The 201,951-nt window shown below is 65.2% G+C and carries 180 protein-coding genes, 1 tRNA gene and 1 pseudogene (1 of these 182 running past the window's edge); 101 read left to right on the plus strand and 81 right to left on the minus strand.

Features of this window, described 5'->3' with window-relative positions; translation table 11 throughout:
* On the plus strand, nt 1-47 hold the 3' portion of the coding sequence (locus tag AC3XQU_RS13805; protein WP_489874731.1) for an iron-containing alcohol dehydrogenase. The gene continues 1,111 nt to the left of window position 1, outside the view; 47 of the gene's 1,158 nt are visible here — the last part of the coding sequence; its start codon lies beyond the left edge, outside the window; it ends in the stop codon at nt 45-47.
* Between the two features lie 12 nt (nt 48-59).
* On the opposite strand, the gene AC3XQU_RS13810 is transcribed toward AC3XQU_RS13805, so the two are convergent.
* The 8 genes from AC3XQU_RS13810 to AC3XQU_RS13845 all read right to left on the minus strand — a co-directional run bounded on the left by AC3XQU_RS13810 (nt 60) and on the right by AC3XQU_RS13845 (nt 8,273).
* Nucleotides 60-881, minus strand: a complete 822-nt coding sequence (locus AC3XQU_RS13810) for an alpha/beta fold hydrolase (RefSeq protein WP_489874732.1) — start codon at nt 879-881, stop codon at nt 60-62.
* A gap of 36 nt (nt 882-917) precedes the next feature.
* Nucleotides 918-1,895 carry a branched-chain amino acid ABC transporter permease gene (locus AC3XQU_RS13815; protein WP_489874733.1) on the minus strand — a complete coding sequence of 326 codons (978 nt, stop codon included), beginning with the start codon at nt 1,893-1,895 and terminating at the stop codon, nt 918-920.
* Complete coding sequence (locus tag AC3XQU_RS13820; RefSeq protein WP_489874734.1) at nt 1,895-2,779, minus strand: branched-chain amino acid ABC transporter permease; 885 nt, start codon at nt 2,777-2,779, stop codon at nt 1,895-1,897. Before AC3XQU_RS13820 ends, AC3XQU_RS13815 begins: the two co-directional genes overlap by 1 nt.
* 221 nt (nt 2,780-3,000) lie before the next feature.
* Complete coding sequence (locus AC3XQU_RS13825) at nt 3,001-4,215, minus strand: ABC transporter substrate-binding protein (protein WP_489874735.1); 1,215 nt, start codon at nt 4,213-4,215, stop codon at nt 3,001-3,003.
* A gap of 40 nt (nt 4,216-4,255) precedes the next feature.
* Nucleotides 4,256-4,978, minus strand: coding sequence for an ABC transporter ATP-binding protein (locus AC3XQU_RS13830; protein ID WP_489874736.1), 723 nt, complete (start codon nt 4,976-4,978; stop codon nt 4,256-4,258).
* A complete protein-coding gene (locus AC3XQU_RS13835) occupies nt 4,975-5,748 on the minus strand; it encodes an ABC transporter ATP-binding protein (RefSeq protein WP_489874737.1) in 774 nt (257 codons plus the stop codon). Before AC3XQU_RS13835 ends, AC3XQU_RS13830 begins: the two co-directional genes overlap by 4 nt.
* A 173-nt stretch (nt 5,749-5,921) precedes the next feature.
* A complete protein-coding gene (locus AC3XQU_RS13840) occupies nt 5,922-7,547 on the minus strand; it encodes a GMC family oxidoreductase (protein ID WP_489874738.1) in 1,626 nt (541 codons plus the stop codon).
* Nucleotides 7,548-7,928: 381 nt separating this feature from the next.
* Nucleotides 7,929-8,273, minus strand: a complete 345-nt coding sequence (locus tag AC3XQU_RS13845; protein ID WP_489874739.1) for a hypothetical protein — start codon at nt 8,271-8,273, stop codon at nt 7,929-7,931.
* Nucleotides 8,274-8,980: 707 nt separating this feature from the next.
* On the opposite strand from AC3XQU_RS13845, the gene aac(6') reads away from it, so the two are divergent.
* The 3 genes from aac(6') (at nt 8,981) to AC3XQU_RS13860 (ending at nt 12,881) form a co-directional block, all read left to right on the plus strand.
* Nucleotides 8,981-9,397: an aminoglycoside 6'-N-acetyltransferase gene (aac(6'), locus tag AC3XQU_RS13850; RefSeq protein ID WP_489874908.1), complete on the plus strand. Its 417-nt coding sequence runs from the start codon at nt 8,981-8,983 to the stop codon at nt 9,395-9,397.
* A 132-nt stretch (nt 9,398-9,529) separates the two neighbouring features.
* The gene (locus tag AC3XQU_RS13855) at nt 9,530-12,028 is read left to right on the plus strand and encodes a CehA/McbA family metallohydrolase (RefSeq protein ID WP_489874740.1); all 2,499 of its coding nucleotides are present in this window, start codon (nt 9,530-9,532) and stop codon (nt 12,026-12,028) included.
* Between the two features lie 85 nt (nt 12,029-12,113).
* Nucleotides 12,114-12,881 carry a 5'-methylthioadenosine/adenosylhomocysteine nucleosidase gene (locus AC3XQU_RS13860; RefSeq protein ID WP_489874741.1) on the plus strand — a complete coding sequence of 256 codons (768 nt, stop codon included), beginning with the start codon at nt 12,114-12,116 and terminating at the stop codon, nt 12,879-12,881.
* A gap of 7 nt (nt 12,882-12,888) precedes the next feature.
* On the opposite strand, the gene ald is transcribed toward AC3XQU_RS13860, so the two are convergent.
* Nucleotides 12,889-14,004, minus strand: a complete 1,116-nt coding sequence (gene ald / locus AC3XQU_RS13865) for an alanine dehydrogenase (RefSeq protein ID WP_489874742.1) — start codon at nt 14,002-14,004, stop codon at nt 12,889-12,891.
* Nucleotides 14,005-14,104: 100 nt separating this feature from the next.
* Nucleotides 14,105-17,752 carry a trifunctional transcriptional regulator/proline dehydrogenase/L-glutamate gamma-semialdehyde dehydrogenase gene (putA, locus tag AC3XQU_RS13870; protein ID WP_489874743.1) on the minus strand — a complete coding sequence of 1,216 codons (3,648 nt, stop codon included), beginning with the start codon at nt 17,750-17,752 and terminating at the stop codon, nt 14,105-14,107.
* Between the two features lie 224 nt (nt 17,753-17,976).
* On the opposite strand from putA, the gene AC3XQU_RS13875 reads away from it, so the two are divergent.
* Nucleotides 17,977-18,432 (plus strand): Lrp/AsnC ligand binding domain-containing protein, encoded by a 456-nt coding sequence (locus tag AC3XQU_RS13875; protein ID WP_005664065.1) that lies wholly within the window; start codon nt 17,977-17,979, stop codon nt 18,430-18,432.
* A gap of 6 nt (nt 18,433-18,438) precedes the next feature.
* On the opposite strand, the gene AC3XQU_RS13880 is transcribed toward AC3XQU_RS13875, so the two are convergent.
* Nucleotides 18,439-19,395 (minus strand): LysR family transcriptional regulator, encoded by a 957-nt coding sequence (locus AC3XQU_RS13880; RefSeq protein ID WP_489874744.1) that lies wholly within the window; start codon nt 19,393-19,395, stop codon nt 18,439-18,441.
* Between the two features lie 117 nt (nt 19,396-19,512).
* Between AC3XQU_RS13880 and AC3XQU_RS13885 the strand changes: the two genes are divergently transcribed.
* Complete coding sequence (locus AC3XQU_RS13885) at nt 19,513-19,719, plus strand: hypothetical protein (protein ID WP_489874745.1); 207 nt, start codon at nt 19,513-19,515, stop codon at nt 19,717-19,719.
* Nucleotides 19,720-20,176: 457 nt separating this feature from the next.
* On the opposite strand, the gene AC3XQU_RS13890 is transcribed toward AC3XQU_RS13885, so the two are convergent.
* The 5 genes from AC3XQU_RS13890 to AC3XQU_RS13910 form a co-directional block, all read right to left on the minus strand.
* Complete coding sequence (locus tag AC3XQU_RS13890) at nt 20,177-20,728, minus strand: DUF1003 domain-containing protein (protein WP_489874746.1); 552 nt, start codon at nt 20,726-20,728, stop codon at nt 20,177-20,179.
* Nucleotides 20,729-20,845: 117 nt separating this feature from the next.
* On the minus strand, nt 20,846-21,106 hold the full coding sequence (locus AC3XQU_RS13895) for a YfhL family 4Fe-4S dicluster ferredoxin (RefSeq protein WP_489874747.1): 261 nt from the start codon (nt 21,104-21,106) through the stop codon (nt 20,846-20,848).
* Nucleotides 21,107-21,125: 19 nt separating this feature from the next.
* Nucleotides 21,126-21,626 carry a pantetheine-phosphate adenylyltransferase gene (coaD, locus tag AC3XQU_RS13900; RefSeq protein ID WP_489874748.1) on the minus strand — a complete coding sequence of 167 codons (501 nt, stop codon included), beginning with the start codon at nt 21,624-21,626 and terminating at the stop codon, nt 21,126-21,128.
* Between the two features lie 122 nt (nt 21,627-21,748).
* Nucleotides 21,749-22,390 (minus strand): 16S rRNA (guanine(966)-N(2))-methyltransferase RsmD, encoded by a 642-nt coding sequence (gene rsmD, locus AC3XQU_RS13905; RefSeq protein WP_489874749.1) that lies wholly within the window; start codon nt 22,388-22,390, stop codon nt 21,749-21,751.
* A 63-nt stretch (nt 22,391-22,453) separates the two neighbouring features.
* Nucleotides 22,454-23,347, minus strand: a complete 894-nt coding sequence (locus tag AC3XQU_RS13910; protein ID WP_489874750.1) for a DUF6279 family lipoprotein — start codon at nt 23,345-23,347, stop codon at nt 22,454-22,456.
* A gap of 25 nt (nt 23,348-23,372) precedes the next feature.
* Between AC3XQU_RS13910 and glmU the strand changes: the two genes are divergently transcribed.
* Nucleotides 23,373-24,749 carry a bifunctional UDP-N-acetylglucosamine diphosphorylase/glucosamine-1-phosphate N-acetyltransferase GlmU gene (glmU, locus tag AC3XQU_RS13915; protein ID WP_489874751.1) on the plus strand — a complete coding sequence of 459 codons (1,377 nt, stop codon included), beginning with the start codon at nt 23,373-23,375 and terminating at the stop codon, nt 24,747-24,749.
* Nucleotides 24,750-24,849: 100 nt separating this feature from the next.
* Here the strand turns inward: glmU and AC3XQU_RS13920 are convergent, their stop codons facing one another.
* Nucleotides 24,850-25,320, minus strand: a complete 471-nt coding sequence (locus tag AC3XQU_RS13920; RefSeq protein ID WP_489874752.1) for an Lrp/AsnC family transcriptional regulator — start codon at nt 25,318-25,320, stop codon at nt 24,850-24,852.
* A 161-nt stretch (nt 25,321-25,481) separates the two neighbouring features.
* On the opposite strand from AC3XQU_RS13920, the gene glmS reads away from it, so the two are divergent.
* The 3 genes from glmS (at nt 25,482) to AC3XQU_RS13935 (ending at nt 30,159) form a co-directional block, all read left to right on the plus strand.
* A complete protein-coding gene (glmS, locus tag AC3XQU_RS13925; protein ID WP_489874753.1) occupies nt 25,482-27,311 on the plus strand; it encodes a glutamine--fructose-6-phosphate transaminase (isomerizing) in 1,830 nt (609 codons plus the stop codon).
* Between the two features lie 445 nt (nt 27,312-27,756).
* Entirely contained in the window at nt 27,757-28,848 is a 1,092-nt protein-coding gene (locus AC3XQU_RS13930; protein ID WP_489874754.1) for an NAD/NADP octopine/nopaline dehydrogenase family protein, read from the plus strand.
* Nucleotides 28,849-28,851: 3 nt separating this feature from the next.
* Nucleotides 28,852-30,159 carry an acyl-CoA synthetase family protein gene (locus AC3XQU_RS13935; RefSeq protein ID WP_489874755.1) on the plus strand — a complete coding sequence of 436 codons (1,308 nt, stop codon included), beginning with the start codon at nt 28,852-28,854 and terminating at the stop codon, nt 30,157-30,159.
* Here AC3XQU_RS13935 and AC3XQU_RS13940 read toward each other — a convergent pair.
* Genes AC3XQU_RS13940 through tssK form a run of 6 tightly spaced genes read right to left on the minus strand, consistent with a single transcriptional unit; the run spans nt 30,156 to nt 38,473 of the window.
* Nucleotides 30,156-31,598, minus strand: a complete 1,443-nt coding sequence (locus AC3XQU_RS13940; RefSeq protein WP_489874756.1) for a hypothetical protein — start codon at nt 31,596-31,598, stop codon at nt 30,156-30,158. The genes AC3XQU_RS13935 and AC3XQU_RS13940 overlap by 4 nt on opposite strands.
* Nucleotides 31,599-31,607: 9 nt before the next feature.
* On the minus strand, nt 31,608-31,871 hold the full coding sequence (locus AC3XQU_RS13945; protein ID WP_489874757.1) for a PAAR domain-containing protein: 264 nt from the start codon (nt 31,869-31,871) through the stop codon (nt 31,608-31,610).
* 46 nt (nt 31,872-31,917) lie between these two features.
* On the minus strand, nt 31,918-32,874 hold the full coding sequence (locus AC3XQU_RS13950) for a hypothetical protein (protein ID WP_489874758.1): 957 nt from the start codon (nt 32,872-32,874) through the stop codon (nt 31,918-31,920).
* A 6-nt stretch (nt 32,875-32,880) separates the two neighbouring features.
* A complete protein-coding gene (locus tag AC3XQU_RS13955; RefSeq protein WP_489874759.1) occupies nt 32,881-34,260 on the minus strand; it encodes a hypothetical protein in 1,380 nt (459 codons plus the stop codon).
* 20 nt (nt 34,261-34,280) lie between these two features.
* On the minus strand, nt 34,281-37,136 hold the full coding sequence (locus tag AC3XQU_RS13960; RefSeq protein WP_489874760.1) for a type VI secretion system Vgr family protein: 2,856 nt from the start codon (nt 37,134-37,136) through the stop codon (nt 34,281-34,283).
* A complete protein-coding gene (gene tssK / locus AC3XQU_RS13965) occupies nt 37,133-38,473 on the minus strand; it encodes a type VI secretion system baseplate subunit TssK (RefSeq protein ID WP_489874761.1) in 1,341 nt (446 codons plus the stop codon). Before tssK ends, AC3XQU_RS13960 begins: the two co-directional genes overlap by 4 nt.
* Before the next feature lie 184 nt (nt 38,474-38,657).
* Between tssK and tssE the strand changes: the two genes are divergently transcribed.
* Genes tssE through tssG form a run of 3 tightly spaced genes read left to right on the plus strand, consistent with a single transcriptional unit; the run spans nt 38,658 to nt 42,054 of the window.
* Nucleotides 38,658-39,167 carry a type VI secretion system baseplate subunit TssE gene (gene tssE / locus AC3XQU_RS13970; protein WP_489874762.1) on the plus strand — a complete coding sequence of 170 codons (510 nt, stop codon included), beginning with the start codon at nt 38,658-38,660 and terminating at the stop codon, nt 39,165-39,167.
* Between the two features lie 2 nt (nt 39,168-39,169).
* Nucleotides 39,170-41,011, plus strand: a complete 1,842-nt coding sequence (gene tssF / locus AC3XQU_RS13975; RefSeq protein WP_489874763.1) for a type VI secretion system baseplate subunit TssF — start codon at nt 39,170-39,172, stop codon at nt 41,009-41,011.
* Nucleotides 40,975-42,054 carry a type VI secretion system baseplate subunit TssG gene (gene tssG, locus AC3XQU_RS13980; protein WP_489874764.1) on the plus strand — a complete coding sequence of 360 codons (1,080 nt, stop codon included), beginning with the start codon at nt 40,975-40,977 and terminating at the stop codon, nt 42,052-42,054. Before tssF ends, tssG begins: the two co-directional genes overlap by 37 nt.
* An 8-nt stretch (nt 42,055-42,062) precedes the next feature.
* On the opposite strand, the gene AC3XQU_RS13985 is transcribed toward tssG, so the two are convergent.
* Together AC3XQU_RS13985 and AC3XQU_RS13990 are read right to left on the minus strand one after the other, a co-directional pair.
* Nucleotides 42,063-42,476: a DUF2750 domain-containing protein gene (locus AC3XQU_RS13985; protein ID WP_489874765.1), complete on the minus strand. Its 414-nt coding sequence runs from the start codon at nt 42,474-42,476 to the stop codon at nt 42,063-42,065.
* 144 nt (nt 42,477-42,620) lie between these two features.
* Nucleotides 42,621-45,332 (minus strand): hybrid sensor histidine kinase/response regulator, encoded by a 2,712-nt coding sequence (locus AC3XQU_RS13990; protein WP_489874766.1) that lies wholly within the window; start codon nt 45,330-45,332, stop codon nt 42,621-42,623.
* Between the two features lie 184 nt (nt 45,333-45,516).
* On the opposite strand from AC3XQU_RS13990, the gene AC3XQU_RS13995 reads away from it, so the two are divergent.
* On the plus strand, nt 45,517-47,772 hold the full coding sequence (locus tag AC3XQU_RS13995) for a PhoX family protein (RefSeq protein WP_489874767.1): 2,256 nt from the start codon (nt 45,517-45,519) through the stop codon (nt 47,770-47,772).
* Nucleotides 47,773-47,920: 148 nt separating this feature from the next.
* Nucleotides 47,921-48,373 (plus strand): hypothetical protein, encoded by a 453-nt coding sequence (locus AC3XQU_RS14000; RefSeq protein ID WP_489874768.1) that lies wholly within the window; start codon nt 47,921-47,923, stop codon nt 48,371-48,373.
* Here AC3XQU_RS14000 and AC3XQU_RS14005 read toward each other — a convergent pair.
* Nucleotides 48,370-49,263: a LysR family transcriptional regulator ArgP gene (locus tag AC3XQU_RS14005; RefSeq protein ID WP_489874769.1), complete on the minus strand. Its 894-nt coding sequence runs from the start codon at nt 49,261-49,263 to the stop codon at nt 48,370-48,372. The two genes, AC3XQU_RS14000 and AC3XQU_RS14005, sit on opposite strands and share 4 nt — an antisense overlap.
* A gap of 96 nt (nt 49,264-49,359) precedes the next feature.
* Here AC3XQU_RS14005 and AC3XQU_RS14010 point away from each other — a divergent pair, with 96 nt between their 5' ends.
* Both AC3XQU_RS14010 and AC3XQU_RS14015 read left to right on the plus strand, forming a co-directional pair.
* The gene (locus AC3XQU_RS14010) at nt 49,360-49,974 is read left to right on the plus strand and encodes a LysE/ArgO family amino acid transporter (RefSeq protein ID WP_489874770.1); all 615 of its coding nucleotides are present in this window, start codon (nt 49,360-49,362) and stop codon (nt 49,972-49,974) included.
* Between the two features lie 54 nt (nt 49,975-50,028).
* Nucleotides 50,029-51,087, plus strand: a complete 1,059-nt coding sequence (locus tag AC3XQU_RS14015) for an NAD(P)H-dependent flavin oxidoreductase (RefSeq protein ID WP_489874771.1) — start codon at nt 50,029-50,031, stop codon at nt 51,085-51,087.
* Here AC3XQU_RS14015 and AC3XQU_RS14020 read toward each other — a convergent pair.
* Nucleotides 50,988-52,001 carry a LysR family transcriptional regulator gene (locus AC3XQU_RS14020; protein WP_489874772.1) on the minus strand — a complete coding sequence of 338 codons (1,014 nt, stop codon included), beginning with the start codon at nt 51,999-52,001 and terminating at the stop codon, nt 50,988-50,990. The two genes, AC3XQU_RS14015 and AC3XQU_RS14020, sit on opposite strands and share 100 nt — an antisense overlap.
* A 101-nt stretch (nt 52,002-52,102) precedes the next feature.
* Here AC3XQU_RS14020 and AC3XQU_RS14025 point away from each other — a divergent pair, with 101 nt between their 5' ends.
* Entirely contained in the window at nt 52,103-53,119 is a 1,017-nt protein-coding gene (locus AC3XQU_RS14025; protein ID WP_489874773.1) for a zinc-binding alcohol dehydrogenase family protein, read from the plus strand.
* A 19-nt stretch (nt 53,120-53,138) separates the two neighbouring features.
* Nucleotides 53,139-53,792, plus strand: a complete 654-nt coding sequence (nfsB, locus tag AC3XQU_RS14030; protein ID WP_489874774.1) for an oxygen-insensitive NAD(P)H nitroreductase — start codon at nt 53,139-53,141, stop codon at nt 53,790-53,792.
* Here nfsB and AC3XQU_RS14035 read toward each other — a convergent pair.
* Nucleotides 53,779-54,450 (minus strand): DUF6624 domain-containing protein, encoded by a 672-nt coding sequence (locus AC3XQU_RS14035; RefSeq protein ID WP_489874775.1) that lies wholly within the window; start codon nt 54,448-54,450, stop codon nt 53,779-53,781. The two genes, nfsB and AC3XQU_RS14035, sit on opposite strands and share 14 nt — an antisense overlap.
* Before the next feature lie 22 nt (nt 54,451-54,472).
* A complete protein-coding gene (locus AC3XQU_RS14040) occupies nt 54,473-54,982 on the minus strand; it encodes a GNAT family N-acetyltransferase (protein WP_489874909.1) in 510 nt (169 codons plus the stop codon).
* A gap of 148 nt (nt 54,983-55,130) precedes the next feature.
* Between AC3XQU_RS14040 and AC3XQU_RS14045 the strand changes: the two genes are divergently transcribed.
* The 5 genes from AC3XQU_RS14045 (at nt 55,131) to AC3XQU_RS14065 (ending at nt 58,100) form a co-directional block, all read left to right on the plus strand.
* On the plus strand, nt 55,131-55,670 hold the full coding sequence (locus tag AC3XQU_RS14045) for a histidine phosphatase family protein (protein WP_489874776.1): 540 nt from the start codon (nt 55,131-55,133) through the stop codon (nt 55,668-55,670).
* Nucleotides 55,671-55,733: 63 nt separating this feature from the next.
* Nucleotides 55,734-56,072, plus strand: a complete 339-nt coding sequence (locus AC3XQU_RS14050) for a DUF6152 family protein (RefSeq protein ID WP_489874777.1) — start codon at nt 55,734-55,736, stop codon at nt 56,070-56,072.
* Nucleotides 56,073-56,074: 2 nt separating this feature from the next.
* Nucleotides 56,075-56,548, plus strand: a complete 474-nt coding sequence (locus AC3XQU_RS14055; protein WP_489874778.1) for a DUF6644 family protein — start codon at nt 56,075-56,077, stop codon at nt 56,546-56,548.
* 50 nt (nt 56,549-56,598) lie between these two features.
* On the plus strand, nt 56,599-57,288 hold the full coding sequence (locus tag AC3XQU_RS14060) for an SOS response-associated peptidase (protein ID WP_489874779.1): 690 nt from the start codon (nt 56,599-56,601) through the stop codon (nt 57,286-57,288).
* Between the two features lie 41 nt (nt 57,289-57,329).
* Entirely contained in the window at nt 57,330-58,100 is a 771-nt protein-coding gene (locus AC3XQU_RS14065) for a glutaminyl-peptide cyclotransferase (RefSeq protein WP_489874780.1), read from the plus strand.
* Here the strand turns inward: AC3XQU_RS14065 and AC3XQU_RS14070 are convergent, their stop codons facing one another.
* Genes AC3XQU_RS14070 through AC3XQU_RS14080 form a run of 3 tightly spaced genes read right to left on the minus strand, consistent with a single transcriptional unit; the run spans nt 58,101 to nt 60,911 of the window.
* Complete coding sequence (locus AC3XQU_RS14070) at nt 58,101-59,126, minus strand: zinc-dependent alcohol dehydrogenase family protein (RefSeq protein ID WP_489874781.1); 1,026 nt, start codon at nt 59,124-59,126, stop codon at nt 58,101-58,103.
* A 34-nt stretch (nt 59,127-59,160) separates the two neighbouring features.
* Nucleotides 59,161-59,625, minus strand: a complete 465-nt coding sequence (locus AC3XQU_RS14075; RefSeq protein WP_489874782.1) for a DUF2269 family protein — start codon at nt 59,623-59,625, stop codon at nt 59,161-59,163.
* Between the two features lie 2 nt (nt 59,626-59,627).
* A complete protein-coding gene (locus tag AC3XQU_RS14080) occupies nt 59,628-60,911 on the minus strand; it encodes an SDR family oxidoreductase (RefSeq protein ID WP_489874783.1) in 1,284 nt (427 codons plus the stop codon).
* Nucleotides 60,912-60,946: 35 nt separating this feature from the next.
* Here AC3XQU_RS14080 and AC3XQU_RS14085 point away from each other — a divergent pair, with 35 nt between their 5' ends.
* Complete coding sequence (locus tag AC3XQU_RS14085; RefSeq protein ID WP_489874784.1) at nt 60,947-61,435, plus strand: hypothetical protein; 489 nt, start codon at nt 60,947-60,949, stop codon at nt 61,433-61,435.
* 67 nt (nt 61,436-61,502) lie between these two features.
* On the opposite strand, the gene AC3XQU_RS14090 is transcribed toward AC3XQU_RS14085, so the two are convergent.
* The gene (locus AC3XQU_RS14090; RefSeq protein WP_489874785.1) at nt 61,503-62,438 is read right to left on the minus strand and encodes a DUF808 domain-containing protein; all 936 of its coding nucleotides are present in this window, start codon (nt 62,436-62,438) and stop codon (nt 61,503-61,505) included.
* A gap of 197 nt (nt 62,439-62,635) precedes the next feature.
* Here AC3XQU_RS14090 and AC3XQU_RS14095 point away from each other — a divergent pair, with 197 nt between their 5' ends.
* From AC3XQU_RS14095 to AC3XQU_RS14130, 8 genes are all read left to right on the plus strand, one after another.
* A complete protein-coding gene (locus AC3XQU_RS14095; protein WP_489874786.1) occupies nt 62,636-62,854 on the plus strand; it encodes a BrnA antitoxin family protein in 219 nt (72 codons plus the stop codon).
* Nucleotides 62,855-62,943: 89 nt separating this feature from the next.
* Nucleotides 62,944-63,228, plus strand: coding sequence for an HU family DNA-binding protein (locus tag AC3XQU_RS14100; protein ID WP_489874787.1), 285 nt, complete (start codon nt 62,944-62,946; stop codon nt 63,226-63,228).
* 94 nt (nt 63,229-63,322) lie between these two features.
* Complete coding sequence (locus tag AC3XQU_RS14105; RefSeq protein ID WP_489874788.1) at nt 63,323-63,964, plus strand: LysE family transporter; 642 nt, start codon at nt 63,323-63,325, stop codon at nt 63,962-63,964.
* A gap of 135 nt (nt 63,965-64,099) precedes the next feature.
* Nucleotides 64,100-66,088: a DUF6600 domain-containing protein gene (locus AC3XQU_RS14110; RefSeq protein WP_489874789.1), complete on the plus strand. Its 1,989-nt coding sequence runs from the start codon at nt 64,100-64,102 to the stop codon at nt 66,086-66,088.
* A 306-nt stretch (nt 66,089-66,394) separates the two neighbouring features.
* Nucleotides 66,395-66,682, plus strand: a complete 288-nt coding sequence (locus AC3XQU_RS14115) for a DUF493 family protein (RefSeq protein ID WP_489874790.1) — start codon at nt 66,395-66,397, stop codon at nt 66,680-66,682.
* A gap of 85 nt (nt 66,683-66,767) precedes the next feature.
* On the plus strand, nt 66,768-67,457 hold the full coding sequence (gene lipB / locus AC3XQU_RS14120; protein ID WP_489874791.1) for a lipoyl(octanoyl) transferase LipB: 690 nt from the start codon (nt 66,768-66,770) through the stop codon (nt 67,455-67,457).
* Nucleotides 67,458-67,482: 25 nt separating this feature from the next.
* The gene (gene lipA / locus AC3XQU_RS14125; RefSeq protein WP_489874792.1) at nt 67,483-68,478 is read left to right on the plus strand and encodes a lipoyl synthase; all 996 of its coding nucleotides are present in this window, start codon (nt 67,483-67,485) and stop codon (nt 68,476-68,478) included.
* Between the two features lie 116 nt (nt 68,479-68,594).
* Nucleotides 68,595-70,583, plus strand: a complete 1,989-nt coding sequence (locus AC3XQU_RS14130) for a helicase-related protein (protein WP_489874793.1) — start codon at nt 68,595-68,597, stop codon at nt 70,581-70,583.
* 12 nt (nt 70,584-70,595) lie between these two features.
* On the opposite strand, the gene AC3XQU_RS14135 is transcribed toward AC3XQU_RS14130, so the two are convergent.
* The gene (locus tag AC3XQU_RS14135; protein WP_489874794.1) at nt 70,596-71,489 is read right to left on the minus strand and encodes an MBL fold metallo-hydrolase; all 894 of its coding nucleotides are present in this window, start codon (nt 71,487-71,489) and stop codon (nt 70,596-70,598) included.
* Nucleotides 71,490-71,606: 117 nt separating this feature from the next.
* Here AC3XQU_RS14135 and AC3XQU_RS14140 point away from each other — a divergent pair, with 117 nt between their 5' ends.
* Nucleotides 71,607-72,596 (plus strand): GlxA family transcriptional regulator, encoded by a 990-nt coding sequence (locus AC3XQU_RS14140; protein ID WP_489874795.1) that lies wholly within the window; start codon nt 71,607-71,609, stop codon nt 72,594-72,596.
* A gap of 68 nt (nt 72,597-72,664) precedes the next feature.
* Nucleotides 72,665-73,090, plus strand: coding sequence for a PaaI family thioesterase (locus AC3XQU_RS14145; protein ID WP_489874796.1), 426 nt, complete (start codon nt 72,665-72,667; stop codon nt 73,088-73,090).
* 4 nt (nt 73,091-73,094) lie between these two features.
* Here the strand turns inward: AC3XQU_RS14145 and AC3XQU_RS14150 are convergent, their stop codons facing one another.
* The 5 genes from AC3XQU_RS14150 to AC3XQU_RS14170 form a co-directional block, all read right to left on the minus strand.
* Nucleotides 73,095-73,613, minus strand: a complete 519-nt coding sequence (locus AC3XQU_RS14150; protein ID WP_489874797.1) for a TlpA disulfide reductase family protein — start codon at nt 73,611-73,613, stop codon at nt 73,095-73,097.
* A 54-nt stretch (nt 73,614-73,667) separates the two neighbouring features.
* Nucleotides 73,668-74,288 (minus strand): BON domain-containing protein, encoded by a 621-nt coding sequence (locus AC3XQU_RS14155; RefSeq protein WP_489874798.1) that lies wholly within the window; start codon nt 74,286-74,288, stop codon nt 73,668-73,670.
* Nucleotides 74,281-74,877 (minus strand): phosphoheptose isomerase, encoded by a 597-nt coding sequence (locus AC3XQU_RS14160; protein ID WP_489874799.1) that lies wholly within the window; start codon nt 74,875-74,877, stop codon nt 74,281-74,283. The genes AC3XQU_RS14155 and AC3XQU_RS14160 overlap by 8 nt, the downstream gene beginning before the upstream one ends.
* Before the next feature lie 67 nt (nt 74,878-74,944).
* Nucleotides 74,945-75,304 (minus strand): YraN family protein, encoded by a 360-nt coding sequence (locus tag AC3XQU_RS14165; protein ID WP_489874800.1) that lies wholly within the window; start codon nt 75,302-75,304, stop codon nt 74,945-74,947.
* A gap of 1 nt (nt 75,305) precedes the next feature.
* Nucleotides 75,306-76,583 carry a penicillin-binding protein activator gene (locus AC3XQU_RS14170; protein ID WP_489874801.1) on the minus strand — a complete coding sequence of 426 codons (1,278 nt, stop codon included), beginning with the start codon at nt 76,581-76,583 and terminating at the stop codon, nt 75,306-75,308.
* Between the two features lie 11 nt (nt 76,584-76,594).
* Between AC3XQU_RS14170 and rsmI the strand changes: the two genes are divergently transcribed.
* Complete coding sequence (rsmI, locus tag AC3XQU_RS14175) at nt 76,595-77,506, plus strand: 16S rRNA (cytidine(1402)-2'-O)-methyltransferase (RefSeq protein ID WP_489874802.1); 912 nt, start codon at nt 76,595-76,597, stop codon at nt 77,504-77,506.
* A gap of 65 nt (nt 77,507-77,571) precedes the next feature.
* Here the strand turns inward: rsmI and AC3XQU_RS14180 are convergent, their stop codons facing one another.
* Nucleotides 77,572-78,225, minus strand: a complete 654-nt coding sequence (locus AC3XQU_RS14180) for a hypothetical protein (protein WP_489874803.1) — start codon at nt 78,223-78,225, stop codon at nt 77,572-77,574.
* 73 nt (nt 78,226-78,298) lie between these two features.
* On the opposite strand from AC3XQU_RS14180, the gene AC3XQU_RS14185 reads away from it, so the two are divergent.
* A tRNA-Pro gene (locus tag AC3XQU_RS14185) sits at nt 78,299-78,375 on the plus strand.
* A 119-nt stretch (nt 78,376-78,494) separates the two neighbouring features.
* Here the strand turns inward: AC3XQU_RS14185 and AC3XQU_RS14190 are convergent.
* From AC3XQU_RS14190 to AC3XQU_RS14245, 12 genes are all read right to left on the minus strand, one after another.
* Nucleotides 78,495-79,415, minus strand: coding sequence for a hydroxymethylglutaryl-CoA lyase (locus tag AC3XQU_RS14190; protein WP_489874804.1), 921 nt, complete (start codon nt 79,413-79,415; stop codon nt 78,495-78,497).
* A gap of 6 nt (nt 79,416-79,421) precedes the next feature.
* A complete protein-coding gene (locus tag AC3XQU_RS14195; protein ID WP_489874805.1) occupies nt 79,422-80,351 on the minus strand; it encodes a 2-hydroxyacid dehydrogenase in 930 nt (309 codons plus the stop codon).
* Nucleotides 80,352-80,390: 39 nt separating this feature from the next.
* Nucleotides 80,391-82,415, minus strand: coding sequence for an acetyl/propionyl/methylcrotonyl-CoA carboxylase subunit alpha (locus AC3XQU_RS14200; protein WP_489874806.1), 2,025 nt, complete (start codon nt 82,413-82,415; stop codon nt 80,391-80,393).
* A gap of 65 nt (nt 82,416-82,480) precedes the next feature.
* Complete coding sequence (gene bioB / locus AC3XQU_RS14205; RefSeq protein ID WP_489874807.1) at nt 82,481-83,515, minus strand: biotin synthase BioB; 1,035 nt, start codon at nt 83,513-83,515, stop codon at nt 82,481-82,483.
* A gap of 21 nt (nt 83,516-83,536) precedes the next feature.
* Nucleotides 83,537-84,367 carry a dethiobiotin synthase gene (bioD, locus tag AC3XQU_RS14210; protein WP_489874808.1) on the minus strand — a complete coding sequence of 277 codons (831 nt, stop codon included), beginning with the start codon at nt 84,365-84,367 and terminating at the stop codon, nt 83,537-83,539.
* On the minus strand, nt 84,364-85,563 hold the full coding sequence (gene bioF, locus AC3XQU_RS14215) for an 8-amino-7-oxononanoate synthase (RefSeq protein WP_489874809.1): 1,200 nt from the start codon (nt 85,561-85,563) through the stop codon (nt 84,364-84,366). The genes bioD and bioF overlap by 4 nt, the downstream gene beginning before the upstream one ends.
* A 1-nt stretch (nt 85,564) precedes the next feature.
* Nucleotides 85,565-86,905: an adenosylmethionine--8-amino-7-oxononanoate transaminase gene (gene bioA / locus AC3XQU_RS14220; protein ID WP_489874810.1), complete on the minus strand. Its 1,341-nt coding sequence runs from the start codon at nt 86,903-86,905 to the stop codon at nt 85,565-85,567.
* 13 nt (nt 86,906-86,918) lie between these two features.
* On the minus strand, nt 86,919-87,704 hold the full coding sequence (locus AC3XQU_RS14225) for an enoyl-CoA hydratase/isomerase family protein (RefSeq protein WP_489874811.1): 786 nt from the start codon (nt 87,702-87,704) through the stop codon (nt 86,919-86,921).
* Nucleotides 87,705-87,717: 13 nt separating this feature from the next.
* Nucleotides 87,718-89,340, minus strand: coding sequence for a carboxyl transferase domain-containing protein (locus tag AC3XQU_RS14230; RefSeq protein ID WP_489874812.1), 1,623 nt, complete (start codon nt 89,338-89,340; stop codon nt 87,718-87,720).
* A 20-nt stretch (nt 89,341-89,360) separates the two neighbouring features.
* Nucleotides 89,361-89,801 carry a YchJ family protein gene (locus AC3XQU_RS14235; protein ID WP_489874813.1) on the minus strand — a complete coding sequence of 147 codons (441 nt, stop codon included), beginning with the start codon at nt 89,799-89,801 and terminating at the stop codon, nt 89,361-89,363.
* A gap of 43 nt (nt 89,802-89,844) precedes the next feature.
* The gene (locus AC3XQU_RS14240; protein ID WP_489874814.1) at nt 89,845-91,092 is read right to left on the minus strand and encodes a D-amino acid dehydrogenase; all 1,248 of its coding nucleotides are present in this window, start codon (nt 91,090-91,092) and stop codon (nt 89,845-89,847) included.
* A gap of 112 nt (nt 91,093-91,204) precedes the next feature.
* Complete coding sequence (locus AC3XQU_RS14245; protein ID WP_489874815.1) at nt 91,205-92,569, minus strand: serine hydrolase domain-containing protein; 1,365 nt, start codon at nt 92,567-92,569, stop codon at nt 91,205-91,207.
* Nucleotides 92,570-92,802: 233 nt separating this feature from the next.
* Here AC3XQU_RS14245 and AC3XQU_RS14250 point away from each other — a divergent pair, with 233 nt between their 5' ends.
* The 9 genes and pseudogenes from AC3XQU_RS14250 to AC3XQU_RS14290 all read left to right on the plus strand — a co-directional run bounded on the left by AC3XQU_RS14250 (nt 92,803) and on the right by AC3XQU_RS14290 (nt 102,473).
* Nucleotides 92,803-93,546 (plus strand): GntR family transcriptional regulator, encoded by a 744-nt coding sequence (locus AC3XQU_RS14250; RefSeq protein WP_489874910.1) that lies wholly within the window; start codon nt 92,803-92,805, stop codon nt 93,544-93,546.
* A 167-nt stretch (nt 93,547-93,713) separates the two neighbouring features.
* Nucleotides 93,714-94,592 (plus strand): N-acetylmuramic acid 6-phosphate etherase, encoded by an 879-nt coding sequence (locus tag AC3XQU_RS14255; protein WP_489874816.1) that lies wholly within the window; start codon nt 93,714-93,716, stop codon nt 94,590-94,592.
* A gap of 41 nt (nt 94,593-94,633) precedes the next feature.
* Entirely contained in the window at nt 94,634-95,929 is a 1,296-nt protein-coding gene (locus AC3XQU_RS14260; protein ID WP_489874817.1) for an MFS transporter, read from the plus strand.
* A gap of 116 nt (nt 95,930-96,045) precedes the next feature.
* Nucleotides 96,046-97,188: an acyltransferase family protein gene (locus AC3XQU_RS14265; RefSeq protein ID WP_489874818.1), complete on the plus strand. Its 1,143-nt coding sequence runs from the start codon at nt 96,046-96,048 to the stop codon at nt 97,186-97,188.
* A gap of 20 nt (nt 97,189-97,208) precedes the next feature.
* Nucleotides 97,209-98,813, plus strand: a complete 1,605-nt coding sequence (locus AC3XQU_RS14270; RefSeq protein ID WP_489874819.1) for a glycoside hydrolase family 10-like protein — start codon at nt 97,209-97,211, stop codon at nt 98,811-98,813.
* Nucleotides 98,814-98,903: 90 nt separating this feature from the next.
* On the plus strand, nt 98,904-99,827 hold the full coding sequence (locus tag AC3XQU_RS14275) for an N-acetylglucosamine kinase (protein WP_489874820.1): 924 nt from the start codon (nt 98,904-98,906) through the stop codon (nt 99,825-99,827).
* A gap of 19 nt (nt 99,828-99,846) precedes the next feature.
* Nucleotides 99,847-100,629 (plus strand): annotated as a pseudogene (locus AC3XQU_RS14280) (N-acetylmuramoyl-L-alanine amidase); the annotation flags it as partial.
* A gap of 315 nt (nt 100,630-100,944) precedes the next feature.
* Nucleotides 100,945-101,850, plus strand: coding sequence for a LysR family transcriptional regulator (locus AC3XQU_RS14285; RefSeq protein WP_489874821.1), 906 nt, complete (start codon nt 100,945-100,947; stop codon nt 101,848-101,850).
* On the plus strand, nt 101,847-102,473 hold the full coding sequence (locus AC3XQU_RS14290) for a M15 family metallopeptidase (RefSeq protein ID WP_489874822.1): 627 nt from the start codon (nt 101,847-101,849) through the stop codon (nt 102,471-102,473). The genes AC3XQU_RS14285 and AC3XQU_RS14290 overlap by 4 nt, the downstream gene beginning before the upstream one ends.
* Before the next feature lie 18 nt (nt 102,474-102,491).
* On the opposite strand, the gene AC3XQU_RS14295 is transcribed toward AC3XQU_RS14290, so the two are convergent.
* Nucleotides 102,492-103,028, minus strand: coding sequence for a PEP-CTERM sorting domain-containing protein (locus AC3XQU_RS14295; RefSeq protein WP_489874823.1), 537 nt, complete (start codon nt 103,026-103,028; stop codon nt 102,492-102,494).
* A 164-nt stretch (nt 103,029-103,192) separates the two neighbouring features.
* On the opposite strand from AC3XQU_RS14295, the gene AC3XQU_RS14300 reads away from it, so the two are divergent.
* Nucleotides 103,193-104,110 (plus strand): polysaccharide deacetylase family protein, encoded by a 918-nt coding sequence (locus tag AC3XQU_RS14300; RefSeq protein ID WP_489874824.1) that lies wholly within the window; start codon nt 103,193-103,195, stop codon nt 104,108-104,110.
* A 29-nt stretch (nt 104,111-104,139) separates the two neighbouring features.
* Here AC3XQU_RS14300 and dacB read toward each other — a convergent pair whose 3' ends face one another.
* Nucleotides 104,140-105,621: a D-alanyl-D-alanine carboxypeptidase/D-alanyl-D-alanine endopeptidase gene (gene dacB / locus AC3XQU_RS14305; RefSeq protein ID WP_489874825.1), complete on the minus strand. Its 1,482-nt coding sequence runs from the start codon at nt 105,619-105,621 to the stop codon at nt 104,140-104,142.
* A gap of 10 nt (nt 105,622-105,631) precedes the next feature.
* Nucleotides 105,632-106,870, minus strand: a complete 1,239-nt coding sequence (locus AC3XQU_RS14310) for a nucleoside recognition domain-containing protein (protein WP_489874826.1) — start codon at nt 106,868-106,870, stop codon at nt 105,632-105,634.
* Between the two features lie 189 nt (nt 106,871-107,059).
* On the opposite strand from AC3XQU_RS14310, the gene AC3XQU_RS14315 reads away from it, so the two are divergent.
* From AC3XQU_RS14315 to AC3XQU_RS14330, 4 genes are all read left to right on the plus strand, one after another.
* The gene (locus AC3XQU_RS14315) at nt 107,060-108,586 is read left to right on the plus strand and encodes a serine hydrolase domain-containing protein (protein ID WP_489874827.1); all 1,527 of its coding nucleotides are present in this window, start codon (nt 107,060-107,062) and stop codon (nt 108,584-108,586) included.
* The gene (locus AC3XQU_RS14320) at nt 108,583-110,358 is read left to right on the plus strand and encodes an ABC transporter substrate-binding protein (protein ID WP_489874828.1); all 1,776 of its coding nucleotides are present in this window, start codon (nt 108,583-108,585) and stop codon (nt 110,356-110,358) included. Before AC3XQU_RS14315 ends, AC3XQU_RS14320 begins: the two co-directional genes overlap by 4 nt.
* A gap of 184 nt (nt 110,359-110,542) precedes the next feature.
* The gene (locus AC3XQU_RS14325; RefSeq protein WP_489874829.1) at nt 110,543-113,392 is read left to right on the plus strand and encodes a TonB-dependent receptor domain-containing protein; all 2,850 of its coding nucleotides are present in this window, start codon (nt 110,543-110,545) and stop codon (nt 113,390-113,392) included.
* Nucleotides 113,393-113,533: 141 nt separating this feature from the next.
* Complete coding sequence (locus tag AC3XQU_RS14330) at nt 113,534-114,577, plus strand: S66 peptidase family protein (protein ID WP_489874830.1); 1,044 nt, start codon at nt 113,534-113,536, stop codon at nt 114,575-114,577.
* Between the two features lie 10 nt (nt 114,578-114,587).
* On the opposite strand, the gene AC3XQU_RS14335 is transcribed toward AC3XQU_RS14330, so the two are convergent.
* From AC3XQU_RS14335 to AC3XQU_RS14370, 8 genes are all read right to left on the minus strand, one after another.
* A complete protein-coding gene (locus AC3XQU_RS14335; protein ID WP_489874831.1) occupies nt 114,588-115,679 on the minus strand; it encodes an MORN repeat-containing protein in 1,092 nt (363 codons plus the stop codon).
* A gap of 40 nt (nt 115,680-115,719) precedes the next feature.
* Nucleotides 115,720-116,256: a GNAT family N-acetyltransferase gene (locus AC3XQU_RS14340; RefSeq protein WP_489874832.1), complete on the minus strand. Its 537-nt coding sequence runs from the start codon at nt 116,254-116,256 to the stop codon at nt 115,720-115,722.
* Entirely contained in the window at nt 116,253-117,380 is a 1,128-nt protein-coding gene (locus tag AC3XQU_RS14345) for an acyl-CoA dehydrogenase family protein (RefSeq protein ID WP_489874833.1), read from the minus strand. The genes AC3XQU_RS14340 and AC3XQU_RS14345 overlap by 4 nt, the downstream gene beginning before the upstream one ends.
* A 31-nt stretch (nt 117,381-117,411) precedes the next feature.
* A complete protein-coding gene (locus tag AC3XQU_RS14350; RefSeq protein WP_489874834.1) occupies nt 117,412-118,080 on the minus strand; it encodes an SDR family oxidoreductase in 669 nt (222 codons plus the stop codon).
* A gap of 195 nt (nt 118,081-118,275) precedes the next feature.
* On the minus strand, nt 118,276-119,475 hold the full coding sequence (locus AC3XQU_RS14355) for an acetyl-CoA C-acyltransferase (protein ID WP_489874835.1): 1,200 nt from the start codon (nt 119,473-119,475) through the stop codon (nt 118,276-118,278).
* Nucleotides 119,468-121,306: a bifunctional isocitrate dehydrogenase kinase/phosphatase gene (gene aceK / locus AC3XQU_RS14360; RefSeq protein WP_489874836.1), complete on the minus strand. Its 1,839-nt coding sequence runs from the start codon at nt 121,304-121,306 to the stop codon at nt 119,468-119,470. Before aceK ends, AC3XQU_RS14355 begins: the two co-directional genes overlap by 8 nt.
* 103 nt (nt 121,307-121,409) lie before the next feature.
* Entirely contained in the window at nt 121,410-122,594 is a 1,185-nt protein-coding gene (locus AC3XQU_RS14365) for an isovaleryl-CoA dehydrogenase (RefSeq protein ID WP_489874837.1), read from the minus strand.
* 115 nt (nt 122,595-122,709) lie between these two features.
* Complete coding sequence (locus tag AC3XQU_RS14370) at nt 122,710-123,111, minus strand: MerR family transcriptional regulator (RefSeq protein ID WP_489874838.1); 402 nt, start codon at nt 123,109-123,111, stop codon at nt 122,710-122,712.
* A 128-nt stretch (nt 123,112-123,239) separates the two neighbouring features.
* Between AC3XQU_RS14370 and AC3XQU_RS14375 the strand changes: the two genes are divergently transcribed.
* From AC3XQU_RS14375 to AC3XQU_RS14385, 3 genes are all read left to right on the plus strand, one after another.
* The gene (locus AC3XQU_RS14375) at nt 123,240-124,292 is read left to right on the plus strand and encodes an MBL fold metallo-hydrolase (RefSeq protein WP_489874839.1); all 1,053 of its coding nucleotides are present in this window, start codon (nt 123,240-123,242) and stop codon (nt 124,290-124,292) included.
* A gap of 257 nt (nt 124,293-124,549) precedes the next feature.
* A complete protein-coding gene (locus AC3XQU_RS14380; RefSeq protein WP_489874840.1) occupies nt 124,550-124,966 on the plus strand; it encodes a hypothetical protein in 417 nt (138 codons plus the stop codon).
* A gap of 117 nt (nt 124,967-125,083) precedes the next feature.
* On the plus strand, nt 125,084-125,257 hold the full coding sequence (locus AC3XQU_RS14385) for a hypothetical protein (protein ID WP_171087040.1): 174 nt from the start codon (nt 125,084-125,086) through the stop codon (nt 125,255-125,257).
* Between the two features lie 16 nt (nt 125,258-125,273).
* Here AC3XQU_RS14385 and AC3XQU_RS14390 read toward each other — a convergent pair whose 3' ends face one another.
* A complete protein-coding gene (locus tag AC3XQU_RS14390) occupies nt 125,274-125,867 on the minus strand; it encodes a UbiX family flavin prenyltransferase (protein ID WP_489874841.1) in 594 nt (197 codons plus the stop codon).
* A gap of 3 nt (nt 125,868-125,870) precedes the next feature.
* Nucleotides 125,871-126,185, minus strand: a complete 315-nt coding sequence (grxD, locus tag AC3XQU_RS14395) for a Grx4 family monothiol glutaredoxin (RefSeq protein WP_489874842.1) — start codon at nt 126,183-126,185, stop codon at nt 125,871-125,873.
* 178 nt (nt 126,186-126,363) lie between these two features.
* Here grxD and AC3XQU_RS14400 point away from each other — a divergent pair, with 178 nt between their 5' ends.
* Together AC3XQU_RS14400 and AC3XQU_RS14405 are read left to right on the plus strand one after the other, a co-directional pair.
* Nucleotides 126,364-126,675, plus strand: a complete 312-nt coding sequence (locus tag AC3XQU_RS14400; protein ID WP_489874843.1) for a hypothetical protein — start codon at nt 126,364-126,366, stop codon at nt 126,673-126,675.
* 64 nt (nt 126,676-126,739) lie between these two features.
* Complete coding sequence (locus AC3XQU_RS14405; RefSeq protein WP_489874844.1) at nt 126,740-127,024, plus strand: hypothetical protein; 285 nt, start codon at nt 126,740-126,742, stop codon at nt 127,022-127,024.
* A 30-nt stretch (nt 127,025-127,054) separates the two neighbouring features.
* Here the strand turns inward: AC3XQU_RS14405 and AC3XQU_RS14410 are convergent, their stop codons facing one another.
* On the minus strand, nt 127,055-129,412 hold the full coding sequence (locus AC3XQU_RS14410; RefSeq protein ID WP_489874845.1) for a Tex family protein: 2,358 nt from the start codon (nt 129,410-129,412) through the stop codon (nt 127,055-127,057).
* A 264-nt stretch (nt 129,413-129,676) separates the two neighbouring features.
* On the opposite strand from AC3XQU_RS14410, the gene AC3XQU_RS14415 reads away from it, so the two are divergent.
* Nucleotides 129,677-132,790, plus strand: coding sequence for a DEAD/DEAH box helicase (locus AC3XQU_RS14415; RefSeq protein ID WP_489874846.1), 3,114 nt, complete (start codon nt 129,677-129,679; stop codon nt 132,788-132,790).
* 205 nt (nt 132,791-132,995) lie between these two features.
* On the opposite strand, the gene AC3XQU_RS14420 is transcribed toward AC3XQU_RS14415, so the two are convergent.
* Complete coding sequence (locus tag AC3XQU_RS14420) at nt 132,996-133,244, minus strand: DUF3297 family protein (RefSeq protein ID WP_489874847.1); 249 nt, start codon at nt 133,242-133,244, stop codon at nt 132,996-132,998.
* Between the two features lie 152 nt (nt 133,245-133,396).
* Here AC3XQU_RS14420 and AC3XQU_RS14425 point away from each other — a divergent pair, with 152 nt between their 5' ends.
* The 29 genes from AC3XQU_RS14425 to tatC all read left to right on the plus strand — a co-directional run bounded on the left by AC3XQU_RS14425 (nt 133,397) and on the right by tatC (nt 160,196).
* Nucleotides 133,397-134,566, plus strand: coding sequence for a PAS domain-containing sensor histidine kinase (locus AC3XQU_RS14425; RefSeq protein ID WP_489874848.1), 1,170 nt, complete (start codon nt 133,397-133,399; stop codon nt 134,564-134,566).
* Between the two features lie 11 nt (nt 134,567-134,577).
* Nucleotides 134,578-135,258, plus strand: a complete 681-nt coding sequence (locus AC3XQU_RS14430) for a response regulator transcription factor (protein WP_489874849.1) — start codon at nt 134,578-134,580, stop codon at nt 135,256-135,258.
* A gap of 279 nt (nt 135,259-135,537) precedes the next feature.
* A complete protein-coding gene (locus AC3XQU_RS14435; RefSeq protein ID WP_489874850.1) occupies nt 135,538-136,248 on the plus strand; it encodes a transposase in 711 nt (236 codons plus the stop codon).
* A gap of 323 nt (nt 136,249-136,571) precedes the next feature.
* On the plus strand, nt 136,572-141,287 hold the full coding sequence (locus tag AC3XQU_RS14440) for a glutamate synthase-related protein (protein ID WP_489874851.1): 4,716 nt from the start codon (nt 136,572-136,574) through the stop codon (nt 141,285-141,287).
* 41 nt (nt 141,288-141,328) lie between these two features.
* Nucleotides 141,329-142,792 carry a glutamate synthase subunit beta gene (locus AC3XQU_RS14445; protein ID WP_489874852.1) on the plus strand — a complete coding sequence of 488 codons (1,464 nt, stop codon included), beginning with the start codon at nt 141,329-141,331 and terminating at the stop codon, nt 142,790-142,792.
* 436 nt (nt 142,793-143,228) lie between these two features.
* A complete protein-coding gene (locus tag AC3XQU_RS14450; protein ID WP_489874853.1) occupies nt 143,229-144,032 on the plus strand; it encodes an ABC transporter ATP-binding protein in 804 nt (267 codons plus the stop codon).
* The gene (mlaE, locus tag AC3XQU_RS14455) at nt 144,029-144,811 is read left to right on the plus strand and encodes a lipid asymmetry maintenance ABC transporter permease subunit MlaE (protein WP_489874854.1); all 783 of its coding nucleotides are present in this window, start codon (nt 144,029-144,031) and stop codon (nt 144,809-144,811) included. The genes AC3XQU_RS14450 and mlaE overlap by 4 nt, the downstream gene beginning before the upstream one ends.
* A gap of 21 nt (nt 144,812-144,832) precedes the next feature.
* Nucleotides 144,833-145,306: an outer membrane lipid asymmetry maintenance protein MlaD gene (gene mlaD / locus AC3XQU_RS14460; RefSeq protein ID WP_489874855.1), complete on the plus strand. Its 474-nt coding sequence runs from the start codon at nt 144,833-144,835 to the stop codon at nt 145,304-145,306.
* Complete coding sequence (locus tag AC3XQU_RS14465) at nt 145,303-146,154, plus strand: MlaA family lipoprotein (RefSeq protein WP_489874856.1); 852 nt, start codon at nt 145,303-145,305, stop codon at nt 146,152-146,154. The genes mlaD and AC3XQU_RS14465 overlap by 4 nt, the downstream gene beginning before the upstream one ends.
* 68 nt (nt 146,155-146,222) lie before the next feature.
* On the plus strand, nt 146,223-146,855 hold the full coding sequence (locus AC3XQU_RS14470; protein WP_489874857.1) for an MlaC/ttg2D family ABC transporter substrate-binding protein: 633 nt from the start codon (nt 146,223-146,225) through the stop codon (nt 146,853-146,855).
* Nucleotides 146,856-146,857: 2 nt separating this feature from the next.
* The gene (locus AC3XQU_RS14475) at nt 146,858-147,133 is read left to right on the plus strand and encodes an STAS domain-containing protein (protein ID WP_489874858.1); all 276 of its coding nucleotides are present in this window, start codon (nt 146,858-146,860) and stop codon (nt 147,131-147,133) included.
* A gap of 163 nt (nt 147,134-147,296) precedes the next feature.
* Complete coding sequence (locus AC3XQU_RS14480) at nt 147,297-148,220, plus strand: ABC transporter ATP-binding protein (RefSeq protein WP_489874859.1); 924 nt, start codon at nt 147,297-147,299, stop codon at nt 148,218-148,220.
* Entirely contained in the window at nt 148,217-148,984 is a 768-nt protein-coding gene (locus AC3XQU_RS14485) for an ABC transporter permease (protein ID WP_489874860.1), read from the plus strand. The genes AC3XQU_RS14480 and AC3XQU_RS14485 overlap by 4 nt, the downstream gene beginning before the upstream one ends.
* Before the next feature lie 39 nt (nt 148,985-149,023).
* Nucleotides 149,024-149,260: a BolA family protein gene (locus AC3XQU_RS14490; protein WP_489874861.1), complete on the plus strand. Its 237-nt coding sequence runs from the start codon at nt 149,024-149,026 to the stop codon at nt 149,258-149,260.
* A gap of 2 nt (nt 149,261-149,262) precedes the next feature.
* Complete coding sequence (murA, locus tag AC3XQU_RS14495) at nt 149,263-150,522, plus strand: UDP-N-acetylglucosamine 1-carboxyvinyltransferase (protein WP_489874862.1); 1,260 nt, start codon at nt 149,263-149,265, stop codon at nt 150,520-150,522.
* Between the two features lie 10 nt (nt 150,523-150,532).
* Nucleotides 150,533-151,207 (plus strand): ATP phosphoribosyltransferase, encoded by a 675-nt coding sequence (gene hisG / locus AC3XQU_RS14500; protein WP_489874863.1) that lies wholly within the window; start codon nt 150,533-150,535, stop codon nt 151,205-151,207.
* Between the two features lie 4 nt (nt 151,208-151,211).
* Entirely contained in the window at nt 151,212-152,531 is a 1,320-nt protein-coding gene (hisD, locus tag AC3XQU_RS14505; RefSeq protein ID WP_489874864.1) for a histidinol dehydrogenase, read from the plus strand.
* Nucleotides 152,528-153,358 (plus strand): DNA-methyltransferase, encoded by an 831-nt coding sequence (locus tag AC3XQU_RS14510; protein WP_489874865.1) that lies wholly within the window; start codon nt 152,528-152,530, stop codon nt 153,356-153,358. Before hisD ends, AC3XQU_RS14510 begins: the two co-directional genes overlap by 4 nt.
* Complete coding sequence (hisC, locus tag AC3XQU_RS14515) at nt 153,355-154,446, plus strand: histidinol-phosphate transaminase (protein ID WP_489874866.1); 1,092 nt, start codon at nt 153,355-153,357, stop codon at nt 154,444-154,446. Before AC3XQU_RS14510 ends, hisC begins: the two co-directional genes overlap by 4 nt.
* Nucleotides 154,447-154,492: 46 nt before the next feature.
* Nucleotides 154,493-155,083, plus strand: coding sequence for an imidazoleglycerol-phosphate dehydratase HisB (gene hisB, locus AC3XQU_RS14520; RefSeq protein WP_489874867.1), 591 nt, complete (start codon nt 154,493-154,495; stop codon nt 155,081-155,083).
* A gap of 15 nt (nt 155,084-155,098) precedes the next feature.
* On the plus strand, nt 155,099-155,740 hold the full coding sequence (gene hisH / locus AC3XQU_RS14525; RefSeq protein WP_489874868.1) for an imidazole glycerol phosphate synthase subunit HisH: 642 nt from the start codon (nt 155,099-155,101) through the stop codon (nt 155,738-155,740).
* A 43-nt stretch (nt 155,741-155,783) separates the two neighbouring features.
* On the plus strand, nt 155,784-156,560 hold the full coding sequence (gene hisA, locus AC3XQU_RS14530) for a 1-(5-phosphoribosyl)-5-[(5-phosphoribosylamino)methylideneamino]imidazole-4-carboxamide isomerase (protein WP_489874869.1): 777 nt from the start codon (nt 155,784-155,786) through the stop codon (nt 156,558-156,560).
* Between the two features lie 5 nt (nt 156,561-156,565).
* The gene (hisF, locus tag AC3XQU_RS14535; protein WP_489874870.1) at nt 156,566-157,327 is read left to right on the plus strand and encodes an imidazole glycerol phosphate synthase subunit HisF; all 762 of its coding nucleotides are present in this window, start codon (nt 156,566-156,568) and stop codon (nt 157,325-157,327) included.
* A gap of 2 nt (nt 157,328-157,329) precedes the next feature.
* The gene (hisI, locus tag AC3XQU_RS14540) at nt 157,330-157,728 is read left to right on the plus strand and encodes a phosphoribosyl-AMP cyclohydrolase (RefSeq protein ID WP_489874871.1); all 399 of its coding nucleotides are present in this window, start codon (nt 157,330-157,332) and stop codon (nt 157,726-157,728) included.
* On the plus strand, nt 157,725-158,066 hold the full coding sequence (locus AC3XQU_RS14545; RefSeq protein ID WP_489874872.1) for a phosphoribosyl-ATP diphosphatase: 342 nt from the start codon (nt 157,725-157,727) through the stop codon (nt 158,064-158,066). Before hisI ends, AC3XQU_RS14545 begins: the two co-directional genes overlap by 4 nt.
* Nucleotides 158,067-158,191: 125 nt before the next feature.
* Entirely contained in the window at nt 158,192-158,566 is a 375-nt protein-coding gene (locus AC3XQU_RS14550) for a histidine triad nucleotide-binding protein (protein WP_489874873.1), read from the plus strand.
* Nucleotides 158,567-158,681: 115 nt separating this feature from the next.
* Entirely contained in the window at nt 158,682-158,930 is a 249-nt protein-coding gene (gene tatA / locus AC3XQU_RS14555; protein WP_489874874.1) for a Sec-independent protein translocase subunit TatA, read from the plus strand.
* Nucleotides 158,931-158,939: 9 nt separating this feature from the next.
* Nucleotides 158,940-159,443, plus strand: coding sequence for a Sec-independent protein translocase protein TatB (gene tatB / locus AC3XQU_RS14560; RefSeq protein ID WP_489874875.1), 504 nt, complete (start codon nt 158,940-158,942; stop codon nt 159,441-159,443).
* Nucleotides 159,444-160,196 (plus strand): twin-arginine translocase subunit TatC, encoded by a 753-nt coding sequence (gene tatC, locus AC3XQU_RS14565; RefSeq protein WP_489874876.1) that lies wholly within the window; start codon nt 159,444-159,446, stop codon nt 160,194-160,196.
* A 3-nt stretch (nt 160,197-160,199) separates the two neighbouring features.
* On the opposite strand, the gene AC3XQU_RS14570 is transcribed toward tatC, so the two are convergent.
* From AC3XQU_RS14570 to AC3XQU_RS14595, 6 genes are all read right to left on the minus strand, one after another.
* Nucleotides 160,200-160,349, minus strand: a complete 150-nt coding sequence (locus AC3XQU_RS14570; RefSeq protein ID WP_489874877.1) for a DUF2256 domain-containing protein — start codon at nt 160,347-160,349, stop codon at nt 160,200-160,202.
* A gap of 59 nt (nt 160,350-160,408) precedes the next feature.
* Complete coding sequence (locus AC3XQU_RS14575) at nt 160,409-162,145, minus strand: extracellular catalytic domain type 1 short-chain-length polyhydroxyalkanoate depolymerase (protein WP_489874878.1); 1,737 nt, start codon at nt 162,143-162,145, stop codon at nt 160,409-160,411.
* Between the two features lie 303 nt (nt 162,146-162,448).
* Nucleotides 162,449-164,362: a DUF885 domain-containing protein gene (locus AC3XQU_RS14580; RefSeq protein WP_489874879.1), complete on the minus strand. Its 1,914-nt coding sequence runs from the start codon at nt 164,360-164,362 to the stop codon at nt 162,449-162,451.
* A gap of 133 nt (nt 164,363-164,495) precedes the next feature.
* Nucleotides 164,496-164,978: a hypothetical protein gene (locus tag AC3XQU_RS14585; protein ID WP_489874880.1), complete on the minus strand. Its 483-nt coding sequence runs from the start codon at nt 164,976-164,978 to the stop codon at nt 164,496-164,498.
* Between the two features lie 66 nt (nt 164,979-165,044).
* Entirely contained in the window at nt 165,045-169,148 is a 4,104-nt protein-coding gene (locus tag AC3XQU_RS14590) for a DEAD/DEAH box helicase (RefSeq protein ID WP_489874881.1), read from the minus strand.
* Complete coding sequence (locus AC3XQU_RS14595) at nt 169,145-171,055, minus strand: S9 family peptidase (RefSeq protein WP_489874882.1); 1,911 nt, start codon at nt 171,053-171,055, stop codon at nt 169,145-169,147. Before AC3XQU_RS14595 ends, AC3XQU_RS14590 begins: the two co-directional genes overlap by 4 nt.
* A gap of 91 nt (nt 171,056-171,146) precedes the next feature.
* Here AC3XQU_RS14595 and hemE point away from each other — a divergent pair, with 91 nt between their 5' ends.
* The 5 genes from hemE (at nt 171,147) to AC3XQU_RS14620 (ending at nt 178,525) form a co-directional block, all read left to right on the plus strand.
* Nucleotides 171,147-172,229: a uroporphyrinogen decarboxylase gene (gene hemE, locus AC3XQU_RS14600; RefSeq protein WP_489874883.1), complete on the plus strand. Its 1,083-nt coding sequence runs from the start codon at nt 171,147-171,149 to the stop codon at nt 172,227-172,229.
* Between the two features lie 546 nt (nt 172,230-172,775).
* A complete protein-coding gene (locus tag AC3XQU_RS14605; protein WP_489874884.1) occupies nt 172,776-174,782 on the plus strand; it encodes a primosomal protein N' in 2,007 nt (668 codons plus the stop codon).
* A 90-nt stretch (nt 174,783-174,872) separates the two neighbouring features.
* Nucleotides 174,873-175,694 (plus strand): SEL1-like repeat protein, encoded by an 822-nt coding sequence (locus AC3XQU_RS14610; RefSeq protein ID WP_489874885.1) that lies wholly within the window; start codon nt 174,873-174,875, stop codon nt 175,692-175,694.
* Between the two features lie 61 nt (nt 175,695-175,755).
* On the plus strand, nt 175,756-177,984 hold the full coding sequence (locus AC3XQU_RS14615) for a TonB family protein (protein WP_489874886.1): 2,229 nt from the start codon (nt 175,756-175,758) through the stop codon (nt 177,982-177,984).
* A 22-nt stretch (nt 177,985-178,006) separates the two neighbouring features.
* Nucleotides 178,007-178,525 carry a GNAT family N-acetyltransferase gene (locus AC3XQU_RS14620; protein WP_489874887.1) on the plus strand — a complete coding sequence of 173 codons (519 nt, stop codon included), beginning with the start codon at nt 178,007-178,009 and terminating at the stop codon, nt 178,523-178,525.
* A gap of 224 nt (nt 178,526-178,749) precedes the next feature.
* Here AC3XQU_RS14620 and AC3XQU_RS14625 read toward each other — a convergent pair whose 3' ends face one another.
* Together AC3XQU_RS14625 and senA are read right to left on the minus strand one after the other, a co-directional pair.
* A complete protein-coding gene (locus AC3XQU_RS14625; protein ID WP_489874888.1) occupies nt 178,750-179,649 on the minus strand; it encodes a DUF4394 domain-containing protein in 900 nt (299 codons plus the stop codon).
* 390 nt (nt 179,650-180,039) lie between these two features.
* Nucleotides 180,040-181,242: a selenoneine synthase SenA gene (gene senA / locus AC3XQU_RS14630; protein ID WP_489874889.1), complete on the minus strand. Its 1,203-nt coding sequence runs from the start codon at nt 181,240-181,242 to the stop codon at nt 180,040-180,042.
* Nucleotides 181,243-181,362: 120 nt separating this feature from the next.
* Between senA and AC3XQU_RS14635 the strand changes: the two genes are divergently transcribed.
* Nucleotides 181,363-182,802 carry a dihydrolipoyl dehydrogenase gene (locus AC3XQU_RS14635; RefSeq protein ID WP_489874890.1) on the plus strand — a complete coding sequence of 480 codons (1,440 nt, stop codon included), beginning with the start codon at nt 181,363-181,365 and terminating at the stop codon, nt 182,800-182,802.
* A gap of 53 nt (nt 182,803-182,855) precedes the next feature.
* On the opposite strand, the gene AC3XQU_RS14640 is transcribed toward AC3XQU_RS14635, so the two are convergent.
* The 3 genes from AC3XQU_RS14640 to modA form a co-directional block, all read right to left on the minus strand.
* The gene (locus tag AC3XQU_RS14640; RefSeq protein WP_489874891.1) at nt 182,856-183,341 is read right to left on the minus strand and encodes an SRPBCC family protein; all 486 of its coding nucleotides are present in this window, start codon (nt 183,339-183,341) and stop codon (nt 182,856-182,858) included.
* A gap of 99 nt (nt 183,342-183,440) precedes the next feature.
* Nucleotides 183,441-184,151, minus strand: a complete 711-nt coding sequence (gene modB / locus AC3XQU_RS14645; RefSeq protein WP_489874892.1) for a molybdate ABC transporter permease subunit — start codon at nt 184,149-184,151, stop codon at nt 183,441-183,443.
* Nucleotides 184,144-184,911 carry a molybdate ABC transporter substrate-binding protein gene (gene modA, locus AC3XQU_RS14650; protein ID WP_489874893.1) on the minus strand — a complete coding sequence of 256 codons (768 nt, stop codon included), beginning with the start codon at nt 184,909-184,911 and terminating at the stop codon, nt 184,144-184,146. Before modA ends, modB begins: the two co-directional genes overlap by 8 nt.
* A 66-nt stretch (nt 184,912-184,977) precedes the next feature.
* Between modA and AC3XQU_RS14655 the strand changes: the two genes are divergently transcribed.
* The 3 genes from AC3XQU_RS14655 (at nt 184,978) to AC3XQU_RS14665 (ending at nt 189,588) form a co-directional block, all read left to right on the plus strand.
* The gene (locus tag AC3XQU_RS14655; protein ID WP_489874894.1) at nt 184,978-187,038 is read left to right on the plus strand and encodes a UvrD-helicase domain-containing protein; all 2,061 of its coding nucleotides are present in this window, start codon (nt 184,978-184,980) and stop codon (nt 187,036-187,038) included.
* 191 nt (nt 187,039-187,229) lie between these two features.
* Entirely contained in the window at nt 187,230-189,344 is a 2,115-nt protein-coding gene (locus tag AC3XQU_RS14660) for a DUF4214 domain-containing protein (RefSeq protein ID WP_489874895.1), read from the plus strand.
* 40 nt (nt 189,345-189,384) lie between these two features.
* On the plus strand, nt 189,385-189,588 hold the full coding sequence (locus AC3XQU_RS14665) for a SlyX family protein (protein ID WP_171086917.1): 204 nt from the start codon (nt 189,385-189,387) through the stop codon (nt 189,586-189,588).
* Here the strand turns inward: AC3XQU_RS14665 and AC3XQU_RS14670 are convergent.
* Nucleotides 189,563-190,882 carry an FAD-dependent oxidoreductase gene (locus AC3XQU_RS14670; protein ID WP_489874896.1) on the minus strand — a complete coding sequence of 440 codons (1,320 nt, stop codon included), beginning with the start codon at nt 190,880-190,882 and terminating at the stop codon, nt 189,563-189,565. The genes AC3XQU_RS14665 and AC3XQU_RS14670 overlap by 26 nt on opposite strands.
* Before the next feature lie 219 nt (nt 190,883-191,101).
* Here AC3XQU_RS14670 and AC3XQU_RS14675 point away from each other — a divergent pair, with 219 nt between their 5' ends.
* The 5 genes from AC3XQU_RS14675 (at nt 191,102) to AC3XQU_RS14695 (ending at nt 198,560) form a co-directional block, all read left to right on the plus strand.
* Nucleotides 191,102-193,231: a M3 family metallopeptidase gene (locus tag AC3XQU_RS14675; protein ID WP_489874897.1), complete on the plus strand. Its 2,130-nt coding sequence runs from the start codon at nt 191,102-191,104 to the stop codon at nt 193,229-193,231.
* A gap of 84 nt (nt 193,232-193,315) precedes the next feature.
* On the plus strand, nt 193,316-195,442 hold the full coding sequence (locus AC3XQU_RS14680) for a M3 family metallopeptidase (protein WP_489874898.1): 2,127 nt from the start codon (nt 193,316-193,318) through the stop codon (nt 195,440-195,442).
* A 227-nt stretch (nt 195,443-195,669) separates the two neighbouring features.
* Nucleotides 195,670-195,882: a VF530 family protein gene (locus AC3XQU_RS14685; protein ID WP_489874899.1), complete on the plus strand. Its 213-nt coding sequence runs from the start codon at nt 195,670-195,672 to the stop codon at nt 195,880-195,882.
* Nucleotides 195,883-195,892: 10 nt separating this feature from the next.
* A complete protein-coding gene (locus AC3XQU_RS14690; RefSeq protein ID WP_489874900.1) occupies nt 195,893-196,189 on the plus strand; it encodes a DUF4404 family protein in 297 nt (98 codons plus the stop codon).
* A 91-nt stretch (nt 196,190-196,280) separates the two neighbouring features.
* Nucleotides 196,281-198,560, plus strand: a complete 2,280-nt coding sequence (locus tag AC3XQU_RS14695) for a YgiQ family radical SAM protein (RefSeq protein WP_489874901.1) — start codon at nt 196,281-196,283, stop codon at nt 198,558-198,560.
* A 42-nt stretch (nt 198,561-198,602) separates the two neighbouring features.
* Here the strand turns inward: AC3XQU_RS14695 and AC3XQU_RS14700 are convergent, their stop codons facing one another.
* Entirely contained in the window at nt 198,603-199,799 is a 1,197-nt protein-coding gene (locus AC3XQU_RS14700; RefSeq protein ID WP_489874902.1) for an AI-2E family transporter, read from the minus strand.
* Nucleotides 199,760-200,245 carry a cyclic nucleotide-binding domain-containing protein gene (locus AC3XQU_RS14705; RefSeq protein WP_371868546.1) on the minus strand — a complete coding sequence of 162 codons (486 nt, stop codon included), beginning with the start codon at nt 200,243-200,245 and terminating at the stop codon, nt 199,760-199,762. Before AC3XQU_RS14705 ends, AC3XQU_RS14700 begins: the two co-directional genes overlap by 40 nt.
* 246 nt (nt 200,246-200,491) lie before the next feature.
* Here AC3XQU_RS14705 and AC3XQU_RS14710 point away from each other — a divergent pair, with 246 nt between their 5' ends.
* Nucleotides 200,492-201,649: a GGDEF domain-containing protein gene (locus tag AC3XQU_RS14710; RefSeq protein WP_489874903.1), complete on the plus strand. Its 1,158-nt coding sequence runs from the start codon at nt 200,492-200,494 to the stop codon at nt 201,647-201,649.
* The last annotated feature ends 302 nt before the right edge of the window (nt 201,650-201,951 follow it).

Below are 201,951 nucleotides of genomic sequence, written 5' to 3' on the forward strand. Positions count from 1 at the left end.
AAGTCAGTCGCGAAGACGCGCGGGCAATCTACGCCGCGGCCTTGTAGACTGCTGGTTCTTTAGGCAGCAGGGCGCAGGAAGTCGAGCAGCAGGGCGTTCAGGCGGTCGGTCGCCGACAGCTGCATCCAGTGCCCTGCCCGCTCCAACTTCTCGTATCGGAAGCCCGCGCGGCAGTGGTGGAGCGAGTCCAGCATCTGCTTTTCGCCCAGGGCCGGATCGCGGTCGCTCCAGACACCCATCACCGGCACCTCGACCGGACGCCAGTGGTGCGGCCGACCCAGCTTGATGTTCGCCCGGTAGTAGTTCAGCGCCGCGGTCAACCGCCCTTCCGGCTCCAGCGCCGCGCGCCACAGCGCCAATTGCTCGGGCCGGCTGGTCAACTGGCGCAGGAAGAACCAGTCGTTGGCGCGGATTGCCGTCTCGGCCGCGACCGGCATCAGGAAACCGAGGATGTACCAGAAGCGCATCTGCTGGGCCACGCCGGCACTGGCAATTGCCGCCGGATGCCCGGTGGACAGGGCCACGAAACGCTCGAAGCGCTGCGGCGCGTTCATGCACAGCTGCCAGCCGACCAGCCCGCCCCAGTCGTGGCCGACCAACGCCGCCTTTTCCAGCCCCAGCTTGTCCATCAGGCCGAGGATGTCGGCGCACAGGAATTCGATGGCATAGGCGCCGGTGCCGGGCGGCGCATCGGTCAGGCCGTAGCCGCGCATGTCCGGGGCAATCACGCGCATGCCGGCAGCGGCGAGCGCCGGTATCTGATGGCGCCAGATGGCATGGGTATCGGGAAAGCCGTGCAGCAGGATCACGGCAGGGCCGGTGCCGGCGCTGACGTAATGCTTGCGCAGGCCATGAACGTCGACGAAATGGGATTCCAGCATGCTCGCTCCGGGTGGCCGGTGCCTGCTCATGCTGGTTCAAGCCGCTACGTCGCGGCTACGCTTGAACAGCGCACCTATCTCCCCAACAATACCACGGCGGAACAGTAGAACGCAGACAATGAAGATCAGGCCGATGACCATGCCTACCGAGTCGCCCAGGGTGGCGAACCATTCGATGCCGAGGGCTTCCGCCAGCCAGGCGCCGACGTCGCCCAGCTTGTTTTCCAGCGCAATCACCAGGAAGGCGCCGAGAATGGGCCCGGCCATCGTTCCCATGCCGCCTACCAGCGTCATCAAGACCACCAGGCCCGACATGGTCCAGTGGACGTCGGTCAACGTCTCGAAGCCCAGCACGACCGTTTTGGTGGCTCCTGCGAGCCCTGCCAGGGCCGCGGACAGGACAAAGGCCAGCAGCTTGTAGCGGTCGACGTCGTAACCGAGCGAGACCGCGCGTGGCTCGTTCTCCTTGATCGCCTTGAGCACCTGCCCGAAGGGCGAATGCACAATGCGAACAATCAGCGCGAAGCCACCGATGGCGATTGCCAGCACCAGGTAATACATCGACAGGTCATTCGACAGGTCCAGCAGCCCGAACAACTGCCCACGCGGCACGCCCTGCAGGCCATCCTCGCCGTGGGTCAGCGGGGAGCGCAGCGCCGCGAAATACACCATCTGGGCCAGCGCCAGCGTGATCATCGAAAAATAGATGCCCTGGCGGCGGATCGCCAGCGCGCCGATCAGCAGGCCCAGCAGGCTCGAGGCCGCCACCCCCAGCACGATGCCCAGCTCGGTCGGCAACCCTGCTACCGTCAACAGGTGCCCCGTCACATAGCCGGCGCTGCCGAAAAAAGCGGCATGGCCGAACGAGAGCAAGCCGGTAAAACCGATCAGGAGGTTGAAGGCGCAGGCGAACAGCGCGAAGCACAGCAGCTTCATCAGGAAGACGGGATAGGCGAAGAAGGGCGCGGCCAGGAACAGCGCCAGCGCTACTAGGTAGCCGATTTTCTTGTTCATTATTTCTCCTTGCCAAACAATCCGGCCGGACGCAGCAGCAGGACGATCACCATCACGACGAACACGACCACTTCCGAGCCTTCCGGATAGAACACCCGCGTCAGGCCTTCGATCACGCCCAGCGCTAGCCCGGTGAGGATGGAGCCGAGGATCGAGCCCATGCCGCCGATCACGACGACGGCGAACACGACGATGATCAGGTTCGAGCCCATCAAGGGCGTCACGTTGATCACGGGGGCCGCCAGCACCCCTGCAAAGCCCGCCAATGCGACGCCGAAGCCATAGGTGAGCGTGACCATCAGCGGCACGTTGATGCCGAAGGCTTCGACCAGTTTCGGGTTCTCGGTGCCGGCGCGCAAATAGGCGCCCAGGCGGGTCTTCTCGATGACGAACCAGGTCGACAGGCAGACGACGAGGGAGGCGAGCACCACCCAGGCGCGGTAGTTCGGCAGGATCATGAAGCCGAGGTCGGTGGCGCCGGCAAGCTGTTCCGGTACGTCCAGCGTCTGGCCGGAGACGCCGAAGAAGGAGCGGAAGGTCCCTTCCAGCAGCAGCGTGATGCCGAAGGTCAGCAGCAGGCCATAGAGGTGGTCCAGCTTGTACAGCCAGCGCAGCATGGAGCGCTCGATCAGGATGCCCAGCAGGCCCACCATGAGCGGCGCCAGCAGCAGCATCGTCCAGTAGTTCAGGCCGAAGCTGGTCGCGCCGATGTAGGCGGCAAAAGCGCCGACCATGTAGAGTGCGCCGTGGGAAAAATTGATGACGTTGAGCAGGCCGAAGATCACGGCCAGGCCGAGCGAGAGCATGGCGTAGAAGGAGCCGTTGACCAGGCCCAGCAGGAGCTGGCTGAGCAGGGCTTGGTGGGGGATGCCGAAGATGTCCATGGGGCCGCTTGTACGTTGAGTCGTATCGGAATGCATGACGCCTGTGCGCATCACGCGAGTCCCGTTGCGTTGAAACGTCGTTCCGGCGCAGGCCGGAACCCAATCTTGCATGCGCACCGGCTACGCGATGAACTTGGGTCCCGGCCTGCGTCGGGACGACGGTTTAGCTAATGATGCAAAGAGGCGAAGACCGCGAAACGCGAACAGTCAGACCAAGGCGATCACTTCCACAACGCGCACTTGCTCTCCGCCTTTTTCGTATACGCCTGGTCGCCCGGAATGGTGGCCACCACCTTGTAGTAATCCCAAGCGCCCTTCGATTCCTTCGGCGACTTCACTTGCATCAGGTACATGTCGTAGACCATGCGGCCATCCGGGCGGATGATGCCGTTCTTGGCGAACATATCGTTCACCGGGGTTTTCTTCAGATGCGCCATCACCTGGTCGGCGTTGTCGGTGCCGGTGGCCTTGACGGCATTGAGGAATTGCATCGTGGCCGAGTAATCGCCCGCCTGCACCATCGAGGGCTGCTTCTTCATCTTGGCGAAATAGCGCTTGGCCCAGGCGCGCGACTCGGGGGTGCGGTCCCAGTACCAGCCATCGGTCAGGTACATGCCTTGCGTGGTGTTCAGGCCCAGGGTGTGGATATCGTTGATGAACACCAGCAGGCCGGCGATCTTCATCTTTTTGTTCAGGCCGAACTCGTTGGCCGCCTTCACCGCATTGATCAGGTCGCCGCCCGCATTGGCCATGCCCAGCACCTGCGCCTTGGACGACTGCGCCTGCAGCAGGAAAGAGGAAAAATCCGAGGCCGACAGCGGGTGCTTGACGCTGCCCAGCACGGTGCCGCCGCCCGCCTTGACGACGTCGGCCGTGTCCTTCTCGAGCGACTGGCCGAAGGCGTAGTCGGCGGTCAGGAAATACCAGGACTTGCCGCCCTGCTTGAGCATGGTCGAGCCGGTGCCGCGCGCCAGCGCCACGGTGTCGTAGGCGTAGTGGACCGTGTAGGGCGTGCATTGTTCGTTGGTCAGTTGCGCAGAACCGGCACCGATGGCGATGAAGACCTTTTTCTTCTCGGCCGCGACCTTGGCCATGGCCAGGCTGGCGCCGGAATTGGTGCCGCCGATCAGGAGGTCGACGCCCTGCTGGTCGAACCATTCGCGCGCCTTCGAGGCGGCGATGTCCGGCTTGTTCTGGTGGTCGGCCACGACCAGCTGGATCTTCTTGCCGTTGATGGCCCCGCCCAGGTCGGCGATCGCCATGCGGATCGCTTCCGCCCCGCCATTGCCGTCGAGGTCGGAATAGACGCCGGACAGGTCGGTAATGAAACCGATCTTGACGACGTCGCCCGAGATGGCGGCCGGCGCTTGCGCCGCGGTGGGCAAGGACAGGCCGAGGCTGGCAGCGGCGGCAAGGGCGATGGCGGTACGTTTCATGTTGTCTCCGTTGTGGTTATACACATGCGATTGCGGTGGATTACACGCCGAGCAGCTCGGTGAGCACCGGCATCCTGCTGGTCAGTTCTGCGGCAGCGATGGCTTCGACCACCTGCCCGTGTTCGATCACATAAAAACGGTCCGCCAGCGGTGCGGCAAACCGGAAATTCTGCTCGACCATGACGATCGTATAGCCCTTGGACTTGAGCGTCGTGATCATGCGCGCCAGGCTTTGCACGATGACCGGCGCCAGTCCTTCGGAAATCTCGTCGAGCAAGAGCAGGCGCGCGCCGGTGCGCAGGATGCGCGCCACCGCCAGCATCTGCTGCTCGCCGCCGGACAGGCGCGTACCCTGGCTGTTGCGGCGCTCGTAGAGGTTGGGGAACATGGCGTAGATCTCGTCCAGCGTCATGCCCGCCCCTGCCCCGCCTGCGCCCCTGGTACTGAGCTGGGGCGGCAGCATCAGGTTTTCCTCGGCCGACAAGGAAGCGAAGATGCCGCGTTCTTCGGGGCAGTAGCCGATGCCGAGGTGGGCGATCCTGTGGGTCGGCAGGCCGATCGCCTCGACGCCATGGACCTTGATCGAGCCGGTGCGCCTGCCCGTCAGGCCCAGGATGGCGCGCAGCGTGGTCGTGCGCCCGGCGCCATTGCGGCCCAGCAGCGTGACGACTTCGCCGGCTTCCACCTTCAAATTGATGCCGTGCAGGATGTGGGATTCGCCATACCAGGCGTGCAGGTCGGCGATCTCGAGGGCGGCCGTCATGGATGCGCTCCTGCAAGCGCTGCATCGCTGGTGCCCATGTACGCTTCCATCACCTGCGGGTTGCGCGCCACCTCGGCATAACTGCCTTCGGCCAGCACGGCGCCGCGCTGCAGGACCGAGATGCGGTCGCAGATGCCGGCCACCACGTTCATGTTGTGCTCGACCATCAGGATCGTGCGCCCGCTCGAGACCTTTTTGATGAGTTCGGTGACCCTGTGGACATCTTCATGGCCCATGCCCTGGGTCGGCTCGTCGAGCAGCATCAGTTCCGGTTCCATGGCCAGGGTGGTGGCAATTTCCAGGGCGCGCTTGCGGCCGTAAGGCAGGTCGGCCGTCAGGGTGGCGGCGAAGCTCTCCAGGCCGACTTCGGCCAGCAGCGCCAGCGCCCGCTCATCGAGCTGCTTCAAGGACTGCGTGCTGCGCCAGAAGTGGTAACTGGTGCCGAGCTGGCGCTGCAGGCCGATGCGCACGTTTTCCAGCACCGTCATGTGCGGAAAGACAGCGGAAATCTGGAAGGAACGGATGATGCCCATGCGGGCGATCTGGGCCGGCCGGGCGGCGGTGATGTCGCGCCCGTTGAACAGGATCTGCCCGCGGGTCGGCACGAGGAATTTGGTCAGCAGGTTGAAGCAGGTGGTCTTGCCGGCGCCGTTGGGGCCGATCAGGGCGTGGATGTGGCCGCGCTCGACTTGCAGGTTGACCTCGCTGACGGCCGTGAATCCCTTGAACTCCTTGGTGAGTTGTCTTGTCTCCAGGATGACATCCGCCATTGAATCTCCAGACATGCAAACGACAGGAACTGCGCGAGAGTAGCTTGCCAAATAATACATACAAGGCGGCCTTGTCACAATACAGCCACGCTGCCGTGTTCAGTGCACATCTGCCGTATCGGCGCACCCCGGTTGTGCAAGTTTGCACAAAGCGCTGTACTTATCCACCCTGCTTAGGATTGCCCGGCCAGGATGTCTTGCGCCGCCTTTTCCGCGATCATGATCGTCGGCGAATTCGTATTTCCCGAGGTAATAAACGGCATGATCGAGGCGTCGACCACGCGCAGCTTGCCGACCCCGCGCACCCGCAGGCGGCTGTCAACCACTGCCAGCGCATCGTCGCTGCGCCCCATGCGGCAGGTGCCGACCGGATGGAAAATCGTGGTGCCCACCAGCCCTGCCGCCTCGGCCAGTTGTTCCTCGGTCTGGTATTGCGGGCCCGGCATGAATTCCTGCGGCTGGTAGCCCGCCAGGGCCGGTGCGGCCACGATGCGGCGCGTCAGCGCCAGCGCCGCGGCGGCGGTCTTGCGGTCGAGATCGGTGCTCAGGTAGTTCGGCGTGATCTTCGGCGCCGCATAACTGTCGTTTGACGCAATGCGCACATGCCCGCGCGAGGTCGGCTGCAGGTTGCAGACGCTGGCGGTAAATGCGGGGAAGCGGTGCAGCGGGTCGCCGAACTTGTCCAGCGACAGCGGCTGGACGTGGAATTGCAGGTTAGGCGCCGGCTGGTCGGGCGAAGAGCGGGCAAAAGCGCCCAGCTGGGACGGCGCCATCGACATCGGCCCGCTCTGGAGCAAGGCGTATTCGAGCCCGATCAGGGTCTTGCCGAACCAGTTGGTGGCGCGGGTATTCAGCGTGGGCACGCCCTGGACCTTGAAGATCATGCGCAGCTGCAGGTGGTCTTGCAGGTTGGCGCCGACGCCCGGCAGGTTCGCCACCGGCGCGATCCCGTGGCGCTGGAGTTCGCCCGCCGCGCCGATGCCGGACAATTGGAGGATCTGGGGCGAGCCGATCGCGCCCGCGGCGAGCAGGGTTTCGCGGTGCGCGGTGGCAAACAGGCTTTGTAAGCCGCCGGTAAATTGCACGCCGGTACAGACCGGGCCCTGGGGCGTCTCGGCGAACAGCAAGCGCTCGACGTGGCAGCCGGTCATGATGGTCAGGTTCGGGCGCTGCGCCGCCGGCTTGAGGAAAGCCTTGGCCGTATTCAGGCGGATGCCGCGGCGCTGGTTGACCTCGAAGTACGCTGACCCCTCGCCCAGGCCGGCATTCAGGTCATCGATTTTCGGGATGCCGGCTTCGGCCGCGGCATCGCGGAAGGCATCCAGGATCTTCCAGGACAGCCGCTGCTTTTCCACCCGCCACTCGCCGCCGGCGCCGTGCAATTCGCTGGCCCCGGCGTAGTGGTCTTCACTGCGCCGGAACAGCGGCAAGACCTGGTCCCAGCGCCAGGAATCGTCGCCCGCCACATCGGCCCAGCGCTCATAATCGCTTGGCTGGCCGCGCATGTAGATCATGCCGTTGATCGACGAACTACCGCCCAGCACTTTCCCCCGCGGATAGATGAGCGAACGGCCATTCAAGCCCGCCTCGGCTTCGGTACGGAACAGCCAGTCAGTGCGTGGATTGCCGATGCAGTGCAGGTAGCCGACCGGGATGTGGATCCACAGGTAGTCGTCCCTGCCGCCGGCCTCGAGCAGCAGGATGTTCAGGTCTTTGTTGCGGCTGAGGCGGTTGGCCAGCACGCAGCCGGATGTACCGGCCCCGACGATGATGTAGTCGTACTCGCCAGCCGATTCCACAGCTTAGCGTCCTCGCAAACAGGGCATGCGGCCGGCACGGGTTCCGGTGGCGAATGGACGTGCATCGGCTTTCCCCGCCCTGGCTGGCATGGCCAGTTCACACAGCACATCGAGCTCCACGGCCCCTCCGTTTGCGATTCGTTGAGGCAAGCTTACCAGAACGTAAACGCTTGTCCATAGGCCACCTGTGGATAAGGTTCTTGATATCCACAGGTACGGTTTGTGCAGAACCGACGCATTTCGGCGCTGCCAAATTGTTGTCCAAGATTCCCGCCAGCTGCACGCGCACGCGGTGCACCGCCTTATACCTTCTGCAAGCGCTTGATTCTTCTCGTGTTAACTGCCTTCTCCACAGAACGGGGCCGCCCTTAACTATTACTACTATTTTGTATACATACTTAACTTGTAAACCTTTGAAAGATTTCCTGAAAATTTTTTTTCCTGCTCACGTCGTCTTGATCCGACAAACCGGAAGCCGCACACATCGATGCGCCAAGCCATCGCATCGTTTTCCTGCAAAACCGCCTGCACGCTTTTTAAAAACCGCCCTGCTTGCACCTGTGGAAAACAGTTGGGATATCCACAGGATCGAATGTGTAGAACAGCGCGGTAAGCGGCAAGCCCTTGATTCTGTCCAACTTCCCTACAGTTTACAAACACTGCTTGTACAGCAGCTTGAAAGCGACTTAAGTCCTTGATGCTGTGGAAAAAACAAGGCTTATCCACAAATCAGTCGGCGTTTACTATTACTACTATTTTGTATACAACCTAGTTAACTAAAACAATAAACCAAGCAAGTTGCGGGAATTCGTCGCTTCCCAAGACCCACACACCGTCAGTCCATGCACGACAGGCAGGCCAGTTGGTGAACCGACGCGCAGCACATGCACCGGCAACTTCTTGATCGCGACATTCGGCGAGCGTCAACGAGCCGGCGAAGTGATCCGCTCAGCACCTGGCAAACCTGCGCTACCGAACCTGGATGCTTCACCTGGACGGCAAGACACCAACGCCGCTGTCGTAGGAGCACCAACTTGTCTGCAAAACCGCTTTTTCGGCTCAATCTCGACGACGCATCTGTGGACAAGCCCATGCATATCCACAGGAGCAGATGTGCAGAACAGGACGAATTCCGATCGGCCAAAAATCTGTCCACCATCCGTTCAATCTGCACACAGGCTTTGTCCCGCACGAAAATGACAGCGCAAGTGTTTGATCTTGTGGAGTAAACGCGACTTATCAACAGAAAAGGCCACGTTTACTAACTACTACTAGTTTTATATATACATCTTAGTTAACTAAAACCCTGAAGCGCCGGCGTTGGACAACCCGGGGGGACGGCTTTGCCCTCTTTGCCCTGGTAAGACCGGCGAAACAGGAAAGCATCCTGCGCCAAAAGGAGATTCATGAGCTCGATCAAGCGGTGTCTATCCATGGAAGAACCCGGCTGGCTGCAGCTGCGCATGGCCTTGTGGCCAGCCGACAGCGCAGACCACCTGCGGGAAATGCGGGAACTGTGTGAACAACCTGGACGTTATGCACAGTTCCTTGCCTGTGCAGGCACGGACGAGCCCCAGGGGCTGGTCGAAGTTGCCGTGCGCACGGATTACGTCAATGGCACCGGCTCGTCGCCGGTCGGCTTCCTGGAAGGCCTGTACGTCGAACCCGTTTTCAGGAAACAGGGCATTGCCGGCCTGCTGGTCCAGGCTGCCGAGCAATGGGCGCGTATGCAGGGCTGCAGCGAAATGGCATCCGACGCCTTGCTCGACAATACGGCCAGCCATGCGATGCACCGGGCGCTCGGTTTCGAAGAAACTAACCGCGTCGTCTATTTCCGCAAGGCGCTCTGACGCGTATTTTTCTCAGCGTATTGACAACAACTGCTCAGTTCCCCTCAGAAAGTGCTTGTTTGTCATCAATGTGTCATGCATTGTTGTCAGAGTTTGTACTTTTCATAACAAGAGAGAAAAGAGGGGACGCACATGCACCACGTTCGCAGCTTGAAATTGCTTCCACTGGTTCTGGCGCTTGGCTTCAGCCATGCGGGTTTTGCTTCCGAAGCGGATCACCGCGAGTTCGAGGCGACGCTGCATGCGCCGTACAACGCGGCGGCCTCAAGCGCGGAAGGGCGCGTGTTTGCGCTCACCTTCAGCTATCCTTTCGTCGAGCAGGCCCACGACATCGCCTGGCGTCTGGAACTGGTCGATCCCGCGCAGCGGGTCATCGAGCGCTGGCAGGGCAGCGAACTGCTGTCGAACAAGTCGGTCGAGGTCAAGGTGAAGTGGGCCGGACGCAGCAGCGACCCTGCCCTGCGCGACGGCATCTACCACGTGCGCTTGATCGCCGTGGCGCATGAAAAGGATGGGCGCGGCAACCGCAAGCTCGTTGGCGACGAGATCGGCGCCCTGCTCGAGGGCGAACAGGGCCACCGCATCGAGCAGGGCTGGGACATCGCCGTCGGCGACCCGGGCGCGGTGCCGATGCCGGCCTTCCAGCCGCTGCTCACCAGCGCCGGCCAGCCTGCCATGCCTGCCGCAAAATCGGGCACGTCTCCTATGCCGGGCAACGTGTCGCCCGCCTCGGTGCCGGCCACCGCGTCGCTCCCCTACACCGTCTACTACGCCAACCTGCACAGCCAGACCAACCACAGCGACGGCGGCGGCGCACTGGCGTCCTGCACCAGCTCCGAAAGCCCGCAGGCCGGCGCCTTCGGTCCGACCGATGCTTTTGCCTATGCGAAGAACCGGGGCCTGGATATCCTGATGGCGTCGGAACACAACCACATGTACGACGGCTCGAGCTCGACCAACACGGCGGCCAGCCCGGCCACCGCCAAGGCGCTGTATGCGGCCGGCCTGAAAGCGGCGGCCGACTTCAACCTGGCCAACCCGAATTTCCTCGCCGTGTATGGCCTGGAATGGGGCGTGATCAGCAATGGCGGCCACCTGAATATCCTCAACAGCACCGAGCTGCTGCAATGGGAATACAACGCCAGCAACCAGCTGCTGGGCGACGCCTTTACCGCCAAGACCGACTACCCGGCGCTCTACACCCTGATGAAGAACCGCGGCTACATCGGCCAGTTCAATCACCCGGAAAGCAGCGGCCAGTTCCTCGCCAACGGCGTGGCGCTGGGCTATACGGCCGACGGCGACCAGGCCATGGTGCTGTGCGAAGTGATGAACACCTCGGCCTTCTCGACCAACACCACGGAATCCGAAACCGGCCGCAGCACCTATGAAAGCGCGTGCAAGAAGGCGCTGGAAGCGGGCTTCCACGTCGCGTTTTCGACCAACCAGGACAACCACTGCGCCAACTGGGGCGCGTCCTACACCAACCGCACCGGGGTCTTGATCCCCACCGGCACGGCGCTGACCAACGCCAGTTTTGTCGATGCGCTGCGCGCACGGCGGGTGTTTGCGACCATGGACAAGACTTCGCAGCTGGTGCTGACCGCCAACGGGCGCGTGATGGGCGAGCGCATCACCAACAGCGGACCCTTGACCCTGGTGGCGAACTTCGCCAACACGTCCGGCAAGACCGTATCGACGGTGGCGATCTTCGAGGGCGTCCCCAAGCGCAACGGCACGGTGACCCAGTTGTCCACAACGGCCAGCACCACCATCACCCCGAGCCTGGGCGAGCACTTCTACTATGCGAAGATCACCCAGAGCGACGGCAAGATCCTGTGGTCGGCGCCGATCTGGGTCACGCAAACCGCAAGCTCCGGCGACACGGTCGCACCAAGCGTGAGCGCGAGCGCATCCGGCACGAGCGGCACCATCACCCTGTCGGCCAGCGCCAGCGACAACGTCGGCGTGAGCAAGGTCGAGTTCTATGTGGATAACCTGCTCAAAGGGACGGACACCACCTCGCCCTATTCGATGCTGCTCGACTCTACTACCCTTGCCAACGGCGGCCACACCCTGGTGGCCAAGGCGTATGACGCGGCCGGCAACGTAGGCAGCTCGAACGCCGCGGCCTTCAGCATCAGCAATGGCGGCGGCACCGGCGGCACCCAGCTGCTGGCCAATCCGGGCTTCGAGTCGGGGGCGGTGTCCTGGAGCGGCGGCGGCAGCATCATCAACAACGTGGCCGCCACGGCTCCGCGCACGGGCAGCTGGGAGGCGAAATTCGCCGGCACCGGCGCCACCCGCACCGACAACCTGTACCAGCAGATCGCGATTCCTTCGACCGCCGCCAGCGCGACGCTGTCGTTCTGGCTGCAGGTCGGGTCGGCCGAAACGACCACCACCTCCGCCTTCGACACGCTCAAGCTCCAGGTGCGCAATAGCGGCGGCACCATCCTGGCCACGCCGGCGACCTACTCGAACCTGAACAAGGGCACGGGCTATGTGCAAAGGACGGTCGACCTGACGGCCTACAAGGGCCAGACGGTGCAGGTCTTCTTCGCCGCGGCCGAGGATGCGTCGCTGCAGACGACCTTCCTGGTGGACGACGTGGCGCTGACGGTGCAGTAAGCGCGTTCAGGCGCCGCGGCCCGGGTTTGCGCCCGGGCGGCGCGCGCCGGGTATCATCGTGATCCGGCAATCACGGTAGAAAAATATGCGGTTAGGGATCATCAGCGCACTGGCGGAAGAACAGCAGGGGCTCGTGGAAGCCATGAGAGGCCCCGCCACGCTCATCCACGGCAAACGCGAGTACCGCAGTGGACAGCTGTGGGAAATCGACGCTGTGTGCGTCCTGTCGCGAATTGGGAAGGTTGCGGCGGCCATGACGGCCACCACGCTTGTGGAAAAGTTCGGCGTTACCCACATCCTGTTCACCGGCGTGGCCGGCGCGGGCGACCAGAGCGTGCAGGTGGGCGATATCGTGGTGGCCGAAGCGCTGGTCCAGCATGACATGGACGCCAGCCCGCTATTTCCCCGTTTCGAGGTGCCGCTGACGGGCATGAGCCACTTCCGGCCCGACCAGCAGCTGTCGCTACGCCTGTCGCGCGCCGCCCATGACTTTTTGGAGCAGGATTTCGTGGATGTGGTGAGCGAAGCCGAGCGCCGCGCATTCCGCCTGCAGCAGCCGCGCGTGCACCGGGGCCTGGTGGCCAGCGGCGACCAGTTCATGACCGACCGCACCCATCTCGCGGGCCTCAATACCGCCCTGCCCGGGCTGGTGGCGGTGGAAATGGAAGGCGCCGCGGTGGCGCAGGTGTGCTACGAGCTGGGCGTGCCCTGCGCGGTGATCCGCACGATTTCCGACAACGCCAATGAACACGCGGCCATCGATTTCATGCGTTTCGTGAAATCGGTGGCCGCGCAGTATGCCTTCCACATCACCCGGCGCGTATGCCGGGACCTGGCGCAGGCGCCCCTTTGACCAAGATTCAGCCCAGCAGCGACTCGGCCGGCACGAAGTCGTAGCCGAGGTCCCTGGCCACGGCCCGGTAAGTCACCTTGCCCTGGCAGACGTTCAGGCCGTTGCGCAGGTGGACATCATCCGATAAGGCCTGGCGCCAGCCCTTGGTCGCCAGCGCTACTGCGTGGCCGATGGTCGCGTTGTTCAGCGCGAAGGTCGAGGTGCGCGCCACCGCGCCCGGCATGTTCGCCACGCAGTAGTGGATCACGCCATCGACGACGAACGTAGGGTCGGCATGGGTGGTCGCATGCGAGGTCTCGAAGCAGCCGCCCTGGTCGATCGCCACGTCCACCACCACCGCGCCCTTCTTCATGCGCGAGATCATGTCGCGGGTGACCAGCTTGGGCGCCGCGGCGCCCGGCACCAAGACGCCGCCGATCACCAGGTCGGCCGACAAGACCGCCTCCTCGATCGCATGCGCGTTGGAGTAGACGGTGGCGATGCGGTTGCCGTAGACCAGGTCGAGCTGGCGCAGGCGGTCGACGTTTTTATCGAGCACCGTCACGCGCGCACCGGTACCGACCGCCATCTGCAGCGCATTGGTGCCGACCACGCCGGCGCCGATGATGACCACGTGACCCGGCGCCACACCCGGCACGCCGCCCAGCAGCAGGCCCATGCCGCCCTTGGATTTCTCGAGGTGGGCGGCGCCGGCCTGGATCGACATGCGGCCGGCCACTTCGCTCATTGGCGCCAGCAGCGGCAAGCCGCCGCCGGCGCCGGTGACGGTTTCGTAGGCGATGCAGACCGCGCCGGATTTCACGAGCGCCGCGGTCTGCTCGGGATCGGGAGCCAGGTGCAGGTAGGTGTAGAGGATCTGCCCTTCGCGCAGCATGGAGCACTCGACCGGCTGCGGTTCCTTGACCTTGACCACCATGTCGGCGCGCGCGAAGATTTCCTGTGCGCTGGCGACCATGGTGGCGCCGGCCGCCACGTATTGCTCGTCCGACAGCCCGATCTGCTCGCCGGCGCCCTGCTGCACGATGACGTCGACCCCGCGCAGGGTCAGCTCGCGCACCGACGGCGGCGTGAGCCCGACGCGGTATTCGTGGTTCTTGATCTCCTTTGGTACGCCTACTAGCATGTCTGCCTCCAAGTTATAAGAATTGTCTCCAGCTGCTGCAACCTACAACGATCACTGGGTGGGCAGGAAACCTGCCCACCCTACGATACTCCTACTCCGGTCATGACACGCCGAGCGTCATCAGGCTTGCGTTGCCGCCAGCGGCCGTCGTGTTGACGCAGACGGCGCGCTCGGCCACCAGGCGCCACAGGGCGACCGGGGTAGCGGCGTCGGTGTCGACGATGCCGACGATGGCGCCGCTGCGCGCCGCCAGTTTGCTACGCAGGGGACCTGTCAATCCGGCTTCCACCAGTGCGACCTGGAATTCGCCCGCGTCGATCTCGTCCATGCCGACAAAGCGCAGGCGCGCTTTCACCAGGGCCGGCAGGTCGGCCGGGATCAGGCCCGGCTCGGCCAGGACCAGCGCGCGGTTGCCGGTGGCCAGGCTGGCAGCCACCTGGTTGAGCAGGCCGGCAGCCGTGGCGGGTGCGCACAGCACGGTGCCGCGCGAGGTGAACGCCAGCGTATTGCGCTCGCCGGTCGGACCCGGCAGCGCGATCTCGACGCCGGTCAGCGCGGTGCGGCCATAATCCTGCGCGAGCGTGGCGGCGTCCTGCCGGCCATGCGTGCGCATCCAGCCCAGCAGGGCTTCCAGGCCCGCGTCATTGCTGCGGCTGTGCTGCATCAAGGGGGCGGCATTGCGCTGCAGGCGCTTGAGGTAGAGCGGACCGCCGGCTTTCGGACCGGTGCCGGACTTGCCTTCGCCGCCGAAGGGTTGCACGCCGACCACCGCGCCGACGATATTGCGGTTGACGTAGATGTTGCCCACATGCGCACGCGCGACGATGAAGTCGATGGTCTCGTCGATGCGCGAGTGCACGCCCAGGGTCAGGCCGTAGCCGGTGGCGTTGATGGTGTCGATCACCTTCGGCAGGTCGGCGCGGCGGTAGCGCACGATGTGCAGCACCGGACCGAAGACTTCCTGCTTGAGTTCGGCCAGCGAGCCGATTTCCAGCACCGTGGGCGGCACGAAGGTGCCGCTGCCCGTCACACTGTCAGGCAGCTCGAGCGCGAAGTGGCTGCGCGCGGTGGCGCGCATGCGCTCGATGTGGGCCAGCAGGTTGCCCTTGGCCTCGGCATCGATCACCGGGCCGATGTCGGTCGACAGGCGGTCCGGGCTGCCCACGCGCAGCTCCTGCATCGCACCCTTGAGCATCTTGATGGTCTTGTCGGCGATGTCTTCCTGCAGGAAGAGCACGCGCAGCGCCGAGCAGCGCTGGCCGGCCGAATCGAAGGCCGAGGACAGCACGTCCGACACCACCTGCTCCGGCAGCGCCGACGAATCGACGATCAGCGCATTCTGGCCGCCGGTCTCCGCCACCAGCGGGATATCGATGCCTTCGGTTTCGCCACGCTTGGCCAGGGTGCGGTTGATCAGCTGCGCCACTTCGGTCGAGCCGGTGAAGATCACGCCTTTTACGCGCGCATCGGCGGTGAGCGCGGCGCCCACGACTTCGCCGCGGCCCGGCAGCAGCTGGATCGCCGCGCGCGGGAAGCCCGCCTCGATGAACAGTTCCACCGCGCGGTGCGCGATCAGGGGCGTCTGCTCGGCCGGCTTGGCCAGCACCACGTTGCCGGCCGCCAGGCTTGCTGCCACCTGGCCGGTGAAGATCGCCAGCGGGAAGTTCCAGGGGCTGATGCAGGTCACGGGGCCCAATGCGCCGTCGGCCTTGGAAGCGCGAATCTGCACCGCGTAATAGCGCAGGAAGTCGACCGCTTCGCGCAGCTCGGCGATCGCGTTCGGCAGCGACTTGCCGGCTTCGCGCACGGCCAGGGCCATCAGCTCCAGGCCGTTTTCCTCGAACAGGTCGGCGGTGCGCTCGAGCATGGCGGCGCGGCTGTCCACATTGGTCGCTTCCCATTCGCCGGCAAAGGCGCTGGCTGCGGCCAGCGCGGTCTCGACGTCGGTGCGCGACGCTTCGACCACCTGGCCGACGATATCGGTCGATTGCGCCGGGTTGACGATGTTCGCGAGTTCGACTGCGGCCACGGGACCGGCGATCAGGGGCGCGGCGACGTGACGGCGCGGCTGGGCCAGCGCGTCGGCCACCAGGCGCAGCGTGTTTTCGTTGACCAGGTCCAGGCCCGCGGAGTTCTTGCGCTCGGCGCCGAACATCTGCAGCGGCAGGGCGATCGCCGGGTGCGGCTTGCCCCCGGCGGCGCGCGCCTGCTCGAACGGGTCGGCCAGCAGCGAATCGATGGCCACGCTTTCATCGACGATCTGGTTCACGAAGGAGGAGTTGGCGCCGTTTTCCAGCAGGCGGCGCACCAGGTAGGCCAGCAGGGTTTCGTGCGAACCGACCGGCGCATAGATGCGGCAGGCCTTGCCCAGCTTGTCCTTGCCGACCACCTGGTCGTACAGGGTCTCGCCCATGCCGTGCAGGCACTGGAATTCGTAGCTCTCGACTCCGTCGGCCTTGGCCCAGGTGTAGATCACCGACAGCGAATGCGCGTTGTGGGTGGCGAACTGCGGATACAGGATGTCGGCCGCCGCCAGGAGCTTGCGCGCGCAGGTCAGGTAGGACACATCGGTGTAGACCTTGCGCGTGTAGACCGGATAGCCAGGCATGCCTTCGACCTGGGCGCGCTTGATCTCGGCGTCCCAGTAGGCGCCCTTCACCAGGCGCACCATGAATTTGCGGCCGCTGCGCTTAGCCAGGTCGACCAGGTAGTCGATCACGAAGGGGCAGCGTTTTTGATAGGCCTGCACCACCAGGCCGATGCCCTCGAAGCCCGCCAGCTCCGGATCGAAAGCCAGCACTTCCAGCATGTCGAGCGAGATCTCGAGGCGGTCGGCTTCTTCCGCATCGATGTTGATGCCGATGTTGTAGCCTTTCGCCAGCAGCACCAGGCTGCGCACGCGCGGCAGCAGTTCGCCCATCATGCGCACATGCTGCGAGCGGCTGTAGCGCGGGTGCAGGGCCGACAGCTTGATCGAGATGCCCGGGCCGTCCTTGATGCCGCGGCCGTTCGAGGCGCGGCCGATCGCGTGGATCGCCGTTTCATACGAGGCGTAGTAATTCTTCGCATCGCTTTCGGTCAGCGCCGCTTCGCCCAGCATGTCGTAGGAATAGCGGTAGCCGCGGCTTTCGTTCTCGCGGCTGTTCTTGAGCGCTTCGCCGATGGTCTGGCCGGTGACGAACTGGTTGCCCAGCATGCGCATGGCCATGTCGACGCCCTTGCGGATCAAGGGTTCGCCGCCCTTGGCGATGATGCGCGTGAGCGCCGAGCCCAGGGTCTTTTCGCTATTGGTCGACACCAGCTTCCCGGTGATGAGCAGGCCCCAGGTGGCGGCGTTGACGAACAGCGAAGGCGATTCGCCCAGGTGCTTCTTCCAGTCGCCGCGGCTGATCTTGTCGGCGATCAGGCGGTCGGCCGTTTCGCTGTCCGGGATGCGCAGCAGCGCTTCTGCCAGGCACATCAATGCCACGCCTTCTTCCGACGACAGCGAGAACTCGTGCATCAGCGCGTCCACGCCGGACGAGCGGGTGCGCTTGTCGCGCACGCTCGAGACCAGGCGGTGCGCCAGCATGTGGGCGTCGCCGTTGGCGCTCGCGCCTTGCGCCAGCAGCCACTGCACGGCTTCGGATTCCTCGCGGCGGTAAGCCGCAGTAATGGCGGCGCGCAGCGGGGTTTGCTCGTGCTTGAGCTCACGCTGGAGCGCGTCGAAAGGAAGGAAGGTGGTGGCCGGAAGGGCGGCAGTCAGCATGGCGAAATCTTTAAAAAGGGAAACAGTGGCCGAGCGCCCAGCAAAAAACGCCGCGCTGCGCAACAGGCAGCCGGCGCGTTCACACAAGCGATCGATGATTCAGTAGAAAGGTTGATTGTAGAAGGAAATCTTCTGGATTAATTCTGTTTTTACGACAGACTAGCAATAGATAGTTTTTGGTGAGACAATCTGACCAAATAATATTTACATGGCAGGAGATGACCATGCTCGACAAGATCAGCAAGAAAATTCTGGCGGAGCTGCAAAACGACGGGCGCATCAGCAACGTCGAGCTGGCCGCCCGTGTGAATCTGTCTCCTGCCGCTTGCCTGGAGCGCGTGCGCAAACTGCACGAGTCCGGCTACATCATGGGCTATACGGCCCAGCTCAACCCGCAGCTGCTGGACGTCTCGCTGCTGGTTTTCATCGAAGTGGTACTCGATCGTACCACTCCCGAAGTGTTCGACGCATTCAAACAAAGCGTGCAAATGATCCCGGAAGTGCTGGAATGCCACATGGTGGCCGGCGGCTTCGACTACCTGGTGAAAGCGCGCGTGAAAGACATGGCGGCCTACCGCGAATTCCTGGGCAAGACCCTGCTGCAAAAAGGCGTGCGCGAGACGCACACCTATGCGGTGATGGAAGAAGTCAAGAACACCACCAAACTGCCGATCCGGTAAATCGCCTCAAGCGGTTTTACGTACGGTAGATTTCGGCGCCGCGGTCTCGGCCATATTTTCCAGGTTGGTGCGCAGCCAGCGGTGCGCATGGCTGCGGCCGTCGCGCTCGTGCCAGAGCATGTCCAGGTGCACGGCCGGCAGCGCGAACGGCAGTTCGCGCCAGATCAGGGCGTCGGTCGAGCCCGTCGACGCGATCAGGTGCTTCGGCAGCACCGTGATCAAATCCGAATTGGCCACGACCCGCCCTGCCGTGAAGAACTGGTTCACCGTCAGCAGGATGCGGCGTTCGCGGCCGATCTGGGCCAGTGCTTCATCCACCAGGCCGTGGGCGCGGCCCGAGAAACTCACCAATAAATGGTTCGCCTTGCAATAGGTGTCGAGGTCGAGCTTTTCCTTGGCCAGCGGATGGTCCTTGCGCATCACGCACACATACACCCCCGAATACAGGCGCTCGTGGCGGATCGGCGAACCGGTCTCGTAGGACAATTGCGCCGCCACGCCCGGGAAGAAGCCGACCGCCAGGTCGATGTCGCCGCGCAGCAGCATCGGGCGCGGCTCGCGCGTAGTCAGCGGCACCATGCGGATGTTCACCCCCGGCGCTTCGCGTTCGATCGAGCGCATCAGCGACGGCAGCCACAGGGCAGCGGTCGCGTCGGCCATCGCCATCCGGAAGGTGGCCTGCGCCTTGGACACGTCGAAGGTTTCCGGCATCACGGCCGCTTCCAGCGCCGCCAGTGCCTGGCGCACGGCCGGCCACAGCGCTTCGGCGCGCGGGGTCGGCTTGACGCCGTAGGCGGTGCGGATCAGGAGTTCGTCCCCGAGGCTTTCGCGCAGGCGCTTGATCGCATTCGAGACGGCAGGCTGGGTCATGGCCAGGTGGCCGGCCGCGCGGGTGAGGTTTTGCTCGGTCATCACTGCGTCGAAGACGCGCAGCAGGTTCAGGTCAAGCGTGAGAAAGCTCATGGACGAATAAGGGCAGTCGGAGGATGGGGGAAGTGTACCGCAACTATTCACAGAATGGATAAGCGTCATCAGTGAACGGAATTAGATTTATATGTTGCGTCGCACTATATTGTCGCCATGTCTTCTACACTGACCCTTATCCAGACTGCCGGCAGCGCCCTCAGCGCCCTGCCTGTCGGTCAGTTTCTTTCCAGCGCAGCCGTATTGGCGCTGCTCGGCGGGGCCGGCATGGTATTCCGTCCCCTGCTCGTCGGCCTCGGGCGCGCCGCCCTGCTGGCTGTGCGCCCGCGCCCGCCAAAACTGCACCTGGCCAAGCGCCACTGACCAAATTCTCTCCGTTTGACGCGGCCTCCGACCTGGACGCCGCGTTTTTTTACGTCCATTTTTCCTGTTTTATCCTTGGCGGACACCATTGATCGCGTGAACGATATCAACTCTTCGTTACCGGGTTTTTCTCGGCCCTTGCATGTCACAAAGTTCACAAAGAGTTAACAAGAGCGAATGTGCGGCGCGTGAACTGATTCTGGTTTAGCGATGTATTGAGGTTCTTTATGGTAGAGATAACCCAATAATAAAAGCAATAGCGACAAGAAGGCAAAACCTGTCGGCCCCGCCTGGGCAAAGCCGAAAACGCATCTGATCAGGAAGGATGTGTGCATATGTGAACATCATGGATCGGCTATCGCTTCCATTAAACGCAGTTCACATTGACTCGTTCAGCATGAGCGAGTTTTGGTAATCGACAGGCCGAACGTCGCCCAGGATGCCTCTCGCAACGGGTTTATTTGCGCTCGCAGTTGAGCTGGGCGCCGGACTCTTCGATGATGGACAGCACCGCCTCGGTATCGGTCGGTTTGGCCAGCTCTTCGGCCTCGTGGTCGACCTTGTTGCGGACATTGGGCAGGTCGCGGCGCAGTTCTTCCAGCATCGCGATGATCTTGCTGCTCTTTTCTTCGGCCAGCAGATTGACCTGCAAATCGAGGTGCGAGTGCTGGCTGGCCAGGGCGGACATGCGGTTCTGGCGAATCAGCACGGCGGTGGAGATGACAAAGGCGTTCAGCGCAATGAAACCCTGCAGCCAGAAGAAAGGAGGCTCGTCCCATTGCTCGAAACCCAGTCCGGGTGCCAGCAGGTTCCAGGCCATCCACAAGACGGCGCCCACCAGGTTGGCGCCGACATAGAGCGGGGTGCCGAGGACCAGGCTGATCTTTTCGAACAGGCGCTGGCCCGCCGTGGCTTGCTGTTCATGCCGGGCATAGAAATCGGATACCGTGCCGACGTGCTCGTGCAGCGCGGACGGCAGGGTTTCACTTGGCTTGTCGGGCGTCTCCATGAAAATCAGGATAGCACGCTGAAAAACGGGCTTATGCGCGTGTGCGCACACAAGGGAGGCGCATCCGGGTCAGGTCAGGGACGCGAAAAAAAAAGCCGGCGATGAGCCGGCTTGAGATTACGCGTTTGCCTTGGCGGCAGTGAGGCGTTCGTATTTCGCCTGCAGTTCTTCGCGCGATTCGCGCCAGGCCGGGTCGAGCGGAATGCAGGCGACCGGGCACAGCACCTGGCACGTCGGCTCGTCGAAGTGGCCGACGCATTCGGTGCATTTATGCGGATCGATCTGGTAGAACTCGGCGCCCATCGAAATGGCGTCGTTCGGGCATTCGGGTTCGCAAACGTCGCAATTGATGCAGTCGTCGGTAATCAGGAGGGCCATGCGGTGCTCTCGTTATTGCTCAGGCTGACGGCGCGGCCTGGATGGCTGCGATTTTCTTTTGCAGCCAGCGGTCCACCGAGGGGAAGACGAATTTGGAGACGTCGCCGCCCAGCATGGCGATCTCGCGCACGATGGTGCCGGAGATGAACTGGTACTGGTCGGACGGGGTCAGGAACAAGGTCTCGACATCGGGCAGCAGGTAGCGGTTCATGCCCGCCATCTGGAATTCGTATTCGAAGTCGGACACTGCGCGCAGGCCGCGCACGATGACGCGCGCATCGTGCTTGCGCACGAAATCCTTGAGCAGGCCGGAGAAACTCTCGACCTGCACGTTCGGGTAATGGCCCAGCACTTCATTGGCGATTTCCAGGCGCTCGTCGAGCGCGAAGAAGGGCTTCTTGTTCTTGCTGTCGGCCACGCCTACCACCAGGCGGTCGAACAGGCCCGAGGCACGGCGAACGAGATCCTCGTGGCCACGCGTGAGCGGATCGAAAGTACCTGGATAAACGGCTACAACCATTGCGGCTCCCCTTGGAGAAATCACCTAATCAGAACGCGCATTATGCCTGAAAATCCGGCACCCGCCCCAGCCTGGGGCGGTGTTTGCCCAATCCTTGTGCAGAATCGACAGCCACTTGGCGCTCAGGCGCTGTCGTTGTGCAGTTTCAGGAGGTAGTAATAGACCATGCCGGCTTTATCGGCGCGGATGGCATCCCAGCCGAGCAGCCAGTCGGGGATGTCGCCGCCTTCCTGCGGCAGCGGCTCGCCCGTTTCCGCATACACCAGGCCGCCTTCATTGAGGATGGCCGGGCACAGCGGCAGGATCTGGCTGAGCAGGCCCAGCTGGTAAGGGGGATCGAGGAAGATCACGTCGAAACGCTGGCCGCGGGCAGCCAGGTCTTTCACCAGCGCCAGCGCATCGGTGCGCAGCACGCGGACATTGGCCGCTTTCAGTTTCTCGCGGGTCTCATCGAGCTGGCGTGCCGCCGGGCCATGGTTGTCCACCATCGTCACCGAGGCCGCGCCGCGGCTGGCCGCTTCGAAACCGAGGGCGCCGGAGCCGGCAAACAGGTCGAGGAAGGCGGCCTGGTCCCAGCCGCCGCCGAGCTGGTGGTTGATCCAGTTGAAGACCGTTTCGCGGACGCGGTCCGGCGTGGGACGCAGACCTTCGGCATCGAGGACCGGGAGCAGGACGCGTTTCCAGGCGCCGCCGATGATGCGGACCTGGCGCGGCGCCAGGCGCGGGGCGCCGTGGGCCGTGGGTTTGGCTGACTTCTTTTGCATGGGCGGCACTATAGCATGGGCCATCGCACCGCTCTGGCGACGCCCTGCCCGCCCGCCTGGCTGTTACTTACCGACTGCCAGGCCCTGGAAATCCGTGATCCAGCCCTGCATGCGCTCCTGCGCATGCTTCTTTTGCGCCGGTGTGGCGATGCGGATCGCGGTCAGGATGTATTTCGTGGTCTGGTCCAGGCTCGTGTCATAGAAGGCCTTGCGCTCCGGCGACTCCATGCGGGTGAAGAATTCGCGCTGCATGGCCTGGATCTGGGCAGACGCCTGGTCGCGGTTCATCTTTTCCTGCTGAATCTTGCGCAGCGTGGCGAGAATGCGTTTCTGGCGCCAGACCCGCTCTTCCAGCCAGGCTTCGTTGTCCAGCGGACGCGCGTCCGAGGCGCGGCGCAGGGTCGCTTCCTGTTCGCTGCTGAAATTGCCGAACCACAGGTCGAACTGTTCCATCGACTTCTTGAAACGGGCTTTCTGGCGTTTCTCGACACTGCCCTGGATAAATTTCTTCCGGTATTCCTCGTTTTTCGAATTGAATTTGCGCTCGATATTGGCAATCTGCTCGGGTTTGATCGACAGTGCGAGGGTAGTGATTTCCGGCACGGCGCGCGCAGCCAGGCGCTCGCCGCGGATGCGGATCTCCTTGTAGGCGCCCAGCAGGTCGGCCTGGGTCGGGTTGGCGGCCAGCTGGCGCTGGAAGCCGGCGAGCAGGGCCGCGTAGTCGCGCAGCTGGGTCTGGCGGTGCCACTTGAACAGGTTGTCGATATCGCGTTTGGCGACATCGGCTTGCTGGCCTTCCAGATCGGCATAGGAATCCATCCACCAATACAGTAAGGTATCGCCCTGGTTGTAGGTGAATTTCACCGAGCTGCAGCCCGCGGCCAGCGCGAGCACCACCACCATGAAGAGCGCAATCGTGCGCCGGAGCAAGTTGTCTGGCGTGTTAAACTTTTTCATATTATCAACTTTTTGAGAACGGCTTATGAACGTTGTGATCCTCGCCGCCGGCATGGGAAAGCGCATGCAATCTGCGCTGCCGAAAGTCCTGCATCCACTGGCGGGGAAGCCGCTGTTGCAGCATGTCATCGATACGGCGCGAACCTTATCCTTGAGTAAATTATGCGTGATTTACGGTCACGGGGGCGCAGCGGTGCCGGAGATGCTGGCCAAGCTGTCCGCGGCAACCGGCACGGCCATCGATACGGCCCTGCAACAGCCGCAGCTGGGCACCGGCCATGCGGTCATGCAGGCCGTACCCCAGCTGGACGAAAACGTGCCGACCCTGGTGCTCTACGGCGACGTGCCGCTGACCGCCGCCGCCTCGCTCGCCAAGCTGGTGGAAGCGGCCGGCAACGACAAGCTGGCCATCCTGACCGTCGAGCAGGCCAACCCGTTCGGGCTGGGCCGCATCGTGCGCGAGAACGGCAGCATCGTGCGTATCGTCGAAGAAAAAGACGCCAACGAAGCCGAGCGTTCGATTCGCGAGATCAACAGCGGCATCATGGTCGTGCCGACGCCGCACCTGAAGAAATGGCTGTCCGCACTGTCGAACAACAATGCGCAGGGCGAGTACTACCTGACCGATATCGTGGCCCAGGCAGTCGCCGATGGCGTGCCGGTGGTATCGGCCCAGCCTTCGGCCGAATGGGAAGTGGCGGGCGTCAACAGCAAGGTGCAGTTGGCCGAGCTCGAGCGCCGCCACCAGCTGAACATTGCCAACGCGTTGCTGGAAAAGGGCATCACCCTGATGGATCCGGCCCGCATCGACGTGCGCGGCGAACTGGTTTGCGGGCGCGACGTCACGATCGACGTCGGCTGCGTGTTCGAAGGCCGGGTCGAGCTGGCGGACGGCGTCACCGTGGGCCCGCACTGCGTGCTGGTCAATGCGAAGATCGGCGCGGGCGCCACCATCAAGCCCTTCTGCCATATCGAAGACGCGATCGTCGGCGACAAGTCCCAGATCGGCCCCTACGCGCGCCTGCGCCCGGGTACCGAGCTGGGCGAGGACGTCCATGTGGGTAACTTCGTCGAGATCAAGAACAGCACGGTCGCCGCGCACAGCAAGGCCAATCACCTGGCTTATGTGGGCGACGCCACGGTCGGCTCGCGCGTGAACATCGGCGCCGGCACCATTACCTGCAATTACGACGGCGCCAATAAATTCCGCACCGTGATCGAAGACGACGCCTTCATCGGCAGCGACAGCCAGCTGGTGGCACCGGTCACCGTCGGCAAGGGCGCGACCCTGGGTGCGGGCACCACCCTCACCAAGGATGCGCCTGCGGGCAAGCTGACCATCTCGCGTCCCAAGCAGATGACCATCGAAGGATGGACCCGTCCAGTGAAGGCCAAGAAGTAATCCACCGGCCATGCACAGCCAGCGCACAGGATAAGCACAGGGTTGTACCGTGCTTATCCCGTGGCGCTTCCACTGCTAGTCCACAGCTTTATCCACAACTTCAGACGGCGACGCGGGTGTCGAACTTACTGCGGTGGGTGGAGAAATAGGCTTTCACGTTGCGCACGTTGGCGTGGGCCGTGAACAGGCGGTGCGCCAGGTCGTGGTAGGCCGGCATGTCGGCCACCTGCACCACCAGCACGAAATCCGGGCCCGGGGTGACGCGGTAGCACTGCAGGGCGGCCGGCTCGAGCCCCACCAGGCGTTCGAACTCATCCATGCGCTCGGCTGCCTGCACGTCCAGCGTGATCTCGACGATGGCCGTCAGGCGGGCGCCGAGCTTGTCCGGCGACACGATCGCAACTTGCCGCTCGATAACACCATTTTCGGTGAGCTGTTTTACGCGGCGCAAACAAGTGGGCGGTGACACGTGCACGAGTTCGGCCAACTCGGCATTCGTATGCGATGCATCAGTTTGCAAGGCGTTGAGGATGCGACGATCGAGCTCGTCGAGAAGTAACTGTTCAGACATGGTGTGAAATAAATAACAAATAAATTAGTGTTAGTTGAAATAATATTTCATCACTGACGATGCGTGAAATAATCTGTCAAATATACATGAAATCTGAAAGCTTATTTCATCGTAGTTGCTCTACGATAGGATTAATTGCTAATTTTTAAACGAGGTCAACTATGTGCGGTATCGTCGGTGCAGTCGCCAAGCGCAACATCACTCCAATCCTGATCGAGGGCCTGAAGCGCCTCGAGTATCGCGGTTACGACTCCTGCGGCGTCGCCGTGCACCTGGATGGCAAACTGACCCGTTCGCGCAGCACCTCGCGCGTGGCCGAGCTCGAGTCGCAGGTGCGTGAAGCGCGCCTGGACGGCTTTACCGGTATTGCCCACACCCGCTGGGCTACCCACGGCGCGCCGGCTTCGCACAATGCCCACCCGCACTTCTCGCCGACCGAAGACAATGCCCGCATCGCCCTCGTCCATAACGGCATCATCGAAAACCACGACGAGCTGCGCGCCGAGCTGACCGCCCTCGGCTACGTGTTCACCAGCCAGACCGATACCGAAGTCATCGCCCACCTGGTCGACCACATGTACACTGGCGACCTGTTCGAGACCGTCCAGCAGGCGGTCAAACGCCTGCATGGCGCCTACGCCATCGCCGTGTTCTCGCGCGAAGAACCGCACCGCGTCGTCGCCGCGCGCCAGGGCTCGCCGCTGATCCTGGGCGTGGGCGACAGCGAAAACTTCGTCGCTTCCGACGCCATGGCGCTGGCCGGCACCACCAACCAGATCATTTACCTGGAAGAAGGCGACGTCGTCGACCTGCAGCTGGCGCGCTACTGGATCGTCGACAGCGAAGGCCGCCCGGTCGAGCGCGAAGTGAAAACCGTGCACGCCCACACCGGCGCCGCCGAGCTGGGCCCGTACCGCCACTACATGCAGAAGGAAATCTTCGAGCAGCCGCGCGTCATCGGCGACACCCTCGAAGGCGTCACGGGCATCATGCCGGAGCTGTTCGGCGACGGCGCCTATGGCGTGTTCAAGGAAATCGACCGCGTGCTGATCCTGGCCTGCGGCACCAGCTATTACGCCGGCCTGACCGCGAAATACTGGATCGAATCGATCGCCAAGGTCCCGGTCAACGTCGAGATCGCCAGCGAATACCGCTACCGCGACAGCGTCCCGCACCCGCAGACCCTGGTCGTGACGATTTCGCAGTCCGGCGAAACCGCCGACACCCTGGCCGCCCTGAAGCACGCACGGAGCATGGGCATGCCGCATACGCTGACCATCTGCAACGTCTCGACCAGCGCCATGGTGCGCGAGTGCAAGCTGAACTACATCACCCGCGCCGGCGTCGAAGTGGGCGTGGCCTCGACCAAGGCCTTCACGACCCAGCTGGCGGCCCTGTTCCTGCTGACCCTGACGCTGGCGCAAGTCAACGGCCGCCTCACCGACGAAGCCGAAGCCGAGCACCTGAAGATGATGCGCCACCTGCCGGTCGCGCTGTCCTCGGTGCTCGCGCTCGAGCCGCAAATCATCGCCTGGGCCGAAGAATTCGCACGCAAGGAAAACGCCCTGTTCCTCGGCCGCGGCATGCACTACCCGATCGCCCTGGAAGGCGCACTGAAGCTGAAAGAAATTTCGTACATCCACGCCGAAGCCTATCCGGCCGGTGAACTCAAGCACGGCCCGCTGGCGCTGGTGACCGAAGAAATGCCGGTCATTACGATCGCCCCGAACGATGCGCTGCTGGAAAAGCTGAAGTCGAACATGCAGGAAGTGCGCGCCCGCGGTGGCCAGCTCTATGTGTTCGCCGACGTCGACTCGCGCATTACCTCGGGCGAAGGCGTGCACGTGATCCGCCTGCCGGAACACTATGGCGACCTGTCGCCGATCCTGCACGTGGCGGCACTGCAGCTGCTGGCGTATCACACCGCGCTGGCGCGTGGCACCGATGTGGACAAGCCGCGCAACCTGGCCAAGTCGGTCACGGTCGAATGAGCCATCCAGTCAGTCGTAAAAACGCCTGAAGAGTGTGAGCTCTTCAGGCGTTTTTTTATTTGATGACAATGGGCAAGGCGCCGTGGCAGCACATGCTAGAGCCCATGCGGCTTCTCACGTTTTGGCAAGGTGAACAGCGGAAATCTTCGTTGGATTTCTGCGTCTTCGCTTGCCCAGCTCAGGCAGGAATTCGGTTGACTTCGCAAATGAACAAACTTATCTTAAATTTAATCGATGAGCAGCCAAGAGCATTGCTAGTCCGATGTGAATTGCTTCGGGCGGCGAGGTGGAACCCACCCTGTGCGTTCCCCCGGGACGCGTATGCGCGTATGTCCCGACCCCGTTGCCGCTTCTGATGAACCTGTTAATCAAGCCGCCGCTGTCTTGCGGATCCGGTCGCTGACGCTCGCCGCGTCGTGCCCTTGCTTGGTCGAATGGAGGACGCATGAACGTGTTAATGGTTGGTGCAGGCAATGCCGGATGTGCGCTCGGCGCCATCCTTGCGCAGGAGGGAAACCGCGTCGTCCTGTTCAAGACGTCCCACTCCCTGCATGACGAGAATTTCGACACGGTGCGCGAATCGCGCACCATCCGCCTCGTCAGCAATCCCAAGGGAGGCGAGACCAGCATGGCCTCGATCGCGCTGGCCACGCGCGATGTCGACGAAGCCTTCGCGGTCACGCCCGACGTCGTCTACATCACCACCCAGACCCATTACCACGCCGATATTGCCGCACTGATCGGCCCCTACCTGAAGGCGCACCAGCTGGTACTGCTCGCACCCGGCTACATGGGCTCCTGCTACTTCCTGCCCTACCAGGCGAAAGAAGGTTTCCTGCTGGCGGAAGGCGAAAGCCTGCCCTATGACGCACGGATTACTGAGCCGGGCGTGGTCAATGTCCTGTTTCGCAACACGCGCAATGCGCTGGCCTTCTTGCCGCGCGAACGTGCCGCCGAAGGCCTGCAACGCGCCGCGCAACTGTTCCCGACCTATGTCGCAACGCGCAGCAACGTGGTCGAGTCGGCCATGCACAACCCGAACCTGATCGTGCACACCATCGGCTCGCTCCTGTCGGCCAGCCGCATCGAATATGCGCAGGGCGAATTCTGGATGTACCGCGAAGCGTTTACACCTTCCGTCCTGAATCTGCTGTACCGGCTGGATGCCGAAAAAAGCGCGGTCATTGCCGCGACCGGGGGCAAGCCCTCGCCCTATTTCGACGAATGCAAGTTCCGCAACGAAGAAGACCTGTCGCAGCCTTCGCTGTCCGTCTTTCGCCGCTACGCCGCCGAGGGCGGGCCCAAGGGGCCGGCTACCTTGCAGACGCGCTTCATTACCGAAGACGTGCCGATGGGGCTGGCGCTGCTGTCCTCGATCGGCCGCCTGATGGGCGTGCCCACGCCCACGGCCGATGCGCTGATCGTGATCGCCAGCGGCCTGCTCGACCGTGACTTCACCGCGGAAGCCCGTACCCTGGCCAGCCTGGGACTGGGGGACGTGTCGCCCGACGAATTCAAACGCATCCTGAACGGGTGACCCGTGGCCCTGCACGACGTCCTTTCCAAGCATTACTACGCGTGGCGCCGCTATATTCCCAGCCGCGTGCTGTATCACCCGGACTTTTTCCGCGTGCGCGAATTGCTGGCGCAGGACAGCACGGCGATTGCCGCACAGGCGGGCCTGCGCCTGCGCCAGATCCTGGTGCACGCACTGGAGCATGTGCCGCACTACCGCCGTACGGTCAGGCTCAACGCCCTCGAGGCGGCGAACGAACCCCTGCACGAGGTCCTGGCGGCCTTTCCGTATCTCGCCAAGGAAGAAGTCATGGCGCGGCAGCGCGAGTTCCTCGACGAGCGGCTCGATCCTTCCAAGCTGATGTATGCCACCAGCGGCGGTTCGTCCGGCCAGGGTATCGGCATGTGGCGCACCAAGCGGCTGGCGGACATCGAAAAGGCGTTCTTTACCCACGAATGGGGCAAGCTCGGCTTTTCCTTCGACAAGTCGCGCATCCTGCGCATCGGCGCCGACGCGCGCCGCCTGGCGCATGAAGAACCCTGCCGCGTGGTGGGCAATCGGCTGATGCTGTCGCCCTATCACGTGCACGGACAGCACAAGGCGGCGATCCTCGATGCCATTCATCGCTTCCGGCCTGAGTACGTGCATGGCTACCCGAGTTCCGTCACCGCGCTGGCCGAGCTGCTCCAGCCGGGCGAACTCGAGGTGCGGGTCAACGCGGTACTGCTGGCGTCGGAACCGGCGACGCCAGCGCAGCTGGCATCGATACGGCGGCTGTTCCGTGCGCCGGTGTCGCTGAACTATGGATTGTCGGAGCGCACCAACCTGGCTTTCCTGAATGTGGACGACCAGGGAACGTCTGACTACCTGTTCCAGCAGCTCTACGGCTGGAACGAAAACCGCATGGATGGCGAGCGTGCTGAAATCGTGGGGACTTCGCTCTGGAACGACGTGATGCCCCTGATCCGTTACCGCACGGGCGATTACGGCCGCATCGAGGCAGACGGCCGCTGCGCGGTGATCGACGGGCGCGGCCATGAATTCCTGGTCGACCGGGCCGGCAAGCGCATTCCGGGGCTGGCCATCGTCATCGACGAAGTCACCTGGGATTTCGTCCGGCTATACCAGGTGCGGCAGGCCCGGGCCGGCGAGATTACGCTGGCCGTAGTGCCGCGTCATGGCAGCCTGAACGATGAACAGCGCGCCTTCGTGCTCGACGCCCAGTTAAAGCGCTGGGGTGGCTTCTTCGACATCTCGCTACAGGAAGAAGACGATATTCCCCTGGCGGCGAACGGCAAGCGCAAGCTGGTGGTGAACTCGATCGAAGTCTAAGTATTGTCGTTGGCTGCGCAGTTTGCTGGACGCACGAGTGCGGCGCTGCGCAGGTAGGGATCTTCGTTGCCGACGCACAGCACCGGCGCATTGCGTTCGCGCGCATAGTGGCAGGCCAGGGCCAGCGTCGTCAGGAAAGGCACGGCGCCGCAACTTCCGCTGCCCAGGCCGACGCGGACGATATCGTCGGCTGCATCGAGTTGCGGAATCACCGGTGCGCTCAAGCCCATCAGCTCGAGGACGCGGTTGGGACGGTGGCCAGTATCGGCGACGATCATGGCGATGTGCGCCAGTTCGGTGGCGCTGGCCTTGCAGAGCTGTTCCGTCAGTTCCAGCAGCAGCGACGAATCCAGGCGGCGGGTATCGTCGGCCGAACTGTCGCGGCGGTGTTCGTGGAGCGGGCCCAGCATGACGATGTCCGTGCCATGGATCGACTCCGCCTGGCGCAGGTCGGTCAGCAATAATCCACAGGCGCCCTCGCCCGGTATCCGGCCGCTGCCCTTCGATGCGTTGAACAAGGCCGCATTGGCTGCGAGGCGGTCGATGCTTTCCTGGCCAACTAGCGAAGCACAGGCAATCACGATCGCCACTAGCTGCTTGGGCTCTGCCGATGGCGCTGGCAGTAGTTGCGTGAGGATAGCGCTGGGGGTGCTCAGGTGAAGTTGTTCGGGCTCCGGTGTGGCGATGGCAGCGTCCGGCCAGCCGTACTGGCTGACTGTATGCCTGAGCCACATGATGGCTGCGCGGCGGATCTCCACGGTCCAGTCTGGCGGCAGCATCGGCGTGAGCTGCAGCATGGGGGGCTGTCCTTCAAGCGGCATGCAATCGGTGGCTGCAAGGCTGGCGAGTTCGCCCGCCACGCCGGTAGCCATGATCAGCGCGCGCCATTGCTCTTCGGTGAAATCCATCGCGGGCACATCCCGGCCGGCCAGCCATTCGGCGATCTCATCCTGCAGCATCTCATCGACCGCATCATCGACACGCGCTGTCATGACCGGGAAACCATTGTCGTCGACCAGTTCCTTGTCCAGGTCCGCACGTGCCTCGTTATCGGCAATAGAACTGGCAAGCTCGTCCACCGACGCACCGTAGGGGGAACGCAGTGCTGCGGCCATGACAGCCACGACGGGTGCCGCTGCTGCGGCATGGGCTGCTGGTGAAGCCGGAGCCGGCTTGGCAAGGCCTGCAGCAGGCAATGCCGCAGCGCGCGCGGTAATGGCTCTATGACTACCCCAGAAAGCGAACAGCAAGGCCAGCGGCAGCAGGAACAGCGCCATCGCCAGGTCAGCCGTTCCAGGATTGTGGTTGGTCGCATGCCAGTACCAGATCACGATCGCCCAGCACACTACGAAGGTCGTCGTGATGACTGCGCCGAGCTTGAGCCACTCACTGGCCTGGCGCGTTGGCGCCGATGCGGTAGGGGTCGAGAGAGTCGTCATGTTTATGGCTCAGAGTTTGTCGATCGTTGCCTGCTGGCCTGCGATCAGGGAGGCGCCGCAGGCGGTTTTGTCGCCATGCCGGGCGGCAGGCTTGCCATCGATGATCAGGCTTGAGTCTCCGCTGATGATCGGACTGGAGCCATGTTTCGGGCAGACCGTCTTGTCACCCATGCGGGCGATACCCACTCCGCCAGTGGTACTCTGTCTTGAAGCTTCGATCACTGCGCCACCGTGGGAAGTCTTATCTCCGAGCTTTATCAATGGACCGGCCATTTTTTACCCTCAATCAAAATTCATGCGTTTACGCTTGCGGGAATAATCAATCTTGTTTGTCGTCCCACTGCCAAATGGTCTTTCCATATGATGTGCCGAGCGAAGGCATGACATCCCCTTTCTTAAATGATTTGCGTGAATTCAATAGTGCCGGGGTGAAGTAATACCCAGTTTGTACGCACAATTCCCCACTCGCAATACGGATTCTCTGATGACCACGTTCATTGAAATCCGATTGCAACGTAGGTGAGTCTTCTGTTTTCTCAACTAAATACCAAGTGCAATTTCTATCTTCAAAGACCTTGTGCTCATCATATTTTTCCCCTGTTTGCGGATCAAGAATATCCTCAATACGGACACATACACTTGTCAATGGCGCGCATTTCAAATGCGTTCCGAGAAATTGTGGGCAGCCATCAGCAAGACTTGGCAGATATATCCCTTGAACTTCGACTTTCTCGCCCGAATTAATGCATCTCGTTGAATTTATTCTATATGAACACGGTGCGGAACGGCTGTGGATAAGTTCGAGCTCTTGAGCATAAACAGAAGTTTTCAAGTCTGGCCAGTCAGCTCTCTCAGTAAAACAGATTGCATGTGCCATAAGCAAAGCCGAATAAATGTTATCTTCGTATTTCTTTTGATCTTCGGAACGCATCCAATCGATCGGCCAATAGTCCGCCTGGCCCTTGACATCGCTCCTGACTGAATGAGCGTAGCCAAGGCCTGCAGTATCCCCATGAGTTAAAAGAACAAAGCCTTCGTTAAGACCCTGCAAGGTATGACGAAAATTCGGTAATACACGGTGTCCCCATACAATATCGGGTTGATCTGGCAAGGGTTTAGATCGATACCTTAGGGGTAAGTTCGACATGTAGGACGTTAAACAGTCCTCTACATGTTCGATCATTTTTTGCCATTTATCCCGCATGTCGGCGAAATATTCGATTGAACTAAAAAGTTCCAACAAACTTATTTGATCAACATCAAGCTTGGCATGCATCGCACTTTATCCTAAGTTATTTTTCAAAACAGGTACGCCGACCAGATTGTTCTGCGTGCCTAACTCGTCATAAGACCATCCTGTGCGCTTGCGTTGCGAGATAGATCCTTTTTTAAGATGGGACGGATCAATCACGAGTTGCACAGCGCCACCTTCGAGGACATAATTGGAACGTCCTAGGGTTTGTGAGGCGGTGACTCCTTCCCAAACATTCAGCCCTTTTCCGCTTGGCACAGTGTAGGTTACATATTCTCCATTTGCATTCCAATTCGCCCAAACAGCGAATCGTCGTCTCCAGTCCGATTTCGATTTCAACTTCTTAAATTCTTCTTCACGCATCCAACAGATACTGTTGTCTTTCGAAGTCGGGTCAACGATACGGTAAAGTTTTGTTCCAGCCGGAATTGTGACAGCTTTCATCGAATGAAATGTGTGAAACGATTTTGTGCTAGGCCAACCAACACGGTCAGCCGGCGGTTCGCGTAACCCTCTGTAGGAAGCCGTCCCGGTGTCGTCCACCCAATCCGGCTTCTCCTTTTGAAATGCTGCGATTTCCTCATCAGGAGAGCCTATTTTTTTGAATGCGTGCGGATTGACTGCGTTTAGATGAGCACGGTGCGCCATATCGGCATCAATCTCCAACCGTCGAGCCAGAAGTTGAAGGTAGTTTTGAACTGGTTTCAATGCTTCAGCGAGCTGGCGATCCGCGCCACGCTTAACAGAGTCAATACTTTCTAATAACTCTTGGACTTTCTTTGAAATCCCCGTTCCACTCCAACGTTGTACCAGCTTTAGCAAATTTTGCGCTGCACTTGCGACCTCGTTGAATGCAGCACGAAGGGCATTGACATTTGTCTTTGTTGCAATTTTCTCGACTTCTTTTGCCAAGACCCTATAGGGGTTGTCCCATTTAAGCGAGGTTAATGCCTTCGCAACCTCGGGCTTCGCGAGGAATTTATTTAATTGACCGACTGACGAATCAACATAGATATCCAACCGAGGGGTGATGCCGCTACGTGCAGCTCCTTTTCTCAAGGTTGCGAACATCACCTTTAAACTGCCTTTAACCAGGGAGCCGAGGGCGGGAAACAGTCCAATCAAAGTGAGAACCAAGGAGATCCAATGCCATGAAGTTTCTGGCTCACTGTTGATTTTTTTACAGTTTGCTACAAGATCTCGGACGTCGCAAATCTGATCAACGAAAGGAATCATCGAAATGATTGTCCCAGTCGCAACCTGAGCCGTGCTCGCGTTATCATTGAAGTCACCTTGAATTACCTCCCAAATCCATTGACCGGCAGCCTCAAGGTTTTTGCGTCCACTTTCTAGCCAATTGACGGGAGCCGAAGTGAACCATGCAAGCGCATTTTCGAATTCATTATTCATCGAACGTAATCTCTTTATGATTACTCATGATTAAAAAACGCTTCTGCGCTCTTGAGCATTTCGTCCAATGAAGCCCAGGGTTTATCTTTTTTTGGCCGGCGCTCCTCATACTCCACACTCACCGGCTTATCAGGCACATTCTCATGCCGGGCGTTGCCTTCGCTATCGAGCTTTCCACTGATGAAGACGCCTTCAGCAAACTTGATTTTGTAGCCGACATTTGCCATTGGATTACTATCTGCATCACGGTAGTTCAGCGCTATGAAGTTGCTGAGGGTGGCGCTGCCAGCAGGTAGCTGCGCAAATTCCGCTGGTTTTTTCGCACCCTTATCAAAAACATGCTGCCCGCCCTTCACCGAAAACGTCCCCGGACACGCAAACGTAATATCCCCACCCTCCAGCGTGATCGACGATTCCCCCGCCTGCAGCACGATCTTTTCCTTGGCCTTGATCTCGATGCAGTCATTCACCGAGATCACGACGACTTCCTTATCCGCCAGGATTTCCAATGCATCCGTATGTGCCTGCAGGGACACCGGCCCATTCGCCGCGATCGCCTGGATCCCGCCTGAATGCGTGAAGAAGCTCGCTGCCCCGCCCGCGACAGACGAAAACGTATGCCCCGCCGTCATGTGCAGGTCCGACTGCGTCGTCCACTGCAAGTGTTTTCCCGCATACAGGACGGTCGAGGCTGGCGTCGCCCAGTTGATGCTGGCCGCCGAATCCATCAGCACGATGGGCGACCCAAACTTCTCCACAGGCTGCGACGCATCAAGCTCGCGCGATCCCTGCTGAGCCTTGAATGCCGGCTGCCCATTTACCGGCCCCTCATACTTGCCCTTCGCCTGGGGATCGATCTGCTCGATGAGTTCGTCCTGGGCCTTCGCCGCATCCTTGCTGAACAGCGCTTGCTGCGCCGCTGCCGCATCCCCCAGCGCGGTCGTCAATTCCTGTGCACTCTTGAACTGTGCTAGGGCTTCCGCCACATCCATCTGCGTAGAGCTCACGCTGCTCCCCAGAACCGGCTGGGCACGCGTCGACAACAGCACACCCTCCCCGCCGCGGATAACCGCCCAGGCATCGGTGCGCAGCTCGAAGCCGCTGCCGCGGTAGGCGCCACGCTGGGCCGTCCCCGGCTCTTGCTGGATCAGATAGCCAAGGTTCAGCTGCGTCGCGCCGACGCTGGTCGCCAGGCGCATGCGCACCTGCCCGGACGTGTCGTCGATCTGCCACTGGTTGTAGCCGCTGCCGTCGAAGTTGCGCGTATGGATCCCCGATATGGCCCCAGCGTGATTGGCGCCCGAATCGACGCCGGCCGAGAACGGCGGCAAGTCCGCCCCGTTGTACAGCTGCGCCACGATCACCGGCCGGTCGATATCGCCTTCGATAAAATCCACCAGCACTTCGGTACCAATGCGCGGCGTGAAGACGGTGCCCCAGTTGGGCCCTGCCAGCGCCTCGGCCACACGCACCCAGGCGCCAGACGTCTCATTCCCCGGTGCACAGCCTTTACCGTCCGTGTTGTGCGCCATCCCGCCCGCGTTGGGACTAGTACCGCGCTGCCACGCGAACTGGACCCGCACCTGGTGGTCGCGGTTGGTGGTCGAGATATCGTTCGCCAGCCCGACGACAAGCGCGCATTGCGGCCCGGGCGCGGTGATGCGCTGCGGCGCGGCGGTGGCGCGCGGCACCAGCGGCACCGCCTCGCGCACGCAGGCAAAGGTATTGCGGTAAGTGCCGTTCTCGACAGCAGCCCCCTCCAGCCCAACGATCCCGGTCTGGAAATTGTTGCGGGCCTCATGCCTTACCCACAGCACCTTGAAGGCATTCGCCCCTTCGGGATAACGGTCGTGCTGGGTCAGGTGGAAGGCGCAACCGGCCGCCAGCCTGCGCACGGCGCCGCTTCCCTCGAATACCTTGTTCTCGAGCTCGAGCGCCTGCAGCATCAATTCGCTGTGCGCATCGGCCGCCTGCCGTTCGGCGACGATGCGTTCGCCGCTGCCGTCATAGACCTGCAGGAAAGGCAAGTCGCCCGCATCCAGTACGGATGCGTGTTCCGCTCCCTGCGCCAGCAATTGCGCCGGATCCCAGCTGCTGATCGATACGGCGTTGGCCTCTACCCTGCGGCGTGCGCGAAAGCCGTCGATGGCGTCGTCGGTGTCGGTAGCGCGCACGCCATGGAAGCGCAGCACCTCGCCCCCCGGCATCGACGGCGCCGTCGCCCGGCTATCGAAAATCACCAGCTTGTGGCGCGCCTGGCCGTGCGGGCCGGCGCCGCCATCGTCGGCCTGGTCGTGTTCGAAACGCCAGTTCAGCCCTTCGGACGCGAGCAGGCGCAGCAAAAAATCCAGGTCGCTCTCGCGGTACTGGGTGCAGACCGCGCGCGGTGCGAGTTCCTGCGACACCTCGAAATCGACACGCACCTGTGGATAATCCGCCAGTAATTCACAGGCAATGTCGCGGACGTTCTTGTCCTGGAAGATATAGCTGTCGCGCCGCAGCCCCAGCATGGCCAGCGCCGGTTCCAGCCGCAGCCGGTAGCGCGCGACGCCGCCGTCCGCGCCCAGCCAGGAAGCGGCCGTGCAAAGCCCGTGCCACATGCGCCGGCTGCCATCGGGCTGCAGCAGGCCGACGGTGAGCTCTTCGCCGATGAACAGGGCCAGGTCAAGGTCGGTCGAGGTGCTGAGCGCCTCGACGTCGAAGGCGAATAATTGGTTGACGGCTTCTACCCCGGAGAATCCTTCCGCCACCAGCGATTCGGGCAAGCCGCTGTCCTGGGCGCTGGCCAGCGTGATCAGGCGCGCATGCTGGCTCAGGCCAGTACCGAACAGCCCCAGCGCGACGCCCGGGGCGGCCACATCCAGCGCCGCGTTCATGCAGCGACGGCCAGCAGTTCCAGGCGCAGCTCTTTCATGCCGGCCGGGACATAAATCGAGATCGATTGCGCCTTGAGCATGCGCTCGTACATCGGCCCCTTGGCCTCGAGGATGAAATAGCAGGTCTCGGGCCGCACCGGCACCGCGGCCGGCAATTGCGGTGCGTACTGCAGGCGCACGCCGGGCAGGGCCGACAGCACGAATTTCTCGACATCGTCGGGGGCGCCGACCTTGAAGCGCAGCGGCACCACATCCACCAGTTCCACTGCGGGAATCGCGGCCGACACGGCGACGTAGAAGGTGGTCTTCTCGTCGATCTTGCCCGAATCGAGCATGCCGATGTGGTAAGACGGCCGCACTTCGTTGAGGGCGATCGAGAAATATTTTGAGGAGATCACCGTATCGAGCAGCTCGCGGATGATCGTCAGGAGCTTGGCAAAGGCCGGGCCCGGGTCGCCGTGCTGGTAGGGCGGCAAATCGGCCAGGGTCCAGCTCTTGGAGAAGGTCATCAGGCCGCCGGCCACGTCGAGCAGGCTTTCATACAGGCGTTCCGGATGCAGGGCGGGATGATGAAAATGATGGGTCAGGCTTGCATAGGCGGAACTGGCCGTATGCAGCAGCCAGAACGAGGACATGTCGCCCGAGCGGAACTCCACCACGTTGCGGCTGGGCTCGCGATGGTGCCCGTAGAGTGCGGCGACCTTGGCCTGCAGCGCGTCGAGCAGGCGGCGCAAGCCCTGGAACAGCACCGGCGCCGCACCCAGGGACAGCGAAGGCGGCACGAAGCCGTCGTCGATCTCGAAGCCGCCGGTGGCCGCACGGCGCAGGCGCAGCAGCGGGAAGTGGACATAGGAGTCGCGTGGCTCGAATTCGGATACCAGCCGCACCGCCTTTTTCAGGTAGGCCAGCTGCACCGGCGCCGCTTGCGTGTACAGGTCGGGCGTGTCGGCGTTGGCCTGGACGAAGCGCGCCGTATTGGTGGCCTGCCCCGGCGGCGCGAAGTTGCCGCTGAAGGGTTTCAGGCCGGGCAGGGCGATGGAATAGGTGACGGTCTGCTGCGACTGCTGCAACAGGCTCAGGTCCACCGGTTCGGGCAGGGCGTCGATCTCGGGCGCATCGACCAGCTCGCCGTCCTGGAAGCGCACCGACAGCGACAGCAGCCGCAGCATGCTGTTGGCCAGGGCTTCGCGGTCGACCTGCAAGGCTTCGACGCCCCAGGCGTAGGGATGCACGGCCTTGATGCCCTTGTGCAGGCATTGCTCGTGGTAGTGGTCTTGCCGCTGGAAGTGCTGTGGACGCAATAACAGGCCTTCGCCCCAGAGAACCTTGCTGGTCATGTCTCCTCTGCCTTCCTCAAGTGTGATTCAGTTGAACAACTCTCCGGAAACCATAACAAACCAATGGGTTGCCCATGTGAAGTTGATCAAACGTTGGTGCTGCGCGGCGTGGCAACATCGGGTTTGGTTTTTTCCGTCCACACGCCGCGCTCGGGTCGACCGGGGAACAAGAAAGGGGAGCCCCATGAAGGGATACACGCCGGGGTTGTTCGACCGCCTGCTGGGCGTACCGAACCGCGGGCCGGGCCAGTCCGCCGCGACGCGCATGACGATCGAGGAACTGAAGGACACGGTGGCGCGCGACCTCGAATCGCTGCTCAACACGCGCTCGAGCATCGGGGACGGCGACCTGAAGGCCTACCCGGAATGCAGCCGCTCGATGGTCACCTATGGCCTGAACGACTTCGCCGACCTCTGCCTGTCCAGCCCGACCGACCGCGCGGCGATCTGCGCCAGCATCGAGAAAACCATCGGCTGCCACGAGCCGCGCCTGCGCAACGTGCGCGCGCTGCTGGAGATGCGCGACGATACCGTCAACCGCCTGAATTTTTCGATCACGGCCGTGCTGGTGGCCAGCGTGTCGCAGGAACCGGTCAATTTCGATGCCGTGCTGACGCCTTCGACCCTGCAATACAGCATCAGCAAGGCCGGCAAGGCGGGCAAGGTCGCGCGCCCGGCGCTGGTCGGGGCTTGAGCATGGAACAACTGCTGCCGTACTACGAAAGCGAGCTGGGCTACCTGCGCCGCAACCTGCGCGAATTCGCCGAGCGCTATCCGCGCATCGCCGGGCGCCTGTTGATCAGCGGCGAGGTATGCGAAGACCCGCATACCGAACGCATGATCGAATCCTTCGCGCTGCTCAATGCACGCATCGCGCGGCGCCTCGACGACGACTACCCCGAATTTACCGAAGCCCTGTTCGAGGTGCTGTACCCGCATTACCTGCGCCCTTTTCCTTCGTGCTCGATCGCGCGCATGGATGTCAGCGGCGCGGCCAAGCAGGGCGGCGCCAGCACCATTGCGCGCGGTACCCAGTTGAATACCCGGCCGGTGCGCGGCGCCGCCTGCACCTTCCGCACCGTGTATCCGGTCGATGTGGCGCCGGTAGCGCTGTCCCGGGCCGGGTTTTCCGCCATCATCGACGCGCCCGAGGCCGTGCGCCTGCCGGGGGCGGCTTCGTCGAGCATCAGCCTTACCCTGGACTGCACCGCCGAGCAGGGTTCGCTCGCCCAACTCGATCTGCCCAGCCTGCGCGTTTTCATCGATGGCGAGCCGTCGTTCTGCGCCGCCCTGCGCGATGCGCTGTTCATGCGCACGGTCAGCGCCTATGTCGAAGCCGGGAACAGCGGGCGCTGGACGGCGCTGCCGGTGGTGCCGGTGCGCCCGGCCGGCTTCGGCGAGGACGAAGCGCTGATCGACTTCCCGGCGCGCTCGCACGCGGCCTACCGGCTGCTCACCGAATATTTCTGCTTCCCCGAGAAATTCAATTTTTTCGATATCGACCTGGCGGCGCTGGCCGCCGCCGCGCCGCCCGGCGCGCGCAGCGTGACCCTGCACCTGGCGCTGTCCGGCCTGCGCTCGGACTCGAACACCGCGCGCATGCTCGGCACCCTGTCCACCAACAACGTCCAGCTGGGCTGCACGCCGGTGATCAACCTGTTCCGCCAGCGCGGCGAGCCGATTCGGGTAACGCATGCCAGCGCCAGCTATCCGGTGCTGGCCGATGCGCGGCGCGCCTTTGCCTACGAGGTGTATGCGATCGAGTCGCTCAGCCTGATGCGCCAGACGCCGCAGGGCGACACCCTGGTGCAGTTCCGCCCCTTCTACGCGCTGCGGCATGCGCAGACGCCGGAAGACGCCGGCCATTATTACGCGGTGCGGCGCGACGAATCGCTGGCCGACAAAAGTCCAGGTTTCGAGACCCAGGTCTCGATCGTCGACATCGACTTCGATCCGGCCGAAGTGGAAACCGACACCCTCAACATCGAGCTCACCTGCACCAACCGCGACCTGCCCGCGTCCTTGAGCTATGGGCAAGCCGGGGGCGACCTGTTCCTGGAAGGCGGCTCCAGCGTGCGCGCGATCGCCTTCCTGCGCAAACCGACGGCCTCCTACCGCTTCGCCAGCGGGCGCGGCGCGCACTGGCGCCTGATCTCGCACCTGGCGCTGAACCACCTGTCGCTGGCCGACGGCGGCGTGGAAGCCTTTCGCGAGATGCTGGCGCTATACGACTTGCCGCGCTCGCCCTCCTCGCAGCGCCAGATCGGCGGCATCAAGGCGATCGCGCAGCGCCCCGCCACCACCTGGCTGGCCGGTAATCCCTTCACCTGCCTGGTGCGCGGCGTCGAGGTGCGCCTGACCATCGACGAAGAAGCCTTTGTCGGCAGCGGCATCCACGCCTTTGCCCAGATCATCGAGCGCTTCCTTGCCCTGTACGTGCATGCCAACAGCTTTACCCAGCTGGTGATCGTGTCGAACAAAACCGGAGAAGACTTATTGACATGCCAGCCACGCAGCGGCGATTTGAGCCTGCTGTAATCGACCGCCTGTTCCGCGAGCCCTACCGCTTCGAGTATTTCCAGGCGGTGCGCACGCTCGAATTGTGGGCGCAGCGGCGCGGGCTGCCGCGCAAGGAGCTAGTGGCGAACTTCCTGCGTTTCCAGAATTCGCTCTCGCTCGGCTTCCCGGCCAGCCAGGTCGAGGCGATCCAGGCCGAGCCGCGCGAGCTTGCCCCTGGCGCGGCGGCCCTGGGCGCCGCCTTGCAGGACGGCTCGCTCAAGTACATTCGCCTGACGCCCTCCTTCATGGGACTGCTGGGCGGCCAGGGCATCCTGCCGCTGCACTACACCGAGCGCATCGCCGAACACCAGTGGCTGGAAAAAGACGAGGGTGCGCGGGCTTTTCTCGACACCTTCTCGAACCGCTCGCTGGCGCTGTTCTACGAAGCCTGGCGCAAGTACCGGCTGGCGCTGCAATACCAGCTCGACGGCCAGGACAGTTTCTTGCCGCTGCTGCTGAGCCTAGCCGGCCTGGGCGACAAGTCGCTGCGGCGCCGGCTGGCGGGCGGCGAAGAAGGCGCGGTGCTGGACGAGTCGCTGGCCTATTTTGCGTCCTCGATCCGGCACCGCCCCGCCTCGAGCGTGCAGCTGGCGCGGGTGTTGTCGGAGTATTTTGGGCAGCACGTCGTCGCCGAGCAGTTCGTCGGCTGCTGGTACGACGTGCCCCCTGGCCAGCAGACCATACTCGGCAGCGACAATGCCGTGCTGGGCGTAGGGACCATCGCCGGCGCCCGGGTCTGGCAGCGCGACTTGCGCCTGCGGCTGGTGGTGGGCCCGCTCAACCGCGCCGGCTTCAACGATTTCCTGCCCGGGGGGTTGGCTGCGCGCGCATTGAAAAGCATGCTGTCGATGTTCACCGGCCTGTGCCTCGAATACGAAGTCGAGCTGGTGCTGCTGGCGGCCGACGTGCACAACATTCGTTTGGAAGGCGACGAGGGACGACTGGGCTGGGATGCCTACCTGGTGGAAGGCTTGCAGACGCAGGACCGGCGCGATGTGCGCTACGAGCTGCACAGCCTGTAGCAGCGGAACTAGCGGTTCAGGGCGCGTTCCAGGTCGACGCGCAGCATGTAGATGGTTGGCGTCAGGCCGCGGTCGCCCGGGGTGTAGAAAATGCCCGGCAATACGCCGTCTTCCTCGAGCTGGGGCAGCAGGTCGGTGATCAGGTCGTCGAGGGGAAAGGATTGCGGCTCGTAGCCGTCCCATTCGAATTCGGCGCACAGGTCGGCGAATTCGCTGGCCGGCCACATGGCAAAGACCAGGGTGCCGTCGTCGGCCTTGGCCAGCGCCCAGCCATCGCGGTACAGGCCCCAGACTTCGCCGTTTTCCGCCACTTGCCGCACGAAATGCGTATAGCGCCGCGGCGCAGGCAGGGTGACGACGTCCGCCAGTTGCTGCGCGCCCAGCTTGATTGCTGAAAGAGTTTGCTCGCTCAAGGTGTCCACCGCATGTGGTTGCCGGCGTTGATGCCGTCAGCATGAGGATACGCCACATCGCGCATCGGCGGCGCAGGCAGCTCAAGCCCGATCGCCCGGATCGGCCGGCGTGCGCTGTGGATAAACTTAAACTTTTCCACAGCTCCAGGCGCCTCAGGGCGCGATCTGCCCCAGCAGTTCCTGCACCACGGCCAGCTGTACCGGCTTGGTCAGGTGATGGTCGAAGCCGGCCTCGTTCGACTTCTGGCGGTCGCTGTCGGCGCCCCAGCCAGTGAGCGCCACCAGGGTCATGCCGGCCAGGCCGGGAACCTGGCGCATGGCCCGGGCCGTGTCGTAGCCATCCATGCCCGGCATGCCGATGTCGAGAAACGCTACTTGCGGGCGGAAGCTGCGCGCCACCTCCACCGCCGCGGCGCCATCGTGTGCCACCTGCGCCGTGTAGCCGCAGGCTTCCAGGATCATCGACAGCGTCACGGCGGCGTCGACATTGTCGTCCACCACCAGGATCTTCATGCCTTCGGCGCCGGCGCCGGCCGCCGTGTCGGCCGTGGCGTCCACTGGCGTAGCGGCGTCGTCGGCCTCGGCCAGCGGCAGGCGTACCGTGAACACGCTGCCGGCCTGCGGGTTCCGGCTGGCGGCCGAGACCCAGCCGCCGTGCATGTCCACCAGGCGGCGCACCAGCGACAGGCCGATCCCGAGGCCGCCCTGGGAGCGGTCGGTATGGTCGCCGATCTGGCTGAACATCTCGAATACCGAGACCAGTGCGTCTTCCGGGATGCCGATGCCGTTGTCCGACACCGTGATGACGGCTTCCCAATCGTCGATCGCCATCGACAGGCCGATCTTGCCGCCGGCCGGCGTGTACTTGGCGGCGTTGTTGAGCAGGTTGGCCACCACCTGGGCGATGCGGGTCACGTCGACCTCGGCCATCACGGGCTGCTCCGGCAGGTCGACCGACAGTTCGTGGCGGGCGCTCTCGACCAGCGGCAGGCTGGTCTCGATGGCGCTGGAGAGCACGGCGCGCAGGTCGGCGCGCTCCTTCTTCAGTTCGAGCTTGCCGCCGCTGATGCGGGCGATGTCGAGCAGGTCGTCGATCAGGTGCACCATGTGGCTGACCTGGCGTTCCATCATCTCGCGCACGCGCCCCACCGTGGCCGCGTTGTCGCCCTTCAGGCGCATGACGCTCAAGCCGCTGCGGATCGGGGCCAGCGGGTTGCGCAGTTCGTGCGCCAGGGTGGCGAGGAACTCGGTCTTGCGGCGGTCCATCTCGGCCAGGTCGGCGGCCAGCTTGCGCAAGGTGTCCTCGGACTGCTTGCGGACCGTGATGTCGCTGAACAGCAGCGCCACCTTGTAGTTGCCCGGCCCGCCGATGCGGGTGGCGTAGACGTCGAACCAGCGCCCCATGGCCGGCGCCTCGTTCTCGAAGCGCACCGGCTCGCCCGTCTGCGCGACCCGGCCATAGGTCTCGAACCAGAAGGCGTCGAGCGCGGGCAGCAGCTCTTTCGCGGTCTTGCCGATTGCGTCATGCAGGCCGGTGTGCTCCTCGAACATCTTGTTCATCTCGAGGAAGCGGTAATCGACCGGCCGTTCCTGCTCGTCGTAGATCATCTCGAAGATGCAGAAGCCCTGGTCGACCGATTCGAACAGGGTGCGGTAACGTTCCTCGCTGGCGCGCAGCTTTTCGGCGGCGCGCTTGGCGTCGGTGGTGTCGACCACGATCGCCACCAGGCCCTGGAATTCGCCGTTCGGGCCGCGCAGCGCGTTGACGCTGCTGGTGGCCGGCATCAGGGAGCCATCGCGGCGCTGGTACTGCTTGTCGACGATTATGCCCGCCTGGCCCTCGGCCAGCCGGCGCACCGCCTCGAAGGTCACCGGCAGCGAATCCGGCGCCGTGACGTCGAACACGCTGGTGCCCAGCAGCTCGGCTTCGGTGCGGCCCACCATGTCGCAGTATTTCTGGTTGACGAGGGTGATCCGGCCATCCGGATCCATTTGCACCACGCCGGTGGCGGCCTGGCTGACGATCTTCTCGAAGCGCTCGCGGCTTTCGTACAGCTTCATTTCGGCCAGCTTGCGCTCGGTCTGGTCCACGCCATGTACCAGCACGCCCGTGACCTTGCCTTCGCCGTCGCGCAATGCGATGAACACCAGGTCAAGGAAGCGCTGCTCCAGTGGCGCGTCCGGGCGCCGCTGCAGCATGATTGGCAAATCCGAGCCGCGAAACGGCTCGCCGGCCTGGTAGACCCGGTCGAGCAGTTCGATGAAGCCCTGGCCGTCGATTTCGGGCAAGGCCGCGCGCACCGGCATACCAACCAGGTCGCGGTTGCCGATCAGTTGCAGGTAGTTGTCGTTGACCAGCTCGAACACGTGATCGGGCCCGTTCAGCACGCACATGAAGGCCGGCGCCTGGCGGAAGATGTCTTCCATGCGCCCGTTGGCGGCCTGCAGCTGGCGCACCAGCCGTTCGCGCTCGGCGTCCGCCCCGACCTGCGCCGTGATGTCGCGCGAGACCGCCAGCAAACCGTGGCTCGGTGCACCAACGGCGCTGACCGTCACGTCCCACCATTTCAAGGTGCCGGCTGCGGTTGGACAGGCGCCGCGGAAGCTTCCATTGCCGGTGCGGCGGGCCGTTTCGATCGCAGCGGCGATGTCCGCGCTGCTCGCCGCCGGCCACAAGGTCGACCATACGCTGCCCACCACCTGATTGATGTCGGGAATCTCCATCGCGCGCTGGCCATTGTGGTTCATGGCGACGATGCGGCCCTCGGCGTCGAGCAGCTTGACGCAGTCTGGACTGGCTTCGAAGAGTTGCAGGCCGAGGGCGGCCGGGTCGATGGTCGGGGCGGGGATACTGCGATGCTGCATGCAATCTGTCCTTGGTGGGCCGCTGCTGCGCGATAAGGGAAGGTCCTCGGCAGTATATCTGCATGCCGTGGCGGAGGGCGCGGGATAGGCGGGCTTGTCATGAAACTGTTATCGAACCGTCACAAGGCAGTCATCTTCCCTGCCTACCATGCACGGACTTCTTCCCCAACGAACAGGACCACCCGTGAACAAGCCGCTGGACATCGCCCGCATCCCTGTCGACCACGACGACATCGATTCGAACGTCTCGTCGAATGAACACTTCAGCAACGTGCTGGAAGCGCGCCTGAGCCGCCGCAGCCTGCTGCGCGGCGGCGCCGCCTCGGCCGCCACCGCGATGCTCGGCGCCCTGGGCCTGAGCGGCTGCGGCGGTTCCAGCGACGACAGCCCGGCCACCAGCACCCCGCCGGTGGTGGTCACGCCGCCGCCCGAGAAGCTGCTCGGCTTTAGCGCCGTGTCCAAGAGCCTGGCCGATACCGTCGTCGTCCCGGCCGGCTACACGGCCAGCGTCCTGTACGCGATGGGCGACCCGCTGACCGCCGCTACCCCGGCGTTCAAGAACGACGGCACCGATGGCGACCACGAAAACCGCGCCGGCGACCAGCACGACGGCATGGAATTCTTCCCGCTGTCCGCCACCGGCGCTGCCTCGACCACCGCCAACGACCGCGGCCTGCTGGCGATGAACCACGAAGCCACCATCGACGAGAAGCTGTCGGCCTTCTTCCTGCACCCGAACGGCGGCACCATGAGCCTGCCGCGCCCGGCCGCCGAGGTGGACAAGGAAATGGCGCTGCACGGCTTGTCGGTCGTCGAAGTGCGCAGGAACGGCGCCAAGTGGGAAACCATGCAGGCATCGAGCTTCAACCGCCGCGTGCACCAGCAGACCGAGGTCGAGCTCTCGGGCCCGGTGCGCGGCAATGCGCTGGTAGTCACCAAATACTCGACCAACGGCACCAAGATCCGCGGCACCCTGAACAACTGCGGCACCGGCAAGACCCCGTGGAACACCTACCTGTCGGGCGAAGAGAACTGGTCGGGCTATTTCACCCGCGCCAGCACCGATGACGCGGCGCGCGCCGACAAGAGCGTGGTCTCGCTCAAGCGCTACGGGCGCGATGCCGGCGCCGCCTCGCGCCACGGCTGGGAAACCGGCGGCGCCGACGACAAGTACGCGCGCTGGAACCTGAGCAAGAAGGGCGCCTCGCTGGACGGCAGCGACGACTACCGCAACGAGATGAACGGCATGGGCTATATCGTCGAGATGGACGCCTACGACAAGGCCAAGGCGATCAAGAAGCGCACCGCGCTGGGCCGCTACGCGCACGAAAGCGCGGCCTTCGGCAAGGTGGTGGCGGGCCAGCCGCTGGCCGTGTACATGGGCGACGACTCGCGCAACGAGTACATCTTCAAGTTCGTCTCGACCGCGCTGTGGGCCACGGCCGATGCCAACCCGGCCGACCGCATCGCCACCGGCGACAAATACCTCGACAGCGGCAAGCTGTACGTCGCCAAGTTCCTGGCCGACGGTAGCGGCCAGTGGATCGAGCTGTCGATCGCCAATCCGCTGATTGCCGCTTATGCAAGCTACAAGTTCGCCGACCAGGCCGACGTGCTGGTCAACGCCAGGCTGGCGGGCGACGCCGTGGGCGCGACCAGGATGGACCGTCCGGAATGGTGCGCGGTGAACCCGGCCAACGGCGAGATCTACTTCACGCTGACCAACAACAGCAACCGCCGCGTCGAGCCGAGCGGATCGAGCCAGAGCGCGCCGGACGCCGCCAACCCGCGCGTCTATACCGACATGAAGGGGACGACGGCGCAGGCGGGCAACCCGAACGGCCACATCATCCGCGTGCGCGAAGGCGCCGCCGGCTCGGCCGCTACCAGCTTTACCTGGGACGTCTACCTGTTCGGCGCCGAAGCCGCCGCGGCTGCGGCCACCGTGAACCTGTCGGGCCTGTCCGCCGACCAGGATTTCTCCAGCCCGGACGGCCTGGCCTTCAGCGCGGCCACCGGCATCTGCTGGTTCCAGACCGACGACGGCGCCTATACCGACGTCACCAACTGCATGATGCTGGCCGGCGTGCCGGGCCAGGTCGGCGATGGCAAGAAGCTCACCCTGGCCTATCCGCGCGCCAACGGCACCAGCCTGAATGTCGACACCTATGTCGGCCGGGCCGCGACGCCGGACACGCTCAAGCGCTTCCTGGTCGGCCCGGTCAGTTCGGAGATCACCGGCATTGCCGAAACCCCGGACGGCAAGGCGCTGTTCGTGAACATCCAGCACCCGGGCGAGAGCACTTCGTCCGCGAATATCGGCGACCCTACCAAGTACACCAGCCAGTGGCCGTCGAACGCCGGCTACGGCGCCGGCAAGCGCCCGCGCTCGGCGACCATCGTCATCACCAAGAACGACGGGGGCCGCATCGGCACCTGATTGTTTCGATCACCGTTCTCCGTTTCCCTTCGGGCTGGATGCGCAAGCGTCCAGCTCATTTTTTTCGTCCACCGCAAGAAGCGTTTGCGGCAGGCATGGCAGCATCTGGGATGCGCAATCGTTGCTGCAGGAGCAGGCCATGCCGAGCATGTCGTTATCACATTACTTCCACATCACGCGTGCCAGCGCGCTCTACGACATCGTCGTGACCGCGCCCTTCGCCACCCCCTGGACCTTCGCCATGCTGCACGCCCAGCTATCGAGCACCAACGTCTGGATGGGCGGCGAACCACTGGCGCCCTTCGCCCTGGTGAACATCCTGATCACCTGCCTGATGGGCAGCCTGGTGATGCTGTGGTCCGCCATGCGGCTGTTCCAGCCCAGCCTGGCGCTGGGGCGCTACGACGGGGTCGGGCGCTTCATGTTCGCGGGCTGGATGATCTGGGCGCTGGCCGAGGGCGGCCTGCCGCTGGTCTGGCTGTTCCTGATCCCGGAAGTGCTGTGGGGTGTGGCGCAGTGCTGGCCGGTGGAGCGCTCGCCCGGCATGGAGCGCCGCCGGCCCTCGCGCCTGCGGCTGGTCAGCCTGTCCTCGACCCCTTAATCAAGCGGCAGCAGCACGGCGCGCGCCGCTTTCAGGAGTGCCGCGCCCATGCGCTCCAGGCGCGGTGGCTGGATGCGCCAGGCGTGCCAGTACAGCGGCACGTCCACATGCAGATGCGGGGTCAGGTCGACCATGGTCCCGTCTTGCAGCATCGCTTCGCACTGCTCCAGCGGCAGCAGGCCATAACCCATGCCGAGGCGGATCGCCTGGCCGTACGGGTCGCTCGCCGGCACGTAGTGGAAGGGGTAGGAACCTTCCGGCAGCCCGAAATGCTTCAGTAAAAATGCCGACTGCAGCGAATCCTTGCGGTCGAATACCACCACCGGCGCGCGCTGCGCCGCCTCGCGCTTGAAGCCGTCGGGGAACCAGCTGCGGGCAAAGCTCTCGGCGGCCACCATCCGGTAGCGCATCAGGCCCAGGGTGCTCACCGTGCAGCCATGCATGGGCGTGGCCTCGCCCGCGATGCAGGCCACCACGCGGCCCTGTTCCAGCAGCGCGAAGGTGTGGCCCTGGTTATCGAGCACGAATTCCACCAGCAGCTCTTCCGCTTGCAGGATCGGCGCCAGCACCGGCAACAGCCAGGTGGCCAGGGTGTCGTTGTTGACCGCCAGCGCCACCCGCACCGGCCCCTCGTCCATGCCCATCTCGGCCAGGAATTCCGATTCCAGCAAGGTGCTGCGGCGCAGGTATTGCAGCAGGCGCGTGCCCGGCCCGGTGGGGCGGCAGGGACGGCTGCGCACCAGCAGCGGCGTGCCGAAATCCTGCTCCAGCGCCGAGATGCGCTGCGACACGGCCGAGGGCGTGAGGGACAGCTGGGCGGCCGCCAGCTCCAGGCTGCCGGTATCGACGGCGGCCATGAAGGCGGCGCTACGGCGGGGATCGATCTGCATTGGATTAATTTTTCTTACGCGTCTTTAAATATCATGAATATATTTGAATTAGAGCGCGTTGACATGGAGCATGCAGGTTCTGACAAAGGAGCCGGCATGTTTTCGCAACAGGTGTATCTACAGGGGCTGGGCCTGGGCGCCAGCCTGATCATGGCCATCGGGGCCCAGAACGTCCACGTCATTCGTACCGCCGTGCGCGGCCAGCACGTGCTGGCGACGGTCCTCACCTGCATCGTGGTCGACGTGCTCCTGATTGCCCTGGGCATCGCGGGGCTGGGCGCGATCGTCGAAGCTTCGCCCGCCCTGCTGGCCGTGGCCCGCTATGGCGGCGCCGTCTTCCTGGTCTGGTATGGCTGGCGCTGCTGGAAGAGCAGCCTGCAGGGCAGCGCGTCGATCGACCTGGCCGGGCAAGGGGTGCAGACGCTGGGCCGCGCGCTGGCCACGGTGCTGGCGCTGTCGCTGCTGAACCCGCACGTCTACCTCGACACCGTGGTGCTGCTGGGGGCAGTGGGCAGCAGCCTGGCTGGCGACGCCAGGCCTTCGTTCGCAGCCGGCGCCATGACGGCCTCGGTGCTGTGGTTCGCCGGGCTGGGCCTGGGCGCCCGGCGCTATGCCCCGGTGCTGGGACGCCCGGCGGTGTGGCGCGCCATCGAAGCCTTGACCGGGACACTGATGCTGGTGCTGGCCGTCCTGCTGCTGCGCCCAGCGTAAACGCGCAGCGCTCGTTATACTCGTGTTCCGACCTTCATTTTGCCGGAGCCGACCATGCGCGCCAACCTGCTGTCGATGCTGAACATCCGCCACCCGATCATCCAGGCCCCGATGGCGGGCGTCTCGACCCCGGCGCTGGCGGCGGCCGTGTCGGAAGCGGGCGCCCTGGGCTCGATCGCAGTGGGCGCCGGCACGCCGCAGCAGGCCGGCGCCGCCATTGCCGCCCTGCGCGCGAAGACGAACAAGCCCTTCAACGTCAACGTGTTCACCCATGCGCCCGCAAGGAGCGACCCGGCGCGCGAGGCGGCCTGGCTGGCCTGGCTGCGCCCGCATTTCGCCCGTTTCGGCGCCGAGCCGCCGGCAGCGTTAACCGAAATCTACCGCAGCTTCCTGGACGACGAGCCCATGTTCGAGCTGCTGCTGGCCGAGCGCCCCGCCGTGGTGAGCTTCCACTTCGGCTTGCCGGCGCAGGTCCACATCGATGCGCTGAAAAAGGCCGGCATCGTGCTGTTCGCCACTGCCACCTCGCTGGAGGAAGCGCGGCAGATCGAGGCGGCCGGCATCGACGTGATCGTCGCCCAGGGCATCGAGGCGGGCGGGCACCGCGGCATGTTCGACCCGTCCGCGCCGGATGCGGCGCTGCCGACCTTCGACTTGCTGCGCGCATTGTCCGGCAAGGTCTCGGTGCCCGTGGTGGCCGCCGGCGCCATCATGGACGGAAAGGACATCCGCACGGCGCTGGACCTGGGCGCTGCCGCGGTCCAGATGGGCAGCGCCTTCATCGCCTGCCCGGAATCGTCGGCGCCGCCGCACCACCGCGCGCTGATCGGGCAGGGCGCCGCATTGCAGACCGCACTGAGCGCCGTCATTTCGGGCCGGCCGGCGCGCGGCATCGTCAACCGCCTGTTCACGGAGATCGGCGCGCCCGGCCATCCGGCGGTGCCGGATTACCCGATCGCCTACGACGCCGCCAAGGCGCTGCACGCGGCGGCGTCCAGCCAGGGCGACCAGGACTACTCGGTCAACTGGGGCGGCACCAGGGTTGCGCTGGCGCGCAGCATGCCCGCCGCGGAACTGGTCGCCGCATTGAGGGCGGAGCTCGACGCCGCCTGAACGGGGCGCGGCATCGCCTCCTGCAGCGGGCCGCAGCGCTCGGCGATGAGCGCATGCAGCAGCTTGACCGCAGGCGAGAACTGCTTGCGGTGCGGGCAGACCAGGTTCAGGGGCGTGGATTCGCCCGGCACCTCCGGCAGCAGCACCTCGAGCAGCCCGGCCGCCACGTCGGCGCTGACGTCGAGCCAGGATTTATAGGCGATGCCCTCGCCCGCCACCGCCCAGCGCCGCACCACGTCGGCGTCGTCGCTCACCAGGCAGCCTGCGACCTGCACCACCTTCACCCCTGCGCCTGCCGGGAAGCTCCAGCGGTCGTAGGTGCGGCCGCGCAGCCGGTATTGCAGGCAGTTGTGGCCAGCCAGTTCGTCGAGCGAGGCCGGCGCGCCATGGCGTGCAAGGTAGGCGGGAGAGGCGACCAGCACGCGCCGGTTCTCCGGCGCGATCGGCAGCGCGACGAAGCTGGCGTCGTCGATCTGGCCATAGCGTACCGCGATGTCGACCGGATCGCGGAACACGTCCGTCACCTGGTCCGACACCAGCAGCTGGATATCGAGCTTCGGGTGCGCGCGGCGCAGTTCCGAGATCCACGGCAGCAGGAGGTTGCGGCCGAAGTCCGACGGCGCCGCAATCTGCAGCGTGCCGCTGAGCGCGGCGCTATCGGCGCGCAGGTCTTCCATCCCGTCGCGCAGGGCCTGCAGGGCATCCTGTGCGAACGGCAGGTAGCGCCTGCCTTCCTCGGTCAGGCGCAGGCTGCGGGTCGAGCGGGCGAACAGGCGGATGTCGAGCTCGCGCTCGAGGCGCCCGATGGCGGCGCTGGCCTGGCCCGGCAACAGGTTGACCTCGCGCGCAGCCTGCGAAAAGCTGCCGAGGTGGGCGGAACGGACGAACAAGGCCAGGTCATCAACGCGGATCATTTTCTCTCTGGCTGTGAAAGTGAAATCGCTCCAGGCCGGTTTTTCCTTGCCGGAGCCGTCGTTAGAATCCCTGTTCAGCGCGAACTTACGGGAGATTCAACATGAAAGCAGTAGTGTATACCCAGCATGGCTTGCCCATCGACGATCCTCGCTCCCTGGTGGACACCGAGCTGCCGATGCCCGCCATCGGCGAACACGACCTGCTGGTGGAGGTGCGCGCGGTCTCGGTCAACCCGGTCGACACCAAGATCCGCCGCGGCGTGCCCCTCGACGATCCAGGCGCGCCGCGCGTGCTGGGCTGGGACGCGAGCGGCATCGTGCGCGCGGTCGGCGCTAGCGTGACGCTGTTTGCGCCGGGCGACGAGGTGTTCTATGCCGGCTCGCTGGTGCGCCCGGGCTCGAACAGCGAGTACCAGGCCGTCGACGAGCGCATCGTCGGGCGTAAACCCGCCTCGCTCGATTTCGCCCAGGCCGCCGCCCTGCCCCTGACGGCGATCACCGCCTGGGAGCTGCTGTTCGACCGCCTGCGGGTCCCGGAAGGCGGCGGCGCCGGCAAGACGCTCCTGGTGATCGGCGCGGCAGGCGGCGTCGGCTCGATCCTGGTCCAGCTGGCGCGCCGGCTGACGCAGCTGACGGTGGTGGGCACCGCGTCGCGCGATCAATCGCGCGAATGGGTGCGCGGCCTCGGCGCCCACCATGTCGTCGACCATGCGCAGCCTCTTGGCCCGCAACTCGCGGCGCTGGGCATCCCGGCGGCGGACATCGTCATCAGCCTGACCCACACCGAGCAGCATTACCCGCAAATCGTCGAGGTGCTGGCGCCCCAGGGCCAGTTCGCCCTCATCGACGATCCGGCCACGCTCGACGCCGTACCGCTCAAGCGCAAGTCGGTCTCGCTGCACTGGGAGCTGATGTTCACGCGTTCCCTGTTCGGCACCCCCGACATGGTGGAGCAGCACCAGTTATTGACCCGCGTGGCGCAGATGGTCGACGCCGGCACGCTGCGCACCACGCTGGGAGAGCATTACGGCCCGATCTCGGCCGCCAACCTGCGCCGCGCGCATGCCCATATCGAAAGCGACCGCGCGGTCGGTAAAATCGTACTCGAACACTTTTAACCCCTCAAGGATCACCCAGATGGATATTCTCGCCGCAGCACGCAAGCGCCACACCGCCAAAGCCTATGACAGCGAACGCCGCGTCCCCGAAGAACTCATGCAGCAGCTATATGGCCTGCTGCGCCACAGCCCGTCGTCGGTGAACTCGCAGCCCTGGCACTTCATCGTCGCCAGCACGGCCGAGGGCAAGGCGCGCGTGGCAAAGGCAGCGCAGGGCGGCTATGTCTACAACAGCGCCAAGATCCAGGATGCCTCGCACGTGATCGTGTTCTGCTCGCGCATCGACATGGACGAGGCCCACCTCGAACGCCTGCTGGCGCAGGAAGGGCGCGACGGCCGCTTCCGAGACGACGCGGCCCGCGCAGGGCAAGATGCGGGCCGGCGCGGCTACGTGCGCCAGCACCGCTACGGCACTCGCGACATCCCGCAGTGGCTGGAAAAGCAGGTCTACCTGGCCCTGGGCACCGCGCTGCTGGGGGCGGCATCGCTGGGCATCGACGCCACGCCGATGGAAGGCTTCGACCAGAAGATCCTCGATGAGGAATTCGGCCTGCACGAACAGGGCCTGGCCAGCGTGGTGCTGGCCAGCTTTGGCTACCATTCAAGCGCCGACTTCAACGCCGGCCTGCCGAAATCGCGCCTGCCGCAAGAGCTGACGTTTACTTTCGTCTGAGCTCGCCGCCCCCGGGCGGAGCGTAATGGTAATCCTGCGACGCGCCGCTCGGACAGTGCTGCATCTCCAGCACCATCCGCTTGTAGGTCTCCAGCGTCGGCATCTTGAGCGCCGCGCGGCGCGCTTCGACTTTCTCGCGCTCGTCGAGCGGCGAGAAGTCGAGGTCGCAGGCCTTGCCGGAGGTCGATTCGAGCTGCGTGCCGTAGGGCTGCGGGCGTTTTTCCGCCACCGCGATCCGGTCCGCCAGATAGGCAAAGTTGCTGGTCACGCCCTCACCGCTCCCGGCGGCGGCCTGCTCGATCAGCACCAAGGCCTGCTTCTGGAACGCGATATCGTGGTCGGCGTGCTGGGCAAGCAGCCAGGCGCTGCCCTCGGCCTGTTCGCCATGTCTTGATCTGGTCGGCCAGCCGCAGCGCGCAATCCATGCCTTCAGGCGTTCGGTATTGGTACGGTCGACCAGCATCAGCATTCCGCGCAGCTTCACTTGTTCGGGATGCTCCGGATCGAGGAAGTCCAGGCGATTGCGCAGGGCCTGGTCGGCGCCCGCCATGGCCGCCAGGTCGGCGCCGATGCCGTCGCAAGGCTCGGCCGCCTGCGCCGGAGTGGAACAGGCCAGGCTGGCGCTCAGCAACAGGGCAGGTAAAGACGGATGGCGCATCAGGTCTCCGGATGTATCCAGCCTAGTCTACCGAGCCGCCCTGCCCCGGTCCATGCAGGCCGCATGCAAGCGACTTTTCCATGAACACCGAGCGCAAGGCGATGCCGCTGCGGTGCGGGTAGAGCTCTTCGCGCAGCGGGACGAAGCCTGCGCGTTCATAGAAAGGCACGGCATTGAGCGAGGCGGACAGGAACAGGCGGCGCAGGCCATGCCGCAGCGCCATCGCCTCGAGCGCCGTCATCAGTGCGCGAGCGATGCCGCGGCCCTGCTGATCCGGCTCGACGAAGACCGCATCGACTTCGCCGCTGTCCAGGTCGAGGATGGCGTAGCCGCGCATGCGCCCTGCCTCGTCGGCCACCAGCGCACCGCCAGCCTCGATCAATGCAGGTAGCCGCTCCGGCGCCGGCGTAGCGCACCAGGCATCGATGATGTCCGGCGCATAATGGGAGGCGCAAGTGATGCGGACCGCACGCGTGCGCAAGTCCCACATCGCTGCAAGATCGGCCTGCTCGGCCCGGCGCTGCTGTGGCATGGTCGTCAAGTGATGCAAATGGCTGGCTCTCCAGCATAGCCGATGACGCTGCCGTGCGCTCGCCTTCGCCGCCCGGCCCGATAATGCCTGCAGCCGATCCTTCAGGGTGCGCATCATGCTTCGACGACGCTTTTTAGCCGCATTAACCGTGTTTGCCAGCTCATCCCTGGGCGCGGCCGAAGACGACCTGTGGCAGCGCCTGCAGGCCGGCGGCCATGTGCTGCTGATCCGCCACGCCGCCACCATTCCCGGCATCGGCGATCCGCCCGGCTTTCGCCTGGATGCCTGCGGCACCCAGCGCAACCTGTCCGAGGCCGGCAAGCGTGACGCGGTCGCAATCGGCGCCGCCTTCCGCCAGCGCGGCATCCCGCTCGGGCCCGTATGGTCGAGCCGCTGGTGCCGCTGCCTCGACACCGCGCGCCTGGCCTTCGGCCGGGTGGAAGCGTCTCCCATGCTCGATTCCATCTTCAGGGACAGCGACGCCGCCGGCAAGGCCAGGGTGCGCGAAACCCTGTCCCGGGCCGGCGCTTATGCCGGCAAAGGCAACCTGGTGCTGGTGACCCACGACGTCAACATCCGCGCGCTGGTGAACGAATCGGTGGTACAGGGCGAGATCGTGGTGGCGCGACCCGTCCAGGGCAAGCTGGAAGTCCTCGGCCGCCTGCGCGCGCACGTGGCCGAAAACTGACGGCGCCCGGCACGGCGCGGGCGTAGAATGGCTTGTCCCTTCCATCATCACTGGAGTGTGCCCATGAAACGCTGGTTCCTGCTGGCCGCATTGGTGGCCACCACGGCTTCCGCCCACCACGGCTGGAGCGAGTACAACGCCGACAAGCCGCTCACGCTGGCCGGCACCATCGAGGAGTCCGGCTACATGCAGCCGCATGGCTTCGTCCGGCTCAAGACGGCCGACAAGACCTGGGTGGTGGTGCTGGCGCCGCCGAGCCGCATGGAAAACCGCGGCCTGCCGAAGGAGAACCTCGCCGTCGGCGCCCAGGCCACGGTGGTCGGCTATGCCCACCGTAGCAAGGCCGACGAACTGCGGGCCGAGCGCATCACGATCAAGGACAAGACCACGGAGCTGCGCTGACCATGCAGGAAGCGGCCAGCTGGGCCGCCTCCCTGCCGCTGGCCCTGGCCCTGCGCGAACACGCCTGGCTGTACCCGCTGGTCGAAACGCTCCACATCCTCGGCTTTGCCGTGCTGGTGGGGGCGGTGGCGATGTTCGACCTGCGCCTGCTCGGCTTCGGCCGCCAGCTCCCGGTGAAGGCGCTGGCGCGCCACCTGCTGCCCTGGTCGGCGGGCAGCATGCTGCTGGTCGTGCCCACCGGGCTGCTGCTGTTCATCGCCGATCCGCTGGCGCTGCTGGCCAACCGCGTTTTCCTCGTCAAGCTCGGCCTGATCCTGCTGGCCGGCGTCAACGCCCTCGTCTTCCATGCGGGGCCGTACCGGCATGCCGATGCCTGGGCCGGACGGGCGCCGCCGGCGGCGCTGCTGCACGCCCTGCTGTCGCTGGCCTTGTGGATCGGCGTGATCGCCGCCGGGCGCCTGATCGCCTACTTCTAGTCCCCGGCCAGGTTGCCAAGGCGCGCGCGCCGCACTATGCTGGCCACATCATGTGCGTCAACTACCACACCCCCACCCGCGAGCAATTCGGCACCCTCGGCGCCTTCAGCGAGCTGCCGGCCGACTGGCGCTGGCCCGACGAAGTCTGGAAGGATTATGCTGCCCCGATCGTCAGGCGCAGCCGCGAGGGCCGCCTGGCGCCCTGCCTGGCCAGCTACGGCATGGTGCCGCGCCGGCACATCCCGCCTGGGGTCAAGCCCTTCGACACCATGAATGCGCGCGCCGAATCGCTGGGGGAGCGGCGCTCGTTCGCACAAGCCTGGCGCCGGCTGCAGCTGTGCGCCGTGCCCATGGCCTGGTTCTACGAGCCCTGCTACGAGAGCGGCCGCGCGCAGCGCCACGCGATCGGGATGCAGGACGACAGCCTGTTCTTTGTTGCGGGCCTGTGGCGCGAGTGGAGCGAGGCCGATGGCTCGCTGTCGTCTTCGTTTACCCAGATCACGATCAATGCCGACGACCATCCGCTCATGTCGCGCATGCACAAGCCGGGCGACGAGAAGCGCTCGCTGGTCGTGATCGCACCCGAGGAAGTGGAAGACTGGCTGGCCTGCCGCGACGTCGAGGTGGCGCGCAGCTTCCTGCGGCCCTATCCCCCGGCACGCATGAAGGACTGGCCGGCGCCGCAAACGGTGCGCAAGGCGCCGGCGCCGGAACCGTCGCCGAACCTGTCGCTGTTCTGAATCGTGCTACAGTCGGCTGCCGGCTTTCGACCACCTATTTCATGCTGAAACGACTCGTCCCCTTCGCCCTCGCCTGCACGCTCGCCGGCGCCGCCCAGGCGGCCGTGCCCCTGTACGGCTTCGTCGTCAAGAACGCCTACCCGCACGACCAGAAGGCTTTCACCCAGGGCCTGTTCTTCCGCGACGGCCACCTGTTCGAGACCACCGGCCGCGCCGGCAGTTCCACGCTGCGCAAGGTGGACCTGGGCAGCGGCAAGGTCGTGCAGCAGGCCCACATGCCGCTTGACGTCTTCGGCGAAGGCTCGACCCCGGTCGGCCAGGACATCGTGGCGCTGACCTGGACTTCGCAGGTCGGCTATGTATTCGACATGAAGAGCTTCAAGCTGAAGCACACTTTCAAGTACACCGGCGAAGGCTGGGGCCTGGCCAGCGATGCAAAACACGTCTACATGAGCGACGGCAGCGCCTTCATCCGCATCCTCGCCCCCAACAGCTACAAGGAACTGCGCCGTATCCAGGTCACGCACGAAGGCAGGCCGATCGCGCAGCTCAACGAGCTCGAAATGGTGGACGGCGAGCTGTTCGCGAACGTCTGGGGCAGCGACCTGATCGTGCGCATCGATCCTGCCAGCGGCAAGGTCAAGGGCGTGATCAACCTGGAGGGCCTGCTGCCGCCCGCCCAGCGCGGCACGGCCGACCCGGACGCCGTCCTGAACGGCATCGCCTGGGACAGCAAGCGCCGGCGCCTGTTCGTCACCGGCAAGCTGTGGCCCAAGGTGTTCGAGATCGAGCTGGTGCCGGTCAAGCGCTAGTCAAGAGCGGTCGGTGACGTCGATCACCACCTTGCCGAAGTGCGAGCCCGATTCCATGTAGCGATAGGCTTCCTTGGCCTGGCCGAAGGGGAACACGCGGTCGATCACGGGCTTGATGCCGGCCACGTCGGCAAAGCGCATCACGTCGTCGAGCATCGCGCGGCTGCCAACGAAAATGCCCACCAGGCGCTTGGCCGTGGCCAGCAGCGAGGCCGGGTTCACCTCGCCGCCGAAGCCGCTCACGCCGCCGATGATCGCCACCGTCCCGCCCATCGCCGCCGACGATACCGAGCGGTTCACGGTTCCCTTGCCGCCCACTTCCAGCACCACGTCGGCGCCCTTGCCTTGCGTGAGCGCCAGCACTTCCTCGTGCCACTCCGGGATCTCCTGGTAGTTGATCGTGTGGTGGGCGCCGAGCTCGCGGGCGCGCTGCAGCTTCTCGTCGCTCGACGAGGTGATGATGGTGCGCAGGCCGGCCGCCTTGGCCAGCTGCATGCCCAGCACCGAGACGCCGCCGGTCCCCAGCAGCAGCACGGTGTCGCCGGGCTTGATGCCGTTGCTGGAGACGAAAATCGCATTCCAGGCGGTGACGCCGGCGCAGGGCATGGTCGAGGCTTCCACGAAACTCAGGCCCGCCGGGATCTTGGCCACTGCGTCCTCGTGCAGCACCACTTCTTCGGCCAGCATGCCGTCGATGTCGCCGCCGAGCGAACGGCGGATCTTGTCGGCCGAGGTCCGGCCATCGATCCAGTGCGGGAAGAAGGAACCGACCACGCGGTCGCCCACCTGCACACGGGTGACGCCCGGCCCGGTGGCCAGCACTTCGCCGGCGCCGTCCGAGCAAGGAATGATCGGGTCGTCCACCGTGACCAGGTAGTTACCGCTGGCGACCATCAGGTCGCGGTAGTTGAGCGACACCGCATGCACGCGGATGCGCACCTCGCCCGGTGCCAGGTCGCGGTCCGGGTAATCCACGCACTGCAGGGCGTCGATGTTCGCGCCGGGAAGAATCTGGTAAGCCCGCATGGGGTTCTCCTTGAAAAAAATGGGTGGGTCGGGTTCACGCAGGTTTGGCCACCATCAGCCAGAAAATGACGACGAAGGCGATGAAGGCCGGCACGCCCAGCGTGACCCAGATGCGGAAATAGCGCCAGTACTGCGGTGTGAGTTCGGTATTGGTGCGCGCCGCTTCCTGGGCGATGTCGCGCATGCGGATCTGCAGCCATACCACCGGCAGCCAGCAGGCGCCGGCCAGCACGTACAAGGCGATCGACCACATGATCCAGGTGCTGTGCAGCGGATAACCGGCCAGGTGGATCATGTAGAAGCCCGTGGCCGGCTGCAGGATGACGGTGGTGGCCGTGAACAGCCAGTCGGCCACGACCACGTATTTCGCCACCACGGCGATCGCGCGCACGTCGCGGCTGACGTTCGCGAACAGCATGTACCAGGCCGACCCGATACCGGTGCCGAACAACAAGGTCGACGACAGGATGTGCAGCCATTTGACGACGACGTAGTCCATGTTCAATCTTCCTCGAGTTCGTAGAGCAGCCAGATCGCGGCCAGCATCGGCAAGTTCTTGGTCAGCGGCCCGTAAGGGTGGAGCAAAAATTCCGGCAGCTTGATGGCGATGACGACGGTATAGAAGCCGATCAGGGCCAGCTGCGCCAGCCATAGCCGGCGCCGGCGCCCCAGCAACAGGATGCCCAGGCCCAGCAGCAGGTCGAAGGCTGCGGCGCCGTAGAGCATCAGGGGCTGCAAGGCGGTGGGAATGCCGGTGCGCGCCAGCAGCGCGTAGCTGCCCTCGACCGGATACAGGCCGAAGGAGACGATGGCGGTGGCGATCCAGACGAATGCAATGCTCAAGCGCAGCACGGGCAGCAGCCAGCCGAGCTTGGCGCGGGTGCGTTCGGCGCCGGGATCGACGATGAAGTCGGCCACAGGCCGCGGCGCATGCCCGAGCAGCCGTGTCGTCATCGACACGTCGCCCGCATTGCCGCGGTCGAGCATGCGCAGCGCGTCCTCATCGAGCAGGCCGCCGGGCAGCCAGCGCCCCATTTTCGCCGCCAGCCGTGCCAGCGCGCCTGGCAAAGCGACGACGCGTTGCCGCCCCATGCCCATCGCCGCACGCAGTGCCTGCAGGTAGTCCATAAACGGCATGGCCTGCGGCCCCACCAGCGGCACGCGCAGCGCCGTCCCGTTGGGCTCCGGTGGCCGCTGGTCCAGCAGCTTCACGACCGCCGGCACCAGGTCGTCGACATGGATGGGCTGCACCAGCTGCGGCGCCGTGCCGAAACGCACCGTCAACGGCATGCTGGCCAGCAGGCGGAACACGCGCGCACTGGCGCCGTCCGGGCCGTACACGAGCGAGGGCTGCACGATATATGCGCGCAGCGGCAGCGAAGCCAGGTAATCGTCGGCCGCGCGCTTGCTCAGGTGGTAGCGGGTGTCGGCGTGCTCGTCGGCGCCCAGGGCGGAGAACTGGATCACCATGTTCACGCTCGGCGACGCGGCGCAGGCGGCGAACAATGCGCGCGGCGTCTCGACATGCAGGCGTTCGAAGCTCTGGCTGCCCTGCTCCCGGAAAATGCCGACCGTATTGATCACGGCCTCGATGCCGGAAAGGCGCGCCAGCCAGGTGGATTGTTCGGTATCGTGGGCGAAGTCGGCATGGATGCCGGCCAGGTGCGGATCGTCAGTCTTTGGGACGTGCCGCCCTGCGCATGTGACGTGGTGACCTTCGGCCAGCAGCGCCCGCAGCAGGTGCTGTCCAATGAAGCCATTGGCGCCCGTCAGCAAAATCCGCATCCACGCTTCCTTTCACCAATTTTCAAGGGGACTTCATGCAAAACTGGACCACGACACTACAGCGCGGCCTCGTCTCCGGCGCCGCTTCCAGCATTCTCTCGACGGTCGCACTGGCCATTGTCGGCAAGAAGGAAACCGGCAGCGCCCTGGCGCCGACGAATGCGATCAGCCATTACGTGCACGGCGACAAGGCGGCGCGCCATACCGGCGCCTCGCTGCGCTACACCGTGCCGGGCTACCTGATCCACCACGCCAGCTCCACCTTCTGGTCGATCGTGTTCGAAAAAGTGGCAGGTAAATATCTCGACCGCAAGACGCCGGTCGGCATCCTGACCGCTTCCGCCGCCACCTCGGCCTTTGCCGCCTTTGCCGACTACAAGCTCACGCCCAAGCGCTTCCATCCCGGCTACGAAAAGCATATTTCCACGCCGGGCCTGGCGATCGTGTATGCCGCCCTGGCGCTCGGGCTGGCTGCCGGCACCGCCCTCACGCGCAAGGATGAACCGCCGGCACCGTCAGTCTAGGCTAGACAGAAAAAACGCGCCGCCCGGTCTCCGGAGGGCGCGTTTTCCGATGCCGCAAGCCGCTGAATCAGTGGGCGACGGCCTTCTTGCCGCGCATGCGCTGCACCACGGTCACCACCGCCAGCACCAGGGCGCCGACGATGACGCCGGCGATCGCATCGACCACGGTCGGAGTGATCGCGGCCAGCACGCCGCCGATGGCCGGCACGCCCGCCGTCATGCCTGCGGCATTTTCCGAGAAGTGGTGCAGCGGCGCCCAGGCGTGGGCGATGATGCCGCCGCCGACCATGAACATGGCCGCCGTACCCACCACCGACAGCACTTTCATCAGGCGCGGCGCCGTGGCCAGCAGCAGCTTGCCGGTGTTGCGCGCCAGGCCGCCCGCCTTCTGGCTCAGGTACAGGCCGGCGTCGTCCATCTTGACGATGGCCGCCACCAGGCCGTAGACGCCGATCGTCATGGCCAGCGCAATGGTGACCAGCACCATGACCTGCTGGCTGAAGGGCGCGTTTTCCACCGTGCCCAGGGCGATCACGATGATTTCCGCCGACAGGATGAAGTCGGTACGCACCGCGCCCTTGATCTTGTCCTTTTCCAGGGCGACCATGTCGACCGCGGGATTGGCCAGGGCGGCCGTGAGTTCGGCCTTGTGCTGGGCGTCTTCTTCCTTGTGCAGGAATTTGTGGGCGAGCTTTTCGGCGCCCTCGAAGCACAGGAAGGCGCCGCCGATGACCAGGAGCGGGGTGATCAGCCAGGGTACGAAGGCCGAGATGGCCAGCGCCGCCGGCACCAGGATCGCCTTGTTCTTGAACGAACCCTTGGCGACCTGCCAGACCACGGGGATTTCGCGCTCGGCATTGACGCCGGTGACTTGCTGGGCGTTGAGTGCCAGGTCGTCCCCGAGGACGCCGGCGGTTTTCTTCGCCGCCACCTTGCTCATCACCGCGACGTCGTCGAGGACGCTTGCGATGTCGTCCAGTAATAACAACAGGCTACCAGCCATTGATTGCTCCAATTGTGTCAAGTTAGCATCATCTTACCGGAGGTGGGATCCGCAGTCACACGGTTCAGCGCGGCTTTTTGCATTCCAGTCGCGTAAATCTGCATCTCGTCGCTTTTGGCGGGTGCTGGCGCGGGTGCGACCGTATATTGCACACTGTTGGCTGCGGTACTGCAGCCTCGCCCACCGAAGGAGACGCCATGAATACCGAATCGACCCTGCAGGCCGTCCACGTCGCCGCACCACGCCGTGCCCGTCCGCCGAAGCGCAAGACCCGTATCACGATCTACCTCGACGACGAAGTCCTGAACGAGTTCCGCAACCTGTCCGAGCGCTGCGGTACCGGCTACCAGACCCTGATCAACGCCGCCTTGCGCCACCGCCTGGCCGCTCCGGTCGGTGAAACCGGGCTCGCTTAAAGACGGGGCTGGATTCGCCTCCGGCGAGCGAGATTACACATAGCAATATTTATGCTAATCTTCCCGCTCTTTTAACCCCGGAGAGACTTATGAAAAAAGGCGAACTGATCGCGGAATTCGCGAAGCGCACCGAGATGTCCGGCGCTGCCGCCAATAGCGCCGTGAACACGATCATCGAGATCATCACCGAGCGCCTGAAGAAAGGTGACACCGTCGGTATCACCGGCTTCGGCACCTTCTCGGTCACCAAGCGCGCTGCGCGCAAGGGCCGTAACCCGGCAACCGGCGACGTCATCAAGATCGCAGCATCGAAGTCCCCACGCTTCGCTGCAGGCGCGACCCTGAAGGCCGCTGTCAATCCAAAGAAGAAGTAAGCAGTACCCAGGGCTTGCGCTGCGCACCGGTCACTCCGGACGCGCGCGCCGGCCCCTTTTGTTTCTCCCTCTTCCCCCTCTTCCCGCTCCCAGCATGAGCTTCGCCACCTGGATCGCCTTCGTCATCGCCGGCAGCCTGATCGCCATTTCGCCCGGTTCCGGCGCCGTGCTGTCGATGTCGCACGGGCTTGCCTACGGCCTGAAAAAGGCCAGCGCCACCGTGCTGGGGCTGCAGTTCGGCCTGATCCTGGTGCTGGTCATCGCCGGCGCCGGCGTCGGTTCGCTCCTGCTGGCGTCCAGCCTGGCCTTCACGATCGTCAAGACCATCGGCGCGCTCTACCTGATGTGGCTCGGCATCCAGTCCTGGCGCGCCAGGGCCGAAGCGACCTCGGTGGACACCGCCGGCCTGGCCGCGCACCCGAGCTTCGGCAAGCGCGTCATGACCGGCTTCCTCACCAATGCCACCAACCCGAAGGGCATCATCTTCATGGTGGCGGTGCTGCCGCAGTTCATCTCGAAGGACGCGCCGCTGCTGCCCCAGCTGGCGATCCTCGGCGTGACCATGGTGACGATCGACTCGATCGTCATGCACGGCTACGCCGCGCTGGCCTCGTCGATGCAGCGATTTTTCCGCGACGTGCGCGCCGTCAAGATCCAGAACCGCGTCTTCGGCGCCGTGCTGGTGCTGATGGGTTCCCTGCTGTTCCTGGTCGAGCCGGGGCGCCGCCCTGCCTGAGGCCCCGGCCTGTGCATCCGCTACCCAGCAGTTGCAACTTTCTGTAAGTACCGTAGTCGCGTGCGCCCTCGTGCGTTGTAATCTGGTAGCCGCACTTCGTCCACGCCCTTTGCAGACCTCCAGCCGGAGCACACCATGAACAATCGATTCGCCAAGACTGCCGTGACGCTCGCGTTCACGGCGCTATCCACTGCCGCGCTGGCGCAAGGCACGCTGGACACCGAGCCGCCGGGCCGCGTCGGCCGCGTCTCGCTCGCCCAGGGCAAGGTCAGCATCAGCACCGGCGTGGGCGACACCGCCACCGAGGCGCTGGTCAACTGGCCGGTCACCACCCGCAACCTGATCACCACCGCGCCCAACGGCCGCAGCGAAGTGCGGGTCGGCTCGACCGCGATCCGGATCGACGGCGACAGCTCGCTCGAAGTCACCGAGCTCGATGACGACAGCGTACGCCTGCGCCTGCATTACGGCAGCGCGAGCGTGCGCATCCTGAGCGAAGAGGTGCTGCCCGAATTCGAGCTGGTCACGCCGCAGGGACGGGTGCGCATGCTGCAGCCGGGCCGCCTGCGGGTGGACGCCGAACGCGTGCGCGACACCAGCGTGGTGAGCGTGTTCGACGGCGAAGCCCAGGTCGATGGCGGCGGCGCCAGCCTGACGGTGCGCGCCGGCCGCAGCGCCGAGCTGCGCGACGACGATGTGCGCACCCTGCAGGCCCGGCGCGACAGTTTCGACGACTGGGCACTGGCGCGCGACCGCCAGGACGACAGCGCGCGCTCGACCCGCTATGTCACCACCGAGATGACCGGCTACGAAGAGCTGGACCGCCACGGCACCTGGCAGGACGACGCCGAATACGGCGCGCTGTGGCTGCCGCAGGTCGCCACCAGCTGGGTTCCCTACCGCGACGGCCGCTGGACCTGGATCGCTCCCTGGGGCTGGACCTGGGTCGACAACGCGCCCTGGGGTTATGCGCCCTCGCACTACGGCCGCTGGGTGCACGTGCGCAACCGCTGGGCCTGGGCGCCCGGCCACCGCGAGCGCCGCCCGATCTGGGCGCCGGCGCTGGTCGGCTGGGTCGGCGGCAGCGGCTGGAACGTGAATTTCAACCTGCATGGCTCGCGTCCGGCGACCGGCTGGTATCCGCTCGGCCCGCGCGACCATTTCGTGCCGGGTTACCGGCTGTCGGACGAACGCCTGCGCCGCATGAACAGCTGGCGATACCGCGACGGCCGCCGCAACGACGACCGCCGCGACCGCGACGGCGACGGCAGGCCCGATTTCCGCCAGCGCGGCCTGACCGTGGTCCCGCACGCGAACTTCGGCGGGCGCGGTCAGGTCGTGGTATCGAACGTGCCGCGCGCCACGCCGCAGCTGGTCATTCCCGGCACGCCGGGTGCGGCCCCGCCGCCGCCACAGGGCTGGCGCGGCCCTGGCGCGCGCCGCGACCTCGACCGCGACGGCATCCCCGACCGCGTCGACCGCGACCGCGACGGCGACGGCATCCGCAACCGGGTCGACCGCGACCGAGACGGCGACGGCATCCCGAACCGCGCCGACCGCGACCGCGATGGCGACGGCATCCGCAACCGCGTCGACCGCGACCGCGATGGCGACGGCATCCCGAACCGGCTCGACCGCGATGACCGCGGCCGCAACGACGACCGCTTCGGCCGCAGCCAGCGCCAGCCGGTGCTGAGCACAAATCCGCCGCCGGTGGCGGCAGCGCCTGCACCTGCGCCCCAGCCGACCTTCCAGCCTGGCGTGATCACGACGGCGCCGGCGCCGGCAGCGGTGGTCCAGCCCTCCCGTCCGCAGGGCTGGCGCCGTGAACGCGACGACGATCGGGGAGGCTTCGACCGGGCCGACCGCAGCGAGCGCTTCGAAGGCCGCCGCGAGCGCCCGCAAGCCATGCCCCAGCCGCAGGTGCAGGCCCAGGTGCAGGCGCCACCGCCCCAGGTCATGGCGCCGCCGCCGCGCCCTGCCGCGCCGCCGCCCCAGATGATGGCGCCCCCTCCGCCACGCGCGGTGGCCGCACCGGCGCCGGATCAGTCCGGCCCGCCGCCGGGCCGCCGGGAAGGACGCGTGCGCAGTGAGTCACGCGGCATGGGCGAGCTGGAACGCTGAACAGGCAGGGCCGGATGGAAGCATCCGGCCCTTTTTACGCGTGCATGCCGTTTATTCCGCGGTTTGCGCCGCCCATCGCGGCAAAACGCAGTTCGTCTCAAACCGCTCGCAGCGTGGATGCGGTCTGGGTAAAGTGGCATCACTCGCTCGAGGCAGCAGCGCTGCTCCGAGCGGCCCGAATGTCCCGCTATTTCTCCCAGGTAGATAGAAATAGTTCAGGCCGGCTACATGCCGGCCTCTTTTTTTCCGGCAGTGCAGCACCATATTGAAGCAGCTACAATGCTGCTTTGCACAGGACAAAACGCCATGGACCCGAAAGATAGCCTCATCGACCCCAAAGATTCCCTCATCGAATACCCGAGCGAGTTCCCGATCAAGGTGATGGGGCCGACGCATATCGACTTCGCGCCGACCATCATCGAGATCGTGACCGGTTTCGATCCGACTTTCCACGCCGGCAAGATGGAAACGCGTCCTTCGTCCAAAGGCAACTACACCGGCCTGACCGTCAACGTCTGGGTGACCAGCCGCGAAATGCTGGACGACGTCTACCGCGCCCTGTCGACCCACGCCATGGTCAAGATGGTGCTGTAAAGCCACAGCGGGAAGGGCCCTGGCAGGCGCGAGCCATCGCGCTGGCTTATAATGGCAGGGCTGTCCATATTCCCGCTTGATACCCATGCTCCCGACCCGTCCTGCCACGCCGCTCATCCGCGCGCTCGGCCGCGCCGACTACGAACCGACTTTCGCCGCGATGCGCGCCTTTACCGACGCGCGCACGCCCGAGTCGCAGGACGAACTGTGGATCGTCGAGCATCCGCCCGTGTTCACCCTGGGCCTGGGCGCCGATCCCTCCCACGTGCTCGCGCCTCACGGCGTGCCCGTGGTCCAGACCGACCGCGGCGGGGAAGTGACCTACCACGGGCCCGGCCAGGTCGTGATCTACCTCCTGATGGACCTGCGCCGCAACAAACCGGGCGGCAAGCTGTATGCGCGCCAGTTTGTGGAGAAAATCGAACAGGCGGTCATCGATGTGCTGGCGGCGTATAATCTCGCGGGTGAACGTGTCGCCGGCGCGCCCGGCATCTACATGGCAGGCGGCCCGCGCAAGGGTGCGAAGATCGCCGCCCTTGGCCTGAAGGTACGCGGCAACGGCTGCACCTACCATGGAGTGTCGCTGAACGTGGCGATGGACCTGGCCCCGTTCACCTGGATCAACCCGTGCGGTTACTCTGGCCTGGCCACGGTCGACATGCGCACGATGGGTGTGGAAGCCCCGCTGGAGGATGTCCAGCAGGCGCTGGCGCGCGAGTTGGTGCGCCAACTGGCATCGGCCGAAGCGGCCGGGCCGGCAACGAACAACCTCTAAAGGAAGCCCGCCAGGGCACGAGCCTATGACTACCGAAACCACCAACGCCGGCGACGTCGCGGCTCCCGTCTACAACGCCAGCGACAAGCAAAAAGGCGCCAACAAGACCTCGCGCATCCCGATCAAGATCGTGCCGATCGCCGACGCCGAGCGCCTGAAAAAGCCGGACTGGATCCGCGTGAAAGCCGCGACCGCGTCCTCGCGCTTCTACGAGATCAAGGACATCCTGCGCGCCAACAACCTGGTGACGGTGTGCGAGGAAGCCAGCTGCCCGAACATCGGCGAATGCTTCGGCAAGGGCACCGCGACCTTCATGATCATGGGCGACAAGTGCACCCGCCGCTGCCCGTTCTGCGACGTCGGCCACGGCCGCCCTGATCCGCTCGACGTCAACGAGCCGGGCAACCTGGCCAAGACCATCGCCGACCTGCGCCTGTCGTATGTCGTGATCACCTCGGTCGACCGCGACGACCTGCGCGACGGCGGCGCCGGCCACTTCGTGGAGTGCATCCAGAAGACCCGCGCCCAGAGCCCGAACACCAAGATCGAAGTGCTGGTGCCGGACTTCCGCGGCCGCCTGGCCAAGGCGCTGGCGATCTTCGCCGACGGCCTGCCGGACGTCATGAACCACAACCTGGAAACCGTGCCGCGCCTGTACAAGGAAGCCCGTCCGGGCGCCGACTACAAGCACTCGCTCGAGCTGCTGCGCGATTTCAAGGCGCTGTACCCGCACGCGGTCACCAAGTCCGGCATCATGGTCGGCCTGGGCGAGACCGACGAGGAAATCCTGCAGGTGATGCGCGACATGCGCGAGCACAACGTCGAGATGCTGACCATCGGCCAGTACCTGGCGCCGTCGAACTCGCACCTCCCGGTGCGCCGCTACGTGCACCCGGACCAGTTCAAGAAATTCGAGGAAGCCGCCTACGAGATGGGCTTCGTGCACGCGGCCGTGGGCGCGATGGTGCGTTCGTCGTACCACGCGGACGTGCAGGCGCATAACGCGGGCGTCGCCGCCTAAGCAGCCAATGCGGGGCGGCGCTGCCGTCCCGCTTGCAACTCCACGCGTGCGCCGCAACGGTGCACCTGCGCTTGCTACGATATAGTTGATAGCAACTAGACATCAAGCAAGCGACCATGACCCATTCCCCTACCGACCCGGACGACACCCAGCACGACGACGACTTCCTCGAGCGCGAACTCGACTTCGCCGAGCGCGGCATCGAGCTGGTAAAAATGGAAGGCCGCGTGTTCCTGCGCTTCTCGGGCGAAGTGCGCTACGAAGGCTTGCGCGTGCCCTACCGCCTGGTGCCCGCGCGCGGCGTGCTGGCCAAGCCGAGCAAGTGGCGCAAGATGGACATGCTGGCCCGGCGCGACGTGCTGGAAGAACGCGCCACCCCCGACGCGCTCGAGCAGCTGCAGACCGAAGCCGAAGACTTCGTGCGCCACATCGCCGAAGAGGCCGACGATTTCGGCTGGAACCCGATGCTCTTCCTCGACGTGCTCGACGAGCTGGAAACCTCGGAGCCGGCCGAGTACGTCTTCCAGCGCATCACGCAGCGCCTGGCGCATGCGGTCGAGCGCGAGCAGGAAGAACGCCACGCGGCGCGCACCAAGGAAAGCATCAACCTGGCCGAGTATCCCGAATCCTTCGACGTGGCCAGCCGCATGCAGCGCAAGTTCATCGCCCTGCTGGGCCCCACCAACTCGGGCAAGACCCACCGCGCGATGGAAGCGCTGGCCAAGGCCGACAGCGGCGTCTATCTCGCGCCCCTGCGCCTGCTGGCGCTGGAAAACTACGAGCGCCTGCAAGCCGCGCGCCCGCACGGCAAAGAAATCAAGGTCAGCCTGGTCACCGGCGAGGAACGCCGCATCGCCGAAGGCTCCACCCATGTCGCCAGCACCGTCGAGATGCTGGACACGAAGACGCCGGTCGACGTGGCCGTCATCGACGAGATCCAGATGCTGGCCGACCGCGACCGCGGCGCCGCCTGGACCGCGGCCGTGTGCGGCGCGCCGGCGTCGACCGTGTTCCTGGTCGGCGCACCGGAAGCGCGGCGCGCCATCGAAGCCTTGGCCGAACGCCTCGAAGTGCCGCTCGAGGTGCATGTGTTGAAGCGCATGGGACCGCTGGCGATGGAGCCGGCGCCCGTGCGCAAGCTCGGCAACCTGCGGCGCGGCGACGCCGTGATTGCCTTCTCGCGGCGCGATGTGCTGATGTGGCGCGACATGATCACCGAGAAGGGCCTGTCGGTGGCCACCGTCTACGGCAACCTGTCGCCGGAAGTGCGGCGCGCCCAGGCCGAGCGCTTCCGCGAAGGCCAGGCCGACATCGTGGTCGGCACCGACGCACTGGCGATGGGGCTGAACATGCCGATCGCCCGCATCGTGATGACCACGGCGGTCAAGTACAACGGGGTCGAGGAAGAAGAGATCTCGGCGGCGCTGGCCAAGCAGATTGCGGGCCGGGCAGGGCGCTACGGCGTGCATGAAGAAGGTTTCGTGGCCGGCTACGACGACGAGACCCATGCCGTCATGCGCTCGCTGATGAAGGAGAAGATCCCGCCGGTGGCGGCCAATGGTTTCGCGGTGGCGCCCTCGCTCGAGCAGCTGCACCGCATCTCGTCGGTGACGGGCGAGACCTCGCTGGTCAAGCTGCTCAAGCGTTTCGTGCACAACATCGACGTGCCGGACGGCTTCTTCTACCCGCGTATCACCGAAGAGCAGAACGAACGCGCCGAATGGCTCGACACGCTGCCCTTGAGCGTGGCCGACAAGTTCATGCTGTCCCTGGTGCCGATTTCGAGCCGGGTCCCGACCCTGCAAAGCGCCTGGGAGCACTGGGCCCTGTCGCTGGCCAAGAAGCGCGTCTGCAAGCTCACCCCGCCCACGCAGGAGCTGTTCTACATGAACCTGCAGGAGGTCGAGGACACCTGCCGCATGTATTCGGCCTATGCCTGGCTGGGCTACCGCGAGCCGGAATTCTTCCCGAGTATCGAGCTGGCGCAGCAGCTGGCGCGCGAAGCATCGGAACGGGTCGATTCACTGCTGCAGCAGCAGAACACGGCGGCGCGGCAGAAGGGCGGGGGCCACAAGCAGGGCGGCGGCGCGCGCCGCCGCCGTTGAACCAGCTGCCGGTCAGAACTGGTAAGCCTGGCCGTCTTCCGGCACCAGCACGCGCCGCGCATCCATGCCGGTCGCCTTGATATGCGCGCGCAGGTCGGCGCGGCTTTGCATCATGTGGTTGACGGCTTCCATGTGGCTGCCGATGACCGTCGCACCGGGCGCGGCCTGGTAGGCGCGCGACAGGTCGTCGCGGCCCATGATGATCGAGCCATCGAAGCCCTGCAGCCGGGCGTAGCCGGTGTTAAGCACGATCACGTCCGGCCGGTAGTTGCGGATGGCCTGGTCCACCTGCGCATGCCACACCGTGTCGCCCGCGATGTACACGGTCTTGTGGCCGGGACGCTGGAACACGATGCCCGACACCTGGCCCAGCAGGGCGCCCGCGGGCGACGCCATCATGGCGTCGCTGCCGTGCTGGCCGCCGGTCCTGGCCAGGCGCACGCCCTGGAACTCGGTGGCGCTGCCGAGCACCCGCACGTCCGTGAAGCCATCCTTGCGAATCGCCTGCGCGTCGGCCTCGTTCTGTGCGAATACCGGAATGGTCTTGGGCAGCAGGCGCTTGGCGGCGTCGTCCCAGTGATCCAGGTGGGTGTGCGAGACGATCACCGCATCGGCGCGCATGACCTCGTCCACCGGCATGGGCAGTTCCACCAGCGGATTGCGCAGCTCGCTGTTATAGGTGCCCGCGAAGCCCGGATACGCGCCTTTGGCGGCGAGCATCGGGTCGACCAGGAAGGTCGTGCCGCCATACGTGACCTTGAGCGTCGCATTGCGGATCTGCTGGACGCGGACGGCCGGCGCCGCGCCCGTGCCGGCTTGCGGGTCGATCGCGCCTGCCGGGGTAGTGCACCCGGCAAGCAGGGCCAGGGCGGCGGCGAAGGGGATGGAATAGGGGGAAAAGCGCATGATGGGTCCTGTGGTGTGGTTGGCAAGAAGGCAGCTGCCTTCTCCTTGACGCCATTCTCAAGCCAGCGGTCGTGCACGAAAAGTGGCCTGAAGGACGATCTGCGATAAAATCGGGCCATGCCTCCACATGAACTGCCGCGCCGGCGCTACCGGGTCGCCATCGTCGCCTTCGACGACATCACGCCTTTCCATTTGTCCGTGCCTTGCCTGGTCTTCGGCACGGTGCGCGACGAGCCGGCGGCGCCGGCCTTAGACGTCGTGGTCTGCGCCGTCGAGGCCGGGCCCCTGCGGACCTCGGCCGGCTTCGGCATTACCGCCGAACGGGGACTGGAGGCGCTGGAGGATGCCGACATCGTGTTCATGCCGGCCTGGCACGACGACTGCCGTCCTGCCCCGGCGCTGCTGCTCGAGGCGCTGCAACGCGCCCATGCGCGCGGCGCGACGGTGATCGGTCTGTGCCTGGGCGCGTTCCCGCTGGCCGAAGCGGGCTTGCTCGACGGCCGGGGGGCGACCACGCACTGGGGCTGCGCCGACGCCATGGTGTCGCGCTATCCGAAGGTGAAGGTCGACCGGGAGGTCTTGTATGTGGACGAAGGCAGCGTCCTGACCTCGGCCGGCGTCGCGGCCGGCCTGGATTGCTGCCTGCACCTGCTGCGCCGGCTTGCCGGCGCGGAAGTCGCGAACCGTGTCGCCCGCAAGCTGCTGGTGGCGCCGCACCGCCAGGGCGGGCAGGCGCAGTTCATCGAACGTCCGCTGCCGGTGTCGCACAGCGACAGCCGGTTCGCCGTCGTGCTGGCATGGATCGTGGAGCATCTCGGCGAGGACCACAGCATCGATGCGCTGGCCGGGCGGGCCGCCATGAGCCGCCGTAACTTCACCCGCCACTTCCGCCAGGCGACCGGCGCCTCGTTCAAGCAATGGCTGCTGAACCAGCGCGTCGCCTACGCGCAGCGCATGCTCGAAGGCAGCGACGTATCGATCGACCACATCGCCCAGCAGGCGGGCTTCGGCTCGGCGCTGTCGCTGCGCCAGCATTTCCGCGCCAGCCTGCACACTTCGCCCTCGGCCTACCGCAAGCTGTACCGGATCGCGCAACCCGCTGCCTGATGGCCCGGCCTGCAGCCGGCAGGCGCAGGGTGTACGATCTCGGTTTTTCGACAACCCAGGAAACACCAGTGAGCATCGATTCGAAACACAGCCCGGAATCCTTCAACGAATTCGGCAAGCCCTACCTCCCCGGCCACCTTGGCATCCGCATCACGGAAGTAGCCGAAGGACGCGTCTGCGCCGAGCTGCCGGTCCTGCCCCACCTGCTGGCGCCGAACGGCTACCTGCACGCAGGCAGCGTGGTCACGCTGGCCGACACGGCAGCCGGCTACGCCTGCATCGCCAACCTGCCGGAAGGCGCACACAGCTTCACCACCATCGAACTGAAATCGAACCACCTGGGTACGGCGCGCCAGGGCACGATCGCCGTGGTGGCGACCGCCGCGCATCTGGGGCGCACCACGCAGGTATGGGATGCGGTCGTGACCGACAAGGATAGCGGCAAGACGATTGCGCTGTTTCGCTGCACCCAGATGATCCTCTACCCGAAGTAAAGGATCAGCCGGCGAGCTCTTTCTCGATCAGCTTGTGCAGGACCGGGAATTCCGGCTCGCCGACATAGCGCTTGATGATCTTGCCGTTCTTGTCGATCAGGAAGGTCGTCGGCGTCAGGGTGACGTCGCCGAACTGCCTGGCGATGTCGCCGCCCGAGTCGAGCGCCACGATGAAGGGCAGCTTGCGGGTCTCGGTAAAGTTCAGCACGTAGTTGGGCGGGTCGTACTGCATCGCCACCGCCACGAACTGCAATCCCTGTCCCTTGTACTTCTCATAGGTCTCGACCATCTGCGGCATCTCCTTGACGCAGGTGACGCAGGAAGTCGCCCAGAAATTCACCATCACGACCTTGCCGCGCATGGACTGGGTGCTGATCTTGTCGCCGGTGATGCTGATGAAGGTGACGTCGGGTGCGGCACTGCTGGTGTTGAACGAGGCGTAGCCGATGCCGGCCAGCGCCAGCACGACCGCGCCGATGGCGGCGGGCCTGAACCAGGAGCGGGAAGAGTTGGATGCGGTCATGGGGAAGTGGATAAGAAAACGGCAGGACCGACAGTCCTGCCGCTGCAAGCAGGCTTAGGTCGCCGGGCCCGACTTGACGTCTTCTTCGCTGATGTACTCGAAGATCTTGACGACGCGGTTCACGCCGGCGACGCCCTTGGCGACATCGGCCGCGATATTGCCTTCGCGCGGCGTGACGAGGCCCATCAGGTAGACCACGCCGCGCTCGGTGGTGACCTTGACCGAGCTGGCCGAGATGGTCTTCTTGTCGACCAGGCTGGCCTTGACCTTGGTGGTGATCAGGGCGTCGCTCGAACGCGAGGTGTAGCTCGACGGGCCGGCGACTTCCAGCTCGTTGACGACCGAGATCACGTTGGCGATCGCGCGCACTTCGCGCTCGGCCGCCTGCTTCATGGCTTCGTCGCGCACTTCGCCGGTCAGCAGCACCTTGCGGTTGTAGCTGGTGACGTTGACGTGGCCATGCTCGCCGGTGAGCTGCTGCATCTTGATCTCGGCCTTGACGTTGATCGACTTGTCTTCGGTCTGCATGCCGATGGTACGGCGGTCGTTGGCAGAGACAGCGGTCATCACAGCGCCGCCTACGGCCAGGCCGACGCAGCCCGACAGCGAGGCAGCCAGCGCGGCGCCCAGTACGATTTTTGATACCAGGCCGGCCAGCGGGCGCATGTTATTCATTCTCATCTCCTCCGAACAATGCGACGTCGATGCCGTCGCAAATGCAGTGAATCGCAACCAGATGCACTTCCTGGATGCGAGCGGTACGTGCATGCGGCACGTTGATATGGACATCGGCATCGGTCAGCAGCTTGGCAAGCGCGCCGCCGTCCTTGCCGGTGAAGGCCACGATACGCATCTCGCGTTCCAGCGCCGCTTCCACCGCGGCCAGCACGTTGGCCGAATTGCCCGAGGTCGAAATCGCCAGCAGCACGTCGCCGGCCTGGCCGAAAGCCTGCACCTGCTTCGAGAAGATCTCCCGGAAGCTGTAGTCGTTGCCGACCGCCGTCATGATCGAGGTATCGCAGGTCAGGGCAATGGCGGGCAGCGGGAAGCGCTCGCGCTCGAAACGGCCGACGAGTTCGGCGGCAAAGTGCTGGCAGTCGGCAGCGGAACCGCCGTTGCCGCAGGCCAGGATCTTGTTGCCGTTGGACAAAGCGCCGAACATGAGTTCGATCGCCTGCGAGATGGGTTGGGCGAGAGTAGCAGCCGACTTCATTTTCAGGTCGGCGCTCTCCTGGAAGTGAGCGAGGATGCGTTGAGTATTCATAGCCGGGGATTATAGTGTAGTAGCAAGCACCGGCGGGCAACCCCGGTAAAAATTGCTTACATTTCAATCAGTCAATGATGACATTCTCTAGCCACTCGACCCGGTTGCCATCGATGGCGACCACGTCGAAGCGGCAGGGCGGGGTGACGGGGAAGCGCAGCAGGTAAACCTGTGCTGCCCGCCGCAGGCGGCGGATCTTGGCGGGCGTGATGCTGGCGGCTGCGCCGCCGTGTTCGCTATCGGCGCGCTGGCGCACCTCGACGAACACCAGGGTCTCGCCATCGCGCATGATGAGGTCGATTTCGCCGCCCTTGCAGCGGAAATTTTCCTCGACCGGCTGCAGGCCCTGGCGTTTCAGGTGGCGCAGGGCAGCCTGCTCCCAGTCGCGGCCCTGGGCCTGCCGCAACGACAGGCGCAGCGGCCACATGTCAGCGCCCGAAAGCTGCCGCTTCGAAGTTGCCGCCGTCGCGGTAGACCGTGCCGGTCTCCACGCGCCGGAAGGAAGGGGCGCCCGAGCCATTACCCATGTCGATGGACAGGCGGCCGGTGACACCGTCGAGCTGGAAGGCGCCGGTGGGGCGCAGGGCCAGCTCGCGCGCGATGCGGTAGGCATCGATGCCGAGCGCGTACAGGCGCTGCATGTCGAAGCCATCGAGGGCGCCGCCCCAGCGCGGATAGCTCGCCACCAGCGGGTGCTCGGGCTGCACGGTCCAGGGCAGGTCGAGGATGCGCACGCCGGCCAGCTCGGGCGCCTGGGTCGCGGGGTCGCGTCCCGGATTGACCGAGGCGGTGCCATAGGTGGGCAGCGAGGTGCCGATGGCGCTGCGCACCTGGCGCAGCTGCACCGCGTCGAGCGCCGCGAAGATCAGTTGCGGTGGATCCGCCTGCATGCGCGCACGCAGCTCGGCCAGCGCGTTGCCGTCCACATAGCCGTCGCTGCTGGGCAGGTCGACCACGGAATTGTTCAGGCCCAGCTGCGACCAGCGTGCGGTAAAGGCGCCGGTCAGGCGCTGCTGCCAGGTGGCCGGGCCGGTGAGCACCAGGGCGCGGCCGCCCGGCTGTTCGGCGGCGGCCCAGTCGGCGACCTGGCGCGCCTCGTCTTCGAGCGAGAGACCGACCACCAGCATCTGGCGCGGCAGCGCGCCGTCCAGCTGCGGATGGTTCAGGGCAATGGTGGGTTTGCTGACAACGCCGCTGGTGGCCAGCGCGGCCACGGCGGGCCTGGCCAGCGGCCCGACCACGATGTCGTGTTGCGGCGCGGCGCGGGCATAGGCATCGAGCGTGGCCTGGGTGGAATCGCTGGTGGGAATGACGTTGACGGTGACGCCGGTGCGGTCGCGCTCATAGCCGGCCATGAAGCCGGCCCGCACCGCTTCGGCAGGCTGGGCCAGCGAGCCGGACTCCAGTGGCAGCAGCAGGGCGATGCGCACGCCGGCCCGGGGAAGCACATCGGCGGCGAGCGGGCGGCCATCGCTCGAGGGCGGCAGTTCGACCGGGCTGGTGCGGGCAGGTTCGACCGGAGCAGGGGGCGTATAGCCGGGTTCGCTAGGCGGCGGACTTGCACTCGGCGCGGCGGGCGCGCACAATCCGCCCGGTACGCCGCAGCCGGTGTCGGGTGGCAAGGGCGTACTGCCGCATCCCGCCAGCAGGCCGGCCGAGGCCAGCGCAGTTGTCGCAAGCAGTGCCTTGATATTTTTCTTCAGCATCGGAACCCCTTATGACAGAACAGCAGACCATCGACATCGCCCGGCTACCCGTCATGGGCGAAGCGGCCCAGCAGTCCTATCCTACCGCAACGCTGTATGTCGTGGCTACACCGATCGGCAACGTCACCGACATCACGCTGCGCGCCTTGCACCTGCTGGCGCTCGCCGATGTCGTGGCCTGCGAAGACACCCGCAAGACCGGTGCGCTGCTGCAGCGTTTCGGCCTGACCAAGCAAACGATTGCCGCGCACATGCACAACGAGCGCGAGGTGGCCGACAAGATCGTCGAGCGCCTGCAGGGCGGGCAACGGGTGGCGCTGGTGTCCGACGCCGGCACCCCGGCCGTATCCGACCCGGGTGCGCGCATCGTCGATGCGGTACGCGCCGCCGGCCTGAACGTGGTGCCGCTGCCGGGACCGTCGGCCGCCATCACGGCCCTGTCGGCCAGCGGCCTGGTGAACGACCGTTTTCACTTCGTCGGCTTCCTGCCGGCCAAGCCGAAGCAGCGCGAATCGGCGCTGGCGCTGCTGGCGCGCGAGGCCTCGACCCTGGTCATCTATGAAGCGCCGCACCGGATCGTCGAATGCGTCGAAGGCCTGGTGGCCACCTTCGAGCCGACCCGGCAAGTCGTGTTCGCCCGCGAGCTGAGCAAGATGTTCGAGGAAATTCACCGCTGTGAGCTGAAGGAGGCGCTGGCCTGGGTCCAGGCCGACCAGCACCGCGAGCGCGGCGAATTCGTCGTACTGGTGGAGGGCGCCGTCGCCGAGACGGACGCCCAGGATGCCGAGGCCGAGCGCATCCTGCAGATCCTGCTAACGGAATGCTCGGTCAAGCAGGCCGCCAACCTGGCGGCGCAGATCACGGGCCGCAAGAAGAACGCCTTGTACGACCGCGCCTTGGAAATCAAGGAAAGCCAGGGCTAGAACAGCCGCAGTCCGTAGGGTGGGCAGGTTTCCTGCCCACGCGGTCAAGCTCTCGAACTATTGCATCACCATTTACACCCACTATCCTTCTTGTCCATCGCCAAAAACAGCGGCGCCAGCAATCCCCCCGGAATCCCATCCTTGCAATTGCGCCGCTTCGCCTTGCTGATCGCCCGCGCAGCCTTCGTTTCCGTCTCCAGCGGCGGATCCGGAAACTGCGCCAGCGCCGTTCCTTCCCGCCCCAGCTTGGTCTGACCCGCCAGCGCGCGCGCCGTCTGCCTGGCCGCATCCAGGTCGAACTTCGGCGCGTCGTCCGGCGTCGCGTCCGATTCTTCCGGCTGCTGCACGACGAACGCGTCCGACGACTCCTGCTCCCGTGATTCCGGCACCGCAATCACCCGCTTCGCCGTCGACTTAGGCGTGCTGCGCACCGGCTTCGCCCGCGCGGCCGGCGCCTGGGGCGCATCTTCCACCCGCGGCGGCACGGGCGGCAGCACGGGCCGGATCGACACGACCAGGGGCTCGGCTTCGGGCTCGAATGCGGGCAAGGCCGGCCCGCTGTGGCGATAAGCAAACATCATCAGCACGTGCACCGCAATCGACACGCCAATGCCCGCAAGGAAGCGCCGGTCTGCCCGCGCCCTGTCCTCACCCATGTCGCCGTGCGCTGTGAAATTCACAATATTGTCCGCCTGATCATTGTCGAAATGACGAGCCAAAGAATACGGTGAGTCACTTATTTTGCCCTTAAACCTTGACCGAAGCACGATGAGCCGATATGATCTTGGTCTTCGGAGTGTAGCGCAGCCCGGTAGCGCACCTGGTTTGGGACCAGGGGGTCCAAGGTTCGAATCCTTGTACTCCGACCAGCATTAAGAAAAAAGCCGACAGTGAACACTGTCGGCTTTTTTCGTTTCTGGGGGATTGGCGCCACTCGGAGGCTGGCGCTGGCCGGCTTGACAGCCGCCAGGGCCAGAATCAAGGCTGATCAACCGGCCCGCTTGGCCGCGATGGCATTGCCCGCGCGGCTGGCGCCCTTGCGGCCCAGCTGCTGCGAAATGAACTGCCCGGCGTCGACCACCTGGTCCAGGTCGATGCCGGTCTCGATCCCCAGGCCATGCAGCAGGTAGAGCACGTCCTCGGTCGCCACGTTGCCGGTGGCGCCCTTCGCATACGGGCAGCCGCCCAGTCCCGATACCGACGAGTGGAAGATCTCCACGCCCACTTCCAGCGCCGCATAGATGTTCGCCAGCGCTTGCCCATAGGTGTCGTGGAAGTGGCCCGACAGCTGCTGCAGCGGGAATTCCCGGCTGGCCGCCAGCATCACGCTTTGCGTCTGGCGCGCCGTGCCCACCCCGATGGTGTCGGCGATGTCGATCTCGTCGCAGCCCAGGTCGCGCATGCGGCGCACCACGTCGGCCACGGCTTCCAGCGAGACCGCGCCCTGGTAAGGGCAGCCGAAGGCGGTGCTGATCGAGCCGCGCAGGCGCAGCCTGTTCGCCTTGGCGGCCTTGGCCACCGGCTCGAAGCGCGCGATCGATTCCGCGATCGAGCAGTTGATGTTCTTTTGCGAGAAGGCTTCCGAGGCCGAGCCGAAGATCACGACCTCATCGGCCTTCGCTGCCAGTGCGGCCTCGAAGCCCTGCATGTTCGGGGTCAGCGCGGAATAGATCGTGCCGGGCAGGCGTTCGATGCCGGCCATGACCTCGCTGCTCGTGGCCATCTGCGGCACCCATTTCGGCGACACGAAGGACGCCGCCTCGACGTTGGCAAAGCCGGCGTGCGCCAGGCGGTTGACCAGCTCGATTTTCACCGCGGCCGACAGCGCCTCTTTCTCGTTCTGCAGGCCGTCGCGCGGCCCCACTTCGACAATCTTGACCTTGTTCGGCAAGCTGGCTGGTTGGTTCATGCTGTTTTAGTATCCTAATTGGCGGTCGACGAGGTCGCCGACCGGTTGGCCGCTTTCCAATGCCGCGATCTTGTCGGCGATCTGGCGCACGGCGTCATGGCGCACCGTCAGCGCCGAGATATGCGGGGTGATGGAAATGCGCGGCTCGTTCCAGAACGGGTGCGGCGCCGGCAGCGGCTCGTGGCGGAACACGTCGAGCGTAGCGCCCGCGATGTGGCCCGAGCGGATCAGGGTCATCAGGTCGGGTTCGGCCAGGATCGGGCCGCGCGCAACGTTGATGAGATAGGCGCCGGGCAGCAGCTTGCCCATGTTGTGGCGGTCGAGCAGGTTCGACGTTTCGGGCGTGAGCGGCAGCATGCACACCAGCACGCGGGTGCCGCGCAGGAAAGCGTCCAGGCCATCGGGGCCATGGAAGCACTCCACGCCTTCGATAGCCTTGGGCGTGCGGCTCCAGCCGCGTACCGGGAAACCGAACAGGCGCATCGCCTCGACCACCGGCAGGCCCAGCCTGCCCAGGCCCATGATCCCGACCGGGAAATCCTGTTTTGGAATCTGTGGCAGCGGGTTCCAGGCGCCGTGCCGGGCCTGCTGCTCGTATTCCTCGAAACGGCGGAAATAGCGCAGCACGGCATGCGTGACATATTCGGCCATCTGCACGCCCATGCCGGCGTCGCCCAGGCGCACGATTGGAACGGGCGGCAGCGCGTCGCCCAGCTTGAGCAGGGCGTCGACGCCGGCGCCCATCAGGAAGATCGCGCGCACGTGCGCGAGCTGGTCCAGCAGGGCCGGCGTGGGACTCCACAGTACGGCATAGTCGCAGGGCGGCAGGGCTTCGCCTTCGCGCCAGGCGACGGTGTCCACCTGCGGCATCAGGGCGGCGAATTCGCGCGCCCAGGGCTCGATCACGCCGTCGCCGCGATACAGCAAGATGCGCATGACTCCCCCTCTGGTTATTGTTGTGCGTGTTGGCTGATGTTACGCCGCTTTGAACGCCAGCAGCGGCGCCCCATCGGCGACCTGGTCGCCGACCTGGTACAGCACTTCTTCCACCAGGCCGTCGCTCGGCGCCGCAATCGTATGCTCCATCTTCATGGCCTCCATGATCACCAGCGCCTCGCCTTTCTTCACTTCCTTGCCGGCCACGGCCAGCACGGCCACGACCTTGCCCGGCATCGGCGCCGTCAGGCGGCCTCCGGCGGCTTCCTGCTCGCCCGCATGGGCCATCGGATCATTGTACGCCAGCGTGAAATGACGGCCGCCCGTGAAGACGTGGAACAAGTCGCCGTCGCGGCGCACGCTGCCGTGCAGCGAGGTCTCGCCCAAACGGATGGTCAGTTCGGCCCCTTGCCGGCGAACCAGCGCGAGCGGCTGGCGCTCGCCATTGGCGTCGATTTCCCAGCCGTGGGAGGCGTAGGTCAGGCCTACCTGGTAGCCGCCTTCCTTGCCCGTGAACTCGTCGGCAAAGCCCAGCACGCGGCGGTAGGCGCTGTTCATGCGCCAGCCGCTGGCCTGCGCCCACGGCTCGGCGGGATTGCCGGCGCCGCGCTGGCTTTCGCCAAGGCTCAGGGCCAGCGCAGCCAGTGCCAGCGCGCCCAGCGGCGCGGCGCTTGGCGCCGGGAACAGGGTGTCGCCATGGCGTTCGATCAGGCCGGTGTCCAGGTCGGCAGTCGAAAAAGCGTCGCCTTCGACCAGGCGCTTGAGGAAAGCGATGTTGGTCGCCAGGCCCACGATCTGGAATTCGCTCAGCGCCTGCGACAGCCGCGCCAGCGCCTGGGTGCGGTCCGCGCCCCAGACGATCAGCTTGGCGATCATCGGGTCGTAGTAGGGCGAGATGGCGTCGCCCTCGCGCACGCCCGAATCCACACGCACGGGCGCTGGGTCCAGGCTCGAGCCGCCCAGCTCGAACTCGACGGCGGCTGGCGTGTCCATGTGGCGCAGCGTGCCGATCGAGGGCAGGAAGCCCTTTTCCGGGTTCTCGGCATACACGCGCGCTTCGATCGAATGGCCGTGGATCGCCAGTTCGTTCTGTTTCTTCGGCAGCGGCTGGCCGGCGGCCACGCGCAGCTGCCACTCGACCAGGTCGGTCCCCGTAATCATCTCGGTGACCGGGTGCTCGACCTGCAGGCGCGTGTTCATCTCCATGAAGTAGAAGGAGCCGTCCTGGTTGGCGATGAATTCGACCGTACCGGCGCCCACGTAGCCGACGGCGCGCGCGGCGTTCACGGCCGCTTCGCCCATGGCGGCGCGGCGGTCCGGCGGCATGTTCGGCGCCGGCGCTTCTTCCAGCACTTTCTGGTGGCGGCGCTGCACCGAGCAATCGCGCTCGTGCAGGTAGATGCAGTTGCCATGCGTGTCGGCGAACACCTGGATCTCGATGTGGCGCGGGCGGATCAGGTATTTCTCGACCAGCACCTTGTCGTCGCCAAAGGAACTGATCGCTTCGCGCTTGCACGAGGCCAGCGCCGCTTCGAAGTCTTCCGAGCGCTCGACCACGCGCATGCCCTTGCCGCCGCCGCCGGCGCTGGCTTTCAATAGCACCGGATAGCCGATGCGGTCGGCCTGCTCGCGCAGGAAACCAGGTTCCTGGTTATCGCCGTGGTAGCCCGGCACCAGCGGAACGTTGGCGCCTTCCATCAGCTGCTTGGCGGCCGACTTGGACCCCATCGCGCGCATCGAGGAACCCGGCGGGCCGATGAAGACCAGGCCGGCGGCCTGCACGGCTTCGGCGAATTCCGCGTTCTCCGACAGGAAGCCATAGCCCGGGTGGATCGCCTGCGCGCCGGTGGCCTTGGCCACCTCGATGATCTTCTGGCCGCGCAGGTAGCTTTCCTTGGCCGCGGCCGGGCCGATCAGCACCGCCTCATCGCAGACCGCCACGTGTTTCGATCCCGCGTCGGCTTCCGAATAGACGGCGACGGTGCGGATACCCATGCGGCGCGCGGTGGCGGCGACACGGCAGGCGATTTCGCCACGGTTGGCGATGAGGATTTTGGTGAACATGCGTTGTCTTTCGCTTCTTGATGATCAGTTTATGAGCGGCCGTGTCTCCCCGGCCGCAGCGTGGTTCAGCAGGCGCAGGCGGCTTTCGGGGCCGAATCGAGCGTCGCGGCGCGGGTCTTCAGGCCCAGCTTCTCGAGCAGCACGCGGTCGTCGTCCGCCTCCGGGTTGCCGGTGGTGAGCAGCTTGTCGCCGTAGAAGATCGAGTTGGCGCCGGCCATGAAGCACATCGCCTGCACGGCTTCGCCCAGTTCGCGGCGGCCGGCCGACAGGCGCACGCGCGCTTCCGGCATGGTGATGCGGGCCACCGCAATGGTGCGCACGAATTCGATCGGGTCGAGCTTTTCGATGCCGTGCAGCGGCGTGCCTTCCACCTGCACCAGGTGGTTGACCGGGACCGATTCCGGATACGGGTTCAGGTTGGCCAGCTGGGCGATCAGGCCGGCGCGCTGCTCGCGCGTCTCGCCCATGCCCACGATGCCGCCGCAGCAGACCTTCAGGCCGGCGCTGCGCACGCGGCCCAGCGTGTCCAGGCGGTCCTGGTATTCGCGGGTCGAGATCACGTTGTCGTAGAAGTCGGGCGCGGTGTCGATGTTGTGGTTGTAGTAGTCCAGGCCCGCGCGTTTCAGTTGCTCGGCCTGGCCTTCTTCCAGCATGCCCAGCGTCGCGCAGGTTTCCATGCCCAGCGCCTTCACTTCACGGACCATCGCCTCGACCTTTTCCATGTCGCGTTCCTTCGGGCTGCGCCATGCGGCGCCCATGCAGAAACGCGTGGCGCCGCTGGCCTTGGCCTGGCGCGCCGCGTCGAGCACGGTGTCGAGGTCGAGGATCTTCTTGGCCTCGACGCCGGTGTCGTAGCGCGCGGCCTGCGGGCAGTAGCCGCAATCCTCTTCGCAGCCGCCGGTCTTGATCGACAAGAGCGTGGCCAGTTCGACGTCGCCGTCCGGGAAATGCGCGCGGTGCAGGGTCTGGGCACGGTGCATCAGCTCCGGGAACGGCAGTTCGAACAGCGCCAGCACGTCGGCCAGCGGCCAAGTGGCGTTTTCCGCCTGCTTGATGGCGGCGACAGGGCGGTGCAGGGCGACGGTGTTAAGTTGGCTCATTTCGTTTCCTTCGTTGTGAGACTAGACGCGTGGGGAATGCCAGCCCGGCAATCCCGACAGGTCGATGAATTCGGCGGCGGCGGCAGCCGACGGGTCTTGCAGGCGCGGCACATGGCCCAGCAGCGGCGCCGGGATGCGCTGCTCCAGGGCCGCGATATTCTCGGCTTCGAAGCGCATGTCCGGGTCGACCGTATTGGCGACCCAGCCGGCCAGCACCAGGCCGCGCGCGACGATCGCTTCGACCGTGAGCAGCGCGTGGCTGATGCAGCCCAGGCGCAGGCCGACCACCAGCACCACCGGCAGGTTCAGTTGCGCGGCCAGGTCGGCGCTGTCGAAGTCGTCGTTGAAGGGCACGCGGAAGCCCCCCACGCCTTCGACCACCACGGCGTCGGACGCCGCGTGGATTTCGGTGTACGCGGCCAGGATCGGCACGGCTTCGATGGTCACGCCTTCCAGTGCGGCGGCGATATGCGGCGCGGCCGGTTCCTTGAGCATGAACGGGGTCGTGATACTGGAGGGCAGGTGCACGTTGCCGGCCGCGCGCAGCATGTCGGCGTCCTCGTTGTGCAGTTCGCCGTCGACCATGGTGGCGCCGGCCGCGACCGGCTTCATGCCGCAGGCACGGCGCCCGCTCGCGGCCAGCTTGTGCAGGATGGCGCTGGAGACCAGGGTCTTGCCGATCTCGGTGTCGGTGCCGGTGACGAAGCAGCAAAAGCGCGAGGGAATGCCCTCCGCTGCGAGCGCTTCGGGCTGGGTCTCGCGCACCGGTTCCGCCACTTCCGCGACGCCCTCCGCATGACCCGGCGCGATCACGTCCGGGGTCAATGCCCTCGGCTCGTTCAAATTGTTCATGTCGTGGCCCTTTCCAGTTCATTGAGCGCGCCGGCCAGCAGCATCACTTCGTCTACCGTGTGCGCGGCCGACAGGGTCACGCGCAGGCGCGCGGTGCCGGGCGCCACGGTCGGCGGGCGGATCGCCGGCACCCACAGGCCCTGCTCGTGCAGGCCGGCGGCGGCGCGCAGCGCGTCCTCGTTGCTGCCGATGATCACGGGCTGGATCGCGGTGGTCGACGTCGCCAGCTGCCAGCGGCGCAGGCGCAGCGCGCCCTGCAGCTTGTCGACCAGGGCCGCCAGGTGGGCGCGGCGCTGCACGCCTTCCGGGCTCTCGATGATATCCAGGCTGGCCTGCAGCGCATGCGCCAGCGCCGGCGGGGCGGCGGTGGTGTAGATGTAGGGGCGCGCGCGCTGCACCAGCAGCTCGATCACGCTGGCATGCGCGGCAATGAAGGCGCCGCCCACGCCGGCCGCCTTGCCCAGGGTGCCCATGTAGACCAGGTTCGGCGAGCGCAGGCCAAAATGCTCGAGCGCGCCGCGGCCGCTTTCTCCCAGCACGCCGAAACCGTGGGCGTCATCCACCACCAGCCAGGCGCCGTGGCGCTCGCACAGGGCCAGCAGCGCGGGCAAGGGCGCCAGGTTGCCGTCCATGCTGAAGACGCTGTCGGTGACGACGATCTTCGTGCCCGCACTGCTGGCCTGCAGTTGCCGTTCGAGGGCGGCGACATCGCCATGCGGATAGACCGTCACGCCCGCTTTCGCCAGGCGGGCGCCGTCGATCAGCGAGGCATGGTTCAGCGCTTCCGAGAAGATGATGGCGTCCGCGTCGGCGCCCAGCGCGGTGAGGATGGCCAGGTTGGCCATGTAGCCGGTGCACAGGTAGAGCGCCCTGGCTCGCTCGATATGCGGCGATAGCCACTCGGCCAGGCGCTCTTCGAGCAGCGCATGCGCGCGGCTATGGCCACTGACCAGGTGCGAGGCCCCGCTGCCGGCGCCGTAGCGGCTGGCGCCTTCGCGCAGCGCCTCGACCACCTTCGGGTGGGCCGCCAGGCCCAGGTAATCGTTGCTGCAGAAGGCCAGCATGGGGCGGCCATCGACGACCTGGCGCGGGGCGCAGGCGCTGTCGGCCACGCGCAGCCGGCGCGTGAGGCTGTGCGCGGAAAGCAGGTCGAGCTTGCGGTCGATGGCGGCGACGATGTTTGGAAATGCGTCCATGCTAGGGAGCGATCACCGCTTCGAAGACGCGCTGGGTGCGCTCGGCCAGGCCGGCGATCTCTTCGTCGTTCAGGATGTAGGGCGGCATCAGGTAGACGGTGCGGCCGATCGGGCGCAGCAGCAGCTCGTTCTCGACCGCGCTGGTGAAGAAGCGGCGCGAGAAGCTGGACGCGCGGACCGGGTCGGGCTCCACTGCATCGAAGGCGAAGATCATGCCGTGCTGGCGGAAGTGGCGTGTGCGGTCGTGCTCGGCCAGCGGCGCCAGCGCCACGGTCAGTTTCGTCGCCAGCTCGCGGTTGCGCATCAAGACGTCGTCGTCTTCGAAGATCTGCAGCGTGGCCAGCGCCGCGCGGCAGGCCAGCGGATTGCCGGTGTACGAATGCGAATGCAGGAAGCCGCGCGTGATGTCCTGGCTGTAGAAGGACTGGTAGATGGCGTCGCTGGTGAGCACCAGCGACAGCGGCAGGTAGCCCCCGCTGATACCTTTCGACAGGCATAAGAAGTCCGGCCAGATGGCGGCCTGCTCGCAGGCGAAGAAGGTGCCGGTGCGGCCGCAGCCGACGGCGATTTCGTCGGCGATCAGGTGCACCCCGTGCTGGTCGCACAGCTCGCGCAGCAGCTCCAGGTAGAGCGGGTCGTACATCGCCATGCCGGTCGCACATTGCACCAGCGGCTCGACGATGATGGCGGCAATGCGCTCGCCGCGCGCTTCGAACAGGGTGCGCACGTCGCCGATGGCGCGGCGCGCCACGTCCTGGGCCGACTCGCCTTCAATGGCATTGCGTGCATCCGGGCTCGGGACCACATGCGAAGCGCGCAGCAGCGGGCCGTAGGCATCCTTGAACAGCGGCACGTCGGTAACCGACAGCGCGCCGATGGTCTCGCCATGGTAGCTGCCCTGCAGGCAGACGAATTCCTGCTTGGCGGTGAGGCCGGCGTTGCGCCATGAATGAAAGCTCATCTTCATGGCGATTTCCACCGCCGAAGCGCCGTCGGAGGCATAGAAGGCGTGGCCCAGCGCATGGCCGGTCAGCGCCGCCAGCTGCTCGGACAGCTCGATCACCGGCTCGTGGGTGAAGCCGGCCAGCATCGCGTGTTCCAGCTTGTCCAGCTGGTCCTTCAGGGCCGCGTTGATGCGCGGGTTGGCGTGGCCGAACAAATTGACCCACCAGGAGCTGATCGCGTCCAGGTAGCGCCGGCCTTCGTGGTCGTAGAGCCAGGGGCCCTTGCCGTGGCTGACCGCGATCAGCGGCACCTCTTCGTGGTGCTGCATCTGGGTGCACGGGTGCCACACACTGCGCAGGCTGCGTGCGATCCAGTCGGAAGAGGTATGCGGCTTCAAGTTCGTTCCAGTATCAGTTCAGCCAGGTCGGCTTGCGCTTGTCGAGGAAGGAGGCCACGCCTTCTTTGCCTTCCATCGATGCGCGAATGGCGGCGATGCGGTTGGCGGTGTCGGCCAGCAGCACGTCGGTGACCGGCTGGCCCACGACCTCGCGCACCAGCTTTTTCGCTTCACAGACGGCGTGCGGGCTGTTGGTCACCAGCGATTTCACGATGCCGGCCACGGTGGCGTCGAGCATGTCGGCCGCGACCATCTCGTGCGCGAAGCCGATGCGGTGGGCTTCGTTCGCGTCGAAGCGCTCGGCTGTCAGGAAGTAGCGGCGCGCCGCCTGCTCGCCCATCGCCTTGATGACGTAAGGCGAAATGGTGGCCGGGATCAGGCCCAGTTTGACTTCGGACAGGCAGAAGTTGGCGACGTCGCTGGTGACGACGATATCGCAGGCCGCGACCAGGCCCATGCCGCCGGCGTAGCAGTCGCCCTGCACCTTGGCGACAGTCGGCTTGGGGCACAGGTAGATCGTGCGCAGCATGTCGGCCAGGCGCGCGGCGTCTTCCTGGTTCTCGCTGTGCGAGTAGCCGGCCATCTTCTTCATCCAGTTCAGGTCCGCGCCGGCGCAGAAGGCCGGGCCATTCGCGGCCAGCACGATGGCGCGCACGGCGTCAATGCGTCCCAGCTCGTCGAAGGCCAGCGCCAGCTCGGCGATGGCGTGCTCGTTGAAGGCGTTGCGCACGTCCGGGCGGTTCAGGGTGACGGCGGCCACCTTGTCGTCGATGGCGATGGTGAGCGTCTGGTATTCCATTGTCAAGCTCCCTTTACATCCGGAAGACGCCGAACTTCGTGTCCTCGATCGGCGCGTTCAGTGCGGCCGACAAGCCCAGGCCCAGCACGGTGCGGGTATCGGCCGGGTCGATGACGCCGTCGTCCCACAGGCGCGCCGACGCGTAATACGGGTGGCCCTGGTGCTCGTACTGTTCCTTGATCGGCTGCTTGAAGGCGGCTTCTTCGTCTTGCGACCACTGGCCGCCCTTGCCCTCGATGCCGTCGCGCTTGACGGTCGCCAGCACCGACGCGGCCTGGTCGCCGCCCATGACGGAAATGCGCGCGTTCGGCCACATCCACAGGAAGCGCGGCGAGAAGGCGCGCCCGCACATGCCGTAGTTACCGGCGCCAAACGAGCCGCCGATGATGACGGTGAACTTCGGCACCGAGGCGGTGGCCACGGCCGTGACCATCTTGGCGCCGTTGCGGGCGATGCCCTCGTTTTCGTACTTGCGGCCGACCATGAAGCCGGTGATGTTCTGCAGGAAGACCAGCGGGATCTTGCGCTGGCAGCACAGCTCGATGAAGTGGGTGCCCTTGAGCGCCGACTCCGAGAACAGGATGCCGTTGTTGGCGATGATGCCGACCTTCATGCCGTAGATATGGGCGAAACCGCACACCAGCGTGGTGCCGTAGCGGGCCTTGAACTCGTCGAATTCGCTGCCGTCGACCACGCGGGCGATCACTTCGCGCACGTCGAAGGGTTTCCTCGTATCGACCGGGATCACGCCGTACAGCTCTTCCGGCGCATATTTTGGCGCGCTGCTCTCGCGCAGCGCGCCCTGCACCGGCTTGACGCGGTTCAGGTTCGACACGATGGTGCGGGCGAGCGACAGCGCATGCAGGTCGTTCTGGGCCAGGTGGTCGACCACGCCCGACAGGCGGGTGTGGACGTCGCCGCCGCCCAGGTCTTCGGCCGTGACCACTTCGCCGGTCGCCGCTTTCACCAGGGGTGGGCCGCCCAGGAAGATGGTGCCCTGTTCCTTGACGATGATCGATTCGTCGCTCATCGCCGGCACGTAGGCGCCGCCCGCCGTGCACGAACCCATGACCACCGCGATCTGCGGGATGCCCTTGGCGGACAGATTCGCCTGATTGTAAAAAATGCGGCCGAAGTGGTCGCGGTCCGGGAACACGTCGTCCTGGTTCGGCAGGTTGGCGCCGCCCGAGTCGACCAGGTAGATGCAGGGCAGGTTGTTCTGCTCGGCGATCTCCTGGGCGCGCAGGTGTTTTTTCACCGTCATCGGGTAGTAGGTGCCGCCCTTGACGGTAGCGTCGTTACAGACGATCACGCATTCCTGGCCGGCCACGCGCCCGATGCCGGTGATGATGCCGGCCGCTGGCGCCGCGCTGACTCCATCCTTATCCTTGTACATCTCGTAGGCGGCGAGCTGGGAGAACTCGAGGAAGGGCGTACCCGGATCGAGCAGCATCTGCACGCGGTCGCGCGGCAGCAGCTTGCCGCGCGCGAGGTGCTTGGCGCTGGCCGCTTCGCCGCCGCCGAGTGCAACCTGGGCGACTTTCGCGCGCAGGTCGTCCACGATCAGCTGCATGGCCGCCGCATTGGCCTTGAAGTCGTCGCCGCGCGGGTTGAGTTTGCTCTCGATCTGGGGCATATGCTGTCTCTTCTCTTGTTCTATGTCGGAAAACTGCCGTCCACGTAATACCAGCGCGGCGTCCCGGTTTCCGGGTCGGGCTCGCGCTGGAAACGGCTCACTTCGTGCAGCCGGTGCGCCCGTCCTCCCACCTTGAAGCGGGCGACGAATTCGACGGTGTCGCTGTCTGGATCGTCCGGCAAATTTACTTTACGTTGACGTAAACGTAAAGCAGATTTTACCTCAAGTCCCAGCCAGCGGATCGGCTCTTTTTCGTCGATAACGGGCTCGCTCGGCCGGGTACTGGGGTGCCAGGTGGCCATCAGGTAGGGCTCGTTCTTCTGGCTGTACGCGGTATAGCGCGAGCGCATCAAGGCCTCGGCCGTGGGCGGGAGCGCGCTGCCTTCGATGAAGGGGCCGCAGCAGGCGGCCAGCGACGGCCCGCCGCAAGGACAGGGCCCGGGTGTGGACATTTTGGGCATGGGCGCCATTATCCGCCATTTCCGGCGGGGGCACGAAGCGCGCTCAGCCCCGCAGCGTCAGCCCGTCGAGCGAGAACGGGGGCGCCTCGCCCTGCATCGCGCCCGCCAGCAGGGCGGCGCTGCCGCAGGCGAAGGTAAAGCCCAGCGGGCCGTGGCCGACGTTGAGCCACAGGTTGGGGTAGCGGGTGGCGCCGATGATCGGGGCGCTGCTCGGGGTGGCGGGGCGCAGGCCGGCCCAGACCGAGAGCTGCGAATAGTCGGCCGCGCGCGGCATGGTCTCGTGCACCTGGCGCGTCAGTCCCGCCACCCGTTTCGGGTTGTGGCGCAGGTCCTCGCCCACCATGTCGACCATGGCGGCCACGCGCAGCTTGCTGCCGATGCGGGCATAGAGCACCTTGCGCTCGAAATCGGTGACGCTGATTTCCGGCGCCACGTCGTCCGGGCGGATCGGCGCCGTCAGGCTGTAGCCCTTGAGCGGGTACAGCGGCAGGGTGACGCCGACGGTATCGGACAGGTTGCGGCTCTGGATGCCGGCCGCCAGCACATAGCTGTCCGCGGCTATCGTCCGCACGCCGGCCCCGTCCTGCACTTCGATGCCGGTGATGCGTCCTCCCTCGGCCAGCAGGCGGCGCGCCTCGCCGCCCACGAATCCCTGGAAATGCGGATGGCTGCGCAGGCGGTCGGCCAGCGCCAGGCAAAACGCGTGGCAGTCGGCCACCGCTTCGCCGCTGTTATAGATGCCGCCGGCCAGCAGCGGTTCGGCCGCCGCCAGCGAGGGTTCGCGCGCGGCGCATTCGGCGGCGGACCAGATTTCGCCGGCGCCGGCCTTGCCGGCCGCTTTCACGAACAGGTCGCGCGAGCGGTAGACCACCAGCTTGCCGGCGTCGCGCCAGTCGAATGCGTCCAGCGGAATGGTCACTTCGAGCTGCTTCATGCCCTGGCGCGACAGTTCGCCCAACTCCAGCAGCTTGGCCGTGGTCTTGCGGTTGACGTCGGCGCGGCAGTGGGCCAGAAAGCTGGCCAGCCAGCGGTACTGGCGCAGGTCGGCCTCGGGACGGAAGTGCAGGGGGCCGGTGTCCTGGAACATCCACTGCAGGGCTTTGAGCGGCACGCCCTCGTCGGCCAGCGGCGACACGTAGCGGTAGCTCAGCTGCCCGCCATTGCCGTAGCTGGACCCGCTGCCGACTTCCGGCGCGCGTTCGAGCACGGTGACGCGGTAGCCGGCTTCGGCCAGCCACCAGGCCGAGGTCAGGCCGACCACGCCGCCGCCGATGACGATTATCTGCTGCATCCTGCACTCTTCTTCTTGAACATGGGGTCAGAGCTTAGGCGCTGGCCCCTATCACGACCAATGAAAGTCGCGCCGGACGCCATAACCAAGGTATATAAACAGGCGCTTGGCATCAGGATGCCGCCCGTTGGCCGACGATGGCGTGCAGGTAGAGCGCGCTGAGGATGCGTTCCTCGAAGCGCGCCATGGCCGAATAGCGTCCCTTTTGCAGCTCCGGATCGTGCGAGCTGCCGCCGGCCAGCACGATCATGCCGTTGCCGCGCGCGGGATCGAAGGCGAACACCGAGCGCAGGCCGTAGGCGTCGCCCAGGTGGCCGACCGCCTCGAAGCCGCCGCCCTCGACCAGCGCCATGCCTGGACGGTCGGGGAAGTGGGCGTTGCCCAGGCCCCAGGCATTGAAGAAGCCGCCCATCGAATCGCCGTTGCCGCCCTTGGCATCGATGGTCCACTGGCGCGCGAACATGCGCTCGAGCGTCGCGCGTTCGAACAGCCGGGTGGCGCCGTGCATGCCGCCGTTGATCAGCATGCGCATCACCACGCCCATGTCGCGCGCCGACATGCGCAGGCCGCCGGTCGGGCTGAAGGGCGTGGCGTTGGTGCCCGGGACATAGGTGGCGATGCCGGCCGGCGCCGCCGGCGGCCTGGCGGAATAGTCGTCCACCTGCGCGATCCACGGGCCGTCCGCGTTCCAGATTTCTGTGTCCGTGGTGCGCTTGCGGTAGAGCGTCGCCAGCTTGTCGAGCGCCGCCGGCGGCAGCATGGAAGGGTTGTAGCCGGCCACGATCCCCAGCGGCTGCAGCAGCAGGCGCTGCATGAGCAGGTCGAAGCGCTCGCCGGCGACGCGCTCCATCACGGTGCCGATCACGCCCCAGGCGAGGTTACAGTAGGTGAAGTAGGCCCCCGGCGCGGCGCGCTCCGACCATGCCTTGCCCGCGCCATACAGCACGCCGCCCGGCACCAGCACGTCTTTCAATGCAGTAGCAAAGGGCCAGGAATAGCCGCCGTCGTCGCGCAGCGACGAGGTATGGGTAAGCAGGGTGCGCAGCGTGATGGGGTGCTGCGGGAAATGCGGGTTGCGCAGGCTGAAGCCCAGGTAGCCCGAGACGTCCGCATCCAGCTCGACCCGGCCCGATTCGACCAGCCGCATCAGGCCCAGCGTGGTCATCATCTTGGAAATCGAGGCGATGCGGTACAGGGTGTCCGGCGTGGCCGGGCGATCAGGCAGGGCGCCCTTGCCGATGAAGCGGCGCCCGACAGCCTGTTCGTACACCGGCTGGCCGCCGCGAATGGCAAGGACCGACAGGCTGGCCAGCTGCATCGCCGGATCGGCGGCGACCGCCGCGAGTTCGGCATCGAGCGTCCGGCGCGCAAGGCCCGCCAGCAGCGGCGCGCCGGCGGGCGAGGGCGGCGCCGCAAACAGCGGCTCGACGCTGCCCAGCAAAGCCATGCCCAGCAGGGATCGCCTGAGTTCGTTCATCCCGTCTCCTTTTCGCCCTAGCGGCTTGTTGTTGTCATTGTATGGAAGAGCATACGGAGTGACGGGGAGCCTTGCCAAATGAATAGCCGTGGCGGTGGCATAACCGTTTTATATTGGTATCAAGTGGTATGCTTATAAGGCAGGCGAATGCCAGGCCCATGCTTTTTCATGGGCTGCGCGGTGTCGGGCGGCGAGCTCGCCATTACACTCCGTGCACACCTTTTCACATGCCGATGACCACCACCAGCCCCGCCTTCCAGCTCGACCTGAACGACAACTCGCCCCTGTACATGCAGCTGGCGCGCAAGCTCGCGCAGGACGTACGCGATGGCCGCTACCAGGCCGACCAGGCCTTGCCCTCGGAACGCACCCTGTCCGAGCGGCTCGACGTGTCGCGCGTTACCGCGCGCAAGGCGATCGACCAGCTGGTCGAGCAGGGCCTGGTGGTGCGCAAGCGCGGCTCGGGCAACTACATCGCGCCGCGCATCGAACAGCCGCTGTCGGACCTGTCGAGCTTTTCCGAACAGCTGCAGCAGCGCGGCTATACGCCCAGCAGCCACTGGCTGCGGCGCGAAGTCGTGCCGGCCGACGCCGACGAGCAGCTCTCGCTCGGCCTGTCGCCGGGCGCCCGGGTGGCGCGGCTCGAGCGCCTGCGCCTGGCCGACGGCGTGGTGATGGCCTATGAGGTCAGCATCATTCCGGCCAGCGTGCTGGCGCGTCCCGAGCAGGTGGGCGGCTCGCTGTATGCCCACCTGTCCGGCACCGGCCACATGCCGGTGCGCGCGCTGCAGCACCTGCGCGCCATGAATGCATCCGCCGAGCTGGCCGCGCGCCTGGATGTGCCGGAAGGGCGCGCGGTGCTGTTCATTACCCGCATCGGCTATCTGGAATCGGGCGAGCCGGTCGAGCTGACGCACTCGTACTGCCTGAGCGACCACTACGATTTTGTGGCGGAGCTGCGCCGACCGAGCGCCTGAAAAATCCTCATGGCTGCGTTGCATCGTCTTGCCGTACTAGCGCCGACCGGCATAAGCATGAGCAGCATAACTTTTCGGCATGATGCCGGTCCCAGCTTTCATGGGATGGGCCCGGCAATTGGTATTACACTGGTTTTATCGATCACTCCGCACCCAGAGACACGTCCATGCTGAAAACCGAAACCCCGGCCCAGGACCACGCGACCCTCGACCAGTACCCGACCACTGAGCTCATCACGGTCTTCATCGACGACCAGACCCGCGCAGTCGAGGCGGTGCGCGCCGCCGCGCCGCGCATCGCCGCCGCCGTCACCGCGGCGCTGCCGCGCATGGAAGCGGGCGGGCGCCTGATCTACGCCGGCGCCGGCACCTCCGGCCGTCTCGGTGTGCTCGACAGCGTCGAGCTCAACCCGACCTTCTCCTGGCCGCATGGCCGCGCGGTGGCGCTGCTGGCCGGTGGCGCCGAGGCCATGTTCGTCGCGGTCGAAGGCGCCGAGGACGATCTCGAGCAGGGCGCGGCCGATTTGAAATCCGTCGATGTGGGCCCGGATGACGTGGTGCTGCTGCTGGCGGCCTCCGGCCACACGCCTTATGTGCTGGGCGCCCTGCGCGCGGCGCGCGAGGCGGGTGCGCTGACGATCGGTTTTTCGAACAATGCCGACGCGCCGGTCGCGAACGGCGCCGAGATCGGCATCACGCTCGATACGGGGGCGGAAGTCATTTCCGGCTCCACCCGCCTGAAAGCGGGCACCTCGCAGAAGATCGCGCTGAACACCTTTTCCAGCGCGTTGATGGTGCGTTTGAACAAGGTTTACGGCAACCTGATGGTAGACTTCCGGGCGACCAATGCCAAGCTGGTGCGCCGCGCCGTCCGCCTGACCGTCTTCGCCACCGGCGCCGACGAAGCGGCCGCGCAGGCCGTGCTGGAGCAGTGCGGCTACCACGTCAAGACCGCGATCGTGGCCTTGACCAAACAAACCACCGTCGAGCAGGCGCAGGCGCTGCTGGAGTCGGCCCACGGCAGCGTGCGCGACGCCATCGCCTGAGGCACCCGGCGCACAGCGCGCCTGCGGAACACGAAAGACCTATGCAGACTTCGCTAGACAAGAGCACGTCGCCTTCCACAGCGCCGCAGGCCAATCCCTGGGCCTGGATTCCTTCCCTGTACTTTGCCCAGGCCATCCCCTATGTGGTGGTGATGAGCCTGTCGGTGATCATGTACAAGGACATGGGGGTCTCGAATTCCGACATCGCCTTCTATACCAGCCTGCTCTACCTGCCCTGGGTGATCAAGCCCCTGTGGTCGCCCATCGTCGACATGTTCGGCACCAAGCGCCGCTGGACGGTGCTGCTGCAACTGGGCGTGGCCGCTTCGCTGGTGGCGGTAGGCCTGACGCTGCACCTGCCGAACTTCTTTGTCGCCAGCCTGGCCGTGATGTGGCTGATGGCCTTCAGCTCGGCCACCCATGACATCTCGGCCGACGGCTTCTACATGCTCGGCCTGCGCCAGAAGCAGCAGGCCGCCTTCGTCGGCGTGCGCTCGACCTTCTACCGCCTGGCCACGCTGGCCGGCCAGGGCCCGCTGGTGGTGCTGGCCGGTTACCTGGCCACCCGCCTGGGCGACGTGCACCAGGCCTGGTCGATCGTGTTCTTCGTGCTGGCCGCCTTCTTCTTCCTGGCCTTCCTGTGGCATGGCTTCATCCTGCCGCGGCCCGATTCCGACCACAAGGTCGCCCGCACCGACAACCCGCTGCGCGACTTCTTCGTGACCTTTGCGCTGTTCTTCCGCAAGCGCGACATCTGGCTGATCCTCGGCTTCATCCTGACGTTCCGCCTGGGCGAAGCCCAGCTGCTCAAACTGGTGGCGCCCTTCCTGAAAGACCCGCTAGTCGAGGGTGGCTTGGGCCTCACCACTGCGCAATACGGCATCGCCTATGGCACCATCGGCATCGCTTTTCTCACCATGGGCGGCCTGGCCGGCGGCTACCTGATCTCGCGCCTGGGCCTGAAGCGCTGCCTGTGGCTGATGGTGTTCGCTGTGCACCTGCCGGACCTGGTGTTCGTCTACCTGTCGCAGGCGCAGCCCACCAGCTTCGCCATCGTGTGTGCTTCGCTGGCGGTCGAGCAGTTCGGCTACGGGTTTGGCTTTACCGCGATGCTGCTGTACATGATCATGGTCTGCGAGGGCGAGCACAAGACCGCCCACTATGCGATCTGCACCGGCCTGATGGCGCTGGGCATGATGGTGCCGGGCATGTGGAGCGGCGATTTGCAGGAATACCTCGGCTACAAGAACTTCTTCATCTGGGCCTGCCTGTCGACGATTCCCGCTTTCATCATGGCGGCGCTGGTGAAGATCGATCCCGAATTCGGCAAGAAGTAGCCATGAACCCGTAGGGTGGGCAGGAAACCTGCCCACCCTACATATAGAAGACGCAGGCAGTGCGTGCCAGTTGCCGCAGCCAGTGAGACCGACAACTAGAAGGAGAATACGCAGCAATGCGCGATGCACCGGTGCGCCTGATTTCGCTCGACGCCTTCCGCGGCTTTACGATCGCCGCAATGGTGCTCGTGAATAACCCGGGCGACTGGGGCAACCTGCACGCCCAGCTGGCCCACGCCAAGTGGAACGGCTGGACCTTCACCGACTGCATCTTCCCCTTCTTCCTGTTCATCGGCGGCGTCGCCATGACGCTCTCGCTCGGGCGCCTGGCAGCCGCCGGCGCCGACAAGCCGCGCCTGCTGGCCAAGCTGGCCAGGCGCGCCGCGCTGATCTTCCTGATCGGCTTCCTGCTCAACCTGATCCCGCATTTCAATTTCGGCACGGTGCGCATCCCGGGTGTCCTGCAGCGCATCGCCCTGTGCACGCTGCTGGCCGCGCCGATCGTGGTCTACTTCGGCTGGCGCGCCCAGCTCGCGGTCGCGGCCGGGTTGCTGGCGCTGTACGCGCTCCTGATGCTGTGGGTGCCGGTACCGGGCATCGGCGCCGGCGTGCTCGAGCCGGGCAAGGACTTCGGTGCGTACGTCGACCGCATGGTCCTGGATGGCCACATGTGGGTGCAGTCCAAAACCTGGGATCCGGAAGGCCTGGTCAGCACGATTCCCGCCCTGTGCAGCCAGCTGTTCGGCGTGCTCGCCGGGCGCGTGCTGGCCTCGAACCTGCCGCGCACCGAGCAGACCGTGTGGATGCTGTTCGCGGGCCTGGTGTTCCTGGCGCTGGGTTCGAGCCTGGACGCCGTGCTCATGCCGATCAATAAGAGCCTGTGGACGGTGTCCTACTGCCTGTTCATGACCGGCTGGGCGCTGCTGGCCTTCGGCATGTTCTACTGGCTGCTCGACGCCGCGCCGCATGCACCCGTGCGCGAGCGCGCGGCCGTGTGGGCCAAACCCTTCGTGGTCTACGGAATGAACGCCTTGTTCATCTTTGCCTTCTCGGGCTTCGTGGCCAAGATGCTCGGCTTTATCAAGCTGGCGCAGCCCGATGGCAGCCAGCTCTCGCTGGGCCGCAGCCTGTACGCGCCGATCAAGGCGCTGCCGCTGGGTCCCGCCAACACTTCCCTGTTATATGCCATCCTGTTCAACGCCTGCATGTTCGCGATAGCGTATGCCATGTGGCGCAAGCGGTGGTTCGTCAAAGTATGAATAAAAATATTGGAGCGATAGTGAAACCCGATTTGAAGAAACGCGCGCTGGCGCTGGCAGGCCTGACCGGTGCGCTGGCGCTGGGCGGCTTCATGACCGCCTGCACCACGCAAAAGGGCAAGCCGGAACATGCAGCCGATGCACCGCCGCCGGCCCCGCGCGAATTCCGCGCCGCCTGGGTCTCGACGGTGGCCAATATCGACTGGCCGAGCAAGCCGGGCCTTCCCGCCGCGCAGCAGCAGCAGGAAGCCATCGCCATCCTCGACCGCGCCGTGGCGCTCAAGCTCAACGCCATCGTGCTGCAGGTGCGCCCCGCGGCCGATGCGATCTACCCGTCCAAGATCGAGCCCTGGACCGAATACCTGACCGGCGCCCAGGGCAAGCCGCCGCAGCCCTTCTATGACCCGCTGGCGTTCTGGGTGAGCCAGGCGCACGCGCGTGGGCTGGAACTGCATGCCTGGTTCAACCCCTACCGCGCGCGCCACGACAACGCCCGTTCCCCGGCGGCGCCGAACCACATCACCAACACCATTCCGTCCGCCGTGAAGCGCTACGGGAAGTTCATGTGGATGGACCCGGGCGAGGAAGCCGCCTCGAAGCAGACGATGGACGTGATCCTCGACGTGGTGCGCCGCTACGACATCGACGGCGTGCACATCGACGACTATTTCTATCCCTACCCGATCGAAGCGCCCGACGTCGCCGGCAATGCCTCGGCGCTGGACGGCAACGGCAATGGCAAGGCAGCCGCCAAGCCGGAGCTGGACTTTCCCGACACCCCGGCCTGGGAACGCTACCTGGCCGGCGGCGGCAAGCTCGATCGCCCGTCCTGGCGCCGCGACAACGTCAACCGCCTGATCGAGGCCATGTACAAGGGCATCCACCGCGAAAAGAGCTGGGTGCGCTTCGGCATCAGCCCCTTCGGACTGGGCCGCCCGGACCGCCGCCCGCCCGGCATCACGGGCTTCTCGCAGTACGACAAGCTGTATGCCGATGCCGAACTGTGGCTGCAGAACGGCTGGGTGGACTACTTCACGCCGCAGCTGTACTGGGCGATCGCGCCGGCGGCCCAGTCCTATCCCGTATTGCTCGACTACTGGATCGGCCAGAACACCCAGGGCCGCCACATGTGGCCGGGCCTGTTCACCAGCCGCATCGGCGCGCCGGCGCCGACCAAGCAGTTCGAGCCTGAAGAAATCCTGCAGCAGATCGCCGCCACGCGCGCGCGCCCGCTGGCCACCGGCCACGTTCACTTCAGCATGGTCGCGCTCACGCAGAACCGCAAGGGCATCAGCGACCAGCTGCGCGCCACCACCTATGGCGGCCAGGCGCTGGTGCCGGCCACCACCTGGCTCTCCAGCGAGCGCCCGGGCACGCCCCTGGTTTCCAGCGCGGCGCGCAAGGACGGTGTCCATCTCAAGCTCAAGGCGGGCAAGGCGAACGCACTGTATGCGATCTGGGCGCGCCACGGCAGCGAATGGCGCTTCGCGGTGGCGCCGGCCTCGCGCGTGGACTGGACAGTGCCGGACGACGCCGCACTGGGGGCGGCCAACCTGGTGTATGTCAGCGCGGTAGACCGCCTCGGAAACGAGGGCGCGCGCGTGCAGGCCTGGCGCAAGCCGTAAAGACGATGCAAGGCTCATAAGCTTTGTTCATATGCACCGCGCCAACATGCATTCGCATGCGGGCGCGGCCACAACGTACACTTGCGGACTATGTCTACCTCCGAACAACAGCAGCAAGAAAGTCTGGGCCTGGGCATCGACGCCGGCGGCACCCAGACCCGCTGGGCCCTGGCGGCGCCCGGCGGGCGCATCGTCGCCGAAGGCACGGCGCCGGGCCTGTCGGCCCTGCAGATGGGCAGCGCCGAAGGGCGCGCGTCCGTGCAGGCCGCCTTTGCCGGCATCGCGCAGGCGGTGCTGGCGCAAGGGCGTCCGGTGGCCGTGCGCGCCGGCCTGACTGGTTTCGGCGGCGAAGCCGGGCAGTTGCAGCAATGGCTGGGCAACCAGCTCGGCCTGGCCCCGGGCGCCATCGTGTTCAGCAACGATATCGAGATCGCCTACCTGGCCAGTTTCCAGCCTGGCGAAGGCTATCTCGTGTATTCCGGCACCGGCTCGATCGGCGCCTTCATCGACGAGCGCGGCGGCTTTCACCGTGCGGGCGGGCGCGGTGTGGTGCTGGACGATGGCGGCGGCGGCTTCTGGATCGCGCGCGAGGCGCTGCGCCACATCTGGCGCCTGGAAGACGAGCGCCCCGGCGCCTGGGAAGACTCGCCCATGGCGCATGCCGTGTTCCAGCATGTGGGCGGCTCGGACTGGTCGTTCTCGCGCCAGTTCATCTATGGCCGCGAGCGCGGCGAAGTCGGCAAGCTGGCGATCGCGGTGGCCGCGACCGCCGAGCGCGATCCGGCCGCCGCTGCTATCCTGCGCGAAGCCGGTACCGAGCTGGCGCGCCTGGCCCTGGCATTGATCCGCCGCTTCGGGCCGCGCCCGGTGGCGCTGGCCGGCCGCGCCGCCGAGCTGCACCCGGCCATCGTCGAAACCATGCGCGCAGCGCTGCCGCCCGACGCCACGCTGAGCCAGACCGGCTTGCGCGCCCACTACGCGGCCGCGCGCCTGGCCGCCGCACCGAACCAATAACCGTACTGGATTACCCTCGATGAAAACCCTGATCGTCCCCGTCATCCTCGCCCTGCTGGCAGGCTGCGCCACCGCGCCCATCGAACCCCTGGGCCCGAAGATCGACACCAGCTTGACCGCCAAGGGCCAGTCGAGCCGCGCACGCTTCCTGGTGCTGCACTACACGGTGGCCGATACGCCGCTCTCGATCAAGATCCTGACCGAGCAGCAGGTCAGCGCGCACTACCTGCTCACCGACGCGCCCCAGCCGGTGATCTACCGCCTGGTCGACGAGAGCCGGGCCGCCTACCATGCCGGCAACTCGAGCTGGAAGAACTATACGCAGCTGAACAACAGCTCGATCGGCATCGAGATCGTCAACGCCGGCTGGAAGGACACGCCGGCCGGCCGCGTGTACGCACCGTTCCCGCAGCCCCAGGTCGACGCCCTGGTCGCGCTGGTGAAGGACATCGTCGCGCGCCACGGCATCGCGCCCGAGAACGTGCTGGGCCACAGCGACATCGCCCCGCAGCGCAAGCAGGATCCGGGGCCGCTGTTCCCGTGGCAGCAGCTGGCCCGTGCCGGCCTGGTCGCCTGGCCGGACGCCAACCGCGTGGCCGCCGTGCGCCCGGTCTTCGATGCCTACCTGCCCGACGCCGCCTGGTTCCAGCGCAAGCTGGCCACCCATGGCTACGGCATCGTGCAAAGCGGCCTGCTCGACCAGCAGACCCGCACCGTGCTGTCCGCCTTCCAGATGAAATACCGTCCTGCGGACATCGCCGGCAATCTCGACGCCGAAACCGCCTCGCTGCTGGAAGTGCTGACCACGCCGGCCAATGCGCCGCTGCCGGTGCTGCCGCCGGCGGTGATCACGAGCCCGGTGCCGCCGCTGCCGCCGGCCACCCCGCCGGCCCCGGCGGTGCCGGAAACCACGCCTGCGCCGGCCGCGCCGCTGCCGGTCCCGAGTCCGGCGATTCCGGTTCCGGAACCGGTCCCGGCCAGCCCGCCGGTCCCGGCAACGCTGCCTGCCGCGCCGGCGGCGCCGGTCACGCCGTGACGGTCGCCGCAGCGGGGTTTTCCCTGTATCCTTCGACCCATCCGCGCCCCGGGCGCGGAGACTCTACTGAAGGATAAAGCGATGCGCCTGCGTCATATCGAAGTCTTCCACGCCATCATGCAGGTCGGTACCATCAGCGGTGCCGCCCAGGTTCTCCACATCTCCCAGCCGGCGGTGACGAAGGTGCTGCAGCACGCCGAGCTGCAGCTGGGCATGCCGCTGTTCGAGCGCGTGCGCGGCAAGCTCTATCCGAAACCCGAAGCGCACCGCCTGTTCGTGGAAACCGAAAAGCTCAACCGCGACCTGCAGGGCATTCGCCGCCTGGCGGCCAGCCTGAAGGGCCGCGCCGTGGAGACCGTGCGCCTGGTGTCGACGCCGACGATCGCCATCAGCGTGCTGCCGCAGGCGATGTCGGCCTGGCGCCGCGACTTCCCGATGGCGCGCTGCGAGCTCGGCACCCACCACACCAGCGAGATCGTCAACGCGCTGCGCCTGGGCGAAGCCGACCTCGCGCTGTCGCTGCAGGACCCGCGCCATCCCGGCATCGTGGCCGAGCCGATCGCCCACGGCAACCTGACCGTGATGGCCCCCGCAGGCACCTGGACGAAAGAAGAACTGGCCCTGCCGTTCGGCGCCGAAGGCCTGGTCGGTGAACTCATCGGCCTGAACGACGGCGACCCGCTCGGCGAGATCGTGGTCGCGGCCTGCGAAGCGCAAGGCGTGCAGCCGGTCTACCATACCGTGGTGCAGACCTACCAGATCGCCCGCTCGCTGGTGGAAGCCGGCGCCGGCATGGCCGTGCTCGACCCGTTCACGGCCGCCTCGGCCACCCCGGGCAAGGTGCAGAGCCGCGCATGGACGCCGGCGATCCCGGTGCACCTGTATTTGCTCAGCGCCAGCCATTCCCCCCTGTCGCACGGGGCGCGCGAGCTGGCCAATTGTATCGGCGCGACCGCGCGCGCCTGTCTCGACAAGGGTTGTGCATGACCAGTATTGGGTTGGAATCGGGCGTGGCCAGCGAAGACATCGCCGGCAGCCCGGAATTCCGCCATCTCTCCACCATCGACGGCATCGCCGTCGACCTGCGCTACGCCACCAGCAACAACTTCGTCGGGCGCAACCTGTACTCGCCCTTTGATTGCGCCTGGCTGCACCGCGACGCCGCCGCAGCGCTGGAACAGGTCGTGGCCTGGCTGGCGCAGGAGCGCCCCGGCTATACCGCGCTGGTGCTCGACGCCCTGCGCCCGCAGCGGGTGCAGGAACAGCTGTGGCACGCATTGGAAGGCACGGGACTGCAGATGTACCTGGCCAACCCGGAGCGCGGCTCGATCCATTCGTACGGGATGGCGCTCGACATCACCCTGCTGGACGAAGCGGGCGTGGAGCTGGACATGGGCACCGGTTTCGACGACATGACGGAACTGTCGCATCCGGCGCTGGAAGAAGGTTTCCTGGCGGCCGGCCAGCTGACCGACCAGCAGGTGGCCAACCGCCGCCTGCTGCGCACCGGGATGCTGCAGGCGGGTTTCCTCGGCATCAATACCGAGTGGTGGCATTTCGATTGCGGCGACCGGGAACGGGTGCGCCGCACTTTCCGCCGCGTGCTCTAGGCCGCGGCGCGTCTTTCATTACTTGCGCAGCTTGCGGCGGCGCAGGCCAGCCAGGCCGGCCATACCGAGACCCATCAGCGCGATGCTGCCAGGTTCCGGCACCTTGCTCCAGTTGGCTGCGGTCACCTGCGGGCCATACGACATCACGCCCTGACGCATGCTGTGGTTGTGGCTCTGGTCGACGAAGATATCGTTGTAGGTCCAGCCGTAGGTGGTGTCGAGATACCAGCCGCTCACGGCGAAATTCGTGAACTGCAGGCTGATATGGAAGTTGTAGATCGTGTTGACGTTGTCGAAACGGTTGAAGCCATCTTCGAACGACCAGGCAAAGCCCGGGTTCGAATTGCCCGAGTACGAATAGACATTGCCGTTGCCATTGGCGTCGAGCAGCGACGAATCGAAGCCGACCTTGCCGGTGATCTTGCTGGTGCTGGTGTAGGGCGCCTGCACGTAGGTGAAGGTGGGGCCGTTGAAGGTATAGGCCAGCGGGATGGCCTGGGCGGCGCTGGCGCCGGCGAACAGGACGATGGCGCAGAGTTTTTTCAGGATGTTCATGATGGGCCTAGTTGGTTATTTGTAAGAATGAATTACATAAAGCAACTCTCGTGCCATGCAGCAATATCAAGGACTTAGCGTCACCCTGGGTACCCACTGTAAATATTTTCGACACCCCGGCATTGCCCGGCTATAGTCGGCTTTTCATCTTCCTTCCTGCCACCATGCGCTTGTTATTGCCTGCGGCTTTCCTCGCACTGCTACTGTCCGTCCCCGCCGCCGCCCAGTCGGTCGCCTTTACCTTCGACGACGGCCCCACCTTGGGCACGACGCCGCGCTTGTCGCCGCAGGCGCGCAACGCGGCCATGTTGTCGGCCCTGGCCAAACACAAGGTGAAGGCTGCGCTGTTCGTCACGGTGGCACATGGCGCCGACCGTCCCGAAGGCCTGGCGCTGGCCCGAGCCTGGGGCCAGGCCGGGCATGCCGTCGCCAACCACACGATGACCCACCCGGACCTGGACAGCGCCAAGACCAGCCTGGCGCAATACCAGCAGGAAGTGCTCGACTGCGACCGCGTGATCTCCGCGCTGCCGGGCTACCAGAAATGGTTCCGCTTCACCTACCTGCGCGAAGGCAATACCAAGGACAAGCGCGACGGCATGCGCGCTTTCCTGCGCCAGCAGGGCTTGCGCAACGCCTACGTTACGCTCGACACCAGCGACTGGCGCCTGAACGACAAGCTGGTCGAGGTGCTGGACAAGAACCCGCAGGCCGACGTCGAGCCGATCCGCCAGGCCTACCTGGCGCACATTCGCCAGCGCGCGCTTGCTTACCGCGCGCTCAGCCACCGCCTGCAGGGCAGGGACATCCCGCAGGTACTGCTGCTGCACCATAACCTGATCAATGCGATGTGGCTGGACGACGTGGTCAAGCAGTTCAAGGAGATGGGGTGGGCAATCACGACCCCGGGCGAGGCGTTTGCCGATCCGGTCTACCAGCTGATGCCGGATAGGGCGGCGCCGGGGCAGAGCCTGTTGCTGTCGATGGGGCGCAGCCTGGGCTTGTCGACGGCGGACCTGGGTTTAAGGCTGATGGATGATGGGGATGCCGAGATCGAGGCCTTGAAGGCAAAGGGCTTGTGAGCTTCGCGTGATGCGCAGCCACGGTCGCTTCACGGCGCCGCAGGCGCCGCCACGGCCGGCATGCTTCCCGAGCGCGCCACCCACTCGACCAGCGCCTCCACCACCGCACGCCCACGCCCATTGCCCGCCAGCTCGCTGTTGACCATCGCGACGAACACGTTCGGCACCCCGCTCGCATCCGGCACATAGCCCGCCAACGCCACCACATTACGCAGCGTCCCGGTTTTCAAGCGCGCGCGTCCCGCGGCCGCGGTGCCGTGCAGGCGCCGGCGCAAGGTGCCGTCGATGGCCGCGATCGGCATGCTGGCCTGGAACTCGGGCGCCCAGTTGCTGCGCAGGCCGGCCTGCAGCAAATAGGCCATCTGCTGCGCCGAGATACGCTCCGTACGCGACAGGCCCGACCCATTCTCGATCACGAAACCGGCATCGTCGATGCGGTGGCCGCGCATCCATTCGCGCACCGCGGCGTCGGAGCGCGCAAAGGTGGTCTCGCCGGTGGCGGGAAGGGCAAAGCTGCCGGCCGCCGGATCGGCCTGCAGGCTGCCCAGGCTCAGGAACAGGGTGCGCGCCAGCAGGTTGTCGGACGGTTTGTTGGTGTCGCGCACCAGCTCGGGCAGCATGCGCGAGGTGTGCTCGGCCAGCAGGGTCGATCCCGGCGGCGTTACGCCGTCGACCACCTTGCCGCTGAATTTGCCGCCCAGTTCCTTCCACTTCTGGCGGAACAGGCGGTCGATGTAGTCGTCGCGATCGAGCACGTTGATGCTGTAGCTGCGGGCGCAATCCTTCGGGAAGGTCCCGTGCAGGACCACCTTGATGCGGCCATCCTTCTGGCGCACGGCTTCCGGCAGCTTCCAGCCGGTCTCCCATGTCGAGCAGTCGGCCTCGATCAGGGTCATGCTTGACCCGATCGTCACGCGGTCCAGCGCCGGCTGCATCTGCAGCTTGAGCGCCTTGTTGGTCGAGCGCATGTCGAGCTGCAGCATGTTCTTGTTGACCAGCAGCGCATCGGGAATGACGTTGTAATAGGCTTCGGGCGACTCGTCGAAAGGCGGGATGCCCACGTCCGTGCGCGCGGGCTGGAACAGCTGGCGGTCCAGCACCAGGTCGCCCTCGATGCGGCGGATGCCCTGGTAGTGCAGGGCGCGCAGCATGTTCTCCAGGTCTTCGCCGGACAGGTCCGCATCGGCCCCGCCTTTCAGGATCAGGTTCCCGCGCAGGACGCTCTTGTCGATCTCGCCCGTGGTGCGCAGTTCCGTGCGGCCGCGAAAAGCGGGACCGAGCCGCTCCAGGCTGGCCAGGGTCGTCACCAGCTTCATCGTCGACGCCGGCTGCATCGGCCGCGCAGCGCCGTGCGAGAGCACGACCGCATCGCCCTTGAGCACCAGCACGCCGAGCGCGTCTTCCGGCAGGCCCTGCTGCGCCATCACCTGCGCGATCGGCGCCGGCAGCTGGGCATGGGCCGCGCCCAGGATGGCAAACAGGGCGGTAGCGAGGGTCAGGCGACGCAGCATGGCAATCCTTTCAACCGAAGAAGAGATAGGCGACGAAGATGGCGGCAATGATGCCGATCAGGTCGGCCAGCAGGCCGTAGCTGACCGCATACCGGGTCTTGCGGATGCCGACCGAACCGAAATACAGGGCGATGATATAGAAGGTGGTGTCGGATGCGCCCTGCAGGATGCTGGCCAGGCGGCCGACGAAGGAATCGACGCCATAGGTCTTGATCGCATCGATCATCATGGCGCGCGCGCCGCTGCCCGAGAGCGACTTCATCAGCGCGGTCGGCAGGGCGCCGACGAAATCGGTCTGCAGGCCGAGCGCATTGAAGATCCAGGCGAAGCCGCTCACGATCAGGCCCAGCACGCCCGAATTGCGCACCACGCTGATGGCGACAATCATGCCGACCAGGTAGGGAATGATCTTGATCGAGGTCTCGACGCCGGCCTTGGCGCCTTCGATGAAGGTCTCGAACACGTTCACCCTTTTACGCAGAGCGGCCGTCATGAAGGCGGCGATCACCCCGAACAGCACCAGGTTGGCGATCACGCTCGAGACCATCTGGATCTCGGCCTTGTCGAGGAAATACGTGAAGCTGAAGACCATCGAGGCGATCAGCGCGGCGGTGCCGCCGATCCAGGCGAAGATCACCGGGTTGAGCAGGTTGATGCGCTGGCGCAGGCCGACCAGGATGATGCTGGCGATGGTCGCGGTATAGGTCGCGATCAGGGTCGGAATGAAGATGTCGGCCGGGTTGGCCGCGCCCAGCACCGCGCGCTGCGCCATCACGGCCAGCGGGATGATGGTCAGGCCCGAGGTCTGGATCACCAAAAACATCAATTGGGCGTCGGTCGCCTCGTCCTTGGTCGGATTCAGCGACTGCAGGCTTTCCATGGCCTTCAGGCCGAAGGGCGTGGCGGCATTGTCCAGGCCCAGCATGTTGGCCGAGAAGTTCATCACCATGTGGCCGTTGGCCGGGTGCTCGCGCGGCACGCCGGGGAAGATGCGCGAGAAGAAGGGCGCGATCAGGTGGGCGAAGCGCTGGATCAGGCCGGCCTTTTCGCCGACATTCATGATCCCGAGCCAGAAGGTCATCACGCCGGCCAGCGGCAGGGCGATGTCCATCACCGCCAGCTTGGCCGCGTCGAAGGTGCCGTCGATGATGCGCTTGAAGATCTCGGTGTCGCCCATGAACAGCCATTGCGCGAGCGCCGCGATGAAGCCGACGAGGAAGAAACCGGTCCAGATGTAATTGAGTGCCATGAGTTCGCTGCCGCTGAGATACCGTTCGATTGTGCAGCGAGAGTATAGGCCGGGAATAAGCTGCACAGATGAAAGAATGCATCCGCGCCATGTTCAAAAGTTATGAGAAGCCGCATTTCTGTTTTCTGAATGGCACGAAAATCAGGGCATAATCTTTCTCCACACCGTGCTCCCCGAGGGAAACCCAGCATGCATCGCCATTCTCGCCAACTCTTCTGCAGCCTTGTTTTCGTGCTCGGCAATGTGGCCGCGCCGGCCCACGCGCAGGCGCCGACGCGTGGCGAGCGCGTGGCTGCGCTGCTGCCCGAGATCGACAAGCTCTATGCGGAGCTGGCCGCCAAGGAGCACCTCCCCGGCCTGGTATATGGCGTCGTCCTCGACGGCAAGCTGGTGCATACCGGAGCGCTGGGCGTGGCCGATGTCGAGCGCAAGATCCCCGCAACCAGCTCGACCGAATTCCGCATCGCGTCGATGACCAAGAGCTTCGCGGCGATGGCGGCCTTGAAATTGCGTGACGAGGGCAAGCTGCGCCTCGACGATCCGGTCTCCAACTATCTGCCCGAACTGCGTCGCCTCCAGCTGCCGACCCTGGATTCGCCCGTGCTGACGATTCGCCACCTGATGACCATGACCACCGGCCTGCCCGAGGACAATCCCTGGGGCGACCGCCAGATGGCCCTTTCCAACGCCAGGTTCGAGCAGCTGTTTGGCGCCGGCCTGTCGTTCTCCAACGCGCCCGGCGTAGGCTTCGAGTACAGCAACCTCGGATACATCATGCTGGGCAAGGTGGTGAGCAAGGTGTCCGGGATGCGCTTCCAGGATGTCGTCACGCGCCAGATCCTGCGCCCGCTCGGGATGCACAACACGCGCTGGGAATATACGCAGGCCGCACCCGGCAAACTGGCGCTGGGTTACCGCTGGGAGCGCGACCATTGGGAAGCGGAACCCATCCTGCCCGACGGCGACGGCGCCGCGATGGGCGGCCTGATCACGACGGCGGAAGACTTTGCCCGCTATGTCGCCTTCCACCTGGACGCCTGGCCGGCCCGCAACGACCCGGAGCGTGGCCCGCTGCGCCGTGCCTCGGTGCGCGAGATGCACCAGCCGCAAGTCTTCGAAGCCTTGTCCGCCAAATCGACCCTCCTCGATGGCAAAACGCCGAATCCGCGGGTACTGTTCTATAACTATGGCCTGGACTGGACACGCGACAGCCGCGATGTCGTCACGGTCGGCCACGCAGGCGGACTGCCCGGCTTCGGCAGCCAGTACCGCTTCGCGCCCCACCACGGTGTCGGCGTATTCGCCTTCACCAACCTGCGCTACGGGCCAGTGTACGGACCCACCAACAGGGCGCTGAGCATGCTGCTCGAGCGCGCCGGCCTCGGCCCACACCCGGTTGCCATCTCGCCCATCCTGGCCACGCGCCAATTGCAAGTGGCGCAACTGCTGCAGTCGTGGGATGCGTCGCTGGGCAGCGCGATCGTGGCCGACAACTTCTTCCTCGACCGCTCGCGCGCAGACTGGATCGTGCATGCGCGCGACAAGCTCGACCCGATCGGAAAAATCACCTTGGTCGGCCCGGTCAAGGCCGAGAACGCGCTGCGCGGCAGCTTCCCCCTGGTTGGCGAGCGCGGTACGGTCAACGTCACATTCACGCTCACGCCCGAACGCGAACCGAAGGTGCAGGAGCTCGAGCTCACGCCGGTCAAGCCATGAAACTTCGCCTGAGCGCCGCCTTCGTGTTGTCCCTGCTGTGCGCCGGCAGCGCGAGCGCGCAGCCGCAGGAAAAAGTCCTGCGCATGTTCCTGTCCACCAGCGAGACCGGCCTGGACCCGGCTTCGGCTTCGGACAACGCTACCTTGTCCCTGCTGGAAAACCTGTTCGACCCGCTGCTGCGCTACGACTACCTGGCGCGCCCGGCGACACTGCGCCCGAACACCGCCACCGGCATGCCGGAGATCAGCGCCGACGGCCTGACCTACACCTTCCGCATCCGCCCCGGCATCTATTTCACGCCCGACCCGGCCTTCAAGGGGATCAAGCGCGAGATGACGGCGCAGGATTATGTCTACAGCATCAAGCGCCTGTACAACCCGGCGCTCAAGTCGCCCTGGGCCTATATGTTCGAGGGCAAGCTCGCGGGCGACGAGGCGCTGCGCAAGAACTTCAATGTCGACACGCCCATCGCCGGCCTGCAGGCGCCAGAGCGCTACACCTTGCGCATCCGCTTGACCGCCCCGGACAACAACTTCCTGTTTTATCTCGCCACCCCCGCCACCGGCGTGGTGGCGCGCGAAGTGATCGAGGCCTATCCCGGCCAGGCCGGCAACCACCCGGTCGGCACCGGCCCCTTCATGATCAAGGAGTGGAAGCGCAGCGACCGCATTGTGCTGGCGGCCAATCCCTATTCGTCCGCCGTGTTCCAGGCCACGCCCGGGAACGATCCGGTAGACCAGGCCATTGCCGCGGCATTGAACGGCAAGCGGCTGCCGCGCGTGGACCGCGTCGAGGTGCGCATCGCCGAGGAATTCCAAGGGCGCATGCTGGGCTTCCTGAACGCCGAATACGACTACCTCGAGCAGATTCCCGAGTCGATGACCGACATGGTGGTGCGCGACGGCCAGCTCAAGCCCGAGCTGGCGGCGCGCGGCGTCACTCTGTCGCGCTTCCCGGTGCTGCAGACCTATTACATGTGGATGAACATGACCGACCCGGTCGTGGGCGGCTACGGCAAGGACAAGCTGGCGCTGCGCCGCGCGATCTCGATGGCCTACAACAATGCCGAGGACATCGCGCTGCTGAAGAAAGGCTTTGCGATCAAGGCCGAATCGCCGCTGCCGCCCAATGTGCTCGGTTACGACCCCAACTACCGCAGCCCGGTGCCTTACGATCCCCAGCTTGCCAATGCGCTGCTGGACCGCCATGGCTACCACCGGCGCGATGCGGACGGGTTCCGGCGCACGCCGGACAACCGCCCGCTGACGCTGACCATGCACAGCGAAGCGACCGTGGGCGGGCGCCTGCGCGACGAGCTGTGGCGCAAATGCCTGAACGCCATCGGACTACGCGTCGTGTTCAAGTCCGATAAAAAAACCGAGATCATCAAGGCCTCGCGCCTGGGCACGGTCCAGATGTTCGAAAGTAACTGGATCGCCGACTTCCCGGACGGCGACAACTTCTACCAGCTGCTCTACGGCCCCAACGCCGGGCGCGCCAATTACGCGCGTTTCAACCTGCCGGCCTACAACGCGCGCTACGAAAAAGCCCGTGCCTTGCGGGACGGCCCCGAGCGCCAGAAGCTGTATTTCGAGATGAACCAGTTGCTCCACGCCTACAACCCCTGGGTGCCGCTGACCCATGTGCTGTCGGGCGACCTGCGCCATCCGTGGTTGAAAAACTACAAACGCCATCCGGTCGAATTTACGCAGTGGCGCTACCTCGATGTCGATGTTGCGCAAAGGGCACGCTCCGCCCGAGCTAGCCGCTAGAATTCGATAGTTTTTCCTAAATAAAACATTCCTGTTAGTTATACTGGCCGCCAGATATTTCATTGGATAGCGCCAAATAAGCAGGCGTACCCTGAAATCGAAAAATAACGTAATGCCAAGACATTACACACTCGTGCCGGGCGATCACAGCCCGGCCGCCCAGGGAAAACGTTAGGAGAAACGCGTGAAGTTAAAGAAGCTTGCCCATTTGATCGCCCTGATCGGGGTAGTTGGCCCGGCAATGGCCCAGGACGTCCCGGCCACCGGCAAAATGCAGCGTGTCGAGATCACCGGCAGTAGCATCAAACGCATCGCCAAGGAAGGCGCGCTGCCGGTCGAGATCATCTCGCGCAAGCAGCTCGAAGACCAGGGCATCGTCACCGCCGAGCAGCTGATCGCCACGCTCAACGTCAACGGCAACGGTTCGGACAACCTGGCTTCGAACGCCGACGTCACTTCCGGCGCCCAGCGCGGCAACAACGGCGCCTCCTCGGCCAATCTGCGCGGCCAGGGCTCGGATTCGACCCTGGTGCTGCTCAACGGCCGCCGCGTGGCGACCCACGGCATGAAGGGTTCGGCAGTCGACCTGAATTCGATCCCGATGGCGGCAGTCGAGCGCGTCGAAGTGCTCAAGGACGGCGCCTCCGCGATCTACGGCACCGACGCGATCGGCGGCGTGATCAACTTCATCCTGCGCAAGAACTACAAGGGCCTGGAAGCCCAGGCCTTTACCGACATCGCCCAGGAAAGCGGCGGCGAGATCGGCCGCGCATCGCTCACCGGCGGCTGGGGCGACCTCGACGCCGACGGCTGGAACGTGCTGGCCACCGTGGCGCACAGCCAGAACAAGGCCCTGCGCGGCGACCAGCGCGACTTCGTCAACACCTTCCAGCCGGACCGCGGCGTGTCGGTCGATACCCGCGGTTCGCCGCATGCGAACATCTTTGCCACCACCCTCGGGCCGACCCTGCTGTCGCGCACCGGCACCGGTCCGACCATCCCGGGCGGCGGCACCACCACCTATAACGGCGTGAGCATCCTCGACCTGCCGGGCGGCGCGGGCTGCACCAGCATCGACGGCATGGGCCCGTACGACGAGAAGCTGTGGAACAGCGCCGGCGCCGCCTATGGCTGCGCCTGGGACACCGGCCGCGCGGCCGTGCTGCAGCAGCCTGTGAAAAACAGCAATGCCCTGGCGCGCGCCACCTTCCAGTCGGGCGAGCACCAGTTCTTCATCGAAGGCGTGGGCTCGAACGTCGAAGTGGCCAAGCGCTTCTCGCCGAACCAGATTTCGCCGGGCGCCTCGACCTTCCCGGCCAGCTCGTTCTACCCGAGCACCGGCGCGGCCTATAGCACCGTGTACAACGCGCTGGTCAAGCAGTTCCCGAGCATCGCGGCCAACAACGGCCTGCCGATCGCCTACCGCTGGCGCTGCATGGATTGCGGCAACCGCGAGATCGTCACCGAGACCAAGGCAGCACGCTTCCTGGTCGGCGCCGACGGCCCGCTGAACCTGTTCGGCAACCGCTTCGACTACCGTGTCGGCGCTTCGCGCGCCTTCAGCGAGTCGGAATCGCAGCTGGGCACCGGCTTCAACTACACCGTCGCCCTGGCCAATGCGCTGGGCACCGGCAAGATCAATCCCTTCCTGCTGCCTGGCCAGGCCCAGTCGCAGGAAGCCATCGACCTGATCAAGAGCACCTCGGCCGCGGGCGTGACCCTGTACGGCGGCAAGACCATCCTGACCCAGGTCGATGCTGCGCTGTCGGGCGAGATCTTCAAGCTGCCAGCCGGTTCGGTCATGGCCGCCATCGGCACCGACCTGCGCCGCGAAGAGTACAAGTTCAACGGCGACAAGCGCGCCGCGGCCGCCCGTCCGGCGATCCTGAACGCGCCCTTCGACGACGCCAACGCGCTGGACAACGTGCACCGCGACATCAAGGCCGTCTATGCCGAGCTGCTGGTGCCGGTCATCAAGGACCTGGAAGTGACCTTCGCCATCCGCCGCGACAACTACAGCGGCATCGGCAGCACGACCAACCCGAAGATCGCCTTCCGCTACCAGCCGATCCCGCAGGTGCTGTTCCGCGGTTCGTACAACGAAGGCTTCCGCGCCCCGTCGTTCAACCAGCTGTTCAACGGCCTGACCGAATCGCCGTACGCCGGCAAGGACCTGGTCGACCCGGCCAAGTGCCCGACCGGCCTGGTCGACGCAAGCCGTCCCGGCTGCGAATCGATCAACCCGGTGTACGTCACCGGCGGCAAGTCGAACCTCGGTCCGGAAACGGCCAAGCAGGCCACCGTCGGCATCGTGCTCGAGCCGTTCAGCTGGTTGTCCGCGAACGCCGACCTGTGGGAAATCCGCAAGGAAAACACGATCGACTCGTTCCCGATCACGACCATGGTGGCGAACTACAACCTGTTCCAGGACCAGTTCATCCGCAACGCCGCCGGCGAAATCGTCGTGATCGACCAGCGCTGGGTCAATGCGGGCGAACGCCAGACCCGCGGCCTGGAAGTGGGCGCGCGCGCCAACGGCAAGTTCAGCACCGGTTCGACCTGGACCGTGGGCATCGACGGTTCGCGCCTGCTGGAGAAGAAGTCGCGCGCCACCACCAACGCCCCATTCGGCGCCAGCGAAGTGGGCCGTTTCGTCTTCACCGGCGACCTGGGCCTGAAGTGGAAGCACAGCGCCTACGCGACCTACAAGTACGGCAACTGGAGCGGCATGCTGCAGAACATCTACCGCTCGGGCTATACCGACCAGGTGCTGCCGGGTGTCGCCAACGGTTTGGTGAAGCCGTCGAACTACAACCCGAAAGTCGATGCGTACTCGATCTTCCACCTGACGGCCACCTACACCGGCTTCAAGAACGTGTCGCTGACCGCGGGCATCAAGAACCTGCTGGATGAAGATCCACCGTTCGCGATCACCTACGACAGCAACACCGGCGCCGGCAGCTCGTGGGAGCCACGCGTGGCCGACCCGCGCGGCCGCTCGTTCACCCTGATGGCGACCTACAAGTTCTTCTAAGTTGTCCGTTTGCGGCGGCCCGCTGTCGGGACAGGCGCAAGCCTGTCGCGGCGCGGGCCGTTTTTCTTTGGACGGATTATTTGATCTGTGGGCCGGTTCAGGCCTTCGCCGGAACGACGGTAACTGTTTAGTGCATTCCATATGAATATCACCCGGCGCGGCTTCGGCGCGCTCCTCGCAGCCGCGGCGTCCACTCCCGGCCTGGCCGGCGCCGCCACCAGTGAACGCGCCAGGAAGCTCATCAAACCACCGCGCCTGCGCCCCGGCGACCTGGTCGGCCTGATCGCGCCGGGCGGCTACACCAACCCGCGCGCCATCGAGAAAGCGGTCGGTAATATCGAAGCCCTGGGCTTGCGCGTGAAAGTGGGCGCTTACCTGCAGGCCGTGCACGGCAACTACGCCGGCTCGGTGCAGCAGCGCCTGGCCGACCTGCATGCGATGTTCGCCGATCCCGAAGTGAAGATGATCTGGCCGATCCGCGGCGGCTCCGGCTGCATCTCGCTGCTGGCGCAGCTGGACTATGGCCTCATCCGGCGCAACCCCAAGATCCTGCTCGGCTACTCGGACATCACCGCGCTGCACCTGGCCATCTACAAGCAGACCGGCCTGGTGACCTTCCACGGCCCGGTGGCCTCGTCGACGCTGTCGGACTATTCGCGCGGGCACATGCTGGCCGTGCTCACCGATCCGCGCGCCACCTACACCATCCCGATGGCGCAGGAAAATGCGCTGCGCGCCCAGGCCGAGCCGCATTACGGGATCCGCACCATCACGCAGGGCAGGGCGACCGGGCCGCTCATGGGCGGCAACCTGTCGCTGGCGGCGGCGCTCGCCGGCACGCCGTATGCGGCCAACTTCCGCGACAGCCTGCTATTTTTGGAGGAGGTGGACGAGGCGCCCTACCGGCTGGACCGCTGGCTGACCCAGCTCGATTTGTCGGTGGGACTGGCCAAGGCCGCCGGGGTCATGGTCGGCATTTGCGAAGACTGCAAGCCCGAACCGGACCGGCCTTCGCTGACGCTGGACGAGACCTTCGCCCAGCACCTGAACCGCCTGACGATACCGGCGGCGACGGGCTACTCGATCGGCCATATCCGCAACCAGTTCACGCTCCCGATCGGCGTGCGCGCCACGCTCGATACCGCGGCGCAGACGGTGACGCTACTGGAGGCCGGGGTGTCCTGACAGCGCCCGGTCAGTAGGTGGTCGTGAACTTGAACTTGATCGGATAAATGAGTTCGCAGGGATTGCCGTCGCAGATGCCGGGCTTGAAGCGCTGCATCATGGCGACCGTGCCCACCAGGCGGCCCAGTTCCGGATGCGGTGCGCCGATCATGGTGGCGTTCCTGGGCACGCCATCCTTGCCGATCAGTGTGTACAAGGTCAGCTCGCCGGGATAGTCCGTGAAGCGCTGGTAGATCTGGGAGATGGCGTTCTGCATCGCGCGCGTGCCCTTGAGCGGGTAGGGCGGCTCGTCCGTCGGCGCCAGGCCGAGGTAGTCTTCGCGCACGACGTTCTTCTGCTGCTCGGTGAGCGCTTCCCAGGTGGCGTCCGGCGGCACCCTGGTCGTTATCCGGTCGCGGCTGAGCATCGATCCGACCGGCCGCGCTTCCCGGATCGCGAAGCGTTCGGCCGGCAAGCCGGCCTGGGTCGGCGCGGCGCCGACGAGATAGCCGTCGCGGAATTCGCCGCTGGCCACGCGCCCGCTGCCGGCGTAGGTAATCGTGCCCTGGCCGTGGAAGCGGTCCTCGGCCCATTGCCCATCGTAGCTGCCGCCCAGCGCAAACACTGCCTTGCCCTGCCCGTGGCGCTTGCCGGCCTTCCATTGGCCCGCATAGGTCGACCGGTCCGGGGCGACATGCTCGCCGACGCCTTCGCGCATGCCGTTCACGACGCCGCCCTCGTACATGCCGTCGCCGTTGGTAAGCTTGAAGAAACCGGCGCCATGCGGCAGGCCCTGCCTGAAGGTGCCGACGTAGCTGCCGTCGCGATAGGTCAGCGTGCCTTCGCCGGCGACGTCGCCGCGCACCAGGTTCGCTTCCAGCTTGCGCTTGCCCTCGTCGGCCACGCGCCATTCGAGCACGCCCTTGCCGTCGGCATGACCGTCCTTGCAGGCGCCGGACCAGGACACGGCGCCATTGACGGGCGAGGGCAAGAGCGGCGCGATGCGGCAGTCCGTCTTACCGAGATAGGCAGCCGGTTCGGCGGCATGCGCCAGGCTGCACAGCAGCGGAAGGAAAGCGAAGAGGAGGCGCGGGATGGCAGTCATCCCGCGAGTATTGGGCATGGGGCCGGCACGGTCAATGCAGGCGGCATAAGCGGCTGGATCAGGCCAGCGCGACACTCATCGACACCGCACCGACCGACATGCCGCCGATGCGGTACAGGTCCGACACTTCGCCGGTGACATGAAAGCCCATGCGCAGGTACAGCGCGCGCGCCTTGTGGTTCTGCGCCAGCACTTCGAGGTCGACCCAGGCAAACCGCTCCATGCCGCGCGCCCAGGCCAGCGCTTCCTGCACCAGCCGCGTGCCCAGGCCCGCCCGCCGCTGGTCGTGGCGCACGCCCATGCCGAGCAGGGTGCGGTGGGCGGACGCCGCTTCGGAATAGCCGCGCAGGTCGATGTGCCCGGCGATGCCACCCGCCTCGTCGAGCGCGATCCAGACATGGCGCCAGCCCGGCTCGCCAACGGGGGTGGCCATGCCTTTTGCAAAGCGCTCCTGCATCGCGCGCGGCACGCCGGCATCGGTCGCTTCCATCGGCTGGAACAGCACGCCGTCGCGGCCGTTTTCCGCCAGCTGCTCGCCCAGGTAGGCGAACAGCGCCGGCAGGTCGGCCGGCGTGGCCGGACGAATCGTGGTCACAGCGCGCGTGCGATCAGGATCTTCTGGATGTCGCTGGTGCCTTCGTAGATCTGGCAGACGCGCACGTCGCGGTAGATGCGCTCGACCGGGAAGTCGGCCACGTAGCCGTAGCCGCCAAACACCTGCATGGCATTGGACACCACGCGCTCTGCCATTTCGGAAGCGAACAGCTTGGCCATCGCGGCTTCCTTCAGGCAGAGCAGGCCGGCATCCTTCATCGAGGCCGCGTGCAGGATCAGCTGGCGCGCCGCTTCGATCTGCATCGCCATCTCGGCCAGGCGGAACTGCACCGACTGGTGCTCGAAGATCGGCTTGCCGAAGCTCTCGCGGTCCTTCGCATACGCGAGCGCCGCTTCGTACGCGGCGCGCGCCATGCCGACCGATTGCGAGGCGATGCCGATGCGGCCGCCCTCCAGGCCCGACAGGGCGATCTTGTAGCCCATGCCTTCCTCGCCGATCAGGTTCCTGGCCGGCACGCGGCAGTTCTCGAACAGGATCTGCGCCGTGTCCGACGAATGCTGGCCCATCTTTTCTTCGATGCCGGCGACGATGTAGCCGGGCGTCGTGGTCGGCACCCAGAAGGCGCTGATGCCTTTCTTGCCGGCCGCCTTGTCCGTGACCGCCATGACGATGGCCACGTCGCCGTACTTGCCGCTGGTGATGAACTGCTTGGTACCGTTGATGATGTAGTCGTCGCCGTCGCGCACGGCCGTGGTGCGCAGGGCCGCCGCGTCGCTGCCGGTGTGCGGCTCGGTGAGGGCGAAGGCGCCCAGCATCTCGCCTTGCGCCAGCGGGCGCAGGAAGCGCTCTTTTTGTTCCTCGTTCGCATACATCATGGCGATGCTGCAGACCGGGCAGTTGTTGACCGAGATGATGGTCGAGGTGCCGCCGTCGCCGGCCGCGATTTCTTCGAGTACCAGCGCCAGCGACACGTAGTCGAGGCCTGCGCCGCCATATTGTTCCGGCACCGCCACGCCGAAGGCGCCCAGGGCGGCCAGTTCCTTCAGTTCTTCTTTCGGGAAGCTGTGTTCCTTGTCGCGGCGGGCGGCGCCGGGAGCCAGGCGCTCCTGCGAAAAGCTGCGCAGGGCGTCGCGGATCATCTGGTGTTCTTCGGTCAGTATCATCTTGTCTCGTCGTCTTGTTGTGGTGTGCGGCTTACCAGGGAATCGGTTGGCCGTCGTGGTTCAGGAAGCTGCCGTTGCTCGATGCGTCGAGCTTGGCCAGCGTGGCGCGCAAATCGCTCACGCTTTGCTGCACGGTGAGGGTGGCGCCGCTGCCGCCCATGTCGGTCTGGACCCAGCCCGGATGGAAAGCGACGCAGGTCACGCCTTGCGCGCCATAGGTGATGGCGGCATCGGCCAGCACCGAGTTGAGCGCGGCCTTGCTGGCGCGGTACAGCGTGCCCTCGGTACTGTTGCGCGCGCCGATCGAGCCCATTCTGGACGACAGCACCGCCAGCTTGCCGCGGGTATCGGCCAGCAGCGGGCCGACGATGGGGATCAGGCGCATCGGTCCCAGCACATTGGTGTGCATGACGCTGTCGAATTCGGGGCCGGTCGGGAAGCTCGAGCCGGACGGGCCATAGACGCCGGCGACCAGCCAGGCCACGTCGACCTGTTCGTCGTCGAGGCGCCAGGCCAGGGCGGCGATCGAGTCGGCGCTGGTGACGTCGAGCAGGTGGGCGACCGCGCCCAGCTGCGCGAGTTCGTCGCAGTCTTCCTGCTTGCGGGTGGTGGCGATGACGCGCCAGCCATCCGCGCGGTACTGGCGCACCATCTCGTGGCCTATACCGCGCGAGGCGCCGAGGATCAGGGCAGTGGGCATATCAACTCCTCTTCGAGTAGTCGGGATTCGTAGGGTGGGCAGATTCTGCCCACGCGTTCAACCACACAATGCTTCATCGTACAGCTTGCTCTGGCTGAATGCGTGGGCAGGAGACCTGCCACCCTACGGGACAAGGATTCATTACAGTACGTGATTAATGCAAGAAAAAGCTGCGCATTAAACACGTTTCGTAAATTAAACCAGCTCGATCGCCATAGCGGTGGCTTCGCCGCCGCCGATGCACAGCGAGGCCACGCCGCGCTTGCCGCCGGTGCGCTTGAGCGCGCCCAGCAGGGTCACGATGATGCGCGCACCCGACGCGCCGATCGGGTGGCCCAGGGCGCAGGCGCCGCCGTGGATGTTGACCTTGTTGTGCGGGATGTCGAGGTCGCGCATGGCGGCCATCGGCACCGCGGCAAAGGCTTCGTTGATCTCGAACAGGTCGACGTCGCCAGCCGTCCAGCCGGTCTTCTTGAACAGCTTCTGCATCGCGCCGATCGGGGCGGTGGTGAACAGGTTCGGCTCCTGCGCGTGCGTTGCGTGGCCCAGCACGCGCGCGATCGGGGTCAGGCCCAGTTCCTTGGCCTTCGATTCGCGCATCATTACCAGGGCTGCGGCTCCGTCGTTGATCGACGAGGACGAGGCGGCGGTCACGGTGCCTTCCTTCTTGAAGGCAGGCTTCAGGGACGGGATCTTGTCGACCTTGGCCTTCATCGGACCTTCGTCCTTCTCGACCACCAGTTCGCCGGTGCGGGTGGCAACGCTCACCGGCGCGACTTCCCAGTCGAACCAGCCTTCGTTGTTGGCGGCCTGCGCGCGCTTGACCGATTCGATGGCGAAGTTGTCCTGCTCTTCGCGCGAGAACTGGTAAGTCGCCACGCATTCTTCGGCGAAGGTGCCCATCGAACGGCCTTCGCCGGTCTTCTCGTTGCGCGAGTAGGCGTCTTCCAGGCCGTCGAGCATCATGTGGTCGAACATCGGCGCGTGGCCGATGCGGTAGCCGCCGCGCGCCTTCGGGATCAGGTAGGGCGCGTTGGTCATCGATTCCATGCCGCCTGCGACCACGATATCGGCGCTGCCGGCCACCAGCTGGTCGTGGGCGAAGATCGCGGCCTGCATCGCCGAGCCGCACATCTTCGACAGGGTCACGGCGCCGGTGGACATCGGCAGGCCGGCCTTGATCAGCGCCTGGCGCGCCGGGGCCTGGCCCTGGCCGGCCATCAGGCAGTTGCCGAAGTAGACGTGTTCGACGCTGTCGGCGGAGACGCCGGCGCGTTCCACCGCGGCCTTGATCGCCACCGCGCCGAGGTCGCTCGCCGACTTCGACGAGAAATCGCCCTGGAAGGCACCCATCGGGGTACGGGCGGCGCCAACGATAACGACTGGATCATTCATTGTGTGTGTTCTCCAAAATGGTTGGCTGTGCAGGTGAATGCTGCGGCGCCGGGGTGGGGATAGCTTGCTGCTTGCAAAAGCGGATCTGCTGCGGGTACGGGAAGACGTCGTCGACGACGCCGGCCAGGATGCGGTCCTTGTGGGATTGCCAGTAGTCGCGGGTCAGCAAATCCGCGTGGTGTTTCATAAAGTAGTGACGGATCCTCGGATTTCCAAGCAGGAAGCGGCCGAATTGTTCCGGGAAGACGTCGTGCTTGCCGATCGGGTACCAGGGCTCGGCCGACAGTTCGTCTTCCTCGTTGCGCGCTTCGGGAATATCGCGGAACTGGCAGTCGGTCAGGTATTCGATTTCATCGTAATCATAAAACACGACGCGGCCGTGGCGGGTGACGCCGAAATTTTTATACAGCATATCGCCCGGGAAGATATTCGCGGCGACCAGGTCCTTGATCGCATTGCCGTATTCGATCACGCCATGCTCGATGCGTTCTTCATTGCCCTGCTGCTGCGCATTGCTCAGATAAATATTGAGCGGCACCATGCGGCGCTCGATATACAGGTGGCGCACGATCACGCGCTCGCCCTCGATCTCGACCAGCGAGGGCGCGCATTGCTGGAGCTCGGCCAGCAGTTCTTCCGAAAAGCGCGCCAGCGGAAAAGCGACGTCCGAATATTCAAGCGTATCGGCCATGCGCCCCACGCGGTCGTGGTGCTTCACGAGCAGGTATTTTTCCTTGACCAGCGCGCGCGTGGTGTCCTTCGGCGGCGGATAGAAATCCTTGATCACCTTGAACACATACGGAAAAGACGGCAGCTCGAATACCAGCATCACCAGACCGCGGATGCCGGGCGCGATCTGGAAGCGGTCCGAGCTGTGCTTGAGGTGCTGCAGGTAGTCGCGGTAGAACAGGGTCTTGCCCTGTTTTTGCAGGCCCAGCACCGTGTAGATTTCGCTGCGCGGCTTGCGCGGCATCAGGCTGCGCAGGAAGCCCACGAACGCCGAGGGCACTTCCATGTCTACCAAAAAGTAGGCGCGGGTGAAGCTGAACAGCAGGGTGATGTGGTACACGTCGGTCAGCACCGTGTCGAGCACCAGCTTGCCATGGCGGTCGTGCAGCACCGGGATCACCAAGGGGTAGTCGCGCGGCCCGTTGATGGCGCGGCCCACGATATAGGCGCCCTTGTTGCGAAAGAAGGGGCTCGACAATACGTGGAGCTGCAGGTTCGGCTCGGCCTGGTCAAGGCCGAAGGCGCCGGTAATGCGCGCTTCTACCTGCGCCACATCGCGGTCCAGGTCGGCAAACGGCACAGCGAGCTGGAAGTTGGTGACGACGCGCTTGAGCGCAAAGCGCAGGCCATCCGCCGCCGGGTAATACACGCGGTAGGTCGGCTGCGGCTCGTCGGTCTCGATGTACTCGGTGGAGATCACCGGGCGCACGAAGATATAGTCGTTATGGTAATAGCTGCGATGCAAAATGATGCAGCTGACCGAATTGAAGAAGGTCTCGGCCAGTTCCGGCTGCTTGTGGCCCGAGAGCAGGCCGATGTAGTGCAGCTTGGTTTCGCGCCAGACCGGATCGAGCAGGTCTTCGGGGGCGTACTCGTCTTCGAGCACCTGTACGCATTCCTGCACGCGCCGGTCGTAGTAATCGATGCGCTCGCGCGCCGCCGCCTGGGCCCTGCCCCAGTCGGCCGTCTCGAAATAGCGCTTGGCCTGCTGGCTGGCCTGGCGGAACAGGCGGTAATGCTTGTCGAAGCCATCGAGGATGGTGCGCGCGATGTCGAAGGCGATCTGGGAAGACAGCAGTTTGGGAAACGCTTGCTGGGTCATGGTTCGTCTCGCGCGCAGGCCAGGGAAGCGGACATGTTAGTGCAGCGCAGGGCAGGCGGCTTGCGCCGGGCCAGCAGCCCGGACCTGCGCACCCGCCCCGGTATTACATCGTCTCGCCAAACAGCTCGCGGCCGATCAGCATGCGGCGGATCTCGCTGGTGCCCGCGCCGATCTCGTACAGCTTGGCGTCGCGCCACAGGCGGCCGACCGGATATTCGTTGATGTAGCCGTTGCCGCCCAGGGTCTGGATCGCTTCGCCGGCCATCCAGGTCGCCTTTTCGGCCGAGTACAGGATCGCGCCGGCAGCATCCTTGCGCAGGGCGCGCACGGCGGCGGCGTTATCCGCGCGGTCGCAGGCCTGGCCGACGGCATAGACGTAGGCGCGGCAAGCCATCATGGTCGAATACATGTCGGCGATCTTGCCCTGCATGAGCTGGAATTCGCCGATGGCCTGGCCGAACTGCTTGCGCTCGTGGATGTACGGCACCACCGAATCCATACAGGCCGACATGATGCCCAGCGGACCGCCCGACAGCACGGTGCGCTCGAAGTCCAGGCCCGACATCAGGACGTTCACGCCCTTGCCCAGGCCGCCTAGCACGTTCTCGACCGGCACTTCGCAATCCTGGAATACCAGTTCGCCCGTATGCGAGCCGCGCATGCCCAGCTTGTCGAGCTTTTGCGCGATCGAGAAGCCCTTGAAACCTTTTTCGATCAGGAAGGCGGTCATGCCGCGCGGGCCGGCTTCGAGATCCGTCTTGGCATAGACCACCAGGGTGTCGGCGTCGGGGCCGTTGGTGATCCACATCTTGGTGCCGTTCAGCACATAGCGGTCGCCCTTGAGTTCGGCCTTGAGCTTCATGCTCACCACGTCGGAGCCGGCATTCGGCTCGGACATGGCCAGCGCTCCCACGTGCTCGCCCGAGATCAGCTTCGGCAGGTACTTGCGCTTCTGCTCTTCGGTGCCGTTGCGCTTGATCTGGTTGACGCACAGGTTCGAGTGGGCGCCGTAGGACAGGCCGACCGAGGCCGAGGCGCGCGAGATTTCTTCCATCGCGATGATGTGCGCCAGGTAGCCCATGTTGGCGCCGCCGTATTCCTCGCTGACGGTGATGCCCAGCAGGCCGAGCTCGCCCATCTTCTTCCACAGGTCCATCGGGAACTGGTCGGTGCGGTCGATTTCGGCAGCGCGCGGCGCGATTTCGGCGGCCGCAAACTGTTGGACTGCTTCGCGCAGCGCGGCGATGTCTTCGCCATGGTCAAAGGTCAAGCCTGGAAGATGCAGCATGTCGTCCTCACGTGAACGGGTTGGGCAAATAGTGGAGTGAATCATACTCGCCTCTTACGTTAACGTAAACGTCAACCGAGGGGCGAAAAAAGGGACCGGATCAGCCCTGGGATGGTCAGGCGGCGTCCTGGCGCTCGGTACTCTCGAGCAGCAGACGGCGACATTCTTCTTCGTGCGCGGCGATTTCTTCCAGTGCCATCTCGATATCGGCGCGCTGCTGTTCCAGGGTCACGCGCTGGTGGGCCAGCACGCCGAGGAAGCGGTCGATCTGGGCCACCGTGTCGCGTGGCGATTCGTACATGTCGACGATGCTCTTGATCTCCGACAGGGTCAGGCCGAGACGCTTGCCGCGCAGGGTCAGCTTCAGGCGGGTGCGGTCGCGCGGGGTGTAGACCCGGTTGCGTCCGCCGACGCCTTCGCGCATGGGGCTGAGCAGTCCCTGGTCTTCATAGAAACGGATGGCGCGGGCAGTAATGTCGAATTCGCGCGCCAGTTCGGCGATGGTATAGGTGACCATGATGGGCGGTGAGGGCAAAAGATGCAAAGCACGGAATCGCTTAGAATCATACCTCGGCGCGTTTCCGTTTACGTTAACGTTAAACACATTGTAGCGCGCCCGCCTTCTCACGAATACGAAAGATTTCCATGAACCCGCTCGAAGCCCAGCTGGCCTATCCTTTCGGCGACACGGTTCCCTTGCCCGGCGTCCTGCACGAGATCGTGCCGGGCCTGGCCTGGATTCGCATGCCGCTGCCGTTCGCGCTGGACCACATCAATCTGTGGCTGCTCAAGGATGAGCGGGAAGGGCGCAGCGGCTGGAGCGTGGTCGATTGCGGCGCCGGCACCGATGCCACGCGCGCGGCATGGGAGCAAGTGCTCACTCATGGCCTGGAGGGTGCGCCCTTGCTGCGCGTGTTCGCCACCCATTGCCATCCGGACCATGTCGGCCTGTCCGGCTGGCTCAGCAAGCGTTTCGACGCGCCGTTCTGGACCACCACGGGAGAGTTCGCGTTTGCGCGCATGATGGCGGCGGCCTTGCCGGGAGTCGATGGCCCGTCGGCCATACCGCATTTCGAGCGCCACGGCCTGACCGATGCCTCCATGCTTGAGCAAATGCGCAGCCGCAAGAATTACTATCCCTCGCTGGTCCCAAGCGTACCGGATGCCTATACTCGCCTGCAGGATGGCGACCGGGTCGGCATCGGCGGCATCGACTGGCGCGTGATCACCGGCTTCGGCCATTCGCCGGAACATGCTTCGCTGTATTCGGACACCTTGAATATCCTGATTTCCGGCGACATGGTGCTGCCGCGGATCTCGACGAATGTCTCCGTCTTCGCGGTCGAACCGGAAGGCAATCCGCTGCAGCTCTATCTCGATTCGCTTGAAAAATTCACAAACTTGCCAGAAAACACATTAGTGCTGCCTTCGCACGGCAAACCCTTCCGTGGATTGCATACCCGCATCGCCCAACTGCGCGACCACCATGCCGCGCGCCTGGCCGAAGTGGTCGCGGCCTGCGCCGAGCCGACATCGGCGGTGGAGATCGTGCCGATCATGTTCCGCCGCCAGCTCGATGCCCACCAGCTGAGTTTCGCCCTGGGAGAGGCACTGGCCCACCTGCACAAGCTGTGGCAGGACGGCGTGCTGCGCCGAACGAAGAATGCGGACGGCGTTATTCGGTTCCAGATTCTGTAACAATTTGTCTTGGAAATCCCGGGTCACGTCCGGACAAATTGCCGCAAATTGTGCGGCACCATCATAAAATTTCCGGTAGGATATATTTTCTCTTACTTATTCACGTGATTCGAGAGTTTTCCCGGTTCAAAAACTGGTGAATTCTATTAAATAATCACATCTTTGTTAATTTTTAAGGGTATGATAATCCGCGAGGCTTCTCAGCAGTAAGAAGCCGGCCGTTCACGGCCATCCGAAAATAATTTGTAAGTATCACAATGAATTCATCCAATGAACGGGAGAGTTTCAGCGAGCGCCTGCAACAAGCGCTGAAGAACGCTCACTACTCGCCCGATAGCCCGACCCGCCTTGCCAGGGAATTCAATATCCGTTTCGAAGGCCGCCCGATCACTGTCCATGCCGCGCGCAAATGGCTGGTCGGCGAAGCCATTCCGACCCAGGAAAAACTGCGCATGATTGCCCAATGGCTGGGCGTGCCTGCCGACTGGCTGCGCTTCGGCGGCGCCGAGAATATCGCTGCCGGCAGCGAAGGTGGGGGCGGCGCCCGCTTCGAGTCCGCCGATGTGAAGCTGATCGCGGACTTGCAGCGCCTCGACGAACACCATCGCCAGCTTGCCCGCGAGTTCATCCGCATGCTGGTGCGCATGAATCACCAGAAGCCAGAGCAAAAATAGTTTCGCAACTGCACGTTTCATGACGTCCGGAACGCACAAATGGCCGGGAGTGGTTCATAATCGGTCAAGTGGCGAGCGGATCCGCTGCCACTGGTCACGTCAAGGAGCAGCTGCCGCATGCGAAACAATTACGCCAATACCGCCCAGCTCAAGGAACTCATGACCGCACCGCCGATGACGGCGGCACGCCATGCCGAAGTGATGCGACAACGCAATGCCAAACGGCGGATGATCGAGGAAGCGCGCGAGGCAAAGAAGGCCGACGACCCGTTCGACAGCGACAAACGCTAGCAGCAAACGCCGGGCGTCAAGCGTCCGGCGTGCCTTTCATGCCGCCCCAGCGCGGGGCGTGGGCGTTGTCGAGCCCGAGCAGGTCGACCGCCCGGTCGACCGTGTGTTCGACCATCTCGTCGATGGTCGCCGGGCGATGGTAAAAGCTCGGCAGCGGCGGGAACACGATCCCGCCCATTTCCGTCACCGCCGTCATATTGCGCAGGTGCGCCAGGTTCAGCGGCGTTTCGCGCACCATCAGCACCAGCCTGCGCCTTTCCTTGAGCATCACATCCGCCGCGCGCGTGACCAGATTGTCCGACAGGCCATGGGCGACGGCCGCCAGGGTTTTCATCGAACAGGGTGCAATGATCATGCCGTCGGTCTGGAACGAACCGCTGGCGATCGAGGCGCCGATCTCGCGGTTGCGGTGGACGACATCGGCCAGGCTTTCGGCGTCGCGCCGCTGCAGGCCGAGTTCCTGGTGCAGGGTGAGGGTAGCGGCGTCGGAAATGACCAGATGGCTTTCGACGCCGGGCATGGCGTGCAGGCGCTTGAGCAGCTGCACGCCATAGGTCGCGCCGGTTGCGCCGGTGATGGCGACGATAATCCGGCGCGGGCGCTCAGCCATCGATCAGCCGTTGTTCAAGAGGGTCTTGAGTTCGCCGGATTCGAACATTTCATTCATGATGTCCGAGCCGCCGATGAATTCGCCGCGCACGTACAGCTGCGGGATGGTTGGCCAGTTCGAATAATCCTTGATGCCCTGGCGGACTTCCGCGTCGTCCAGCACGTTGACGGTGGCGATGTTCTCGACGCCGCAGGCTTTCAGGATCTGGATGGCGCGGCCCGAGAAGCCGCATTGCGGGAACTGGGCAGTTCCTTTCATGAAGAGCACGACCGGGGTATTGGTCACGGTGTCTTTGATCCAGGTTTGAACGTCGCTCATGTTGTTTGCCTTCAGTGAGAATGGGTGAGATGGCGACATTTTATAAGAATTCGGCTGGGCAGACATTGGCAGCCTGCCCTAGCGCCCCAATTCTTTTGCCAATAGTGAAAATTAGCAAGATTCTGCGAGAAAGGCTCCGCTATGATGGGATCCTTGTCCACCGATGCTGGAGCCGATCATGATGAATCACCGAGGCTTTGCCGCCATGCCGACGCCGCTGTTATGGACGCTCGCCGTCTTGTTCGGCGTCCCTGGCCTCTACGACATGGCCACCGAATTCACGGTGGCGCCGCTGGTCGACGTCTTGACGAGCGTGTCGGGACTGGCGCTCGGGGCCTTCCTGCTGTATTGCGCCATGAAAGCGCGCCAGGGCAAGCGGGCCGAACTCGAATCGAGCCGCACGACCATGGTCGGCTACCTGTGCTTCGGCGCGTGCATCCTGTGCTTCATGGCGAAAATCTCGTCGACCGCGGTGCGCGTCTTCGCCTGAGCCATCTTCCGGCCATGGCCGGGTGATATCATCGCGCGGATTCCCTTCACTCCCGGTCCACGCCATGCAACAGCCACCGAAACGCGTTCCTTCCTCGAACGCCAACCTCGTCATCGCCGCCCTGCTCGGCATTCCCGGCATGATCAACCTGGTCGGCGGCTACATGCGCGGCAGCACCGGCGACATCATCTGCGGCATCGCGGCGCTCGCGTATGCGGCGCTGCTCGTGCGCGACGCCATCCACGTCAAGAAGACCGGCATGCCGGCCATGCCGCAGGCGCGCATGCTGCTGATCGGCTTCGGTTGCCTTGCCGTCTACCTGGCGGGGCTGCTGATCAAGCACAGCTAAGGAGCGCACGGCCCAGGCCGCGCTGCCGCTTTACTTGCGCAGCTTGGCGAAGGCTTCCGCCATCGCGCCGCCGGCGGCCGGCGCCGGTTTGTCCTGGCGCTGGCGCTGCTGCTGGGCCAGGCGGCGGCTGTCGTCGCGGTCGCCGCGCTGCTCGGGCTTGCTGCCGGCCTGCGGCGCCGAGTCGGTCAAGCGCATGGTGAGCGCAATGCGCTTGCGCTTGGGGTCCACTTCCAGCACCTTGACCTTCACCACCTGGCCGGCTTTCACCACCGTGTGCGGATCCTTCACGAAGGTGTTCGACAGCGCCGAGATGTGCACCAGGCCATCCTGGTGCACGCCGATGTCGACAAACGCACCGAAGGCCGCCACATTGGTCACCACGCCTTCCAGGATCATGTCCGGACGCAGGTCCGAGATCTCTTCCACGCCTTCCTTGAAGGTGGCGGTGGTGAATTCCGGACGCGGGTCGCGGCCCGGCTTTTCCAGTTCCTTCAGGATGTCGGTGATGGTCGGTACGCCGAACTTTTCATCCGCATACTTGGCCGGGTTGAGCGACTTGACCAGGGCGCTGTCGCCGATCACTGCCTTCATGTCGCGTTTCAGGTCCAGCAGGATCTTCTGCACCAGCGGATAGGATTCCGGGTGGACCGCCGAGGCATCGAGCGGGTTCTCGCCATTCATCACGCGCAGGAAGCCGGCCGCCTGCTCGAAGGTCTTGTCGCCCAGGCGCGGCACGTTCCTCAAAGCCGCGCGCGAGCTAAACGCGCCCTTCATGTCGCGGTAGGACACGATGCTTTGCGCCACGCTCGACGACAGGCCCGAGACGCGCGCCAGCAGCGGCGCCGAAGCGGTGTTCACATCCACGCCCACGGCGTTCACGCAATCCTCCACCACCGCATCGAGCGAGCGCGCGAGCTGGGTTTGCGAGACGTCGTGCTGGTACTGGCCGACGCCGATCGATTTCGGGTCGATCTTGACCAGTTCGGCCAGCGGGTCCTGCAGGCGGCGCGCAATCGAGACTGCCCCCCGGATCGACACGTCCAGGTCCGGCAGTTCGCGCGAAGCGAATTCCGAGGCCGAATACACCGAGGCGCCGGCTTCCGACACGACGATCTTGGTGAGCTTGAGCTCTGGATTCTGCTTGATCAGGTCCTGCGCCAGCTTGTCGGTTTCGCGCGACGCGGTGCCGTTGCCGATCGAGATGAGCGACACATTGTGCCTGGCGGCCAGCTGGCCGAGCACGTGCAGGGAGCCGTCCCAGTCGTTGCGCGGCTGGTGCGGATAAATCGTGGCGGTATCGACCACCTTGCCGGTGGCGTCGACCACTGCCACTTTCACGCCGGTGCGCAGGCCCGGGTCCAGGCCCATGGTCGCGCGCGGGCCGGCGGGCGCCGCCAGCAGCAGCGCTTTCAGGTTACGGGCGAATACCTGGATCGCATCGAGTTCGGCCCTTTCGCGCAGCAGGCCCATCAACTCGGTCTCGATATACATGAAGCTTTTCACGCGCCAGGTCCAGCGCGCGGTGTCGAGCAGCCATTTGTCGGCCGGGCGTCCCGCCGACTTGATGCCGAAAGCGGCGCAGATACGGCTCTCGCACGGGTTGTGCGGCGCATCCCATTTCGGTTTCTCCGCTTCCGTATCCAGGCGCAGGGTCACGTCAAGCATGCCTTCGCGGCGGCCGCGCATCAGGGCCAGCGCGCGGTGCGACGGGATCGTCGACAAGGTCTCGGAGTAGTCGAAATAATCGGCGAACTTCTCGCCCGCGTCTTCCTTGCCGGCGACGACCTTGGATTCGACCACGCCGTGCTCCTGCACGTATTCGCGCAGGGTCTGCAGCAGCGCCGCGTCTTCGGCGAAGCGCTCCATCAGGATCTGGCGCGCCCCGTCGAGCGCCGCTTTCGCGTCCGGCACGCCCGGGTTGGCGCCGCCGTCGTCATTGGTGAAGGCTTCGCGCAGGTAGCTGCTTGCCAGCTCGTCGGGGTTGAGCATCGGGTCGCCCAGCAGGGCGTCGGCCAGCGGCGCCAGGCCCGCTTCGATCGCGATCTGGGCCTTGGTGCGGCGCTTCTGTTTATAGGGCAGGTAGAGGTCTTCGAGACGGGTCTTGTCCTCGGCCAGCGCGATCGCCTGCATCAGCTCCGGCGTCATCTTGTTCTGCTCGGTGATCGACGCGACGATCGATGCGCGCCGGTCTTCTAGTTCGCGCAGGTAGCGCAGGCGCTCTTCCAGCAGGCGCAGCTGGATGTCGTCGAGCCCGCCGGTGGCTTCCTTGCGGTAGCGTGCGATGAAGGGGACGGTCGCGCCTTCATCCAACAGGGCGACGGCGGCGGCCACCTGGGCGGGTTTGGCGGACAGTTCGAGGGCGAGACGTTGTTCGATGGAGGGCAGCATGGTGCTTGGGGCGCGTGTAATCGCGTGGGTCAAAAGGTCAAGCGAACAATCATACGCAAACCGGGCGGATACGCCAGTCTTGACAGCCGCATCCGATCATGCGAGAACAGTCGGCTGTGCGCAACGCATCCGCATGCGAAAAATCTGCGCCCAGTAGCGCGGATGAGTTTTTGTCCGCTACGTGCGATTCCGAACAAAACGGAAGTGCCCGTATGAAGGATAATGGTATTTATTGTCGTTTTTAATACGAACACACGAGACCCAATGCACACAGTCGATGATCACCGCGAGAACGCCGCCGACGCCGTACCAGTCGCCCGCGCTCCCGCACGCGCTCCCGCCCTGCCCGCGCCGGTGGTGAGCTGGCTGCAACGGGTCGAAGCGGCGGCGCATCCGCAGCCGAAGCTCACCGACGAGATCGCCGATCCGAAAGCGGTGCAGTACAAATTCGTCTACGTGATGGCGCCCACCAGCGGCGGCCGGCACGTGGCGATCTGCCTGTGCAAGGCGCGCCTGCGTCCGAACGGCGACGTGGCCGCGGCCAGCCCGGTGAGCGAAGTGTTTTCGCTGCTGTCGGCGCCGCCCGCCTATCTCGAAGGCGAAGACGTCGACCTGGTGCGCTTCTTCATCGCCATGCGCAGCGGGTCGGCGCAGGGCACCAGCGCCACCGAACCAAAAGGCAAGGTCGGTGCGATCCTGCTGCAGATGCTGCTCGAGCAGGGCAAGCTGCTGTGGGCGAACTCGTGGTCCGACATGGCCGGCGGCCTGGTCTACCCGCTGCAGGCCGGCCCGCAGCGCCTGGCCAGCCTGGCCTGGCGCGACGAAGGCCGCATGGCCAGGCTCGGATGGTCGGTGGAACCGGCCAATGGCGCCACGCACAGCGCGGCCGACCAGATCGACTACATGCTGCCGACCGACCCGCCGTGGTATATCGACAACCTGTCGATCGGGCCGCTCGAACTCAACCGCGGCGGCATCGACATCTCGCTGGCCGAACTGCAGGCCCTGGTGGCGCAGGCCCCGACCCTCACCGGCGCCGACAAGAAGCGCGTTTCCCAGCTGCTGCTGGCGCACGGCCTGCAAGGCCTGATGCCGCTGCCGCAGCCGCTCACGCAGCGCCTGCGTAACGATGTCAAGCCGATCCCGCACCTGCTGCTCGATTCGGTGCAGATGGCCGACGGTGGCGCGGCGCGCTGGCAGGACTTCGCCGTGCTGGCCTACGATTACGACGGCCAGCGCGTGTCCTTCGACCCGGCCCAGCGTGTGGTGCGCCAGATCGGCGACGTCACCGAAATCATCGAACGCGACCCGAAGGCCGAAGCCGCGGCGCTCAATACCCTCAACGAACTGGGTTTCCGCAAGCCCGTCATCGCCCCGTTCAACGCCATGGCCGGCGCGCTGGCGCTCGACAGCCAGGCGCACTGGCTGCGCTTTGCCGAAGCCGACCTCGATGCGCTGTCCGACGCCGGCTGGCATGTACAGAAATCCGCCAAGTACCGCTACGACGTGGTGCCGGTCGAAGAGTGGTATGCCCACATCGACGAACCGGCCGAAGCAGGCAATGCCTGGTTCGAGCTGGAGCTGGGCATCATCGTGGCGCGCCAGCGCGTGCCGCTGCTGCCGGTGCTGGTGCAGCTGATCCGCAGCGCCCCGGCCGACTTCGACCCGGCCGTGCTGGCCGCCCACGCGGAAGCCGACCAGATGCTGGCCACCCTGCCGGACGGCGTACGCGTGGCGCTGCCATGGGGACGCCTGAAACCCATCCTGGCCACGCTGGGCGAGCTGTATTTCAATGACAAGATCAAGGGCCGCATCCGCCTCTCGACACTGGACGCGGCGCGCCTGGAAGAACTGGCGCGCGGCCTCGAGCTGCACTGGAGCGGCGGCGAGCGCCTGCGCGAGACCGGCCGCAAGCTGAGCCAGTTCGGCGCGGTGAAAAAGGTCGAGCCGCCAGTCGGGTTGCAGGCGACCCTGCGCGACTACCAGCTCGATGGTTTGTCGTGGATGCAGTTCCTGCGCGAGTACGACCTCGGCGGCATCCTGGCCGACGACATGGGCCTGGGCAAGACGGTGCAGACGCTGGCCCACATCCTGATCGAAAAGGAAGCGGGCAGGCTGACCAGCCCGGCGCTCGTGATCGCGCCGACCAGCCTGATGGCCAACTGGTTCGACGAGGCCGCGCGCTTCGCGCCGAGCCTGAAGGTGCTGCTCCTGCAGGGCAAGGAGCGCATGGACCTGTTCGACCAGATCGACGGCGCCGACATCGTGCTGACCACCTATGCGCTGCTGCCGCGCGACGAGGAAAAGCTGCGCGAGCACCACTATCACCTGGTGATCCTCGACGAATCGCACTACATCAAGAACACCCGCTCCAAGGCGGCGCAGACGGCCGGCTCGCTCGACGCCCAGCACCGCCTGTGCCTGTCCGGCACCCCGCTCGAGAACCACCTGGGCGAGCTGTGGTCGCAGTTCCACTTCCTGCTGCCTGGCCTGCTGGGCGACGAAAAAACCTTCAACAGCCAGTTCCGCCATCCGATCGAACGCCAGGACGACCCGGTGCGCCGCATGCTCCTGAATCGCCGCATCAAGCCTTTCCTGCTGCGCCGTACCAAGGACAACGTGGCCAAGGAATTGCCGCAGAAGACCGAGATGGTGCGCCGCATCGAGCTCTCGGGCCCGCAGCGCGACCTGTACGAAACCGTGCGCCTGGCGATGGACAAGAAGGTGCGCGAAGAGATCGACCGCAAGGGCGTGGCGCGCAGCCAGATCGTCATCCTCGAAGCGCTGCTCAAGCTGCGCCAGGTCTGCTGCGACCCGCGCCTGGTGAAGGCCATGCCGGCCAAGAAGAACACGGCCGCGATCTCGGCCAAGCTCACCGACCTGATGCAGATGGTCGAAGACTTGCTGGGCGAAGGCCGCAAGATCCTCGTGTTCTCGCAGTTCACCAGCATGCTGGCCCTGATCGAAGAAGAACTGCAGCTGCGCGGCATCCGCTACGCGCTGCTGACCGGCGAAACCCGCGACCGTTCGGCGCAGGTGGCGGCCTTCCAGCAGGGCGCCGTGCCGATCTTCCTGATCAGCCTGAAGGCCGGCGGCGTCGGCCTGAATCTCACCGCGGCCGATACCGTGATTCACTACGACCCGTGGTGGAACCCGGCAGCGGAAAACCAGGCCACCGACCGCGCCTGGCGCATCGGGCAAGATAAACCCGTGTTTGTCTATAAGCTGATCGCCAAGGGCACGCTGGAAGAAAAGATCCAGCTGCTGCAGCAGAAGAAGTCGGAACTGGCGCAGTCGATCCTGTCGGAAGGCGAATCGCAGAAGATGGCCCTGACGCAGGAAGATTTGCAGGCGATTTTCGCGCCGCTCGAAGAGTAAGGATACGTTCGCGTATTGTGGTCCGTAGGGTGGGCAGATTCTGCCCACGCGTTCAAATCCTGCTTATTCCGCCTGCGCCTTCATTCGCCCGCTCACTATCACCGCGTGGGCAGGAAACCTGCCCACCCTACAACGCCAACCTGACGCGAACAAAAAAAGGGCTGCCGGTACGAACCGGCAGCCCTTTTTCATTCAGCCTTGCAGCTTACTTATAAAACGCTTCGACCTTGCCTTTCAGCTTGATCAGCATCGGCTTGCCCTTGCGGTCGAGCGTCTTGCCGGCGGCGACCTTGATCCAGCCTTCGCTGAGACAATACTCTTCCACATCGGTGCGATCCTTGTCGTTGAAACGGATCCCGATGTCGTGCTGGAAGACGTCGCGGTTATGGAAAGGGCTGCTCGGGTCGATCGAGAGCCGGTCTGGGAGCGGGGGGAGGGGTGCGGTATCGTTCATAGAGGCGAATTATCTAACAACCGCGCGCACTGTGGCGCATTTTTCGTTCATGCACCACGCATGTCCTCTTGGACCTTCCTATACAAGTAAGCAAAAGGAAGGATATACTGTCTGACAACCTTCATTGTTCCAACGCTAACAGAAAGTGCCCGATGATCTGTAGCACCGATGTTGCCGCCCCTAGCACCACGCCAGCGCCGGATCGCCCGGAACAATCCGCGGCCCGCCTGCCCGTCCCCAGCGAGCAGTTTCGCACCATCGCCGAACTGGCCGGCGACATCGCCTTCAGCATCGACCTGCCTTCGCACACCCTGCGCTACGTCAGCCCGGCTTTCTCCGAGCTGCTCGGCTATCCTGCCGGCGCACTGCAGGCGGCGCTCGCGGGGAGCAGCGCGCACGCGGACCTGTGCGCCCTTGGGGCCTACCTCGCTTCCGGCAGCCACGCGCCGGACGTGCGCAGCGTGCACGACGTCGAGGTATGCAATGCCGACGGCCACCCGGTCGGCCTGCAGGTGATCGCCACCGTGGTGCGCAATGCAGACGGCGGCAGTGCCCTGGTGGGGCAGTTGCGCGACCTGACGCAGCAGCGCGCCGGCTTCGCCGACCAGCGCCGTTTCGCCAGCATGCTGAATCACGAATTCCGTACCCCGCTGGCCACCATCGACGGCGCGATCCAGCGCCTGGAAGCGACCTCGCATGGCGCCGACGAACCGACCCGCCAGCGCTACCGCAAGATCGCGGTCGCAGCCGACCGCCTGATCGCCATGCTCGACGAATACCTGTCGCCGGACCGCATGGCCGCCATCGGCAAGGTGCGCCAGCCGAACACGATCGCGCCCGCCGACCTGCTCGAAGCGGGCGCGAAGCAGGTGCGCGACGCCGGCCGCGAAGCGGCGCTCGATGCAAACGAACTGCCGCCCGCGCTGCGCGGCGAACCGGAAGGCTTGCGGCTGGCATTGAAGGTCCTGGTCGATAACGCATTGCTGTTCTCGCCGCCCGGCACCAGGGTGGCGCTGGGCGCGCGCCGCAGCGGCGGCGGCGTCGAATTCACGGTGCGCGACGAAGGCCCGGGCGTGCCGGCCGACGAAGCGGCGCGGATTTTCGACAAGGGCTACCGCGGCCGCAGTGCAGCAGGTTTGCCGGGCAGCGGGCTTGGACTTTACATGGCACGCTCGATCGTCGACGTCCACGGCGGCATGCTGCGCCTGGGTGCGCACGAGGGCGGCGCCGAATTCCGGCTATGGCTGCCGGCACTGGAGAGCGGCGGGCAACAACGACTTGCCTCATCCAGTCCCAGCAGTGATAATCGGACGGACGAATAACTGGCGCATCCATGACGCAGATACTGATTGTTGAAGACAATGGCGAATACGCAGACGACATGGCCGAGTTCCTGAGGGAGCTCGATCACGACGTCACGATCGCCAAGACCGCGAGCGAAATGTGGGCTGCCCTGACCCGTACCCCGGCAGCGGTGGTGGTGCTGGACCTGGGCCTGCCGGACGAGGATGGTTTCAACGTCATTCCGCGCATGCGCCAGCTCTATCCGGAGATCGGCCTCCTGGTACTCACCGGGCGCGTGGCATTCGATCACCGCATCCTCGGCCTGCGCCTGGGCGCCGACCACTACCTGACCAAGCCGATCAAGTTCCCCGAACTGGCGGCCCACATCGAAGCCCTGGACCGCCGCGTGCGCCCGGCCGACCCGGCCCCGGCGCCGAGCAAGTGGATGCTGCGCGTGAGCGCCCGCCAGCTGGAACTGGCCGGCAAGGTGATCGACCTGACCGAAAAGGAGTGCAACTTCCTGCACCTCCTGACCATCAACACCCGCCCGGTCCCGCGCCACGTCATCGTCGCCGGCATGGGCGGCGAAGACCCGGACGCCAGCCGCCGCGTCGACATGCTGGTCTACCGACTGCGCAAGAAAGCCCGCTCCGGCCTCGGCCAGGACCTCCCCCTGCGCAGCGCCTACGGCGAAGGCTACAGCCTCTCCGCCGGCTTCACCCTCTCCTGACTAATTAGGGTCAGAGTTAAATTGTTGAGCAATTGCCCAAAAACTGACCCTTAATAATGAGGGTCAGAGTGCAATTATTGGCCAATTGCTCAGCAGATAACTAGCGTCAGAGTCGAATTGTTGAGCAATTGCTCTCTCTACAGTCTCTGAAGCGGCCTCAAAAGGCTTTGGCGACTTAATTGGGGACAGAGTCAGTCCATTTTCTCCACGCCTTGCGATTAATTGGGGACAGAGTCAATTTTTCGGCTAGAATTGCCTGCTCGACCGTTGAGCACTCCCATGGCACGCCTTCCCCGACTCATCATCCCGAACCAGCCGCACCACGTCATCCAGCGCGGCAATGACCGGCAGCTCATCTTCCGCGAAGAGGCGGACTATGGGCGCTTCCTGGCCTGGCTGAAGGAGGCGGCGCGCTTTTATCAGGTGGCGATCCATGCCTATGTGCTCATGCCCAACCACATACACCTGCTGGCCACGCCTTCCGACGCGGTCGGCCTGGCGCTGATGATGCAGAAGGTCGGCCGCTTCTACGTCCCCTGGTTCAATAACAAGTACGAGCGCACCGGCGGCCTGTTCGAAGGGCGTTTCCGTACCTCGCTGATCGATACCGAGCACTATTTCCTGGCTTGCAGCCGCTATATCGAGCTCAATCCCGTGCGCGCCAACCTGGTGGCGGGACCGCTCGACTATCCCTGGTCGAGCTATGCCCACCACGCCGGCGTACGCACCGACGGCCTCGTCACCGACCACCTGCTCTACTGGGGCATGGGCAATACGCCCTTCCAGCGCGAAGCGGCCTACACCGAGCTGGTCATGCAGGGCATCCCGCAGGACGAAGTCGATTTCGTCACCACGTCGGTGCTGAAGAACCAGCCGCTCGGGTCCGACGCCTTCAAGAGCGAACTCGAGCGCAAAACCCGGCGCCAGATCCTGCCGGCCAAGCGCGGGCGACCATTCCGGGACCCGCTCCCGCCTTATCCGCAGGCATAAAAGCACGCGCAGCGATTCAACGGCACGGTTTTCCGTGCCGTTTTTATTTTTTCGAGCAACTCCCCTGGCGTTTTGCACAGAGAACGCCAAGTCCCGCTCGTCATAGCGCCCATGCTGCCGGCTTAGGTCTAGCTTATAAATCAAGAAGTTAGCATGAGAAAACGCCCGCGAGTCCAGCCGCGATCGACTCTGTCCCCAATTAATGACATCTGCAAAAAGTTGTCAAACAATTCGACTCTGACCCTAATTAATGTGGTTGCCGATTCTGCTGCATTGCACTATTCTCGATTTCAACCCCCTGAAAATGTTGTGGAGATTGCCTCATGATTGCCCAAGGTTTGTACGATCCCGCCAATGAGCACGATGCCTGCGGCGTTGGCTTCATCGCCCATATCAAGGGCAACAAGTCGCACTCGATCATCGAGCAAGGCCTCCTGATCCTGAAGAACCTCGACCACCGCGGTGCGGTCGGGGCCGATGCGCTGATGGGCGATGGCGCCGGCATCCTGATCCAGATTCCCGACCAGTACTTCCGCGACGAGATGGCCAAGCAGGGCGTCGAGCTGCCGCCTCCCGGCGAGTACGGCGTGGGTATGGTGTTCCTGCCGAAAGAGCACGCTTCCCGCATCGCCTGCGAGCAGGAAATCGAACGCGCCGTACGCATCGAAGGCCAGGTCGTGCTGGGCTGGCGCAACGTGCCGGTGGACGACACCATGCCGATGTCTCCCTTCGTGAAAGCGAAAGAGCCGGTCATCCGCCAGATCTTCATCGGCCGCGGCCCGGACATCATGGTGACCGATGCGCTCGAGCGTAAGCTCTACGTGATCCGCAAGTCCTCCGGCCACGCGATCCAGGCCCTGAAACTCCTGCACGGGAAGGAGTTCTTCGTGCCCTCGATGTCGGCCCGCACCATCGTCTACAAAGGCCTGCTGCTGGCCGACCAGGTGGGCGTCTACTATAAAGACCTGCAGGACCCGCGCTGCATCTCGGCCCTGTCGCTGGTCCACCAGCGCTTCTCGACCAACACCTTCCCGGAGTGGCCGCTGGCCCACCCCTACCGCCTGATCGCCCACAACGGCGAGATCAACACGGTCAAGGGCAACTTCAACTGGACCCGCGCCCGCGAAGGCATGCTCAAGTCCGCGGTGCTGGGCGACGACCTGGGCAAGCTCTTCCCACTGATCTACGAAGGCCAGTCCGACACCGCCTGCTTCGACAATGCGCTCGAGCTGCTGATCATGTCCGGCTACCCGATCGCCCAGGCGATGATGATGATGATCCCGGAAGCCTGGGAAAACCACACGGCGATGGACGACAACCGCCGCGCCTTCTACGAATACCACGCGGCGATGATGGAGCCATGGGACGGCCCGGCCGCGATGGCCTTCACCGACGGGCGCCACATCGGCGGCACCCTGGACCGCAACGGCCTGCGCCCGGCGCGCTACGTCATCACCGAGGACGACTTGGTGGTGATGGCATCGGAGTCGGGCGTGCTGCCTATTCCCGAATCGCGCATCGTCAAGAAATGGCGCCTCCAGCCGGGCAAGATGTTCCTGATCGACCTGGAAGCGGGCCGCATCATCGACGACAAGGAACTGAAGGACACCTATTCGAACGCCAAGCCCTATAAAGCCTGGATCAAGTCGGTGCGCATCAAGCTGAACGAAATCAAGCTCTCGGAAAGCCAGCTGCTGCAGCACCGCGCGAAGGATGCGCAGGGCGAGAAGACCGCGATCCCGCTGCTCGACCGCCAGCAAGCCTTCGGCTATACCCAGGAAGACCTGAAATTCCTGATGGCGCCGATGGCGGTGCTGGGCGAAGAAGCCAACGGCTCGATGGGCAACGACTCGCCCCTGGCCGTGATGTCGAACAAACTCAAACCCCTGTATAACTACTTCAAGCAGCTGTTCGCCCAGGTCACCAACCCGCCGATCGACCCGATCCGCGAGAGCATGGTGATGTCGCTGGTCTCCTTCATCGGTCCCAAGCCCAACCTGCTCGACACGAACAATGTCAACCCGCCGATGCGCCTGGAAGTGGCGCAGCCGGTGCTCGGTGTCGACGACATGGCGCGCCTGCGCTCGATCAGCCTGCACACCGGCGGCAAGTTCAAGTCGTACGAGCTGAACATCTGCTACCCGGTCGCCTGGGGCAAGGAAGGCATCGAAGCCTGCCTGGCTTCGCTGTGCGCGGAAGCGGTCGATGCCGTGAAATCGGGCCACAACATCCTGATCGTCTCGGACCGCAATCTCTCCGAGGAACAGGTCGCGATTCCCGCGCTGCTGGCCACGTCCACCATCCACCAGCACCTGGTCGGACGCGGCCTGCGCGCCTCCACCGGCCTGGTGGTCGAAACCGGTTCGGCGCGCGAGACCCACCACTTCGCGCTGCTGGCCGGTTACGGCGCCGAGGCCGTCCACCCTTACCTGGCGCTGGAAACCCTGGCCGACCTCGCGCACAACCTGCCGCACGAGATGGAAGTCGACAAGGCGATCGCCAACTACACCAAGGCGATCGGCAAGGGCCTGCTGAAGGTGATGTCGAAGATGGGCATCTCCACCTACATGTCCTACTGCGGCGCGCAGATCTTCGAAGCCGTGGGCCTGAACAAGTCGCTGGTCGACAAATACTTCCGCGGCACCTCGTCCACGGTCGAAGGCATCGGCCTGTTCGAAGTGGCCGAGGAAGCACTGCGCCTGCACACGCTGGCCTTCGGCGCCGACCCGGTGCTGGCCAATGCCTTGGACACCGGCGGCGAATACGCCTTCCGCGTGCGCGGCGAAGACCACCTGTGGACGCCGGACGCCATCGCCAAGCTGCAGCACTCGACCCGCGCCAACAGCTTCTCCACCTACAAGGAATACGCGCAGCTGATCAACGACCAGACGCGCCGCCACCTGACCCTGCGCGGCCTGTTCGAGTTCAAGATCGATCCCTCCAAGGCGATCCCTTTGGGCGAAGTCGAACCGGCCAAGGAAATCGTCAAGCGCTTCGCCACCGGCGCCATGTCGCTCGGCTCGATCAGCACCGAAGCCCATGCCACCCTGGCCATTGCCATGAACCGCATCGGCGGCAAGAGCAATACCGGCGAGGGCGGCGAAGACCCGCTGCGCTACGTCAACGAGTTCAAGGGCATCAAGATCAGCAAGGGCGAGACCCTGGCTTCGATCCTGGGCAGCGACCGCGTGGCGGCCGACATTCCTCTGGAAGACGGCGATTCGCTGCGCTCGAAGATCAAGCAGGTGGCCTCGGGCCGTTTCGGCGTCACCGCCGAATACCTGAACTCGGCCGACCAGATCCAGATCAAGATGGCGCAGGGCGCCAAGCCAGGCGAGGGCGGCCAGCTGCCGGGCCACAAGGTGTCCGAATACATCGCCTCCTTGCGTTTCTCGGTGCCGGGCGTGGGCCTGATCTCGCCGCCGCCGCACCACGACATCTATTCGATCGAAGACCTGGCGCAGCTGATCCACGACCTGAAGAACGCCAATCCACGTGCGTCGATTTCGGTAAAACTGGTGTCGGAAGTGGGCATCGGCACCGTCGCCGCCGGCGTTTCGAAGGCCAAGGCCGACCACGTGGTGGTGGCGGGCCACGATGGCGGCACCGGCGCCTCGCCGCTGTCCTCGGTCAAGCATGCCGGCACCCCATGGGAGCTGGGCCTGGCCGAGACTCAGCAGACCTTGGTGCTCAACGGGCTGCGCAGCCGCATCCGCGTACAGGCCGACGGCCAGATGCGCACCGGCCGCGACGTCGTGGTCGCCGCCATGCTGGGCGCCGACGAAGTCGGTTTTGCCACCGCGCCGCTGGTGGTCGAAGGCTGCATCATGATGCGCAAATGCCACCTGAACACCTGCCCGGTGGGCGTGGCCACGCAAGACCCGCTGCTGCGCGCGAAATTCCAGGGCAAGCCCGAGCACGTGGTGAACTACTTCTTCTTCGTGGCCGAGGAAGCGCGCCAGATCATGGCGCAGCTGGGCATCCGCACCTATGACGAATTGATCGGCCGCGCCGATCTGCTGGACAAATCGAAGGCGGTCGGCCACTGGAAGGCGCAGGGCCTGGACTTCTCGAACATCTTCTACCAGCCGAAGGCCGATTCGCCGCGCGCGCTGTTCCACACCGACGAGCAGGACCACGGCCTGGAAAAGGCGCTGGACCACAAGCTGATTGCCCAGGCCAAGGCTGCGCTGGAAAAGGGCGAGCGCGTGTCCTTCATCTCGCCGGTGAAGAACGTCAACCGCACCGTGGGCGCGATGCTGTCGGGCGAAGTGGCCAAGCGCTACGGCCACGCCGGCCTGCCGGACGACACCATCCACATCCAGCTGCAGGGCACGGCGGGCCAGTCCGCAGCGGCCTTCCTGGCCGGCGGCATCACGATGGACCTGGTTGGCGAGGGCAACGATTACGTCGGCAAGGGCCTGTCGGGCGGGCGCATCATCGTGCGGCCGAACACCGAGTTCCGCGGCTGGGCGGTGGACAACATCATCGTCGGGAACACCGTGCTGTATGGCGCGATTTCCGGCGAAGCCTTCTTCAACGGCGTGGCCGGCGAGCGCTTCGCGGTGCGTAACTCGGGCGCCGTGGCGGTGGTCGAGGGCTGCGGCGACCACGGTTGCGAATACATGACCGGCGGGACCGTCGTGGTGCTGGGCGAGACCGGCCGCAACTTCGCGGCGGGCATGTCGGGCGGCGTGGCCTTCGTCTACGACCCGAAGGGCGAGTTCGAAGGCCGCTGCAACACCGCGATGGTGAACCTGGAGCCGGTGCTGCCGACCCGCCAGCAGGGCGACCGCGCCGGCTGGCACAGCCAGACCCGCGAGGGCGAGCGCGAGTCGGACGAAACCATCCTGCGCCGCCTGATCGAACGCCACTTCAAGCACACCGGTTCGACCCGCGCGCGCAACCTGCTCGACGACTGGGGCAACAGCCGCACCAAATTCGTCAAGGTCTTCCCGACCGAGTACAAGCGCGCCCTTGAGGAGATGCACAACTCGAGCATGGAAGAGGCGAACGACAAGATCGAGATGGCGGCGTAAGCCGCAGCGGCACGCCATCCAGACAGAAAAAGGAAAACAACGTGGGTAAAATTACCGGCTTCATGGAATTCGAACGGCAGGAAGAGGGCCACCTCGAGCCTGTGGAACGCGTCAGGAACTACAAGGAATTCGTGCTGACCCTGACCGATGGCCAGGCCAAGGTACAGGGCGCGCGCTGCATGGATTGCGGCATCCCCTTCTGTAACACGGGCTGCCCGGTCAACAACCAGATCCCGGACTGGAACGACCTCGTCTACCACGGCAATTACCGTGCGGCCGTCGAGAACCTCCATTCGACCAACAACTTCCCGGAAGTGACCGGCCGCATCTGCCCCGCGCCTTGCGAATCGGCCTGCACGCTCGGCATCAACGACGAGCCGGTCGGCATCAAGTCGATCGAGCGCAAGATCGCCGACGCCGGCTGGGAGCACGGCTGGATCGTGCCGCAGCCATCCGCGCATAAAACCGGCAAGAAGGTCGCCGTGGTCGGTTCCGGTCCGGCCGGCCTGGCGGCAGCCCAGCAGCTGGCGCGCGTCGGCCACGACGTGACGGTGTTCGAAAAGAGCGACCGCCTCGGCGGCCTGCTGCGCTACGGGATCCCCGACTTCAAGATGGAGAAGGGCCTGATCGACCGCCGCATTGAACAGATGCAGGCGGAGGGCGTCACCTTCCGCACCGGTGTCCTGATCGGCAAGGATTTCCCGGCCACGGTCAGCAACATGGCGCGCGACACCATCTTCCCGGAAGACCTGGAGAAGGAATTCGACGCCGTGGTGCTGGCCGGCGGCGCCGAGCAGCCGCGCGACCTGCCGGTGCCGGGCCGCGAGCTGAAAGGCGTGCATTTCGCGATGGATTTCCTGCCGCAGCAAAACCGCGTCAACGCGGGCGACAAGCTGAAGGACCAGATCAAGGCCACCGGCAAGCACGTGGTCGTGATCGGCGGGGGCGACACCGGCTCGGACTGCGTGGGCACCTCGAACCGCCATGGCGCCGCATCGGTCACCCAGTTCGAACTGATGCCGCAGCCGCCGGAGCACGAAAACAAGCCGCTGGTCTGGCCCTATTGGCCGACCCGCCTGCGCACCTCGTCCTCGCACGAGGAAGGCTGCTCACGCGACTGGGCGGTGGCGACCAAGCGCCTGGAAGGCAAGGGCGGTAAAGTAGAGCGCCTGATCGCCTGCCGCGTCGAGTGGAAAGACGGCAAGATGGTCGAGATGCCGGATTCGGAATTCGACATGAAAGCCGACCTGGTGTTCCTGGCGATGGGCTTCGTGTCGCCCGTGCAGAACGTGCTCGACGCCTTCGGCGTGCAGAAGGATGCGCGCGGCAATGCGCGCGCCGCCACCGAGGGCGAGCGCTCCTACCAGACCTCCAGCGCCAAGGTGTTCGCGGCAGGCGACATGCGCCGCGGCCAGTCGCTGGTGGTGTGGGCGATCCGCGAGGGGCGCCAGTGCGCGCGCGCCGTCGACGAATTCCTGATGGGCAGCTCGGTGCTGCCGCGCTAACAAGGTGACAGCGGGACAAAGGCGGCTGCGGCCGCCTTTTCCTTTTCTACGGTGCAAAATGTGGAAACGATCCAACACATCCCGCCCTTGTCCTAAGGTGGGATGGCCCTATGTGCGTGTATGCACCACCATTTTCTGACATTGATCTCTACGCTATACCTTATTGCAGCGCATCATGCGCGCTGCGTTGGGAGAGCGTACAGGTTGCCTGGACGGTTGGTTGCTCTGCGGAATTTGTTGATTTATTTCAACAAATTACAACATTGTAAGACATGCATATCTCTGCAAAAACAAGAGCTTACGGACGGAAATATCTGACTGACCGGTTATTTTTGTTGTATTCGCACGTCGAGGCGCCAGGCCAAAATGGGGCGCCTCAAGCGAGGCTTATGGTTTCTGCACTACAATAACGGATTACCCAAATACCAAACATGCTGTGTCGAACCTAGTCGAAATCCGTGATCTGCACTTTGCCTATGGGGAGCGTTCCGTCTTGTCGAACCTCCGCATGGACTTCCCACGCGGTAAGCTCGTGGCCGTCATGGGCGGTTCCGGCTGCGGCAAGACCACGGTCCTGCGCCTGATCGGCGGCCAGATCCGCCCCCAGCGCGGCGAAGTCCGCGTGGGCGGCGAGGTCGTGCACCAGCTCGATACCGACGGCCTGTACCGCCTGCGCCGCCGCATGGGCATGCTGTTCCAGTTCGGCGCGCTGTTCACCGACCTGTCGGTGTTCGACAACGTTGCCTTCCCGCTGCGCGAGCATACCAATTTGCCGGAAGAACTGATCCGCGACCTGGTGCTCATGAAACTCAATGCGGTGGGCTTGCGCAATGCGCACCGCCTCAAGCCGGCCGAGATTTCCGGCGGCATGGCGCGCCGCGTCGCCGTGGCGCGCGCCATTGCGCTCGATCCGGAACTGATCATGTACGACGAGCCCTTCGCCGGCCTGGATCCGATCTCGATGGGCGTCACCGCCAACTTGATCCGCAACCTGAACGATGCACTCGGCTCGACCTCGATCCTGGTGTCGCACGACGTCAAGGAATGCTTCGCGATTGCCGATTACGTGTACTTCATGTCCGCTGGCAAAATTGTCGCCGAAGGCACGCCGGCCGACCTGCGCGTGTCCGAAGATCCTTACGTCCAGCAATTCGTCAATGCCGAGCCGGATGGCCCGGTGCCCTTCCATTATCCGGGCAAGTCGCTGGCCGACGACCTGGGCCTGGGAGTGCTCAAATGATTAGCGGCGTTCTGGAAACAATCGGCCGCACCGTGCGCGAATCCATCGCCAGCGTCGGTTTTGCCACCCGGGCCTTCTTCAACCTGCTGGGCGTCTCGCCCGGCGCGTTCCGGCGCCCGACCCTCATTTCCGAGCAGATCCATTTCATCGGCAATTATTCGTTGGTGATCATCATCGTCTCCGGCCTGTTCGTCGGCATGGTGCTGGGCCTGCAGGGCTATTACACACTCCAGGCCTATGGCGCCGAGCAGGCGCTGGGCCAGGTCGTGGCGCTGGCGCTGGTGCGCGAGCTCGGCCCGGTCGTGACGGCGCTCCTGTTCGCCGGCCGCGCCGGCACCTCGCTGACCGCACAGATCGGCCTCATGAAAGCCGGCGAGCAATTGTCTGCCATGGAAATGATGGCGATTAACCCGGTCCAGCGCGTGCTGGCTCCCCGCTTCTGGGGCGGCGTCATCGCGATGCCGATCCTGGCCACCGTGTTCTCGGCGGTGGGCGTGTTCGGCGGCTACCTGGTCGGCGTGCAGCTGATCGGCGTGGACGAAGGCGCGTTCTGGTCGCAGATGCAGGCCGGCGTCGATGTGCGCGCCGACGTGCTGAACGGTGTCATCAAAAGCTTTATCTTCGGCGTGGCGGTCACCTTTACCGCGCTGTTCCAGGGTTACCAGACCAAGCCGACGCCGGAAGACGTGTCGCGCGCGACCACGCGCACCGTCGTCATCGCGTCGCTGATGGTCTGGGGCCTGGACTTCGTCATGACCGCATTGATGTTCAATAAGTAACTGATTAAAAAGAGTATTCGTATGCACCGCAAAACTATCGACGTCTGGGTTGGCCTGTTTGTCCTGCTGGGCTTGATCTCCCTCCTGTTCCTGGCGCTCAAGGTCGGAAACATGAGCACGCTCTCGTTCAGCAAGACCTATGCCGTGACCGGCAAGTTCGACAATATCGGCGGCCTCAAGCCGCAGGCGCCCGTGAAAAGCGCGGGCGTGGTGGTCGGCCGCGTAGGTGAAATCACCTTCGACGACAAGACCTACCAGGCGCTCGTGCGCCTCGATATGGAGCCAGGATATAAATTCCCTAAAGACAGTTCGTTGAAGATCCTGACCGCCGGCCTGCTGGGCGAGCAGTACATCGGCATCGAACCGGGTGGCGACACCAACAACCTGGTCGATGGCGACCGCATCAACCGTACCCAATCGGCAACGGTGCTGGAAGACTTGATCAATCAATTTATCTACAGCAAGGCCGCTGAAGGAAAGGAAGGTACTGAATGAAACACGTTCCAATCTTCACCCCCGGCCACATGCGCCTCGCCGCGGCAATTGCCGCTGCCCTGGTGCTGACCGGCTGCGCAACGCCGCAGAATCCGCAGGATCCGCTCGAGAAATACAACCGCGCCGTGTTCACCTTCAACGATGCGGTCGACCGCACCGTGCTGAAGCCGACCGCCACCGCCTACAAGAAAACGCTGCCGAGCTTCGCGCAAACCGGCGTGAACAATTTCTTCGGCAACTTGTCGGATGCCTGGAGCGCCGTCAACAACCTGCTGCAAGGCAAGGGCCAGGCCGGCATGGGCGACGTGACGCGCGTGGCCATGAACTCGACCTTCGGCATTTTCGGCCTGCTCGACATCGCCTCGGAAGCCGGCATCCCGAAGCACAACGAAGATTTCGGCCAGACCCTGGGTACCTGGGGCGTTCCAAGCGGCCCTTACGTAATGTTGCCGCTGCTGGGCCCATCCACGGTGCGTGACACTGCGGCCCTGCCGGCGGACATGGCCGGCGACATCTGGAGCTACAAGACGCCGGTCAACTGGCGCAACGTCGGCAAGGCCGTCAACATCGTGGACAAGCGCGCCGTCCTGCTCGACGCGTCGAACCTGATGGAAGAAGCTGCCCTCGACCGTTACGAATTCATCCGCGACGGCTACATGCAGCGCCGCCAGAGCCAGGTGTACGACGGCAATGTGCCGCGCCAGGGCGATGCCGAGGCCGATGCAGCCGAGGCGCCTGCCGCCGGCGCCCCGGCAGCCGGCGCCGTGCCGGCCAATGCCGCCCCGACCGACGCGCCAGCGCCGAAGTCACAAGTGGTTACACAACCGGTGTCATCCGACAAGCAGTAAGACGAGTTAACGGTGTATCGCCGCCGGCAGCTGAGCCCGGCGGCACCCAACAACAAGGAAACCGACACATGAAACCAGTCATTCAACTGATCGCAGCCGCCACCGCGACCTTCGCTTTCGCCACCGCCGCCATCGCCGCCGAAGCACCGGACGTGCTGGTCAAGCGCATCAGCGCCGACGTCATCGAGACCGTCAAGGCCGACAAGGACATCCAGGGCGGCAACCGCGCCAAGATCATGGAACTCGTGAATTCCAAGATCCTGCCGCACGTCGATGCCGAGAAAATGACCGCGCAGGCGGCCGGCCGCTTCTGGCGCCAGGCCACCCCGGAACAGCAGAAGCAGCTGTCGCAGGAATTCAAGACCCTGCTGGTCTACACCTATTCGGGCGCGCTTACCCAGATCAAGAACGAAACCGTCGAATTCAAGCCGATGCGCGCTGAAGCCGGCGCCACCGACGTCGAAGTGCGTTCGCAGGTCAACGTCGCCCGCGGCGAGCCGATCATGCTGAACTACCGCCTGGCCAACGGCCCACAGGGCTGGAAGATCTATGACATCAACGTGCTGGGCGCCTGGCTGGTCGAGACCTACAAGGGCACCTTCACCAGCGAGATCAACAAGGGCGGCATCGATGGCCTGATCAAGAAGCTGGCCGAGCGTAACCAGCAGCTGGCTGCCAAGCCGCTGAAAGCCCCGAAGTAAGCATGGCAGAAGCAAATCCCATGCTCTCGCTCGATGCCCTGACCTTCGAGAGCGCGAGAAGCGCCCTGGAGCAGGGCTGCGCCGCGATCTCGGCCGGCGAAACCCAGTTCGACCTGGGCGGCGTCAGCGCCGCCGATTCGTCGGCGGTGGCCGTGCTGCTGGCCTGGCAGCGCCTGGCCAACAAGGCCGGACAACGCCTGACCTTCACCAACGTGCCGTGCAACGTGCAGAAGCTGGCCACGCTGTATGGCGTGGACCAGTTGCTGCCGCAGTCGTAATACCCCCGGGTGGACGGCCCTGCCGTCCACCCGGTGCGTTTCCTGATCTCCTGCTGCGCCGTCCTGGCCGGCGAAAATCCCACCGACCTCTAGTATTTGCAATTTCCCCTATAATGGACCGTTTCCCCGCATGGTCCGGCGCGCTCGCGCCATCCCCACACGAATGACAGCGATCCAGATTAACAGCGTCGAGAAAAGCTACAAGGGATTCCAGGCCCTCAAGGGCGTTTCCCTCAGCATCGAGGAAGGCGAATTCTTCGGCCTCCTGGGCCCGAACGGCGCCGGCAAGACCACCTTGATTTCCACCATCGCGGGGCTGATCCGCCCCGACGTCGGCAGCGTGAAGATCCACGGCCACGACGTCGTCACGGACTTCCGCGAAGCGCGCAAGCGCCTGGGCGTGGTGCCGCAGGAACTGGTGTTCGATCCTTTCTTCACGGTGCGCGAGACGCTGCGCCTGCAGTCGGGCTATTACGGCATCAAGAACAACGACGCCTGGATCGACGAAGTGATGCACAACCTCGACCTGACCAACAAGGCCGATGTGAACATGCGCGCGCTGTCCGGCGGCATGAAGCGGCGCGTGCTGGTGGCCCAGGCCCTGGTGCACAAGCCGCCCGTGATCGTGCTGGACGAGCCGACCGCCGGCGTGGACGTGGAACTGCGCCAGACGCTGTGGAAGTTCATCGCGCGCCTGAACCGCGAAGGCCACACCGTCGTGCTGACCACCCACTATCTCGAAGAAGCGCAGGCCATGTGCCAGCGCGTGGCCATGCTCAAGCTGGGACAGGTAGTGGCGCTGGACACCATGTCGGCGCTGCTGCGCCGCGTGTCCGGCTCGCAGCTGGTGGTGCACCTGTCCAGCGGCGACCTGCCGCAGGACCTGCGCCACCTGGTCTCGCACGACGAGCATAACAATGGCAACAAGTACACGCTGCGCGTGAACCACGTGAACGAAGTCGAGCCTATCCTGGCGCGTATCCGCACGAGCGGCGCCGTGGTCGACGACATGCAGCTGGAGCAGGCCGACCTGGAAGACATCTTCCTGCAGGTGGTCGGCGACAAGCAGCCTGGAGGCCCGCAATGAACCTGTTCTCGGTGGGTTTCCGTACCCTGTTTTACAAGGAATCGCTGCGCTTCTGGAAGGTTGCGACCCAGACCGTGGCCGCGCCGATTGTCACGGCCATGCTCTACCTGCTCATCTTCGGCCATGTGCTCGATGGCCGCGTCGAGATGCTCGATGGGGTCAGCTACACCGCCTTCCTGATCCCGGGCCTGGTGATGATGAGCGTGCTGCAGAACGCCTTTGCCAATTCGTCCTCGTCGCTGATCCAGTCCAAGCTGACCGGCAACCTGGTCTTCATCCTGCTGCCGCCGCTGTCGCATGCCGAGATCCTGTCGGCTTACGTACTTGCTTCGGTACTGCGCGGGGTGGTGGTGGGCGCCGGCGTGTTCGTCATCACCGCCTGGTTCGCGCACCTGAGCTTCGTGGCGCCGCTGTGGATCATCCTGTTCGCCTTTCTCGGCGCGGCCATCCTGGGCACGATGGGCGTCATCGCCGGCATCTGGGCCGAGAAGTTCGACCAGCTGGCCGCATTCCAGAACTTCCTGATCATGCCGGCGACCTTCCTGGCCGGCGTGTTCTATTCCATCCAAAAACTGCCGCCATTCTGGCTGGCAGTCTCGCATTTCAACCCGTTCTTTTATATGATTGACGGGTTCCGCTATGGATTCTTCGGCAAGTCCGACGTCTCGCCCTGGATCAGCCTGGCCATCGTGTCGGTGTTCTTTGCAGTGCTGGCGGCCATTGCGGTTCATATGCTCAAACGTGGCTATAAGTTACGCCACTGAGTGCGCCACTAGAGCCATCAAGAATTTACTGGAGTTACCGTGTCGACTACCCCCGAACTGATCCACAGCTACATCAGCAATGGCCTCGATTGCACCCACCTGGAAGTCGAAGGCGACGGCCAGCATTTCACGGCCGTGATCGTGTCGTCCGCCTTTGCCGGCAAGCGCCCGATCCAGCGCCACCAGCTGGTGTACGCCGTGCTCGGCGACCGCATGCGCGAAGAAATCCACGCGCTGTCGATGAAAACCCTGACCCCTGAAGAGTACGGAGGATAAGCATGGACAAACTGCAGATCGTCGGCGGCAAACGCCTCGATGGTGATATTTCGGTGTCGGGCGCCAAGAACGCGGCCCTGCCCATCCTGTGCGCGGGCCTGCTCACCGCAGGCGACCTCGAACTGTCGAACGTGCCGCGCCTGCACGACGTACGCACCATTCTCAAGCTGCTCGAGCAGACCGGCCTGAAGGTCACGCAGGACGACGAGCGCGTCACGCTCAATGGCGCCAACATCACCTCGCTGGAAGCGCCCTACGAGCTGGTGAAGACCATGCGCGCCTCGATCCTGGTGCTCGGTCCCCTGCTGGCGCGCTTCGGCGAAGCCAAGGTCTCGCTGCCGGGCGGCTGCGCCATCGGTTCGCGCCCCGTAGACCAGCACATCAAGGGCCTGCGCCAGATGGGCGCCGAGATCACGATCGAAGGCGGCTACATCTACGCCAAAGCCAAAAAGCTCAAGGGCGCGCGCATCCACACCGACATGATCACCGTCACCGGCACCGAGAACCTGCTGATGGCGGCGACCCTGGCCGAAGGCGAAACGGTATTGGAAAACGCCGCGCGCGAGCCGGAAGTGACCGACCTGGCCAACCTCCTGGTGGCGATGGGCGCAAAGATCGACGGCATCGGCACCGACCGCCTGGTGATCCAGGGCGTTCCGTCCTTGCATGGCGCCCGGCACGCCGTGATTTCGGACCGCATCGAAGCGGCGACTTTCCTGTGCGCGGTGGCGGCGACCGGCGGCGACATCCTGCTGCGCAATACCCGCACCGATACCTTCGACGTGGCGCTCGACAAGCTGCGCGAAATCGGCCTGCAGCTCACCGTTTCGGGCGACACCATCCGCGCCCGCATGGACGGGCGCCCGAACCCGGTCTCTTTCCGCACCACCGAATACCCGGGCTTCCCGACCGACATGCAGGCCCAGTTCATGGCCGTGAACACCATTGCCGCCGGTTCGAGCAAGGTCACCGAGACCATTTTTGAAAACCGCTTCATGCACGTGCAGGAGATGAATCGCCTGGGGGCGCAAATCGCCACCGAAGGCAATACCGCCTTCATCAAGGGCGTCGACCGCCTGGTGGGCGCCCCCGTAATGGCGACCGACCTGCGCGCTTCGGCCTCGCTGGTCATTGCCGGCATGGCCGCCCAGGGCACGACCCTGATCGACCGCATCTACCACCTCGACCGCGGCTACGACCGCATGGAAGTGAAGCTGTCGGCGGTGGGTGCGGACATCGTGCGCATCAAGGAAGCCAAGTAAAGCGAACCGCATGACAACCACGAACAAAAGCGGAGAGCCGGGCCTGATCCTGGCGCTCTCCAAGGGCCGCATCTTCGAGGACACCCTGCCTCTCTTGGCGGCGGCGGGCATCACCGTGCTCGAGAATCCGGAAACCTCGCGCAAGCTGATCCTGCCGACCAACGACCCGGGCGTGCGCGTGCTGATCGTGCGCGCCAGCGACGTGCCGACCTATGTCCAGCATGGCGCGGCCGACTTCGGCGTGGCCGGCAAGGACGTGCTGCTCGAGCACGGCGGCGAAGGCCTGTACCAGCCGATCGACCTGCGCATTGCCTGCTGCCGCATGTCGGTGGCCGTCAATGCCGGTTTCGACTACGAGACCGCGGTGCGCCAGGGCGCGCGCCTGCGCGTGGCGACCAAGTTCGTCAACACCGCGCGCGAGCACTTCGCGGCGAAAGGCGTGCACGTCGACCTGATCAAGCTGTATGGCTCGATGGAGCTGGCGCCGCTGGTCGGCCTGTCGGACGCCATCGTCGACGTGGTCTCCACCGGCGGCACCCTGCGCGCCAACAACCTGGTCGAAGTCGAGAAGATCATGGACATCTCCTCGCGCCTGGTGGTCAACCAGGCCGCGCTCAAACTCAAGCGCGAACGCCTGCAACCGATCCTCGACGCGTTCCAGCGCGCCTCACAACAACAAGGCTGAACCCATGGCAGTACAGATCCGCAAGCTCGATTCCTCCGCACCCGATTTCAAGCAAACCCTGCATGCGTTGCTGGCATTTGAAGCGGAAACCGACGATGCGATCGAATCGTCGGCCGCCAAGATCCTCGCGGACGTCAAACGGCGCGGCGACGCGGCTGTACTGGAATACACGAACAGATTCGACCGCATCCCGAATGGCGGTGCCGCTTCGATGGCTGCCTTCGACGTTCAGCAGGCCGAGCTGGATGCGGCCCTGGCTGCACTGCCGGAAGCCCAGCGCGCCGCCTTGCAGGTCGCGGCCGAACGCATCCGCGTCTTCCACGAACGCCAGAAGCAGGAACTGAACGGCTTTACCTTCACGGAGCCCGACGGCACCGTGCTGGGCCAGCGCGTGACGCCCCTGGACCGCGTCGGCATCTACGTCCCGGGCGGCAAGGCGACTTATCCATCCTCGGTACTGATGAACGCGATTCCCGCCAAGGTGGCGGGCGTGCAGGAAATCGTCATGGTGGTGCCGACGCCCGACGGCCTGAAGAACCAGATGGTGCTGGCCGCCGCCGCGATTGCAGGCGTGACCCGCGTGATCACCATCGGCGGCGCCCAGGCCGTGGGCGCACTGGCCTACGGCACCGAAACCATTCCGGCCGTGGACAAGATCGTCGGACCGGGCAACGCCTATGTGGCCGCCGCCAAGCGCCGCGTGTTCGGCACGGTGGGCATCGACATGATCGCCGGCCCGTCGGAAATCCTGGTGCTGTGCGACGGCACGACCGATCCTGACTGGGTGGCGATGGACCTGTTCTCGCAGGCCGAGCACGACGAGCTGGCCCAGTCCATCCTGCTGTGCCCCGATGCGGACTACATCGCCCGGGTGGAGGCGAGCATCCACAAGCTGCTGCCGACCATGACGCGCAAGGACACGATCGTCACCTCGCTCACCGACCGCGGCGCGCTGGTCAAGGTGCGCGACATGAACGAAGCCTGCGAGATCGCCAACACCATCGCTGCCGAGCACCTCGAGATCTCGGCCGACGATCCGGTCAAGTGGGCGGACCGCATCCGCCATGCGGGCGCCATGTTCCTGGGCCGCTTCTCGTCCGAGTCGCTGGGCGACTACTGCTGCGGCCCGAACCACGTGCTGCCGACCTCGCGCACGGCGCGCTTCTCCTCGCCGCTGGGCGTGTACGATTTCCAGAAGCGCTCCTCGGTCATCTACGTCAGCGAAGCGGGCGCCCAGACCCTGGGCAAGGTCGCGGCCACGCTCGCCTATGGCGAGGGCTTGCAGGCGCACGCCCGCAGCGCCGAGCTGAGAATCAAGTCATGAGCGGCTGGGTCGACCAGGTGTTCTGCGAGGATGCGCTGACTGGCATGGCGCGCATCCCGGACGGGTCCATCGACCTGATCCTGACCGACCCGCCCTACAACCTGGGCAAGGACTACGGCAATGCCTCCGACCAGCAAAGCGTCGAGGCCTACCTGGCCTGGACCGAGCAGTGGATCGACGCTGCCCTGCCCAAGCTGAAAGCCAACGGCAGCCTGTACATCTTCCTTACCTGGCGCTTCGCGCCCGAGATCTTCGTCATGCTGAAAAAGCGCATGACCATGATGAACGAGATCATCTGGGACCGCCGCGTACCCTCGATGGGCGGCAGCGTGCGCAGCTTCTCGTCGGTGCACGACACCATCGGTTTTTTCGTGAACCGCAAGGACTATTATTTCGACCTGGATGCCGTGCGCATCCCCTACGACGCCGAGACCAAGAAGGCGCGCTCGCGCTCGATCTTCATCGGCGCCAAATGGCTCGAAGTAGGCTACAACCCGAAGGACGTGTGGAGCGTGTCGCGCCTGCACCGCGAGCACCCGGAGCGCGCCGACCACCCGACCCAGAAGCCGGTCGAGATCATCGAACGCATGGTCAAGGCTTCTTGCCCGGTCGGCGGCGTGGTGCTCGATCCCTTCATGGGCAGCGGCACCACCGCGATCGCCGCGCGCCAGGCCGGGCGCCATTTCACCGGCTTCGAACTGAACCCGGCCTATTGCGACATCATCCGGGAGCGCCTGGCCGCGCCCGAGGTGCCGGTCGCGGGCAAGGCCGCCAAGAAACGCAGGAGCGCCGCCAGGAGCGCGCTCGCCGACGAGGAAACCGCATGACAACGAGCATCGAGAAGCTGGTCGAGAACACCATCCGCGAAGACGTGCGCGCCATCGCCGGCTACCACGTGCCGGATGCGAGCGGCTACATCAAGCTCGACGCGATGGAAAACCCTTACGAGCTGCCCGACGACCTACGCGCCGAACTGGGCCAGCGCCTGGCCGACGCCGCCCTGAACCGCTATCCTGTGGCGTCCTATGCCACGCTCAAGGAAAAGATCTGCGCCAGCCTGGGCGTGCCGGCCGGGTACGACGTCTTGCTGGGCAACGGCTCTGACGAGCTGATCTCGATCATGGCCACCGCGGTCGCACTGCAAGATCGCCGCGCCGTCGTCATGGCGCCGACCCCGGCCTTCGTGATGTTCTCGCGTTCGGCCCAGTTCGCCGGCGCCGACTTTGTCGGCGTGCCGGTAAAAGCCGATTTTTCGCTCGACCTGCCGGCCATGCTGGCCGCCATCGAACGCCACCAGCCATCCCTGGTGTTCCTGGCCTACCCGAACAACCCGACCGGGAACCTGTTCGACGCCGGCGACATGGCGGCCATCATCGAGGCCCTGGGCGAGACCGGCATCGCCGTGGTCGACGAGGCCTACCAGCCGTTCGCGCGCAAGAGCTTCATGGGCCGCCTGCCGGAGTTCCCGAACCTGGTCGTGATGCGCACGCTGTCCAAGCTGGGCCTGGCCGGCATCCGCCTGGGCTACCTGTCGGGCGACGCCGCGCTGCTCGCGCAGTTCGAGAAGGTGCGCCCGCCGTACAACGTCAACGTGCTGACCCAGGTCGCGGCCGAGTTCGCGCTCGACCATCTCGACGTGCTCGACCGCCAGGCCGCCCTGCTCAACGAGGAGCGCAGCCGCCTGGCGACCGAACTGGCGGCGCTGCCGGGAGTCGAAGTATTCCCGTCGGCCGCGAATTTCATCGCCCTGCGCGTGCCCGACGCGGACAAGACCTGTTCAGAACTGCGCAACGCGAAGGTGCTGGTTAAAAATTTGAGTAAAATGGACAAGCTGTTGGCCAACTGCATCCGCGTCACGGTCAGCACGCCCGAAGAAAACACCGCATTCTTGAACGCCCTGAGGGCGTCCCTATAAAAAAAACGGCTGCCTGTGCACAGGCGGCCTGGAAGAGCACCCAGCAATGACCCGCACCGCCGACATCACGCGCAATACCAACGAGACGCAGGTCCGCGTCTCGATCAATCTCGACGGCACCGGCCGCCAGAAGCTCAATACGGGCGTTCCTTTCCTGGATCACATGCTCGACCAGATCGCCCGCCACGGCATGTTCGACCTCGAAGTCGAAGCCGTCGGCGACCTGCACATCGACGCCCACCATACCGTCGAAGACACCGGCATCACGCTGGGCATGGCGGTGGCCAAGGCCGTGGGCGACAAGAAGGGCATGACGCGTTACGGCCATTCCTACGTGCCGCTGGACGAAGCGCTGTCGCGCGTGGTGATCGATTTCTCGGGCCGTCCGGGCCTGGAAATGCACATCCCCTGGACGCGCGCCATGATCGGCACCTTCGACGTCGACCTGACCGGCGAATTCTTCCGCGGCTTCGTGAACCACGCCGGCGTGACCCTGCACATCGACAACCTGCGTGGCGTGAATGCCCACCACCAGTGCGAAACGGTGTTCAAGGCCTTCGGGCGCGCGCTGCGCATGGCCACCACGCTCGACGAGCGCGCCGCCGGGATCATCCCGTCGACCAAAGGCAGCCTGTAATCGGGTCACTGAGCCATGACGAATAAAATTGTAGTGGTCGACGGCCTCGGCAACCTGCGCTCGGTGGCGCAGGCGCTGCGCGCGGCCGCGCCGGAAGCCGACATCCTGGTGTCGAACCAGGCCGCCGACATCGATGCGGCCGACCGCATCGTGCTGCCGGGCCAGGGCGCGATGCGCGACTGCATGCGCAGCCTGCGCGAGTCCGGTGCCGAAGAAGCCCTGCTGCGCGCCGTCAAAACCCGTCCGGTAATGGGCGTGTGCGTGGGCGAGCAGATGCTGTTCGACGCCAGCGAAGAAAACGAAGGCACGCCGGGCCTGGGCCTGTTGCCTGGCAAGGTGGTGCGTTTCCAGCTCGACGGCAAGCTGCAGGCCGACGGCTCGCGCTTCAAGGTGCCGCAGATGGGGTGGAACCGCGTGCGCCAGACGCGTGCGCACCCGCTCTGGGACGGCGTCGAGGACGGCAGCTATTTCTATTTCGTGCACAGCTACTACGCCGCGCCCGAAAACGCGCTGGACACCATCGGCGAAGCCGACTACGGCGGCATGTATGCCTGCGCCGTGGCGCGCGACAACCTGGTGGCCACCCAGTTCCATCCCGAGAAGAGCGCAGCCGCCGGCCTGCGCCTGTACCGCAATTTCATCCACTGGAAGCCGTGAACCGCGTTCACGTCCTAAACCAACCAACCTACCGACAACGACCATGCTGCTGATCCCTGCCATCGACCTGAAAGACGGTCACTGCGTTCGCCTGAAACAGGGCGACATGGAACTCGCGACTGTGTTCTCCGAAGATCCCGCCGACATGGCGCTGCATTGGCTCAAGCAGGGCGCGCGCCGCCTGCACCTGGTGGACCTGAACGGCGCCTTCGCCGGCAAGCCGAAGAACGAAGGCGCGGTCAAATCGATCCTGCAAGTGGTGCAGGAATACGCCGAAGAGCATGGCATCGAGGAGATCCCGGTCCAGCTGGGCGGCGGCATCCGCGACCTCGACACCATCGAGCGCTACCTGGACGACGGCATCAGCTACATCATCGTCGGCACCGCCGCGGTGAAGAACCCGGGCTTCCTGCACGACGCCTGCGGCGCCTTCCCGGGCCAGATCATCGTCGGCCTGGACGCGCGCGACGGCAAGGTTGCTACCGACGGCTGGAGCAAGATGTCGGGCCACGAAGTGATCGACCTGGCCAAGAAATTCGAAGGCTATGGCGTCGAATCGATCGTCTACACCGACATCGGCCGCGACGGCATGATGGGCGGCGTGAACATCGAAGCCACCGTCAAGCTGGCCCAGGCCGTGCGCATCCCGATCATCGCTTCCGGCGGCGTGCACAACCTGGCCGACGTCGAAGCCCTGTGCGCGGTGCAGGACGAAGGCATCGAAGGCGTGATCTGCGGCCGCTCGATCTACGAAGGCACGCTCGACCTGGCATCGGCCCAGGAACGCGCCGACGCACTGACCGAGGGCGCCCAGGCCTAAGCTTTATGCTCGCAAAACGCATCATCCCCTGCCTGGACGTCACCGGTGGCCGCGTGGTCAAGGGCGTCAACTTCACCGAACTGCGCGATGCCGGCGACCCGGTGGAAATCGCGCGCCGCTACGATGGACAAGGCGCCGACGAACTCACCTTCCTCGACATCACGGCGTCCAGCGACGGCCGCGACCTGATCCTGCCGATCATCGAAGCCGTGGCCTCGACCGTGTTCATCCCGCTCACCGTCGGCGGCGGCGTGCGCAAGGTCGAGGACGTGCGGCGCCTGCTCAATGCCGGCGCCGACAAGGTGTCGATGAATACCTCGGCCGTCACCAACCCGCAGCTGGTGTTCGAGGCCTCGCAAAAGCACGGCTCGCAATGCATCGTGGTGGCGATCGACGCCAAGCAGGTCGCGCCCGGCAAGTGGGAAGTATTTACCCATGGCGGGCGCAACGCCACCGGCCTGGATGCGGTGGAGTGGGCGCGCAAGATGGAGTCGCTCGGCGCCGGCGAGCTGCTGCTCACCTCGATGGACCGCGACGGCACCAAGGTCGGTTTCGACCTGGGCCTGACGCGCGCCGTCTCGGACGCGGTGGGCATTTCCGTGATCGCCTCGGGCGGCGTCGGCTCGCTGAAAGACCTGGCCGACGGCATCCTGGAGGGCCACGCCGATGCGGTGCTGGCCGCCAGCATCTTCCACTACGGGCAGCACACGGTCTCTGAGGCCAAGCGCTACATGGCTGAACGCGGCATCCCGATGCGGCTGGAGTAAACATGGCGCACAAGTGGCTCAACAAGGTCCGCTGGGACGAGCACGGCCTGGTGCCGGTGATTGCGCAAGAGGCGGCGACCGGCGACATATTGATGTTCGCCTGGATGAACCGCGACGCACTGGCGAAAACGGTGGAGCTGGGCGAAGCCGTCTACTGGAGCCGGTCGCGCAAGAAGCTGTGGCACAAGGGCGAGGAGTCCGGCCACACGCAGCGGGTAGTAGAAATGCGCCTGGACTGCGACGAGGACGTGGTGCTGCTGAAAATCGAGCAGGTGGGCGGCATTGCCTGCCACACCGGGCGCCATTCCTGCTTCTTCCAGAAATTCGACGGCGACGACTGGCAGGCGGTCGACCCCGTGCTGCAGGATCCCGACACCATCTATTCAAAGAGCCATCCATGAGCGACATTCTGGCCCGCGTGGCGGCCGTGATCGAATCGCGCAAGCCGGACAACGGCGGCGACCCTGCGACTTCCTATGTGGCCAAGCTGTTTTCCAAGGGCGACGACGCGATCCTGAAAAAGATCGGCGAGGAAGCCACCGAGACCGTGATGGCCGCCAAGGACGCGCGCGTCTCGGGCGACGCCTCCCTGGTGCTGTACGAGACCGCGGACCTGTGGTTCCACAGCATGGTGCTGCTGGCCCAGTTCGGGCTCACGCCGCAGCAGGTCATCGACGAGCTGGGCCGCCGCGAAGGCGTGTCCGGCATCGACGAAAAAGCATCCAGGACGCAGCAGTAAGCCTGCCCGTGCTTGTCATCCACGCAACCGGTGTCATAATCGGGTATCGCGGTCATACCGGTGTCATGGCGCACCGCTAGGATGCAAGGGTTCCTGAGGGAACGCGTCACAGATCTGGAGACAAGATGGATAACTGCATTTTCTGCAAGATCGTTGCCAAGCAAATTCCGGCGCAGGTCGTCTACGAAGACGAGGACGTGCTGGCGTTCAAGGACATCAACCCGGCCGCCCCGGTGCACCTGCTGGTGATCCCGAAGCAGCACGTGGCGACCTTGTCGGATTGCACCGGCGAGCATGCGGCCGTGCTGGGCAAGATGCTGGCGCTGGCGCCGAAGCTTGCAGAAGAGCATGGAGTTGCGGTCAAGACGGACGGTAATGGCGGACGCAGCGGGGGTTTCAAGACCCTGATCAATACCGGACCGGACGGTGGGCAGGAGGTGTATCACCTGCACTTGCATATGTATGGGGGCAAGCGCCCATGGCGCGGGCTTGGTACCTGAAAAGCTGGCTGGACTGCTGGCAGGTTTTAATGGGGGCAGGCTACCCTCGCATGGCGTATACTGAAACATACGCTTTCCCGATTGACAGGCGCATGCGCCTCGCTAGGAGATAAACATGGGTTCGATGAGTATTTGGCACTGGGTCATTGTGTTGGTCGTCGTGATGCTGATTTTCGGCACCAAGAAGATCGGCAATATCGGTGGCGACCTGGGCAAGGCCGTCAAGGGCTTCAAGGATGGCGTGAAGGGCGAGGAAGACAAGGCCAACGCCGAAGCGACCACCACCACGACCACCACCACGACGCAACAGGTTGCCGACAAGTCGACCATCGATGTCGAAGCCCGCGAAAAGACCCGTCATTAATCGCCGGGCATGATCGATCTCGGACTGTCGAAAATCGCGATCATCGGCGTTGTCGCCCTGATCGTGATCGGCCCTGAAAAGCTGCCGAAGGTGGCGCGCATGGCCGGCACCTTGTATGGCCGCGCCCAGCGCTACCTGCACGATGTGAAATCCGAAGTCAGCCGCGAGATCGAGCTCGACGAGCTGCGCAACCTGCACAAGGAAGTGCACGAGAGCGCGCAGTCGTTCAAGGACGATCTCGAGCAGTCCGTGTCCAGCCAGGTCGACGAGGTCGAGGCGCTGTGGGACGGGCGCGAGGCGATCTCCGCGCATGGCGGCTCGTCTTCCTTCCTGAGCACGACCGACATCGAGCGCAAGGCGCGCGACTTCCGCCGCAAGAAGCTGGTGCGGACCTCCGCCGTGCCGACCTGGTACAAGCACCGTAACGGCGGCAAGACCCATGTGCTGTCGGGCGCTGCGCGCGTGCGCAAGTTCCGCCCAGGCTCCAGCAAATCCAAGAGTTCGTTTTTCTAAATGACCGAAGAAGCCGCAGGCGAAGAAACCTTCATCTCCCACCTCGTCGAACTGCGTGACCGCCTGGTCAAGGCGTCGATCGGGATCGCCATCGCCTGCGCGGCGCTGTTCATCTGGCCCGGCCCGTCCACGGTCTACGACCTGCTGGCCGCGCCCATGGTCGCTTCGCTGCCAGCCGGCTCGACCATGATCGCCACCGGCGTCATCTCGCCCTTCCTGGTGCCGATGAAGGTGACCCTGCTGCTCGCCTTCATCATTGCGCTGCCCTGGGTGTTCTACCAGTTGTGGGCCTTTATCGCCCCCGGCCTGTACGCGCACGAAAAGCGCCTGGTGCTGCCGCTGGTGATCTCGTCCTCGCTGCTGTTCATCGGCGGCGTGGCCTTCTGCTATTTCTTCGTGTTCGGCCGCGTGTTCCAGTTCATCGGCGAGTTCGCGCCGAAGTCCATCGCCGTCACGCCCGACATCGAGAACTACCTCGACTTCGTCATGTCGATGTGCCTGGCCTTCGGCGCCACCTTCGAGGTGCCGGTGGTGGTGGTGATCCTGGTGCGCATGGGGATCGTCAGCATCGCCAAGCTCAAGGAAATCCGCTCCTACGTGATTGTCGGCGCCTTCGTGATCGCCGCCATCGTGACGCCGCCGGACGTGGTCAGCCAGCTGGCGCTGGCCATCCCGATGTGCCTGCTCTACGAGCTGGGCATCCTGGTGGCGCCGGTGTTTGCGCGCGTCACCCGCGCCCCGCAGGACGCTTGAGCGTCACGCCAATGTCGCGGCCTTGGCGCCGCGGCGGCAGCGCTCCGAGCAATACTTCACCTGGTCCCAGTCGCGCTCCCACTTCTTGCGCCAGCTGAACGGCAGCCCGCACTGGGCGCAGTGCTTGACGGGCAGCTCGGATTTCTTGCGCATCTTCATGACCTGATTCTACCAAGCCGGGGTTGCCCCCGGCCTGGCATGCCGCGTCCCGCTTACGGGCAGTTCCCGATCACGTAATAGCCGCTTGCCGTCTGCGCCAGGGTCGTGGTGTAGAACGTGTTGTTCAGTCCCATGTTCTGGTTCGACCCGTTGGCCAGTGCATAGCCGCCGCTGTTATAGGCCCGTCCCGCCGTCACGTGCGCGTAGTTGCTGGCGGTGGTGGCCGTGCAGGTGAAGCCCGATGTGGTCGATCCCGTCACGCTGGCCGACTTGGCGCTTTCCACGCCGCCGTTGCCGGTTGCCGTCACCTGGTAGGTGTAGCTGGTGCTGGCCGCCAGGCCGCCGTCGGTGTAGCCCGTCGCGGCCAGGGCGGCGCCGTTGACCTTCGCGCCATTGCGGTAGACGTTGTAGCCGACCGCGCCGTTGGACGCGTTCCAGGACAGCGCGATGCTGCTGGCTGTGCGCGCGCCCACCGCCAGGCCGGCCGGCGCCTGCAGGGCCGGCGCGCTGCCGACCAGGAACTGGGAAATCGTGCAGGCGCTGGAGCTCAAGCCGGTGGTGGCGCTGGTCGCCGTGACCGTGCCCGAGTAGTAACCGTCGGCGCGCGCCGCATAGGCCTTGCTGAAGCTGGCCCCGCTGCCGGCCGCGCTGTCGTTTACCGGGGTCGGGCCATTGAGCACCACGCGGTAGCTGCCGATCGCGCCGGCGGCATCGGTCGCGGCGCCGTTCACCGTGACGGTGGAGCCGGAGACGCTGGCGCTGCAGGAGCTCATGCTCGGCGGCGCCGCCTGCGACACCCTCAAGTTGTTCTTGAACCAGAAGTCCATCACGAAGGCGGGATAGTTCACCTTGGTGGCGTCGACGTAGTTGCTGTTCTGGCCACCGGCGCCCGCCGGCCAGGCGTGGGCCATGCCGGTGACCGTGATTTCCGAGGTGCGCAGCTTGCCGTTCGCATCCAAATAGGGCACGTTACTGCCGCCGCCCGCCACCGTGGCGGTAGCGCCCTTGGTATAGGTGCCGCCGTAGACCTGGCGCATCGCCGCGGCATTGAGCGGGCCGTAGGCCTGTCCCACCACGTAGTCGTTGGTGCCCCAGATGACGCTCGCGACCTGGGTCTGGAACTGGCTGGCCTGCGTGCCGGCCCAGGAGCTGCAGGCGCTGGCCACGCTGCTGGAGGTCGTGCCCGCGGGGACCGAGGCGATCTGCGAACTCGAGACGGTCGGCGACGGGCCGGCATTGATGCCGATACCGGCGAAGACGTCCGGCGCCACGCAGCCCATCACCATGGTCTTGGAGCCGCCCGAGGACAGGCCGGTCACGTACACCTGCTTGGGATCGATCGCATACTGCGGGTTGCTGACGAAACGGTTGATCAGGTCCAGCAGCACCGCGTTGTGGCCATAGCTGCGGCTGCGGTTGGTGGCGGCCCAGTCCCAGCAGTGCGCACCGTACAGGTTGCCGGTGGCGTTGGGCGCCAGGATCACGGCGCCGTACTGGTCGGCGGCCGCCTTCCAGTTGTAGCCGGCGTCGCTGGTGCCGGCAATGACGTCGTTGCTTGCTGTCTGGGCGCAGCCGTGCAGCACCAGCACCAGGGCGCGCTTGCCGGCCAGCGTGGGCGTGGTGGCCGGCCAGTAGTAGTAGCCGGTGAGGGCGCCGCCATTGGTGGTGTCGGTGGCCCAGGTCTGGTTCGCGCTCCACGTGCCGGGGCCGGCCTGGAGTTGGGCGGAAGCGGGCAGGCTGAGGGCCATGCAGGCGGCGGCAAGCGCCGCCTGTTTGAAGAGGAATGCCATGGAAGTCTCCGTTCTGTTGTCATGCATGCGACAGGACCGGAAACAACAGGCGCAATGCGACCTCGCCCCTTCGTGACCGGCAATTCGGTGAAACAAGCGGGAAAGGCTGGCGGGCCGCGCGGTCAGGACGGCGGCAGGGGAGGGGAAGTCATGGGATCGGTCTCCGGCTATTGGTTGTTGCCCCGCTTATGCGCGAGGTCCACATCCATTCTATCCCTGGAGAACTTGCGCACAAGCGAGCGCGTTAGCACGCCGCTTGTGCGCTTTTGCACAGCCGAGTTGCTGTGCAATATCAACACATTGTCACTGCATCAGTTCGGAAATCATCTTCACCGGCGCGTTGCCATAGCTGAGCAACTGGTCGTGGAATTCCTTCAGGTTGAAGCGCTCGCCCAGCTGCTGCTTGCGGCGCTCGCGCAAGGCCATGATCTGCTCGTAGCCGCTGTAGTAACTGGTCAGCTGCACCGAGGTGAGCGACACCCGGCGCCACTTCTCGTCGGCTTCCTGGCGCGTCTGGAAGGCCTGGCGCACCAAGAGGTCGATCGCCTCGGGCTGCTGCATGCCCAGCACGTGCACGCTGTAGTCGAGGATGGTGTTGGTCACGCTGCGCAGGTTCCACTTCGAGTACATCAGCCACATTTCGGGGGCGTTGTCGCCGTAGCCGTTCTCCAGCATCATGCGCTCGCCGTACACGGCCCAGCCCTCGACCATGGCGCCGTTGCCGAAGAGGGACTTCACCAGCGACGGCGAGCGATTGGCATACACCAGCTGCGCGTAGTGGCCGGGAATCGCCTCGTGGATGTTCAGGATCTGCAGGATCCATTCGTTGTACTCGCGCAGGCTGCTTTCGGCCTGCTGCGGCGTGAGGCTGTCGAGCGGGGTGACGTTGTAATAGGTCTTGTCCTTCGGGCGGTAGGGGCCCGGCGCATCGATGCTGGCGCCGGCCACGCCGCGCTGGTACATCGGCGTCTCGCGCACTTCGAGCGGCTTGTCGGCGTCGAGCGTGAGCAGGTTGCGGTCGGTGACGAACTTGTGCAGCAGCGGGATCTGGCGGCGGATCTCGGGCAGGAAGTTCTCGCGCACCACGTGGCGGCTCGAGAGCTTGTCGATCATCAGGCCGATCTTCTGGAAGCGGTCGCGCGGCTTGGCGGTGCCGGCCATATAGCGCGGCCACAGCTCGTCCGAGATGGTGTCCATGCGGGCGAGCAGCTCTTCGCGCGTGGCCAGGGCCTTGCGGAAGGTCTGTTCGGCGCTGCTGGAGGACTGGATCTCGAGCGCGAACTTCTGCTCGTACAGGTCTTTCCCGGCGCGGAAGGCGCGCGGCTTGATGGTCCCGGCAGTCATGGCCTTGTCCTGGGCCAGCAGGAAGTCCACATAGCCCAGCAGCGCCGTGCCGGCGTTGGCGACGCGCTGCGCGAACAGCGCTTTCTCCTGTGCGTTCAGGATCGATTCCTGGGCCGCCTTGCCCAGGTCGGCCAGCACCGCAAGGGTGCCCGGCGCCTGCGAGATGGCCAGCTGGGTGTGCTCGCGGGTCGGGTTGGCGATCGAGGCTTGCGCGGCCTGGTAGTAGGCCGGTGCGTTGGCCAGGCGCTTGAGGATGGTGCGCAGGCGCTGCGGCTTGGCCGCATAGTCGGTATTGAGGATCAGGTCGAGCGGCTGGGCGATGTTGTGCATCGACGGGTTCCACTCGTATTCGCGCCAGGTGGTGAGCTGCCAGCGGTCCTTCTCCAGCTTGTTCACCAGGAGGGCCAGGTCGGTGCGCTGGCGCGGCGACAGCTGGCGCACGTCCAGCTTGCCGAACTTGTCCAGCCATTCGTTGGCAAAGGCGAGCTTTTTGGCGCGGGTGGCGGCGTCCGGGAGGGTCAGGTTGGCGGCCTGCTCGAACTTGCCGACATAGATGCCGCCTTCCGGATCGATGCGCCACAGCGCCGTCAGGTATTGCATGCTCATGGTGTCGAAGCGGCGATCGAGTCGCTTCTCGTTCGTGGCCGGCGCAGCCGGCGGCGCGGCAATGGCTGCGGCAACAGGCGCGGCAACGGCGGCAGCGGCGACGGCTTTCTTCACCGGTGCTTTCGATTTACGCTTGTCCGACGCTTTCGATTTGACTACCTTGGTGGCTTTCGCCTTGCCCTTGGCAGGCTTGCTGGTCTTGGCGCTGGCGGGCGCCAGCGCGAAACTCGCCAGCAGGACTGCCAGCGCGATCTTCGTTTTCATCATTCTGTACCTGTGCAAAATATGAGGTCAGGCGTCCCGTGCGCGGCAAGCGCAACAGAACAGTTCAAGGCGCAAGAAGATTAGCACCATTCAGGCCGCTTGCGGACGGCTGAAACATTCCGACACGTGGCGCGGTTTATTCGATCTCGCCGCTGCGGATCATCTCCTGGTGGACGGCGTTGACTGTCTCCACGGCCTGGCGTCCGCGCGCGATGTTGTGCAGGACGATCTCGCTGTCCCTGGTGAAGCGGTGGCCGATGCGCACGGTGTACGAGCGGGTCGCCCAGCTCACGAAGCCGTTGACGTAGGTGGCGTCGTCCATGTCGCGCCACTTCACGCCGCTTACGCCCTTCTTCCACGGCAGGACGCCCGCATGCACCCAGACGCCGACCTCGTCGTAGTACAGCTGCACGCTGCGCACCAGCAGGAAGCGATAGGCCACCAGGGCGCTCGAAGCGAGCATGACCCCGGCCGCCGCCATCTCGTTCCACAGGAAGGCCAGCGGCAGCGCGCCGGCAAACAGCACCACGGCCAGTGCGAGCACTCCTGCATACGCCAGCCAGGACTTGACGCCGATGACATGGGCCTGCGCCGTCGTTGCCGCTTTGTCCAGTTCCATGTGCGCACACTCTTCTGTAAAAAGCGGCATGATCACATGGAATGCGCAGCCGCGCCAGCTTCCGGCTCAGGTCCCCAAGCCCTGCTTGAGCATCGCCAGCATCTCGCCCGGCGACAGGCGCGCCGCCATGTCGGTGCCTTCCAGCAGGCTGTCGGCCAGGCCGCGCTTGCGGTGGTGCAGGTCGACGATGCCTTCCTCGATGGTGCCGCGCGCCACCAGCCGGTAGATCGTCACCGGCCGCTGCTGGCCCATGCGGTGGGCGCGGTCCGAGGCCTGGTCTTCCACCGCCGGATTCCACCACGGGTCCATGTGGATCACGTAGTCGGCCGCGGTCAAGTTGATACCGACGCCGCCCGCCTTCAGGCTGATGAGGAACAGTTCCCCTTCGCCGGCCTGGAAGGCATCCACGCGGCGTTTGCGCTCCTGCATCGAGGTGGCGCCGTCGAGGTACTGGTAGGGGATGTTCTTCCCATCCAAATACTTGCGGATCAGGCTCAGGTGGTCCACGAACTGGCTGAACACCAGTGCCTTGTGCCTGTTCTCCAGCAGGCCGTCGACCAGGCGCGCAAAGGCCACCAGCTTGCTGCTGACGATGCCGGCGCCGGGCGCGACCAGCTCCGGATTGCAGCAGGCGCGGCGCAGCCGCATCATCTCGGCCAGGATCTCGATCGATTTCTGGTTCTCGGGCGCTTCGAGCGAGGCCAGCTTGTCGAGCGCCTGGCGCCGCAGCGATTCATACAGCGCGCTTTCGTCCTGCGTGAGTTCGACCGGCAGCACGATCTCGGTGCGCGGCGGCAGCTCGCTGAGCACCTGCGCCTTGGTGCGGCGCAGGATGAAGGGTTGCGTCAGCCGGCGCAGGCGCATGCGCGCGCCAGCTTCGGCGCGCTTGTCCTGGGCTTTCTCGATCGGGCCCGCAAAGCGCAGCTGGAACTGGTCGGCGCTGCCCAGCAATCCCGGGTTGATGAACCTGAACAGGTTCCACAGTTCGCCCAAGTGATTTTCCAGCGGCGTGCCGGTGGCGGCCATGCGGAAGTCGCCCTGTAGCGCCATCACGGCTTGCGAGCGCTTGGTGTGCATGTTCTTGATGGCCTGCGCCTCGTCCAGCACGATGCTGTGCCAGCTGCGCTTGGCGAACATGGCCGCTTCCAGCTGCAGCAGGCCGTAGCTCACCACCACCACGTCGAAGGGACCGGCTTCGTCGACCGTCGCGGCGCGGTCGCCCGGCCCGAACAGTTTGAGATTCAGCGTGGGCGCGAAGCGCTGGGCTTCGGCGATCCAGTTCAGGCAGACCGAAGTCGGCGCCACCACCAGGGCCGGACCGGTGGGCGCGCGCATCAGGAGCAGGGCCAGCGCCTGCAGCGTCTTGCCCAGGCCCATATCGTCGGCCAGGCAGGCGCCCACGCCCCAGTGGGCCAGGCGTGCGAGCCATTCGAAGCCTTCGCGCTGGTAGTCGCGCAGCTCGGCCTGCAGGGTCGAGGGCAGCGCGGGCGTGAAGGCTTCGCTGGCGGCCATGCGTTCCAGATGCTTGCGCCACTCCTCGTCGCCCGCCACGCCGCCCGCATCGCGCGCCAGTTCCGCCAGCGAGAAGCTGGCCAGCGGATGCATGCGCAGCTCGTCCCCATGCAAGCTACCGTAATCGGCCAGTTCCATCAGGCGGCGGTGCAGCTCGTCGCTCAGGGCCAGGTATTCGTTGTCGCCCAGCGCGACGAAGCGGCTCTTCTCTTCACGGATGCGGGCCAGCAGTGCGCCCAGGTCCATCACGCGGTTCTCGTCGATGACCACCTCGCCGCTGGCCGCGAACCAGTCCTTGTCGCGCCGGATCTGGACCCGCACCGATTTGGCATTGGCGCGTTTCGCGACGCGGAATTTCTCGCCTTCCGGCCAGGCCACCACCACTTTCGACGGGTCGAGCTCGCGCAGTTCTTCCACGAATTCCAGGCACAGCAAGGGTTGGCCAAGCAGCCATTCGCCGTGGTCCAGCTCTCCCTGCTCGAGCGCACGGCAGGCGCCCACCAGCTGGCGCTCGGCCTCGCGCTCGGCGTTCAGGTCGCGCCTGGCCTCGGTGCGCACGCCGTCGACGTCGCCGATCACGTTTTCCCCGCCGGCGCCGGGCTGGTAATAGGCGCCGTTGCCCGGCAGCGGGCGCACCAGGATCTGCATGCGCATGCCTTGCTGGTAAGGGCGCAGGTGCAGGTGCAGGCGCGGGTCGGCCGCCACCTGCTCGATGTCGCCCGGGCTGGCGCCGATATCCGACTGCACGGTGACGATCGCCGAGATGGCGCTGATCGCGCGCAGCACGCGGCGCTCGGCTTCGGCCGGCACCTCCAGGCCCTCGCCGACGATGGCCGCGATGCGGCGGTGCTCCTCGAGGATGCGCACCAGGCGCAGGCGGGTCGGTGTCTCGCGGGTGACGATCACGTCGCCGTCCTGGTCGCCCGGCGTGGGATGCAGGGTAATCGACACCTTGCCGCCGCGCGCCTTTACCAGGAGCTCCGGTTCGCCCGGCAGCAGTTCCACCCGCGTGCCGGGCGACTCCATCCAGAACAGCAGCGGGTGGCCGACCAGGGCCGCCAGCGCCTTGTCGAGCTCGAACTCGAAGCGGATGCCGGTGCTGCCGTAATAGCGCCGGCCGCCGATCGAGGCCACCGCCGCCACGTCCTGCGCGGTGAGGAAGTCGAGCGCGGAAGCTTCTTCGGCCAGGCGCTTCAGGCCCACGGCGCGCCCGCGGCTCCAGCCGCCCTGGGCGTCGCGCTTTTGCTCGCGCGGCTCGAGCTCCTGCACGCCCAGGTGCTCGTCGTAGCGGATCATCCAGGCCAGGCGCGATTCGCGCACGACTTCCGTGTTCAAGGCAGGCTGCAGGTTGATCAGGGCATTGAGCTGGCGCTCCCAGGGCTCTTCGCGCTCGAACCAGTGCGTCAGGTCGGTGAAGCGGTGCAGTTTGCGCAGCTCGCTGGCGTAGGCTTCCTGGCCGACGAAGCCGAGCTGGCCGAGCAGCGCCGCCAGCTGGGCCGACAGCAGGTCGAAGCCGGCGCGCTCGGACTGCCCCAGCATGTCCTCGATTTCCTTGCGCTTGGCTGCCAGCTGCGGCAGGCCGAGCCAGTGGTGCATCAGCGCGCGGAAGGTAAACGGCTCGAGCGCCATCTCCCAATTGCGCGAGGCCAGCACCTCGGCGTCGACGGTGCCGCGCCGGATTTCCTGCAGCATGCTGAGCTGGAAGACCACGGCGGTCTCCGGGCGCTGCACGGCGCGCGTGGCGATATCGAGCCAGGCGTCGGCCAGTTTCAAATGGGCCGGCTGGTTGCTGCGCAAGAGGGCGGCCAGGTAGAGGTGGGCGCCGATGCCCTCGAAGATGGCCTTGCGCTTGCCGGTTTCGCGGCGCAGCGCCTTGAGCGCCGCCTCGATGCCGGGCAGGGCGATGTCCGCATCGTCGCGCAGCAGTGCGATCACGTTGCGCAGGAACAGGCCGGCCGCATCGTCGACTTCCGCCAGCAGCAGCGCAGCGTCATCGAGCCGTCCGCACAGGATCAGGTGCTCGCCCAGCGCCAGGCGCAGCGCCACCGACGGGTCGGTCTGCGCTTCGGCGGCGGCCCGGATGGCCGGGGCCATCGCCGGCTCGCGCTGGGTGTGCTGCACCAGGGTGGCCAGCACGCCGTCCACCAGTGACGGGTGGAGGTAGTCCAGGATGGCCGCGTCGAAGGGGCGTGCGCAGACCTCGACCAGCGGGTGCAGGTAGGACGCTTCATGGCAGCGCAGGCAGGCGGCCAGCAGCGGCGTGACGACCGCCGGGCTTTCGCGCGTGAGCAGGGCGATGCGCAGCAGCGCCAGGCCCTGGCGGTAGCTGCGCAGCACGGGCGTGCCCTGCCAGTCGCGCCGCAGCGGCGTCACGCGTTCGTAGGCTGCCTGCAGGGTCGGGAACAGGCCGGTATCGAGCGCCTGGGCCAGCGCCGGCCAGGTCGCGGCGGGGGCGATGGAAAAGCCGCGCCCGACCACATCGGTCACCAGGCCGGCCGCGCGCAGGTGTTCGAGCTCGGCCGCCCATTGCTCGGGCGGCAGCGGCAGGCCGGCGGCCATCAGGTGTTCGAGGATGCGCTGGCGGCCCATCGGCTCGCCGGCCAGCGCCAGCAAGCCCAGGATCGCCTGCTCGCCCGGGTCCAGTTGGTTCAGGGTCATGCAGGCGGCAGGTTCTCGATGTCGACCGCAGGCAGGCCTGCAGGAATGGGGAGCTGGAAGACGCGCAGGTAGAACACCAGTTCCGCTTCCAGCGTGCGCACCACACTCTCGGCTTTGCGGAAACCATGGCCCTCGCCCTCGAGGGTGAGGTAAGCCACCGGCAGCTTGCGCGCGCGCAGCGCCTCGACCATCGTCTCGGATTGCTGCGGCGGCACCACCATGTCGTCCAGGCCCTGGAAGAAGATCATCGGCCGGTTCAGCTTATCGGTGTGGTGGATCGGCGAGCGCTCGCGGTAGACGCGCTCGGCGCGTTCGGGCGGGGCGATCAGGTACTGGTTGTAGTGCGATTCGAACTTGTGCGAGTCGGCGTCGAGCCCGGCCAGGTCGGACACGCCGTAATAGCAGGCGCCGGCCTTGAACACGTCGTGGAAGGCCAAGGCGCACAAGGTGGTCAGGCCGCCGGCGCTGCTGCCGCGCACCAGGAGGCGCTCGAAATCGGCCAGGCCTTGTTCGCTCAGGTAGCGCGCGCCGGCCACGCAGTCCTCGACGTCGACCACGCCCCACTGGCCCTTGAGCAGGTCGCGGTAGGCGCGCCCAAAGCCCGTGCTGCCGCCGTAGTTCACGTCCAGCACGGCGAAACCGCGGCTGGTCCAGAACTGCGTCGCCAGTTTCAGGGTGCTCGACGCCATGCCGGTCGGGCCGCCGTGGCCGATGACGATCAAGGGCGGCAATTCGCCGTCCTGCGGCGCGAAGTCGGCATTGGCGGGCGGGTAGTGGAAGGCATGGGCGGTGCGCCCGCTCGCGCTCGGATAGCTGATGCTGCGCGGGCGCGCGAGATAACCCGCCGGCGGGAGCGATGCGATCGATCGCGCCAGCACCTCGTGCCTGCCGGTGTCGATGTCGATGCGGGCCAGTTCCAGCGCGAGCGCCGGCGCGCCGCCCAGCAGCGCGACGGTCTCGCTGTTGACGCGCAGCTCGCGGATTTCCTCATAGGGCGTGGCGATCTCGGTGAGCACCCCGCTGCGCAGGCGCGCCAGCTTGCTCACGCCGTCCTCGATATAGGCGCAGACGATGTCGTCCTCCGCGCGGAAGCCGTAGAGCGAGCCGCCGAAGGTCCATTGCGGCGCGCCGAATTCGGCCGCGCGCGGGCACAGCGCATGCACCACGCCATGGTCGTAGCGGTACAGGTTCCACCAGCCGCTGCGGTCGGACACGAAGTGCAGCAAGCCGCCGGGCGACCATTCGGGCTGGCAGATCGATTCCTGCGGCCCGCCCGCGATCAGCCGGCCATTGGCCAGGCTGCCGTCCTCGAGGATATCGGCCAGCCACAGCTCGCTGCCCTCCCAGGGCATGCGCGGATGGTCCCAGCACAGCCAGGCCAGGTGGCGGCCATCGGGCGAGATGCGCGGCGCGGCATAGAAATCGTTGCCGTCCACGAGCACGGTCTCAACGCCGTCGAAGCCGACGGCGGCGATCGTGTTGACGGGGTAGTGGCCGCCGGCGGAATGGTCTTCGCGCACCGTCACCAGCCGCTGTCGTCCGGCGTCGACCACGAAGTCGGCGTAACGGTGCGCGTTGTCGCCTGTGAGCGCGGCCGGCGCGCCGCCCGGCTGCACCCGGTACAGGCGGCCGTCCGCATGGTTCGAGAACCAGGCCACGCCGTCGGCGACCGTATAGGCGCCCCCGCCGTATTCATGCACCTTGCTGCGCACGTTGAACGGCGCCGGCGTCAATTCGCCGGCGCCGCCCACCAGCGTCGAGCGTCCCGCCTCACTGGCGCGGCCTTCCAGCCAGGTCAAACTGGCGCCGTCGAGCATCAGGGAGGCCAGCGGGGTGGCGCCGGCCGCAACGACGGCGGCGCTGACCGGGGAAGTCCACGTGCCGCAGGGGGCTTGCTGTTTGGTCATGACGGCTTCCTTCAAAGACTGGAATGGCATTATAAGTGGGGGCCCGGGGATGCGATAATAGGCGTTTTCCTTCCGTCTTCTATTGTCAGCCATGCCACAATTTGCCCCGCTCCAGAACGACACTTTCCTGCGTGCGCTGCTGCGCCAGCCGACCGACTACACCCCGGTATGGCTGATGCGCCAGGCGGGCCGCTACCTGCCGGAATACCGCGCCACGCGCGAACGCGCCGGCTCGTTCCTGGGGCTGGCGAAGAATCCCGACTATGCCACCGAAGTGACCCTGCAGCCGCTCGACCGCTTCCCGCTGGACGCCTCGATCCTGTTCTCGGACATCCTGACGGTGCCGGATGCAATGGGCCTGGGCCTGTATTTCGCCGATGGCGAGGGCCCGAAATTCGAGCGTCCGCTGCGCAGCGAAGAGGCAGTGCGCGCACTGGCAGTACCGGATATGGCGTCGCTCGACTATGTCTTCAAGGCGGTGACCCAGATCCGCACCGAGATCAACGGCCGCGTGCCCCTGATCGGCTTCTCGGGCAGCCCATGGACGCTGGCCTGCTACATGGTCGAAGGCGCCGGCTCGCGTGAATTCCACACCGTCAAGAAGATGATGTACACGCGTCCCGACCTGATGCACCACATCCTGGAAACCAATGCGCGCGCCGTGGCCCAGTACCTGAACGCCCAGATCGACGCCGGCGCCCAGGCCGTGATGATCTTCGATTCCTGGGGCGGCGCGCTGGCCGATGGCGCTTACCAGGAATTCTCGCTGAACTACATGCGCCAGATCCTGGGCCAGCTGCAGCGCGAAAAAGACGGCGTGCGCATCCCGGCGATCGTCTTCACCAAGGGCGGCGGCTTGTGGCTGGACGAAATGGCCGACATCGGCGCCGATGCGCTGGGCCTGGACTGGACCGTGAACCTGGGCCGCGCACGTGCGCAGGTGGGCGACCGCGTCGCCCTGCAGGGCAACCTCGACCCGGCCATCCTGTTTGCCGCGCCGGAGCAGATCCGCGCCGAAGTCGAGCGCAGTTTGACTGCCTATGGCACTCCTTCGGCCGGCCATGGCCACGTCTTCAATCTCGGCCACGGCATTTCGCAGTTCACGCCGCCCGAGTCGGTGACGGCGATGGTGGAAGCCGTCCACAGCTTCAGCCGCAAGCAGCGTACTGCCTGAGCTAGGCTGCCAGCTGCGGCAAACCTTGCCGCAGCAAAATCACACTTGTACACAAGTTGGTAAAACATCGAATTTATTCCTGTGGACATCTTGGCGTTAGAAATATTTTCGCAACACGCTGATTCATAAGGATTTTTTACTCAAAGAACTGTGGATTTACACAGTAGGTCGTTTGTACTACATGTGAAATATCCCAGCTTTATCTGCCTTGTTCACAAAGTTATCAACAGGCGTGGATGAGATTCGTGAAAACCCTTTCGTTTACGGGGACTTAGCCCAACTCTTCAAGTAAGGTGTGAAGAGTGTGGTGCAGCGCAGCGAGTTTTCCCCCACCACATGTGCAGTTATGCACAGCAAGGGGATTCCAGATGGGCTTGTGAGCAGGGATAAGTCGTGTTTTGCAAGTCATTGAATCTATTAATATTTTTTGCATTTCCTAAGTGAATTTTGGCATTTGGGTTGATCTAACGTAAACCTCCAGCGGGGTCAAGTACCGCACTATTCACAAAGTTTTCCACAGCTTGCTGGGATAAGAGAAGGTTGGTTTTGGCACACTGTTTCCTCGAAGTCGCGCTCGATACGCCGCTCAACAGCTGTTTCGACTACCGCTGGCCCTGCGAGCCGGGCGACGAGCCGCTGGTTGGCCAACTGGTGCTGGTGCCGTTTGCCCGGCGCGAGGTGGTGGGACTGATCGTGGCGGTGAAGGAGCAGTCCGAGGTCCCGCCGGACAAGCTCAAGGACGCCTTGGCCGTGCGCAGACAGTTGCCGCCGCTGTCGGCGCGCTGGCTGGCGCTGGCCCGTTTCGCGGCCGACTATTACCAGCGCCCCTTGGGCGAGGTGGCGCTGCCGGGCCTGCCGAAGAACCTGCGCGTACCCAAGACCGTGGCGCTGGACCGCGCGCTGAAAAAACTGGCCAAGGACGCCACGCCCCACGATCCCACGCCTTCCGGCATGCCCACCCTGAACCCGGAGCAGCAGACGGCGGCCGACGCGATCGGCGGAGCAGAAGGTTTCACCCCGATCCTGCTGTATGGCGTGACCGGCAGCGGCAAGACCGAGGTCTACCTGCAGGCCTGCGCCCAGGTACTGGCGCGCGACGAGGATGCCCAGATCCTGATCCTGGTCCCCGAGATCAACCTGACCCCCCAGCTGGAAGGCAATATCCGGGCACGCTTTCCCGGCGTGATGCTGGCGACCCTGCACAGCAGCCTGTCCGAGGGCGAGCGCACGCTGCACTGGATGGCGGCGCACGCCGGCAAGGCGCGCATCGTGCTGGGCACGCGCCTGGCAATCCTGTCCTCGCTGCCGCACTTGAAGCTGATCGTCATCGACGAAGAGCACGACCCTTCGTACAAGCAGCAGGAAGGCCTGCGCTATTCGGCGCGCGACCTGGCGGTGTGGCGCGCGCACCAGCTGGCGATCCCGATCGTGCTCGGCTCGGCCACGCCCTCGCTGGAGAGCTGGCACCATGCCAGCACAAAACGCTACCGCAAGCTGGAGCTGCGCGAGCGCGCCGTGCGCGACGCCGTGCTGCCGACCGTGAAACTGGTCGACATGGAGCGCGACCGCGCCAAGGATGGCCTTACCGGCGCGCTGGTCGCGGCCCTGCGCCAGCGGCTGGATCGCGGCGAACAGTCGCTGCTGTTCCTGAACCGGCGCGGCTATGCCCCGGTGATCACCTGCGAAGCCTGCGGCTGGATCAGCAACTGCACCCGCTGCACCTCGTTCATGGTGCTGCACAAGCCCGAGCACCGCCTGCGCTGCCACCACTGCAGCCTGGAGCTGCGCATCCCGCGCCACTGCCCGACCTGCGGCAACGTCGACCTGCAACCGCTCGGGCGCGGCACCCAGCGCGTGGAAGAAGGGCTGCAGGCGATGTTCCCGGAAGCGCGCATCCTGCGCATCGACGCCGATTCCACCCGCCTCAAGGGCAGCGCCCAGGCGGCCTTCGACACCGTGCACCGGGGCGAGGTGGACATCCTGATCGGCACGCAAATGGTCGCCAAGGGCCACGATTTCAAGAAGCTCACCCTGGTGGGCATCCTGAACCCGGACACCGCGCTGTTCTCGCAGGATTACCGCGCCAGCGAACGCCTGTTCGCCCAGCTGATGCAGGTGGCGGGCCGCGCCGGGCGCGCCGGGGCAGCGTCCGAGGTGCTGGTGCAGACGCGCTACGCCAGCCATCCGCTGTACGGGGCCGTGGTGCGCCACGACTACGACCGCTTCGCCGGCAGCCTGCTGGAAGAACGCCGCCAGGCCGGGCTGCCGCCCTACATGTACCAGGCGCTGTTGCGCGCGGAAGCACCCGAGCTGGCGACCGCGATCGCCTTCCTGGAAGCGGCGCGCGACAGCTATCCGCTGGAAGGCATCATGATCAACGACCCGATCCCGATGACGATGACGCGCGTGCACAATGTCGACCGCGCCCAGCTGCTGGTGGAATCGAACTCGCGCCCGGCGCTGCAGGCCTTCCTGCGCGAGTGGATCGAGATCCTGCGCGCCATGAAGTCGCGCGTGCGCTGGTCGCTGGAAGTCGATCCGCTCGATATCTGATATCCGTGCAAGTGTGGCGATCGGAGAGAATTCACGCCACCCGGTTCTGCTAGAGTGCTTTCCTTCTCCACCCGACAGGAAGGCCCCGCCGTGCGCGCATCCCTTACCGCTTCCTTGCTGCTCGCCCTGGCCGCGGCGACGCCCACGGCCGCTGCCGGCACCTATTCCGGCAGCCTGGCCGTCGATGCCGTCCGCGGCAGCATCGCCGCGCGCGACTGCCAGACGGCCGTCAAGCGGCTCAAGAGCGGCCTGGAAAACGCGTATTCCGAGATGTTCCTGCTGGCCGGATCGATGTACGAGAACGGCATCTGCGTCAAGCGCGACTGGTCGCGCGCGGTGAGCTTCTACGTGCAGGCGCATGACGCCGGCGAACAGGATGGCGCCGCACGCCTGGCCGCCGGTTATGCCGACCCGGCCAATGGCCGGGACGTGGCGGCCGCCCTGTGGTGGGCGTGGAAGAGGTCCGGCTTCCCCGCCGGCTCCTGCAGCGTGTCGAAGCAAGGCATGGCCGACCCGGACCGCTTCGTCGCCGAACTGGCCGCCTGGCCGAAGCAGCAGCTGGCCTTCTGCAACTACGTGGCTGGGGTGCTGTCGACCATTTCCGCCGAGGTGAAATACCCGGAGCTCGCCGCAGACCACGGCATCGGCGGCGACGTCACGCTGCGCTTCCTGCCCGGTGTGCCGCGCATCGACCTGCAGCGCGGAGAATCGCATGAGTACGAGCTGGTCGGCTGGGTCAGCGCCGACACGCTGCGCGACCGCAAGAACCGCAAGATGGGCGACGGCTTCGTGACGGCGCTGAGCAGCGTCGCCAACCGCGCGCTGGCGCGCTATCCGCATCCGGCCGGGATTCCTGCCGATGCGCTGATCGAGGTGAAGTTCAGTTTCGCGATCAACCATGTGCTGCGCTGAGTACGGCTTGCCGGTGGGCGCGACACGCATGATAGAGATGGGCAGGAGAGCGGGCGCCGGCATGGCCATGGCCGCGATGGCGGCACTGCTGGCAGTTGCGCTTCCATCCCAGGCGGCAGACGAGCCCTCCAGCGCCATATCGCCGCGCGTGATCGACTTCGGCAAGTGCAGCAAACCAGAGTATCCCAAGGCCGATCTCCGTGCCGGCCACACAGGCCAGGCGGTCGTGCTCTTCCTCGTCGCCGCGGACGGCACCGTGCGGGATTCGAAGATCGCCAAGTCGAGCGGCTACGCAAGCCTGGACGAAGCGGCGCGCACGGCGCTTGCCAAGTGCCGTTTCTCGCCGGCGGGCGACGCGAACGAGGCGCCGCGCTGGTTCCCTGTCAGTTACCTGTGGAGCATCGACGGGCCCGGTGGGGCGGGGGCGGGGGTGATGTCGCGCGCGACGCAGGAAGAAGCCTTCCTGTGGACCGCCCGCGTTCTCGAGCGTTACCGCTATAAACCTGCCGTCCAAGCTTCCAGGGCAAGCGCGCCCGTCCTCGATCGTTACCTGGACGCGCTCGACCCCGACCGCCTGCTGTTCACCCGTACCGATCTCGCGAGCTTCGAGCCGCACCGCGAGCAGCTCGCCCGCACCGACGAAAGCAGGCAGCTCGGCACAGCGCTCACGCTATTTGAGCAGATGCGCGTTCGCAGGACGACGATGCTGGCCTGGACCGCGGAGGCGATCCGCGGACCGCTGAGCGCCCTGGACAGCGCCGCAACCGCACAGCGACCGGCCGGCGCGCCGTGGCCGGTCTCGGACGCCGAACGGCAGGCGCTCTGGCGCCAGCTGTTGGCCGAGGAAGTCAGGAGCTTGCGCGGCGCCGGTTTTAGCGACCCGGAGATCGTGGCGATCCTCACCCGCCGCAACGACAACCGGCTGGCCCGCGTCCGGGCGTTGACCACGCGCGACGCCTTCGAAGTCTTCATGAACGCCTACGTCGGCGCGTTCGACCCGCATGGCGCCTATTTCGCCCCGCCCGGGCCAGCGCCTTCACGCCTCGGAGAGCCAGGCCAGGCAGGCGTCGGCGTCGTACTGAAAAAGCAGGGCGAATGGGTCGTGGTGCATGACATGGCCCGCGACGGCAGCACCCGGCGTTCAGGCCAAGTGCAGCTTGGCGACCGTATCGTCGCCGTGGAGCAGGGCGCCGGACAGCCGGCGACGGACGTCGTCGGCTGGGGTTTGGACGAGGTGATTGCCTTGTTGCGCGGCGTGCCCGGGACGACGGTCGTGCTGCATGTCAGCCCGGCTGGCGCCGACAACGGCAGTGCGCCGCGCCGTGTCGCGCTGGAGCGTGCCCCTGCGTCCGTGCGCAGCGATGCCGGGCGCGCCACGGCCAGGGTCGAGGTGTTGGAGCGCAAGGGAGCCAGCTACCGCATCGCAGTCGTGACGATTCCCGCGTTTTACGAAGACTTCCTGGCAAAACGCGCCGGCATCGGCGATTACACCAGCATGGCCCGTGAAGTTGCCGAACTGTTGAAAACGGCAAAAGCGCAGAACGCCAATGCGGTCCTGCTCGACATGCGCGGCAATGGCGGCGGTTCGCTCGCCCAGGCCATCGGCCTTGCCGGACTGTTCCTGCCCCGCGCGCCGGTTGCGCTGCAGCGCGAGCTCGACGGCAAAATCAAGCACGAGTTCACCCCAGAACAGGCCCCTGTTTGGGAAGGCCCGCTGGCGGTCCTGATCGACGAAGGCTCGGCGGCGGCGGCCGAAATCGCCGCTGCTGCGATCCAGGACCATGGCAGGGGCCTGGTCATTGGCGACCGGAGTGTTGGCCGCACCAGCGTGCAGACCATGATTTCCCTGGACCGCTTTGCGCCGAACCCGTCCATCCGTTACGGCGAACTCAAGATGACCGTGGCACAGGTGTACCGCATCAGCGGAGAAACCTTCGAGCAGGTCGGCGTGACACCGGACGTTCGCATTCCCGGCGCGCCCGGCCGCAGCGGAACTGCGCGCCAGCCCGCTTTCCCGGCCGTGCCCATCGCGCCTGCGGCCGCATTCAAGCAGCGCGACGAGGTCAACGCGCTGGTGCCGGCATTGGCGCGCCGCCATGCGGCCAGGACGGCAAGCAACCCGTCCGACCAAACGATGTTGCGTGCTCATACGGATGGTGGCGGCGCCACGAACGCTACTGGGGTCGACGTCCACCGGACGCAGTTGAGCGAAGCGCTGCACATCGTTGGCGACCAGCTTGAACTGTTGCGTGCAAATTCGGCTGCCGACGGCAAAAACCAGGCACACTGAGCCATTCAAGGATGCACTTCTCATGGATCACGCCCTGACGATTTCCGTACCGCGCCTTTACACAGACCGGCTGACGCTTCGGGAATATCGTATTGAAGACTTCGAATTATTTGCGGATCATCTGTCGCATGCCGAGAGCTCGGCGCATCTAGGATCGGCAGACCGCCAGACCGCTTGGCGCATCTTTAACTCGCATGCCGGTCTATGGCTCATCAACCAGGCTGGCTGGTGGTCGATCGAGGACCGGCAGACAGGCCAACTGGTCGGCAGCGTGGGCGCGTTCTTCCGCTGCGACGCAAGCGTGATGGAGATGGGATGGAATACCTATCGGGCATTCTGGGGAAAAGGCATTGCGAACGAAGCGGCGGCGGCCGTCTTGCAGTATGCGTTCGAGGTTCGGGGAGAGCCGACGGTGCGGGCACTGATCGCGCCCGGCAATGCATCATCGCGCCGCGTGGCCCAGCGCCTGGGAATGACCTACGAAATGAAGACTGAGCTGAACGGCAAGGAGATCGATAGTTACCTGCGTGCGCGTGGTTGAAGCGGCTGCGATTGGCGATATGCCGAGGTTCGATTTGTGTTGCGCATTCAACCGATCAACGCAACACATTCATGACCTCACCCAACTCCCAAGACGCATGGGGAAGGGAATTCGCAAATTGAAGCGCGCGTGCCTCTGCCCTTGCTGCATCTTCCACACCGCTGAAAACGGCAAGGTCCCGGAAAACCGGAACCTTGGGTTGCAAGCGCCGACTGGCGCCGAGATCAACGACCGGCGCTGCGGCGCTTGCGCACGAAGGCGCCCACACCAAGCATTCCGGCCAACATCAGGCTGAAGCTTGCTGGTTCAGGCACCGCTGCGGCCAAGCCCGTCGCCGTCAGGCCGATCACGTTGCCGTTGCCGCCGAGGTTGAAGCTGCCGACCAAGGTTGCCAAGCCTGTGCCCAAATCGATGGAATAAAAGCTGGAAGCACCGTTGCCAGTCTGAAGCGCGGCGAACGCAGTGGATGCGCCAAAAATGTCGAAACCGCCGACATTACCGACATTGAAGCCAAGGCCGCCGACGGTCGTGATCGTCGGGTTGCCAAAGGCGCCGGTAGCCACCTTGAGCTGGTTCAGATTGGAATCGATGTAATAGAGCGACGTTGCTGTAGCTGCATCGACATCGTTGTTCGAGTAAGCAACCGACGTGAGGTTTGCCTGGACAGCTGTCTGTGCGGTGTAACTGGGAACGGCAGCGCCGACATTGAACGCGCCGTTTTGCCCAGTGCTGGTGACCACTCGCAACGAAGCCAAGTTTTGTCGATCGGCTTCCGGATTGAAATCGATGCCAACCACGGTGGCGCCGGAAATTCCGGGAACCGTACCGATTAGCGTAGCCGTTCCACCGGCTGCGATCGAGAAAACGCGGCCTTGGTCACTGACGGCATACAGAACGCCGGTTGTCGGACGGCGGTCGATGCCGACCAAGTTTTCTCCCGTAGCAAGGCCGGTAACGCTGACAAAGGACGATTGAGTCCCAGGGGTAGCGCTGTCGAAGGTAAAGAGCGAATTCGTATTGGTCAAACCAACAATCGGGATGGCGTAAGCAGGAACGGCCAAAAACAGCGTGGCGGCCAGAGCGACGGCGAGACTGGCGGCTTTGGTTTTGAAAGGTGTGTTCATTACGGCGTAACTCCTTGATTGGAATGGCTGTATCGACGCAAATGTCGAGAGCTATTGGTTGATCTAAAGTGACGAAATTAAGTGAACGCAAATATTGGGCCATGACCCGTGCAATGGCCATAAGATGAGTCGTTTCAATGACCTACAGAATCTTGTCTTTTCAAAAATGGTGGCGACACAATTTGGCACGTACCGACTGTAAGTAAAATCGACAATATTTTTAGTCGTCTTCTATTCACCACATGGCTGAAACTGAATGGACCGCAATTACCGGCGGTAACCGGTCCGCGGGGATACATGGGTCATTCGTGCAGCACATCAGAGGTCGAGCAATTGACAAGCTCGTACATACCGAACTTCCCTGATTGAACGTGGCAGCGGCCGGCCAGCCTACAAAGCGCAGGTACGAAACCCCACAAAAATATCGTCCCGCTCCGCCGCATAAAAATTCCGGAACTGCGGGCAGCGCAAGCGCCCCGGCGTGGCAAACGAAGCCCCGCGCAAGCTCTGGCGGCTGCCGAAATACGGCGCCGAATATTCGCGATAGCGGTCGGCGCTGAAGCCGGAGTAGGGCAGGAAGCGCGACGCCGTCCACTCCCATAGCTGGCCCCAGCGAAAGCCCGGCTGGCCCGAACCCGCTGCGCACTCCCACTCTTCTTCGGTCGGCAGGCGCCGTCCGGCCCAGCTGCAGTAGGCCTGCGCCTCGTGCAGGCTCACGTGCCGTACCGGCTCGAGCGGGTCCAGCGCTGCCGGGCTGCCGAAGCGGACCGTGCTCCACTCGCCGCCGGGCGCTTCGCGCTGCCAGTAGCGCGGCGCCATGCGCTGTCCTTGCGCCAGCCATGCGCGTCCGGCCTCACTCCAGTACGCAGGCTGCTGGTAGCCGCCGTCGCGCAGAAAATCCAGGTAGGCGCCGTTGCACACCAGGCCGGCGTCGACCGCGAAGGGAGCGACGCGGCAAGGCGCCGCCTGCCTTTCGTTGTCGAACACAAAGCCGCGCGACTGGTCGCCGCCGCGCAGGAATTCGCCCGTGCAGGGGATCTCGGCCGAAAGCAGCATCGGCTCCACGCTCGTGGCCACGACAGCAGCCGGCGCCGCCACGCCCAGGGTTTGCAAGGTGTACAGCAGGGCTTCCCCATGCATGTCCTCATGCGCCAGCACCAGGCGGTAGGGATAGAGCGCGGCATCGTCCTCGGGTATGCGCGCCAGCCGCTCGCGGATCCTGTCCAGCACCTGCGCGCAGTAAGCCTTGACCGCCCCAGGACCCGGCAGATCGAGCGACCAGCGCGTGCCATGCGCCACGCTGTTCGAGTCGAACCAGTCGTCGCCGCGTGCCAGCAGGCAGGGGCCGCTGGCGTCGCCGGGCGCGCTGCTGCGCGCTTCGCGCAGGACGAACCATTCCGCGAACCAGGCGATATGCCCCAGCTCCCACAGCGGCGGGTTCAGGATGGGCAGGCACGGCACTTGCGCCGCCTGGTCGTGGCCGGCGGCGGCCAGCGCGTCGAACAGGGCCAGGGTGCGCCGGCGCGTGTCCTGCAATGCGGCGTCCAGCTCGCGCGAGCCCATGTGGCGAAACGATACAAGGTGTTCAGTCATGCACGGATTGTACGGCGCTCCGCCAGGCGGCACGCATTGTTCGATGGCCGCCCTGCGGCGCCTCCCAACCGTCCCCGCGAAAATCGCGTATTGTTCTGTCATGGATCGCGGGAGAATGCAATGAACAAACTGAACGTGGACGTCGCCGTCATCGGCACCGGCACCGCCGGCATGACGGCTTACCGCGCGGCCAAGGCGCAGGGCGCGCGCGTCGTGGTGATCGAAGGCGGCCAGTACGGCACCACCTGTGCGCGCGTGGGCTGCATGCCGAGCAAGCTCCTGATCGCGGCCGCCGAGGCGGCGCATGCGATGCAGCATTCCGCGCCCTTCGGCGTGCATGCGGGCGAGGTCCGCATCGACGGACCGGCCGTGATGGAGCGGGTGCGGCGCGAGCGCGACCGGTTCGTCGGCTTCGTGCTGGAAGGCGTCGACTCCTTCCCCGACGAGGACAAGCTGCTGGGCCACGCGCGCTTCACCGGCCCGCATACGCTGGTCGTGGACGACCATACCGAAATCACCGCGGCGCGCATCGTGATCGCCACCGGCTCGACGCCGCTGCGCCTGCCGCAGCTGGAGAACGTCGGCCCCGGCATCGTCACCAGCGACGACGTGTTTTATTGGGACGACCTGCCCAAATCGGTGGCCGTGATCGGCACCGGCGTGATCGGGCTCGAGCTGGGCCAGGCGCTTGGCCGGCTGGGCGTGCGCGTGAAGTTCTACGCGCGCGGCGGCAGCATTGCCCACATCACCGACCCGGAGGTGCTGCGCGAGGCCGGACGCGTATTGAACGAAGAACTCGACATCCAGTTCCAGTCGAAGGTGGTGCGCGCGGTGCAGGAGGGCGACGAAGTGGCGCTGACTGTCAGCGACGCGCTGGGCAAGGAGAACACCGAGCGCTTCCAGTTCGTGCTGATGGCGGCCGGGCGCACGCCGAACGTGCACGGCATCGGCCTGGAAGAAACCGGCCTGGAACGCGGCGAGGACGGGATTCCGCTATTCGACGCACGCACGATGCAGTGCGGGAGCAGCCATATCTTCATCGCGGGCGACGCCAACAACGAGCGTCCGCTGCTGCACGATGCGGCCGACCACGGCAAGATCGCCGGCGACAATGCGGGCCGCTATCCGGACGTGCGTCCCGGCCTGCGCCGCACGCCGATCGCGGTCGCCTTCACGGAGCCGAATATCGCCACGCTGGGCGCCAATTACCGCAGCCTGTGCGAGGGCGGAAAGCGCAAGTTCGCGGTCGGCTCGGTGTCGTTCGCTAACCAGGGGCGCAGCCGGGTGATGTTGCAGAACAAGGGAATGCTGCGGGTGTATGCGGAATACGGCTCGCGCCGTTTCCTGGGCGCCGAGATGATCGCGCCGCGCGCCGAGCACCTGGCGCACACGCTGTCCTGGGCCTGCCAGATGCGCATGACGGTGGACCAGATGCTGGAGATGCCGTTCTATCACCCGGTGATCGAGGAGGGCGTGCGCACGGCGCTGCGCGACCTGGCGCACTGCCTGACCAAGGGCGAGAGCGAGATCGATGCGTCGGACAGCGAGCCGGGGACCTGAGCAGATGCGCATCGTAGGGCGGGCAGGTCCTCCTGTCCACCCTACGGGCTGACTCAATTCAGGTAACTGGCATCCAGCTTGCCTTCGCTGGCCAGCTGGCGCAGGATCCGCACCGTATCGATATCCGCTTCCTGGTAGGCCGAGCGCTTGAAATCGTCGTACATCTTGTTGGCTTCGTCGGTGTGCTCGCCCTGGCCGTCATCGTAGCTGAAGCGCACCAGCAGCATGGCGTTGGTCGGGGTCTCGATGGCCATCTTCAGGCTCGATGCCGCGATCTCGCCTTGCGCCGGCACCTCGAAGCGCACTTCCTGCAGGGGCGTCATGTGCACGACGTCGTCGATCACCAGGTCGCCGTAGCGCAGGCGGCGCGCGAAGCTGCCGCTGGCGCGCTCGCCGATGGTGCATTCGTCCAGGTGCGGCACGAACAGCTTCGGCGACTCCGCGCGCAGCACCAGGCCGCGCCATAGCTGCTCGATGGTGAGGGTGTCGATCAGCGGGTTAAGCGGATCGTTGATCTGGATGAGATGTTCAAATTTCATGATGCGGGTGTCCAAAAAAGCGCCGGCGCTCACGCGCCGCAAGGGTGCGATGTTACCCGATTGCGCCCCGGCGCGTTGTCCCGGTGGGCTCGGCTGGTCTCAGTTATTACCGAGAAATAAAGCGTGCTGCTTGCGCTGGAAGAAGGCGATCGCCGCCAGGATCGCGAAGGAGATCACCAGCAGCACCAGCGCGTAGGCATGCGCCGCCTCGTAGTTGAGCTTTTGCGCCTCGTCGTAGAGCGCGATCGAGGCGACCCGGGTCTGGCCGGGGATGTTCCCGCCCAACATCAGCACCACGCCGAACTCGCCCATCGTATGGGCGAAGCTGAGCGACAGGCCGGTATAGATGCCGTTGCGCGACAGCGGCAGCACCACCGAAAAAAAGGCCTGGCGGCGCGTCAGGCCCAGGGCCAGCGCCGACTGCACCAGGTCGCGGCTCACATTCCGGAAGGCCGACTGGATCGGCTGCACCGCGAAGGGCAGGCTGTAGATGACCGAGCCGGCCACCAGGCCCGCGAACGAGAAGGGCAGCGGATGCCCGAACACCGACAGCCAGGCCGCGCCCAGCGGGCGCTGGGGCGCCATCAGCATCAGGAGGTAAAAGCCGATCACGGTCGGCGGCAGCACGATCGGCAGGCTGACCAGGGTTTCGATGAACAGCACGCCGCGCATCCGGCTGGTGTTGAGCCAGTTGGCCAGCGGGATGGCAATCGCCAGCAGTACCAGCGAGGTCACCAGCGACAGACGCAGCGTCAGCGCCAGCGCCGACCACAGCTCGGGGGCGAAAGCGACGCTCCCCAACTCAGGCATCCGATGCCGGTGGCAGGCCGAAGCCGTGGCGTTCGAGGATGGCGCGCGCCGCGGGCGAGCCGAGGAAGCGCACGAAGCGCGCCGCCAGCGGTTCCTTGGCGCCGGCCGCGGTGACGATGGCGCCCTGCTCGATCGGGGGTACGCCCGCATCGCCGATCAGGTGGTAGCGACCCACGCCGGCCATCTTCGGCGAGCGCACGGTGGCCAGCGACACGATGCCCAGCTGCGCGTTGCCGGTCTGGACGAACTGCGCCGCCTGCGCGATGTTCTCGCCGATGACCAGGCGCGGCTGCACGGCCTCCCACAACTTGTCGCGCTCCAGCACGGCCTTGGCGGCGCGGCCATAGGGCGCGGTGTCCGGGTTGCCGATGGCGATGCGGGTCACGCGCGCGTCGCGCAGCAGGGGCAAGCCCTGGTTCACGTCGAAACGCGGGTCGGTGCTCCACAGCACGATGCGGCCGATGGCGTAGGGGCGCAGGGTGGCGCCGTCGGCCGCTCCGGCCTTGGCCAGCTGGGTGGGATACAGCATGTCGGCCGACATAAAGACGTGGAAGGGCGCGCCGTTGCGGATCTGGGCAAAGAAATTGCCGGATGCGCCAGTGGAAACCTTGATCTCGGCCTGCGGGGCTTCCTTTCGGAAGGCCGCCGCCAGCTCGTCGATGCAATAGACCAGGTCGCTGGCCGCCGCCACCAGCAAGGGCGCTGCCGTGGCGGGGGCTGCCAGCAGTGTTGCAAACAGGATGACGAGCAATTTTTTCATGAAGCCATTTTAGCGCGGCGGCCAACTCATCGTTACAATACCCGGCCATCCTGCAGAAACTTTCCCATGTCCAACGCACCAAAATTCGGCCTCAACGGGCCGCAAAGCGAAGCCGTGCTCTATCTGGACGGCCCGTGCCTGGTGCTGGCGGGGGCCGGTTCGGGAAAAACGCGCGTCATTACGCAGAAAATCGCGTACATGATCGAAGACCGCGGCTATGACCCGCGCACGATTGCCGCCCTGACCTTTACCAACAAGGCGGCGCTCGAGATGCAGGAGCGCATCGCCAAGCTGCTCAAGCAGCCGAAGCAGGCCAAGCAGCTCACCGTGTCCACCTTCCACTCGCTGGGCGTCAAGATTCTGCGCCAGGAGGCGGCCGGCGTCGGCCTGAAGGACAAGTTCTCCATCATGGACAGCGACGACTGCTACACCATCGTCTCCGACCTGGCGCTGACCACCGATAAACAGGAAATCCGCCGCATCCAGAATGCAATCTCGCTATGGAAGAACGGCCTGGTCGACCCGGAAGATGCGATCCGCGAGGCGAAGGACGAGGACGAAGCCATGTCCGCGCGCGTCTACCGCAGCTACCTGGCGACCCTGCAGGCCTACCAGGCGGTGGACTTCGACGACCTGATCCGCCTGCCGGTGGAACTGTTCCGCAACAACGAGTCGATCCGCGACCGCTGGCAGCGCCGCCTGCGCTATTTGCTGATGGACGAATACCAGGACACCAATACCTGCCAGTACGAGCTGGTCAAACTGCTGGTGACCGGCATCGGCAAGAAGCCGATGTTCACCGCCGTGGGCGACGACGACCAGGCCATCTACGCCTGGCGCGGCGCGTCGGTCGAAAACCTGAAGACCCTGCAGACCGACTTCCCCGACCTGCGCGTCATCAAACTCGAGCAGAACTACCGTTCCACCACCCGCATCCTGCAGGCGGCCAACGCGGTCATCGGCAACAACCCGAAGCTGTTCGAGAAGTCGCTGTGGTCCGAGCATGGCCTGGGCGAGCCGATCGAGGTGCTGGGCATGCAGAGCGACGAGCAGGAAGCCGAGCAGGTGGCGATCATGATCTCGGCCGACCACTTCCAGCGCAAGAACAAATGGGCAGACTACGCGATCCTGTACCGCGGCAACCACCAGGCCCGCGTGATCGAGCAGTCGCTGCGCAAGGAGCGTATCCCCTACACCATGTCGGGCGGCCAGAGCTTCTTCGACAAGGCCGAGATCAAGGACGTCATCGCCTACCTGCGCCTGATCGCCAACCAGGACGACGACCCCGCCTTTATCCGCGCGGTGACCACGCCCAAGCGTGGGGTCGGCATGGCCACGCTCGAGGTGCTGGGCGAATTCTCGAAGCAGTGGAATTGCTCGCTGTTCGAGGCGGCGCAAAAAGGCGGCCTGGAAGCCAAGCTGGCCGAGCGCCAGCTGCAACCGCTGCGCGGTTTCTGTTACTTCATGAATGGCCTGGAAGACCGCGCCACGCGGCCGGGCCCATCAGGCAGCGGGGACAATGCCGCCGAGGTGCTCGACGACATGATGAAAGAGATAAATTACGAGCACTACTTATATGAGAACTTCGACGACCGCGCGGCCCAGGCCAAGTGGCAGAACGTGCTCGAGTTCACCAACTGGCTGAAGGAACGCGGCCGGGGTGGGCGCGAGCGCGACGGCGAAGAGAAGAACCTGCTGGAACTGACCCAGATGGTGGCCCTGATGTCGATGCTCGAGGGCCAGGACGAGGAGCAGGACGCGGTGCGCATGTCGACCCTGCACGCCTCGAAAGGCCTGGAATACCCGCACGTCTTCCTGGTGGGCGTGGAAGAGGGCATCCTGCCGCACAAGGGCGACCCGGACGCGCCGGTGGAGATCATCGCCGCCCGTATCCAGGAAGAGCGGCGCCTGATGTACGTGGGCATCACGCGCGCCCAGCGCACCCTGCGCCTGACCTGGTGCAAGAAGCGCAAGCGCGCCGGCGAACTGGTGCATTGCGAACCGTCGCGTTTCATCAAGGAGATGGCGCTCGACGTGGGCGACGCGCCGCCCAAGGAAACCGAAGTCATCACCCCCAAAGAAAGGCTGGCCAGTCTCAAAGCACTGCTGGCCACGCCTAAATTGTAAGCATCTGTTTCAGGGCAAGGGTTTCCGTTGTACGGAAGCCTTGAAGCCCTGGCAATACCCGCGCACGATTGAAATTCCCATTTGACTTATCTTGTCCCGGAAGAAATACTTCTGAGACGAGGAAACTCAGCAGCAACTTACTTGATAGTTTATAAAGGTGTGGTATGGCAACGGTAGCGGATCTGACGAATGTGCCCCTCTCGGGACAGCAATACATCGATGCATTGCTCGATAAGGGACCGCATTGGAATTACATTACCGGCCTGCCGGCGAACACCCTGTACTACACCTTCTCGATCGGATCCGGTAACGAACCCGGCCGCACGGGCCAGGAAGCATTCACGGCGGCCCAGCAGAACAGCGTGCGCATCGCCCTCCAGGACCTGCGCACGATCACCGGCATCAACTTCGTCGAGACAAGCGATGGCGAAGCCGCGCAAATCCACCTGTGCAATGCCAACATCGAGGGCAGCAGCACCGTCGGCCTGTGCAGCTGGAAAGGCGGCTACAGCTATAACCCGTCGACCAACGAAGTCACCAAGTACGACGCAGACGCCTGGGTCTACCTCGACAATGCGGAATGGCGCGCGCGCAACCGCGACCTGACGCCGGGTTCGGAAGGCTACGAAACCCTGCTGCACGAACTGGGCCATGCGCTGGGCCTGAAGCATCCCTTCGAAGGCGACATCGTCCTGCCGGGTGCGCTGGACAATGCGGGCAATACCATCATGACGTACACCAACCATTCGACCAACCACGCCGATTTCAGCCAGTACGACGTGGCTGCGCTGAACTGGATCTACGGCGGCGACGGACTGAGCGGCGCGCTTGGCTTCAACGCGCCCACCGACGCGGTCTATCTCTCCGGTACCACCAGCTCCGAAACGCTGACCGGTACCGCATTCAATGACACCCTGCAGGGCAATGGAGGAAATGACGTGATCAATGGCGGCAACGGCAACGATACGGCGGTCTATCTGGGCGCACGTAATAACTACAACATCACCGGCAACGCCGACGGCAGCCTGACGGTCGCCAGCGGAGCGGAAGGCATCGATACCCTGTATGCGGTCGAGCAGCTGCGCTTTGCGGACATCACCGTGCAGCGTTCGGCCGTGGTCGACGCGACCGCGCCGGCAGCGCCGAACTTCGCAGTGACCAAGAACGCCAACGGCTACACCACCGGCAGCACGCCGCTGATCACCGGCGTCGCGGAAGCTGGTTCCACGGTCAAGTTCTACCTTGGCGAGACGGTCATCGCCACCACCACGGCCGGCGCCAACGGCGTGTTCCGGGTGGTCGGCAACGCCCTGGCGGACGGCACCAATTACCAGATCTACGCCACCGCCACCGATACCTCGGGCAATACCTCGGCCTTCAGCCCGCTGCAGTCCTTCAATGTCGACGGCAAGGCTCCGACCGCGCCCACCAACACCTTCTCGCTGGAGTCGGGCGGCAACAAGCCGATGTTCACGGGCACCGGCGAAGTCGGCACCAGCATCGTGCTGGTCCACGTGAACAAGGCCATTGAAATCGGCCGCGCGACCGTGGGCGGCGACGGCAAGTGGACCATCGATTCCACCCCGCTGCCGAACGGCAGCTACGTCGTCAGCGCCGCCTCGGTGGACATCGCCGACAACGCCACCAGCGCGACCACCCGCATGAACTTCACGGTGGCCAGCAGCGCCAACCAGACCGGCACCGGCGGCAACGACAAGTTCACCGTCGGCGCGGGCGACAACGCCATCGACGGCAGCGCCGGCATCGACACCGCGGTCTACGCGGGCAGCGCCGCGAACTACACGATCGCGCGCGGCATCTGGGGCTATAACGTCACCGCCAAGTCCGGCACCGACGGCAAGGACGCACTGATCGACGTCGAGCGCATCCAGTTCAGCGATGGCTACAAGGCGATCGACGTGGACGGCGTGGCCGGCCAGGTCTACCGCCTGTACGAGGCCGTGTACGGCCGCCCATCGGACAAGACCGGCATGGGCTACTGGATGGACCGCATGGAAAAGGGCACCAGCCTGCTGCAGGTCGCGAAGGAATTCATCACCGGCCAGCCGGAATTCGTCCAGCAATATGGCGCGAACCCGAGCAACGGCGAGTTCCTGAACAAGCTGTACCAGAACATCCTGGACCGCGCCCCGGATGCAGCCGGCTACGACTACTGGGTCGGCCGCATCGTCAACAGCAGCCGCGAGCAGATCCTGATGGAATTCAGCGAAGGCTTCGAGAACCAGGCGCAGGTCATCGGCACCATCAGCACCGGTATCGATTACACGCCGTGGGGAACGGTCTAAACAAGGCTGGCATAATGCCGGCTTTACGCCGGAGTATGCCGTGAGCCAGGAAGACCGTTTCGTCGACATCGAGATCAAGGTCGCGCACCAGGAAGACCTGGTCGAGACCCTGAACCAGACCATCTACCAGCAAGGCCGCCGCATCGACAAGCTCGAAGCCATGGTGGCCGCGCTGGCGGACCACGTCCGCAACCTCCAGACCAGCCGCCAGGGGCCGGTCAACGAACGTCCCCCGCATTACTGACCGCCTGGGCGCCGAGCATGGCGCCCAGCCGTTTGCCCAGGCATAGCAGGGTCAGGGTTGGCGGCAATCCCCACGCCCCCGGTATCACCGACGCGTCGCACACGTACAGTCCCGGCGCTGCGCGCAAATCGCTGTCGACACTTCTCCCGATCGGCACGCTGCCTCCCGGATGCGCGGCAAAGTGGTGGGTCGCGAACACGCGGCGCGCACCGGCCTGCTGCAGGATCGCGCGCGCCATGACGATGCCTTTGGCCAGCCGCCCCCGGTCGCCCCGAGTCAGCCGCTTGTCCACCCAGCGCGGCCCCACCGCGCCGCCGACCTCGTCGCGGATCTTGACCATGATGCTCAGCGTGTTCCTGTGCGCGCCCAGCCGGTCGATGCGGCCCGCCTGCAGGGCGAACGCCTGGAACATCGGGCGCGGCAGCGTCAGGTCGGCCAGCGTGATGCCTTCGTCGTGGAAGCTGGCGCCGGACGCCATCGGCACTTCGGCGCCGCCGATGTCCTCGCCCATATCGTCGACGCTGCCCATCACCGCCACCACCGGGTCGCTGAAGAAAGGGACATGGCGCGGCCCCAGGCTTGACGCATGCAGCAGGCGCGGGCTGCCGACGCCGCCGCCGGCCAGCACCACCAGCGGCGCACGGGCGACCTGCACCGATCCCGCGCGCAGCAGCTCGACCCCGGCGGCCCGGCCGTCTTGCATCAGTACGCGCAGCACCCGGCTGCGGTCGAGCAGCACGGCGCCGTGGCCGCAGGCCTGCTCGACAAAATCGCGCGCGCTCCACTTGGCGCCGTAGGGACAGCCGTACACGCAGCGCCAGCAGCCGCTGCGGCAGGCATCGGGGCGGATCATCTTGTCGAGTTTTTGCCAGTCGAATCCGGCGCCGCGCGCGGCCGCCATGATGCGCGCGGCCATCGGGCCGACCAGGCTGTCCGGCAGCGGCGCCATGGGCAGTTCGGCGCGCAGCGCATCGAGTGCCGGCGCCAGGTCGATGCCGTGCGCCGCGAACATCGCCAGCGGCGGCGCGGCGGCGGTCGCGAAGTTCAGCGCCGAGCTGCCGCCGAGGGCCGTACCGGATACCAGCAGCGACGCGTCGCGGTGCAGCCAGGCGCCTTTGCCCGGCAGCGCCATGGTGGCCATCTGCGCCAGGGTGCCGGCCAGCGGCGCGGCGCTCCCCTGCTCGAGGATGAGCACGCGCGCGCCGGCCCGCGCCAGCTCGCGCGCGGTGCTGGCGCCGCCGGGACCGGTGCCGACGACGATCGCGTCGAAGGGTTGTTCGATGAAGGAATCCATGGTTAGGGAAGAGGGTAGGGGGCGATGCTAACACGGACCCGGAACGCATCAGGCGGACCCGTCTGCAGGCGTCAATACGGTCGTCAATACGCCCGTCAATACAGGCAGCATACATACACTTTTTGTTGTGACGACTTGCGATCAAGCCTGCTATGATCTTCGCGCAACGGCTGTCGAGCACGTACGGCAGCTCCCTCCCAAGAGTCCGTGAAAGATCTCATGAACCGACCACAACTGCTCATCGTTGCCGCCAGCCTCGCGCTCGCGCATGCAGCGATTGCGGCGCCTGCCGCACCCAAGCTCGACGCCTCCAACCCGTTCGCCCAGCCCAGCAGCCTGCCGCTGCACTACCCGGCTTTCGACAAGATCAAGAACGAGCACTTCCTGCCGGCGTACGCGGCAGGCATGGCCGAACACCTGGCCGAGATCGACGCGATCGCCGCCAGCAAATCGGCCCCGACTTTCGACAACACCATCGTCGCCATGGAACGCGCCGGACAGATGCTCTCGCGCGTGGCCGCGACCTTCTCGAACCTGCAGACCGCAAACACCAACGACACGCTCGACGCCGTGGACCGCGAGATGTCGCCGAAGCTTGCGGCGCACAACGACACCATCTACCTGAACCCGGCGCTGTTCCGCCGCGTGAAGACGCTGCACGACAAGCGCGCCACGCTGGGCCTGGACGCCGAGTCGAAGCACCTGCTCGAGCGCGTGTACAAGGAATTCGTGCGCGCTGGCGCCAACTTATCAAGCGCCAACAAAGAGAAGCTGAAAAAATACAACGGCGAGATCGCGTCGCTGCAGTCGGACTTCTCGCAGCGCGTGCTCAAGGAAGCCAATGCCTCGGCGCTGATCGTCGATTCCCGTGCGGAGCTGGCCGGCTTCTCGGATGCCGAGATCAATGCGGCAGCGGCGGAAGCGGAGAAACGCGGCCTGAAGGGCAAGTACGCGATCGCCATCGTCAATACCAGCAGCCAGCCCCCGCTGGCCACGTTGACCAACCGCGGCACGCGCGAGCGCCTGATGGCCGCGTCGCTGAACCGCGGCAGCCGCGGCGGCGAGTTCGACACCCGCCAGCTGGTGCTGCGCCTGGCCAAGCTGCGCGCCGAGCGCGCCGTGCTGCTGGGCTACCCGAACTATGCGGCCTATTCGCAGGAACTGGAAACGGCCAAGAACCCGGCCGCCGTCAACAAGCTGCTGGGCGAACTGGCCAAGCCGGCCGTGAACAACGCGCGCAAGGAAGCGGCCGAGATCCAGAAGGTGATCGACGCCGAAAAAGGTGGCTTCCAGGTCGCCAGCTACGACTGGCCGCTGTACCAGGACAAGGTGCGCGCCGCGAAGTACAACTTCGACGAGAACCAGCTGCGCCCCTATTTCGAGCTGAACCGCGTGCTGGTGGACGGCGTGTTCTTCGCCGCCACCAAGGAATACGGCATCACCTTCAAGGAACGCAAGGACCTGCCGGTGTACGACCCGGACGTGCGCGTGTTCGACGTGTTCGACCACGACGGCAAGCAGCTGGCGATCTTCCTGTTCGATCCCTATGCACGCGGCAACAAGCAGGGCGGCGCGTGGATGAACGAATACGTCTCGCAATCGCACCTGCTGGGTAAAAAGCCGGTAGTGGGCAATCACCAGAACATCCCGAAGCCGCCGGCCGGGCAGCCGACCCTGCTGACCTACGACGAAGTGCGCACCATGTTCCACGAGTTCGGTCACGCGCTGCACGGCATGTTCTCGAACGTGAAATACCCGCATTTCTCGGGCACCAACGTGCCGCGCGACTTCGTCGAATACCCGTCGCAGGTCAACGAGATGTGGGCGATCTGGCCTGAAGTGCTGGCCAACTACGCCAGGCACCACCAGACCGGCGCGCCGATGCCGAAGGAACTGCTCGACAAGGTGGTCGCATCGAAAAAGTTCAACCAGGGCTACATGACGACCGAATACCTGGCCGCTTCGCTGATCGACCAGCGCTGGCACCAGCTCACGCCCAAGCAAGTCCCGACCGACGTGCTGGCCTTCGAAGCCCGGGCCCTGAAGGAAGCGGGCGTGGACTTCGCGCCGGTACCGCCGCGCTACCGCACGACCTATTTCTCGCACTCGATGAACGGCGGCTATTCGGCCGGCTACTATGCCTACCTGTGGAGCGAAAAGCTCGACGCCGATACGGTGCAGTGGTTCATGCAGAACGGCGGCCTGTCGCGCAAGAACGGCGACCACTTCCGCAAGACCCTGCTCTCGCGCGGCGGCACCGCCGATGCGATGGACCTGTTCCGCAGCTTCCGCGGCCGCGACCCGGTCATCGAGCCGCTGCTGGAACGCCGCGGCCTGACCGGTAACTAAACCCTGCGCCGTCCCCTTCTGCCGCCACGAGCGGCAGAAGGGGACGGCGTGTTGTCCGTATCACCTACCCATAACGAGACACCCATGACCCGTCCACACATCCTGCTGGTCGCCGCCGCCAGCGTCGCCGCCAATCTCGCCTACGCTGCCCCCGCCTCGATGCTCGAAGCGTCGAACCCGTTCGCGAAAGAGAGCACCCTGCCATTCAAGTACCCGGCTTTCGACAAGATCAAGAACGAGCACTTCGCCCCGGCCTACGCCGAAGGCATGCGCCAGCAGGCCGCCGAGATCGAGAAGATCGCCAACAACAAGGCCGCGCCGACCTTCGAGAACACCATCGTCGCAATGGAGCGTTCGGGCCAGCTGCTTAACCGCGTCGGCACCGTGTTCGGCATCATGACCGGTTCGTACACCAACGACACCCTGAAGGCCCTCGACAAGGACCTGGCGCCGAAGCTGTCGGCGCACAGCGACGCGATCCGCCTGAACCCGAAGCTGTACGCACGCGTGAAGGCGCTGTACGACAAGCGCACCAAGCTGGGCCTGGACGCCGAGTCGCAATACCTGGTCGAGCGCTACCACACCGACTTCGTACGCGCCGGCGCCAAGCTGTCCGACGCCGACAAGCAAAAGCTCAAGGCAATGAACGGCCAGCTGGCCGCGCTGTCGACCCAGTTCGCGCAGAACACGCTCAATGAAGCCAACGCCTCGGCGCTGATCGTCGGCAGCCGCGCCGAGCTGGCCGGCATGTCGGACAAGCAGATCGACGCCGCCGCCGCGGAAGCGAAGAAGCGCGGCATGGACGGCAAGTTCGCCATTCCGGTCGTGAACACCACCCAGCAGGCCGGCCTGTCGGTGCTGACCAACCGCGCTACCCGCGAAAAGCTGCTGGCGGCCTCGCTGGCGCGCGGCGCGCGCGGCGGTGAATACGACAACCGCGAGGTCGTGCTCAAGCTGGCCAAGCTGCGCGCCGAGCGCGCTACGCTGCTGGGCTACCCGAACCACGCCGCCTACAACCTGGAAGACCAGACCGCGAAGACCACCGGCGCCGTCAACAGCCTGCTGGCCGAATTCGCCAAGCCGGCCGTGAACAACGCCCGCAAGGAAGCGGCCGAGATCCAGAAAGTCATCGACGCCGAAAAAGGCGGCTTCCAGGCGGCAGCCCACGACTGGGCTTTCTACAGCGACAAGGTGCGCGCCGCCAAGTACGCCTTCGACGCCGGCCAGCTGCGCCCGTATTTCGAATTGAACCGCGTGCTGGTGGACGGCGTGTTCTTCGCCGCGAACAAGGAATTCGGCCTGACCTTCAAGGAACGCAAGGACCTGCCGAGCTATGTCGAGGACGTGCGCATCTTCGACGTGTTCGACCACGACGGCAAGCAGCTCGCGATCTTCACCTTCGATCCGTACGCCCGCGCCAACAAGCGCGGCGGCGCCTGGGCCAACGCCCTGGTCGCGCAATCGAAGCTGATGGGCACCAAGCCGGTCATCGCCAACAACCTGAACATCGCCAAGCCGGCCGCCGGCGAGCCGACCCTGCTGACCTACGACGAAGTGCGCACCACTTTCCACGAGTTCGGCCACGCGCTGCACGGGATGTTCTCGGACGTGAAATACCCGCGCTTCTCGGGCTCGCGCGTGCCGCGCGACTACGTCGAGTTCCCGTCGCAGGTCAACGAGATGTGGATGGCCTATCCGGAAGTGCTGGCCAACTACGCCAAGCACTACCAGACCGGCGCGCCGATGCCGAAGGAACTGCTCGACAAGGTGCAGGCTTCGCAGCAGTTCAACGAAGGCTTCCGCACCACCGAGTACCTGGCTGCGTCGCTGCTGGACCAGGCCTGGCACCAGCTGTCGCCGAACCAGATCCCGACCGACGTGCTGGCCTTCGAGGCTGACGCGCTGAAGAAAGCCGGCGTCGACTTCGCGCTGGTGCCGCCGCGCTACCGCACTACCTACTTCTCGCACACCTTCTCGGGCGGTTATTCGGCCGGCTACTACGGCTACCTGTGGGCCGAGAAGCTGGACGCGGACACCGTCAACTGGTTCAAGGAAAACGGCGGCCTGACCCGCAAGAACGGCGACCACTTCCGCAAGACCCTGCTCTCGCGCGGCGGTACGCTCGATGCGATGCAGATGTACCGCAATTTCAGCGGGCGCGATGCGCAGGTGCAGCCGCTGCTGGAGCGCCGGGGTTTGACCGGTAACTGATGCTTCAAGCGGTTGTGGTGACACAACCGTATCACCGCGTGGGCAAGAAACTTGCCCACCCTACGAGCAGCCGATGACCGTAGGGTGGGCGTAAAACAGTCCACTGGACTGTTTTACCCTGCCCGCGCGTTCAACCCGCTCCCGAACTGCCGCACACCTCCCACACCCAATACCCGATCCGGGGGTATAAACTGCACCCATCCCAATTGCTAACCGAGCCCCAAACGATGAGTGTTCAATCCCTCGAAGGTATTACCTTAGAATCCCTGTTAACCCGCCTCGTCGAGCACTACGGCTGGGAGAAACTCGGCCGCCGGATCGACATTAACTGTTTCCAGAAAGACCCGAGCATCAAGTCGAGCCTGAAGTTTTTGCGCCGCACCCCCTGGGCGCGCGAGCAGGTCGAGGCGCTCTACCTCGAGACCCGCTTCACCAACTAGCGAGAACCCCATGCTGAACGAGAATACGAACGACAGCGATGCCAACCTGAAAATGCGGCTCAAGGGCCTGCACCGCCAGCTGCAGGAAACCGGCGACGTCGATCCGGAGCTCGAAACCCTGCTGCGCCAGCTCGACGGCGACATCGACAAGGTGCTCGAGCGCCGCGCCGAGCAGGAACTGGATCACAACACCTATGGCCTGTCCTCGCGCACCCAGGAAATGGCGGCCCGCTTCGACGCGCGCCACCCGACCGTGTCCGCCGGCCTGCGCGAGCTTGGCAATATCCTGTCGAATATGGGTATTTGAGTCGTCAGCTCTGCCACAAGTCATTGATAAGTAAGCCATTTTTCTAGGCTGGCGGCGACCCGGGAAGGGTTTTCCGGTACAATACCGGCCAATGAACTCCCCAGCAAACCTCTTTGCGAGCGTCGCCAAGCGCTCCAGCCGCGGACCTGCCGCGCCTTTCCTCCCGATGACCCGCGCCGAAATGACGGCGCTGGGCTGGGATTCGTGCGACATCATCCTGATCACCGGCGACGCCTACATCGACCACCCGAGCTTCGGGATGGCGCTGGTGGGCCGCCTGCTGGAAGCGCAGGGCTACCGGGTCGGCATCATCAGCCAGCCGGACTGGACTTCGGTCGAGCCCTTCCGCGCGCTCGGCAAGCCGAATCTGTACTGGGGCGTCACCGCCGGCAACATGGACTCGATGGTCAACCGCTACACGGCCGACCGCAAGATCCGTTCCGACGACGCCTACACCCCGAACGCCGAGCCGAACAAGCGCCCGGACCGCGCGGTCACCGTGTATTGCCAGCGTGCGCGTGAAGCCTTCCCCGGCGTGCCGGTGATCGCCGGCAGCATCGAAGCCTCGCTGCGCCGCATCGCCCACTACGACTACTGGTCCGACAAGGTGCGCCGCTCGGTGCTGTTCGAGTCGAAGGCCGACCTGCTCCTCTTCGGCAATGCCGAGCGCGCGCTGGTGGACCTCACCCGCCGCCTGGCCGCGGGCGAATCCATCAAGACCATCCGCGACCTGCGCGGCACCGCCTTCCTGGTACCGCAAGGCTGGCTGCCGGACGAGGAATGGAGCGTGCACAATTCGACCCGCGTCGATGTGCCGGGCCGTATCGACAAGCAGCCCAATCCCTACGCGATGGCGCTGGAAGACCCGAAGGCCTGTGCGCTCGACAACGCCGCACCGGAGCCGGTCGCCAAGCCGGTCATCATCATGACGCGCGAGGAGCGCCAGGCCGCCGCCCGCGAAAAGGCGCGCAAGACCGTGGTGCGCCTGCCGAGTTTCGAGACCGTCAGCGTGGACCCGGTGATGTATGCGCATACGTCGCGCGTGTTCCACCTCGAATCGAACCCGGGCAATGCACGCGCCCTGGTGCAGGCCCACGGCGACCGCGACGTCTGGCTCAACGCGCCGCCGCTGCCGCTGGCCATGGACGAGATGGACAACGTCTACGACCTGCCGTATGCACGCGCCCCGCACCCGAGCTATGGCAAGGCCCATATCCCGGCCTGGGAAATGATCCGCTATTCGGTGAACATCATGCGCGGATGTTTCGGGGGCTGCACCTTCTGCTCGATCACCGAGCACGAAGGCCGCATCATCCAGAGCCGCTCGGAGCCGTCGATCCTGCGCGAGATCGAACTGATCCGCGACACCACCAAGAACTTCGCCGGGACGATCACCGACCTGGGCGGCCCGACCGCCAACATGTACCGCCTGGCCTGCAAGGACAAGACGATCGAGGAATCGTGCCGGCGCCTGTCCTGTGTCTACCCGACCATCTGCAGCAACCTCGGCACCGACCACAGCAAGCTGATTTCGCTGTACCGCAAGGCGCGCGCCATCCCGGGCATCAAGAAGATCCTGATCGGCTCCGGCCTGCGCTACGACCTGGCGGTGCGCTCGCCCGAGTACGTCAAGGAGCTGGTCACCCACCACGTGGGCGGCCTGCTGAAAATCGCGCCGGAGCATACCGAAGCCGGCACGCTGTCGAAGATGATGAAGCCGGGCATCGGCGCCTACGACGAGTTCAAGCGCCTGTTCGACAAGTATTCGCTCGAGGCGGGCAAGAAGCAGTACCTGATTCCTTACTTCATCGCGGCCCACCCGGGTTCGACCGACGAAGACATGCTGAATCTGGCGCTGTGGCTGAAGAAGAACAACTTCAAGCTCGACCAGGTGCAGACCTTCACGCCGACCCCGATGGCGATGGCGACCACCATGTACCACTCGCGCAAGAACCCGCTGGCGAAGGTCACCGAGGACTCGGAGGTCGTCGAGACGGCCAAGAGCGGCAAGACCCGCAAGCTGCACAAGGCTTTCCTGCGCTACTACGATCCGGAGAACTGGCCGATCATCCGCGAAGCGCTGCGCCGCATGGGCCGTGGCGATTTGATCGGCAATGGCGAGCGCCACCTGATTCCGGCCACCGACGATGGCGCGTCGATGGTGCGCGAGGACCGGCGCGTGCCCGGCGGCGTGCCGAAGGGCCGCACGATCGAGGTAGCGCCCAAGCGTGCGGCGCGCGGAAACGATGGCCGCGTGGCCGGCCGCGGCGCCCCATCGAGCACGCCCTTCATGGCGCCGCCGTCCAAGGTGAAGCCGTCGATCCTGTCGACCATCAAGGCCAAGCCCAAGGCCAGCGGAAGCAAGCGATAGGGCGGACGTAAAAAAACCGGAACGTGTTCCGGTTTTTTTACGTCACAAGCCCGCGTTGGGCGTGGGCGCCCCGCGCCGCTCGCGCGCGATATCCAGGTCGACGCTGGCCTGGCGCGTACGCAGCGCCCGCGCGTAGCGATGGCGCGCACGCAGGCGCGGGTTGGTGACCAGCCGGCCCAGGGTTTCGCCGATCACCATCACCACGCCCAGCAGCGGCAGCACCAGCATCAGGCCTACCACGCCGGCCAGCGCGCCGCCGGCGAAGATCATCAGGACCGTCACCAACGGATGCACGCGCAGGCTGCGGCCCAGCGTCAGGGGCATGAACACGAAGTCGTCCAGCAGGCGCGCCAGCACGAACACGCCGATCGCGCCGTAGGCGATGAAGGGGTTGTTCGGCGCATCGGTCGAGGCCACGATCACCACCAGCACGCAGCCGGCCACCGAGCCCACGAAGGGCACCCAGGCCAGCACCGCCGAGATCAGCCCGAGCAGCAGGGGCGAGGACACGCCGATGGTCCATAGTCCCAGCGCCAGCACCGCGGTATCGAGGAAGGTGAGCTTGATCAGGCCTTCGAAATAGCGGCGCGCGGTCTGGTCGACTTCGTGCAGCAGGTTCAGCGCGCGCTCGAAATAGGCGTTGGGCACCGCGCGCGCCAGGAATTTCTTGAAGCGCAGGCCGTCGCGCAGGAAGAAGAAAGTGAGGAAGGGCGCCAACAGCAGCGAAGGCACCCAGCTTGCCACCGCCACCAGGATCTCGCCCAGGTGCTGCTCGGCGAAGTTGTCGGTGAAGGTGCGGAAGGCCGTGTTGACGGTCGTGGTCAGGTGCATCTCGGCCAGCAGCGGGAACTTCTTTTCCAGCAGGGTCATGGTGTTGCGCACGAAGGCGACGCCGCCATCGAGGTACAGGCCGATGGTCTTTTCCCACGAGTCTTCTTCCGGCCCGCTCCATGAGAAAGCCGCCGTCATGGCCAGCGTGAAGAGGGCGAAGAACAGCAGGCAGACCATCAGGGCTGCGGTGTTGCGGCTGAAGCCGGCGCGCACCAGGCGCTGCATGGGCCCGAGCAGGATGTAGTGCAGCACCGCGCCGAAGATGAAGGGCAGGGCCAGCCACAGCACCTGCTGCACCACCAGCACCAGCAGGCAAGTGGCCGCGATGATGCCGGTCCAGACGACCGGTCCGGCGCGTTCGCCGCCGTTCACAGCGCTTCCAGCTGGGGCCGTCCCGTGCCCATCCATTCGCGCAGGCGCAGGCCGATGTGGCGCGCCAGCGCCAGCGAAATCTTGTAGCCGATGACGGCATCGGTTTCCAGCAGCCCGAGGAAGTCGTCGCGGAAGAACACCGCCATTTCGCAGGGCTCGAGTGCGCGCGCCTGGGCGTTGCGTGGCGAGTTGTCGAGCAGGGCGAGGTCGCCGAAGAAACCGCCCGGATCGAGCTCGGCAACCACCTGGCTGGTACCGGCATGCGTCTTGGTAATGACCACCCTGCCGCTCATGAGCAGGTAGAGCGCCTGGCCTTCCTCGCCCTCGTCGAACACGATTTCATCGGTCAGGTAGCGGCGCTCGTGCAGCAGGCCGTCGACGATCTTCAGCTCCAGCGGCGTCAAGGCCGAAAACAGCGCCGAATTCTTCAGCCGGTGCAGGCGCGGCGACATCTTGGGCGGCTTGAGGAAACCGAAAATCACGTGTGCTCCATCATGGTGCGTTGATATGTTGTCGGATGATTATCTCCTAACGCCTGCTGCTCTGCATCAAAAAGCTGCTCCAAGGCAGCGGACTCGGGCTGGGACTGTTGCACTTTACGCATTTGTCCCGCTGTCGGTGCATTTGTGTAAACGGTCGTATTAAAAACCGTGTAATATAATTCTCTACGGCAATATATATTAATAATTTAGCACCACGCGGCATGGCCGCCGCATAAGGAACGGTCAGTGATCGACATCCCCTCATTCCTGCTGGCGCTCGGCGTCGGCAACATCGCCTTTGCCGTGCTCATGGCCGGCTATACCCATGGCGGCCGGCCCCATCCCGGCCTGCGCCTGTGGATGTGGGCACGCTTCGGCATCGGCGTGTGCCAGTTGCTGGGCTGGTCGCGGCCTTACCTGAGTGTACCTGCATTGAACGGGATCGAAGGCGCCGGCTGGGTGCTGGCGATCTCGCTGGAAGTGGCGGCCTATTGCATCTTCTTCGGCTTCGATCGCTGGCAGCGCGTGCTGTTGCCGGTGTCGGCGCTGGCGCTGGCCGTCGTGCTGGCCGCCGGCAGCGCCGGTGCGCCGGTACCCTATCTCACCGCGCTGGTCGCTGCCATGATTGCACTCTTCGCGGCGGCAATGGCCTGGATCCTGCTGCGACCGCGCCGCCATGGCGCCTCGCTGCTGCAGCGGATCATCGGCCTCAACGACGGGCTGTTCGCGGTGGCGGTGGCGCTGTGGGCCGCCACCGGTTTCGCAGGCGATGCGCTGCAGGGCCAGCGCGCGGCGCAGGAAGGCGCCTACCTGGCCGGCTACCTGCTCATGATCGTCAATGGCTTCGGCTTCCTGTTGCTGTGCAAGCAGAAGGACGACGCCGAGATGGCGCGCCTGGCCACCACGGACAGCCTCACCGGCCTGCCCAACCGTCATTCCTTCCTCGAGCGCGCGGAAAGTGCACGGCTGGCGGCGCTGCGCATGCGCCAGCCGCTGGCGCTGGTGATGATCGACATCGACCACTTCAAGCAGATCAACGACCGCTTCGGCCATGCCACCGGCGACGAAGCGCTGGCCGTGTTCGCACGGGTTGCGCGCGGTGTGCTGCGTGGGCATGAGACCCTGGGGCGGCTGGGCGGCGAAGAATTTGCGGCAGTGTTGCCGGCGACGGATCTGTTGGGCGCGCGCCAGGCGGCCGAGAGGCTGCGGCTGGCGGTGCGGGAGGCCACCGTGGTGACCAGCGGGACGGCGTATACGATGACGGTCAGTATCGGCGTGGTGGTGCTCGATCCGAACGAGGCGCTGGGGGCGGCGCTGGCAAGGGCGGATCGTGCGCTGTATGTGGCCAAGGGCGGGGGGAGGGATCGGGTGGAGGCGGGGGTGCCGCAGCAAAGGTGTGCGTGATTTCACCATTTACCCCGCAGTACCTGATCAGAAAAATAAAAGGGTCCGACAAGTCGGACCCTTTTACTTTTGGGGGCGGAGCGGACGGGACTCGCCCACGTTCCGCGGGCCGCGGATTCCCTTGCAAGGGAATCCCTTCGAGTCCCAAACCGTGCTCTCCGCAGGGAGAGCACTCTGGCGCGGCAACGAAAAAAGGATCCCGAAGGATCCTTTTTTCTTTTAGCTGGCGGAGCGGACGGGACTCGCCCACGTTCCGCGGGCCGCGGATTCCCTTGCAAGGGAATCCCTTCGAGTCCCAAACC

This window comes from Telluria sp. AZSoR62, assembly GCF_058111565.1.

What these genes read in the sequence shown, in the direction of transcription:
- AC3XQU_RS13810 (WP_489874732.1), bottom strand. Translation starts at nt 881, where the DNA reads ATGCTGGAATCCCATTTCGTCGACGTTCATGGCCTGCGCAAGCATTAC.
- AC3XQU_RS13815 (WP_489874733.1), bottom strand. Translation starts at nt 1,895, where the DNA reads ATGAACAAGAAAATCGGCTACCTAGTAGCGCTGGCGCTGTTCCTGGCC.
- AC3XQU_RS13820 (WP_489874734.1), bottom strand. Translation starts at nt 2,779, where the DNA reads ATGGACATCTTCGGCATCCCCCACCAAGCCCTGCTCAGCCAGCTCCTG.
- AC3XQU_RS13825 (WP_489874735.1), bottom strand. Translation starts at nt 4,215, where the DNA reads ATGAAACGTACCGCCATCGCCCTTGCCGCCGCTGCCAGCCTCGGCCTG.
- AC3XQU_RS13830 (WP_489874736.1), bottom strand. Translation starts at nt 4,978, where the DNA reads ATGACGGCCGCCCTCGAGATCGCCGACCTGCACGCCTGGTATGGCGAA.
- AC3XQU_RS13835 (WP_489874737.1), bottom strand. Translation starts at nt 5,748, where the DNA reads ATGGCGGATGTCATCCTGGAGACAAGACAACTCACCAAGGAGTTCAAG.
- AC3XQU_RS13855 (WP_489874740.1), top strand. Translation starts at nt 9,530, where the DNA reads ATGCACCACGTTCGCAGCTTGAAATTGCTTCCACTGGTTCTGGCGCTT.
- AC3XQU_RS13860 (WP_489874741.1), top strand. Translation starts at nt 12,114, where the DNA reads ATGCGGTTAGGGATCATCAGCGCACTGGCGGAAGAACAGCAGGGGCTC.
- ald (WP_489874742.1), bottom strand. Translation starts at nt 14,004, where the DNA reads ATGCTAGTAGGCGTACCAAAGGAGATCAAGAACCACGAATACCGCGTC.
- putA (WP_489874743.1), bottom strand. Translation starts at nt 17,752, where the DNA reads ATGCTGACTGCCGCCCTTCCGGCCACCACCTTCCTTCCTTTCGACGCG.
- AC3XQU_RS13875 (WP_005664065.1), top strand. Translation starts at nt 17,977, where the DNA reads ATGCTCGACAAGATCAGCAAGAAAATTCTGGCGGAGCTGCAAAACGAC.
- AC3XQU_RS13880 (WP_489874744.1), bottom strand. Translation starts at nt 19,395, where the DNA reads ATGAGCTTTCTCACGCTTGACCTGAACCTGCTGCGCGTCTTCGACGCA.
- AC3XQU_RS13885 (WP_489874745.1), top strand. Translation starts at nt 19,513, where the DNA reads ATGTCTTCTACACTGACCCTTATCCAGACTGCCGGCAGCGCCCTCAGC.
- AC3XQU_RS13890 (WP_489874746.1), bottom strand. Translation starts at nt 20,728, where the DNA reads ATGGAGACGCCCGACAAGCCAAGTGAAACCCTGCCGTCCGCGCTGCAC.
- AC3XQU_RS13895 (WP_489874747.1), bottom strand. Translation starts at nt 21,106, where the DNA reads ATGGCCCTCCTGATTACCGACGACTGCATCAATTGCGACGTTTGCGAA.
- coaD (WP_489874748.1), bottom strand. Translation starts at nt 21,626, where the DNA reads ATGGTTGTAGCCGTTTATCCAGGTACTTTCGATCCGCTCACGCGTGGC.
- rsmD (WP_489874749.1), bottom strand. Translation starts at nt 22,390, where the DNA reads ATGCAAAAGAAGTCAGCCAAACCCACGGCCCACGGCGCCCCGCGCCTG.
- AC3XQU_RS13910 (WP_489874750.1), bottom strand. Translation starts at nt 23,347, where the DNA reads ATGAAAAAGTTTAACACGCCAGACAACTTGCTCCGGCGCACGATTGCG.
- glmU (WP_489874751.1), top strand. Translation starts at nt 23,373, where the DNA reads ATGAACGTTGTGATCCTCGCCGCCGGCATGGGAAAGCGCATGCAATCT.
- AC3XQU_RS13920 (WP_489874752.1), bottom strand. Translation starts at nt 25,320, where the DNA reads ATGTCTGAACAGTTACTTCTCGACGAGCTCGATCGTCGCATCCTCAAC.
- glmS (WP_489874753.1), top strand. Translation starts at nt 25,482, where the DNA reads ATGTGCGGTATCGTCGGTGCAGTCGCCAAGCGCAACATCACTCCAATC.
- AC3XQU_RS13930 (WP_489874754.1), top strand. Translation starts at nt 27,757, where the DNA reads ATGAACGTGTTAATGGTTGGTGCAGGCAATGCCGGATGTGCGCTCGGC.
- AC3XQU_RS13940 (WP_489874756.1), bottom strand. Translation starts at nt 31,598, where the DNA reads ATGACGACTCTCTCGACCCCTACCGCATCGGCGCCAACGCGCCAGGCC.
- AC3XQU_RS13945 (WP_489874757.1), bottom strand. Translation starts at nt 31,871, where the DNA reads ATGGCCGGTCCATTGATAAAGCTCGGAGATAAGACTTCCCACGGTGGC.
- AC3XQU_RS13950 (WP_489874758.1), bottom strand. Translation starts at nt 32,874, where the DNA reads ATGCATGCCAAGCTTGATGTTGATCAAATAAGTTTGTTGGAACTTTTT.
- AC3XQU_RS13955 (WP_489874759.1), bottom strand. Translation starts at nt 34,260, where the DNA reads ATGAATAATGAATTCGAAAATGCGCTTGCATGGTTCACTTCGGCTCCC.
- AC3XQU_RS13960 (WP_489874760.1), bottom strand. Translation starts at nt 37,136, where the DNA reads ATGAACGCGGCGCTGGATGTGGCCGCCCCGGGCGTCGCGCTGGGGCTG.
- tssK (WP_489874761.1), bottom strand. Translation starts at nt 38,473, where the DNA reads ATGACCAGCAAGGTTCTCTGGGGCGAAGGCCTGTTATTGCGTCCACAG.
- tssE (WP_489874762.1), top strand. Translation starts at nt 38,658, where the DNA reads ATGAAGGGATACACGCCGGGGTTGTTCGACCGCCTGCTGGGCGTACCG.
- tssF (WP_489874763.1), top strand. Translation starts at nt 39,170, where the DNA reads ATGGAACAACTGCTGCCGTACTACGAAAGCGAGCTGGGCTACCTGCGC.
- tssG (WP_489874764.1), top strand. Translation starts at nt 40,975, where the DNA reads ATGCCAGCCACGCAGCGGCGATTTGAGCCTGCTGTAATCGACCGCCTG.
- AC3XQU_RS13990 (WP_489874766.1), bottom strand. Translation starts at nt 45,332, where the DNA reads ATGCAGCATCGCAGTATCCCCGCCCCGACCATCGACCCGGCCGCCCTC.
- AC3XQU_RS14000 (WP_489874768.1), top strand. Translation starts at nt 47,921, where the DNA reads ATGTCGTTATCACATTACTTCCACATCACGCGTGCCAGCGCGCTCTAC.
- AC3XQU_RS14005 (WP_489874769.1), bottom strand. Translation starts at nt 49,263, where the DNA reads ATGCAGATCGATCCCCGCCGTAGCGCCGCCTTCATGGCCGCCGTCGAT.
- AC3XQU_RS14010 (WP_489874770.1), top strand. Translation starts at nt 49,360, where the DNA reads ATGTTTTCGCAACAGGTGTATCTACAGGGGCTGGGCCTGGGCGCCAGC.
- AC3XQU_RS14015 (WP_489874771.1), top strand. Translation starts at nt 50,029, where the DNA reads ATGCGCGCCAACCTGCTGTCGATGCTGAACATCCGCCACCCGATCATC.
- AC3XQU_RS14020 (WP_489874772.1), bottom strand. Translation starts at nt 52,001, where the DNA reads ATGATCCGCGTTGATGACCTGGCCTTGTTCGTCCGTTCCGCCCACCTC.
- AC3XQU_RS14025 (WP_489874773.1), top strand. Translation starts at nt 52,103, where the DNA reads ATGAAAGCAGTAGTGTATACCCAGCATGGCTTGCCCATCGACGATCCT.
- nfsB (WP_489874774.1), top strand. Translation starts at nt 53,139, where the DNA reads ATGGATATTCTCGCCGCAGCACGCAAGCGCCACACCGCCAAAGCCTAT.
- AC3XQU_RS14035 (WP_489874775.1), bottom strand. Translation starts at nt 54,450, where the DNA reads ATGCGCCATCCGTCTTTACCTGCCCTGTTGCTGAGCGCCAGCCTGGCC.
- AC3XQU_RS14040 (WP_489874909.1), bottom strand. Translation starts at nt 54,982, where the DNA reads ATGCCACAGCAGCGCCGGGCCGAGCAGGCCGATCTTGCAGCGATGTGG.
- AC3XQU_RS14050 (WP_489874777.1), top strand. Translation starts at nt 55,734, where the DNA reads ATGAAACGCTGGTTCCTGCTGGCCGCATTGGTGGCCACCACGGCTTCC.
- AC3XQU_RS14055 (WP_489874778.1), top strand. Translation starts at nt 56,075, where the DNA reads ATGCAGGAAGCGGCCAGCTGGGCCGCCTCCCTGCCGCTGGCCCTGGCC.
- AC3XQU_RS14060 (WP_489874779.1), top strand. Translation starts at nt 56,599, where the DNA reads ATGTGCGTCAACTACCACACCCCCACCCGCGAGCAATTCGGCACCCTC.
- AC3XQU_RS14065 (WP_489874780.1), top strand. Translation starts at nt 57,330, where the DNA reads ATGCTGAAACGACTCGTCCCCTTCGCCCTCGCCTGCACGCTCGCCGGC.
- AC3XQU_RS14070 (WP_489874781.1), bottom strand. Translation starts at nt 59,126, where the DNA reads ATGCGGGCTTACCAGATTCTTCCCGGCGCGAACATCGACGCCCTGCAG.
- AC3XQU_RS14075 (WP_489874782.1), bottom strand. Translation starts at nt 59,625, where the DNA reads ATGGACTACGTCGTCGTCAAATGGCTGCACATCCTGTCGTCGACCTTG.
- AC3XQU_RS14080 (WP_489874783.1), bottom strand. Translation starts at nt 60,911, where the DNA reads ATGCGGATTTTGCTGACGGGCGCCAATGGCTTCATTGGACAGCACCTG.
- AC3XQU_RS14085 (WP_489874784.1), top strand. Translation starts at nt 60,947, where the DNA reads ATGCAAAACTGGACCACGACACTACAGCGCGGCCTCGTCTCCGGCGCC.
- AC3XQU_RS14090 (WP_489874785.1), bottom strand. Translation starts at nt 62,438, where the DNA reads ATGGCTGGTAGCCTGTTGTTATTACTGGACGACATCGCAAGCGTCCTC.
- AC3XQU_RS14095 (WP_489874786.1), top strand. Translation starts at nt 62,636, where the DNA reads ATGAATACCGAATCGACCCTGCAGGCCGTCCACGTCGCCGCACCACGC.
- AC3XQU_RS14100 (WP_489874787.1), top strand. Translation starts at nt 62,944, where the DNA reads ATGAAAAAAGGCGAACTGATCGCGGAATTCGCGAAGCGCACCGAGATG.
- AC3XQU_RS14105 (WP_489874788.1), top strand. Translation starts at nt 63,323, where the DNA reads ATGAGCTTCGCCACCTGGATCGCCTTCGTCATCGCCGGCAGCCTGATC.
- AC3XQU_RS14110 (WP_489874789.1), top strand. Translation starts at nt 64,100, where the DNA reads ATGAACAATCGATTCGCCAAGACTGCCGTGACGCTCGCGTTCACGGCG.
- AC3XQU_RS14115 (WP_489874790.1), top strand. Translation starts at nt 66,395, where the DNA reads ATGGACCCGAAAGATAGCCTCATCGACCCCAAAGATTCCCTCATCGAA.
- lipB (WP_489874791.1), top strand. Translation starts at nt 66,768, where the DNA reads ATGCTCCCGACCCGTCCTGCCACGCCGCTCATCCGCGCGCTCGGCCGC.
- lipA (WP_489874792.1), top strand. Translation starts at nt 67,483, where the DNA reads ATGACTACCGAAACCACCAACGCCGGCGACGTCGCGGCTCCCGTCTAC.
- AC3XQU_RS14130 (WP_489874793.1), top strand. Translation starts at nt 68,595, where the DNA reads ATGACCCATTCCCCTACCGACCCGGACGACACCCAGCACGACGACGAC.
- AC3XQU_RS14135 (WP_489874794.1), bottom strand. Translation starts at nt 71,489, where the DNA reads ATGCGCTTTTCCCCCTATTCCATCCCCTTCGCCGCCGCCCTGGCCCTG.
- AC3XQU_RS14140 (WP_489874795.1), top strand. Translation starts at nt 71,607, where the DNA reads ATGCCTCCACATGAACTGCCGCGCCGGCGCTACCGGGTCGCCATCGTC.
- AC3XQU_RS14150 (WP_489874797.1), bottom strand. Translation starts at nt 73,613, where the DNA reads ATGACCGCATCCAACTCTTCCCGCTCCTGGTTCAGGCCCGCCGCCATC.
- AC3XQU_RS14155 (WP_489874798.1), bottom strand. Translation starts at nt 74,288, where the DNA reads ATGAATAACATGCGCCCGCTGGCCGGCCTGGTATCAAAAATCGTACTG.
- AC3XQU_RS14160 (WP_489874799.1), bottom strand. Translation starts at nt 74,877, where the DNA reads ATGAATACTCAACGCATCCTCGCTCACTTCCAGGAGAGCGCCGACCTG.
- AC3XQU_RS14165 (WP_489874800.1), bottom strand. Translation starts at nt 75,304, where the DNA reads ATGTGGCCGCTGCGCCTGTCGTTGCGGCAGGCCCAGGGCCGCGACTGG.
- AC3XQU_RS14170 (WP_489874801.1), bottom strand. Translation starts at nt 76,583, where the DNA reads ATGCTGAAGAAAAATATCAAGGCACTGCTTGCGACAACTGCGCTGGCC.
- rsmI (WP_489874802.1), top strand. Translation starts at nt 76,595, where the DNA reads ATGACAGAACAGCAGACCATCGACATCGCCCGGCTACCCGTCATGGGC.
- AC3XQU_RS14190 (WP_489874804.1), bottom strand. Translation starts at nt 79,415, where the DNA reads ATGAACCAACCAGCCAGCTTGCCGAACAAGGTCAAGATTGTCGAAGTG.
- AC3XQU_RS14195 (WP_489874805.1), bottom strand. Translation starts at nt 80,351, where the DNA reads ATGCGCATCTTGCTGTATCGCGGCGACGGCGTGATCGAGCCCTGGGCG.
- AC3XQU_RS14200 (WP_489874806.1), bottom strand. Translation starts at nt 82,415, where the DNA reads ATGTTCACCAAAATCCTCATCGCCAACCGTGGCGAAATCGCCTGCCGT.
- bioB (WP_489874807.1), bottom strand. Translation starts at nt 83,515, where the DNA reads ATGAGCCAACTTAACACCGTCGCCCTGCACCGCCCTGTCGCCGCCATC.
- bioD (WP_489874808.1), bottom strand. Translation starts at nt 84,367, where the DNA reads ATGAACAATTTGAACGAGCCGAGGGCATTGACCCCGGACGTGATCGCG.
- bioF (WP_489874809.1), bottom strand. Translation starts at nt 85,563, where the DNA reads ATGGACGCATTTCCAAACATCGTCGCCGCCATCGACCGCAAGCTCGAC.
- AC3XQU_RS14225 (WP_489874811.1), bottom strand. Translation starts at nt 87,704, where the DNA reads ATGGAATACCAGACGCTCACCATCGCCATCGACGACAAGGTGGCCGCC.
- AC3XQU_RS14230 (WP_489874812.1), bottom strand. Translation starts at nt 89,340, where the DNA reads ATGCCCCAGATCGAGAGCAAACTCAACCCGCGCGGCGACGACTTCAAG.
- AC3XQU_RS14235 (WP_489874813.1), bottom strand. Translation starts at nt 89,801, where the DNA reads ATGCCCAAAATGTCCACACCCGGGCCCTGTCCTTGCGGCGGGCCGTCG.
- AC3XQU_RS14240 (WP_489874814.1), bottom strand. Translation starts at nt 91,092, where the DNA reads ATGCAGCAGATAATCGTCATCGGCGGCGGCGTGGTCGGCCTGACCTCG.
- AC3XQU_RS14245 (WP_489874815.1), bottom strand. Translation starts at nt 92,569, where the DNA reads ATGAACGAACTCAGGCGATCCCTGCTGGGCATGGCTTTGCTGGGCAGC.
- AC3XQU_RS14250 (WP_489874910.1), top strand. Translation starts at nt 92,803, where the DNA reads ATGACCACCACCAGCCCCGCCTTCCAGCTCGACCTGAACGACAACTCG.
- AC3XQU_RS14255 (WP_489874816.1), top strand. Translation starts at nt 93,714, where the DNA reads ATGCTGAAAACCGAAACCCCGGCCCAGGACCACGCGACCCTCGACCAG.
- AC3XQU_RS14260 (WP_489874817.1), top strand. Translation starts at nt 94,634, where the DNA reads ATGCAGACTTCGCTAGACAAGAGCACGTCGCCTTCCACAGCGCCGCAG.
- AC3XQU_RS14265 (WP_489874818.1), top strand. Translation starts at nt 96,046, where the DNA reads ATGCGCGATGCACCGGTGCGCCTGATTTCGCTCGACGCCTTCCGCGGC.
- AC3XQU_RS14275 (WP_489874820.1), top strand. Translation starts at nt 98,904, where the DNA reads ATGTCTACCTCCGAACAACAGCAGCAAGAAAGTCTGGGCCTGGGCATC.
- AC3XQU_RS14285 (WP_489874821.1), top strand. Translation starts at nt 100,945, where the DNA reads ATGCGCCTGCGTCATATCGAAGTCTTCCACGCCATCATGCAGGTCGGT.
- AC3XQU_RS14290 (WP_489874822.1), top strand. Translation starts at nt 101,847, where the DNA reads ATGACCAGTATTGGGTTGGAATCGGGCGTGGCCAGCGAAGACATCGCC.
- AC3XQU_RS14295 (WP_489874823.1), bottom strand. Translation starts at nt 103,028, where the DNA reads ATGAACATCCTGAAAAAACTCTGCGCCATCGTCCTGTTCGCCGGCGCC.
- AC3XQU_RS14300 (WP_489874824.1), top strand. Translation starts at nt 103,193, where the DNA reads ATGCGCTTGTTATTGCCTGCGGCTTTCCTCGCACTGCTACTGTCCGTC.
- dacB (WP_489874825.1), bottom strand. Translation starts at nt 105,621, where the DNA reads ATGCTGCGTCGCCTGACCCTCGCTACCGCCCTGTTTGCCATCCTGGGC.
- AC3XQU_RS14310 (WP_489874826.1), bottom strand. Translation starts at nt 106,870, where the DNA reads ATGGCACTCAATTACATCTGGACCGGTTTCTTCCTCGTCGGCTTCATC.
- AC3XQU_RS14315 (WP_489874827.1), top strand. Translation starts at nt 107,060, where the DNA reads ATGCATCGCCATTCTCGCCAACTCTTCTGCAGCCTTGTTTTCGTGCTC.
- AC3XQU_RS14320 (WP_489874828.1), top strand. Translation starts at nt 108,583, where the DNA reads ATGAAACTTCGCCTGAGCGCCGCCTTCGTGTTGTCCCTGCTGTGCGCC.
- AC3XQU_RS14330 (WP_489874830.1), top strand. Translation starts at nt 113,534, where the DNA reads ATGAATATCACCCGGCGCGGCTTCGGCGCGCTCCTCGCAGCCGCGGCG.
- AC3XQU_RS14335 (WP_489874831.1), bottom strand. Translation starts at nt 115,679, where the DNA reads ATGCCCAATACTCGCGGGATGACTGCCATCCCGCGCCTCCTCTTCGCT.
- AC3XQU_RS14345 (WP_489874833.1), bottom strand. Translation starts at nt 117,380, where the DNA reads ATGATACTGACCGAAGAACACCAGATGATCCGCGACGCCCTGCGCAGC.
- AC3XQU_RS14350 (WP_489874834.1), bottom strand. Translation starts at nt 118,080, where the DNA reads ATGCCCACTGCCCTGATCCTCGGCGCCTCGCGCGGTATAGGCCACGAG.
- AC3XQU_RS14355 (WP_489874835.1), bottom strand. Translation starts at nt 119,475, where the DNA reads ATGAATGATCCAGTCGTTATCGTTGGCGCCGCCCGTACCCCGATGGGT.
- aceK (WP_489874836.1), bottom strand. Translation starts at nt 121,306, where the DNA reads ATGACCCAGCAAGCGTTTCCCAAACTGCTGTCTTCCCAGATCGCCTTC.
- AC3XQU_RS14365 (WP_489874837.1), bottom strand. Translation starts at nt 122,594, where the DNA reads ATGCTGCATCTTCCAGGCTTGACCTTTGACCATGGCGAAGACATCGCC.
- AC3XQU_RS14370 (WP_489874838.1), bottom strand. Translation starts at nt 123,111, where the DNA reads ATGGTCACCTATACCATCGCCGAACTGGCGCGCGAATTCGACATTACT.
- AC3XQU_RS14375 (WP_489874839.1), top strand. Translation starts at nt 123,240, where the DNA reads ATGAACCCGCTCGAAGCCCAGCTGGCCTATCCTTTCGGCGACACGGTT.
- AC3XQU_RS14380 (WP_489874840.1), top strand. Translation starts at nt 124,550, where the DNA reads ATGAATTCATCCAATGAACGGGAGAGTTTCAGCGAGCGCCTGCAACAA.
- AC3XQU_RS14385 (WP_171087040.1), top strand. Translation starts at nt 125,084, where the DNA reads ATGCGAAACAATTACGCCAATACCGCCCAGCTCAAGGAACTCATGACC.
- AC3XQU_RS14390 (WP_489874841.1), bottom strand. Translation starts at nt 125,867, where the DNA reads ATGGCTGAGCGCCCGCGCCGGATTATCGTCGCCATCACCGGCGCAACC.
- grxD (WP_489874842.1), bottom strand. Translation starts at nt 126,185, where the DNA reads ATGAGCGACGTTCAAACCTGGATCAAAGACACCGTGACCAATACCCCG.
- AC3XQU_RS14400 (WP_489874843.1), top strand. Translation starts at nt 126,364, where the DNA reads ATGATGAATCACCGAGGCTTTGCCGCCATGCCGACGCCGCTGTTATGG.
- AC3XQU_RS14405 (WP_489874844.1), top strand. Translation starts at nt 126,740, where the DNA reads ATGCAACAGCCACCGAAACGCGTTCCTTCCTCGAACGCCAACCTCGTC.
- AC3XQU_RS14410 (WP_489874845.1), bottom strand. Translation starts at nt 129,412, where the DNA reads ATGCTGCCCTCCATCGAACAACGTCTCGCCCTCGAACTGTCCGCCAAA.
- AC3XQU_RS14415 (WP_489874846.1), top strand. Translation starts at nt 129,677, where the DNA reads ATGCACACAGTCGATGATCACCGCGAGAACGCCGCCGACGCCGTACCA.
- AC3XQU_RS14420 (WP_489874847.1), bottom strand. Translation starts at nt 133,244, where the DNA reads ATGAACGATACCGCACCCCTCCCCCCGCTCCCAGACCGGCTCTCGATC.
- AC3XQU_RS14425 (WP_489874848.1), top strand. Translation starts at nt 133,397, where the DNA reads ATGATCTGTAGCACCGATGTTGCCGCCCCTAGCACCACGCCAGCGCCG.
- AC3XQU_RS14430 (WP_489874849.1), top strand. Translation starts at nt 134,578, where the DNA reads ATGACGCAGATACTGATTGTTGAAGACAATGGCGAATACGCAGACGAC.
- AC3XQU_RS14435 (WP_489874850.1), top strand. Translation starts at nt 135,538, where the DNA reads ATGGCACGCCTTCCCCGACTCATCATCCCGAACCAGCCGCACCACGTC.
- AC3XQU_RS14440 (WP_489874851.1), top strand. Translation starts at nt 136,572, where the DNA reads ATGATTGCCCAAGGTTTGTACGATCCCGCCAATGAGCACGATGCCTGC.
- mlaE (WP_489874854.1), top strand. Translation starts at nt 144,029, where the DNA reads ATGATTAGCGGCGTTCTGGAAACAATCGGCCGCACCGTGCGCGAATCC.
- mlaD (WP_489874855.1), top strand. Translation starts at nt 144,833, where the DNA reads ATGCACCGCAAAACTATCGACGTCTGGGTTGGCCTGTTTGTCCTGCTG.
- AC3XQU_RS14465 (WP_489874856.1), top strand. Translation starts at nt 145,303, where the DNA reads ATGAAACACGTTCCAATCTTCACCCCCGGCCACATGCGCCTCGCCGCG.
- AC3XQU_RS14470 (WP_489874857.1), top strand. Translation starts at nt 146,223, where the DNA reads ATGAAACCAGTCATTCAACTGATCGCAGCCGCCACCGCGACCTTCGCT.
- AC3XQU_RS14475 (WP_489874858.1), top strand. Translation starts at nt 146,858, where the DNA reads ATGGCAGAAGCAAATCCCATGCTCTCGCTCGATGCCCTGACCTTCGAG.
- AC3XQU_RS14480 (WP_489874859.1), top strand. Translation starts at nt 147,297, where the DNA reads ATGACAGCGATCCAGATTAACAGCGTCGAGAAAAGCTACAAGGGATTC.
- AC3XQU_RS14485 (WP_489874860.1), top strand. Translation starts at nt 148,217, where the DNA reads ATGAACCTGTTCTCGGTGGGTTTCCGTACCCTGTTTTACAAGGAATCG.
- murA (WP_489874862.1), top strand. Translation starts at nt 149,263, where the DNA reads ATGGACAAACTGCAGATCGTCGGCGGCAAACGCCTCGATGGTGATATT.
- hisG (WP_489874863.1), top strand. Translation starts at nt 150,533, where the DNA reads ATGACAACCACGAACAAAAGCGGAGAGCCGGGCCTGATCCTGGCGCTC.
- hisD (WP_489874864.1), top strand. Translation starts at nt 151,212, where the DNA reads ATGGCAGTACAGATCCGCAAGCTCGATTCCTCCGCACCCGATTTCAAG.
- AC3XQU_RS14510 (WP_489874865.1), top strand. Translation starts at nt 152,528, where the DNA reads ATGAGCGGCTGGGTCGACCAGGTGTTCTGCGAGGATGCGCTGACTGGC.
- hisC (WP_489874866.1), top strand. Translation starts at nt 153,355, where the DNA reads ATGACAACGAGCATCGAGAAGCTGGTCGAGAACACCATCCGCGAAGAC.
- hisB (WP_489874867.1), top strand. Translation starts at nt 154,493, where the DNA reads ATGACCCGCACCGCCGACATCACGCGCAATACCAACGAGACGCAGGTC.
- hisH (WP_489874868.1), top strand. Translation starts at nt 155,099, where the DNA reads ATGACGAATAAAATTGTAGTGGTCGACGGCCTCGGCAACCTGCGCTCG.
- hisA (WP_489874869.1), top strand. Translation starts at nt 155,784, where the DNA reads ATGCTGCTGATCCCTGCCATCGACCTGAAAGACGGTCACTGCGTTCGC.
- hisF (WP_489874870.1), top strand. Translation starts at nt 156,566, where the DNA reads ATGCTCGCAAAACGCATCATCCCCTGCCTGGACGTCACCGGTGGCCGC.
- hisI (WP_489874871.1), top strand. Translation starts at nt 157,330, where the DNA reads ATGGCGCACAAGTGGCTCAACAAGGTCCGCTGGGACGAGCACGGCCTG.
- AC3XQU_RS14545 (WP_489874872.1), top strand. Translation starts at nt 157,725, where the DNA reads ATGAGCGACATTCTGGCCCGCGTGGCGGCCGTGATCGAATCGCGCAAG.
- AC3XQU_RS14550 (WP_489874873.1), top strand. Translation starts at nt 158,192, where the DNA reads ATGGATAACTGCATTTTCTGCAAGATCGTTGCCAAGCAAATTCCGGCG.
- tatA (WP_489874874.1), top strand. Translation starts at nt 158,682, where the DNA reads ATGGGTTCGATGAGTATTTGGCACTGGGTCATTGTGTTGGTCGTCGTG.
- tatB (WP_489874875.1), top strand. Translation starts at nt 158,940, where the DNA reads ATGATCGATCTCGGACTGTCGAAAATCGCGATCATCGGCGTTGTCGCC.
- tatC (WP_489874876.1), top strand. Translation starts at nt 159,444, where the DNA reads ATGACCGAAGAAGCCGCAGGCGAAGAAACCTTCATCTCCCACCTCGTC.
- AC3XQU_RS14570 (WP_489874877.1), bottom strand. Translation starts at nt 160,349, where the DNA reads ATGCGCAAGAAATCCGAGCTGCCCGTCAAGCACTGCGCCCAGTGCGGG.
- AC3XQU_RS14575 (WP_489874878.1), bottom strand. Translation starts at nt 162,145, where the DNA reads ATGGCATTCCTCTTCAAACAGGCGGCGCTTGCCGCCGCCTGCATGGCC.
- AC3XQU_RS14580 (WP_489874879.1), bottom strand. Translation starts at nt 164,362, where the DNA reads ATGATGAAAACGAAGATCGCGCTGGCAGTCCTGCTGGCGAGTTTCGCG.
- AC3XQU_RS14585 (WP_489874880.1), bottom strand. Translation starts at nt 164,978, where the DNA reads ATGGAACTGGACAAAGCGGCAACGACGGCGCAGGCCCATGTCATCGGC.
- AC3XQU_RS14590 (WP_489874881.1), bottom strand. Translation starts at nt 169,148, where the DNA reads ATGACCCTGAACCAACTGGACCCGGGCGAGCAGGCGATCCTGGGCTTG.
- AC3XQU_RS14595 (WP_489874882.1), bottom strand. Translation starts at nt 171,055, where the DNA reads ATGACCAAACAGCAAGCCCCCTGCGGCACGTGGACTTCCCCGGTCAGC.
- hemE (WP_489874883.1), top strand. Translation starts at nt 171,147, where the DNA reads ATGCCACAATTTGCCCCGCTCCAGAACGACACTTTCCTGCGTGCGCTG.
- AC3XQU_RS14615 (WP_489874886.1), top strand. Translation starts at nt 175,756, where the DNA reads ATGGCCATGGCCGCGATGGCGGCACTGCTGGCAGTTGCGCTTCCATCC.
- AC3XQU_RS14620 (WP_489874887.1), top strand. Translation starts at nt 178,007, where the DNA reads ATGGATCACGCCCTGACGATTTCCGTACCGCGCCTTTACACAGACCGG.
- AC3XQU_RS14625 (WP_489874888.1), bottom strand. Translation starts at nt 179,649, where the DNA reads ATGAACACACCTTTCAAAACCAAAGCCGCCAGTCTCGCCGTCGCTCTG.
- senA (WP_489874889.1), bottom strand. Translation starts at nt 181,242, where the DNA reads ATGACTGAACACCTTGTATCGTTTCGCCACATGGGCTCGCGCGAGCTG.
- AC3XQU_RS14635 (WP_489874890.1), top strand. Translation starts at nt 181,363, where the DNA reads ATGAACAAACTGAACGTGGACGTCGCCGTCATCGGCACCGGCACCGCC.
- AC3XQU_RS14640 (WP_489874891.1), bottom strand. Translation starts at nt 183,341, where the DNA reads ATGAAATTTGAACATCTCATCCAGATCAACGATCCGCTTAACCCGCTG.
- modB (WP_489874892.1), bottom strand. Translation starts at nt 184,151, where the DNA reads ATGCCTGAGTTGGGGAGCGTCGCTTTCGCCCCCGAGCTGTGGTCGGCG.
- modA (WP_489874893.1), bottom strand. Translation starts at nt 184,911, where the DNA reads ATGAAAAAATTGCTCGTCATCCTGTTTGCAACACTGCTGGCAGCCCCC.
- AC3XQU_RS14655 (WP_489874894.1), top strand. Translation starts at nt 184,978, where the DNA reads ATGTCCAACGCACCAAAATTCGGCCTCAACGGGCCGCAAAGCGAAGCC.
- AC3XQU_RS14670 (WP_489874896.1), bottom strand. Translation starts at nt 190,882, where the DNA reads ATGGATTCCTTCATCGAACAACCCTTCGACGCGATCGTCGTCGGCACC.
- AC3XQU_RS14675 (WP_489874897.1), top strand. Translation starts at nt 191,102, where the DNA reads ATGAACCGACCACAACTGCTCATCGTTGCCGCCAGCCTCGCGCTCGCG.
- AC3XQU_RS14680 (WP_489874898.1), top strand. Translation starts at nt 193,316, where the DNA reads ATGACCCGTCCACACATCCTGCTGGTCGCCGCCGCCAGCGTCGCCGCC.
- AC3XQU_RS14685 (WP_489874899.1), top strand. Translation starts at nt 195,670, where the DNA reads ATGAGTGTTCAATCCCTCGAAGGTATTACCTTAGAATCCCTGTTAACC.
- AC3XQU_RS14690 (WP_489874900.1), top strand. Translation starts at nt 195,893, where the DNA reads ATGCTGAACGAGAATACGAACGACAGCGATGCCAACCTGAAAATGCGG.
- AC3XQU_RS14695 (WP_489874901.1), top strand. Translation starts at nt 196,281, where the DNA reads ATGAACTCCCCAGCAAACCTCTTTGCGAGCGTCGCCAAGCGCTCCAGC.
- AC3XQU_RS14700 (WP_489874902.1), bottom strand. Translation starts at nt 199,799, where the DNA reads ATGGATGGGCACGGGACGGCCCCAGCTGGAAGCGCTGTGAACGGCGGC.